This window comes from Sulfitobacter sp. TBRI5 (assembly GCF_051013555.1).
In the GTDB taxonomy this organism is placed as follows: Bacteria; Pseudomonadota; Alphaproteobacteria; order Rhodobacterales; family Rhodobacteraceae; genus JL08.
The window spans coordinates 962,093-1,186,131 of record NZ_CP112884.1 but is presented as its reverse complement, the minus strand read 5'-3'; the positions used below and the strand labels follow the sequence as shown (position 1 = coordinate 1,186,131).

The following is a 224,039-nucleotide window of genomic DNA, read 5'->3' as shown; positions in this document are numbered from 1 at the left end:
GCATTCTGCCGAACATGCAGGGCATTGATCTGGCCCCGCTGGTTGCCCTGATCGCTGTTTATGCGCTGCGCATCATCCTGGCGAACAACATTTCGGCATTTTACTAACCGAACCTTAAAACAAAGCGTCAAATCCTTAAGGTCAGGTGCAGCTTGGCCCTTGTTCCCCGATTCCGTGTGTGGGACAATTGCTGCGCAAGAGCAGAAAAACAAAAAGGGTCGACAATGACAGGCGCTGCCACGCTGTTGCAGGATGTATTCGGCTTTGATGCCTTCCGACCCGGCCAGCAGGACATTGTTCAAGCGGTTACAAACGGCGAAAACGTGCTGGCCATTATGCCAACGGGCGGGGGCAAATCCCTGTGTTTCCAGCTTCCTGCCCTGATGCGAGACGGGGTTACTGTTGTAATCTCGCCTTTGATCGCCCTGATGCGGGATCAGGTCCGTGCCTTGCAAGAGGCGGGCGTTGCCGCTGGGGCTCTGACCTCCGGCAATACCGAAGAAGAAACCGAAGCGGTTTGGGACGCGTTGGAACAGGGCAGTCTGAAACTGTTGTACATGGCGCCCGAGCGGCTGGCGGCGGGCAGTGCGATGGGCATGCTGCGCCGTATCAACGTGACGATGATCGCAGTGGACGAGGCGCATTGCGTCAGCCAGTGGGGTCATGATTTCCGCCCCGATTACCTGCGTATCGGCGAATTGCGGCGCGCGCTGAATGTGCCGCTGGCGGCCTTTACGGCAACCGCAGATGCCGAAACCCGTCAGGAAATCGTTGAAAAGCTTTTTGACGGTGTCGCGCCGCGCGCCTTTTTGCACGGTTTTGACCGCCCGAATATTCATTTGGCATTCGCCCCCAAGAACAGCCCCCGCCGCCAGATCCTGGAGTTTGCCGCCGCCCGCAAGGGACAATCCGGCATCGTCTATTGCGGCACCCGCGCCAAGACCGAAGGTCTGGCCGGTGCCCTGCGCGAGGCGGGGCATGCCGCCTGTCACTATCATGGCGGTATGGAGGCCGAAGACCGCCGTATCGTTGAACGCAGGTTCCAGCAGGAAGACGGGTTGATCGTTGTGGCCACTGTGGCGTTTGGCATGGGCATTGATAAACCCGATATCCGGTGGGTCGCGCATGCTGATCTGCCAAAATCCATTGAAGGCTATTATCAGGAAATCGGTCGCGCGGGGCGTGATGGGGCACCCGCGCAAACGCTGACCCTGTTCGGGTCGGATGATATCCGGCTGCGCCGATCCCAGATTGACGAAGGTCTGGCCCCGCCGGAACGGCGCATGGCCGATCATGCGAGATTAAACGCGCTGCTTGGGCTGGCCGAAGCGTTGAACTGCCGGCGCAAGACATTGCTGGGTTATTTCGGCGAAGACGCCGCCGCTTGCGGGCATTGCGATCTGTGCGATACGCCGGCTGAAGTGTTTGATGGCACAACAGCCGTGCGCAAGGCGCTGTCTGCCATATTGCGCACCGATGAAAGGTTTGGCGCAGGACACCTGATCGACATCCTGACAGGCACCAGAACGGACAAGATCGCAGCGCGCGGGCATGATGATCTGCCGACATTCGGGGTTGGCGGCGAATATGACAAAAACGGCTGGCAGGCGGTGTTCCGGCAGATGATGGGCCACGATCTTGTACGGCCCGATCCCGAACGGCACGGCGCCCTGCGCATGACCGACAAGGCGCTGCCGGTCTTGCGGGATCAAGCCACGATCGAACTGCGCCGCGATACGATCCGTGCTGCCGCGGGGAGCCGCCGCCCGGCAATCAAAACCCTGGTATCCGAAGAAGATGCACCGCTTCTGTCCGCGCTCAAGGCACGCCGCCGCGCCTTTGCCGAAGCGGCAAAACTGCCCGCGTATATCGTGTTCAATGACAGAACCCTGATTGAAATGGCAGAAACCCGCCCCGCCACACTGGACGACATGGCAAGGATCAGCGGCGTTGGCGCCAAAAAGCTGGAACGCTACGGTGCCGCCTTTCTGGAAGTGATCACAGGGGCCCGCGAAGACGTTCACCCGACGCGCCGCAAACTGGCCGGTCGCCCTGCCGGAGAGCTTTATGACCGGTTGCTTGAAGTGCAGGCCAAACTGTCACGCGGGTCTGGCGGCATCGAAAAACCGATCAGTTGTTCCGCATCCCTCTTGGCGAAAATTGCTGCCACACGCCCGCAAAACGCCGGCGCGCTGGAGCGGTTGCTGGGCGAACGCCGCGCCGAACGTTTTGGCGATGCCTTTCTGGACGTCCTGCGCGAGGCGGGCTAGGTCTGCCGTAATGAACAAGAGGATCAGCTATGCTAGTTGTCATTTCGCCCGCAAAACGTCTGGACTGGTCAGATACGGAAGTGTCCGGAACCGATCCCGTCTTTCAGGAAGACGCGATGCGCCTGGTGCGCACCGCGCGCAACCTTGGTCTGGGCGATCTGCGCAAACTGATGGATCTAAGCCCCGATCTTGCCCGGCTGAACCGCGACAGGTTCCGCAGCTTCGAAAATGAACCCGATGCACAGGCAACACGGCCGGCGGCGCTGGCCTTTGCCGGTGATACCTATCAGGGGCTGGAAGCGGTCAGCCTTGACGCGGACGAGATGGATTATGCACAGGATCATTTGCGCATCCTTTCCGGCCTTTACGGGGTTTTGCGCCCGTATGACGCGATCCAGCCCTATCGTCTGGAAATGGGCAGCCGTCTGAAAACGCGCCGTGGGGGCAATCTCTATGAATACTGGCGTGATCAATTGTCCAAGGCGTTGAACGCGCAGGCCGAAACGGTCGGAACCGACGTTCTGGTGAACTGCGCCAGTCAGGAATACTTTGGCGCGGTTGATCTCAAGGCGCTGAAACTGCGTGTCGTCACCCCGGTCTTTATGGAAGACAAAGCGGGCAGCCCGAAGATCGTCAGCTTTTTTGCCAAGAAGGCGCGCGGCGCATGTGCTCGGTTCATCATCCAGCACCGCCTGCAAACGCCGGAAAGCCTGCAGGATTTTGATACCGGGGGGTACACCTACCAGCCGGACCTGAGCACACCGGAAAAACCGGTTTTCGTGCGCCCCTATTCTGCTGCCTGATCGGCTTCGGCCACCAAGGGGCGCGCCTCTGGCGGATGAAATTCCCTGATTTTGTCGTGGATCGCTGCCTTGCGCAGCGGCTTGGTCAGATAGTGATCCAGCCCTGCCGACAAAATGCCCTGTTCGTCTCCATCCATCGCGTGCGCCGTCAAAGCCACAATTGGAACATGTCCACCACCGGTTTTCTCCAGCTTGCGGATTTCCTGCGTCGCTTCCTTGCCATCCATTTTCGGCATCGAAATATCCATGAAAATCATATCCGGTGCAAAGCTTTGAAACAGATCGACAGCCTCAAGCCCGTTTGCCGCGAACTGCAACTCGATCTCCAGATCCTTGATCATTTTACGAAAGACAAGCTGATTGGTTTTGTTGTCCTCGGCCGCAAGAACACGCATCAAACGCGGTATGTCGGGCGGCGCTGTTTCCTGCCTATCTTTTTGCGGCACAGTCTTTTCCGCTGATGCAATATCTTGCGCCAGGGTTGCCAGTTGCGTCAGCAGATCATTGCGGCGCACCGGTTTTTGAACAACAGCATGCACATGCCGACGTGCCGGATCCTGTTCCGCGAAACCGGGATTGGCACTCAGCAGAATAACCGGCACGGACCAGCCTGCCTGCCGAAGCGCCGTTGCCAGTTCCATTCCGTCCATATCGGCCATGTTGTGATCAGACAGGACCAGATCAACGCTATCGTTCATGGATGCCAGCGCGGTCGCACCAGACGCGAAACAGGTGGCGTCAACGCCCAGTTGCCGCATCTGTTTTTCAAGGATCAAGGCGTTGGATTCCACTTCGCTGACCACCAATACATTTCGTAGGCTTTCCGGCAGCCGGGGCGGTTCAGCCGGTGTTGCATCCGTAGCGGCCATCAACAGGCTGAACCCGAAACAGGATCCCATGCCAACTTCGCTTTCCACCCAGACCTGTCCGCCCATCATTTCGACCAGTCGCTGCGATATGGCCAACCCTAATCCTGTGCCTTCGAACTGGCGGTTCCGGTCATCCTCGACCTGATTGAATTCACCGAAAATGTGGCCAACCTTGTCATCCGGAATGCCGATGCCGGTATCTTCGATTGCGATATGAATCCTGGTTTTTTCGCCATCAGATGCCGGTACGCCCGTGGCGCGGATCAGAACGTGGCCCTGTGTGGTGAACTTGACCCCGTTGCCGATCAGATTTGTCAGAACCTGCCGCAGCCGCCCCGCATCGCCGACAAACTCTGTCGGCAGGAAAAGATCGTAATCAACCAGCAGTTCGATCCCCTTTTCGCGCGCCGAGGGTTGCAACAGCACCACGACCTCGTGAATGCACCGTTCCAGATTAAAGGGTGCGGGATGCAGCACCAGCTTTTCCGCCTCGATTTTTGAATAATCCAGAACATCGTTGATGATGACCAGTAACGCTTCGCCCGAGTTTTTGATCGTGGTGACGTATAGCTGCTGTTCTGCGCTAAGCTCTGTGTCTGTCAGCAATTCCGCCATCCCGACAACGCCATTCATCGGCGTTCTGATTTCGTGGCTCATGTTCGCCAGAAACGCGGATTTGGTGCGGTTGGCCGCTTCCGCATTGCGCCGCGCCTCTTTCAATTCCTGCTCGTACCGGACGGATGCCGTGATATTCAGGCCCAGCGAAACGACATCTCCGCCCTGACCGCGCTTGTCGACCAGCCGTATGAAAAGACGGTTCCACAGTTCCACGACGATAGGTTCGGGTGTCGGGGCATGCCACCGGTCCGTCATCATCGCCCGCCAGTCGATAGCCGACAGCCCGCCGGTATTCACAATCCCTTCTTCGGTCAGAAGTTGCAGGATGTGAACGTAGTTCACGCCGGGCCGGACGTCTTCCAACCCGTCAAAAACCGACAGATACGCGGCATTGGCGGCCACCAGATTACTGTCGACATCAAAGACGGCAAACCCGTCCTCGATTGTTTCGATCGAATGCCACAAACGGCGCTCTGCGATTTCGACTTTTTGGTGCGCAACCGTCAAATCGGATTTAACGCGCACGTTTTCGTCACGCACCGTTGCAACTTCGGCGCGGGTTTCCACAATTTCATCCGACAGGGCGCGCGCGTGGTTTCCCAGCTTGCGATTGGCGGCGAAAAGTTCGGCCTGTTTCAGTTCCAACAGCCGTTCCGCCGCCAGCCGGGCCCGGCGTTCTTCAGCCAATTTATTGGCAAGGCTCATGCCCGTGCTCCGCAAAATCTGCGTCAAGTTTCGCGGAACCGTGACGGATTACGGTGAATATAGACTTAAAAAGCTGTTGTGGATTTGTTTCCGACCCGGCCTTGCGTCCCTAGCGTCGGCCTTCACGCAACCACGCACCGATGATCAGGCCAGAGGCCAGAAGCAGCACCAGCCATGGTGGCAAAAGCGCGCTTTGGCGCACGTCGCGGGTTTCATATGCGCCGCGCGGCGTCAGCCCGATCCAGCCGCGTCCGGCGGCGGGGCGTCCTTCACGGACCGTACGCAGGCTGGGTATACCGTCTTCCAGACGCACAACACCGCCACGCAACGGCGCAATCAGCGGCGCCAGTATATCGCCGGTGGCAATGGTTTGTTCAAATTCGCGCGGCGCAGCGGGGCCAAGGCCAATCACCGTTTCGTGCGTATCATCACGCAGACGGTAAAGCCCGATCATCGGCCCGTCATACAAGGCCTCGAACCGGCCGGGGCCGGATTGTGAAAGCGTGATTTCAACATCAGGCCCTTGGGGCGGCGTGACAATGACCGGCGCTGCATCTTCCCCAAGTGTGCGCCGGATAATGCGCATGGTCTGGCCGGTCGCTTCTGCCCAAAGCGCGTCTTCTTCCAGTTCTGGTTCCTTCATCATCCAGTGCGCAAGACGGCGCAGCAGTTCAAGTTGCGGGCCACCGCCTTCGTATCCGCGCCCCCACAACCATGCGTGATCCGATGCCAGCAGCGCAACGCGCCCCTCACCGACCCGATCCAGCACCAATAGCGGGCGGTCATCAATCCCTGTCATGACCACATCGCCGGATTGCGGGGTCACTTCGATCTGGCGCAGCCAGCGCCCCCAATCGCCTTGATCCGGTAAATCCGTTGTCACCGGGTGACGCGTGCCCAGATCGGTGACAACCGGCGCAAAGCCTTCCTCCAGAACACGTGCGCTGGGTTCGGCGGGCAGGATACGGGCCAGCGGCGAGCGGTAGATACTGTCGGCACCGGCAAAATCCGGGCCAGCCGCAATCAGCACGGCACCGCCCTGTTCGACATAGTTGGCCACGTTGTCCAGATATATTGCTGGCAGGATGCCGCGCCGCTTGTACCGATCAAATATGATCAGGTCGAAATCATCGATTTTTTCCAGAAACAGCTCACGCGTCGGGAACGCGATCAAAGAAAGCTCTCCCACCGGGACGCCATCCTGTTTTTCCGGCGGTCTCAGAATCGTAAAGTGTACCAGATCGACAGAACTGTCCGATTTCAGCAGGTTGCGCCACGTCCGCCCCCCCGCGTGCGGTTCACCTGAAACAAGCAATACCCGCAACCGGTCGCGCACGCCGTTCATCTGGATCAGGGCGGTGTTGTTGCGATCTGTCAGTTCGCCTTCTGCCATCGGCACTGTGAATTGCAGCACGTTTCGCCCGCTGTACGGCAGGGTGACGGGCAGATCAATATCCTGGCCGATTGGAATCTGGAACACCTGAGGGGTGTCGCCATCAACGGAAATTTCCAGCGGAGCCAGACGCGCGCCATCGGGTACCGCGCCTGAATCTTCGATCCGCAAAGTGAGTGTCACCGGTTCGCCGATGATTGCAAAAGCAGGTGCGTTGCGCACGATCAGGCGACGGTCCCAGTCGTCTTGCCGCCCCGTCAGCAAAAGATGCAGCGGGGCCGGCAAATCAGGTGCGCGCGCGGCGTCGTGAATTTGCCCATCGCTCAGCGCGACAATTCCCGCGATGCGCGCACGTGGCTGTTCGGCCAGCACCTCGGTCAGGGCAGCCATCAGGGCAGTGCCGCCATTTTCCTCGCTGTCGGGTACCGCAACACGGCGCAGTTCGGTGTTGTCCCGCGCAGCAACCGCGCGGGCCAGCGCGACCGACGCCTCGGCCGTTTGCGCGCGCCGGTCAGACAGAGCCTGACTGGCGCTCTGGTCTTCCAGCAGAACCACGATATCGGTCAGCGGCGCGCGATCCTCTTGCTGAAACGCGGGGCCGGACAAGGCCCCCAGCAGGACTAGCCCGGCAAGACCGCGCAAGGCCCAGCCCGACAGACCTCGCCAAACCGCAATACCGACGGCGACGGCGACAATTCCGGCGACAACGGCCAATACCGGCCAGGGGACCAGCGGATCGAAAATAACGGTTCCGGTCATTGGCCCAACCTGTCTAGCAACGCAGGCACATGCACCTGATCGGATTTGTAGTTTCCGGTCAGCACATGCATCACCAGATTGACACCAAAGCGATAGGCCAGTTCGCGCTGCCGTTCACCGGAAAACCCGCGCCCGATCGGAAAGGCCGCAACGCCACGATCATTCACGGCCCAGGCCGCCGCCCAGTCGTTGCCCCCAATCACCACCGGCGTCACCCCGTCATTCAAGTTGCGAAATGGCATGCCTTCGATCTGTTGCGCATCCGGTGGCGCGGCTTCGACCCAAACCTCGCGGCTGGTGTGACGGCCCGGAAAGTCCTGCAACAGATAAAAGGTGCGCGTCAGCACGTGATCCGACGGAAGCGGTTCAAGGGGCGGAATATCCAGTGGCCGCGCCAGGTCCTGCAACTTGCGTCCGTTCGGGCTTGCCGATCCGAAGCGGGCAATATCGGCATCTCTTGTATCGAACAGGATCATGCCACCGGAACGCAAATAGGCATTCAGCTTCACGTAGGCATCTGCCGAAGGTGTCGGTTGATCGGGGGTTATCGGCCAGTACAGGATCGGGAAAAACGCAAGCTCATCGGTTTCAAGATTGATACTGGTGGGATTGGCCGGTTCGACCGACGTGCGGAAAAACAACGTGTCTGACAGACCGACCAGTCCGGCGCGGGCGGTATCGTCCACTGCCCTGTTTCCGGTCAGGACATGGGCCAGCGCCAGTTCCGATGTTGCGGCAAGCGCAAAGTCATCATCCGATTGTGCATGCGCCTGATGCGCAAAACCGGGCAGAACGGCCAGCGCCAGCACAGCCGCCGTAGCGCGCGCGCCCCACAACCGGCCGCCCAACGCCAGGGACGCCAGAACATCCAGCAACAACAGCGCAATCGCACCACTCAGAAGCGCGCCGCCCAAAGGAACTTCTGCCTCGATCGTGAGGCCTGTCACCGGAATGCGTGCAGGCCAGCTGGCCGGTGTCAGATCTGTATCTGCGGTCACGACATTGCGGGCGATCCTGCGATCATCCGATGCGTAGACGCCGGATTGCACATCAGGGCCAAGCGGCGTTTCGATCAGGTCTGTGCCGTCAACGCCCGGAAGGTTGCCTGCGTCAGACAATGCCCCGAAGCCGTCCAGAACCTGAACCGGAGTCCAGACCGTTCCTTCCAGATCCTCTGCCTCTGGCAACCCGCCGGATGAAGACACGGCAAGCCGTTCAAGCATTTCCACAAACAGGCCGGACAAAGGCAGGGTAGACCATTCCGCATTCGCTGTGACATGAAACAGAACAACCTGACCATCGCCCACCGCCTTGCGCGTCACCAGTGGTGTGCCATCGCTTAAAGACGCGACAACCCGTTCCGCAAGGGTCGGATCGGGCTGTGCCATCACCTGCGCCGAAACCCGGACATCTGCAGGAATGTCGAGCCCGAAAAAAGGCGAGTTTTGTTTGAAAGGCGCAAGTTCCTTGGGTTCTCCCCAACTCATCGCGCCCCCGACAGTGCGGCCACCCGCGCGCAGACGCACCGGCATCAGCGGGTGTTCATCGCTGCGGCTGACATCGCTGGCGGCCAGCCGCGGGCCGGCGAACCGCAACAGCATCCCGCCAGTATCGACCCATGACAAAAGCGCCTCTTCCTCTGCCGATGACAGGGTGGCGATATCGGCCATCGCAATCACATCCGGATTGGCCGGAAGGATATCCATCAATGCCCCGTTCAAAAGATCGGCCGTCGGCGCCAGCGCCTGTTCCAGATAGTGCAAAGGCGAAAGCAGTTCCAATCCTTCACGATCTTCGCGCCCGGCGATCAGCGCCACTTCGCGTCGGCGCAGGCTGTCATCCGAAAGACTGACCGCACCCGCCGACCGTTGCCCCTGAATTTCAAATCGCGTCAGGCGGGCGCGCAATTCAGCCGGAAGGGACAGGGCGGTTTGTGCCTCACTCGCACCGGCGTCAAAGGTGGCAGGAACGCTTGCCAGAACCTGCGCGTTGCCCGCCGGATCAAGGCCATGCGCCAAAAGTGTGATCTCCCTCGTTTCCGAAGCAGCAGATCGCCGGGCGGTCAATTGCACTGCACCGTCTTCGAATGTTGCCGGGGTCATTGCTAGAATTGCGCTCGCGTTCTGAAAAACCTGTACCGGTCCGCGCGCTTCAAGGGCGCTCAGCATCGCGTCGCGTCCTTCGTATTCCAACCCGTCCGACACCCAGTAGGTTTCAAAAGAGGTGTCGCCAAGCGCATCAATGGCCTGTGCCACCAACACCGGGCCGGGTTGCCAGGGTGCCGGCAGAACGCCGGCCAGACGGGTTGACCAGACATCGGCAGATTGAAACACCGGTGGTTCCGGTTCTGTCAGACGCATGATCGCAACCGTACGGCCCGCGCGGCCCGCTTCGGACAATTCAGCTGTCACAAGGTCAATCTTTTCCCGCCACCGCGTGGCGCCCGCCCAGCTGCCATCCAGCACGATCAGCAACGGGCCGGTGCCCGCCCGATCCTGCGACGGGTTCAGAACCGGCCCCGCCAGCCCCAGGATCATCGCAGCAACCGCCAGCATGCGCAGCAAAAGCAGCCACCATGGCGTGCGGTCAGATACCGTTTCGTCGTCTTTCAGACCCAGCAAAAGCGCAACGCCGGGAAACCGCCGCCGGATCGGCGCCGGTGGAACCGCGCGCAGAATCAGCCAAAGAATGGGCAGGGCGATCAGCCCCAACAGCAACCAAGGTGCACTGAATCCAATGCCGCCCAAAACGGTCATATGCGGCCCCCGTCCAAGGCACGGTACAACCACAGCAATGCAGATTGCGCGCTGTCACTTGTATGGTGAACGCTGTATTGCCAGCCGGTCGATGCGCATAGCGATTGCAGTTCGTCTTTGCGCGCGGCCAGACGATCTAGATAGCGTGCCTTCAATTCGTTTGCCTTGAGCGTTTCATGAACCAGAGTGCCACCGATGCTTTCGAAGATCGTTCGGCCCTGAAACGGGAAACTTTCTTCCGCCGGATCAAGCACATGCACCAATGCACCTTTGATGCCGCGATCTGCGGCCTTGGTCAGGGCCATTCTCGCCCCGGTGATGTCGCCCATGAAATCGGAAATGAACACAGCGCGCGCGTGCGGGATCATCGCGCGCGACTCCGGTGCGGCGTAATCCGCATCGGAATCCTGCGAAAACGCTTCGGCCAGACGCAGGATTTGCGGATTGCCCCGGCGCGGCGGAAGTGACGTACCTGTCAGCCCGACACGCTCACCGCCACGCACCAGAAGTATGGCAATCGCCAACCCCAAAAGCCGGGCCCTGTCGGCCTTTTGCGGCAAGTCCTTGGTTGAGGCAAACCGCATCGAAGCGCTTTGATCGACCCACAGCATGACGGATTGCGCAATCTGCCATTCGCGTTCACGCACAAACTGCATATCGCCCCGCGCAGAACGGCGGTGGTCGATCATACGGCGGCTGTCACCGGGCTGGGCGGGGCGGTATTGCCAGAAATCATCGCCCAGACCGGCTTTGCGCCGCCCGTGATCGCCCAACAGAACCGTGCCGGCAAGATGCTCGGCCCGCGCCAGCAAAGGCGGCAGGCGGGCCGATTGTTCCTCGGCCCGCTGGCGAAGGGAAACGGGCTGTGTCACGCAGCGGCCTTTGTCTGCGCGAGTGTTTCTGCAGTCGTTTCAATCAGATCGGTCAGGCTGTCACCGCGTGCGCGGGCTGCGAAATTCAGCGCCATACGATGCGACAGCACCGGGCGGGCCATATCAATCACGTCTTCCGCTGACGGGGCAAGCCGCCCTTGCAGCAGCGCGCGCGCGCGCACCGTCATCATCAGCGCTTGCGCTGCACGCGGGCCCGGACCCCAGGCCACCGTTTCACGCACTCGGTCTGAGACACCTGCTTCTTCAGGGCGGAAGGCACGTACCAGATCAAGGATCATATCAACCACGCTGTCGCCGACCGGCATACGCCGCAACAGGGTTTGTGCTGCCAGCAGTTCCCCTTCGCCGAACACCTGCGTCGATTGATCCTCGCTGGCGCCTGTCGTGGCCAGCAAAATATCGCGTTCTGTTTCCCGTGTGGGGTAATCGACATCGATCTGAACCAGAAACCGGTCCAGCTGCGCCTCGGGCAGGGGATAGGTGCCCTCCTGTTCAATCGGGTTTTGCGTTGCCAGAACATGGAACGGTGTGCCCAAAGGCCGGTCCTGACCGGCAACGGTAACGGTTTTTTCCTGCATGGCCTGCAACAGTGCCGATTGCGTGCGCGGGCTTGCACGGTTGATTTCGTCCGCCATCAGCAACTGGCAAAAGATCGGGCCGGGTACAAACCGGAATGTGCGTCCGCCATCGGCTTCGGTATCCAGAACTTCGGAACCCAGAATATCGGCCGGCATAAGATCAGGGGTAAATTGCACACGTTTGCCGTCCAGCCCCATGACCGTCGATAATGTTTCGACAAGCCGCGTTTTTCCCAGCCCCGGCAATCCGATCAACAGCCCATGACCACCACACAAAAGGGCGGTCAGGGTCAGGTCGACAACGCGCTCCTGACCAATAAACCGCCGCGTGATAGACGCTCTGGCCTTGGCCAGCTTTTCTTCCAGTGCTTCGATTTGTGGCTCCAGATCTGTTTGATCGGTCATGGCTATCTGTCTCCTGACGACTATATCGTTACGTAAGAGTGTATCGCGCGAAACGGAAATGGCAAAAGCAATGAGCGGACAAAAAACCGTGACCCCGACCGCCGAAGGCCTGATTGCATCGGTGAAAGCCACAAAAACACGCGGCTTGCCGCCTGTTCACCTGTGGAATCCGCCGTTTTGCGGGGATCTGGATATTCGCATCGCACGTGACGGCACGTGGTATTATCTGGGCACGCCGTTCACACGGCTGGAACTGGTCAAGCTCTTTTCATCGATTCTCAAGCTTGAGGACGGAAAATACTATCTGGTCACCCCCGTTGAAAAGGTCGGAATCACGGTGGACGATGCGCCGTTTGTTGCCATTGATTTCGAAGTTCAGGGTGAGGGCCGGGAACAGGTTTTGGCATTCGAAACCAAAACCGGCGATTTTGCCGAGGCCGGGCCGGACCACCCCATTCGCGTTACCCGTGATCCCGAAACGGGAGAGCCGTCTCCCTATATCATGATCCGAGCGGGGCTTGAGGCATTGATAGACCGGAAAAGCTTTTATCGCCTCGTTGATATCGGTGAACATCACGACGGCTGGTTCGGCCTTTGGTCGTCAGGCCAGTTTTTTCCAGTGATCCCATCAGCGGATTTGCCTGACTAGCGGCGCTGCGAAACGATCACGCCCAGCCCGACGATTGCGGCCCCGAATGCCTGCTGCCAACTCCACGTTGCGCTCAGAACTGTCATAATCACCATCACATAAAACGGTGCGATGTTGATATGTAGCGAGGTGACAGCAACGCCAAGCCGCGCGATAGCGGCGATAAAACAGACCTGAGACAGGGCCATTGCACCGATGGCATAGACGATCAGCAACGTGATCTGCCGCCCGTCAACAGGTGCGCGTGGCATAACATCGACCCCGGCAAGGGTCGTTCCCAAAAACAGAATAACGACAACAATGGCCGCCCCTGTAAAAGGCAGTGTCGTGCGCCCAAGGGCGGTTAGATTGGGCAGATCGCGCACGGTGCAAAAACTGGCCCACGCGAACAGAAAACACGATGCAACTGCTGCAAGCCCGCCCAACCCGAAATCTGTCGGGCTTTTGCCCCAAGTTGCGATAATCCCCCCTGTCACCGACGCTGCCATGCCGATCAGAAACAACCGGCTGGGGCGGCGTACACGGTAGAACAATTCAATCAGCGTTGCAGCGATAGGCATGGCAGAAGCAATCAGCGCAACGGTTACAGGATCGGTCAGAGATTGCGAAATCAGCAACAGCCATGTGCCAAAGCCAAAGCCGATCCCGCCTACCCAGATGCCGCGCCGCCAGGATGCATTGGCCAGAACATGCACCCCGTCGATCGCCAGCCAAAGTGGCAGCAGCAGAACCAGCACCATCAGCAATCGAGCTGCGATCAGGGCAAGAGGGGGCCACGTATCCAGCAGCAGTTCAGCCGCAGGAAATCCGGCGGCCCAAAACAGCATCGAAACCATACCCAACGCGTTGCCAGACAACAGGTTGGCGCGCAGGGCAGCGGCATCGGCCGGGCCAAGGGGCTCTGGTTGGAACGCCAACGAAGGTTTGCTTTCAAAAAGGTCAGTAATCTGTCCGGTATCTGGGCCGAACTCTGGCAGGCTGCCACCGCCGGATCAGCGTCGTCGCGTCCAAAATCGACATCGTGTCGCTTTCAACCTCTTTCAGGCGGACGTGAACCTGCGTTAAGCAGGATCAACCAACGGAAATCCGATGCCCAAATTCGCAGCCAACCTGTCACTGCTGTTCACTGAACTGCCCTATCTCGACAGGTTTGCCGCTGCGGCGCTGGCGGGGTTTGAAGCCGTTGAAATCCTGTTTCCCTACGATGCCGCGGCCAAGGATACGCGGCGGGCGCTGCTGGCTAACGGGTTGGATCTTGTGCTGATCAATGCTCCGCCGCCCAATTACACCGGCGGCGAACGTGGCTTTGCCGCCATCCCTGCCGGTCAGGCACGGTTCCAGAACGATATCCGGCGTGTCCTGCGCTATGCTGGCGAACTAAAGCCTCAATTTATACACGTTATGGCCGGCGCCGCGCAGGGGGCCGATGCCCAAGCAACATTTGTGGAAAATCTGAAATGGGCCGCCGATGCCGCCCCGCATCAACGTTTTACAATTGAACCCCTGAATCCGGTCGATCAACCCGGATACTTTCTGAACGATTACGATCTGGCGGCAGCGGTTCTAAAGGCCGTGGACCGGCCCAATGTCGGCCTGCAATATGACACATACCATGCCCAGATGATCACAGGCGATGCGCTGGCCATATGGCGCGCCTTCGGCCATCAGGCGGTGCACGTCCAGATTGGCAGTGCTCCGGGGCGTCATGAACCGGGTGCAGGCCCGATGGATTTCGATGTGATTTTCGAAACACTGGACCGAGACGGATATTCCGGCTGGGTCAGTGCCGAATATAATTCGACAGGTCCGACGCAATCCTGCCTTGGCTGGATGCAGTGAACGCGCCCTCAGCCCCTAGTGTGCTTCGGCCCAGTTCGCCCCGCGCCCCGCATCGACTGTCAGGGGAACATCCAGCTTCACCGCCGGATCACTGGCATTTTCCATAACATCGCGGGCCACACCGATCACGTCGTCTACGGCGTCCTCGTCCACTTCGAACAGCAATTCATCATGGACCTGCAACAGCATCGTTGCGGGCAGGTTCCTGATGGCGTCAGGCATCCGTATCATCGCCCGCCGGATCACATCCGCGGCCGTACCTTGAATGGGCGCGTTGATGGCGGCGCGCTGGGCAAACCCTGCCTGCGGACCTTTCGCATTGATCTCGGGTGTGTGAATTTTCCGGCCAAACAGAGTTTGCACATAACCATGTTCTTTCGCGAACGCCTTGGTTTCATCCATATAGGTCCGGATGCCGGGGAACCGTTCGAAATACCGGTCGATAAACCCTTGCGCCTCGGCGCGCGGGATGCGCAGGTTGCGCGCCAGACCAAAGCCTGAAATCCCGTAGATGACGCCAAAGTTGATCGCTTTGGCACGGCGCCGTACTTCGGTCGTCATATCTTCGATCGGAACATCAAACATTTCCGACGCGGTCATCGCGTGGATGTCCAGCCCGTCGGAAAATGCCTGTTTCAAAGCGGGAATATCGGCGATATGGGCCAGAATACGCAGTTCGATCTGGCTGTAATCAAGCGAGATCAGAACCTTGCCCTGATCGGCAACAAACGCCTCGCGGATACGCCGACCTTCTTCGGTACGCACCGGAATGTTTTGCAGGTTCGGATCGGTTGATGCCAGACGCCCGGTATTGGCCCCCGCGATGGAATAGGATGTGTGCACGCGCCCAGTTTCGGGATTGATATGATCCTGCAAGGCATCCGTGTAGGTCGATTTCAGCTTGCTCAATTGCCGCCAGTCCAGCACGCGGGCAGGCAGTTCATGTTCAGTCGCCAGATCCTCAAGAACATCCGCGCCGGTTGCATAGGCCCCTGTCTTGCCCTTTTTACCGCCTTCGATCCCCATTTCGTCAAACAGGATTTCGCCCAGCTGCTTGGGCGATCCCACGTTGAACGTCCTGCCGGCCATCTCGTGTATCTCGGCCTCAAGCCCCGCCATTTTCTGGGCAAAGGCGTTCGACATCCGGCTTAGCGTATCACGGTCAACCTTGATGCCCGACATTTCCATTTGCGCCAGAACCGGCACCAGCGGGCGTTCCAGTGTTTCGTACACTGTCGTCACCTGCTTGCGGTGCAGTTGTGGTTTGAAATGCTGCCAAAGCCTCAATGTGATGTCGGCATCCTCGGCGGCATAGCGCGTGGCCTCGTCAAGCGGCACCTTGTCAAAGGTGATCGCGGATTTGCCGGAACCCAGAAGCGGTTTGATCGGAATGGGCGTATGGCCCAGATACCGCTCTGACAACGTGTCCATACCATGATTGTGTTCGCCCGCGTGCAGTGCATAGGACATCAGCATCGTGTCATCAATCGGGGCCACATCGACGCCGTTGCGGGCAAAGATCTTGGCATCATATTTCATATTCTGCCCGATTTTCAGGATCGCAGGATCCTCCAGCATCGGTTTCAGGGCGTCTAGAACCTGATCCAGCCCCAATTGCCCTTCGGCCAGTTTGTCGGATCCGAACAGATCATCAGATGCGCTTTCCTTGTGGATCAGCGGAATATAGCAGGCCTCACCTGGTGTGACACTCAGCGATATTCCAACCAGATCGGCGCGCATCTCATTCAGGCCGGTGGTTTCGGTATCAACTGCGACCCAGCCGCATTCGTCTATCCGGTCCAGCCACAGCTTCAGGGCGTTCATATCGCGCACGCACTCGTATTTGTCCGCATCAAAGGGAACGGCTTCGCGCTGGGTCTGGGTTGTGTCGTTCACAATCTCCGGTATCTCGGGGGCTTCAACATCCAGTTTGGCCGCAATCCGTTTGGACAGCGTGCGAAACTCCATCTCGGCCAGAAATTCCAGCAGTTTTTTAGGGTCCGGATCCTTCACTTCCAGATCGTCCAGCCCGAAATCCAGCGCCACGTCACAATCCAGTTGTACCAGACTGCGCGACAATCTGATCTGCTCGGCATGATCAATCAGCGTCTGGCGCCGTTTGGGCTGCGGGATTTCTTCTGCTCGTTCCAGCAACGCGTCAAGATCACCGAATTCGTTGATCAACAGGGCGGCTGTCTTGATCCCGATGCCGGGCGCGCCGGGCACATTGTCAACGCTGTCTCCGGCCAGCGCCTGCACATCCACCACGCGGTCCGGTTTGACGCCGAACTTTTCGATCACACCGTCCACATCGATGGTCCGGTTTTTCATCGCATCCAGCATCTCGACGCCGTCACCGACCAGTTGCATCAGATCCTTGTCCGACGAAATGATGGTACAGCGCCCGCCCGCATCGCGGGCCTGACAGGCAAGCGTGGCGATAATGTCGTCGGCCTCGAACCCCTCCAGTTCCTTGCACGCGATGTTGAAAGCAATCGTTGCCTCGCGGGTCAGCGGAATTTGCGGGCGCAGGTCTTCCGGCATCGCCTCGCGGTTGGCCTTGTACTGGTCATAAAGATCATTGCGGAACGTGTGCGATCCCTTGTCAAAGATAACCGCCACATGCGTCGGTGCATCCGCGCCAGAGTTGCCGTCCACATAACGCTGCAACATGTTGCAAAAGCCGGAAACCGCCCCGATCGGCAGCCCGTCCGATTTGCGCGTCAGCGGCGGCAGCGCATGATAGGCCCTGAAAATGAACGCCGATCCATCAATCAGATGCAGATGGCATCCCTTTCCAAACGATCCCGACATCGTGCTCCCCTTCGGCTGCTTACTGTGCCAGTCTGGCACGTCTTGCAAGGCGCGGCCAGTTGTCGTGGCGCACCTGCCCGTGCTTCATCTTTTCCTAAATACTTATCTGGTCTGTCAACGCAGGCCGCCTTGGCTTCTGATGCTCAGACCTTGCCTTCAAAATCCTTGTGCACGTATTTGCAGTCGCAATACGGGCATTCGACCCAGCCGGTGTCTTCGGGAATCTGCAGCCAGACGCGCGGATGCCCAAGCGCCCCCTCGCCGCCGTCGCAGGCGATCCGATGGTTTTCGACAACCTTTGTTTCGGGGGCTTGAAGTGTCATTGGCTGTTGGTCCTTCTGGGTGTCACGGGGCCAGCATGTGGCTGACTGCTTTTATGATCCAAGCGCTGTTCAGGGGCAAGGGCTGCAATGGTCCACAACACCATATCAAGGGCGGCGGTCAAACCATGGTCGGGCCCGTTCCAGATCGGCACAAAGCGACATCAGCACCTCGTCTTCGCCAAAGCGGCCCGCCAGGTGAATGCCGATCGGCAATCCGTCGGATGACCAGCACAGAGGCACCGATGCTGCGGGCTGCCCGGTGGCGTTGAATGCGGCGGTGTAGGGCGAATAGGCAAAAACACCGTCCGGTCCGGTGCGGTAGTTCACATAATCGTCGCGGTCATGGTTAAAGCGTCCGATGACTGCAGGCGGTTCCGCCAGCGTCGGCGTCAGCAGAATATCGTAGTCTTGGAAAAACGCGGCCATTTCCCGCCCGTAACGGTGGATCTTTCCAACGCTCTGCAAATAGCGATCCCCTGAAATTGTGCTGGCAAACGCCATGGCGCTGCGCGATACGCCTTCGATTTCGCCATCGCGCAGCGGTGTGCCACGCTCTTCTATTTCGGCGCGGATGCCCAATGCCGTGCCGCAAGCCACTATAATCGTCCATGCGTGCATCATGCCGTTGGTATCGGCCGCGGGGCGCGCGATTTCGATGTGATGCCCCATGTCCGCCAGCAGCGCAGCGGCGTCCTGAACCGCATCGCGGCACACAGGATCAATGGCTTCGCCGGTCAGCGATGTGTCACATAATGCAATTTTCAGCGGCTTCGGGCTGCGCGTCAGCGCCGCCATGTAGCTCTCTTTCAACGGTGGCGCGCAGTAGGGTGCACCAAGGTCGGGCCCTTCCGTTGCGTCCAGCAACAGGGCGGTATCGCGCACCGATCTTGTCAGGAAACCGTCAATCGCCATTCCGGCCCAGCCTTCTCCGGCATAGGGGCCATCGGGCAGCCGTCCGCGTGTGGCCTTGTAGCCGAACAATCCGCAGCATGAGGCCGGCACCCGTACCGAACCACCGCCATCCGATCCGTGGGCCGCGGGTACAATGCCGGCGGCAACCGCAGCACCCGCACCGCCCGACGAACCGCCCGGTGTGTGGTTCAGATTCCACGGATTACGCGTGGGTCCGCCGTAAACAGCGGCCTCTGTCACGATGCCGATCCCGCCTTCGGGTGAGGTTGTACGCCCGAAATTGGCCAGACCTGTGGCCGCCAGGCGATCATAAAGCGCTGAATTCTGGTCATAAACCGTGTTCTTCAACAGGACAGAGCCGTTATGGGACGGAAAATCTATTGCTTCGGCACCCAGATCCTTGAGCAGGAACGGCACGCCCTTCAGCGGTCCGTCTGGCAGGCCGTTTGCAATATTTCTACGCGCCACATCTTCGGCCAGCATTACAACAGCGTTCAAATCGCCGTTTCTGGATTCAACCCGTGCCAGCGCCGCATCCAGCAATTCATCCGCCGTCACGTCTTTGGCGGCAATCAAACCGGCCAGACCTGTAGCATCATAGTGTTCGTAGTCGTCCATTCTGATTTACCTGACTTGTCCCCTTGGCGCACACTAAGCATGGAACGCCGACAGGTGCAAAGCCGACCATCGCAGGGCCGGTGATTTGGCCAGCAAAGTGCAGATCAAAAGCTATGGACCTTGTTGGCACTTGCTTTGTTACGCGTTTGGCGCAAATGTTGGATATGACATTCCAATCGCCAGTGTCTTCCGCCTCGTTCGCACCGCCACAGGTGGCGTTTCAGCGCAACGAATTATCGCTTATTCTGGCTTTGTACGGTCGGATGGTTGCCGCGGGTGAATGGCGCGATTACGGCATTTCCTGTTTGCGTGATGTGGCGGTATTTTCCGTGTTCAGGCGCACTGCCGAAAATCCGCTTTACCGGATTGAAAAGCGGCCCAAACTGCGCGGCAAACAGGGCCAGTATGCGGTTGTCGGTATGGACGGGCGCATCCTGAAACGGGGTCCGGATCTCAAGTCGGTATTGCGGGTGCTGGATATCAAGCTGATCCGTTCGGTCAAATAGCGGCCACCTGCGTCACAAGTATTTATGAAAAGATGAGGGTCAGGGGCGTTTGTGGGCGATCAGCGGGCCATCGCCCTGCGCATTGATCCGATCCAGAGCCGCCTGAATGTTTTCTGTCACAACCGCCATCGGATGTGCTGTTGCATGGATCATCGTGTCCGGGGACAGTGCCAGTGCAACATGCCCCTTCCAGAACAACAGATCGCCTGTCTGAAACGGACTGCCAATATCGACGGGCGTACCCAGTTCGGCGCTTTGCAGATCACTGTCGCCGGGGCAAGGCCGTCCGCAGGCAAGATAGGCGGCTTGCACAAGCCCCGAACAATCAAGCCCCGTACTGCTGTTCCCGCCCCACAAATAAGGTGCCCCCAGAAACTGGCGGGCGACCTTTAATGGATCCTGCGCCATCTGCCCGACAGGGCTCAGGTGCTGGGCCGGAACATAGCCGGTTCCGATATCCAGAAACCCGTTTTTTTCATCCTTTGCCGTAACCTGCGCACCCAGTGACAGCAGCATCGTATCGCCGGATTTTATACTGGCATCGGAATAGACATGTGTGGCGCGGGCATGAACCCGATGCGTAGGTTCTGTCCACGGACCCAGCGCCGCCGAATCGACATACCCGCAATATCCGTCTTTTTCGGATTGGACATAGCTGTGGCCCTGTTCCGTATCATAGACGGTGACGGCATCGCCCAGCAGCAACTGGCGCAGGCGCGGACCATCCGGTGCGCGCCTGATATCAGCCAGCGCAGTCACCACCTGTGCCGGTGTCCCGTCGCGGAATACTTCGGCGTCAACGCGGTCACGCAAAGTGCTGGCAGCCACACGGCCATTAAACGGGGTGGTTCGGCTGTCCATCACAGATCAAGAACCTTTGGCAGGGCCTCCAGCAGCGCGCGCGCGCCTTGCATCGCGCCGCCCTTGGGTCGTCCTGGTGCCGCGCTGGGATGCCAGCCGTAAATGTCGAAATGCACATAGCGGGATGTGTTTGTAACAAACCGACGCAAGAACAGCGCGGCGGTGATCGATCCGGCGAACCCGCCCTTGGGGGCATTGTCCAGATCGGCAATGCCGGGTTCGATCATTGATTCGTAAGGCGTGTGAAATGGCAGACGCCAAAGCGGATCACTCGCTGTTGCGCCCGCCTGATCCAGAGATGACACCACAGCGGGATCGTCGCAGAAATAGGGCGCCAAGTCCGGCCCCACTGCCACCCGTGCGGCCCCTGTCAGCGTCGCCATTGATACGATCAGATCCGGTGTTTCTTCGTCGGCAAGCGCCAGCGCGTCGGCCAGAACAAGCCGGCCTTCGGCGTCGGTGTTGTTGATTTCAACGCTCAGCCCCTTGCGCGACATCAGGATATCTTGCGGGCGAAAGGCGTTACCCGAAACCGAATTTTCCACCGACGGGATCAGAACGCGCAATTGCAACGGCAAACCCAGCGCCATGATCATGCGGGCCAGTCCAAGCACATTGGCCGCCCCGCCCATATCCTTTTTCATCAACCCCATTGAGGCCCCGGGTTTCAGGTTCAAACCACCTGTATCAAAACACACGCCTTTGCCGACCAGTGTCAGGGTCGGTCCGGACTTGCCCCAGCGCATGTCGATCAGGCGCGGCGCACGATCAGCGGCACGCCCGACTGTGTGGATCATCGGAAAATTATGCGTCAGCAGTTCATCGCCTGTGATCACGGATATTCTGGCCTTGAACGACTTGGCCAGCGCGCGCGCGGCCTGTTCCAGGTCGGGCGGCCCCATGTCGCACGCGGGCGTATTGATCAGGTCGCGCGTCAGGCATTCGCTTTGGGCAAGGATTTCCAGTCTCGATGCGTCCACATCCTTTGGGGCAACCAAGCGCGCTTTCATCGCGCTCTGATCCTTGTAACGGTCAAACCTGTACTGTTCCAGCAACCAGCCCAGGCATTCCGTTTCCAGCGCCGCGCCCGTCAATCCGTCTTCTATACGATACTGGCCTTCGGGCAGATTGGTGGCCGCCGCCGCAAGGGCATAGCGCCCGCGCGCCCGCGATGCTTGCGTGCCGTAGCCCGCCAATGCGCCCGCCGGCTTGCCGGTTTTGTCGGGGATGACCAGTGACTGGCCCAGTTTGCCCTTGAACCCGTTTGCTTCTACCCAGTTCTGCGTCAGATTCGACTGACCCGACTGCCATTTTTCAAACCGGTCCTCTTCGATCACGAACAGGGGCAGGGTGGCTTTGGTTTCGGCGGCAAAGCTGGGCAACATCGGTAGGGCCTTACAAAAAATGGGTGCAGGGCACAGACTACCCCGCTTTGGCGGGCCTGCAAGCCCGATCAGACAGTCATGTCCTGCAAATCCCAGATCTGAGTCAGGGATTTTTCGCCGATACGCAGCAGCCGTGACAATGTAGCCGCTGTGGCCACCACATCCCTTCCGTCGACCGCACGGGTCACATCCGATGCAACCCGTGACAGCAACGTCATGCCGATCTGGTCGGAAATCGCTACCAGAGAACGCGCAAGCTTGCGCAAATCCTTCCATTTTTCCTGCCGGTACATCCGTTCGCATTGCGCCATGCGGATCGCCAGTTCTTCCATGGCGCGGCAGATGATGTCTTCTGCGCCCGCCGTACCAAGCTGCGCGTAAAGCCCGTCCAGACGATCCGGATCAAGCAACACAGCTTCGCTCTGGATCAGTTTCGTTACGTGTTCCAAACCACTCACCCTTATTCCCATGCCCCCACGGCACGGGTCAGATGCGCAGCAACAAGTTCCCAAAAGGTTGCCGGGGCGGGCTGTTTTTGCTCGAATTGAGTTAGAATTCAGACTATCGGAGGGGCAGTAAGCCCTGAAAGACCATACTGCCATGAAATTTGCCAAACCTTTGCCAAGCTACCTTTTGCAACGCTATCACGGATGGAAGGCGACCTCGTACGCTGAAAACAAAGGCTGGTACCGGCGTCTTGCAACCGAGGGTCAGCGCCCGCGGGCAATGGTTATTTCCTGCTGCGACAGCCGCGTGCATGTGACATCCATCTTCGGTGCGGATCAGGGCGAGTTTTTTATTCACCGCAACATCGCAAACCTTGTTCCACCTTATGAACCGGATGGCGATCACCACGGAACAAGTGCGGCGGTCGAATACGCGGTCAGTTTTCTGAACGTGGCGCATATCATCGTACTGGGCCATTCCAATTGTGGTGGCGTTCAGGGCTGTCTGGACATGTGTGAGGGGCACGCCCCCGAGCTTGAGGCGCTGGACAGTTTTGTCGGGCGCTGGATGGACATTCTGCGGCCGAAATATGCAAGTGTCCAAGGCCTTGGCGACAAGGAACAACAGGCCCGCGCGCTGGAAAAGCAATCGGTTCTGGTGTCGCTTGAAAACCTGATGAGCTTTCCTTTTGTGCAGGCGGCTGTGGAAGACGGCAGATTGAGCCTGCATGGTCTCTGGACGGATATCGGCGAAGGCGGGCTGGAGTATTTTGACCCGCCCCAAGGCGTTTTTCTGCCGGTCTGACCGGTGCTGCGGAACATGATGAACACGCCGAAATGTCAGGATCGACATGTCTGAAATTCTAAGCCTTGCAGCCAATAATCTGCTGTCCCCGATCATCCTGTCCTTTGCGTTGGGCGTGGCGGCGTCCCTTGCGCGGTCAGACCTGAGCGTGCCCGAAGCGGCGGCAAAAGCGTTGTCGATCTACCTTTTGTTTGCCATCGGATTCAAAGGCGGGGTCAGCGTCGCGGATCACGGGATCGATCTGACACTGGGCCTGTCTTTGCTTGCGGGCATCGTGTTGTCGTTCATTCTTCCGCTGGTGGCATTTGCCCTGCTCAAGGTGATGAGCGGACTAAGCCGCCTGGATGCGGCGGCGGTTGCGGCGCATTACGGTTCGATATCGATCGTGACCTTTGTGGCGGCATCGTCTGTTCTGGAAAGCAGTGGAATCACCGCCGAAGGATATATGGTGGCGGTTGCTGCCGCGATGGAAGCGCCTGCCATCCTGTCGGCCCTGTGGCTGATATCGCGTGGTGGGCCCGATGGGGAAAATGGTACTCAGCGCATGGACAGCGATCTGTGGCGTGAAATTCTGCTGAACGGGTCAATCGTTCTTCTGGTTGGCGCCTTTGCCATCGGATGGGCAACGGGGCAGGACGGTCTGGCCGAAATCGACAGTTTCATCGTGGCGCCGTTCAAAGGCGTGTTGTGCCTGTTTCTGCTGGACATGGGTATCGTTGCGGGGCGAGGGTTGCGCGGCGGCAGTGGTGTTTTGCGTCCCGGTGTTCTGGCCTTTGGCATGTTGATGCCGTTGATCGGAAGCATGTTCGGGCTGACCGCCGGCCTGTTGCTGGGGCTGTCCACGGGTGGTGTTGCATTGTTCATGGTCCTGTCAGCATCAGCGTCTTACATCGCCGTACCCGCCGCCATGCGCGTGGCCCTGCCCGAAGCGAACCCGTCTGTTTATCTGACCCTTTCGCTGGGGGTGACATTTCCTTTTAACCTGACCGTTGGCATCCCGCTTTACGTGGCCATTGCCAGCGCCATGACCGGAGGTTGACCAATGCAGACCCACAAAGCCAAACGCGTTGAAATCACGATCGAGCTGATCATGCAGCGCCGCCTGACCGATGCGCTGATCAAGGCGGGCGTGACCGGCTATTCGGTCCTGCCTGTACTGGGCGGGTCAGGACGGTCGGGCGAGTGGAGCAGATCCGGTCAGGTCAGCCGCGCCAACGGTATGGTACAGGTTGTCTGTATGATCCGGCCAGACAGATTGGACGGCCTGCTTGAGGCCGCCTTTGCAGTTGTGGAACGCCATATCGGTGTGGTCAGCGTTGTGGATTGCGAAGTGTTAAGGGCTGAACGGTTCTAGCCCTTTTTCAGCACCCGCGTGCCCAGTGTTTCTGCGATCTGGACTGCGTTCAGGGCCGCGCCCTTGCGCAGGTTGTCACTGACGCACCACAGGTTCAGGCCATTGTCGATAGTGCTGTCCTGACGGATACGGCTGATAAAGGTTGCATAGTCGCCGACGCATTCCACCGGCGTGACATATCCGCCGTCTTCCCGTTTATCGATCACCATGATGCCGGGGGCCTCGCGCAGGATATCGCGGGCTTCGTTTTCATCCAGAAACTCTTCGAACTCGATGTTCACGGCTTCGGAGTGGCCAACAAAAACCGGCACCCGCACGCAGGTTGCGGTAACCTTGATCGACGGATCGACGATTTTCTTGGTTTCGGCGACCATCTTCCATTCTTCTTTGGTTTCGCCGCTGTCCATGAACACATCGATGTGCGGGATCACGTTGAACGCGATCTGCTTGGTGAATTTCCTGGCAGGCTTGTCATCCACCGGATTGTAGATCGATTTTGTCTGGTCCCACAATTCGTCGATGCCGTCCTTGCCGGCGCCGGATACCGATTGATAGGTCGATACCACAACACGTTTGATCCTGGCACGGTCATGCAACGGCTTGAGCGCGACAACCATTTGGGCGGTCGAACAGTTGGGATTGGCGATAATGTTCTTTTTCGAATACCCCAAAATGGCATCCGCGTTCACTTCGGGCACGATCAGGGGAACATCGGGATCATACCGATAGAGCGATGAGTTATCGATTACGATACATCCTGCGGCTGCGGATTTGGGTGCATAGGTTTTGGTGGCTTCAGATCCGACGGCGAACAATGCGATATCCCATCCGGAAAAATCGAATGTATCAAGATCCTTCGTCTTGAGCGTCTTGTCGCCAAAGCTGACTTCGGTGCCGATCGACTTGCGGGATGCCAGAACGGCGATCTCGTCAATCGGGAACTGGCGTTCCGCCAGAATGTTCAGCATTTCGCGGCCCACATTGCCTGTGGCGCCAACGACAACGACGCGATAACCCATGATTGTTCTCCAGATAGGTCAGAGGTGCTGGCGTCTCTTATCCCCAACTTTGTCGGGGCGAAAGGGGGCGCGTCAATCTTTGGCGTCGCGGCTGAACAAATAGATCAGAACGCCCAGCAGGACCGACAAGCCGAAAAAGGCGAAAATTGCCGCGTATCCGGTTTCGGGAATGTCGCCCTGAAACTGTGTATGCAACCGCCCCGATGCAAACTGCATGACTGCTGCGCCGCCAATCCCGAAAAGGTTCATCAGCGTCACGCCCCGCCCCATAAGATGGGTCGGGAAAAACGCGCGGGCATGGGCGATCATTACCGGAAAGGACGCCCCCAATAGCCCCAACAGTGCCAGCAGAACAATCGCAAGCGCAACACCCGACCCCGCAAAGAACGCCAGACCCAGACACACAAGGCCGCAGCCCAGATTGCCCAGCAAGATTACCCCTTTTTGCGTGCCGAATATCCGGTCCAGCGGGCCGTATAAAAGCGTACCGGCAATCATCGCACATCCCATAACCAGCGTTGCCTGCCCGACCTGTCCGGTATCCATACCGTAAACGTCGCTAAGATAAGGGCCGATCCAAAGCCCGCGCACCGCGCCGGACGGGGCAAAGTTAAAGAACATCAGCGGGAAAATCGGCCACAGCGCAGGGATACGGAACAGATCGCGCAACGATCCCTTTACGTCCTGTTCAAGCGCGGGTGGGTCCTTGACCAGAAAAAACACCCCCATTGCGATAACGCTGGCGATGCCGGCCAGACCCATCAACGACGCGCGCCAGCCAATGGTTTCGGCGGCCCACGCCATCGGATAGGATGCCACCAGATTGCCAACCGATCCGACGCCGATCATGACGGCACCCAAAGTCGCGAACTGGCGCGCCGGAAACTGGCGCGCGAAAATGTAATAGGATGCCATCAAAAGCGGGGCACACCCGATCCCGATCAGACCCATCGCCACATTGATATGCAGCGGCGTTGTTGCCATCGCGAACAGCAGCGCGCCACCCCCGCCTCCGATCAGCAACAGCGATGAAGCGGTGCGCCGCGGCCCGAATTTGTCCAAGGCCCATCCAATCGGGATTTGCATGGCTGCAAAAGTCAGAAACCAAAGCCCTGATGCCACCGCCAGATCATCCGGCCCTGCGCCGACATCCTGTTGCAGGACAGTGCTGAGAACGGCAAGAAACGCTCTGAAAAACTGGCTTAGCACGTAGGCGCAGCACAGCAGGATCAATCCGGCAACCATTTTGCATTCCCCAAAGGTGTCGCGCTTGCGTGCCATAGGGCGTACCCTTGCGCAAGACACGGATATGCGGGCACTGTAATTTCAGTGCCGCGCGGTTCGCCCGCACGCCCGATCTGTTTACAGGCCATGCCATGAATACTGATGCCGCCTTTTACGACAGCTTGCCCCGGATCGACCGGTTTGCCGATCTGTCGGATGCATCCTGTTATCACAGCCTGCCAAAGGATTGGGCTGTTGGCGTGGCAGATATTCAGGGATCAACGCAGGCGATTGCCGAAGGCCGGTACAAGACCGTCAATATGGTCGGCGCGGCGGTGATCTCGGCCCAGATCAACCAGATGAAGGGCCGCGCCTTTCCCTATGTGTTCGGTGGTGACGGCGCCGCCTTTGCCCTTGCTCCGGCTGATCAGGCGCACGCGGCACTGGCGCTGTCAGCAGTCCGGCGCTGGGCGCTGGATGAATTCGGTATCACGCTGCGCGTCGCCTTGGTGCCGGTGCACGACATTGAGGCGGCGGGGCTGGAGATAAACGTGGCGCGGTTTCGTGCGGCATCCGATGTGGATTACGCGATGTTCAGCGGCGGCGGTGTGTCCTGGGCCGAAGCACAGATGAAATCCGGCAGATACGCGCTGCCCGAAGCACCGCGCGACGCAACACCTGATCTGACAGGCCTGTCGTGTCGTTGGTCGCCAGTGCGCGCCCGCAATGGTTCAATCGTGTCGCTTGTCCTGAACAGTGCCGCAGGGGCGGACCCGCTGGCCTACAAGGCGGTTGTGCAGGATATCATCACCCTGACCGGACGGCTTGACCGTGGTGGCCATCCGATCCCCGATGCGGGCCCCGGCGTCGCGTGGCCGCCTCCCGGTGTCACGCTTGAGGCACATGCCCGTCATGGCACCCGCCCGATAGGATCAACGCGCCGCAAAATTCTGTTTGAAACTCTTGTGGCGTGGTTTGTGCTTAAAATGGGTCTGAAGATCGGCGGGTTTGATGCCCGCCATTATACCCGCACCGTCGGGAAAAACGCTGATTTTCGCAAATTCGACGATGGGCTGAAAATGACTCTGGATTGCGATCCCGATACGCTGGTTGCGCTGCAAGACAGGTTGGGCAAGGCGCGTGACAACGGCCTTATCGAATTCGGGCTGTTCCAGCAGGATGAGGCAATGATGACCTGTATCGTGCCCTCAATCCTGACGGATGATCACCTGCATTTCGTGGATGGCGCATCAGGCGGATACACGCAGGCCGCGGCCCAGATCAAGGCAGGCTGAAGATCCGCTAGGATTTCCATTTAAGCGCAGTGTCCCGCGCGGTTTGCGCCAGCATGACCACATCAATGCCGACAGCGACAAACTGCGCGCCGACTTGCAAGTACTGCTGCGTGAAATCATCGTTCAGCGACAGGATTCCCGGCGCCTTGCCCGCTGCCCTGATCTTTTCCAGCGCACCCAGAATAACCGCCTGCACTTCGGGGTCGGCACTGTTGCCGCCAAACCCCACATCAGCCGCCAGATCGGCAGGCCCGATAAAGACGCCGTCGATGCCATCGACCGCCAGAATATCATCCAGCACGGCAATGCCTGCCTTGCTTTCGACCTGCACCAGCAGACATATCTGCGCGTTGGCTGTTTCAACATAGTCGGGCACGCTGGAAAACCGTGTGGCCCGCGCCAGTGCCGCACCAACCCCGCGCACGCCGTCTGGCGCATAGCGACATGCTTGCACCAGATCGCGTGCCTGTTCTGCACTGTCGACCATCGGTACCAGCACGGTTTGCGCCCCGACGTCCAGCACCTGTTTGATCATCCAGGTCTCACCTATCGGGACCCGGACAACCGGATGCGACGGTGACGGTTCCAGCGCAATCAACTGGTCGCGGATCGACCGGATATCATTCGGCGCATGTTCGCCATCGATTACCAGCCAGTCAAACCCGGCAGTGCCCATGATATCGGCAGCGTACCCGTCGGCAAATCCCATCCAGCACCCGAATTGCGTGTGCCCGTCCTTCAAGGCTGCCTTGAACGTGTTGACCGGTGCGCTCATCTGATGCTCCTAGTGATTGCTTTTGTTTCGTGATCGGGTCGTCAGTCGCCAGACACATCAACCGACAATGTGGCGGCCACGGCACTTTTCCATGCGCTGTAGCGTGCGGCGCGCGTCTGCGCATCCATCTTTGGTGTAAACTGGCGTTCCTTTGCCCAGGTTGCCGCAAATCCGGCCAGACCGGGGTAGACCCCCGCCTGCATACCCGCCAGCCACGCTGCCCCCAATGCGGTTGTTTCAACACCCTGGGGTCGGTCCACCGGCGCATCCAGAATGTCGGAAAGAAACTGCATGGCCCAATCATTCGCCGACAACCCGCCATCGACACGCAACACAGGCGAAGCGCCTTCTTCCGGCCAGTCGGCCTGCATCGCTTCCAGCAGATCGCGGGTTTGATAGCCGACGCTTTGTAATGTGGCGCGGGCCATTTCGGCGGGTCCCGAATTACGTGTCAGCCCATAAACCGCGCCGCGGCATTCGGCATTCCAATAGGGCGCGCCCAATCCGGTGAAGGCCGGTACCAGAATGACGTTCTGCGCCGGATCGGCCTGATCTGCCAATTCTGCCGTGTGCGCACTGTGTGCAATCACACCCAGCCCGTCACGCAGCCACTGAACAGCCGCACCGGCCACGAAAATCGACCCTTCCAGCGCATATGTCGGCACACCGTCAAACTGATAGGCCACCGTGGTCAGCAGACGGTTCTGCGACGTCACCGGTGCGGCACCGGTGTTCAGCAAGGCAAAACATCCGGTTCCGTATGTGGCCTTGATCATGCCCGGCTCGAAACAGGCCTGCCCGATTGTCGCCGCCTGCTGATCACCCGCAACGCCAAGAATGGGAATATCCGCTCCGAAATGAACCGCCTGCGCCATACCGAAATCCGCGGCGCAATCGCGCACGTCGGGCAGCATTTCCATGGGAACATCAAGCAGGCTGCAAATCTCGTCACTCCATCGGCCTTGCCGGATATCATAAAGCAACGTGCGCGAGGCATTGGTTGCATCGGTCGTATGCACCCTTCCGCCTGTCAGATGCCAGATCAGAAAACTGTCAACCGTTCCGAACAGCAATGTCCCGTCCCGCGCCCGTGCGCGCGCATCGGGGTAGGTATCCAGCACCCATTTCAGTTTGGTTCCCGAAAAATACGGGTCCAGCAACAGGCCCGTTTGCTGCGTGATCATCGGTTCGTGTCCGGCGGCGCGCAAGTGGGCGCAAAGCGGTGCGGTCCGCCTGTCCTGCCAGACAATCGCGTTGTGCAGTGCCTCACCTGTATTCGCGTCCCAGACCACCGTTGTCTCGCGTTGGTTCGTGATGCCGATGGCGGCAATTTCACCGGCTTCCAGACCTGCCGAAGTCAGCGCATCCCGGCAGGTCGACAGCACCGTTTTCCACAGATCGTCAGCCGCATGTTCAACCCAGCCAGAGGCTGGAAAATGCTGTTCGAATTCTTTTTGGGCAGACGCGATGGGGTGCATGTCTGCATCAAATATGATCGCGCGGGTTGATGTCGTGCCCTGATCAATCGCAAGAACATGTGTCATGTGCCGACTTTCTTTTCCATCCAGTTGCGCAGCGCTGATATTTCGTCCGCGCTCATCCTGAGCCCCAGTTTGGACCGCCGCCAGATCACGTCTTCGGCGGTTTGCGCATATTCATGTTGCATCAGCCACGTCACCTCGCGCTCTGTCAGATCGGCGCCGAACATGACGCCCAGATCCTGCTTTGTTTCGGCCCCCGCCAACAGGGTTTCTGCATCGGTGCCATAGGCACGGATCAGCCGTTGCGCCCACCGCGCTGTCAGGAACGGATATGTCTGCATCAGATGATCAACCAACGCCTGCACCCCGTCCACCGGGAAATCGCCACCGGGCAAAGGCACGCCCGCTGTCCAGGCTTTGCCGTCCGGATCAAGTTTGGCCAGCGCCTCTTGCGACAGCTTGCGATAGGTGGTGATTTTGCCGCCAAACACGTTCAACAGCGGCGCGCCGCTGGTATCCAGTTGCAACACATAATCGCGTGTGGCCGCCGTGGCCGATGCCGCCCCGTCATCGTAAAGCGGGCGCACCCCCGAATAGGTCCAGACCACATCGTCCATCCTCACCGGCGTCTTGAAATACTCGGATGCAAACCTGCACAGATACTCGGCCTCTTGCGGTGTGCATTCCGGTTTGGTGGACGGATCGGGATGTTCCGCGTCCGTGGTTCCGATCAGGGTAAAATCCGTTTCATAGGGAATGGCGAAAATGATCCGTCCGTCAGTGCCCTGAAAGAAATAACACTTGCCATGATCAAACAGAGACCGCGTTACAATATGGCTGCCGCGCACAAGGCGTACGGAATCCTTGGCGTTCTGGCGCAGGACGCCGTGCAAAATATCGGCCACCCATGGCCCGCCCGCATTCACCAGCTTGCGCGCCTGATGCGTGGCCCCGTCATCGGTTCTGATTGTCCAAAGATCAGCGTCGCGTTCAGCGCTGACAACCTTTGTGCGCGTCAGGATCGTGGCCCCGCGCCGTTCTGCATCCTGTGCGTTCAGAACAACCAGCCGCGCATCTTCGACCCAGCAATCCGAATATTCGTAAGCCTTCGCAAACCGGTCCTGTAGCGGCGCGCCTTCGGGCGTTCCGGCCAAAGACAGCGTGCGCGTCGCAGGTAATATTTCGCGCCCGCCCAGATGATCATACAGGAACAGACCCAGTCGGATCAGCCATGCAGGCCGCCGCCCGCGCATCCACGGCATGACAACAGACAACAACCGCGAGGTTGGCGTATCGCTTTCGAACCGCATATCGCGGTGGTAGGGCAGCACAAACCGCATCGGCCAGGAAATATGCGGCATCGCACGCAATAGGATTTCGCGTTCCTGCAGGGCAGACCGCACCAATCCGAATTCGAAAAATTCCAGATACCGCAACCCGCCGTGAAACAGCTTCGTCGAAGCCGAGGATGTCGCCCCGCCCAGATCACCCATTTCGGCCAGCGTGACAGACAGCCCGCGGCCCGCAGCATCACGGGCGATCCCGCAGCCATTGATGCCGCCGCCGATGATGAACACATCCTTGATCGTGCTGTTCCGGGTCAAATTCGGGCGTTCCCAAAATGGTTTCGTCAGGCCCGACTTTACTGGGACCACGCAGGAATGAAATAGCTACGAATAAATTAGTTTCGCGCCGATCGGGATCAGGCTTGGCCGTGCGTTTAGCGCTTCGATCGAAAAACCGGCAACGGCTTTGTACTTTGCGGCATGGTCCGCCAGATCGGCGTGGGGGATCACATCGTTTATGTCATCAAATTGGCCACCGCACAGATCTTCGACCTTTTGAAGAATGGCATCCGGTCCGGAACCGCGGTTGGCCCGGATCACGCCTGTGGTCAGCGGACGCATCTGGTCTTCATAACTGTTCAGGGCGCGCGGCGTTACACCATGCGCCAGAAACGCGGCCCCCAGAACGCGGGCATCCACAATGGCTTGTGTCGCACCGTTTGATCCCACCGGATAGGTTGGATGCGCGGCATCGCCCATCAGCGTGACGGGCCCGTGGGTCCAGGCCTCCAGCGGGTCGCGGTCAACCATCGGGTATTCGAAAACAGCGTCGGCGCCTTTGATCAAGGCCGGGACATCCAGCCAATCGAACACCCAGTCTTCGAATTCGGGCAGAAAATCCGAAGTATCGGCGGCGCGGTTCCAGTCTTCCTTGTTCCAGCCACCGGCGGGGTCCACCCGCAATTCAGCGATCCAGTTCATCGTGACCAGCCCGCTGACAGGATCGGGTGGGGAAATCGGGTAGGCCACGATGCGTTTGGTATCATGCCCGATCAGTGCCATGGCACCCTGCCCGAAGAACGGTTTGGCCTGCGATGTGGCGCGCCACAAAATGGCACCGCCCCAGATTGGCGGGCCTTCTTCCGGAAAAATACGGCTACGTATGGAAGAGTGAATGCCATCGGCACCGATCAGGATATCGCCCGTCACATCGCTGCGCGCACCGGTTTCGATATCCTCAAGTTGCAGAACCACCTGCGACGCCCGGGTTTCGAACCCCATGGCACGCTGCCCCGTGACAACACAGGCCGGACCGGCCCGTGCAATCAGGGTTTCATAAAGCATCATCTGCAACTTGCCCCGGTGCACGGAATATTGCGGCCAGTCATACCCTGCCAGCAATCCGCGCGGTTCTTCCCAGATTTTTAAGCCGTGTTTCGAATAAAACCCGTATTGCTGCGTTCTGACGGCAATACTGTCCAACGCGGGTTGCAAGCCCAGATCAAAAAGTTCCCGCATGGCATTGGGTTGCAGGTTGATACCCACGCCTAGCGGTCGTATCTGGCGCGTTGCTTCAAAAATCCGGAACGGAACACCGATCTGGTGTAACGTCAGACCCAGCGACAGACCGGCGATACCGCCTCCTGCGATCAGAACGGTCATTGGCAACCTCCTTCCGAGACGCATACTGAAACAGGCAAGCGGTTGGCGCGCAAGTCGTCAGCCCGAGGCACCTTCTGATAGATCGGATCCGAAAATGTCGCCAACGTGTTCAGCCAGATAGATTTTCAGCCATGGCGTGAACAGCTCTGGTGTGCGCGCGATTTCGGCGCGCAGCGCGTCCGGGCCGATCCAGCGCGTCGCCATCACTTCGTCCGGGTTCGCGGTGATGCCAGGGCGTTCCTGCAGGTGGACAACAAACACATCCACCACTTCATGTTCGATCAGACCGCCGCCGACGTCCGCGCGGTATTCCAGCCTATGACGGTAATCCGGACTCAGACCACTCAGCCCCAGTTCTTCTGACAGGCGGCGCTGTGCGCAGACGTGTGGGTCTTCCCCCCAATGGGGATGCGTGCAGCATGTGTTGGCCCACAGACCCGGCGTGTGGTATTTTCCCAAAGCCCGCTGTTGCAGCAGAATTTCGCCCCCGTGTAGGATAAAGACCGATACCGCCTTATGCCGCAATCCGCGCACATGCGTTTCGATCTTTTCCACTGGCGTCAACATGTCGTCGACCCAGGCGGGGATCAGGATATGGGTCTGTGCCGTCACGGATGCGCCTTTATGCGTGATAAGATGCGGATGGTTGCGCTGTGCGTTACCTGCCTGAACGACCAGAGGCAAGATAGCTGCAGTGTCGCGCGCCGCGCCCCCCGTATTTTTGGCAAAAAGAAGCGGAAAAACCGCCCTATCGGGTGTTCTGTTCTGTCCAGCAAGGCAACAGATCACCCTTGGCGGGGGTGGCGTGAAAAACTGCACGCGCAATGGCGCGGCTGACACAAAGAGCGGCCGCATGTCCGATTTCGGACATAAGGGGCGCAGAGGCGGTATTGTTGGATCCGGTGGCCAGAGCAAAGGCCAGATCACCGTCCCCCGGTGTGTGCGCAGGCACTATTGCGCGGGCAAACCCGTCATGGGCCGCGACGGCCACACGCTGGCATTGCGCCTTGTCCAGCGCCGCATCGGTGGCGATGATTGCAAGCGTCGTGTTCGCAGGGGTCGTATCTTTGGCCCCCTTGGCCAACATCTGCTGCATCTTGGCGCTGGTCAGGTCACGCCCCAATCCAGCCGACGGGTCAGGACCGACCCCGCCGAGTTCATCGCCAATTTCGTACGGGGCAGCCCAGAAATGCCGATTACTAGGCGTGGTGACACTTCCGACCGGGTTCACGGCAACCAATGCACCAACTGTCACGCCGGACGCCAGACAAAGCGAGGCTGATCCAAGCCCGCCCTTGAGGTTGGCAGTCAGCGCGCCGGTGCCTGCGCCAACGCTTCCCAGATCAAACTGATCCGTTGCACTGTCAAACGCCGCGCGGCCCAGAGCGCGATAGGGGTTTTCTGCCCAGTCCTTGGCCCCGCCATTCAGCAGATCGAAAAGAATCGCACCGGGAACAAGCGGTACGCGCGCCGGACCCACGGCAAATCCGCGCCCCGCAGCGCGCAACCCGTCGGTAACACCCGAACAGGCATCAAGGCCAAAGGCAGACCCACCCGACAGCACCAGCGCATCCACCGCGCCCACCATCTTATCCGGTGCCAGCAAATCGGTTTCGCGGGTGCCAGGGGCACCGCCCATCACATGCACCGACGCCACAAAGGGCGCATCTGCCGTGACCACAGTAGCGCCGGATTTCAGGCTATCGTCCTGTGCATTGCCCACGCGCAGGCCCGCAACATCGGTGATCAGGTTTCTGGGTCCGGGTTCCATCACACCCTCGGCTTGGCGGCTGCTGTGGCCGGATCACCGGTATTGGGTTCGCCCTTTGGTTCGATCAGCAGCACTTTGCATTCCTGCGCCGCGCGGGGCCGGTGTGTCTGGCCGCGCGGCACAATAAACAATTCACCGGCCCGCACCGTGTGGGATTGATCGCCGATATCCATGGTCATCTCGCCCTCGAGCACAAGAAAGAAATCATCGGTGTCGGGGTGCTGGTGGAACGGAAATTCACCCTGGAATTTCACCACCATCACATCATTCCCGTTGTAGTCCGCCACCACATGCGGGTCCCAGTGGGTGGAAAAAAGCGCCAGCTTCTCGGCCAGATTGATCGGGGTCATCAGATGCACCTTCCGCCGTCGACTTCCATGCAGACCCCGGTGATCATCGCCGCCTCGTCCGAACACAGGAAACAGGCGGCATTGCCCATGTCCTGTGGTGTCGAAAACCGGCCCAGCGGAATGGTGGACAGGAACTTGGCGCGCATTTCCGGCGTGTCTTCGCCCATAAAGGATTTGAGCAACGGGGTTTCGCCGGCCACCGGATTGATTGCATTCACCCGGATGCCGTCAGGGGCCAGTTCTATCGCCATGGTGCGGGTCGCCGTGATCATCCATCCTTTGGACGCATTGTACCAGTTCAACCGCGGGCGCGGCGATACACCGGCTGTGGACGCGACATTCAGAATGGTACCGGTGCCGGTTTTCTTCATGTGGGGCACCAGAGCGCGCGCGGTCAGGTAGACCGATTTCATGTTCACGTTATAGACGCGGTCGAAATCGTCTTCGCTGACATGTTCCAGCGCTGACGGAAGGTGGGTCACACCGGCATTGTTGACCAGAATATCAACTGCGCCAAAGGCCGACAGGGCCGCATCCGCCATGGCTTGCACGGACGGTCCGTTGGCCACATCCACCTGATGCGCTAGGGCGGCATCCCCCATTTTTGACGCAACGGACCTTGCCGCATCGCCATTGATATCGGCGATCATCACCCAGGCGCCTTCGGCAACGAACTTTTCAACGATCCCCGCGCCAAACCCTGATGCCCCGCCCGTAACGATGGCTGTTTTCCCCTGTAATCGCATGTCTCACATTCCGCATTGATATCAGTCGGGCCAAGGATGCCGCCATTTGCGGGCGCGGGGCAAGCGGATAAGCGCACCCGTTCTGTAACAGAGGTCGCCAGCTTGTGTTTTGCATGCGCCGTGCAGATACGTTACGCGTCGCATCCTGCAAGACATGACCGGAGAGCACTCTATGACCCAACCACCCGAATACACCCCACCCAAAGTGTGGAAATGGGACAGCGAAAGCGGCGGCAAATTCGCCAGTATCAACCGCCCCATCGCCGGGCCAACGCATGACAAGGAACTGCCTGTCGGGCGTCATCCCTTGCAGTTGTATTCCTTGGCGACACCGAACGGCGTGAAAGTGACCGTGTTGCTGGAAGAATTGCTGGCGCCGGGCAAAACAGGCGCGGAATACGATGCGCATCTGATCGACATCGGCGAGGGCGACCAGTTCGGCAGTGGGTTTGTTGCGGTTAATCCGAATTCCAAAATTCCGGCACTTTTGGATCACAGTACAACACCGCCCACACGCGTTTTCGAATCAGGGGCAATCCTGCTGCATCTGGCGGAAAAATTTGGTGCCTTCATGCCATCCGATCCGGCAGATCGCGCCGAATGCCTATCGTGGCTGTTCTGGCAAATGGGAAGCGCGCCGTATCTGGGTGGCGGATTCGGCCATTTCTACGCCTATGCGCCTTACAAGATGGAATACCCGATCAACCGGTTCACGATGGAGGTCAAACGTCAGCTTGATGTGCTGGACCGCAGGCTGGCGGACAATGCCTACCTGTGCGGAGAAGAGTACACGATCGCCGATATTGCAATCTGGCCGTGGTATGGATCACTGGTTCTGAACCGCGTGTACGAGGCTGCGGAATTCATTGATGCAAAGAGCTACAAGAACGTTATGCGCTGGGCCAATCTGATCGATGCCCGCCCCGCCGTGCAGCGCGGCCGAATGGTGAACAAGACGTGGGGGCCGCTGGATCAGCAACTGCACGAGCGCCACGAGGCAAGCGATTTCGACACAAAAACCCAAGACAAACTGCGACCCGCGGATTGAACCGGGATCGGTGCGTGGCGTGATCTGCCGCGCACCGTTTTATCCGTGATAGGCCGCCACTGTTTTCAGTTGCGAAAACCCGTAAAGCGCCTCGAACCCCTTTTCACGACCATGCCCTGATTTGCCGACACCGCCGAACGGCAGTTCAACCCCGCCCCCTGCACCATAATTGTTGATGAACACCTGTCCCGAACGGATCGCCTTGGCCAGCCGCATCTGGCGCGCGCCGTTGCCTGTCCAGATGCTGGCGACCAGTCCGTAATCGGTGCTGTTGGCGATACGGATGGCATCTTCTTCCGTGTCAAACGGGATGATCACCTGTACCGGCCCGAATATTTCATCGCGTGCCAGCGGATGATCGGCAGGGACGCCGGCAAAGAGGGTCGGCAAAACATACGCACCCGTATTGACAGCCTCGTCACCCAATACACCCTGTGCCGCGACTTCCAGATCGGCCCCTTTGCCCAAAAATCCTTGTATGATGTCTTTCTGGCGTTGCGAAATGACGGGCCCGACACGCAGGTCGCTTAACGCAGGCCCGACTGTCAGCGCGCCATAAGCCTCTGACATACGGTGCCGTATGTTATCATAAACATCACGCTGAACCAATATGCGCGAAGATGCGGAACAGGTTTGCCCCGCATTCTGGATGCCCGCATTCACCAGAAAGGGTAGGGCCGCATCCAGATCGGCATCGTCGAACACAAGCTGGGGGGATTTCCCGCCAAGCTCCAATGTGACCGGAACAACATTGCGCCCCGCCGCTTGCTGAACCAGCGCGCCGGTTGCGACCGATCCGGTAAAGCTGACGTGCTGCACACCGGGATGCGCTGTCAGGGCGGCACCCGCCTCTGCCCCGATACCGGGCACCACGTTCAACGCCCCGTCCGGCAGCCCCGCATCCTGTGCGATATGGGCAAAGGCCAGCGCGGTCAGGCATGCCTCTTCCGCCGGTTTCAAAACGGCCGCGTTGCCCATCGCCAGCGCGGCGCCGACAGAGCGCCCGATAATCTGCATCGGATAATTCCAGGGCACGATATGGCCCGTCACCCCGTGCGGTTCGCGCAGGGTGTAAACGGTGTAACCCTCCAGATACGGGATGGTCTGGCCATGTACCTTGTCCGCTGCACCGCCGTAGAATTCCAGATAGCGGGCCAGCGCCACTGCATCGGCGCGCGCCTGTGTCAGCGGCTTACCGACATCCTGTGCTTCCAGCAGCGCCAGATCATCAACCCGCTCCAGAACCAGCTGGCCCATCCTTGTCAGAATCCGGCCACGCTCCAGCGCGCTCATCCTGCCCCAATCGCCTTGCAACGCGTTTTGGGCCGCCCCCACAGCAGCATCGATATCTGCCGCCTCGCCACGTGCGATGTTACACAGTACCGATCCATCCGAAGGGTTGATCAGCGCAAGTGTCCGCCCACCGACAGGGGCACACCATGATCCCCCGATCAGGCAGAGTTCGGGATCAAACCAAAGACCTTGGGGCATCAGACAGGTTCCTTTTTCAGGGCATTCAGGTCGGGCAGTCGGGGCGCTGCCGCAATCAGCGACTGGGTATAGGGATGTTGCGGATTTGAAAAGACGGACGCGGTATCCCCCTGTTCGACGATTTCACCCGCTTTCATAACAAGCACCCTGTCAGTAATGTTGCGTACGACACCCAGATCGTGGCTGATGAACATATAGCTCAGCGGATAGACTTCACACAGTGCGGCCAGCAGATCAAGGATCTGCGCCCTGACAGAAACATCCAGCGCCGAAACGGCCTCGTCAAACAGAATAAGATCGGGGCGGATGATCAGCGCGCGGGCGATTGCGATGCGCTGGCGTTGCCCGCCAGAGAATTCGTGGATGTATTTGTCGGAGTCTTCCGGGCGTAACCTGACCGCGGTTAATGCTTCGTCCACAGCATTTTGGCGTTCCTTGCCGCGTGGCGGGTTTTCCAACAGATGAAAAGGTTCGGTGATCAACCTTTCAACGCGGTGGCGCGGGTTGAAGCTGCCGTAAGGATCCTGAAACACGACCTGCATGCGCCGCCGCACATCAGAATTGGGGTTATTGCCGGAAAACACAGGCATTCCATTCAGCAAAATCCGCCCTTCTTGCACATTTTCCAGCCCAAGGATCGCCCGCGTAAGGGTGGATTTACCGCATCCGCTTTCGCCGACCAGCCCAAGGCGTTCGCCTTTGTGCAGAGTGAAACTCACAGAATTCACTGCACGAAACACAGCCGGAGCGGCGAACAACCGCACACGTGGTAACGGATAATCGCGGCTGACCCGCTCTACCGTCAGCAACGGTTCAGGGGTGGGGGCAGTCGGCAGAACTACGTGATGACCGGACGCTTCAAACAGCATTCTGGTATAGGGATGCTGCATATTGGTTAGTAAGTAGTGGGTGTCGCCCTGTTCGACGATGCGGCCCTGACGCATCACGACGATCTTGTCCGCGATGTCGGCCACCACCGCCAGGTCATGGGTGATTAGCAGCAACCCCATGCCGAATTCATCCACCAGTTCGCGCAGCAGTGTCAGAATTTGCGCCTGCGTGGTGACATCCAGCGCGGTGGTGGGTTCATCCGCAATCAGCAGTCTGGGGCGCAATGCAATGGCCATCGCAATCACGACGCGCTGCCGTTGTCCGCCGCTTAACTCGTGCGGATAGCGTGACAGCGGAAACCGATCTTCGGGCAGCCCGACACGATCCAGCATTACGCGTGCCCGCTGTCCGGCCTGTGCGCGGGGCATCGCGCCATGGATCAGAATGGTTTCCATCACCTGATCACCGATGGTTTTCACCGGGTTCAGCGCGGTCATCGGCTCCTGAAACACCATGCCGATGTCATTGCCGCGCAATGCGCATAACTCCGGCTCACTGACTGTTAACAGATCGCGCTGGTTCAGCAGGATTTGGCCGGAGCATTTAGTGCCTTGCGGCAGCAACTGAAGTACTGCCAGCGCAGTCATCGATTTACCCGACCCGCTTTCGCCGGTGATGGCCACGATCTGCCCGGCATCAACACGCAGGTCGATATCATGAAGAATCGGCAGGTTGTGAATGCTGGCCGACAGGTTTGATATGTTCAGCAAAGTCATGACAGCGCCACCCGAATGTGCGGGTCGAGGGTATCGCGCAGCCCGTCGCCCATCAGGTTCAGCCCCAGCACCGTCAGAATGATCGCGCCACCCGGTACGAGCGCCAGATGTGGTGCAAAACTGATCATGGTTTGCGCATCGGCCAGCATCCGCCCCCAACTGGGTGTCGGGGGCTGTGCCCCCAGACCGACATAAGACAGCGCCGCCTCGGCCAGAATCCCCAAGCTGAACTGGATCGTGGATTGCACGATCAAAAGGTTCAGGATGTTGGGCAGGATATGTTCAAATGAAATGCGCGCCGTCGATTTGCCGGCAACCCGCGCCGCCAGAATGAACTCGCGCTCCCACAGCGACAGCGCCGCCCCGCGACTGACACGCGCAAAAACGGGGATATTGAAAATCCCGATAGCGATAATGGCGTTGATGGCGCCCGGCCCGAACACAGCGGTGATCAGAATTGCAATTACCAAGCTGGGAAAGGCAAAGACCAGATCGTTGCCGCGCATGATCACCTCGTCCAGCAACCCGCCTTTGGACGCGGCAGCCAGCAACCCCAGCGGAATGCCTGCTGCCATGCCAATGCCAACGGCCACCAGCGCAACCGCGATCGACGTGCGCGCACCCACCATGATCATCGAAAACACATCACGCCCGAAATGATCGGTGCCGAACCAGTGCGCGGCATCCGGCGCCTTCAGCTTGTTGGCGATTTCAAGCGCGGTGACGTCATAGGGCGTCCAGATAAAGGAGATTAAGGCGGCCAGTGCGAACACAGCCGACAAGGCTGCGCCCACTATCAGGTTTCGGGAACGCATCATGTTCGCGACCTCAGCCGCGGATCGACTGCCGCATAAGCCAGATCAACCAGAAAATTGACCACGATCACCGTGAACACCAGCAACATGACAACGCTTTCCACCACAATCAGGTCGCGCTGGGAAATCGACTGGAACACAAGTCGCCCCAGTCCGGGCAGGAAGAAAACCTGTTCGATGATGATCGCGCCCGCCAGCAGGAACGAAAACTGCAAGCCGATGATCGTCAGCACCGGGATAAGCGCATTGCGCAATGCATGCCGCCACAAAGCCTGTCTTTGGCTTAGGCCCTTGGCACGCGCTGTACGCATGAAATCCTGCGAAATCGTATCCAGCAGGGACGATCGCATGACCCGCGCCAGAATTGCGGCCTGTGGTAATGCCAGTGCGATCGCGGGCAGGGTCAGCGCCTTTAATCCAGTAAACACACCCTGATCCCAGCCCGGAAAACCGCCCGCCGAAAACCAGCGCAACTGGATGGCAAAGATCAGGACCAATATCATGGCAAACCAGAAATTCGGGATGGCAACACCCAGTTGCGTGGCCCCCATCACCGCCATATCACCCGGTCTGCCCCGGCGCGCGGCTGCGTAAATGCCCGCTGGAAACGCGATGAGGGTGGACAGTGTCAGTACATAAATCGCCAGCGGCAGCGACACCCACAACCGGTCGCCGATCATGTCGGCGACGGGGGTGCGATAGGTATAGGATGTCCCGAAATCGCCACGCAACATGCCGCCGGTCCATTCCAGATAGCGCTGGAATTTGGGCGCATCCAGCCCAAGCTCTGTGCGCAGGGCCGCGACTGTGTCGGGCTGTGCATTCAGGCCCAGCATAAACGCCGCCGGATCGCCGGGCGCCACTTCGATGACGGCGAATATGACGATGCTGGCCACTGTCAGGCTCAGACACAGGGACAGCAGGCGTTTGAGGCAATAGCGCAGCATGATCAAACGCTAGCCTTGGTTTCTGTGCGGGTCCAGTGCGCCTAGTCTGCCCAGCTTACCGCTGTCAGGTCGGTGGCTTGTGTCGGAGCGTTGGCCCACAAACCCTGCACTCCGGCCTTGGCCACAGTCAGTTGCGCTAGCTGGAACAGATAGCCGTTCACATGATCCGCCGCGATCCTGCGTTGCGCATCCTGCATCAGGGCCATGCGTTTTTCAGGGTCTGTGGTGCGGTTCAGCTCTGCCATGACCGCCTGAAAATCTGTGCTGTCATATTGAAAGTAATAGTCCGGATTGGCGTATATCCCGATATCCATCGGTTCCGTATGGCTGACAATTGTCAGCCCGAAATCCTTGCCGCGAAACACCGTTTCCAGCCACTGCGCCCATTCGACATTGATGATCTGCGCCCTGATCCCGACCTGCGCCAATTGTGCTGCGATAATTTCACCGCCGCGTCGCGCATAAGACGGGGGCGGCAAATGCAATGTGGTTTCAAAACCGTCGGTAAAACCGGCCTCGGCCAGCAGCGCGCGGGCCTGATCGGGGTCATATGCGCTGTCCGCGGTCAGATCGACATAGGCGGGATGATGCGGCGCGAAATGGGTGCCGATCGGCGTGCCATAGCCAAACATCGCCCCGTCGATAATGGCCTGCCGGTCAATTGCATGCGACAGGGCGGCACGCACTTGCGGATTATCAAATGGCGGCGTCTTGTTGTTCGTGGACAGGATGGTTTCCCCTTCTGTCGATCCGACCAGAACCTGAAACCGCGGATCGGCTTCGAACTGAGGCAGGTTTTCGGGTGCGGGAAACCCGGTGAACACATCCACATCTTCGGCCATCATGGCGGCAAAGGCGGCTGTTGGATCACTGATGAACTTGAAGGTTGCAGTTTCCAGCAGGGCGGGCGTGCCCCAGTAATCGGGATTGCGGGCGATATCGATCTTGTCCCCCTGCACCCAGTTCACGAACTTGAAGGCACCGGTGCCAACTGGGGCGGTCTTGATGGTTTCAATGCTTTCGGGTGCGACGATCACGGCATCGCCCCAAGCAAGGTTGAACAGCATGCTGCCGTTGGGTTCACCCAGTGACAGTTGCACCGTCAAAGGATCCAGAACCGTGACATCCCTGATGCCTGCATAAAGCGCCTTTTGCGCATTTGTACTGTCTTCGGCGCGTGCACGATCCAGCGAGAATTTTACATCTTCCGCGTCCATCACAGTGCCATCATGGAACGTCACGCCATCCCGTAGCTTGAATGTATAAGTCAAACCGTCTTCTGAAATCTCCCAGCTTTCCGCCAGACCGGGCACCACAGACCCGTCTGCCATAAAACGGGTCAACCCCTCGAACACATTCGAATAAAGAACGGAATCAATCGCCCCCGCCGCCGCGCTTGTCGGGTCCAGATGGGGCGGTTCCAGTTGCATTGCCACAGTGATATTTGTCTGGGCCTGCGCACCGAAACCCGCAGCCAGAAAGACAGCGGCAGCCAGACTTGTTCTTGTTATCGACATTTGTGTTCTCCCGTCCGATGGAACGGCGCAACAGGATGTGGCCCGATCCCTGTGCGAACTCTTCCAACAAAAACGCAGGCAATCAAGGCTGTTGCCGTGCCCTTTACGCTAGATTTTCGTGCACTGCGTTGGTATTTCCCGCACAAAGCTGGTCGGGAAAGGGCCTGAAGATGAGCGCGACCGCGAAAAAAAAGGCCCTGATGCCGCAGGATATCCGTGCCCGAAAAGGTGGCGTTCCGATTGTCAGTCTGACGGCATACACCACCCCGATGGCACAAATGATGGATGCGCATTGTGATTTTGTGCTGGTCGGTGACAGCGTCGGCATGGTGTTGCACGGATTGCCGTCAACGCTGGGCGTCACCATGGACATGATGATCCTGCACGGGCAGGCTGTCGCGCGCGGATTGTCTCGTGCAATGATGGTGATCGACATGCCATTCGGCAGTTACGAACAATCCCCACAGCAGGGTTTTGCCAACGCTGCGCGTCTGATGGCAGAAACCGGTGCCGGCGCGGTCAAGCTTGAGGGTGGGCGCCACATGGCCGATACCATCGCCTTTCTGGTGGCGCGCGGTATTCCGGTGATGGCCCATATTGGCCTGACCCCCCAGTCGATCAATACGCTGGGCGGGTATACGGTACAGGGCCGTGATGCCGGCGCGCAGGCGGTTACAGAGGATGCAAAAGCCGTGGCGCAAGCAGGCGCTTTTGCTGTCGTTCTGGAAAAGGTGCCGGAAAAGCTGGCCGATGTCATCACCGCGCAGGTTGATATTCCAACAATCGGAATCGGGGCATCCGCAGGCTGTGACGGGCAAATACTGGTCGTGGACGACATGCTGGGCCTGTTCACGGCGTTCAAGGCGAAATTTGTGAAACGCTACGCCGATCTGGGCGATGCTGCCGAAGCGGCGATAGCGCAATACGCCAAAGAGGTCCGCGCCCGCAGCTTTCCGGCTGCCGAGCATGTGTTTGCCAATACATCACCCGCACAAAAGGACAGGAAATGACCACGCCGATCCTGCGTACCCTGACCGAACTGCGTGCAGCTACGGCCCGGTGGCGCCGCGCCGGTGAAACCATTGGCGTTGTGCCTACAATGGGCGCGCTGCATGACGGCCACCTGAGCCTGGTGGCCGCCGCCAAGAAAACCTGTGACAGGGTCATAGTCACGATTTTTGTAAACCCCAAGCAGTTCAACGCAGCGTCCGATCTGGACAATTATCCCCGTACCGAAGTGGAAGACGCGCGCAAACTGGAACGTTTTCAGGTGGACGCATTGTATGTGCCAAGCGTTGACCAGATTTACCCCGAAGGGTTCGTTACCAATGTATCGGTGGGCGGGATGACAGATGTGCTGTGCGGCGCGCATCGTGCGGGGCATTTCGACGGTGTCGCCACGGTCGTGACCAAGCTGTTTCTGCAAAGCTCGGCGGATCGGGCGTTCTTTGGCGAAAAGGACTATCAGCAACTGCAGGTCGTGCGCCGTCTGGCCCGTGATCTGGACATTCCGGTCGAGGTGGTGGGATGCCCGACAATCCGGGAGGTGGACGGGTTGGCCATGTCGTCGCGCAATCTGCTGCTGTCGGACCGTGCCCGCGTCAAGGCGGCGCGCCTGCACGAGGTGATGATGAATGTCGCCGAACACCTTGCCCGCGGCGACGCGTTCGCGCCGCTTCAAGCAGATGCGATAGAACGATTGAACAAGGCCGACTTTGGCGAGATTGACTATTTCGAACTTCGGCGCTGTGACAATCTCGGCCTGTTGACCCACGCAACCGCGCCTGCGCGCCTGTTTGCGGCCGCGTGGCTGGCGGGTGTGCGTCTGATCGACAATATCGATGTTCCCGTCGCGCGCTGAGCGCTATCGCACCAACAGACTAACCAGACTGTGTGCCATCACCTTGGCGCTGTCGATCATGTCATCGACCCCAATGTATTCGTCGGGTTTGTGCGCCAGTTCCAGAATCCCGGGACCATAGGCAATGCAGTTCTTCAGCTTGCCGATCCGGTCGATATGCTTTTGATCATAGGTGCCGGGGCTGGCCACATACTCTGGCATTTTGCCCATCACATCGTGAATCGCAGCGGCAACGGTTGCCACGACCGGCGCGTCGCGGTCTGTCATTGATGGCAGAACCGAATTCAGCTCGGTCAGCTCAAAATCGAAATCGGCGCGCGTGGCCCGCAATCCCTCCAGCAGGGCAGTAACCTCGGCACGAACCTGATCCAGCGGTTCTTCGACCAGAAACCGCCGATCGATCACGATGCGGCAACTGTCGGGCACGCAATGGGCGGGCAATCCGGTAAAATCCGCGTCCTGTTCCTTTTGCCCGCCGTGAATGGAATTGATGTTCATGGTCGACTGGCGCGCACCATCGGGCACCACAGGCATTTCGGTACGCCGCGACGCCATCGCCGGAAAAAGTTTGTCTTCGAATTCACGCAGAACCGCCCCCATGTGCCGCACCGCGCAATCGCCCAGAAACGGCATGGAGCCATGCGCTATCTCGCCCTTGGTTTCAATTTCAGCCCACCAGCCACCGCGATGCCCCAGACAGATGCGATCCTTGTTCAGTGGTTCGGGGATGATCACGTGCTGCACCCGGTCGGGGTTGAAAAAACCCTGTTCCGCCAGATAGGCGACACCTCCGTACCCGCCTGATTCTTCGTCCGCCGTGCCTGAAATCTCGATCGCGCCGCAAAAATCGGTGTGCAGTTCCAGAAACGCTTCGGCTGCGATTATGGACGCGGCCAGCCCGCCTTTCATGTCACAGGCACCACGCCCGTAAATCCTGCCATCAACCAGATCACCGCCGAACGGGTCCATGCTCCAGCCGTGGCCGACTTCGACCACGTCTGTATGACTGTTGAAATGCACACACTCGCCCTGTTGCGTGCCATCGCGCCGCGCAACGATGTTCCAGCGCGGATAGCGGGTGCTGTCACCGGGTGTGCCGGAGGCGCGGATCAGTTGGATTTCAAAGCCCGATGCAGACAATCGCCTGTCGAGATAATCGCAGATCGCGCGATAGTTTTCACCCGGTGGATTGAGCGTCGGGATGCGGATCAGATCCTGCGTCAGCGCGATCAGGTCATCGCGCCTGGCGTCAATCCGATCGAACAGGGAAGGGCGGGGGTCAGGCATGCGGCCAGTGTTGGTCAGGCGGGCGCATATGGCAAGCGCTTTGGCATATCTGCCAGTGTCGGTATTTGAGTATTTCCGGACAAATGAAGGGTCAGTCAGGACCAGTGCGCCAGAACCACGTTCACGCTGGTCTGTCCGGCATCGCCATGTGTGGGCGGATCGGCGGGGGTGGCCGAAAAACGCGGCGCCGGACCCGGTTGCAGAATGCCATCGGTATCGACAAAGGTGGCGCGCGCGACGTTGTGGGGATGGTTCGGTGCCGCGTTCATCGACAGGACAGGGGCGCAACAGGCATCAACCCGTTCCAGAATGTCACGCCATGCGTCGCGCGGCTTTGTCAGGAAGATGCGGGCCAGTTCAGCCTGCATCGGGCCTTGTGCGTCCGGGGCATACTGATCCGCAAACAAAGGATTTCCGGCGCAACCCAGATGCTCCAGCAGAATCGCGAAAAACTGCGGTTCAATCGGGCCAAGCGCGACATAGCCACCATCCTGCGTTTCGTAACACCGGTAGTAGGCCGCGCCGCCGTTCAACACATTGCCGCCCCGTTTGGTATCATCCCACAATCCCGCCGCCTTGAGACCGTATTGCAGAACCATCATCAGCGCGGCCCCGTCCGACATACAGGCATCAACGACCTGCCCCCGCCCGGTGCTGCGCGCATGGAGAACGGCTGCCAGAACTCCGGACAGCAGCATCAAGCCACCGCCAGCCAGATCGGCGATGATATTCTGTGGCGGGGGTGGCGGCAGCCCTTCGGGCCCGATCGACCAGAGCGCGCCCGAAATGGCCATATAGGTCAGATCGTGCCCCGCGCGATCAGCGAGCGGGCCATCCTGGCCCCATCCGGTCATGCGCCCGTAAACCAGTGCCGGATTGCGTAACTGCATCGCGTCTGGCCCCAGATCCAGCCGTTCCATCACGCCGGGGCGGAACCCTTCTATCAGAACCTCGGCCCGTTCGATCAACGCGCAGGCGCTGGCATGATCGTCCGGCGCGCGCAGATCCAGCGTTACGGTTTGGCGCGAACGATCATACAGATTGTGTTTCTGCGCCATTCCGAACAGCGGCTTTTGCCCCGGTCGCGCGATCCGCACTACCTGCGCGCCCATATCCGCCAGCATCATGCACGCAAACGGGGCAGGCCCAAGCCCTACCATTTCCACCACGCGCAGCCCTTTCAACGGGCCGTTCCGATCCAGCATGTGCGCCCCCTGTTTCAGACAGTAATGATCCGGCCCGCGCGGCAGGGTCAAGTATTGGACCTGTGCGATGAGAAGAAATCTGGTCGGGCTGAGAGGATTCGAACCTCCGACCCCCTGCTCCCGAAGCAGGTGCGCTACCAGGCTGCGCTACAGCCCGACCGTGGCGCCGCACATAAGACAGGGCGCGATGTTTGGCAAGATATCAATCACGCCGGCGGTGCGTATCCGTGCATCTCCAGCGTGATTTCAAAACGCTCACAGGCTGGCGTCAAGTGCCGCCAGAATCGCATCGCCCATTTCTGTTGTGCTGGCCGGTTTCGCATCGGTATCGGCCTGCATCAGATCGGCGGTGCGTACACCTTGTGCCAGAACGCTTTCAATGGCGGATTCCAGGCGGCTGGCCTCGTCCCCCTGATCAAAGGAATACCGCAAAGCCATGGCAAAGCTGAGGATACATGCGATCGGGTTGGCCAGCTCCTTGCCGGTGATGTCGGGTGCGGACCCGTGCACCGGTTCGTAAAGCGCCTTGGGCCGCCCATTGGCCATCGGTGCCCCGAGCGAGGCAGAGGGCAACATGCCAAGGCTGCCGGTCAGCATGGCGGCCGTATCGGACAGGATATCGCCGAACAGATTGTCGGTCAGGATCACGTCGAATTGCTTGGGCCAGCGGCACAGTTGCATCGCGCCGGCGTCAGCGTACATGTGGCTCAGTTCGACATCGCTGTAATCCTTGGCATGGACTTCGGTCACAACGTCGCGCCAGAGAATGCCGCTTTCCATCACGTTTGCCTTTTCCATCGAACAGACCTTGTTCGACCGCCGGCGCGCCAGTTCGAAAGCCGAACGTGCAACGCGGTCGATCTCGGACTCGGTATAGCGCTGGGTGTTGATGCCGACGCGTTCATTGCCTTCCTTGAAGATGCCGCGCGGCTCTCCGAAATAGACGCCTGACGTCAGTTCGCGCACGATCATGATATCCAGCCCGGCGACAACATCGCGTTTCAGCGACGAAAAATCGGCCAGAGCATCAAAGCACTGGGCCGGGCGCAGGTTGGAAAACAGATCCATTTCCTTGCGCAACCGCAACAGTCCGCGCTCGGGCTTTACGCTGAAATCCAGCGCGTCATATTTCGGCCCGCCAACCGCGCCCAACAGAACCGCATCCACCTCTTGCGCACGCGCCATCGTGTCGTCATGCAGCGGGGTGCCGTGCGCATCATATGCTGCGCCACCCACAAGATCTTCGCTGACGTCGAATTTCAGGCCACGCTTGTCGCCGTACCAGTCGATCACGCGGGCAACCTGTGCCATGACTTCGGGGCCGATACCGTCACCGGCGAGGATAAGAAGGGAAGGGTTTGTCATCTGTTTGGCGTCCTTGTCCGAGTTCACCGCCGGACCTATCGCCGTTCCTTGAAAGGGTCAAGAATGGCAGACGCTGGTAGGCGGACGCAGGGGCATCGACTGCCGGGATCAATCCAGTGAAAGATCAACCCAGACGATGCGGTGGCGGCTGGCTGTTGCTACGGATTGCGCCAGTGCGTGCGATGGCAGAGGCCAGAACACGCCGGCATCAAAAACCGTCCAATCGGACGAGGGCAGAACATAATCAACCCGCAGGTTTCCGGGATCGGGATCGTCCCAGTCGGCTGTATCAAGGGCAGGATCACCCGCATGATCCGCATTCGCCAGCATCCGTCCGCCTGCGCCTGCGGGTTGCGGATCCTGAAACCGGGGATCATTCAATAGCCCGCGCATTGCAATGTGGCGCCCGTCGCTGTCCAGCGGATCAAGATTGGCATTGCCCATCAGAACAAACCGCGCCGTTGCGGGCAGGCCAAAAGCACCTTCCAGATAATGCTGCCAGAATTTGATTTCGTCATGGTTGCGGCGGCCGTTCCGGTCTTCTGGCCCGTCAAATACCGGCGGCGCGGCGTGAAAGGCCAGAATGGTCAGGCTCTGCCCGTCGGGCAGCGTGAACGGCACAACCCAATACCCGGAGGACGACAGCCGTTGCAGCGCCTGCGCCTCGGCGCTGGGAAACGCGGTGCCGTCTATTGTGGGTAACATTGCATCTGGCAGGTCACGCCACAGAACATCGGAATAATCCTTTACACCGTTCATCTGTACCGGAAGCCGCGACAGGATCGCCATGCCACCTGCGCCCGAAAAATCGCCAAATCCCTGCGCGTCGCCCGGCCCGCCGGTAAGGCCATCACCATCCATATCCAGACCGGTCTGTATTCCGCGATCGGGTCGCAGCGCAAAACGAACGGGATAGGGCGCACCTGCCCGGGCCACGGTATCGGCAAAGGCGTTCAGCGCCAGCAAGTCCAGATCGTAATCAATGCCCTGCAACAGAATGATATCGGCGTCGATATGCACGATGACCTTTGCAGCGGCGGCGATTTGCGGGTCATCGCCGCGCAGGATGTCGCGAAGCAGCAAGCCCGGACCGTCACGGCCCAGTTCGGTGTTGAATGTGGCCACACGCAGCGGATCCGCATGGATCGGCAAAGAGGCGGCCATCAGACAGGCCGCACCTAAAATCAGGCGGGCTGCATGTCTTCCGCATCGGCGTAAGCACGACGACGTTTTTCCTGGATCATTTCGGCGACCCGTCCCATCGCGATGCCGCGCATGATCATACTTGCAGGAAGAAAGGCCCATGCGGTCATTGTCCAGATCAGGGTTTGCGGGCTTTCCAACGTGATCGGATCAATCAGATCAGACGCCGCCTTGACCACAGCAGGAATAAGGAATGGCAGCAAAAAGCCAAGCGCGATGTTCACGCGACTGTCGCGCTGCAGCCTTTGCAGGACGTCGCCGCCAGCAGTCGGATCGAACAGCGGAAGGTTGATCCAGACGTTGAACGCGCCATTGCGTGCAGGCCAGCCAAGGATACGGACAAGCACCAGAAACAGGGTCATCGCGATCAGAGAAATCAGATAGGCCAGACCGGCGGCGGTGCGCACCGACGCAATGACCGCTTCGGGCGCGTCAGAGGGCAGCATCAATACAACCAGACGCACCGGCGAATAGGGAAAATCGATGGCGTTGCCCAGTATCGTTCCGATGGATGTCAGCGCATTAGTCATCGCCGTCGGGTCAGTTTTGCCTTTGCTGATCACAGTCAGGCAGAATACCGTCACAAACAGGGTCACAAAGCGCAGCCGGTTAAACGGCGGCGCATCGCGGAATTCGACAATGCTGGGAAAGGTTGAGTTGTACTCTACAAAAGTCAGCCCCGCAGCCAGGATCGCGAATAAGGCGATCATCTGCGTTGCATCTGCGGCAACATACGGCAACATCAGCGCTGGCGTTGCAATCACCAAAGCAACAAGAACCGCGCGCATGATTGCGCCTGTTAGTCGTGCTATCAATGTCCGAACCCCTCAAACTGGAAAGGCCGAGTGCTTGTTTGCACCTCGTTTCCACCTTGATTGCGCCAATTGTGGCGACCTGCCTCATTTTTGCCCAATTTTTGCCTTCTTTCGCCACAGTCCTCAAGTCGTGGTTAAAAAGACATAATATTTACGGCGAATTCACGGAGGAACTGGTGCGACTTTGCATCATTAATGGTGCAAAAATAAGGCGATAGACAACATCTTGTGGTTGAGCCGCAACCACATACAAGCATTGTTCAAAAAAGTGAATAAATGTGGGTCCGGGCCGCTTTTTGTTGACGTTCAGCGGCCCGGACGATTCTAGACCCAGGGGCGCTGGGTGCTGGCCTGTGCCTCGAACGTGTCGATGGCGGCGGCCTTGGCCAGTGTCAGGCCGATATCATCCAGACCTTCCATCAGGCAGTGTTTCTTGAAGGCATCCACTTCGAAATGGAACACCTCGCCGTCGGACGTGGTGACAGTCTGCGCTTGCAGATCAATGTCCATCCGCGCGTTTGCACCTTTTTCGGCGTCTTTCATCAGAACATCCACCTGCTCTTGCGGCAGGGCGATGGGCAGAATGCCGTTCTTGAAGCAATTGTTGTAAAAGATATCTGCAAAGCTGGGCGCAATAACACAGCGGATGCCGAAATCCTTGATGGCCCATGGCGCATGTTCGCGCGAAGAACCGCAACCGAAATTATCGCCCGCCACCAGAATCTCCGCCTCGCGATATTGCGGTTTGTTCAGTACAAAATCTGCAATTTCGCCGCCATTGTCGTCATAGCGCATTTCATCAAACAGGTTTACGCCCAGGCCGGACCGTTTGATGGTTTTCAGAAACTGTTTCGGGATGATCATATCGGTGTCGATATTGATCAGCGGCATTGGCGCTGCAATGCCCGTCAGGGTGGTGAATTTGTCCATTTATGTGTCTCCGTCAGGGGGCGGGCGAACCACGCCCCCCTGTTTGGGTTACTTGGTGAACCGCTGTTCCAGCTTGTCCCGCACTGCGCCCTTGGCGGTGCGCAAAAAGAATGCAAGCGCGATCAGGCTGGCACCGTTCATCAGCAATTCGATTCCCAGCAAAATGCCCAGAAGGCTAAGTGCAAGAGCCGAGAAATTGGCGAAGACATATCCAGCCAGCAGAACGGAAATTCCGCCGGATATCAGCATCATCCAGAAGAATGGCGTTTCACGCATCTGAAATGCGGTGATCAGACGCGACACACCGCTTGCCCCGAACAGAATGCCAACCAGCAGGGCCAGCGAAATAACGCCTTCCAGAGGATGGAACAGCAACGAGCCGCCCAGCAGGATCATGAGCACGCCCAGTGCGATGCCCAGAACCTTGGCCATCGTGCCTTCTTCGGACAGGCCGGCCCAGATCTGGAAGCCACCGGACAAGACGAACATGATGCCGGCCAGCGTTGTCACGGCGATAGAAGCAGCCACAGGATTGGCCAGTACAAAGATACCGAAGGCAACCGAAATGATCCCGAGGATCAGCCATTTAACCCAAATTTTCATAGCGTCGTTCCTTTTTGAATGTTTTGATACTGCATCATTACATCAACTCTCGCACATCTGTCAGCCGTCCTGTGATGGCGGCGGCGGCGGCCATGGCGGGTGACATCAGATGCGTCCGTCCTCCGCGCCCCTGACGGCCTTCGAAATTGCGGTTGGATGTCGCCGCACAGCGTTCGCCGGGTGACAATTGATCCGGGTTCATCGCCAGACACATGGAACATCCCGCAAGGCGCCATTCAAAGCCGGCCTCTTTGAAGATATCCGCCAGCCCTTCTTCTTCGGCCTGGGCGCGCACAAGGCCCGATCCGGGAACAACCATGGCCCGCAGACCGTCTTTGATTTTCTTTCCCTTCAGAATCGCGGCAGCGGCGCGCAGATCTTCGATACGGCCATTGGTACACGACCCGATAAACACGGTATCAATCGCGACCTCGGACAGGGGGGTTCCCGCTGTCAGGCCCATATATTCCAACGAACGTTCAACCGCGCCGACCTTACCGCCCTTGAAATCAGACGGCGAGGGAACGGATGCGGTGATGGGCAGCACGTCTTCGGGCGATGTGCCCCACGTGACAAGGGGGGCGATATCTTCGCCCTTGATGGTCAAAACCTTGTCCCAATGGGCGTCATCGTCCGAATACAGGGTTTTCCACCATGCCAGCGCGGCTTCCCACTGGGCACCTTTCGGGGCGTGCGGGCGTCCCATGCAGTAATCAAATGTCTTTTGATCCGGTGCGATCAGTCCGGCACGCGCGCCGCCTTCGATCGCCATGTTGCAGACCGTCATTCGGCCTTCCATGCTCAGGCCGCGGATCGCCTCGCCGCAATATTCGATCACATACCCGGTGCCGCCAGCCGTTCCGGTGGCCCCGATCACAGCCATTGTGATGTCCTTGGCCGTCACACCCGAGCGCAGTTCGCCGGTGATTTCAACCTTCATGTTCTTGGATTTCTTCTGGATCAGGGTTTGCGTGGCCAGAACATGTTCAACCTCGGATGTGCCGATGCCATGGGCCAGCGCACCAAACGCGCCATGCGTCGCGGTGTGGCTGTCGCCGCACACCACTGTCATACCGGGCAACGTCCATCCCTGTTCCGGCCCGACAATGTGCACAATGCCCTGCCGGATATCGGAAACCGGATAATAATGAATTCCGAAATCCTTGGCGTTCTTGTCCAGAGCCTCGACCTGAATTTTGCTTTCAGGGTTTTCGATGCCTTTGGCACGGTCAAGCGTCGTGGGCACATTGTGATCGGGCACGGCAATGGTCTTGTCCGGCGCGCGAACAGTACGTCCTGCCATACGCAGCCCTTCAAAGGCCTGCGGGCTGGTTACTTCGTGAACCAGATGGCGGTCTATATACAGCAGGCAGGTGCCGTCATCAGCTTCGTGGGCCAGATGCGCATCCCAGATTTTATCGTAAAGTGTCTTGGGGGACATGGGTCCTCTCCCGTATCAAATCATGCAAAGGGTGGTGTCGAAACGAAGCGCGCTCAGGCCCGCGCCCAAACCGTGCGGGTCGCCCCGAAAAAGCGTTCGCGCAGGCGCGCGCGGTCATCCAGATCGAATACCAGTGTCATATCGTTCAGATACATCCGTCGCCCCATTCTATCAAGGGCCGCGTGCCCCTTGTTTTCTGTGCAATGGATGCCAAATAGTGCAATTCGAGCAAGAGCAGGAAGCAAGTGATGTTCAAAACAATCCAACTGGGCCTGATTGGCCTCTTGATCGGGCTTGCCGTTGCAGCGCAGGCGCAGGCCCCGTTGTTTTCGGACGAGTCCCCGGACGCGGTGCAAACCGGTGCGGGCGTGATCCACCAGATCGCCGACCTGTTGCACATTTCTGGCTGATCCTTTTCCGGTCAGGTCAGTGAATGGCTTGATCGCAAGGCCATGGCCGTGCCAACCTGCTACAAAAAGGCAAGGGCATGGAGCCGCAAAACAATCCTGTTACACCACAGCTTGATGTTCCGATGGACCTCAGTCAGGTTCTGATGCCTGTCTGGATGGACGTCGTTGCCTTTTTTCAGGGCCTGATTACGCCGGGATGGCGGCAAAACCAGCTTCTGATCATTGTTGGCCTGTTTGCGCTGGCCTATCTGCTGAGGATCGTCACCGAACCCATGGTCGAAAACTGGGCGCGCAGCCGTGAAGGTTGGCCCAAATGGCGTCTGCGTACGCTGGTTCAGATCCGGCGGCGTCTGGTCCTAATCTATTTCGCGATCGGTGCATGGTTCGTTTTTCTGACAATGCAGCAACTGACATGGCCGTCGCGCAGTTACATGATTGGCCTTGTCGCCACTCTGGTCACAGTCTGGCTGTTCATTGCATTTGCCGCACGGGTGGTGCGCAACCGTTCACTGCGGCGTTTGCTGATCTGGGGCCTGTGGATTTATGCCACGCTGCATTATCTGGCCGTGACCGACGAAGTGTTCACCTTTCTGGACAGCATCGCCGTAGAATTCGGCAATTTCCGTTTGTCAGTTCTGACGCTGATCACGGCACTTGTGATCGTGGGCGCGCTGTTCACCGCCGCGCGCATTCTTTCCAACCTGATCGCGGGTTCGATCCGCCGCAACGAAGATATTTCGCCTTCAATGCAGGTTTTGGGCATCAAGGCGGTTCAGGCCGTCCTGTACGCGATCGCGTTTTTTGCCGCAATCGAAGCGGTTGGTTTTGATCTGACCGGGTTGGCCGTGCTGTCGGGTGCCATTGGTGTTGGTATCGGTTTTGGCCTGCAAAAGGTGGTTTCGAACCTTGTATCGGGTGTCATCATCCTGCTGGATAAGTCGATCAAACCAGGCGATGTCATATCACTGGGCGAAACCTTTGGCTGGATCAACTCGCTGGGCGCGCGTTATGTGTCGGTTGTAACCCGCGACGGGCGCGAATACCTGATCCCGAACGAAGACCTGATCACCGGGCAGGTGGTCAACTGGTCCCATTCCAACGAATTTGTCCGCCTGGATATCTATTTCGGCACGTCTTACGGCTGTGACCCGCATGAGGTGCGCAAGATCGCGATCAAGGCGGCAGAAGACGTGCCGCGTGTGTTGATTTCTCCGAACAAGCCTGTGTGCCACATCGTCGGATTTGGCGACAGCAGCGTCGATTATATCCTGCGGTTCTGGATCAGTGACCCGACATCGGGCCTGACGAATGTGCGTGGCAATGTGTATCTGTCGCTCTGGGATGCATTCCAGGCCAATAACATCTCGATCCCGTTCCCCCAACGCGAGGTGCGCATGCTGGGGGATGATGACAAGGCTGTCGCCAAAGCCTTGGATTAATCCTTGCTTCGCGCCCCGACGGCCCTAACTCGTCGGGTCTGAAAGCGGGCGGATCCACAATGCGAAACAACATCGTTCTGATTTTGGGAAGTGGCCCGAACGCCGTTCAGGCCAGCCAGTGGGGCGCCACCCCCCAAGACCGTCACTTTGACCGGATCGTCGCAATCAACAACGCGTGGCAAATCCGCGCCGATTGGGATTTCCTGATCCACCCCGAAGATTTTCCGCCAGAACGCAGGCCCGGCACCCTGCAGCCGACGCAGCAGATCATTACCGCCGATACCTATGTGGCGGCCCAGAATGCATTGGGCGGCTTTGTTTATGCGGGTGGTACAATGGCGTTCACGGCGGCCTATTGGGCGCTGCACACGCTCGCGCCAAAGGTTCTGGCATTTCTGGGCTGTGACATGGTTTATCCGCGCAGTGGCCCAACCCATTTTTACGGCACCGGTACTGCCGATCCATTGCGCGCCGATGTGACGTTGCAACATCTGCCGTCGAAATCCGCGCGGCTGGCGCTGAAAGCCGCGCAAGCCGGATGTCATTGTGTAAACCTGTCCCGTGACCCATCCCAGTTGCTGTTTCCACGCGCCAGCCTGTCCGATCTGGCCGCGCTGCCTGATGCCCCTATCACGTTGGATCAGGCGCTTGTCGACCGGGCTGACAAATGCGAAACCAACCTGGGCTATTTCGTGCCGTCGGGCCGCTACTGGGAGGATTTTGACCGGCTCAGTGCTCCGGCGCTTGCAAAACTTGATGCCCTGTGGCTTCAGGCATATGGCGCGCGCTGACGGCAGGGCTGCAAATTTGCGACAATCGTCACGTCATTGCGGCGGCGATGCACCACTGCTTCATTGAAATGTCATGATCGGCTTGCTACGTTACCTGTATCCCCAGCGCCGGGGGTCTGTCGGCGCGTTTTAAGGAGGACAATGTCCTGTCAATCCACGCAGACGCGGCCGCTGCCGCGAATACACGGGCCTCTTTGATGGCCGCCCAAGCCCAGCCAAGCAGTGAAGAACTGCTGGCACGCATCCTAACCTTACTTGAAGAAGACAAAGCCGAAGACATCGTGCAGATTGACCTGCGCGGTAAAACGGCCATTGGCGACTTCATGGTTATCTGTTCCGGTCGTTCGACCCGTCAGGTGTCATCCATTGCTGAAAAGCTGGTGAATTCCCTCAAGCAGGAATTTGGCCGGCTTAGCAAGATCGAAGGCAAGGACATCGGCGATTGGGTGCTGATCGATACAGGCGATGTGATTGTGCATGTGTTCCGTCCCGAAGTTCGGGAATTCTATCAGCTGGAAAAAATGTGGATGCCGGCAGCCGCCGCTGCGTCCACCAACTAAGCTGATCAGATGCGGGTGCAGATTTGCGCAGTCGGGCGGCTGCGCACGGGCCCCGAACGCGCCCTGATCGATGATTACCTGACCCGGTTCGACCGCACGGGTCGCGCTTTGGCGCTGGGGCCTGCTGCGGTGATCGAAGTGGACGATCGCAAAGGGGGCGGTATGCAGGGAGAAGCCGCCTTGCTGCGCCGCGCAATGCCTGCCGGCGCGTTGATATGCACGCTGGATGAACGCGGCACAGTCATGTCATCCCCCGAATTCGCCGCCAAACTGGGTCAGTGGCGTGATGGCGGGCGTAGCGATCTGTCCTTTGTGATTGGCGGGGCAGACGGGATCGATCCCGAATTGCGCAAGGATGCCGGTTTCAGCCTGTCCTTTGGCAAAATGGTGTGGCCGCACATGCTGGTGCGGGTCATGTTGGCAGAGCAGCTCTATCGCGCCGCATCCATTCTGTCGGGTGGGCCCTATCACCGGGAATAAAGGTCAGGGCAACCTGACGGTCTTGGTGTTGCCCGACCAGCCATCGACCGAGCATCGCGCCTGTATCTGAACCTGTTTGGTGCCTTCGGGAATGGTCACGCCAGACAGTGACCGCGTAAAGGGTTGCTCATCGACATGCGGATGATGCAATTCCCGCATCCCCAGTTCGGCCCCGTTCATATCCAGAACGCGCCATGCGTCTGTATAGTGATCCCAGCCGGTATCCGGATGTTTCACTGTCACGTCGAATCGCCACGCGCCACCTGTCTGGGTGGCGGTGACGGCCTGAATCGTCGTTGGATCCGCCATGGCGGACGTGCTGATCAACATAAAAACTGTAAACAAGGCGCGTTTCATGAGGCGGTTCTAGCAGGTTCTGGCGGTACGTAAACTCACGTCTGTGTGCGGGTTGTATTTGCCAGCAGAATACTGCGCGATCTGGACGCAAATTCGCGCCGCCACAGCACCAGAAAAGTCAACACAGTGGCGACCATCAACGGGATCGTGCCCAACAGCCACGCCGCGCTGGCCAATCCGAAATAGATCGACCGCAACCCCTTGTTAAAGCCGCGCGCGGCGGTGATGCTGATTTCTGCGGCCTGCGATGCGCGCGGAAAGGCATCCGGGTCTTTTGGATCGTTCGGCACCGCCGCGATCAGAACCGAACAATATCCGAACAACCGGTGCGACCACACGAATTTCAGAAAGGAATTCGTCACAAAAAGCAGCATGAGCAGCAGCTTGACCTCCCAGACAAATGTCGGATCGGTTTCCAGGGTCAACTCGTTTGCCAGACCCGCGACGCGTTCGGCATTGCCGATCAACGCCAGACCGCCACCAATCGCAATCATGCAGGTCGAGGCAAAAAACGATGTACCCTGTCGCATGCTTGCGACGATCTGGGCATCAAATATCCGCGGATCGCGCCCAACCATCTGCACCATCCACTCCCGTCTGAAACCGGCCATGAGTGTTGAAACCGACGGGTGACGCGCACGCGGATGCTCGATCATCCAGTCGATACCTGCCCACACCGCGAAAAGCAGCACCAGCGCAACGATATCCAGCGTTGAAAAAAGGGCAAAGCGGTCTGTCCATGTCATGGAGAAACCATAAGGCCCAACGATAAAACTTGCCAGATGCAGAAATTGGTTATATTTTCTTACCAAAGGGAGATCGCTGATGGAAATGCCAATACCCAACCCCGCAATTCTGGCCCGCAAGGTACGGCTGGTGGAACGCCTGTGCGAGGTGTTGCCCCGCGATGCAGTGATTGATGATCCCGCGGAAACCAAAGCCTATGAATGCGACGCTCTGACCGCCTATAAATGCCCGCCGCTTCTGGCCGTTCTGCCCGCCAATACCCAGGAAGTCTCCGACGTCCTGCGCATCTGCCATCAGGAAGGCGTACCGGTGGTGCCGCGCGGATCGGGCACATCGCTGGCCGGGGGCGCGATGCCCACCGCCGACAGTGTCATTCTGGGCGTGGCCCGCATGAACGACGTGATCGAAACGGATTATGCCAACCGGGTGATCCGCGTGCAGACCGGCCGCACCAACCTGAGTGTGACCGGCGCGGTCGAGGAAAATGGCTTTTTCTATGCGCCGGATCCGTCCAGCCAGCTGGCCTGCGCGATTGCGGGCAACATCGCGATGAACAGCGGTGGGGCGCATTGCCTGAAATACGGCGTGACCACGAATAACCTGATGGGCGTTAAAATGGTGCTGATGGACGGCAGCATTGTCGATCTGGGCGGCAGCCATATGGATGCCGGCGGGCTTGACCTGTTGGGCGTGATCTGCGGCTCCGAAGGGCAACTGGGCGTCGTGACCGAGGCGACACTGCGTATTTTGCCCAAACCCGAAGGCGCGCGGCCCGTTCTGATGGGTTTTGACAGTGCCGAAGTTGCGGGTGCCTGCGTTTCGGACATCATCAAGGCAGGCGTGTTGCCGGTTGCGATTGAATACATGGACCGCCTGTGCATCGAAGTGACCGACAAGTTCGCCAAGGCCGGATACCCCGACTGCGAGGCGCTTCTGATCGTCGAAGTAGAAGGTGCACCGCAGGAGATTGACGAGCAACTGGGCGTGATCATGCAGATTGCGCGCAATCACAATCCGGTCGAACTGCGCGAAAGCAAATCGCCCGAAGAAAGCGCGAAAATCTGGCTGGGTCGCAAATCGGCCTTTGGCGCGATTGGCCAGATCAACGATTACATGTGCCTTGACGGAACGATCCCCGTATCCGCGCTGCCCTATGTTCTGCGCCGGATCGGCGAACTGGGTACGCAATACGGTCTGCAAGTGGGCAACGTGTTTCACGCAGGTGACGGCAACATGCATCCACTGATCCTGTTTGATGCCAACAAACCCGGTGATCTGGAACTGTGTGAAGCGATGGGGGCAGATGTCCTGCGCCTTTGCGTCGAAGTGGGTGGGTGCCTGACCGGCGAACACGGTGTCGGGATCGAAAAACGCGATCTGATGCTGGACCAGTACGATGCCGCCGATCTGGAAGTGCAGATGGCGGTCAAGGATGTGTTCGATCCCGCATGGTTGCTGAACCCTGCCAAAGTATTCCCGCTGGCGGTCTCGGCGCCGCGGCGCGAACCTGCGCTGGCCGCCGAATAATCGGGGGCGTTGCCCCCGGACCCCCAAAGTATTTCAGAAAAGATAAAACAATGACCCCCAAGACAGAGGCCGAACTGGCCGACATTATCGCGACTGCACACGCGCCGCTGGCGATCTCAGGCGGCGGCACCCGCGGCTATTCCGCAGAGGGCGCACGGTTGTCGGTGTCCGGCCTGTCGGGGATTGAGCTGTATGAACCGGGTGCGTTGACCATTGTCGCCAAGGCCGGGACACGCATGAGTGAAATCGAAGCGGCACTGGCAAAGGAAAACCAGCGCCTGCCGTTCGAACCGATGGATCATCGCGCCTTGCTTGGCACGGACGGCGCCCCCACAATCGGTGGAGTGATCGCCGCCAATGTCAGCGGCCCGCGCCGGATACAATCAGGCGCGGCGCGCGATTACATGCTGGGGGTCAGGTTTGTCGACGGGGCCGGGACGGTCCTGAAAAACGGCGGTCGCGTGATGAAGAACGTCACCGGCTACGATCTGGTGAAACTGATGACCGGATCCTATGGCACGCTGGGTGTGTTGAGCGAAGTGGCGCTGAAGGTTCTGCCGCGCACCGATGTTGTGGCCAGCATCATGATTGACGGACTGAGCGATGCAGAGGCGGTGCGCGCCATGTCTGACGCGCTGGGATCGCCGTTTGAAGTATCGGGCGCGGCGCATATGCCGCGCGGACCCGAAGAAAAGCCGGTGACGATGATCCGGATCGAAGGCTTTGAGGGATCGGTCAAATACCGGTCGGGCAAGCTGGTGGACCTGCTGGCGGGTTATGGTGCTGCGCGCGTGGAAACCGACCCCGAAAAAACCGATGCGATGTGGACGGGAATCCGCGATGTTGCTCCCTTTCACGGTGTTGAGGGCGATGTCTGGCGGGTTTCGTGCAAACCTTCTGACGGACCGCAGCTAAGTGCGGCCTTGTCTGCAACCGATACTCTGTTCGACTGGGGCGGTGGATTGATCTGGGCGCTGACGCCCGAAGGTACGGATGCACGGGCCAGTCTGGGGGCGTATGATGGCCACGCGACCCTTGTGCGTGCCAGCGCAGAGACAAAGGCACGATTGGGAACATTCCAGCCCCAACCGGCCCCGATCGAAGCCATTACGGCGGGCCTGCGCGCCAAATTCGACCCGAAAAACATTCTGAACACCGGGTTGATGCAACCCCGTCAAGAGGGCTGAGCGGATGCAGACAACCTTTATCCCGGAACAGTTGAGCGATCCGGCGATTGCGCGGTCGAACGAGATCTTGCGTACCTGTGTGCATTGCGGATTCTGCACCGCGACCTGCCCGACCTATCAGGTTCTGGGGGACGAGCTGGACAGCCCGCGGGGCCGCATCTACCTGATCAAGGACATGCTGGAAAACAACCGCGTTCCGGATGCAAAAACCGTGAAGCATATCGACCGCTGCCTGTCTTGTCTGGCCTGTATGACAACCTGTCCGTCCGGCGTGCATTACATGCACCTTGTTGATCATGCCCGTGAATATATTGAAAACACTTATAAACGCCCGCTGAGCGACCGCGCTCTGCGCTGGGTGCTGGCGCGGATTCTGCCCTATCCTATGCGGTTCCGGATTGCGCTGCTGGGGGCCAAGATCGGACGGCCCTTTGCCCGTCTGATGCCGGATGCGCGGTTGCGCGCGATGCTGGAAATGGCGCCCAAGGTGATCCCGCCGGTCAGCCGAAATGATGACCCACAAACCTTTGTGTCCGAGGGCCCGCGCCGCAAACGGGTGGCGCTGATGACAGGCTGTGCGCAAAAGGCGCTGAACACGGATATCAATGATGCCACGATCCGGCTTTTGAAACGGCTGGGATGCGACGTGGTGATCGCCAAGGGGGCAGGGTGCTGTGGTGCGTTGACCCATCACATGGGCAAGACCGATGAAAGCCATGCAACGGCGGCGAAAAACATCACCGCCTGGGCGGCGGAAATGGATGGCGACGGTCTGGACGCGATCGTGATTAACACCAGCGGTTGTGGCACCACCGTCAAGGATTATGGCCATATGTTCCGTCATCATGCGCTGGCCAAGGATGCCGCGCGGGTTGCGGATATCGCCATGGATGTGTCCGAATTGCTGATGCAGCTTGAGATGCCCGACGGCGCCGACAAGGGCCTGATCGTGGCTTATCATGCCGCCTGTTCGCTGCAACATGGCCAGCAGATCAAGACGTTTCCAAAAGATTTGTTACGCAAGGCGGGATTTGGAGTGGTGGAACCTGCCGACAGCCATTTGTGTTGCGGGTCGGCGGGCACCTACAATCTGATGCAACCTGCGATTTCCAAGCAGTTGAAAGAGCGCAAGGTACGCACGTTGGAGGCGCGAAGCCCCGATATTATTGCGGCCGGAAACATCGGTTGCATGATGCAGATCGGCGGAGCAACGGACATTCCGATTGTCCACACCGTCGAATTGCTGGATTGGGCCACAGGCGGACCAAAGCCACCTGCGCTGGAACAAGAGGGAAAACGCGTTCCCCAAGTGCCCATATTGCGCTAGAAGCCGCGTGGACGCCCTAATTTTGCCTTAAGTCGTCTTTAGTTCAAACCCGAACGAAAAGGGAGACGCGCGTGCGTCGTTGGATGTCGATCTCACTTATGGCGCTGGTCACGACCCCCGCAGCTTTTGCGCAGGATGCACGGCTGCGAAGTCTGGATTCGGTGGATGATGGCCGCGCATGGGAAGCCGTCGGGCGGTTGGATATCGATGGCACTGGGTTTTGCACCGGCGCGCTGATCGCGCCCGATCTGGTACTGACGGCGGCGCATTGCCTGTTCAACAAGGCATCCAAGGAACGCATCAACCACGAGACGGTCGAATTCCTTGCAGGCTGGCGCAACGGGCGGGCCTCGGCCTATCGCAAGGTGCGGCGCGCCGTTGTGCATCCCGAATATGTCTATGACGATGCGGCATCATCCATCAGGGTGCGCAACGATATCGCCCTTCTGGAACTGGAACGCCCGATCCGCAATACCACGGTAACCCCATTTGCAACCGCCGCGCGTCCGAAAAAAGGCGACCGCGTCGGCGTGGTATCCTACGCCAAAGACCGGTCCGAAGCCCCGTCGCTGCAAGAGGTGTGCGGTGTGCTGGCACGGCAGGAAGGTGTTCTTGTCATGACCTGCAATGTCGATTTCGGATCGTCCGGCGCACCGATTTTTACCTTTGAGCAGGGCATCCCGCGTATCGTGTCTGTTGTGTCGGCCAAGGCCGAGGTGGAAGGCACCAAGGTTGCGCTGGGCACTGCATTGACCGAACCCCTTGAACAGTTAAAGGCGGCACTGGCCGCTGGCGAAGGCGTATTTCAACCGGCGGGGCCGGTCGTCAAGCGCGTATCTGTTGGTGGCACCAGAAATGATACAGGTGCCAAATTCGTCAAGCCATGACGGGTTTTCGGATCGTTCTGTCTGCGCTGGTGTGCAGCATGATTGCCGGTCTGGCGATGGCCCAGACCAGCGGGCTGGCGCGATTGAGCGATCGCGAGGATCTGCTGGGATGGGAAGCAGTTGGCCGGATTGATATGGCCGGGGCCGGGTTCTGCACCGGCACCCTGATCGCATCCGATCTTGTGTTGACGGCGGCGCATTGTGTGTACCACCCCGAAACCAAAGAACTGGTCCAGGCCGATCAACTGATATTTCGGGCAGGCTTGCGCGATGGCACAGCCATTGCGGAACGGGTTGTGGCACAGATTGCAGCGCATTCGGGCTATGATCCGAAGGGCGCGTTTGACGGCGAAAACGTGCGTCATGATGTGGCGTTGTTGCGCTTGCGCGATGCGATCACCAGCACCGAGGCAAACCCCTTTGTTTTGCACAAGGGCGCAGCGGCCGGATCAACCGTCAGCGTTGTGTCTTATGGTCAGGGCCGCGCCGAAGCATTGTCGCGCCAACGCGAGTGCAGGATGCTTGGAAATTTTGATGATGTGATGGCCTTTGATTGCAACGTCACATTCGGGTCTTCCGGGGCACCGGTTTTTGCGCGTGTGGGCAATCGCGGGCGTATCGTTTCGGTGGTGTCGGGCATGACGATAATGAACGGCAAGAAACTGGCGGTCGGCATGTCGCTGCCCGCGGTGGTTGACCGGTTGAAGCGTGATCTGCGCGCACAGCAACAGGGCCCGACGGCCAGTGTGCGCCGCCTGACAGTGGGCGACAACCGCAGTGGGACCGGGGCGAAATTCGTCAAACCCTGAAACCCTTGAAAGCGAAACAGCGAATTCCCAGATTAATGATGTGAAAGTGCCAAATAAGGGCTTTCGCACAAACCGGCCTGTCCCGAATGGGAAGGTCAAACTGAATTCGTACTCGCTCAGAAAGAGGATGACGACACATGAGAAATTTTGATTTTGCCCCGCTGCACCGTGCCAGCATCGGTTTTGACCAGATCGCCGATCTTATGGATCGCGTGATGACCAACGAAGCGCCACAACCCAGCTATCCGCCTTACAACATCGAAAAAACGGCCGACGATGCGTATCGTATTTCGATCGCGGTTGCCGGTTTTTCAGATGCCGATCTGGGCGTTGAAGTAAAGGAAAACGCGTTGATCGTGACCGCAAACAAGGCGGACAGCGGCGAAGAAAAGACGTATCTGCATCGCGGGATTGCCACACGCGCCTTTGAACGCCGGTTTCATCTGGCCGATCACGTAAGGGTCACAGGTGCGTCCCACGCCGATGGGATGCTGCACATTGATCTGCAGCGCGAAGTGCCCGAAGCCCTGAAACCGCGCCGCATTGAAATTGCTTCGACAAAAGCGGTCGAGGCTGACGTGGTTGACGCGAAAGCCGTCAACTAAGACCTGACCCCAAGGTCTTACCCTCGGACACCCGGTCGTTTCTGCGACCGGGTGTTTTTTGTTTCCTTATTCCCCGCTCAGGCTTTGCGCGAGCCGCATCAGACGGACGGCTTCGCTGCGGTAGCCGAATTCATCCGCGCCCTTGTTGGCATTGGCAAGCGCGATGGCATCGCCATAGCCCCAGTCGTGCAGATAAACACTGCCGCGCAACAATTGCCCGAACCCTGCAACCGCCATCGCAAAACCGGTGTCCGGCATGGCCGGTCCGTCTGCGGTGATCGGGGTTTCGATCAGCTGGCTTTCATCTGCGCCGGGCAATTTGTACCGGATTCGAAGAAATCCCAGTTCGCCAGTGTCAGAACCCGGTGCCGATGTGCCATAGCGCAACGGTTCGCTCAGTTGTGCAGGGGATCCGACCGGCGTCACTTCGTACAGTGCTGTCACGGTATGTCCTGCACCAATATCACCCGCATCCACGGCGTCATTGTTGAAATCCTCGCGCCGCAAGGTGCGTGTTTCATAACCGATCAGCCTGTATTCGGCGATTTCGGCGGGATTGAATTCAACCTGAATTTTCACATCATTCGCAATCGGAAACAACGCTCCGGTCAACTGGTCCACCAGAACCTTCTGCGCCTCAGCCAGCGTATCGATATATGCCGCCTGTCCGTTGCCGTTTTGCGCCAGCGCCTGCAGGGTCGCATCATCCAGATTGCCCCGCCCGAAGCCCAGAACGCTTAGATATGTGCCGCTGTCACGTTGCTGCGCGATATATGTCTTTAACGCTTCAGGATCGGACAGCCCGACGTTGAAATCACCATCGGTGGCCAGCACAACGCGGGTGACTTCGCCATCCTGCGCCATAGTATCGGCAAGTGCATAGGCCTGCTGCAATCCGGCCTGTCCCGCTGTCGATCCGCCTGCATCCAGGCGGTCCAGAGCGGCCAGAATTGTGCTGCTGTCAGAGGCCTCTGTCGGGGCCAGAACCTGCCCTGCACTGCCCGCATAGGTGACAATGGCCACCTGATCCTGCGCGCGCAACTGGCCCAGCATCAGACGGAACGACTGTTTCAGCAGCGGCAGTTTGTTGGGCTGGTTCATCGACCCCGATGTATCGATCAGGAACACAAGGTTCAGCGGCGGGCGGTCCGCCACATCGGGCAGCGCGCCCTGAATACCGATATGCACCAGTTGCGTATCCGGGTTCCATGGTGTTCGGGCAACGGACACGGTGGGCAGGAACGGGGCATCACCTGTCGGGGCCGCGTAATCGTAAGGGAAATAGTTCACCATTTCTTCTACGCGCACCGCATCCGCCTCTGGCAAAACCCCGTTCATCAGCGCACTGCGCACAACCGCATAAGACGCGGTATCGACATCAACAGAAAACGTCGAAACCGGGGTTTCAGCTGTAATCTGCACCGGGTTGGATGCCGCATTGGCAAATGTTTCGCTGTCGGGCTGCATTTCTGGCGCAATAGGCTGTTCCCGCAGTGTTACGCTCTGATCTGAAGAGAACGCACGCAATTCGGCTTGCGGTGCTTGCGTCAAGGCAACAATACCATCGCTGTCCTCCTGCTCGCGGCCAACCGCCTTGGGTGCTGCGGCGGGGGCCACGCTGTCTGCTTCAGCCCGCTGCCTGTTTGCCAGTGTCGTGTTGCCTGATGTGTCGGGCGCTTGGGAAACCGGAACAAGACCCGGTGCAGGAGGCTGCAAAAGATCATCCCCCAAAGGCGTCAGTACCACGAACGCAGCGGCGACAAGTGCGGTTGTCGCGGCCAGTCCACCGCGCGATGTCATTCTGTCCAGCATTGTTTTCATCCCTGTCCAAAGGCCCGAAAGCGGGCGATTGGGTGTAGGACGGCTCACAGCCGGTGATCCTTGGAGACGGGCAAAGTTTTCCTGTGCCAGCGCCAGATGCGCAGCCTTCGTTGCGGCATCAGGTGCCGGAGTCGCGGCCTTCATTGCCGCCTTCAGGTCGTCAAGATCATCACTCATGTCTGATCCTCTTTTTCGCGCAGGGCGCGCAGGTGTTTCTTGGCTTCGGAAATACGCCAGCTGATCGTGCCTTCGGACACACCCAGAACGGCGGCCGCATCGCGATGCGTCATGTCGTCAAGCACCAGTGCCAGTGTGTCGCGCAGATCGTCCGGCAGCAAAGCCATGGATGTCATCAACCAGTCAATCTGGCGCGCGGTATCGGCATCCGCGCCTCGACGGTTCAATTCCCAATCGCCCCAGCCATCCGCCGCGCGTGTATGGCTGGCGCGTTTGCGCCGCCTGTCATGGGCCGCGTTGACGACAACGCGATATAACCATGTGGTCAGCTTGGCATCGCCGCGAAAGGCCCGCAGTTTCGCGGGCAGTGCGGCGCATATATCTTGTGTCAGGTCTTCGGCTTCGTGCTGTGATCCAGTCAGGCGAAAGGCCAGCCGGAACAGCCCGTCATAGCGCCGCGCCAACAGAGCCGCAAAGGCGGCTCCATCGCCACCTGCGGCCGCCATGGCCAGATCGTCGTCGCTTGCATCCATTCGCATCACCTTTGTTGGACGCATGCGCCTGGTCAATCCTTGGGCGCGGGATGAAAATAATTTGCCCCATCTTAGAAACAGCGTTTCAGGGTGCGGGAAACCGCGCCAGCATTTCGTCCAGCGCGGTAATGTCGTCCAGAACCAGACGCACCGGCAACGTGATCACCTGCCTGCGGAACTCGGACGGCAAGCGGACGGCATCCTTTTCTGTTGTGACCAGTTGCGCATTCTGTTGCAGCGCGTCAGCCTCCAGCCGGCGCATCAGGGTCGGCGTCAGTTCCTGATGATCATCCAGCGCTTCGCCGTGCACCAGTTCGACCCCAAGATGGCGCAGGGTTGCAAAAAACTTTTCCGGATGCCCGATCCCGGCAAATGCCAGATAGCGCCCGTCGCTCCATTGCATGCCCGTGTTCAAAGGAACCAGAGCGCCGGTGATATGGGGCAAGGCCAGTTTGGCCCCCCAACGTTGTCTGAACCGCGCCTGTGCCTCGTCCGTGCCGATTGAAACGACGGCATCCGCGCGCGCCAGACCGGTTTCAACCGGTTCGCGCAACGGGCCAGCGGGCAGGCATTTGCCATTGCCAAACCCCTTGTCTGCATCGACCACCACCAGCGCCAGATCATAGCTTAACGCGGGGTTCTGAAATCCGTCATCCAGCACAACGATGCTGGCCCCTGCTTCAATCGCCCGTTTCGCGCCTGCCGCGCGGTCTCTAGATACCCAGACTTCAGCGAACGCGGCCAGCAACAGCGGTTCGTCTCCGACCTGATGCGCCTTGTGGGTGGCGGGATCTACCTGAACCGGCCCGGCTAGCGAACCGCCATAGCCGCGCGACACCACATGCACCACATGGCCCAGATCACGCAGCCGTTCGATCAGGGCAATCACCGTTGGTGTCTTGCCGGTGCCGCCCGCGTTCAGATTGCCGACACAGATTACCGGCACATTCATTTTTTCTGGCGTTCCGTTTGCCAGACGCCGTGCTGTCGCCTTGGCGTAAATCGCCCCCAACGGCGCCAGAAGGGCCGATCGCCAGCTGCCGGACGAATACCAGAAACCGGGCGGTCGCGTCATCGGGATGTCTCCGTGTCCAGCGCGTCCTGCATCAGATCGACCACACGGTCGGTCAGTTCAGCGCCTTCTGAAACAACCTCCCACCCGGCATGTGCCATTGACGCAGCAAGATCCGGTGCAATCAATCGCAAAACGGATGTTCCCAGCCCGTCAGCATCCTTGACGATGCGCGCGGCCCCCGCCGATGCAAGGCGGGAATATGAATCCAGATGATCCCCCACATTCGGCCCATAAAGGATTGCCGACCCAAGCGCCGCAGCAACGAAGGGATCACGCCCGCCGTAACCTGACACCAGTGAACTGCCAACAAACGCCAGCGGCGCAAGCCGGTACCACAGGCCAGGATCTTCCGGGGAATCAACCACCAGAACCTGTGTCAGTTCGTCAGTCGTGCCGCCATTTGCCCAGTGCGCCACGCGCAAGCCTTGCGATGCAACATAATCGGCCAGTTTTTCATTCGGTGATGCCGACACCAGAATCAACAGCAGACGATGGGCCAGACGGGCTGCCGTTCGGTGTGCCTGAAGCACCAGATCAACTTCGTCGCGCTGCACATCGGCGGCAAGCCAGATCGGGCGCCCGGCCAACTGGTTCGCCAGATCATCCAGTTCGTCCATGTTGCAGGGCAGCGCCTGACCTCCGGGACGCAGCAAGGGGGTGAGTTCAACAGATTTCGGGGGCAACCCGAGTTTCAACAGTCTTTGGCGCGCCGTATCCGATTGCGCCATGATCACGGAAAAACACTTGACCAGTTGCCGTGTCACCTCGGGAAACCAACGCTCCTTGCGGCTGTTAAAGCCGTTTTCGCTGGCATCGATCAGAAACAGCGGCACTTTGCGGTCGGCCGCGTTCAACACCATGTTGGGCTGCAAGAATCCTCCGGTCCAAAGGCAGACATCAGGGGCCCAGTGGTCCAGAAACCGTGTTACGGTAGCAGGATGATCGGCGGGCAAGGCTTCGGTAATGATCTCTTTGTGGAAAACGGCCAGCTTGTCGATCAGTTTCTGGCTGACCAGCGCCGGGTCATAGGTGATCAGGATCGTGATCGCGCCCCGTTGCGCGGCCAGCCGACTGGTCAGATCGGCAAGCGCAACAAGACGCGTGGGGTTGGTGGCGTGCGCCCAGACCAGTTCACCCTTTGGGCGTGGCCTGACGGGTGTGTAATCGGGAACGGGCCCACGCTTCATATATGCGCGATAGGCCGCTAGGCTAAGAGATCGCGCCATCCGGCCATTATTCCAGTTCTTCGGTCGAAGACGCTTCGGCCTCTTCATCGCGCAAGCGGTGCAGATGCGCGATGAAATAGCGCATATGTGCGTTGTCGACCGTGCGCTGCGCTTCGGATTTCCACGCATTATAGGCGCTGTCGTAATCGGGGAAGATGCCGACAATATGGATGTCGTCGACGTCTTTGAACGTATTGCGGGTTGGATCGACCAACTCGCCTCCAAAGACAAGATGCAGGCGTTGGGTCATATCGCGTGTCCCTTTGGTTACAGTGTTTCGATTGTGCGCCAACCTACGGAATTGGCCTGTCGCGTCAAGCAGCAGGGCGGGGGGCATGTCCCAGCGCCGTCATGATCTGGCTGTGAACGGCGATGCCGCCCGACACAACGCCGTTCAACATAGGCCGGGCGTTGTTGAACAGCAGTTGCTCGCCGGTCTTGTCGGTACAAATGGCGCCAGCCTCGCTCAGAATCAGATGACCTGCGGCGATATCCCATTCCCAGCTGTCGCGCAGGGTCAGCATGGCATCGAACCGCCCTTCGGCGACCAGTGCCAGCCGATAGGCCAGTGACGGGCGATAGGCCCGTGTGATCTGCGGAACACCGCGTGGCCAGTGAACTTCGGACAGGTTCGGGCGCGCGGCCAGAACCTGCGCGCCGGCCAGATCGGCAGTGTCTGTCGCATGAATGGGCTGATTGTTCAGAAAGGCACCTTGCCCCTGCGCCGCACTGTAAAGCTTGTCGCGCAAGGGCAGGTAGATAACGGCTGCCGTGACAACACCCTTGTGCGCGATGGCAAGGGCGTGCGCCCATGTGCGCGATCCTTCGACAAAGCTGCGGGTGCCATCGATCGGATCGATGATGAATACGGTATCCTTGTCCAGGCGTGCGGCGGAATCTTCGGTTTCTTCCGACAGCCAGCCGTAACCCGGCCGGGCGGTGCGCAATCTGCGTTCCAGCATGTCGTTCACTGCCAGATCGGCTTCGGTAACGGGGCCGGCACCATCCGGTTTGTCCCATCTGACCGCATCGGCACCGGTGAATTCCGTTGCGATGTCTCCTGCGGCCAGCGCCGCGTTGATCAATAGGTTCAGATCACTTTCCGGCAAGGGTCATCCCTTCTACCAGAAGCGAAGGAACCACGCGGCTCAGATGCGTGCGTGCATCATTGGCGGGGATCAGGCGGGCCAGCATATCGCGCAGATTTCCGGCTATGGTGCATTCATTGACCGGATGGCTGATTTTACCGTTTTCAATCCAAAGCCCGGCGGCACCACGCGAATAATCACCCGTGTTCGGGTTGATCGTAGACCCGATCATCGATGTTACCAGCAGCCCGGTGCCCATATCGCGTATCAGGTCTTCCTTGCTGTGGGTGCCCTGGGTCAGTGCCACATTCCAGTTTGACGGTGAAGGCGGGCCGGATGTACCGCGTGCCGCGTTTGCGGTGGACACCATGCCCAGCTTGCGCGCTGTCGCCAGATCAAGTGTCCATCCGGTCAAAACACCGTTTTCGATGATGTTGCGCGGTCTGGTGGCCAGACCTTCGGCGTCAAACGGGCGCGATCCGGATGTCCGAATACGGTGCGGGTCTTCAACCAGCGAAAGATGTGCCGGCAAAACCGTCTGGCCCAGCGCATCGCGCAGCCAGGATGCACCACGCGCAATTGCGATACCGTTGATCGCGGACAGAAGATGCCCGATCAAAGACGACGAAATGCGTTCGTCAAACAGCACCGGATAGGAGCCGGTCGGGGGTTGTACCGCGCCGATCCGGGCCAGTGCGCGGGTGCCGGCGGTTTCGCCGATATCTTCGGGGGCGCGCAAATCGGACTGGAACAGGCGGCTGTCCCCGTCATAGTCGCGTTCCATTCCCGTGCCGGTACCTGCAATGGCAACGCAGGATATCGCGCGATCCGTGCGGCTGTATCCACCGGAAAACCCGTTTGTGGCCGCCAGATGCACCTGACGTGCGCCATAGGCCGCGGATGCGGATTGCACCTGCGTAACCCCCCTGACACCCAGTGCCGCCGCTTCGGCGCGCTCGGCATCCTGTTGCAATTCCGCCGGATCGGGTTCGGCCGCAGGATCGGCCAGTTCCAGTGCAGAAATATCCCAGTCACGCGCCAGTTCCGCAGGATCCGCCAGCCCGATATGCGGATCTTCCAGCGCCTCGCGTGCCATTGCAACGGCGCGCTGTGCCATTTCCGTCAGGGTCTGGGGCCGCGTGTCGGAAGCGGACACATTGGCCTGCCGCTGACCCACCAGAACCCGCAACCCGATATCGATACCTTCGGACCGTTCGGCCTGTTCCAGCCGTCCAGCACGCACATCGATCGAAACGGATGTGCCCTGCACGGCCATTGCATCCGCATTGTCCGCGCCTGCCTTTTGCGCGGCCTGCAAAAGATCGTTCGTCAGTTGCTCCAAAGATCGGGTCATGTTCTGCCTTTACCGTTTCCAATCCCGAGGTAGCGCCGCTGGCCCCCACCCGCAAGGGGACAGGATGGAAAGGAGTGTCATGCAAGCATGGCGCAGTCTTTTCATCTGACAGGGTCTGGCCTGTTTCGAACGCGCTCTGTGATCAAATACACGGCGTCACGGCGGGAAATCGCGCAAGTTTTCTGCAACGCAGAATAATTTGTCATGCAATTCTGTTCTTATCGGAAGGAGCGGCTATCTAATGGGTCAGGAGAGCGGATACATGATCCCAGACACAGCGCATGATCTGCTTATTCGCCGACTTTGGGCCGTTGACCAAGAAGCGATCAGCAATCACCTTCTACGACTTGACGCCGAAACGCGGCGTGTCCGCTTTGGCGGTGCTGTCAACGATGAGAGCGTCAAGGCATATGCACGACGTATTCTGCGTTACGACAGCATCGTTTGTGGCGCCTTCAGCAGCGGTACCCTCAGAGCAATTGCGGAATTGCGCGGTCTCTACCGGTCTTGGCCCGCAATGGCCGAAGCCGCGTTTTCCGTTGAACCGGATTGGCAGAACGGGGGCATCGGCGATGCCTTGTTCGAGCGTGTTATTGCGTTCGCCCGAAATCGGGGCGTCAAAACGCTGTACATGACGTGTCTTCGGGAAAACGAACGGATGCGGCATCTTGCAGCCAAACACCACGCCCAGTTATATTTTTGCCCCGGTGAAGTCGGAGCAACTCTTGATCCGAATTGGCCAACTCCGCTTTCCGTCGCCATCGAAATCGCGGACGAAACCAGAGGACTGACACAGGCGATGTTTCGTTGGCCCGCTATGTGGCAACAAACCCATCTGCGAAATCAGGGCTTCTTGCGGGCTGGGACGGAAAACAAATCTGAAAACGGGATATGAAAAAGGAGCCGCAGGATGGCGGCCCCCTTGTTTTCAGTGGTGATTGAAACCCTTACTGAATGCGCTGCCCATTGGCCAGAACGTGGCCCTGATCGTTGATTTCGATCTTGGAATTCAGTGTATCGGCGCCTTCTCCGGGGACGGCGAACAGGCCCATCATCATGCGCGCACCCATCGCCTGTTCTTCGGGCAGCATGCCCATGCCGACCAGCTTGTTGATCAGCCCGTTGCCACCGACCAGTTTCAGATCGACAGATCCGGTCGGTTTCGGCATCCCGTTGAACTCTTGTGTATTGTCAAAGGTAAAGCTGCCATTGCCACTTAGCGCGGCGCCGGCGACGGAGACCAGCAGATTGCGCAGTTCAAGCGAATTCAACTCTCCGGGAACGGTGCCGGATGCTTCCATCGCGGCGGTGGCATCGGGGTCCATGAAATCAACCAGAACCTTGGCTTTGCCCGCAAGATCAATGTTGATGGTTGCCGGATCGCGCGGCAGCGCACCGGACGGATCGAACATGTTCCACAACGTGTCATCCATTGCGAAATTGCCCAATGTGATCGCCAGACCAAAATCCTGTTCTTCGTCGGATTTTGCAATTGGCACGGACAATTTGAACAGGGTTTCGTCCATAGTGGCCGACAACCCGAACGGAATTTGCGCGCCGGTGACGTTGATCGCCGAATTGCGCGATGTCACATCATATGACAGGGTTTCCCCGTCCATTGATGCCGCCAGCGAACCGCCCTGCGATGAAGTGGTACCGCTGAAATTGCCATCCACGGGATCCTGAACGTTGAATTCCGAACTGCCGCTTTGATAATCAAAGCTGCCGTCAAACGCGAAACCGTCCTTGAACATCGCTGCCACATCAGAGTTGTCCAGCACCAATGGCAATGTTCCGTTGCCGTTTGCGGTGATCCCGTTGATGGTTCCCTTGAACGCGCCGCGGCCATCGTTTTCGCGGTCGGTCACATCCAGTTCATACGAAATCGTGCCAATATTGCTGGCTTGATTATACGTGCGGACATCTGCTGTTTTCATCACATGGGTGCCGGCAATGTCGGCCATATCCACACGAAACCGCACATCTTCTTCGGAAACGTTTTCACCTTCGACATTCAGGCTGGCCAGCGCCATCGCAATGCGATCCGCGCTATAGGTATACGTCACGTCATCGGGCGCGCCGGATGCGACCATGTTGAACCCGGATTGTGAATAATCGATTTGTGCAGTGGCCGGCGATCCGCTTTCGACATCACCGGTGATCTTGATCGGCATCGTCTCGGGAAACTGGATGGATACAGTTCCATCGCCATTTTCAGAAAAGGAAATCGTGTCTAGCTCAATCGCAATCGTGCCTTCGGCATCGGGCAAAACCATCGACATTGTGATGTCCGAAACGGTCAGGTCACCGCCCGACGCGTTTTCAGTCGCGTCAACGCTATATCCCATGCCTTCCAGATACCCGCGCCAGTCAGACCAGATTTCCTGAGCGGTTACATCGGCAATGGCGGATTGGGCGCCCAGAATAAGGGCCAGGGCGCTCGCAGTGCCCACGTGTTTTGAAATAAGCATTGTGAACCCTTTCTCGGTCAAATGATGCTTCTATGTCCAGGCTATGGCAATCAATGGTCAAGAGGGCAAGGGCTGGACCCTTGCAGATGCGCGGTTTACCACTTTGGGGCCGTTCACATAATGGTGCGGTGGCAATGACAGATAGGTGACACATGAACATGACAGGCAAAACGGTAATGATAACTGGCGCGAGCCGTGGCATCGGTGCTGCGGCGGCCCGTATTTTTGCAGATGCCGGGGCCAATGTGGCGCTTGTGGCGCGCAGTCAGGATGCGATTGCCGGACTTGCACAGGAAATCGGGGATGCGGCTTTGGCCATTCCCTGCGATGTCAGCCGCTACTGGGAGGTAGAGGCGGCGGTGAACGCGACGGTCAAAACCTTTGGCGGACTGGATGTTCTGATCAACAACGCCGGTGTGATCGAACCCATCTCGCATTTGTCGGCTGCCGATCCCGAGGCTTGGGGACACGTGATCGATATCAACCTGAAAGGTGTCTTTAACGGCATGCGTGCGGCACTTCCGGTGATGGAATCTGCCGGTGGTGGATCAATCCTCACGATCAGTTCGGGCGCGGCCCATGGGCCTGTTGAGGCATGGAGCCATTATTGTGCGTCAAAGGCTGCCGTTGCGATGCTGACGCGCTGCGTCGATCTGGAATCTGCGGACAAGGGCATTCGCGCGATTGGTCTGTCACCCGGGACGGTCGCCACAGAAATGCAGCGCGAAATAAAGGCCAGTGGCGTCAACCCTGTCAGTCAGCTGGACTGGGATGTACACATCCCCGCCGATTGGCCTGCCCGCGCCCTTTTATGGATGTGCAGTGCCGATGCGAACGACTGGCTTGGCCGTGAAATCTCCTTGCGGGATGAAGACATCCGCAAACAGGTGGGCCTGATATGATCCGGCTGCACAAGGATGGCGGCCTTTGGATTGCCACCATAGACCGGCCCGACAAGGCCAATTCGCTGACGCATGCCATGCTGAGCCAACTGGCCGATATCGCCGAAGCTGCGCAAGATGCGCGGGTTCTGATCCTGACGGGCAAGGGCAATGTATTCAGCGCGGGTGCCGATCTGGAAGAGGCGCGCGCCGGCCTTGCCACATCCGGTATCTGGGAACGCCTGTCCGGTGCGATTGCCGCGTTACCGGGGCTGAGCATTGCGGCCCTGAACGGCACGCTTGCGGGCGGCGCGATGGGGATGGCGCTGGCGTGCGATCTGCGCCTTGCCGTGCCCGAAGCACGGTTTTTTTATCCGGTAATGAAATTGGGGTTTTTGCCGCAACCGTCCGATCCCGCGCGTATGGCGGCCCTGATTGGGCCGGCCCGCGCCAAGCTGATCCTGATGGGCGGGCAAAAAATTTCGGCGGCGGATGCGTTTTCCTTTGGTCTTGTCGATCAACTTGTTCCACATGACGCATTGCTTGATACCGCGCGCAGCATCGCCGCCGACACATTGGCAGCCAAGCCTGAAATCGCATCCGGCATCAAAGGTCTTTGCACGGCCAGCCAGGCCCAAAGTGTTTAAACGGTGCACCTTTTCTAACTAGGATCTTTCGATGGAATTTGATCTTAAAAGCCAGCCCGAGATTGTGCAGCAGGTCGCGGGCTATGCCCTTCAGGGATGGGACCTGCTACAGGGCTGGTTGCTTAGCCCGGCAGCATGGTCACAATTCGGGCTGCTGATTGCTGCCTTTGTACTGGCCGTATTGGCTGTGCGCAGGTTGCGCCCCGCCATAACCCGTTTTCTGACCCCGCCGGACGATCAGACGGGTATCATCGCCGCAACCCGACGGTTCCTTTTGGGGTTCGTGCCGCTTTTACTGCCTGTGCTTGCCTATGTGTTCACCGCAATTGGCGAAAGTGTTGTTGTCGCATTGTTTGACAGCGGTGCCGTGATCGCTTTTGGCAAACGTGTTTTCCTGTTTCTGGCTGCGCGCATACTTGTGCGCGAAGTCATCAGGGATCCGTTTCTTAAAGTCCTTGGAAAATACGTGCTGTTGCCCGTTGCCGCCCTGCATGCTGTCGGGCTGCTGGACGAGGTGATAGGCGGCCTTTCGGCCATGAATGTACAATTGGGCAACATTTCCCTGTCGCTGATGGCGCTGGTCCGCGGGTTGATTGCGGGCAGTCTGCTGTTCTGGCTGGGGCGCTGGTCAAACGATCAATCTGCCGCATTGATCAGCCAGCAAGAGGAACTGCGCCCCGCCACCCGTCAACTGGCGGTGAAAGCCGCCGAGATCGCGATTTTCGGCCTCGCGTTCATTCTGTTGATGAACATCATGGGCATTTCGCTGACCTCGCTTGCCGTTCTGGGCGGCGCGATCGGTGTCGGGCTTGGCTTTGGTCTGCAAAAGATCGCGGCCAATTTCATATCCGGGGTCATTCTGCTGCTGGAAGGGCAGGCGACCGTTGGCGATTTTGTCGCACTGGATGGTGGCGAATCCGGTAAAATCGTGAAAATGACGGCGCGTGCCGCCATTCCGGAAACGTTCGACGGGCGCTGGATCGTTGTCCCGAACGAAGATTTCATTACCACGCGTGTAGTCAACTATTCCGACAGCGGTTCGGCCAACCGGTACGAGGCGGAATTTTCCGTCAGCTACGACACCGATATCAATCTGGTGCCCGATATTGTCGAACGGGCCGTGGCAAGCCATGCCGGCGTGCTGGAAAAACCCTATCCCCCCGATTGCGAATTGCGTGGTTTTGGCGACAGCGGCATCAATTTCGCGGTGGAATTCTGGGTTAATGGTCTGGATGACGGGCCGAACAAGTACACTTCCGACGTCCTGTTCCTGATCTGGAACGCATTGAAAAACAACAACATCGAAATTCCTTTCCCGCAACGGGTTGTCGAACTCAAAGGCGAAGTCAGGACCAAAAGCGTATGACGGATGCACTGGTCATCGGAGCAGGACCCGCAGGATTGATGGCCGCAGAAATGCTGGCTGTGGCCGGTCGGTCTGTCACAATCTGCGATGCCAAGCCCTCGTTCGGGCGCAAGTTTCTGATGGCGGGAAAATCCGGTCTGAACCTGACCAAGGATGTATCACCCGACGATCTGTTGGCCGCCTACGAGGAGGCGGCGCCGCCCCTAGACCTCATTTTACGCGCCTTTGATGCAAACGCCGTTCAGGATTGGGCGCGTGGCCTTGGGCAGGACGTGTTCACCGGATCAACCGGTCGGGTGTTCCCGACCGCGATGAAGGCTTCGCCACTGTTGCGGGCATGGTTGGCGCGTCTGGATGGGTTGGGCGTTGTTCGCCACACGCGCTGGCGCTGGCAGGGGTGGGACAATGGTGTGCCGGTGTTTGAAACACCTGACGGGTGCCAGCAGCTTCAGGCGCACGTCACGGTTCTGGCACTGGGCGGCGCCAGTTGGGCGCGTCTGGGTTCGGATGGCGCATGGGCTGTATTTCTGGCCGAAAAAGGCGTGCCGCTGGCCCCGTTTCAACCCGCCAATGTAGGTTTGAACATACCATGGTCTGAACATATGGCGTCTGTTCTGGGCCAGGCACTAAAAGGAATTTCCTGGAATGTCGGGGATTACGTCTCGCGCGGGGAGGCGATTATTTCTGCGCAGGGGCTGGAAGGCGGCGGTATCTACACCTTGTCAAAACACTTGCGGTCCGGTGCACCGTTGCACGTCGATCTTTTGCCCGATTGGGATGTTGCAAAGATCGTCGCCCGCCTGTCTCGTCCGCATGGCAAGACCAGTGTCACCAACCACCTGCGCAAAGCGCTGCGACTTGGCAAGCCACAGATCGCGCTGCTACAGGAATTCGGCAGGCCACTGCCCGCAGACCCGGCGCAACTGGCGCGCCTGATCAAACGCCTGAACATTCCCTATGCAGGTTTGCGCCCGATGGACGAAGCGATTTCAACAGCAGGTGGCGTGCCCTTTTCCGTGCTGGATGACACATTGATGCTAAGGAATGTGCCGGGTGTGTTTTGCGCGGGCGAAATGCTGGATTGGGAAGCCCCGACAGGGGGCTATCTTTTAACGGCCTGTCTGGCCACAGGGCGCTGGGCCGGACAGGCGGCAGCGCGGTTCAACCCCGCTTAGGCACCTTGGCGCGCGGTCAGATAGGCCGGGCGCGCCCGCATCCGATCCAGATAATCGCGCAAGGCTGCGGGTGCGGGATCAAATTTGGCGGTGGTGGCCCAGCCAAGGCAATGGGTCAGCACAATATCGGGCAGGGTCATCTTATCGCCCATCAGGAACGCGCCTGTCAGCTGGTGCGCGATCCGGTCCAGATTGATCGCCATTTCCCATTTCAGCGAATCCTTGATCCCCGCGACACGGTATTCCATTGGCAACACGAACCCGTGGCGCGCCGCTGTCCACAACAGCGCATCGACCTCGTCCAGTATCTGATGGGTCATCGCATCCTGACGCGCGCGTTCCAGCGTGCCGGCCGGATAGGTCAGTTTGCCGTGCTTGTCCGCCAGATAGGTGATGATGGCCGTACTGTCGGTCAGCACTGCATCACCTTCGCGCAATACCGGAACCTTGCCCGAAGGGTTCACCGCTTTGACAATATCCGAATGGGGGCCGGTATCGACATGCGTGTAGGGCTCGTCCAGTTCTTCCAGCATCCACATAACGCGAAAGGCGCGGCTTTTGACGGTTCCGATCAGTTCGTACATTGCGTTCTCCTATGTGTTTCGCCGGTTGCCCAGCATCGCCAGACGGATCAGGGCCCGTTCGACCAGCGCCAGTGCGGGTGCATTCTGTCCGGCAGAACGCAGTTGCAAATCCGTGTCGGTCAACAGCGTCAGCGCCGTCTCAAGATTTGCCACGCCCCAGCTTTGGGCCTGTCGCACCATCCGGTCGCGCCGTGGCCCGAACACAGGTGGCCGCACCTTGCTGATGCCAGCGCCCGGCCCGCCCGGATCGGATGCAGCGACATGTAACGCCCTGAAGTGACGCATCGCGCCGATACACAGGCTGACGGCGTTCACCCCTTGTGATTGCAGCTTGCGCAGCACCGGGCCGATTTCGCCCTGCTTGGCATCGGCCACGATGTTCAGAACATCGTCCAGCGCTGCCTCGGTCGATGTGGGCGCGCAGGCCAGCAGGTCCGCACCGCTCAGCGGTGTGCTGTCGCCGCGCTTGTACAAACCCAGTTTTTCCATTGTCTGTCGGAAATCACCCGGATCCAGATCGCGCGCCAGGGCCGTGATCTGCGCCATCACATCGCCGGACGGGGCCGCAATGCCCGCATCCCCCAGTGTCTTTTCAATCTCTTCCCGTGTGGGCGGATCATCATAGATACCAACGGCAAACGCGTTCTTGTGGGCCTCGAACGCCTTGCGCAACTTCGATGTCGCCTTGAGCGTACCTGCCGTGACAATAATCTGTGCGTCACCGTTCTGCCATTCTGACAGTGCGCTCAGAACTGTTTCGGCGATGGTGTCATTGGCCTCTTCCACAAAAGCCACGCGTGGACCGGGAAAAAACCCGATCGCCTTGATCGCATCCAGCAAAAGGGCGGGATCCTTGCACAAATCGCCGGCTGGAATGCGGGTCAGGCGCATTTCTTCCTCGCCCGTCGGGCCGACCAGCGCAGCAATGACCTGTTGCCGTTTCAACGCCACGCGCATCGCGTCCGCGCCATAAATCAGCAGACCGGTGCGGGCCGGATCGGGTTTGGCGAAATAGCCCGGTGCCTCTCGGGGGGACAGTTTCATGACGCGGGCTTAAACGTGGCTTGCAAACGGGTCACCACCAGGTCGGCCAGAATGATCATCAGACGTTCCCTTGCATCCCGTTCGGCAGCAAGGCTGGCAACTGACGTGCCGGTTGCGGAATATCCGGTAAAGCTTTCGACATCGCCGGATGACACAACCGCATCCGTCGCCGCATCGCGCAATTCATATGTGGCGCGCCCCAAAACGTCATAGCGTTCGATATTGCCTTCCTGGTTCACGGCAATGCCCTGTTCGACTGTCGAAATGTTATACACCAAAGCATATTTTGCATTTGCCGAGCGGCCCATGCGTTCTTCGAACCGCTGGGTGAACCAGTAATCGTCCCGGTCTTGCGGTTCGTTCACTGTAATCTGGTTCTGCAGCGCGGTTCCGGCACCATTCGGGCCGTAAACGGGCGTGAACCCGCAGGATGCCAGACACAGCACCAGACCCGGAATGAAAAGACGGCGGCTAAACAACAACGTTTATGATCCTGCCAGGGACGACGATGATCTTTTTGGGCGTGGCCCCGTCCAGCGCCCTTTGCACAGCGTCTACTGACAGCGCGGTTTTTTCAACCTCTGCCGTGTCCATATCGCGCGGAACGCTGATTTCGGCGCGCCGCTTGCCGTTGACCTGAATGGGCAGCGTGACCGTATCGTCAATCAGCATCGCCGGATCGGCCACCGGCCACGGCGCGGTGGAAACCAGCCCTTCTCCACCCAGTTGCGCCCAGACATCTTCGGCCAGATGCGGTGTCATCGGTGACATCAATTGCACCAGCGTGCGCGCGGCCTGTTTTTGTACGGCCGCACCGGCCTTGGATTTGGCCAGTGTGTTGGTGAACGCATAAAGCCGCGCGATCGACGCGTTAAAGCCGAAACTTTCGATGCCGGTCGTAACCTCGTGAATGGCCTTGTGCATGTCGCGCAGCAGGGCGTCATCCTCGGGGTTTGCCCCGTTATCGGCCATTGCGGCAATATCCGTCGTGATGCGATAGACACGCGACAGGTGTTTGTATGTCGCTTCGGCACCGGCCGCGGTCCATTCCACATCGCGTTCGGGCGGGCTGTCGGACAGCATGAACCAGCGGGCGGTGTCCGCGCCGTAATTCTTGATGATGCTGACCGGATCCACCACGTTTTTCTTCGATTTCGACATTTTGGCCGACGGAATCACTTCGACCATGGGACCGTCAGCGCCCAAACGTGCACCCGATTCCGTCCACTCGATATCTTCGGGCAGGTGATAGACCGGACGGTCTTTTTCGTCGCGTGTGGCATAGATTTCATGGGTGACCATGCCTTGGGTGAACAGCGCGTCAAACGGTTCTACCGCCGATTTGGGCAGGTGCCCTGTCAGGTGCATGGCGCGGGCAAAGAAACGGGCATAAAGCAGGTGCAGGATCGCGTGTTCGACGCCGCCGATATACTGATCCACATTCATCCAGTAGGCCGCATCGTCCATGTTTGTGGGCGTTTTGGCATCGGGTGCGGTAAAACGTGCGAAATACCATGAACTGTCGACAAATGTGTCCATCGTATCGGTTTCGCGCAGCGCCGGGCCGCCACAGAACGGGCAGGTGCAATTGCGCCATGTCGGATGCCTGTCCAGCGGATTGCCGGGCGTGTTGATATCGACATCAAACGGCAATTCGACCGGCAGGTTTTCCTTTTTCTCGGGGACAACGCCGCAGGTGTCGCAATGCAGCACCGGAATCGGGCAACCCCAATAGCGTTGGCGCGACAGGCCCCAATCGCGCAGGCGGTACTTGGTCACGCCCTGACCAACGCCGTTCTCCTCGCAAAAGGCAATCGCAGTCTCGACGCCCTCGTTTCCGGTTTGCCATGCATCACCTGCAAAGCCGCGGTTGTAGAACACCTGCTCGGTCTTGGGGGGCACAAATGCCTCGGACAGTTCATCCGGGCTGTCTTTGGATGGCAGATAGGTCGAAATGATCGGCAGTTCATATTTCGTGGCAAAATCGAAATCGCGCTGGTCGTGGGCGGGGCAGCCGAAAATTGCGCCGGTGCCGTAATCCATCAAAATGAAGTTGGCGATGTAAACCGGCAGTTCCCAAGCGGTATCAAAGGGATGACGCACCCGGATTCCGGCGTCCATACCAAGCTTTTCAGCCGTTTCAATGGCCTCTTCCGTTGTGCCGCCCTTGCGGCATTCCGCGTTAAACGCCGCAATATCCACGTTTTCGCGTTCCAGATGCTTGGCCAGAGGATGATCGGGCGAAATTCCGATGAACGACGCACCCATCAGGGTATCGGGGCGCGTGGTATACACCTCGATCCGGTCATGCCCGTCCGGCGCATCAATTGTGGAAAACGCAAATTGCAGACCACGCGACTTGCCGATCCAGTTGGCCTGCATCAGCTTGACCTTGGCAGGCCAGTTGTCCAGCCCGTCCAGCGCACCCAGCAGGTCTTCGGCCATGTCGGAAATCTTGAAGAACCATTGCGTCAGTTCGCGCCGTTCCACCAGCGCGCCAGACCGCCAGCCGCGCCCCTGTTCGACCTGTTCGTTCGCCAGAACCGTCATGTCGACCGGATCCCAGTTCACCACGGCGTTCTTGCGATAGACCAACCTGGCCTCAAGCATATCCAGAAACAGCGCCTGCTGCTGGCCGTAATATTCGGGGTCGCAGGTGGCAAATTCACGTGACCAGTCGATGGACAGGCCCAGCGGCTTCATCTGGGCGCGCATGTCGGCGATGTTGTCATAGGTCCATGTTTTGGGGTGACCGCCAATGGCCATCGCCGCGTTTTCGGCAGGCATGCCAAAGGCATCCCATCCCATCGGGTGCAGAACATTGTGCCCCGTCGACATCTTGTAGCGCGCGATCACGTCGCCCATCGTGTAATTGCGCACATGCCCCATGTGAATCCGTCCCGACGGATAGGGAAACATTTCAAGCACATAGTATTTCGGTTTGTCCGCGCTGCGCGTGGCGGTGAAAATACCGGCCTTGTCCCAGGCGGCTTGCCATTTCGCTTCGATCTCGGCGGCAGAATAGCGGGGCATGTCTTTGGTCCTTTACGGGAAAACGCCGGGCGATCAGGCCCGGCGCTTTCTTAATGTCAGTTTCAGATGGATGCCAGTACAATGGCGGCGCTGTTCCTAGAATTTGCCGTCGGCGATCCGCAACTGTCGCGCGCGCGACAGGATCGCGTCTTCTATGGCGCGCACTGTGGCCGGATCGGCCGAACCGCCGCCGCTGGTTTGCAAGGCAACGCTTAGCGCGCGGGCGTCCAGTGCGGGATCATCGATCAGAACCGTCGCGCGATAGGATCGCCCGCCACCCGGCGGCGTGCCATATCCCGTCACGATAACGCCGGTGAACGGATCAACCGACTGAATAGGCAAGAAATTCAGCACTTCCAGCGAGGCATTCCAGATATAGCGGTTGACCGAAACGGAATTTTCGGTCGATGGCTGGTTGAAATAGGCCCAGACAGTATCGGATTCCTGTGCACTGGGCGGGTTTTCATTGTCCAGCGGGCTGGGGGGCGCTTCGCTGTTCAGGGTGCTTTCCGGCCCGACGCGGCCAATGCCACCGCCGCCGCCGCATGCTGACAGCAGAAATAATGACGCACCTGCCGCCATCAGAATGAGCTTTGATTGGTGTTTCATTCCACTTGCCCCATGCATTCCGCGTGTTTTTCTTGCTACTGTCCTACCCAAGCCGCCGAAAGGGGGCAAGGGCTATGTCACGTTGCCTAACGTGCGATGGCGCGTGTTTGCCAGTGCAGATACAATGCAGATACATTATAGATGCAGCATAGATGCAGCGAATTTGCCGCTGCGGCATGCCAAAAACCGACTGTGGCAAAGCTGCACCATCCTGAACCACTTTGCGATCATAATGCGCCCAGTCCTTGCCAAGACAGGCCAATCCAAGCGAAAGACACATTCATACCCTCACCGGATTCCCCGGTTTGGGCGAAACTTTTTAATCCGAGGGAAAAGACTATGAAAAAGGTTCTCTTCGCTACGACTGCTCTGGTCGCCACCGCCGGTGTCGCAGCAGCAGACGTGACGTTCGGCGGCTACGGCCGTTTCGGCGCGATCTACACAGAAACAAACGCTACTTCAGGCACTGCAGCTCAAGGCTCAGCAGCTGAAATTGCATCGCAACAATCAGCTGTATCTTCCGCTCAATCCGCTTTGAGTTCGGCCCAAGCCACCTACGACGCAGCGGCGGCAAACAGCACAGCGACTGCGACGCAGGTTCAGGATGTTCTGGACGCTCAAGCTGATTTGGACAATGAGGTAGCAGTTCTTGGTCTGCTCACCGGTGAAGCGGGTGAAGCTGCTGACGACGGCATCGACATCGAAAGCCGTTACCGTCTGATCATCACAGCAACAACCGAGTCGGATGTTGGTGTGACATTTGGTGCGATGGTTCGTATCCAGCAGAACGAAAGCGAAGCTGAAGCAAACGACAACGGCATCAACGCCGCACGTTTCTTTGCACGTGCCGGCAACCTTGAAGTTGGTGTTGGTAACATCTTCGGTGCTCTGGAATACATGTCCGGTCAGTATGTCATCGACCTGGGTTTGACAGGTCTGGGCTACGAATACGTTGCCTATGACGTCAACGGCGACTACTACTCGTCCGGTTCGGCTGGTTCCGCACCGAACGCGGTTGAAGTCATCTACTCCATGGGCGACTTTGCGTTCCACGCATCTGCTTCTGACGTATTCGATCGCCGCGCGATCGTTGCTCAGTACACAGCAAGCGACTGGACATTTGCTCTGGGTTGGCAGGACTCCGACAACGCAGGCGACACCGAGCTGACCGCATCGGTCGTTGGTTCGCTGGGCATTGCCGACGTAGGCTTTGCATGGGCTGACAACGGCACCAACGGTGACCGTTACGTTCTGTCCGGCCGTGTTGAAGTTGGCGCGTCGACAGACGTCGAAGGCTACATCACATACGTTGACGGTGGTAACACTGTAGAAGACACAGGCTACGGTATTGACTTTAACCACAGCCTGGGCGGTGGTGCATCGATCCGTGGTGGTGTTGCTCAGCGTCTGAACGACACAATCATTGCTGACTTGGGTGTTCGCTTCAACTTCTAAGTTGAACAACCAGACAGTTTGAATTTGGGGCAGGCCTTTGGGCTTGCCCCTTTTCTTTTGTGCCACGATGTTATCTTTGGTCCTGAACAATAAAAGGTAAACGCATGGCACTGTCAGACATCAAAACGCGAATCGCACAGGCCGAACAGGCCGCAGGCCGCGCGGCTGGTGCAGTACAGCTGATTGCGGTGTCCAAGGTGCAGCCCAATGTGCGGGTCCGGAACGTGCTGGAACAGGGGCATCGCATCTTTGGTGAAAACCGCGTGCAAGAGGCCGCATCGAAATGGCCGGATTTTCGTGAACAGTTCGACGGCATTGATCTGCATCTGATTGGTCCGCTGCAAACCAACAAGACACGGCAGGCGATGGACCTGTTTCAATCCATCCATTCCGTTGATCGCCCCAAGCTGGCGAAAACACTGGCGCGCCTGGCACAGGAAACCGGTGGCTGCCCCGATCTCTTCATTCAGGTGAACACCGGCGAAGAACCGCAGAAGGCGGGTGTTCTGCCCGCGGATACCGATGCGTTCGTGGCCGATTGCCGCGCGCTTGATCTGCCGCTCTGCGGGTTGATGTGCATCCCCCCGGTTGATCAGGATGCGACCCCGCATTTCGCGATGCTGGCCGATCTGGCCGCGCGCAACGATCTGACCGGTCTGTCGATGGGGATGAGCAGCGATTTCGAAACGGCCATTGCAATGGGCGCCACCCATGTTCGCGTCGGATCGGCCATATTTGGCGAACGGACACCGGACACAGCCTAATTCCAGAGCGATCCTATCGCACGATCAGACGGCTGCGCAGGGTCAGGCGCGCTGCGATCCTGTGCAAATGATCGCGCCGGAATCCGATGCAGCCTTCGGTTGGGTAACACGGCCTGCGCCATTGATGGATGAAAATCGCCGATCCCCGCCCCTTGACCGCATAGGGCCAGTTCCAGTTGGTCAGGATTACCAGATCATAAAGCGGGTCTGCCCGCCGCAGGCTTTCGTGGCTGAACGGATAGGGCGCTTTGACCATCATGTTATAGTCCTGCGCTGTCACATCATCCGACCACAGATCACCGGGCCGGATTGCAACGGCCCATGGCGCGGGCCGCGCCATCCGGTCCGGGCGGTACAGCATCCCCACAATGCTATGAACGCCACGCGGCGTTGCGCCGTCGCCTTCCTTCTTGCGCGCCGTCAGGCCGGTTTTTCCGATTGTACAAGGATAGGTTTGCCCCTGAAACCGAACGCCCTGCCGGGTCAGAACCAGATCGTCGCGGGTCACAGGATATGGCCGGATTTGGCTGCTTTGGTGGCCAGGTAGTTCCGGTTCTGTGCTGTTTGCCCCACCTTCAGCGGCACACGTTCCACCACCCTGATGCCGGTATTTTCCATAGATGTCACCTTGGCCGGATTGTTTGTCAGCAACCGGACAGAGGGAAAACCCATTGATTTCAGAATATTGGCGCCAATGCGAAAATCGCGTTCGTCATCCTCAAACCCAAGGCGGTGGTTGGCCTCGACCGTGTCGAACCCCTGATCCTGAAGCGAATAGGCGCGCATCTTGTTGGCCAGACCGATCCCGCGCCCTTCCTGATTCAGGTACAAAAGAACCCCGGTGCCTTCGGCCCCCATCTGCGCCAGAGCGCCACGCAATTGTGGTCCGCAATCGCATTTCAGGCTGCCCATCAGATCGCCGGTGAAACAGGCCGAATGCAGACGCGCCAGCACCGGTTTTGTGCGGTCAGGACGGCCGATTTCGATAGCATAATGTTCCTCGCTGCCATCTTCGGGCCGATAGATATGCAGACGCCCCGCTTCGGATACATCCATCGGCAGGCGCGCGCTGACCACGGGATGCAGCGGGCTGGAGCGTGCCAGCAACGGTTTCGCCAAGATCGCAGGCACAACAGTGAGCGAATTTTTCGATGCAAAATCAGCGGCCTGCGACAATTCCAGAAGCAACGCGGCGGGCAGCAAACGGGCCGTTTTCACCAGATCGACGGCCATCCGGTGCAAAGCCGCATTGCCGTCACGCTGCGCGATCAATGGCCCCTTCATTGGTGATTTCAGATCGTCCGCTGGATCGGCCACACCCAGAACCCACGGCAAACCGGCATCCGGTGGCAATACGATCCGCGCAATTTCACCGTCATAAGCGCGCGCCTTTAACGTTTCGGCCCGCCGCGCGGTGATCGCCAGCACTGCGGTGCCACCAAGGGCGCGCAAATCGGCCAGCCGCTGCGCGTCGGCCGTTTCGGCGGCCATGGCCAGAACCGCCTGACCGTCGGTGCCCACCAGCACAACAGGCACCCCCATGCGCAAATCTGAACGGGCGCGGGCCAACAGTTCTGTAATGTCAGGTGCAAAACTCATCAGGGCTCTTATCTTGGCGTGCTTGCATCAGTCTACTGTGTCCTGCAACAAGATGAAACATTTGCCCCGCTCCTAACACGAGGGCGTGAAAAGATGCAGCAAATCTTGCCGAATTCGCAGGGTGACCTCATTTGATAGGCATCAGCAGCAGGAGGCGCCGCAATGGGGCAACTTAAAAAGATACTTTTGGTAGATGACGATGACGATCTGCGCGAGGCGCTGAGCGAACAATTGGTCATGACCGAAGATTTCGACGTGTTCGAGGCTGGCAATGGAAGTCAGGCCATGGAACGCGCCAAAGAGGCACTCTACGATCTGGTGATTCTGGACGTGGGGCTGCCGGATACCGACGGGCGCGAACTGTGCCGTCTGATGCGCAAGCAAGGCGTCAAAAGCCCGATTGTTATGCTGACAGGTCACGATACCGACGCAGATACCATCCTGGGTCTGGATGCCGGCGCCAATGATTACGTGTCCAAACCGTTCAAGTTTCCGGTGCTTCTGGCCCGGATCCGCGCGCAGTTGCGCCAGCATGAGCAATCCGAAGATGCCGTATTCACCTTGGGGCCATACACGTTCAAGCCCGCGATGAAGATGCTGATCACCGAAGATGATCGCAAAGTCCGGCTGACGGAAAAAGAAACTAACATTCTGAAGTTTCTGTACCGGTCCACAGACGGGATTGTCGCACGCGATGTTCTGCTGCACGAGGTGTGGGGATACAACGCTGGTGTCACCACACACACATTGGAAACGCACATCTATCGCCTGCGCCAGAAAATCGAGGCCGATCCGTCCAATGCACGGCTTTTGGTTACGGAATCAGGTGGATACCGGCTGGTCGCGTAAGATGACCATTCGGTCAAATTATTGACCCAGATCAAAGACGCAATCCGGCGTCATGTTTAGATCATAACCATACCGCGCATGTCCGGTGGCTTGACATGCACCTCCCTGTTGGACTTGGCCGGGCCTTGCGCCCGGTCTTTTTTTGTCTGCCAATCCTTCACCGGTAAAAGGGCGAATAAAAGGGCGAAAGTTTTAGACAGGTGCCATGGCGCGGGTTGAGGCCGCAACAAGGTGCGGATAGGGTCGCAGGATCAAAGACCGGAGCCTGCCAAAATGCCATTTACCCTTGCCACGTGGAACATCAATTCGGTCCGGCTGCGCGAACCGATTGTATGCAAACTATTGGCGGAACACGGGCCTGATGTTTTGTGTTTGCAGGAATGCAAATCGCCCGTAGATAAAATCCCGCGCGATGCGTTTTCCGCACTGGGCTACACCCACATGGTGGCGCGTGGTGACAAGGGCTATAACGGCGTTGCGATCTTGTCAAAACTGCCGATGGTCGAGGCGGGCGCACAGGATTTCGCCGCACTTGGCCACGCGCGCCATATTGCTGGACGTCTGGAAAACGGCGTTACGATCCATAATTTCTATGTGCCCGCGGGCGGCGATGTTCCCGATCGCAAGGTGAATGAAAAATTCGGCCAGAAGCTGGATTACCTGACCGACATGCGCGATTGGTTCCATCGTGAACCGCCGCAAAAATCCATTCTGGTGGGTGATCTGAACATTGCACCGCGCGAAGACGATGTCTGGAGCCATAAGCAACTGCTGAAAGTGGTCAGCCACACACCGGTCGAGGTTGAACAGTTCGCCCAGACACAGGATGCGGGAAACTGGGTGGATATCACCCGACAGGATATTCCCGACGGGTTGTTGTACAGTTGGTGGTCTTACCGTGCCAAAGATTGGTCAGCCGCCGACAAGGGGCGGCGTCTGGATCATGTCTGGGCAACGCAGGACATTTCGAATGCGGGTCATTCCAGCCATGTTTTGCGCGATGCACGCGGATGGGAAAAACCCAGCGACCACGCACCGGTTTTTGCAAGTTTTGACCTTTGATTCCGCCTGCCGCACCCTCATATAGGCACAAACACTGCTAAAACGATTGCAAGGATGACATTATGATTGATCTGGGACTTTCCGGCGCACCCGCTGCCGATGCCAATCTGATCAAGGACGGAACCGAAGCCACCTTTATGGCGGATGTGGTGGATGCGTCTGCCGAAACGCCGGTGATCGTGGATTTCTGGGCGCCGTGGTGCGGCCCCTGTAAAACACTTGGCCCGATGCTGGAAAACGCCGTGCGCGCCGCCAAGGGCGCGGTCAAAATGGTCAAGGTCAACGTGGACGAGGCGCAGGCCATCGCAGGTCAGTTGCAGATCCAGTCGATCCCGACGGTCTATGCGTTTTACAAGGGGCAGCCGGTTGACGGGTTTCAGGGTGCTGTACCCGAATCCGAAATCAAGGCGTTTGTCGATCGCGTGATCAAGGCCGGTGGTGGCGAAGCACCGGGTGAAAGCCTGAATGACGCGGTAGACGCCGCCGAGGAAATGCTGGCCGAAGGCGCGGCAACGGATGCGGCGCAGACCTTTGCCGCGGTTCTGGGTGAAGACCCGAACCATGCGGGTGCCTATTCTGGTATGGTGCGCGCCCATATCGCGATGGATGATCTGGATCAGGCCGAAGCGATCCTGAACGGAGCGCCTGCGGCAATTTCCAAATCGCCCGAACTGGAAGCCGCCCATGCCCAGCTTGAACTGGCGAAGCAGGCGGCCAGCGCGGGGCCGGTTGATGATCTTAAGGCGGCGGTCGAGGCCAGCCCGGATGACCATCAGGCGCGATTCGATCTGGCCCTTGCCCTGCATGCTGCCGGTGATGTTCAGGGTGCGGTGGATGCGTTGCTGGAAATATTCCGGCGTGATCGTGAATGGAACGAAAGCGCAGCAAAAACCCAGCTTTTCACCATCTTCGATGCGTTGAAGCCCAATGACCCTGTGGTGTTGAACGGGCGCAGAAAACTCAGCTCAATGATATTTGCCTAAAGCGGTGGCTGGGCTAGGTTTGGTGAATGATAAAAGCAACTGATCTTCCCGATATCATCCCGGTTTTTCCTCTGCCCGGGGCGTTGCTTTTGCCGCGATCACGGTTGCCGCTGCACATCTTTGAACCGCGCTATTTGCAAATGTTCGAAGATGCCCTGAAAACGCCGGGTCGCCTGATCGGAATGGTCCAGCCGAACGAAGTTCCGGGCCGCGACGGAACCGGTTTGCATACCATCGGTTGCGCCGGACGGATCACCCAGTTTTCCGAAACCGAAGATGGCCGGTACATGATCACGCTGTCGGGTATGTCGCGGTTTCGCGTTGTGTCCGAAGTAAAGGGATTTTCGCCTTATCGCCGCTGCGAGGTGAACTGGGACGGGTTTGATCGTGATCTGGGCCGCGAGGAAAAAGACGCCGCTTTCGAGCGCAAAGGGTTTCTGGATCTTCTGGGCCGCTATTTCAGCGCCCGCGATCTGTCGGCCGATTGGGAAACTCTGAAAGAGGCGGAAGACGAATTGCTGGTCAATTCATTGTCGATGCTGCTGGACTTTGATCCGGAAGACAAACAGGCTCTGCTGGAGGCGCCATCGCTGTCGACGCGGCGCGAAACGCTGGTCACGCTGATTGAATACAAACTGCGCGCCGGTGACGGCAAGGACATGATGCAATGAATGACGAACCGCCCAAATTCGACCGCCGGATGCTGGAGGCTTTGATTTGCCCGCGCACCCACGGACGACTGGAATACGATGCCAAGGCACAGGAACTGGTGTCCAAAGCGGGCAATCTTGCCTTTCCGATCCGCAACGGCATTCCGGTCATGCTGGTTGACGAAGCGCGCGTTCTGGACTGACCCTAGATTGCTTTGCCCTGCATCAGGCGGGGCACATCGCCGGTCAGACCGGCGGCCTCGCGGATAAATCCGCGCCGCAGCGACGGGATCGCATTCACGATACCCATGCCAATGTCCCGGCCCGCCCGCAACAGCGCGTTATCGTTCGAAAACAGTCGGTTGAACGCATCGGTGGCCGCAGCCAGCGTTGCGGTATCAAACCTGCGCCATTGTTCATAGCGTTCCAGAACCAGCGGTGATCCGATATCTTCGCCGCGTCGCGCCGCCAGTGTCAGCGTTTCCGCCAGTGCGGCGACATCCCGCAATCCGGCGTTCAACCCTTGCCCTGCAATCGGGTGCACACCATGTGCCGCATCGCCGATCAGGGCCAGGCGAGGGGCGACAAACCGGGTCGCAATGGTCAGGTTCAGCGGATAGGTAAACCGTTTTCCGGCCAATGAAATATCACCCAGAAAATCACCAAAACGCGGGCGCAGAACGTCAAGATATCCGGCATCGTCCAGCGCATTGATCCTTTGCGCTTCGGCGTCTGTCTCGCTCCAGACGATGGAACATCGGTTTCCGGTCAGCGGCAGGATGGCCAGGGGCCCCGGCGGCATGAAAAACTGGTGCGCGATACCGTTGTGGGGCTTTTCGTGGGCGACGGCACAGACCAGCGCGGTTTGCCCGTATCCCCAGCCTGTGCGCTTGATACCGGCCCGTTCTGCCGTACCACTGGCGCGTCCGTCCGATCCGATCAGAACTGATCCAGTGATGATTTTGCCGCTGTCCAGTGTCACACTGACAGAGGCCGGCCCGACAGATTGCGCAACAACGGTTTTGCCTGACAAATGGGTGATATCCGGCGTTGATGCCATTGCATCCAGAAAGGCACGGCGCAAATGCCGGTCTTGCACCATGTACCCCATCGGACCTTCTTCGATCTCGGCATGGTCGAAATGCATGAAAAACGGCGAAGGCCCTTCACCGGCCCGCCCGTCTGTCACCTTGATCTCAAGCATGGGTTCGGCATGTTCGGCAATATCCTGCCAAATACCGATTCCATCCAGCAGGCGCTGCGATGTCAGCGCCAAAGCATAAGACCGGCCGTCAAACGCGGCATTCCTGCGTATTTTTTCGCTCAGCGCGTCTATGACGGTGACCGAGAAGCCTGTCTGCGCAAGGGCCAGTGCCAATGCGGGCCCGTTCAACCCGCCGCCGACTATGATGATATCGCTTTGTTTCTGCATGCGTCTGAATATGACTGCGCGAACGGGATTGTCCATGTGCGGTGCTGTCGCTACCCTTACGTCACATTGTTTGGGGGAACAGGTATGAAGGATTGGTTAAGCACGAGTGCTGCGGATTTGGGGCGGGCGATTGCATCGGGTGAAATTGATCCGGTTGCCCTGACGCAAACCTATCTGGATGCCATTGATGCGCACCCCCTGCGCGACCGGATTTACGCCCGCGTCACCCATGACCGCGCGCTGGCAGAAGCAAAGGCCGCCGCCGCACGCGCGCAATCCGGGCATCGCCTTTCGCCGCTGGACGGTGTGCCGATCAGCTGGAAAGACCTGTTTGACAGTGCAGGGGTCGCAACCGAAGCAGGCAGTGCACTTTTGAAGAACCGCATCCCCGATACCGATGCCGTTGTTCTGGCCAATGCAACGGCCATGGGCCTGGTGTGTCTGGGCAAAACCCACATGAGCGAACTGGCTTTTTCCGGTCTGGGCTACAATCCGGTCACAGCCACACCTCCGTCGGTCAACGACCCTGACAGCGTTGCAGGCGGATCTTCGTCCGGGGCTGCGGCATCGGTGGCATTTGGTCTGGCGGCAGGCGCGATCGGGTCTGATACAGGCGGGTCTGTGCGTATTCCGGCCGCGTGGAACGATCTGGTCGGGCTGAAAACAACATCGGGGCGGGTGACTTTGGAAGGGATCGTGCCGTTATGTCTGCGGTTTGACACGGTCGGGCCGCTGGCCCGCACTGTTGAGGATGCCGCCCTGCTTCTGGCCGCTGTGGAAGGCCGGAAAGCCGCCGATCTGCGCGGCGCATCCCTGAAAGGCAAACGGATCGCGATGCTGCAAACATCCGCGATGGACGATGTGCGCGACGAACCAATGGCCGCCTATGAAGGCGCTATCGAAAAGATCGCACAGGCAGGCGCGGTGATCGAACCGTTGCACGTTCCGGAACTTAAAGATGCCATGGCCTTGACCGGCGTGGTTTACACCACCGAAGCCTATGGTCTGTGGCGCGATGTGATCGAGGCTAACCCGGACCTGATGTTTGCCGAAATCCTTGAACGGTTCCGGCTGGGCAAAGCCGTGTCCGGCCCCGATTACGTGGCCGCTTGGGCCAAGCTGGAAACCTGCCGGATGGCCTATGATCAGGCCACTGCGGGCTTTGATTTCGTTGTATGCCCGACCGCGCCGATTTTGCCGCCCAACCTCGAACGTTTGAACAGCGATCATGACTATTATGTCACAGAAAACCTGCTGTCCCTGCGCAACACCCGCATAGCAAATCTGATGGGGATCGCGTCGCTTACAATACCCACAGGCGTGCCCAGCTGTGGAATTCAGTTGATGACACCGCCCGATACCGAAGAACAGCTGTTGCGGCTGGGGGCTGCGGTGGAAACGGCGTTGTCCTAAAAACCACATATCCCTTTCAATCGCACCACTTTTTCTGGACGCAGCCGCATCGCTTGGGTACCTTGGGCCAAACGGGACGCCAATGATCCCGACCCTGAGGCAGTTTTGATGAAGTTTCCCGAGCGGTTTTCGAACCTTCCGGCCCACGCGTGGCCCCGTTTGCGGGCCCTTTTGGATGTGCATACGCCCGGCGGCGATGTGATCAACATGACAATCGGTGAACCCAAACACAGCTTTCCGGCTTGGGTTACGCAGGTGATTTCCGACAACGCAGCCGGGTTCAACAGCTACCCTCCCAACGAAGGGTCAGACGCGTTGCGCGGTGCCATTGCGGGCTGGATCAAACGCCGCTACGGCGTGGATGTTGATGCGGCCAGCCAGATCATGGCGCTGAACGGCACGCGCGAGGGGCTGTATAACGCTGCCATGGCGCTGTGCCCTGAAACCAAGAACGGCCAGCAACCGGTGGTTCTGACTCCGAACCCGTTTTATCAGGTCTATATGGTCGCCGCGATCTCTGTGCAGGCGGAGCCGGTTTATGTGCCCGCAACGCGTGAAACCGGCCATTTGCCCGATTTTGCGGCGCTTCCGGCCGAGATTCTGGATCGCACCACAATTGCCTATGTCTGTTCCCCCGCCAATCCACAGGGCGCCGTTGCCGATGAAACCTATTGGCGTCGCCTGATCGAACTGGCGGAAAAACACGATTTCCAGATTTTTGCTGACGAGTGTTATTCCGAAATATACCGCGATACCGCCCCGACAGGCGCCATCGAGGTGGCCAGCGCGATGGGGGCCGATCCCGAGCGCGTGCTGATTTTCCATTCGCTTTCCAAACGGTCCAACCTGCCCGGATTGCGATCCGGTTTTGTGGCGGGCGGCCCTGAAAGCATCCGGCGTATCCAGCAATTGCGCAACTACGCGGGCGCGCCTTTGCCCTTGCCGTTGCAGGCTGCTGCCGCCGCTGTCTGGGCCGACGAAGACCATGTGATTGAAAACCGCCGCCTTTACGCCGAAAAATTCGATCTGGCCGACAGGATATTGGGCAACGTGGCAGGGTACCGTTCCCCCGAAGCCGGATTTTTCCTGTGGCTGCCCGTTCCGGATGGCGAGGCTGCGGCACTGAAGCTTTGGCAGGATACGGGCGTTCGGGTGCTGCCCGGATCGTATCTGAGCCAGGATGTACACGGGGAAAACCCGGGTGCTGGATATATTCGGGTCGCTTTGGTGGCCCCAAAAGAGGACACGCAGCGCGGGTTGGAAACCATCCGCGATTGCCTGTTCCAATAAAAGACGAGGTAGAGAGTATGGCATATCAGACACGCGGTCGCGATCCATTGCTGGACAGCACGACACAAGCAGCAATTGAAAAACGCGGCAAGGAACTGTTCGGCATCTGCCTGATGGTTCTGGGCGCGATGGCTTTGGCGATGGTGTGGTCCTACACGCCCGACGATCCCAACTGGATGGTGTCCACAGATGCGCCCGTGCAGAACTGGCTGGGTCGTATCGGCGCGTCGATCGCGGCGCCGCTGTTCATGATCGTGGGCTGGGGCAGCTGGGGTATCGGTGTTGTTCTGATGGCGTGGGGTGTCCGCTTTGCCATGCACGCAGGCGAAGACCGGGCGATTGGCCGCCTGATCTTTGCGCCGATTGCGATTGCTCTGTGTTCTATCTACGCCGCCACACTTGAACCCGGACTGGCGTGGAAACAAACCCACAGCTTTGGTCTGGGCGGGCTGTTCGGCGATACGGTCATGGGCGCCATTCTGACGGTGCTGCCGATCGGATCAACCTTTACCGTAAAACTCATGTCGTTCCTGATGGCCGTTGGAATTCTGGCGCTTGGGGCGTTCGTTCTTGGCTTTACCCGCCCCGAACTAAAGCGGATCGGTCGGTTTTTACTGATCGGGCTGATCATGGTCTATGCCGGTATCATGAATGTTCTGGGCCGTGGCGCAAGCGGCGCAGTCAGTGCCGCACAAGGCTTGCAGGCCCGTCAGGCTGAAAAACGCGAACGTGCCCGTCAGGAAGCGGAAGACCAGCAATCCTATGCGGCGGCCCACGCCACCGTACCGGGCCCCGATGCATCGCTTTATGCCGATGAATACCCTGTTGAGGAAAAACAGGGATTTCTGGCACGGATGCCGTCCCTGATCAAACGCCCCGATCCGCTGCCCGAGCCCGAACTGATTGAAACGGTATCCGTAGCTCAGGATCAACCGATGCCCGGGGATGACCGTATCCGCGCAAAAATCGCCGACGTGATCAAAACCCGCGTTCGGCAACTGCCCGCAATGCAGGTGGAAATGGCAGCACCGTTGACCAAAGGGCGCGGACGCGGCCCCGATCCGTTGCTGCTGGACACCAGTACCCCTGCGGGAATGCGTGCAGAACCACCGCTGACCGCCCGGGCGGCGCAGCCTGCTGAACCAGAAATAAACTCGCAAAATCAACAGGATATGGCGCAGGACTGGGATGACGAAGACGACGCGCTGTCACCGTTGCCGATGCAGGATGCGGGCCGCGTTCTGGCGGCCATTCCGGCGGCCGAACCGCGCAAAGTGGTGCAGAACCCTGTGCGCAAACCGCCCGCCCCGTCCCGCCGTGCCCAGGCCGAAGCGCAACCCAATCTGGCGTTTGAAGACAACCAGATCGCTTACGAACTCCCGCCGCTGAACCTGCTGTCTAGCCCGTCAACGATCAAGCGCCACCACCTGTCCGATGACGCACTGGAAGAAAACGCGCGCATGCTGGAAAGCGTGCTGGATGATTATGGCGTCAAAGGCGAAATCGTTTCTGTGCGTCCCGGTCCGGTTGTGACCATGTATGAACTTGAACCGGCCCCGGGTTTGAAAGCCAGCCGCGTGATCGGATTGGCCGATGATATCGCGCGGTCCATGGCAGCCCTGTCTGCCCGTGTCAGCACAGTGCCGGGCCGGTCGGTGATCGGTATCGAACTGCCCAATGAAAACCGCGAAATGTGCGTGCTGCGCGAAGTGCTGGCCGCCCGTGATTTCGGTGACAGCAACATGCGCCTGCCTTTGGCACTGGGCAAGGATATCGGCGGCGATCCGATTGTCGCCAACCTGGCCAAGATGCCCCACCTGCTGATTGCGGGAACAACCGGTTCGGGTAAATCCGTGGCGATCAACACCATGATCCTGTCCCTGCTGTACAAGCTGACGCCGGAAGAATGCCGCCTGATCATGATCGATCCGAAAATGCTGGAACTCAGCGTCTATGACGGCATTCCGCATCTTCTGTCGCCCGTTGTGACCGACCCGAAAAAAGCGGTTGTCGCGCTGAAGTGGACTGTGGGCGAAATGGAAGAACGCTATCGCAAGATGTCCAAAATGGGCGTGCGCAATATCGAAGGTTATAATGGCCGCGTGCGCGATGCCCTGTCCAAAGGCGAAATGTTCAGCCGGACGGTACAAACCGGATTTGATGACGAAACCGGCGAACCCGTGTTCGAGACAGAAGAGTTTGCCCCGGAACTGCTGCCCTACATCGTTGTCATCGTGGACGAGATGGCCGACCTGATGATGGTGGCAGGCAAAGAGATCGAAGCGTGTATCCAGCGTCTGGCACAGATGGCGCGGGCATCGGGCATCCACCTGATCATGGCCACACAGCGCCCGTCGGTTGACGTGATCACCGGCACGATCAAGGCAAACTTTCCCACGCGGATATCGTTTCAGGTGACTTCGAAAATCGACAGCCGGACAATTCTGGGTGAAATGGGGGCCGAACAACTGCTGGGTATGGGTGACATGCTGTATATGGCGGGCGGTGCCAAGATCACCCGCTGTCACGGTCCGTTCGTGTCCGACGAAGAAGTGGAAGAAGTGGTAAACCACCTCAAGGGCTATGGTCCTCCGTCTTATGTCGATACCGTTCTGGATGGCCCCAGCGATGCCCGCGAAAGCGACATCGACATGGTTCTGGGCCTTGGCGGCAACACCGACAGCGAAGATGCGCTTTACGATACCGCTGTGCAGATCGTGATCAAGGATCGCAAATGTTCGACAAGCTACATCCAGCGCAAATTGGCCATCGGCTATAACAAGGCCGCGCGCCTTGTAGAACAGATGGAAGAAGAGGGTCTTGTCTCTCCCGCGAACCATGTTGGTAAACGCGACATTCTGGTGCCGGAACAGCATTGATGACAGCACGGCAAAGGCGGCAAACCCTGCCTTTGCCCCCATCGGCGGATCGCAGCTATGTGAGCAGACGGGGGGTTTAAACCCCGTAGGTAATGCGTATGTAAGGTGCATGAAAAACACGGTTCTCAGTGGCGTCATTGCCCTTCTGCTTGCCCTGCCTGCGCAGGCTGAAATTCTGCCTTTGTCCGATATTTCCAGATACCTCAATGATATCGGCACGGCGCAGGGGGAATTCACCCAGATCAACGATGACGGCACGATTTCGACGGGTCAGATTTATATCAAGCGACCCGGCAAGGTCCGGTTCGAATATAACCCGCCTGAATCCGCACTTGTCGTGGCAGGCAGCGGGGCCGTGGTGATTGTGGACACGAAATCAAACCAGCCGCCAGAAAGCTATCCGCTGAACCGCACGCCTCTGTCGATTATTCTGGCGCGCAACGTCGATCTGGATCGCGCCGACATGGTCGTTGGCCACAGCTATGACGGCACGGCGACAACCGTCACCGCGCAAGATCCCGAAAATGCGGAATACGGAAACATCCAACTGCTGTTCACCGGAAATCCGGTGCAATTGCGCCAGTGGGTGATCAACGACTCAGGTGGCGGGCAAACCACTGTTGTTCTGGGCGACCTGCAAACAGGCGGCACATTGCAAAACGATCTGTTCGATATCAGGGCGCTGGGCGTCAAGCGCGAACGCTGAACGCCTAGCCTTTTGCGCGTCGGGGGCAGGTGTTCAGTTGGGCCTGATACATGTCTGCACGGGCATCGACTTCGCCCGCCACCCGTAACAGCCAGCTTTTTCTGTTATAGCTGCCGCGCGCATAACCTGTGTGGCCTTCGTGATAGGCCAGATACTGGTTGCGCGTGTCCGTCAGGGCAATTCCGTTCTTTTCGCGGCTTTTTGTCATGTACCAGCCCATGAAATCGGATGCATCGCGGATACGGTCGCGTTTGGCTCCGCGTTTTCCCGTTTCGCGTCTGTATTCGTCCCACGTGCCATCCAGCGCCTGCGAATACCCGTATGCGCTGCTTTGACGTCCCATCGGGATTACACCCAATGTATAGCGGAACGGCGTGCGCGCGTTTCCGATGTATTTGCTTTCCTGATAGATCGTGGCCATCTGCACGTGCACCGGAACGCCCCAACGGCGTTCGGTGGCGCGGAACGCCTTGATGTAATCGGGGCGCTGGCTCAGGATGCTGCAGGCGTTATCAAGGTTGCGCGGCGCAGAATATTCGCCACGTCCGCAAGATACGACCAACACTACCAGTACCAATGCGCGAAGAGCTCTGCTCATCTGCCTCTCGCTTTTGGTTATTATTTTTTCTGCATTGTAACCGATTGTGTTCCACAGGGAAATCACATTTCCTGCGGTTCCCGATTTCAGCCCATGACCTGCTTGCATCCGGTGCATGTTCGCGCAAAAAGGCGGCATAGGGTTATGGCTGTTTTCAGCCACAACCGATCGACACGAAATAACCGGCAAAGGTGGCCCGATCACATGGCCCAAATCCAACTGTTCAAATCACGTTCACAGTCTGTTTCCAAAAAAAACAGCCCCGAATGTTGGACAAACGAATCGATAGAGTCTACCAAACAAGGTGTAGGGGCTATTGTATTGTTATGATTAGAACGCGTGCAAAATACCATTTGGGGCAAGTTGTCCGTCACAAGAAACACCCGTTTCGCGGTGTTGTCTTTGACGTGGATGCCGTTTTTTCCAACACAGAAGACTGGTACGAGGCCATCCCCGAGGAAAGCCGCCCGGTCAAGGATCAGCCGTTTTACCATCTGCTGGCCGAAAACGATCAGAGTTTTTATGTCGCCTATGTGTCGGAACAGAACCTTGTTGCCGACTATTCCGGCCAACCGGTCGAACATCCCGACATACCGGACCTGTTCGGACCATTCGAAGACGGCCAGTATCCGCTGCATTTCCAACTGAACTGAACCTTACCCGTCTGCGTGATGGTATCCGGCGCGGATGGCCCGCACCGGATTGATTTCAGTATCCGATAGCACAGCCATCCTTGCGCGGGTCACTTGCCCCTTCCAGAACACCGTTTTCGTGCATCAGAATGGCTTGCGCGCCGCCGATTGGCTTTATCGGAACCTCGACCTTGTGCCCCAGATCGGCCAGCTCCTGCCGCACCTGATCCGAATAACCGCGTTCGATCTTCATCACGCCCGCATCTGAAAAACAGCGCGGCATATCAATTGCGCTTTGCGGGTCCAGCCCGAAATCAACCATGTTGCTGACAAACCGCGCATGCCCTTTGGGCTGGTATCCGCCACCCATCACGCCAAACGGCATGGTGACACGCCCGTTCTGGCGCAGCATCGCCGGAATGATCGTATGCATCGGGCGCTTGCCCCCCGCCAATTCGTTGGGGTGCCCCTGTTCCAGCGTAAAGCCGGCGCCGCGGTTGTGCAGCAGAATCCCGAATTTTTCCGAAGCGATGCCCGATCCCCACGCCTCGTAGATCGAATAGATCAGCGAAACCGCCATCCGGTCCTTGTCGACCACGGTGATGTATACGGTGTCTTTGTGCACCGTTTCGCTTAGGGCTGCGGGGCTTTCCATGGCCTTTTTTGGGTCGATCAGCGCCGCAAGTTGGCGCGCCGTTTCAGGCGAAAGCATATGTTCAAGGCGCGTCGTATGATCCGGATCGGCGATGAAACGATTGCGCGCATCATAGGCCAGTTTGCCCGCCTCGGCTTCGATATGGGCGCGCATCGTGCCCACAGGATCCATATCCGCGATATCGAAATGCGAGAGGATGTTCAGCATCAACATCGCGGTCGCGCCCTGGCCGTTGGGCGGGTGTTCCACCAGTTCGACATCTTTATAAGCGCCGATAACGGGCGTTGTCTGATCCGTATGTGTTGCGACAAAATCGTCCATAACGTGCACACCACCCATCGCCTGCACGGCGGCCAGCATGTCTTCGGCGATTTCGCCGGTATAGAATGCATCGCGTCCGTGTTGCGCAACGCGGCGCAGCACTTCGGCCTGTCCGGGCGCATGAAACACATCGCCCAGACCCAGAATGGCCCCGTCTCTCAGGTAATGGGTGCGCCCGTGCCCTTGCAGCGTTTTGCTTTCGTGTTTCCAGTCAAACGCCACCCGAGGCGCCACGGCTATGCCTTCGTCTGCATATCGGATGGCTGGCGCGAGGACCGCCTCAAGCCCCAGTTTCCCCCAGTTTTCCGACATGTGGCAAAACGCATCGATGGCGCCGGGAATGGTAATGGCATCGGGCTTGAACGGGGGCACAATCTGCGCCCCCTGTTCACGCAACGCGGCAGCCGATGCCGCCATCGGTGCGCGTCCGGATCCGTTGACGCCAATAATGTCGCTTTGGCCGGGGATCGCGATCAGGGCAAAGCAATCGCCACCGATGCCCGTGCTTTGTGGTTCGCACAGGCCCAAAAGTACCGCGCCCGCAATCGCCGCATCCATGGCATTGCCGCCCTGTTCCAGTACGTCAATGGCGGTTTTTGCAGCCAGCGGGTGCGACGTGGCGCACATTCCGTTGGTGGCATAGACCGCAGATCGGCCCGGGCTGTGAAAATCACGCATTTTGCATCCCCTTGTTCGTGTTCGTCGGAACAATAGAACCGCCACGCCGGAATGCAATCCGGTCACTTTTCTGAATGTCGGGATAGGTTTTAAACCTCGGCATCGCGCACTGGGTGGGGGCTGTGAAACGCGACGCCGAGGGAAGCCATATGCAGCTACAATTCTGACTATGCCGGAACATTCAGGCGCGAATGCGGACTCAATAAGGCGCTTTTGCGGCGCTGCGGCAACTTGGTTTTTCTTATGCCCAATGGTTTGCCTGTGTCAGCGCGCGCGCCGGCGATCACAAAACCCTTTGAAAACAGCGTTACCTGCCCAAAAACCGGATCGTGAATGTCAGGAAATTCCGTTCGTTCCTGCGCCGGTATGTCAGGTCTTGCGTCAGCCGGCTGATGATGAACCAGCCAAATCCGCCTTCGGGCAGGCTTTCTAAATTACCATGACCGCGCGGCAGGACGGAATCAGGAGCGCTTCCCCCCTGCAATGGCGCACCGTTATCTGTCACTGTCATCACAACACGGTTATCTTCGAACCTGCAGGACAGCCGGATCATCGCGTTTTGCGCATCGTGACAGGCATGTTCCACGATGTTGTTCAGCACCTCGGCCAGCACCAGTTCCAGCGTCGCTAGATCGCCCTTTTCCACCCCCAGCCCTGCGGCAAATCCGGTCATGTCCTGCAACGCTTTGCGCACGCCGAATGCCTCGGGGTTTACGATGGCGCGATAAACCGTTCCCCCCGCTTGCAGGCCGGGATTGCGATAACACTTGCTGTCAGTTCGCGCAGGCATCAATCGCCGATTGCAGGGTCTTGAACAGACGAAAAACGCTGTCCATCCGGGTCAACTGGAACACTGTATCGACAGCCGGGTTAAGCCCTGCCAGATCCAGCCTGCGGTCGGGCCCAAGATGCTTCATCGCAGCGACAATTGCGCCCAGACCGCTGGAATCGATAAACTCAACCTGTGACAGATCCAGAATGATGGTGTGCGCTTTGCCGCCCGTCTGTGCGCGAAAGGCCTCCTTGAAACGGATCGCCACGGCAGCATCGATCCGGTTTTCGCACACACTCACCACGCGGCAGTTTTCATGATCAGAACTGATGATTTTCATACTGGCAGACCTGCGGCAATTGACTGTACCCTGTGGTCTAGGACCAAGATATTACCATTCCGTTTGCAGCGGCAAAACCAAAGGTGTGACATGCAAGACGTTTATATCGCCGGCGCGGCGCGTACGCCCATGGGTGGCTTTCAGGGTGTTTTCAACAATGTGCCGGCCGCACAACTCGGCGGGGCTGCCATTTCGGCCTGCCTGCAACAGGCCAAAACCGCCCGGGTCCAAGAGATTCTGATGGGCTGTGTGCTGCCGGCCGGTCAGGGCCAGGCTCCGGCCCGGCAGGCCGGATTCGCCGCCGGTTTGGGTGAAGATGTTCCCGCGACAACTCTGAACAAGATGTGCGGTTCCGGTATGAAAGCCGCCATGATCGGATTTGACCAGATCGCACTGGGCCAGACCGGGGTGCTGGTGGCGGGCGGCATGGAAAGCATGTCGGGTGCCCCGTATCTTTTGCCTGCGATGCGCGCCGGCGCGCGTATCGGGCATGCCAGCGCACAGGATCACATGTTTCTCGACGGGCTGGAAGATGCCTATGACAAGGGCCGCCTGATGGGCACCTTTGCCGAAGACTGCGCCGAAGCGTTCCAGTTCACCCGCGCCGCACAGGACGACTATGCCCTGACATCGCTGTCCAATGCGCTGGCGGCGGAAAAAAGCGGCGCGTTCGATGGTGAAATTACCGCCTTCACCGTCGCGGCGCGCGCCGGTGACCAGACCATTACCCGTGATGAACAACCCGCCAAGGCCCGGCCGGATAAAATTCCGCACCTCAAGCCAGCCTTTCGCAAGGATGGCACTGTGACCGCGGCCAACTCGTCGTCCATTTCCGACGGTGCGGCGGCTTTGCTGCTGGCTTCGGGGGATGCCGTCAAGGGTCAGGATCTGGCCCCGCGCGCCCGCATTCTCGGTCATGCCAGTCACGCGCAGGCACCGGGGCTCTTTACCACCGCGCCGGTGCCTGCGGCCCGGAAACTGCTGGCCTCAATCGGCTGGTCCAAAGACGATGTCGATCTCTGGGAAGTGAACGAGGCCTTCGCGGTTGTGCCGATGGCGTTCATGCATGAAATGGGCCTGCCGCGCGACAAGGTCAACGTGCATGGCGGCGCCTGCGCACTGGGCCACCCGATCGGCGCGTCGGGTGCGCGCATCATGGTGACCCTGCTGAATGCCCTGGAATTCCACGGTCTGAAGCGTGGCGTGGCCGCCATCTGCATCGGGGGCGGCGAAGGTACGGCCATTGCCATTGAGCGCGTGTAACTTCATCTTTTCAGAAATACTTTCGGGGGTCCGGGGGCAGACAGCCCCCGGAACTGTCCAGCCAATAACGGAACCATGTCCATGCAGGTCAATTACGATACACTCGCCGCAACCATCGCGTCGCTGACGCAGGGCGAGACCGATCCCATCGCGCTGATGGCCACCACCGTCTGCGAGGTGCACCACGCCGACGACCGCTTTGACTGGACAGGGTTTTACCGCGTGACAGAGCCTGATCTGTTGAAAATCGGCCCCTATCAGGGTGGCCATGGCTGTCTGGTCATCCCGTTCAGCCGCGGCGTCTGTGGCGCGGCAGCGCGCACCGGTCAGGTCCAGCTTGTGCCCGATGTGACGGCCTTTGACGATCATATCGCCTGCGCCGCCTCAACCCTCTCCGAACTTGTGCTGCCGATACGCAACCATGCGGGAGAATTGATTGCGGTCTTTGACATCGACAGCGATCGACCCGATGCATTCACGCAAACAGATGCCGACCGGTTGGCCGACATTCTGGATCAGGTGTTTGCAAAAGGGGCATAGCGACAAGGTCGCGCGCGCCACCCCTGAATTTCGCCCTTGATTTCCCGCTCGTGAATCACAGGGTTCACCTATGAAACTACGCTTGATACTTGGCGATCAACTCAGCCCGCATATGTCCGGTCTTGCTGATCTTGATCCGGAAAACGATCTGATATTGATGTGCGAGGTGCGCAGCGAAGCCACCTATGTCAAGCATCACAAGAAAAAGATCGCCTTCCTGTTTTCGGCAATGCGCCACTTTGCGTCCGCCCTGACCAGCAAGGGTCTGAATGTACGCTATGTGCGCTATGACGATCCTGACAACACCGGCTCACTGCTGGGCGAGGTGTCGCGCGCGGTTGCACAGGATGACGTGACCGAAATCATCCTGACTGCGCCGGGCGAATACCGTTTGCGCGCTGAAATGCAAGGGTGGTCCGATACGCTTGGCCTGCCGGTCAGCATCAGGGAAGATGACAGGTTTCTGTGTTCCACGGCTGAATTTGCGCAATGGGCCAAAGGGCGCAAGCAGTTGCGGATGGAGTATTTTTACCGCGAAATGCGCCGCAAATATAATGTTCTGATGGATCAGGACGATCCCATTGGCGGCCAATGGAATTTTGACGCCGAAAACCGCAAACCGCCCGCCAGCGGACTGGACATTCCCGATACGTATCGCGCCCAGCCTGATGCCACCACGCAAGAGGTGATTGATCTGGTCGAAACCTGTTTTCCCGACCATTTCGGCGATCTTTCCCCGTTTCATTTCGCAGTGACACGGTCGCAGGCCCTGACGGCTTTGGATCAGTTCATCGCCAAACGCCTGTCCCTGTTCGGCGATTATCAGGATGCGATGATTCAGGGTGAGCCCTGGATGTTTCACAGCCATATTGGCCTTTATCTGAACTGCGGCCTGCTGGACCCGCTTGAATGTATCGAACGGGCGGAATCCGCCTATCACAAGGGAAACGCCCCGCTGAACGCCGTCGAAGGCTTTATTCGTCAGATATTGGGGTGGCGCGAATATGTGCGCGGTATCTACTGGCTCAAAATGCCAGAGTATAAAACCGCGAATTTTCTGGAAGCCAGTCGGCCCCTGCCGGAATTCTACTGGTCCGGCGATACCCAGATGAACTGTCTGCGCCAGTGTGTGAATGAAACCAGGGCTAATGCCTATGCGCACCACATCCAGCGCCTGATGGTATTGGGCAATTTCGCACTGATCGCGGGGCTGGACCCCGAAGAAGTAAACGAATGGTACCTGCTGGTTTACGCCGATGCCTATGAATGGGTCGAACTGCCCAATGTCACGGGAATGATCCTGTTTGCTGATGGCGGGCTTCTGGCGTCAAAACCCTATGCCGCCAGTGGTTCTTATATCAACCGGATGTCGGATTATTGCGGGTCCTGCAAATACAAGCCCACGGTCAAGAACGGCCCGACAGCCTGCCCGTTCAATTATCTTTACTGGGATTTTCTGGATCGCAACAGCGACCGGCTGCGGGGCAATCCGCGCATGGGGTTCATGTACAAAAGCCTTGATCGGATGAGCGATGAAAAACGCCGCGCGATCGGGGATGACAGCCGCCGGTTCTTCAACGCGATTGCGTCAGATGAAAAAGTCTGACCTGCCGCAGAAAACCTGCGCAACCTGTGGCCGCCCGTTCAGCTGGCGCAAAAAGTGGTCAAAAGTCTGGGACGACGTGCGCTATTGCTCGCAACGCTGCCGCGGCGCGCGCGCGGGCAAACCGCAAAGCGTTGATCAAGGCAGAAAGTGATCAACCCGACGCGTTCACCCGACCAGATGCCGTTCGGACCGGACATTGGGGCACAAGATGGTCAAGAGCGGGTTTGAGCGGTCCTTTAACGGTGCAGCAGCAAACGGACTTCTGCACATCACATCGGAAAATCGAAACTGCCCAAAGATTGACGCAGGTCAAGGTGTCAAACCCTCAATTTTGATAGCATCTCAAAACCGTATTTCGACTGTAGGATCAAAAGAATGCAAGCGGTCGCGGACACCACGCTTCTGGTAAAAGATGGGATCATCACCAGCGAACAAGCCAAGACAATTGAGGCCAGGGCGCGAGAAACTATGGTCTACCTCGCCATCAACGCCCTTTTGTGCTTCGGCATAATCGCTGCAACCGGTGGCTTCATTGCGTGGCTTGGGACACCTGCATCCGTTGCAATAACCGGACTGCTCTTCTCAGGAATGGGCGTTCTGATCCTCGCCTATGTCAGCGAAATGTTCCGAATGTTCGGCAATGCTTCGATGCTTATCGGTGCGGGCATGCTGATCGGCGGGGCAAGCGTTGAACTGATGTCCAACTATGAGCAATTCGCAGGAGCAGCCATGTCTGCTGGTGGTTTCATTATCGCCGGGGGCGCTGCTTGGGTTTTTATGTCTGAACGAGTTTCCGCGCGCTTCGTGATTGGTTCGATAACTTTGATGGGTGTTGCGATGCATTTGGTCGGCATCGCATTTTTCTTGGATCAAGCAGACATCTCCGGCGCACCGATTAGCGGTTTCTACTTATACGCGACGGCTGCACTTGTCATGGCGGGTTTGTTGACCGACGTGCGGCTCGTCACCGCGCTAGCCGTTATCCCGTTTGCCCAGACGCTGGATACCAGTACGAATTATTTTCATGCGGCTTACGCCTTCTACTCTCCGGAGACCACGCTCTCTATTCTTCAAATGGCAGTTCTGAGCGCTGCTTGTCTCTGGATGGCAGCGCAGCAGCCCGAAAGGATCGCCAGACACGCTCGTATTTTAGCTGTTATGGCTTTTTTAGTCGCCAATCTGTGTGCACTGGTTGGATCATTGTGGGGGGATTGGATCGGCGAAACCATTTGGGGGCCTACATTCAGGTGGGAGGCCAACACGACGATGGAGCAACAACAAGCAGCTTGGCGGGAATTCGAAGCAGCCCGAGCAGCATTCCGAGAAACAGCATTATATTTGTCCTATAACGTTTATTCGGTCCTCTGGGCGGTAGCATTGACAGCCCTCATTCTCTGGGCTGCGCACAAGTCCCAGCGAGGCCTTTTCAATGCCTCTCTTACTTTCGCTGGAATTCACGCCTATACGCAGTTTTTCGAGAGCTACTACGACCAGCCGCTTGCTTATGTCATTGGCGGGATCGCGGCTATACCTATTGCTTGGGGTATGTTGAGATTGGATCATTGGATCGTAGCTACGCGTGGTCAAAATGCTTCGTGGAAACAACCGCCAAGTTCACCCACATAAATGGCGTCAGGGTGTCGCTTTGGCCAATATCGCGATGCCCCGAAAAGATGACACCTTCCTATTTCATTGACGGATCAGCGTCTCATGTTCGGCCGCGCAGCGAAGGTCTGAAATGTCCCGCAACTCAACCATCGGGGCAAACAGCGACGAATGACCGGTCCGAACTCCAAAGCCGACTTTCTCGTGCATGGGCGAGGGTCTGCTGGTACCCTACCCTGAAGCACTCGAAAATGGGATCAGGGCCATGCATCCGACCGAAAAGATTGTTCGACAGTTTCACGAGTCATGGGATCTGCGCGACCCTGATCGTGGCGCAGAGGTTATCGCAGACGACTGCGACTTTGAGGATATCGCCCGCGGTGAAAAGCTTGTGGGCAAGGAGGCTTACAAGGCCGATTACCACCGCTGGCGCGAGGCTTTCCCGGATGGGCTTTGCAAGGTCGAGAACGTCATCGTAAGCGAGGATGGGCAATGGGCCACTGTCGAGTTCCGCAATACCGGCACGCATACAGGGGTTCTGCGATCAAGCCTTGGGGATTTTCCACCGACCGGAAGAAAAGCCGAGGTTCGCTATTGCTCTGTCATGCGGGTCAAAGACGGGATGGTCGTCGAGGGGCGGGACTACTACGACAGCGCCACAATCGCACGGCAGTTGGGACTTGTGGACTGACGACAGAGATTGCCGGCCGGCTTTGTATTTCGCTTACGGCCAGCGATGCATAGCGGCAGGGTCTCCTTGTTCTGCACAACAGCGCACCCAACCCCGCCATTACGTCTGAAACGCCTCGCTGAACACGAACGCGGCGTATCCCAGCGCCAGGACCTGCGAGGCGGCAATCGTTTTCATCTTCAGCGTCAAGGCGCGTTTGCGGGTCTTGTGGCGAAACCTGCCGCGCGCGGCAAATGCGCCGATTGTGCCGCCAACAGCGCACAGAAACAGAAGGTTGAATTCGGATACCCGCGAATTGCGTGCGCGCGATCGGCGTTTGTCATACCAGAACACCCCCCATGTCACCGCGTTGATCCCGACCAGATAGGTCAGCAGAACAAGGCTGATAAGCGCGGCAGGCGAAAGGGCGGGCATGACGGTCATGTCTGGCTTGTGACAGGCTGCAGCGCATTGGCAAGTATCCATAATGAAAAAACAGTTGTTTTTTTCACCGACTCATCGCATCGTGAAATTATCGCCACTTTTTTCACGAAAGTCTGATGCTGCATCAAGACCCATCCAAAGCTGAAACCCTCGGTGCCGACCTGCGCGCGCTGCGCAAGGCGCGTGGGATCACGCTGGCCGATCTGGCGGGCACGCTCGGGCGCTCTGTCGGCTGGCTAAGTCAGGTCGAAAGGGATTTGTCGGATGTGTCGGTGACGGAACTGCGCCAGATCGCCAAGGCGCTGGATGTGTCCCTGTCGATGCTGTTCAGCCACAGCGCCGCTGTCGCCGACGAGGCCGGGTATGTGGTGCGCAAAGACACGCGCCGCCCCATCGGATCGAATGCCGCGGGCCTTGTCGAAGAATTGCTGTCCCCGGATCTGACGGATGATTTCGAAATGGTCTATTCCACCTTCGAACCGAACAGCCAGCGCGTCGAATGTTTTTCGCGCCCGACACAAGAGGTGGGCTATCTGGTTTCCGGCAAGCTTGATCTGGAAATCGGCCTGCGGCGGTTCACCATTCATCCCGGTGACAGTTTTCGCATTCGCGGCGAACCCTTTCGCTGGATCAATCCCTATGACACACCTGCCGTTGCGATCTGGGTGATCGCACCGCCGGTCTACTAAGCGGGGCGGGGATGAGTTTTGAGGCGTGGATCGTATTTGCCGTGTTCTGGGTTGTGTTTGTCACCACGCCGGGGCCGAACGCGGTGAACTGCATCAACAACGGCATGACACTCGGTTTCAGGCGCGCGCTTGTCGGTGTTTTGGCGATCCTCACTCAGGCAACCCTGTTTCTGATCCTTTCGGCATTGGGTATCACCGCCCTGATCGCGGCATCGCCGACTGCGTTTCTGGCGGCCAAACTGCTTGGGGCGGCGGTTCTGATCTATCTGGGTGTGCGTGGCTGGATGAATGCGGCAAAGCCCGTGACCATTGAACAGCGCCCCGCAAGATCGATCTATCTGCGCGCGCTGGCCATCGCCACCATCAACCCCAAAAGCGTGGCGGGATACCTTGCCGCGTTCTCGCAATTCGTTCAGCCCGATGTGCCGATCTGGGACCAGATGGTCGTGATCGTGCCCACCGCCCTGACGCTGACCGCGCTAAGCTACACGGGGTTCACTGCGTTGGGCGCGGGCATCGGGCGCGCGGCTTTGGGCGTTGTTTTCAATTTTTGGGTGCGCCGCGTCATGGCCGCCTGCTTCATCATCTACGGGGTGCTTCTGGGCAGCACCTCTGTACCGCAAGGAAGAGTCTGATGTTAAAGGGAAGCTGCCTGTGCGGCGCGATCAAGTTCGAGGCCACGGGAACAGCGCGCGACCCTGCCGCCTGTCATTGCGGCCAGTGCCGAAAGCAATCGGGCCATTACTGGGCCGCGGTCAACGTGCCGATGTCCGGCTTTACCTGTTCCGGCGATGTGCGCTGGTACGAGGCAAGCCCGATTGCCAAACGCGGCTTTTGCCCGACCTGCGGATCTTTCCTGTTCTGGAAGGCACACGACGAAGACGAAATAGGCGTCGCGCTTGGCGCGCTGGATGCCCCGACCGGTCTTAGGCTGGAACGTCATATCTATACCGCCGACAAGGGCGATTATTACGACATCACGGATCATGTCCCGCAAGAGGAGCAAGAAAATGGCTGAATTTCCGACAACCGCACGGGTGGTTATCATTGGTGGCGGGGCGGTTGGCGCCTCGGCTTTGTATCATCTGGCGCTGGCCGGCTGGACCGATTGCGTTCTGCTCGAAAAAAACGAACTGACTGCGGGCAGCACATGGCACGCGGCGGGCAACGTGCCGACATTTTCGACCAGCTGGGCGATCATGAACATGCAGCGCTATTCGACCGAGCTGTATCGCGGGTTGGCGGACAAAGTTGACTATCCGATGAATTACCATGTCACCGGATCGATCCGTCTGGCCCATTCCAAGGAACGCGTACAGGAATTCGAACGCGCCAAGGGTATGGGGCGCTATCAGGGAATGGACATCGAAATGATGTCCCCGAAAGAAGCGCAAGAGATCTACCCGTTCATGGAACTGCACGATCTCAAGGGTGTGCTTTATGATCCCAACGATGGCGATATCGATCCCAGCCAGCTGACACAGGCACTGGCCAAGGGCGCACGCGATCTGGGTGCGCGGATCGAACGTTTCTGCCCTGCGACGGGCGTGTCGCACGATGGCGATGAATGGATCATTCACACCGACAAGGGCGATATCCGTTGCGAATTCGTGGTCAATGCCGCGGGTTACTATGCGCAAAAAGTGGGTGAATGGTTCAAACCCTATGGCGGACGCACTGTGCCGATGATGGTGATGAGTCACCAGTACCTGCTGACCGACGAAATCCCCGAAATCGCAAAATTTACCGCGGATCACGGTAAACTGCCGCTGCTGCGCGACGTGGATTCATCCTATTATCTGCGGCAGGAAAAGACCGGCCTGAACCTTGGCCCGTACGAGCGTAACTGCAAGGCACACTGGATCACGCCCGAAGACCCGTTTCCCGAAGATTTCAGCTTTCAGCTTTATCCCGACGATCTGGAACGGCTTGAATGGTACATCGAAGACGCAATGGCTCGGGTGCCGCTGTTGGGCAGCACCGGCATCAACAAGGTGATCAACGGCCCGATCCCCTATGCCCCTGACGGATTGCCCCTGCTGGGCCCGATGCCCGGCGTGAAAAACGCATTTGAGGCATGTGTGTTCACCTTTGGCATCGCCCAGTCCGGCGGTGCGGGCAAGGTGTTGGCCGAGTGGATCACCGAAGGTGCGACCGAATGGGATATGTGGGCGGTCGATCCGCGCCGCTACACCGATTACACCGATGCCGATTATTGCATCCAGAAAGGGATGGAAACCTATGGCCATGAATACGCCATGCATTTCCCCTGGCACGCGTGGCCTGCAGGGCGCGACAAGAAACTGTCGCCTGTTCATGACAAGGTGATCAAGGCAGGCGGTGTGATGGGGGCCTATAACGGATGGGAGCGCGCCAACTGGTTTGCCCAACCGGGTGACGACACATCGCTTGATGCCACCCATACATGGGAACGCGCCGGCCCCTGGGAACAGCGCATTCGTGAAGAATGCGAAGCGGTGCGCGATAATGTCGGTGTGCTCGACCTGCCGGGATTTTCGCGCTTCAACCTTAGCGGTGAAGGCGCGGCAGAGTGGTTGCGCGGCATGATCACCGGCGGTTTGCCCAAAATCGGGCGGATGAACCTTGCCTATTTCGCCGATGATCGCGGCCGTATCCTGACTGAGATGAGCGTGCTGCGTCACGGCGAGGATCAGTTTACCCTGATCACCGCCGCCACGGCCCAATGGCATGATTTCGACGTGCTGAATAACGCGTTGCCCACGGGCCTGAGCCTGACGGATCACACGACGGAATATTCCACCCTGATCGTGACTGGGCCAAAGGCGCGCGCCTTGTTCGAACAGATTGCCGAGGCTGATTTGTCACTGGGGTGGCTGTCACACCAGCCCGCCAGGGTCGCCGGCAAGAGTGCGGCGCTTGCACGGGTCAGTTTTGCCGGTGAACTGGGTTGGGAAATCCATGCCACCAATGCGGATATGCCCGAGATTTACGATGCCGTGATCGCCGCGGGCGCAAAACCGTTCGGCATGTGGGCGCTGAACAGCTTGCGCATCGAAAAAGGCTATCGCGCATGGAAAGGCGATCTGTCGACCGATTACACCCTGTTCGAAGGCGGGCTTGACCGGTTTGTCAAACTGGACAAACCACAGGATTTCCGCGGCAAGGCTGCCTTGCAGAATGAAAAGCAGCAGGGCAGCAAAAAACGGTTTGTCACCCTTCTTGTCGATGCGGGCGCGGCAGATGCGCCTTACATGTCCACGCTTTGGCATGACGGGCAGGTGGTGGGTGAAACCACATCCGGCGCATGGGGATACCGGATAAACAGCTCGGTTGCCTTGGGGATGGTGCGTACCGACCTCGCGGTGCCCGACACCGCGCTCGAGGTTGAAATCTACGGTGAACGCCGCCGCGCAACCGTACAGGCAGACGCGCCCTTGTGGGACGCGGACAACGAAAGGCTGCGTGCATGACGCTTGAAACGTACCTGCTTTACCTTGGTGTGCTGGCGGCTTTTTTCGCGACCCCGCCTGACACCAGCCAATTGCTGATCATGTCAAACGCAATGCGGCATGGCCTAAAGCGCAGCCTTGCGACTGTTGCGGGTGATCTCTCAGCCAACACCTTGCAGATGAGCGCTGCGGCCTTTGGTCTGACAGCCATTATCGCGGCATCGGCTGATGCGCTTTGGATCGTGAAGTGGCTGGGCGTTGCCTATCTGGTCTGGATCGGCCTGACCCTGATGTTGTCAAAGCCCGAAACGGGGCCAGCGAACGCTGCTCCTGCGGCCCGGCTTGGCATCCTTTACCGGCAGGGGTTTCTGACATCGTCAGCCAATCCATATGCTGTGGTTTTTTTCGGCGCCCTGTTCCCGCAATTCATCGATCCGACTTTGGCTGTGCTTCCGCAGCTTGTCATTCTGGGGCTGACTTATCTTGTTGTGGATGGGGCAATGCTGGTTCTTTGGGGCTGGCTGGCTCAACGAACACTCGGTCGCATCCGGTTGCTTCAGGATGTCTGGCTGAACAGGCTGTCCGGCGCATTAATGATCGCAGCAGCGGCGCTTTTGGGCAGCCGTGATTTGGCGGCAGAGGCTGGAAAATGACGGACATTATCCTTTTGGACGGGTCTATCGGGCAGGAACTGGTCAGGCGCAGCGCGGACCGGGCCACGCCGCTGTGGTCCACGCAAGTGATGCTGGACCATCCCGAAATGGTGGGCGAGGTACACCGCGATTACTTTGGTGTCGGTGCCACGATCGCGACGGCCAATACCTATGCCGTACACCGATCCCGTCTGGTACGCGTCGGATTGGACGATCAGATGCCGGTCTTGGTGAACACCGCGCTGGATCAGGCCCGCGCGGCCCGCGATGCCCATGGTGGCGGGCGTGTTGCGGGCGCGCTTGGCCCGCTACTGGCGTCCTACCGCCCTGACCTCAAACCGGATGTTGACGATGCCGCCGAAAAATTCGGTGAACTGGTCCGGATTATGGAGGACAAGGTTGATCTATTCCTGATCGAAACCGTGTCTTCGGTGCAAGAGGCGATTAGCGCATTGCGCGGCACGGCAGCGACAACAAAACCTGTCTGGCTGGCGCTGAGTGTCGAGGACGACGACGGAACGCGCCTGCGATCCGGCGAGGCGCTTGTAGATATTCGTCCGGTGATCGACGGTTTCAAGCCTGACGCTGTCCTGATCAATTGTACGCGGCCAGAAGCGGTAGCTTCCGCGCTTGAAATCATCAAGGCATTCGGGCTGCCATTCGGCGCATATGCCAACGGGTTCACCCGGATTTCGGATGCATTCAAGGCGGATGCCCCCACAGTCGATGCACTTGAACAGCGCACAGATCTGGGGCCAGCGGCCTATTCCAAATTTGCCATGGGCTGGATCGCGCAAGGCGCCACCATTGTCGGCGGCTGCTGCGAAGTGGGGCCTGATCACATTGCACAACTGGCCCGCGATCTCCGCGCGGCAGGTCATTCCATCGTATAGGATTTCGATATGAATACTCTTCCTTCTTCGGCTCGCGTGGTCATCATTGGTGGTGGCGTCATCGGATGTTCTGTTGCCTACCATCTGACGCAACTGGGCTGGCAGGATGTTGTCCTGCTGGAACGCAAGCAACTGACTTCGGGCACCACATGGCACGCCGCCGGTCTGATCGGGCAGTTGCGCGCTTCCTCGAACATGACCAAGCTGGCGAAATACTCTGCCGATCTTTATGCGCGTCTGGAGGAAGAAACCGGCGTTGCAACCGGTTTGCGGCAAGTTGGTTCGGTCTCTGTCGCCCTAACCGACGCGCGCAAGGAGGAACTGTTCCGCAATGCCGCCATGGCGCGTGCCTTTGGGGTGCCGGTCGAAGAAATCTCGCCCGCGGAGATCAAGAAACGGTATGAACATATCAATCTGGACGGGGTCAAGGCAGGTGTCTGGCTGCCAACGGACGGGCAGGGTGATCCCGCCAATATCGCGCTGGCGCTGGCCAAGGGCGCGCGCCAGCAAGGCGCGCTGATACAGGAACGCGTCAAGGTAACAGGCGTGACCCGCGATCATCGCACGGTAACAGGCGTGAACTGGACAGATGAAGACGGAAATACCGGCCACATGACTTGCGATATGGTGGTCAACTGTGCCGGAATGTGGGGCCATGATGTGGGCCGGATGCTGGGGATCAACGTACCGTTACAAGCCTGCGAACATTTTTACATCGTGTCCGAACCGATCGAAGGGCTGACCCAGATGCCGGTGCTGCGGGTGCCGGACGAATGTGCCTATTACAAGGAAGATGCGGGCAAAATGATGCTGGGCGCGTTCGAACCGGTCAGCAAACCGTGGGGAATGGGGGGCATCCCCGACAGTTTCGAATTCGATCAGTTGCCCGAAGACTTTGATCATTTCGAACCCATTCTGGAACAGGCGGTCAACCGTTTGCCGATGCTTGGAACGGCCGGTATCCACACGTTCTTTAACGGACCCGAAAGCTTTACCCCCGATGACGCCTATCATCTGGGCCTTGCCCCCGAGATGGACAATGTCTGGGTCGCTGCGGGGTTCAATTCGATCGGCATCCAGTCCGGTGGCGGCGCGGGTATGGCGCTTAGCCAGTGGATGCATACCGGCGAAAAACCGTTTGATCTGGGCGATGTGAACATCGCGCGGATGCAGCCGTTTCAGGGCAACAAGAAATATCTGGTCGAACGCGCAACCGAAACGCTGGGCCTGCTCTACGCGGATCATTACCCTTACCGGCAAAAGGCCACGGCGCGCGGCGTGCGCCGTACCCCGTTCCACCACCATTTGCTGGAACACGGGGCCGTCATGGGCGAAATCGCGGGCTGGGAGCGGGCCAACTGGTTCGCCAATCCGGGCCAGACACCCGAATACGAATACAGTTGGAAGCGGCAGAATTTCTTTGACAACGTTGCCGCCGAACACGCTGCGATCCGCAGCAATGTCGGCATGTACGATATGTCGTCTTTTGGCAAAATCCGCGTCGAAGGGCCGGATGCAACTGCATTCCTGAACCATGTGGGTGGCGGGCAATATGACGTCCCGGTGGGCAAGATCGTCTATACCCAGTTCCTGAATGTCACTGGCGGGATCGAAGCGGATGTAACCATCACCCGCCTGTCGGAAACTGCCTATCTGGTGGTCACGCCTGCCGCCACGCGACTGGCCGATCAGACTTGGATGATGCGCCACAAGGGTCATTACAACGTTGTTCTGACAGATGTGACCGCGGGCGAAGCCGTATTGGCCGTCATGGGCCCCAATGCGCGCAAGCTGATGCAGGCTGTTTCACCCAACGATTTTTCCAACGCCGTCAATCCGTTCGGCACCGCACAAGAGATCGAACTGGGTCTGGGTCTGGCGCGGGTACATCGCGTCACCTATGTCGGAGAGCTTGGCTGGGAAATCTATGTGTCCTCTGACATGGCGGGCCATACGTTTGAAACGCTTCACGCCGCCGGTCAGGACATGGGCCTGACCCTTTGCGGGATGCACATGATGGATTGCGCTCGGATCGAAAAAGGCTTTCGCCATTTCGGCCATGACATCACCAGCGAAGATCATGTGCTTGAGGCCGGATTGGGTTTTGCCGTGAAAACCGACAAACCGGACTTTATCGGGCGTGATGCGGTGCTGCGCAAGAAAGACGAAGGTCTGGCCAACCGCATGGTCCAGTTCAGGCTGACCGATCCCGAACCGCTGCTCTATCACAACGAACCGGTGATCCGTGACGGAGAGATTGTGGGCTACCTGTCTTCCGGTGCCTACGGCCACCACCTGGGTGCGGCCATCGGCATGGGATACGTGCCCTGCAAGGGCGAAAGCGCGGCGGATGTTCTTGCTTCAAGCTATGAAATCGATGTTGCAGGTACCCGGGTCAAGGCCGAGGTATCGCTGAAGCCAATGTATGACCCAAGCGCGGAGCGCGCCAAGGCTTAGGATGGCAAGGGACATGTTCCTTGATATTGCAGGCAACCGCGTTTTCGCGCTCAGCTTTGGGAAGGGGCCCAAGACGTTTCTTGCGCATAGTGGCTGGATCGGAAACTTCGAAGACTGGATCGCAACCCTCTCCATACTAAGCGAAGAGTGGCGGGTTGTCGTTTATGACCATCGCGGAAGCGGCGAAACACCCGTTCCAAGCGAAGACATTACTGCAGACGCTCTTGTGGACGACGTTTTCGGGGTTATGAACGCGCTGAAGATCGAAACCTGCACACTTGCCGGTTTTTCCGCAGGTGCCGTAACGGCATTGCGTGCTGCGCTGAGACATCCGGACCGGTTTGAAGGTCTCATGCTGCTGAATGGCAGCGGCGGGGTGAAAGTGTCGGACGCAGAAATCAAACCACGCGTTCCGCCATCCCAATGGCCCGGTGATACGCACCTTGAACGGCTGGAGTGGTTTGCGACGATGTGTACGCCGGAACCTGGTGCGCTGCATATTCGCCGATGGGCCGTGAATCTGTTATCACGGGCCACACCCGAGGCAGCAGAAGCATCGTTCATGACCCAGCCATCGCAAACCCTGGATTGGCCTGCAGAGCTGGGGCGCCTGTCATTGCCCACGCTTCTGGTTCACGGAGAGCTTGATCCATTGGTTGACGTCAAGGATATGGAATATCTGCAATCGCTGCTTCCTCAATCCAAGCTGGTCATAATGGAAGGGTCCGGCCACTTGCCCGCAATGACCAGACCGCAAGACGTCGCCCGCGAGATCAACGAATTTTTTGCAGTTTAATCGTCATGGTGGCCTGCCCGCGCCAATGTGGTTGTCGCGGCCCGGTCACCACGGTAATCACCCCCATGACCGTGCAATCTGAATATGATCCGCCCACCGGCCCGCTATCGGTGCTGCACCGCGATCCGTCTTTTGTGATCGTCGACAAACCGGCGGGCTTGCTTTCGGTTCCGGGGCGTGGGCCGCATCTTGCCGATTGTCTGATTGCGCGGGTGGCGCAGGATTTCCCCGATACGCTTCTGGTGCATCGTCTGGATCGCGACACATCCGGCATCATGGTCTTTGCACTGACCCGCGCTGCCCAAAAAGCGCTGGGCCAGCAGTTCGAACGGAAAAGAACCCGCAAGACTTATGTGGCCCGAGTAGCGGGACAGGTGCAGGGCGACAGCGGGCAGGTTGATCTGCCCCTGATCGTGGATTGGCCGAACCGCCCGCGCCACATGGTGTGCCACGACACCGGCAAACCGGCCCAGACCGACTGGCGGGTGATCGCACGGGATGCGGGCGAAACCCGAATGGAACTGACACCCAGAACCGGGCGCACCCATCAGCTGCGCCTGCACATGATGGCGCTGGGCCATCCCATTCTGGGTGATCCGTTTTACGCAACGGGCAGGGACGCAGATTATGACCGCATGATGCTGCATTCGGCGACGCTTGGGTTCGAACATCCGGAAACCGGCGAACCCGTTACGTTCCAATCCGCCGCGCCGTTCTAGGGGTCAGATACGAAACCAGCTTTGCGGCAGAATATCGGGGTTGTTCAGCTTGGGATCGCCAAACCAGTCCGACGGCCCCGCCACGCGTTTTTCGGGGTTCGCGTTCAGCCATGCGGCCCACCATGAAAACGAAGAATTGGCGATGATGTTGTGCTGGCACAGGCTCATCAAGCGCATGTCTTCGTAATCGGCGTCTGGCCCGTTGAAATCAACCACCACCTTTTCGTAGGGCAGGGGCAGGTTGTCCCGTGCCCAATCGGGATCATCCGAAAACACGAATACGGTCGGCGTACCATCCAACGGTGCGGCAACCTGCGCAAGTGCCGCGCCGTAATAGGTCTGATCACAGATCGTATGGGCATCGAATGTCAGGTAATCGCCGCGCCGCACATGCAGCGAAACCGACAGCGTGTCACGGATGCGGGCCGCCATTTGTTTATTTTGGGGTGACGGCGGCGGGCGGAAGGCAAATTGCCGGCGCATGTCCTGTGCGATATGCGCAAAGTACTGCTCTGACTGCCAGTAGCCGTGCAGGTACACATTATCGGGCCAGGTTTCGATCACGGAATTATACCCCAAACCCCGTTCCCGTTTGAACGCAGGCGCGGCACCCGTCATGCGCCAGATGGCATATCGCAACGGCGCGTCGTGGCGGGCTGGCGGCAGGGGTGCAGGATCTGCAACATCCAGATCAAATACACGTGTCAGCACGCCTTCGCCGCGATGCAGGGCGGTACGGGTGTCCAGCACAACCTGCGTTCCGTGCCGCGCCGCCAGACCACGAGCGGCGGCGTATTGAAACATCTGGTTGCCCAAGCGGCCGTGCAGACGTGAATAGATCATAGGATGGGCGACCCTTTAGCCAGTTTCCCGTCTGTGTTTAGGCCGATTAAGGGCGCGCGGCCAGACGCAAAAGGCCGCCCTGCTAGGGGCGGCCCTGAACCGTTCCATTATCTGGAAACAGGCGCGGTTATGCGTCTGACCATCCCGAGACAGCTTTGATCTCAAGGAATTCTTCCATCCCGAACACGCCGCCTTCGCGGCCATTGCCCGATTGTTTGTAACCGCCAAAGGGCGACCCTTGGGCAAATCCCTGTCCGTTGGTTTCCACCATGCCCGACCGCAACCGGCGCGCCACGCGGCGGCGTTTTTCAGCGTCCTGCGACTGGATATAGTTGGTCAGACCGTAAGGCGTGTCATTGGCAATCGCGATCGCTTCTTCTTCGGTGTCAAACGGAATGATCGACAGCACAGGGCCGAATACTTCTTCCTGTGCGATGGTCATGTCATTTGTAACATCCGCAAACACCGTGGGTTTCACGTAATAGCCTCGGTTCAATCCGTCAGGACGGCCCAGACCGCCCGCAACCAGACGGGCCTCGGACATGCCAACCTCGATCAGGCCCTGAATTTTGTTGAACTGGGCTTCGGACACGACAGGGCCGATATGTTTGCCTTCTTCGGATGCCGGGCCAACGCGGGTGGTGTTGGCAACATCTGCCGCCATTTCCACCGCCTCGTCATAGCGCGAGCGTTCAACCAACATCCGTGTCGGTGCGTTGCACGACTGGCCCGAATTGCGGAAGCAGCGGATTGCGCCTGCTTTGGCGGCGTTGGGTTCGGCATCGGCAAAAATGATGTTGGCGCCTTTGCCGCCCAGTTCCAGACTGACGCGTTTCAATGAATCAGCGGCGGCCTTGGAAATTGCGATGCCGGCGCGGGTTGATCCGGTAAAGCTGACCATATCGACACCGGGATGCGACGAAAGCTGGCTGCCAACGCCTACACCGTCGCCATTCACAAGGTTGAACACGCCTTTGGGGAATCCGGCCTGATCGACGAATTCGGCAAACAGCAAACCCGACAAAGGCGCAATTTCCGAAGGTTTCAGGATCATCGTACAACCCGTTGCCATCGCCGGGATCGCCTTCAGAACAATCTGGTTCATCGGCCAGTTCCACGGCGTGATCAGCGCACAGACACCAATCGGTTCGCGCAGGGTTTTTTCGGTTGCGGTGAAATCCGTTTCAAAGCTGAAGTTTTCCAGTGCTTTCAGAAACCCGCCCATGTGCCAGGTGCCGGACCCGACCTGTTGCACCCGGCTTAGATCGATGGGCGCGCCCATCTCAAGGCTGATCGCTTCGGCCATTTCAGACTGGCGATCTTCGTAGACTTCGCCAAGACGGCGCAGCAGCGCAACGCGTTCATCCAGCGTTGTCTGCGACCAGCCTTCAAACGCCGCCCGTGCCGCCGCCACGGCAGCATCCGTATCCGCCTGGTCGCCCAGCGAAATGACGGCGCATTTTTCTTCTGTCGACGGATCAATGACAAAAAAGTCGTTGGCCTTGGCAGGGGCAACCCACGCGCCATTGATATAAAAATCTCGTTTCTCGATCATCTTGCTACTCCGCTTGCAGAAAACTTGATCCGGCCTCTTTGGCCCGGAATTCCGGCGCACTCTGTCATTGCAGACAGAAAGGGGCAAGAGAGGGGATGTAACTGGCCCTCTAAAGGTTTAGATTACGACTCGGAATGGTTCAAAACCGAACATGAAGGAGAAGATCATGGGTTTGCGTATTAACGACACGGTGCCGAATTTCACCGCAGAAACGGATCAGGGCACAATTCAGTTTCACGACTGGATCGGCGACAACTGGGCGATTCTCTTTTCACACCCCAAGGATTTCACTCCGGTTTGCACGACCGAATTCGGTGCCGTGGCGCAATTGGCCGACGAATGGGAAAAACGCGGCACCAAAGTGATCGGCGTTTCCGTGGACGGTGTCGAAGACCACAAGAAATGGAAATCCGACATTGAAAAGGTCGGCGGCGCCAAGGCCGGTTTTCCGATCATCGCGGACGAAGGTCTGGCCGTGTCCAAGGCGTTTGATATGCTTCCCGCCGAAGCGTATTTGCCCGACGGGCGCACCCCAGCCGACAGCGCGACAGTGCGGTCCGTGTTTATCATCGGCCCGGACAAGCAACTGAAACTCAGCATGACCTACCCGATGACGGTTGGCCGGAATTTTGCCGAAGTCGTGCGCGCGCTTGACGGATTGCAGATGTCAGCCAAAGGCGTTGCCACACCCGCCAACTGGGTGCCGGGCGAAGATGTTATCATTCCGCCATCTGTCAGCAATGAGGATGCAAAGGCCAAGTTCGGCGAATTTGAAACCGTGCTGCCTTACCTGCGCAAGACCAAGGCGCCGACCTAAATCTTTTGCGGGCGCAGGGCGACCTGCGCGCGATACCAGGCCCGTTTCAATTCCCGCGCCAGTTTTCCGCTGGCGCGGGTTTTTACTTGGATCGTGGACCCGCCGATTTGGGCAGCGACTTCCTGATTGCCGTTGGGCAGGATGGCATGCACCTTCTGTCCCGTCACCCAGTGCATTTGCAAAAACGTATCAACAGGCCGGTCGATTTCGCGGGTGCACTCCAGCAATCGCTGTGCCACATCGCGCCCGACAATCTGGCAGATGCACTGTAATCCGACCACCCGCGGCAGGATGAACGCCATGTCCCCTTCCTGTGCCAGCGTGGACTGTGCGGTTTCGCGTGCTTTGACAGGAAGGCGGATGTACATATCGGGCGTGGCGTGATCCGCCACCATTTGCAGTGCTATAGCCAGGCGGTCGGGATCGACCTGCAAATCATCTTCGGCGATCACGGCATAATCTGCGCCGCTGTCGACCAGCCGCTGCCAGCAGGCGCGGTGGCTGGCAAATACCCCGATTTCCGCAGGGCGCAGGGCAAAGGGATAGTGCGGCGCATAAAGGTTGCCTGCATGTGTTCGGATATGCGCAATCTGTGCCGGATCACGTCCGTTCACCGCCTCGATCAGGTGCGCATCCGGCAACGTGTCCAGCAGTCGCTGTGCATTCGCGCGCCGCGCGGTGCTGGAAGACATATGGATGATGTAAGACTGCATATGCGGTATGTGTAGCGCGCATTTGCGACCTGTGAAAGCAGTGCTGTGCTGATGCCTCAACGCAAAAGCCCCGGCACAGGGGCCGGGGCTTGATCGCGGATTGATGCGACAGGATCAGGCGGTTTTGGCGCGCCGGCGTGCGGCAAAGCCGGCCACAGCAACAACCGACAGCAGCATCGGAAGACTTGCCGGAACCGGTACGGGAGCCAGATTGGCCGCAATTGCGTTTGCCGCGCGTTCGGCTGCCAACGAATGCGCAACGCCATTGGGGTGCACACCATCGACAAACAACAACAGGTTCGGGTCCAAGTTAAGATCAACGCAGTTGGGCGACGGATTGCTGAAGGTCGGATCAAGCGGCGCGCCGATACTGACGGTGCAGGGGGTCGACGTGTCCGCGATGCCAAACGAAATCGGATTTGCGATGATATCCGACACCAATTCGTTCGAATCCCATTCGATGATGTTCAGCCCTTCGTCTTTCAGATCAATGATGTTCTTCGCCAGACGCGTGTTAAAGGTGTTGGTTGCGGTCGTTGCCGCCTCGGATGCCGCTGCGACATCATCTGCTGATCCACCCGCGGCTGCGATCAGAAAGTTATACGCCGGTGTGGCGCCAAGATCGGGCAGGTTCACGACCAGAAAATCATCAAAGGCATGGCTGGAGATTGCTGCAATCGACCGGATACCGTTTGCCACTGCATCTGCGGCGGCTTCGATATCATCGGGCACGAAACTGGCGAACAAGTCATTCGCCCCGAACGAGACTGACACCAGCGGTTTGTCGCCCGGCGATTGCGCCCCGAAGCCAAGCGCGGTTTGAAAGGCCCCAATCTGCCCGCCAAAGGTAGACAGTGGCGTTGCGGGTGTCGTCTGATCCCCTGCGGTTGCGCCACCGATGGCAAGGTTTGCCGTGTCGCGCCCGGCGGCGATAAACTGATCCTCGATCCGTTCGGCCCAGACCAGATCTTTGCTGAACCGGCCACCAAGGCTGGGTGGATCAAGAGCAAGAAACTTGCCGTCATCACTCAGGCTGTCGCCAAAGGTATAAAAGCTTGTGTATGCGTCGGTGATTGGGCTTGCCCAGACGGACGTGGGTAAAGACAGCGCCAAAATGGCGGTAATTGATTTAATATACATGAAACCTCCCAGTTGTCCGGGGACGGAAAAGCCGAACGCCCCGTAAACAAGCCATTCGGCGATATAACCTTGGGTCACTTTATGAGAAATCGCATTCAGATTGGGCCCAATGGCCGGAAATGCGGTCGCCATTTGGATGCAAACATCAAAAAATCGCCCGGCGGTTGTGCCGGGCGCAAGGATACACTGTCAGGTTTTATTCCCCGTCAAGCAGGCCCGACCGGAACAGAATACCCGCCGCAATCGCGCCCACGATGGGGGCGACGATAAACAGCCAAAGCTGTGATATTGCCGTTCCGCCGACAAACAGTGCCGGCCCGATCGACCGCGCCGGATTGACCGAAACGCCAGTGATGTTGATGCCGACCAGATGGATCACGACAAGGGCCAGACCGATGGCCAGACCGGCCATGGCTGCCGGTGCGCCAACGCCTGTGGCGCCCAGAATGACAACGACAAACAGGAATGTGGCCACCGCTTCGAACAGAAATGCCGATCCCATGGAATATTCGCCGTTGTAACCCGCACCCCAACCATTGTGCCCAAGCCCGGAAACCGCAGTATCATATCCGCCCGCCTGGCCCGATACGATCATCAGCAGGATCATGGCCGCTACAATCGCACCGGCCACCTGCGCGATCATGTAAGGAATGGCTTCGCCGATTGACATGCGCCCGGCAGCAACCACGCCCAGTGTCACCGCCGGATTGATATGACATCCCGACACCGCGCCGATGCCATAGGCCATCCCGATCAATGCCAGACCAAAGGCAAAACTGATGCCGGCAAATCCGATCAGATCACCGGCGATCACGGCCGCTCCGCAGCCGAATAGAACAAGGGTAAATGTACCGATAAATTCCGCGACAGGTTTCTTCATATTTCCCTCCATCATGCCGCTTTGTGCGGCTTGTAGGATTTGTTTTAGTCCCGCAAATTAAAAAGTCTTGGGGAAATCTTTGCGATGAATTGCAAAAATTAAGGCCTGTTGGCAAAAATATCATGCCACCACTTCCTGCGTGTATGACGCGGACACGCAAAGGGTGACGCCTTCGCCACGGCGCTTGGTGACATAAAAAAAAAGCCCCGGCGTTTCCACCGGGGCTTTCTGTTTTAACAGAGAAACGGCAGCTTATTCGGCTGCGTTCTCTTCTTTCTTGATCTCTTCGCCAGTTTCCTGATCGACAACTTTCATCGACAGGCGCACCTTGCCGCGATCATCAAAGCCCAGCAGTTTGACTTTGACTTCCTGACCTTCCTTCAGAACGTCCGAAGGGTGGTTCAGGCGGCGGTTTTCGATCTGCGACACGTGCACCAGACCATCGCGTTTTCCAAAGAAGTTCACGAAGGCACCGAAATCGACGATCTTCACAACCGTACCGGTGTAAATCGCGCCTTCTTCCGGTTCTGCCACGATCGAATAGATCATGTCATAGGCCTTTTTGATGGCTTCGGCATTGGGCGATGCGATCTTGATGATACCGTCGTCGTTGATATCAACCTTGGCGCCCGACATTTCGACGATTTCGCGGATCACTTTACCACCCGATCCGATAACTTCGCGGATCTTGTCTGTGGGCACCTGCATGGTTTCAATGCGCGGTGCGTGGATGCTGAAATCAGCCGCCCCTGTCAGCGCCTTGGACATTTCACCCAGAATGTGGATCCGGCCGTCTTTGGCCTGAGCCAGTGCCTTTTCCATGATCTCGGGAGTGATGCCTGCAACCTTGATGTCCATCTGCAAGGATGTGATCCCTGCTTCGGTTCCGGCCACTTTGAAATCCATGTCGCCCAGATGGTCTTCGTCACCCAGAATATCGGTCAGGATCGCATAGGAACCGTCCTCTTCAAGGATCAGGCCCATCGCAACACCGGCCACCGGCGCCTTGAGCGGTACACCGGCATCCATCATCGAAAGGGAGCCGCCACAAACCGACGCCATCGAAGACGATCCGTTGGATTCGGTGATCTCGGAAACAACCCGAACTGTGTAGGGGAAATCGGTCGGTGCGGGCAGAACAGCCTGCAACGCGCGCCACGCCAGTTTGCCATGGCCAATCTCGCGACGGCCGGGAGGGCCAACGCGACCCACTTCACCCACCGAATAGGGGGGGAAGTTATAGTGCAGCAGGAAGTTCGATTTGAAATTGCCGTGCAGCGCGTCGATGAACTGTTCATCGTCGCCCGTACCCAGCGTGGTTACGACCAAGCCTTGTGTTTCACCGCGGGTGAACAGGGCCGATCCGTGCGTGCGGGGCAGGAATCCGGTTTCGCAGACAATCGGACGCACGGTTGTGGTGTCACGTCCGTCAATCCGCTTGCCGGTTTTCACGACGTCGCCGCGCAGAATGCTGGCTTCCAGCTTTTTCAGTGACGAACCAAGGTTCGCATCGCCCTGCTGCTCTTCGCTCAGCGATGCCAGAATGGCTTCGCGGGCGGCGGCAACGGCGGCGGTACGCTCTTGCTTGTCCTGAATGGCGAATGCGGCGCGCATGTCTTTCTCGCCAGCTTTCTTCACGGCCTCGTAAAGGTCGGAATAATCGACAGGTTGGAAATCGAACGGCTCTTTCGCGGCTGCTTCGGCCAGTTCGACAATCAGGTCGATCACAGGCTGAATCGCGTCATGGGCGAATTTGACAGCGCCCAGCATTTCCGCCTCGGTCAATTCGTAGGCTTCTGATTCAACCATCATCACCGCGTCTTTGGTGCCGGCAACAACCAGATCCAGACGCTGATCGGGGTTCATGCGCAGGTTGTGCATGTCATCCACGGTCGGGTTCAGAACGTATTCGCCTTCGGTGAAACCAACACGGCAGGCCGCAATCGGGCCCATGAACGGCGCACCCGAAATGGTCAGCGCGGCGCTGGCTGCGATCATCGCAACCATATCCGGATCATTGACCAGATCGTGGCTCAGCACGGTGCACATTACCAGAACTTCGTTTTTAAAGCCCGGAACAAACAGCGGGCGAATGGGCCGGTCGATCAGACGGCTTGTCAGCGTCTCTTTTTCCGACGGGCGCGCCTCGCGCTTGAAAAAGCCGCCGGGCACTTTGCCGGCCGCATAGTATTTTTCGTTGTAATGAACGGTCAGCGGAAAGAAATCCTGACCGGGTTTTTGAGCGCGCGCGTACGTCACGTTCGCCATTACACTGGTTTCGCCCAGCGTAGCGATGACCGATCCATCGGCCTGGCGGGCCACTTTGCCCGTTTCCAGTGTCAGCGTTTCTTCGCCCCACTGCATTGATTTTGTTGTTACGTTAAACATCTACGTTTCCTGTTTTGGCCCATTGGCCTTTTCATAGGGGGCGAATTCCCCCTGACTCCGATATCTTCTTTTTCGGGCGCTGGAGTCCGGGCGCCGGATTTCAGATTGTGCGGCTGTACAGGAGTTTTCGACCATTGGGAAGGGTGTGCATCCGCACGTTCGCAACGTTGCGAAAGACCACCTTCCAAAGAAAAACCGCGCCTCGCTGGTGCGACGCGCGGTTTTGAAAAACGTATTGGTGTCGGCCTTAGCGGCGCAGGCCCAGACGCTTGATCAGATCCTGATAGCGCGCTTCGTCTTTTGCCTTGGTGTAATCCAGCAATTTGCGGCGCAGGGCGACCATTTTCAACAGACCACGGCGGCCGTGGTTGTCTTTCTTGTGTGTCTTGAAATGCTCTGTCAGCGTGGCAATACGCGAGCTGAGGATGGCAACCTGAACTTCGGGCGAACCTGTATCGCCTTCTTTGGTTGCATATTCTTTCATGACACGTGCTTTTTCTTCGGCAGTAATCGACATCGGGGTCTCCTTTTGAAAAGGTTGATATGAATGGCGCAGGCCGGGATGTCGTCCAGCTCAGGCCCGTGGAGAATACCCGCCGCAAACAGAATCTGTGGCAGATGCGGCCGTATAAGAGATAAAACCGCTCTTTGCAAAGGGTTATTGCTGATCTGTCTGCTGCGGGTCGTCTTGCCGGTATTGTGTCAGCGCGTTCTTGCATCTGGGTGGACGTTTTTAATCTGATGGGCCATCGTTTCCGCCTAGGGCCAGAGGAGCGCCAGATGGAACCGATTGTCTTTGTTGCCGTTCTGCTGGCCGCGGCGTTGCACGCGCTTTGGAACAGTCTGGTCAAGGGCGGGGCGGACAAACATCTTTCGATGTGTGCCGTTGTACTGGGGCATATGCCCATCGCGATGTGTGCGGTGTTTTTTGTGCCGTTCCCCGATGCGGCCAGCTGGCCCTATCTGGCGGCTGGCATCGCGCTGCATCTGGGATACCAGTTTTTTCTGTTGAGTGCCTACCGGTCCGGCGATCTGACGCAGGTCTACCCGATTGCGCGTGGGGCCGCGCCACTGATTGTGACTGGCGTTTCGATCCTGTTTCTGGGTGTCACATTGCAACCGATGGAGCTGTTGGGCGTTGCGGTGATCGCGGCAGGCATCATCAGTATCAGCCTTGTGCGGCAAAGGGATGGGTTGCGAAATATCCACGCCGCGCAACTGGCTCTGGTCACAGGGTGCTTTATCGCGGCCTATTCCCTTGTTGACGGGATCGGGGCGCGGCTGGCGGGCACGTCACTGGGTTTTTACGGCTGGCTTTCGATCGGCAACGGCATCCTGTTTGCTGCCTTTACTGCCCTGTCGGCACCGCGCATTCTGCCACGCGTGTTTATAACCGCCCTGCGCACTTTCGCGGTGGGGGGCTGTGCGTCTTTCATTGCCTATGCGCTGGTGATCTGGGCGTTCACGCAGGCCCCCATCGCGCTTGTTACGGCGCTGCGTGAAACCAGTATCGTGTTCGCACTTCTGATCGGTGTCGGATTTCTGAAGGAACGTCTTGATCTGGCCAAAGTGCTGTCGACGATGATCACGTTGTTTGGCGCGGTTCTGTTGCGGTTCGCGAAATAGTCGCTAGCCCATCTGGAAAAGCGCCAGCAGCGCGGGGGATGCCGCGCCTTCCAGAACCTGACTCTGTGCGATCAGGATAATGGCATCCGCGTCCAGATCGGGCGCATCACTGACTTGGGCGATTGCCTGACCGCCCAGCAGAATAAGCGCGTCCTGTGGCTGGTCTGCATCCCTTACAATGTCCAGATGCGGCGCGGCGGCAGTGGCATCATCCCAAACCACGATGATCTGATCGTCCTGCGGGTGATAATCGACAATGCTTGCGGGCTGTCCGCCGGTAATCCAGTCGCCCAGTACGATTGTATCGTCCCCGTCGCCCGCCGTTACAACATCGTCGCGCCCGGCCAGTATCGTGTCGTCCCCGCCGCCCCCGTTCAGAAAATCGCGGCCTGCCCCGCCGTTTGATTGTGCCTCATCCTGCACGCCTGACAGAACGTCATTTCCCCAACCGCCGAATATTGTGTCCTGCCCGTCTGCGCCAATCAGGGTGTCGTCGCCCAATCCGCCGTGAAGCGCGTCATTTCCACTACCGCCGTACAGGTGGTCCTGCCCGTCGCCACCCACCAGAACATCGCTGTCCGCACCGCCAAGCAGATTGTCATTGCCGTTTTGGCCGTAGAGCTGGTCCTGATCATCGCCACCGCGCAATGTGTCCTGCCCGTTCTGCCCGTGCAGAACATCGTTTCCGGCGTCTCCGTCAAGCGTGTCGTTCCCGACATCGCCGAACAGATGATCGTCGCTCGGCCCGCCTGAAATATGGTCATCGCTGGCGTAGCCGTTGATCTGGTCGTTCCCGCCCATACCCTGCAAAATGTCGGCACTTGCCGTACCGGAAATAATGGCTCCGTCCTCGGGCAACAGCTGGTCCGGGTCTGTTTCCGGGGTATCCGGATCGTCGCCGGTTGGCACCAGCATCACAGACCCGACGGCAACAAGGCCCAGCAACCCGGCAAGCAAAAACATGATACGCATCCCACAACGCCACCCACCCGCCGGAGTTAACGCACGACGCGTGTGGCGCGGTCAAACGTAATAGTATCAGATGGTTAACGCAGGTTAACCCTGCCTGCCGCCTTATTGCTGCGTCGTATCCATCGACTCGAGGATTTGTGACGCCCAGTCGCCGAGAATTGGTACGAATTCCACCTGGCTTAACCACCACGCAACCACAGACACCAGCAGACTGGCGCCCAGCGCGGTGCCCAGACCAAAGGCAAGGCCGCGGGCAAGTTGAAACCACAACATGCGCCAGAACGAATTGTTGACCTTGAAAAACCGGTGGCTGTTCAGCGTCTCCAATGCCTCTGACATCCGGTTCATCGCCTCGGCGGTTGGCATGTCCTGTTGCGTTTCTTCGCTCATGTGTCGGCTCCGTTCATGATGCCCCAGCGTTCGGGATGCCGAGCATAGGCAATGTACAGCGGATGTTTGGGGTGGCCATCCTTGCTTAACCCCAGATGGAACACCGGTGTGCCGGTGTTGTGCAACAGGGCGGCCATTTGCGCCCCGCGTCCCAGATGCGCGCCATGTGTCCCCCAGGCCGCGACGACCTGATCGGCCCAGCGGCACCCTTCAATTATGGCCGCATCGTTTTCCGGCCCCACCGGATCCTGTGCGGCCCGCATCTGGCGCGGATCGGTGTCGCGCCATGCAAAGATATTGGTGACGCGAAAGCCGCCAAATCCCAGCGCCCGCGCCCGTCGCTCGCAGCGTTCCACGGTTGGATCATTCTGCACTTCGGTGGCGGTGGACGGGTTAAGCATCACGAACATGACCCGCTTGCCGGAATGATCCCAAATGCGGGTCAGGCTATAGCGGTACCGCTCGCAATCCGAATAGACGGCCACAGAGGGCGCGTCGCCCTTGGTATGGGTGCGTGTGATCATGCGCCCTGTTGTGACATTGCTGCGCGCAGGGTTCAACGCCAATGAAGGGGGCCGCCCCCTTAGGCAAGGGGCGGCCGGTGCCGATCCGGCGTCAGGAACTGTGCCGGATCAGATTGTCGTGGCGGCGCGCAGGCGCGACAGGTTCAGAATCGCACCGCGCGTTTCCATGATCCAGGCGGCAACAAGCGCATAGACAATATGGCCCCACAGTGCGACCCATGTGATGCCACCCCAGCCCAGAAATGGCGGGTTTCCGACCACAAGATGCGCCATGACATACAGCGCGAAAACCCAAAGCACGACACCGTAGACAACCGCCGTTACCATCCACGGCAGCGCCGGCAGGATCGCGCGTTGAACCGGGCGGGCGATGGCAAAGTAACCAACCGCGTAAAACACCAGTCCCGTCACCAGATGCAGCAAATGCGCAGCGCCGGGCGGGTTGGCTCCGAAAATGGTTTTCAGCGATGCGCCCGCCAACCCCACAGGGGCCAGTTTGGCGTATCCCAGCAAGGGGCTGATGGCTTGCCCGAAGGCATCAAAGGCCAGTGTGGCAAAGGCACCGGCAGTCAGGACTGTGGCAAGGGTTCGGTTCATGTCGGGTTCTCCGGTTCAGACAGGTTGGTGTGTCATCCCCAAGATGTGCGCGCCCATGTTGGATTGCGCGCATTGTCACGGTCCTATGATCCTTGTGGGGTGTTTTGAAACACGATCTGACACAAAGCCCGCGATTGTCTGACGTCTGCGTGAACCGCGTTACAGATACTGCCGGGTTTGCGGCAGCGATTGAAACAATCCCATCAGGACGCGGGCAGAAACACACGGCTGGGATGCAATTCACCGGCCTTGTAGACACCCACTGCCACGGCGCGCCCGTCCAGCGATGCCCAGCATTCTTCGCCGTAGTCGACATCCGATGCGATCACCATTCCGGGGTTGCCGTTGCGCAGGCGTACCGCGCCCTCGGGTGTGCAGCGCAGTTCCGGCAGATCGGCCAGCCCGATTTCCAGCGGTTGCAAATAGGTGTCAAGGTCCGGGGTGCGCGCCATGGCATCAAGCGTATCCAGCGTCAGCGCGCCGCCTAGGTCGAACGGGCCGGACCAGATACGGCGCAATGAAACGACATGCCCCAGACAGCCCAGCATCTTGCCCAGATCACGGGCAATGGCGCGCACATAGCCGCCCTTGCCACAGGTCATTTCCAACACCGCATGATCCGCATCGGGCCGATCCGTCAGAACCAGCTCTTCGACCCAGAGTGGGCGGGCGGCGATGTCCATGGTTTCGCCGTCGCGCGCCAGTTTATAGGCGCGCTGCCCGTCGATTTTCACAGCGGAAAACTGCGGCGGCACCTGTTCGATTTCACCGATAAAGCCGGACAGCGCCTGTTTGATCTGATCGTCTGTCGGGCGTGTATCGCTTTGCGCAATCACCTCGCCCTCGGCGTCATCTGTATTGGTGGCCTGCCCGAACCTGATCTTGAATGTATAGGCCTTCAGCGCGTCGGTAATGTAGGGCACGGTTTTTGTGGCCTCACCCAGGGCAACGGCCAGAACGCCGGTTGCATCGGGGTCCAGCGTTCCGGCATGGCCTGCCTTCTTGGCGTCGAACGCCCAGCGTACCTTGTTCACGACAGCCGTCGAAGTCGGTCCTGCCGGTTTGTCGATCACAACCCATCCGGAAATGTCGCGGCCTTTGCGATTACGTGCCATGTGCTGTCCCAGATTGCCCAGTTGATGTAAGGTTCGGTGGTCCGGCTGCGCCCTTACACGCCGCGGTAAGGTGCCGTCAATTCGCGCGCGGCCGCTATTGTTCCAGCGGCACGACGGTGCCCACGATCGGGCCCAGCCTGAACCCTGCATCGTTGCGTTCAAGATCGGGTGCATAAAGCCGCGAAATGTTACCGTCGAAATACAGCGCATTGGGCAGCTTCAGCCCGTCGCGGAACAGCTCACCGAATTCGTGAAAGGTGACCGGCACGCTTGAAATTGCAAAGACCGCGCGTGTGCCATCGGCACTGGTGCCCACCCCGTTGCGAATATAGCGAGACGTGCTGTCAGGCAGGAACCGCGGGTGCAGTTCGCCATCAATCACCAGCATCGGGCCGGATTGCGTGGCAAACCTGCAGTCGGGCGTTTCTTCGACAAAGCGCAGCGTTTCGATCACATCGGCGCGGCCCTTCCGGATGCAGAAGACCCCGTTGGGCAAAAGCCCGAAATTGCCCGGTCCGGCATTGGTGATCACCCGCATCTGTTCGCGCCCGTTTTCTACATAATGCCCGACTGGCGCGCGATCTTCGTGGTACATTCCGGCATTCATCGCGAACCCCAGTTGCAGGTTCTGCTCGGCCAGATGCCGGTTGATTGTAGAAAAATGCCCGTAAGGTGCGCCGCCCTCGGCATAAAGGAACAGACGCATGTCGCTTTGCGTCAGGTCAGCTTCGCAAATCGTATAGGGCACATCCAGATAGGTCACATCGTTGCACACATCCGCCAGCGCAGGCGTGGCCCACATCATAAGTGCCAGCAATGTTGGCGCCGCTTTCATTCCGATGTGTCCGGTGTTTCTGTGTCGCGGCGCACATTGTCCTGATTCAGCATCCTGCGGGTGTCATCCATCCGGTCGAATGTTTCATCCAGCTGGAACCGAAGGTCAGGCGCGAATTTCAGGGCCAGCTTCTTGGACACCGCTCGGCGCAGTTCGCCCTTGTTGCGTGCCAGCAGCTTGATCACTTCATCCTGCCCCTTGCCACCGAGGGGCAGCACATAGGCGGTTGCGATGCGCAAATCAGGCGAGGTGCGCACCTCGCCCACGGTGATGGACATGCGGTTCAGATCGGGATCGTGCACGTCACCGCGTGCCAGAACCTCGGACAAGGTTCTGCGGATCAGTTCGCCAACACGCAGTTGCCGTTGCGACGGGCCGGGGCCATCATGAAACTTGTTCTTTGCCATAGGGCCCATCTAAGGGTTTGCGCAGCCTTTGCCAAGCGCTGCGCGCTTCGCTAGACAAGGCGCAACGCAGCGAAAGGAACACCACATGAGCGAGTTGCCGGGTATCGTCGTGACAGGAGCATCGGGCCGTATGGGCCAGATGCTGATCGAAACGATCCTGTCCAGTGACAAAGTGCGTCTGGTCGGGGCGATCGAACGCAAGGGCCACGACTGGATCGGTCAGGACGTTGGTGTTGCCATGGGGCGCAGCCCGCTGGATGTCCCTGTAGAACATGACCCGCTGGACGCGTTTGCCCGCGCACAGGCCGTGATCGATTTTACCGCGCCCGAGGCAACGCTGGAATTTGCCGCGCTTGCCGCACAGGCCCGTGCGGTGCACGTGATCGGCACCACCGGGATGACGCCCGAGCAGGTGGCCCGTCTTGAACCGGCGGCGCGCCATGCCGTGATCATCCGCGCCGGCAACATGAGCCTTGGTGTCAACCTGCTGACACAACTGACCCGCAAGGTCGCCGCCGCGCTGGATGATGATTACGATATCGAAATTATCGAAGCGCACCACAATCAAAAGGTCGATGCGCCATCCGGCACCGCCCTGATGCTGGGGCAGGCGGCGGCAGACGGGCGCGGTGTCGAACTGGGGGATGTCTCCGATCGCGCCCGCGATGGCATGACGGGCGCGCGCAAACGGGGCGATATCGGCTTTGCCGTGGTGCGGGGCGGCGATATTATCGGCGAACATGATGTGATGTTTGCCGCGATGGGCGAACGCATCATCCTGCGCCATATGGCAAGCGACCGCTCGGTCTTTGCCCGCGGTGCGCTAAAAGCTGCCATTTGGGGGCAGGACAAGGGCCCGGGCCAATATGATATGCTTGACGTGCTTGGACTCTAGCAAATATTTTACGGCAAGTGATCCAATGCGGCCCGTAGGCCGTATCCCAGTGTAAATAACTTGGTTGAGGTTTGACATGATCCGTTCACTTGCCATCGCATTCGCCACTGTTTTCGCGGCTGCACCTGCCTTTGCCGATTTTGCCAAGGTCGACCAGCGCGATGATTTCGTAAGGCTGATCAGCGGCAAGCAACTGACCCTGCCACTTGTTAATCTTGAGGTTGATCCAAACGGCAAGATCACCGGTAAAGGCGCACGCTGGGCCGTGAATGGTACCTGGAGCTGGCAGGACGGTTATTTCTGCCGCGACATCAATTGGGGCGGCAGCGATCTGGGTTACAATTGTCAGGCGGTCGAGGTCAAAGAGGGCCGAGTGCGATTTATCTCGGACAAAGGCACAGGCGATTCCGCGACGTTCCGCCTGAAATAAGAGTCGGCGATTGCGTCAGAAGTCTATCGCAATCCCTTTTTTTTCCCAATCTCCATAGCGGACGGGTTCCGGCCCGTCGCGCCCACCAAGTTCCTTGGGAAGCTTTTCATCTTTTGCTGCGGCACGACGCGCTTCGGCCTCGGCAAGAGCGCGCTGTGCGGCGGGGGGCAGTGCATCATTTTCGGGTGTGTCGTCGGCCATCTCGGGGTTCCTTTTGCGCTGTGCCCTTGATATATGCGCCCGTCCGACTTGGGCAAGGCACCAAAAAGGCGCGCAGTGATGGCCAAACCACCAACAGCTTCAGACACCGGCGTCGCCGCGCGACGCAGTGCCATATATCTGCTGGACCAGATACTGGGACAGGGCCGCCTGCTGCCCGAACTGGTCGGGGCCGGCGCGCTGGATCGATTGCCCCCCGATGATCGCGCCCGCGCACAACGGTTGGCGCTGGACTCATTGCGCGGTCTGGAACGCGCGGATCGTCTATTGCACAAGCACCTGCGCAAACCCCCTGCGCTGACGGTGCGCAATGCGCTGCGTCTGGGCACGGTCGAACTGTGTCAGGGCGGCGCGGCGCATGGTGTCGTCAATGCGCTAGTCGAAGTTGTTGGCGCCGACCGTCGCAATGCCAAGCTCAAAGGTCTGGTTAACGCCGTTCTTCGCAAGATTGCCGCCGATGGCCCCGATGCATGGGCCGCACTGCGGTTGCCGCGCCTGCCCAAATGGCTGCGCGTGCCCCTGGTTGAGGCGTGGGGCAGCGCAACCGTCGCCGCCATCGAGGCGGCCCATTTTGCGGGCGCGCCACTGGATTTGACGGCGCGGACCGACCCGCAGGCCGTGGCCACTGCTGTGAACGGTATCGTCCTGCCCACCGGTTCGGTGCGGGTGGCAGATGCGGGGCAAGTGACGACCTTGGCCGGATATGCGCAAGGCGATTGGTGGGTGCAGGACACGGCAGCGGCCTTGGCCGTGCGTATTCTGTCGCCGCAAGCAGGCGAAACCGTACTGGATATGTGCGCCGCACCGGGAGGCAAAACCATGCAGATCGCGGCTAGCGGCGCACAGGTCACGGCGGTCGATGATTCCGCCGCGCGTATGGCCCGCGTGCAGGACAATCTGGACCGCACTGGTTTGAAGGCCGATCTTGTTGTTGCTGACGGGATGACCCACGGCGGCCTTTATGACGCCATTCTTCTGGATGCGCCCTGTTCGGCCACCGGCACCATCCGGCGCCACCCCGATCTGCCCTTTGCCAAGGACGGATCGGAATTTGGCGCGCTGATTGATCTGCAATCACGGATGATCGACCACATGTGGACCCTTCTGAAACCCGGCGGGCGCATGGTGTTTTGCACCTGTTCACTGCTTCCCGACGAAGGCGAAGTGCAGATCGAAGAGGCACTTGCCCGTCACAGCGACATGCAGGTTGATCGCGCTGCGCTGGACATTGACGGTGTCGATCCGGGCTGGATCACATCCGAGGGCGGGCTGCGTCTGCGCCCCGATTACTGGGCCGCACAGGGCGGAATGGATGGGTTTTATATGGCGCGTCTGCGCAAGATGGGCGGATGACCGCCAAGCGGATTTGCACGATTGTTATCTTGATCGGTGACACTGACCCGATAGCACAGTAACATACGCCAAACGCCAGCAGAGCGTATGAGGCAAGCAGATGTCCAGACCAGAACGTTTTTCGGTGCGGCGCACGCAATTCATGAACCGCTTTTACGCGCGTCTTGCAGCGCGTTCAAAAGCGGCCAAAGGCTTTGTGTCGCAACCCGAACCGCGCACCATCGGCAGTTTTGCGCGTGGCAGGCAACTGGTTGCGGGCAACTGCCTGTTTGCCGGATACCTGATCGAAGCACCCAATGGTGACGTGTGGGATCAGCGTTCGCCGGATCGCGCTTATGAAAAGGAATTGCATGGTTTCGGCTGGCTGGACGATCTGGCCGCCGTTGGCGATGGCGCGGCACGGTTAAGGGCACAGAACTGGCTTTGGGGCTGGATCGAACGCTATGGCAACGGAACGGGGCCGGGCTGGTCGCCGGATTTGACAGGGCGCCGCCTGATCCGATGGATCAACCACGCGATTTTTCTGTTGCGGGGGCAGGATTCGGCGCAAAGCGATGCGTTCTTCACGTCACTCGCGCATCAGACCCGGTTTCTGTCCCGACGCTGGCACAGCGCCGCGCCGGGTTTGCCCCGGTTCGAGGCGCTGACCGGTCTGATCTATGCGGGCATGTCGCTTGAAGGAATGGAATCACGGGCAGAACCGGCCATTCGCGCACTGGCGCGGGAATGCGCCAGCCAGATCGATGAACAAGGCGGCCTGCCCACCCGCAACCCCGAAGAATTGCTGGATGTGTTCACCTTGCTGACATGGGCGGCAGCCGCACTTGGCGAAGCGGGGCGGGAATTGCCAGCGGGCCACATCGCCGCGATTGAACGGATCGCCCCAAGTTTGCGCACCCTGCGCCACAGCGATGGCGGACTGGCGCGCTTTCACGGCGGCGGGCGCGGATTGGAAGGCTGGCTTGATCACGCGCTGGCCGCCAGCCATGTCAAAACCCGGCACCCTGACGGCATGTCGATGGGATACGCACGTCTGTCGGGCGGGCGCACCAGCGTGATCATGGATGCCAGCCCGCCACCCAAGGGCAAGGCGTCTTACAACGCGCACGCATCAACTCTGGCTTTCGAACTGACATCGGGGCGCCGCCCTCTTGTGGTGAACTGCGGCTCGGGCGGGTCTTTCGGGGCCGATTGGCGCCGGGCCGGGCGCGCAACGCCTTCCCATTCCACCCTGTGCCTTGATGGCTATTCCAGCGCGCGGCTGGGCAGCCTGACGCGCGGAGAGCAGCAAGAGGCACTGATAGATGCGCCCCGGCATGTGCCGATTGAAATGTCGCTTGCGTCCGATGGTATGCGGCTGGAAAGCGGTCATGACGGCTATGTGCCGACCCACGGTCTGACCCATGCGCGCATTCTGGAAATGACCTTTGATGGCCGCGGTGTGGTGGGCGAGGACATGTTGCTGGCAATTGATGACAGCAGCATGAAAAGCTTTGACATGGCGCTGGAAAAATCTGCGTTGAAGGGCGTCGGTTTTGACATCCGGTTCCATTTGCACCCCGAAGTGGATGCGGCCCTGGATCTGGGTGGGTCGGCTGTGTCGATGGCGCTTAAAAGCGGTGAAATCTGGGTATTCCGGCATGATGGATCTTTTAAACTGTCCTTGGATCCAAGCGTTTATCTTGAATATGGCCGTCTGAAACCACGCGCGACAAAACAGATCGTTCTATCTGGTCGCGCAATCGAGTATGCGACGCGCATACGCTGGTCCCTGTCCAAGGCGCAAGACACCGCAATCGCGGTGCGCGACCTGAAACAGAACGACCCTGATGATATCGACTAAGCCTCTAAGGACACCTGAATGACCGACCTGATCCCTATCCGCCGCGCCCTGCTTTCTGTTTCTGACAAAACCGGGCTGATCGAACTGGGGCAGGCGCTGGCCGCACAGCAGGTCGAATTGTTGAGTACCGGCGGCACTGCAGCGGCCCTGCGCGCGGCGGGTCTGGATGTAACGGACGTGGCCGAGATTACCGGCTTTCCCGAAATGATGGATGGCCGTGTCAAAACCCTGCATCCGGCGGTACATGGCGGATTGCTGGCGCTGCGCGACAATGCCGAACACCAAAGCGCCATGGCCGAACATGGTATCGGCGCGATCGACCTGCTGGTCGTCAATCTTTACCCGTTCGAGGCAACCGTGGCGCAAGGTGCCGACTATGACACCTGCATCGAAAATATCGATATCGGCGGCCCCGCGATGATTCGTGCCGCTGCCAAGAACCACCGCTTTGTGAACGTGGTCGTCGATGTCGCCGATTACGCGGCCTTGCTGGATGAAATGTCGTCCGGTGCAGGCGCAACACCTTATGCCTTCCGCCAGAAACTGGCCCAGACCGCCTATGCCCGAACCGCAGCCTATGATGCCGCTGTGTCGACATGGATGGCCTCGGCTCTGAACGATCCTGCGCCGCGTCGCCGTGTCTTTGCCGGCACGCTGGCGCAAACCCTGCGCTATGGTGAAAACCCGCATCAGTCTGCGGCGTTCTACACCGATGGCAGCACCGCACCCAGCGCGGCAAGCGCCACACAGCATCAGGGCAAGGAACTGTCCTATAACAATATCAACGACACCGATGCCGCCTTTGAACTGGTCAGTGAATTTGCCCCGGAAAACGGCCCGGCCTGCGTGATCGTGAAACACGCCAATCCCTGCGGTGTGGCCACGGGGGAGACGCTGGCGCAGGCCTACGGGCGCGCCTTTGATTGTGACCGCACCAGCGCCTTTGGCGGGATCATCGCGCTGAACCAGCCGCTGGACGGGGCCACGGCAGAAGAAATCAGCGGCATCTTTACCGAAGTTGTGATTGCGCCCGGCGCAGATGCGGACGCCATCCGTATTTTTGGCAAAAAGAAAAACCTGCGTTTGCTGACAACCAACGGTCTGGCCGATCCGCGAACCGCCGCTCAGGTGGTGCGGCAGGTTTCGGGCGGATTGCTGGTGCAGGACCGTGACAACGGCCATATTGACGCCGCCGATCTGAAAGTCGTGACAAAGCGCGCGCCAAGTGCCGCGGAACTGGCCGATCTGCTGTTCGCCTGGCGGGTGGCCAAACACGTGAAATCCAATGCAATCGTCTACGTCAAGGACGGGGCGACCGTGGGTGTCGGTGCCGGCCAGATGAGCCGTGTCGACAGTACGCGGATCGCCGCGCGCAAGGCAATTGACATGGCCGAGGCACTGGGCCTGCCCGCGCCTTTGACCGTAGGGTCTGTTGTGGCGTCTGATGCGTTCTTTCCCTTTGCCGACGGGTTGATCACGGCGTCCGAAGCAGGCGCAACGGCGCTGATCCAGCCGGGCGGTTCGATGCGGGATGACGAGGTGATTGCCGCAGCCGATGCGGCCGGGCTGGCGATGGTGTTCACCGGCATGCGCCATTTCAGGCACTAGGTGAACGGCTTGGGGCATATGCGTACCGTGATATGGGCCGCGCTTGCGGCGGTTCTGATTGATCAGATCACCAAATACTGGGTCATCCACGGCATGGCACTGGCGCGGGTGCGCGCCATAGATGTATGGCCGCCGCTGCTGAATTTTCGCTATGGTGAAAACCGGGGCGTGAATTTCGGCCTGTTCGATCAGGATTCTGACCTCAGCCGTTGGGTGCTGATCGCCGTGGCAGTGATCATTATCGCCGCGATTTCCTATTGGATACGGCGCTCTGAAACCGGTATCTGGGGCTATTTCAGCGCCGGTTTGCTGATCGGTGGCGCATTGGGCAATGTGATCGACCGGCTGTGGTACGGATATGTGCTTGATTTTCTCAATATGTCCTGTTGTGGCATCCGCAATCCCTTTGTGTTCAATGTTGCGGATATTTTCATTTTTGCGGGGGCGATCGGGTTGGTTTTCTTTGTCAAAGACGGCAAAAAGGCCCCGTGACCTTGGAAGACGGATAGGCTAGACCTGTTCCAAACAGTCAGGAGTGCAGCAATGCGCCTTTTGCGCAGTACGGTATTGGCAATTACATCGGCCGCGGTTTTGGCGGGCTGCGCAGACACCGGTTTGCGCGACCTGAAAAGTGATTCCAGCGGACCGGACGAATTTCAGGTGCAAACCGTGAAGCCACTGCAACAGCCCACCGGGCTGACGGCGTTGCCGGTCCCGACGCCGGGCGGTGCAAACCTTGTGGATCAGCGCCCGATTGACGACGCGAACACAGTGCTGGGCGGGCGTGCTGCCGGATCGCCAAATGGCCCGATCCCGGGTTCGGACGGTGCGATCGTGACCTATGCCAGCCGGTTCGGCGTGGCCCCTGACATCCGCCAGTCGCTGGCGGAAGAGGATGCACAGTTCCGCAAGAACCGCGGGCGGTTCACACGGATACGCATCGTACCGGTTGATCTTTACAACAAGGTTTACGATGGCTTTGCGCTTAATCCGTTCGAGGTTGCGGACAGCTTCCGCCGGGCCGGCGTGAAAACACCGTCTTCCCCGCCCTGAAGACGTCACAAATTCGACAGGACAGCTTGAACCCTGCGGATTATGGCGTACCTACTGCCCGAATCCCGTGAATGGAGTGGTTATGCGTCGGATTATTTCTGTTTTTACAGCGCTCTGGTTGGCAGCGTTACCTGCGCTCGCCAGCGACAACACCGAACTTGTGACCCACTTCACGCTGGATAACGGCATGGATGTTGTGGTGGTCGAAGATCACCGCGCGCCGGTGGTTCAACATATGGTATGGTATCGCGCCGGATCGGCGGATGAACCCAAAGGCGCGTCCGGTGTTGCGCATTTCCTGGAACATCTGTTGTTCAAGGCCACCGACAATATGGAAGCGGGCGAACTTTCCGCGACGGTTGCCGCCAATGGCGGGCGCGACAATGCCTTTACCAGCTATGATTACACCGCCTATTTCCAGCGCGTCGCCGCTGACCGGCTTGAACTGATGATGCAGATGGAAGCAGACCGGATGGTCAACATCCGCCTGACAGAAGCCGATATTGCCACCGAACGTGATGTGATCATCGAAGAACGCAACCAGCGCGTCGAAAACAATCCGCAATCCCTGTTCAACGAACAGATGGGCGCGGGGCAATATCTGAATCACAGATATGGCGTGCCGATCATCGGCTGGATGCACGAAATGGAAACGCTTGATCTGAACGATGCGCTTTCGTTCTACGATATTTATTATTCGCCCAATAATGCCATTCTGGTGGTGTCGGGGGATGTTGATCCCGAAAACGTGCGCATGCTGGCCGAAAAATACTATGGCGCGATCCCTGCCAATCCGGCCCTGCCCGAGCGGCTGCGGACAATCGAACCGCCCCAGCGCGCCGAACGCCGTCTGACGATGCGTGATCCGCGTGTGGCGCAGCCCTATGTCAGCCGGTCCTACCTGGCGTCGGAACGCGACAGCGGCGCACAGGAAAAGGCAGCGGCCCTGACCATGCTAAGCGAGGTTCTGGGCGGTGGGCAAACATCGGTGCTGACGGAAAAGCTGCAATTTGAAAGCCAGATCGCGGTGTATTCCGGTGTGTTTTACAATGGTGTATCGCTGGATGACACGACCTTTGACATCGTGGTCGTGCCCAGCGTCGGCGTGACCCTGCAAGAGGCCGAAGACGCGATGGATGCGGCGATTGCCGAGTTCATGCAAACAGGCGTGGACAGCGAACAGCTGGACCGGATCAAGATGCAGTTGCGGGCCTCGCAAATCTATGCGCGTGACAATGTCGACCGGATCGCCAACCGCTATGGTCGTGCCCTTACATCGGGTCTGACCGTAGAGGATGTGCAGGCGTGGCCCGACCTTCTGCAGGCCGTGACAGAAGACGACATCATGCAGGCGGCGCGCGATGTGTTTGATCGTGATGCGTCCGTGACCGGTTGGCTGATGCGACCCGAGGAAGGGGTACTGCAATGAAACATCTGTTGGCAGCGGTTCTGACGGTCTTTCTGGCCATTCCGGCATGGGCCGAGATCAAGATCGAGGAAATCACATCGCCTTCGGGCATTGACGCATGGCTTGTGCAGGAACCGTCGATCCCGTTTGTGGCGCTTGAAATCCGCTTTGCCGGCGGTGCATCGCTGGATGCGTCGGGCAAACGCGGCGCGATCAATCTTATGACGGGGTTGCTTGAGGAAGGCGCCGGTGATCTGGATGCACGCGCCTTTGCCCGCGCGACCGAGGCGCTGGCCGCGTCGTTCAGCTACAGCGTCGATGATGATTCACTGGGTATTTCCGCGCGCTTTCTGACAGAAAACCGCGATGCGGCGGTGGCTCTGTTGCGCTCCACCATCAAGGAACCGCGCTTTGATGCGGATTCGATCGAACGGGTGCGCGCGCAGGTGATCGCCAACATCCAGTCCAGCGCCAAAGACCCAAACGACATCGCAGGCGATGCCTTTGCCGCGATGGCCTACGGGGATCACCCTTATGGCTCAGCGCTGTCGGGGACGGAAAACAGCGTGGCCGCCCTTACGCGTGACGATCTGCTGGCCGCGCACAAGGCGGTGTTTGCCCGCGACCGTTTATATGTCAGCGCCGTGGGCGACATCACGCCCGACGAACTGGGGCAGTTGATCGATACGCTGTTGGGTGATCTGCCCGACACCGGCGCGCCCCTGCCAGAAGACGCGGATGTGACGCTTTCGGGCGGTATCACGGTGGTTGATTTCGACACGCCGCAATCTGTCGCCCTGTTCGGACAAAAAGGTATCGAACGGGATGATGATGATTTCTTTGCCGCCTATGTGATGAACCACATTCTGGGCGGCGGGTCGTTTGAAAGCCGCCTGATGACCGAAGTGCGCGAAAAGCGCGGGCTGACCTATGGTGTTTATTCGTATCTGGTGCCGCGCGATTATGCGGCCACCTACATGGGGTCGGTCGCTTCGGCCAATACCCGTATCGCCCAAAGCATTCAGGTGATCCGCGATGAATGGGCCCGCATGGCAACAGAGGGCGCAAGCGAACAGGAAGTGGCCGATGCCAAAACCTATCTGACAGGCGCCTATCCGCTGCGTTTTGACGGCAACGGGCCGATTGCCAATATTATGGTCGCCATGCAGATGCAGGGTCTGCCGGTTGATTACATCGCCACCCGCAACGATCAAGTCAACGCGGTGACGGTGGACGATGTCAAACGCGTGGCTGGCGAACTGCTGGACCCGGACGGGTTGCACTTTGTCGTTGTCGGCAAACCCGAAGGCCTGCCGGACGTCACGCAATAGGGGCGGGAATGCCGCCCCTTTTCACGCTCGCTATTCGCCGTAAGGCACCCAGATATTCTTGATCTCGGTCGCAGCGGCCAAAAACGGTTTGCCCTGCGCTTCTTGGGAAAACCAGTCCAGATCGCGGGCGTTGTTCACCCAGGTGCGTTTGAGGTTGCTGGCCGAGGCGCGTTCCACCACGCCTGAAACATCCGAAGATGAAAACGACCAGACAGCATCGATGTTCATATGCCCCGCCAGCGCAGGAGCAAGTTCTCCATGCGCACCGGTCAGGATGTTTACCACCCCTGCCGGCACGTCCGACGTTTCCAGAACCTGCGTGAAATCGGTTGCCGACAGCGGGAACGGTTCGGATGCGACCAGCGTGATGCAGTTGCCCATCGCAATTGCGGGTGCCATCACCGAAACCAGCCCCAGCAGCGGCGCGGTATCCGCGCACAACGCCCCGATCACGCCCACCGGTTCCTTCATCGCCAGCGCAACGCCGCGGATCGGCACGCCGTGCACCTGCCCATCATACTTGTCGGCCCAGGCGGCATAGGTGAACAACCGCTCGACAGCGGCGTCCACCTCGGCCTTGCCGGTGCGGGTGCCTTGCATCCTGTTCAGGCGGTCGGCAAATTCACCCGCCCGCGCCGAAAGGTTTTCGCCGATATAGTACAATATCTGTGCGCGCAAATGGCCGCTGGTCTTGCCCCATGCCTTGGCGGCATGTGCGGCCTCGATGGCGTTGCGCACATCCTTGCGGTTGGCCAGCGATGCATGGCCCAGCAGCGCGCCGTTCTTGCCATGAACCGGGCGCGAATATCCCCCGTCAGGCCGCGCCTGTTTACCGCCAATATACAGTTTTGCCGTCCGGTCGATCGGATCGGCGGGCGCGCCATCTCCGCCAAAAGGTGCGACCGGTTTCAGGCGCTTTCCTTTTGATTTGGGCTTGGTGTAGGCGGCCAGGCCTTCCCAGCCCCCTTCGCGGCCAAACCCGCTTTCGCGCACGCCACCAAATCCGGCGGCAGCGTCAAACAGGTTCGTGGCATTCACCCAGACCACGCCTGCGGCCAGTTTCGGCGCGATATCCAGTGCAAGGTTCACGTTTTCCGTCCACACCGTTGCGGCCAGCCCGTAACGTGTGTTGTTGGCCAGTTCGACCGCTTCGGCAGGGGTGCGGAACGTGGTTGATACCAGTACGGGGCCAAAAATCTCTTCCTGCATCAGCGGGTCAGAGACCGTCATCCCGGTGATCAGCGTCGGGGGGTAAAAACAGCCTTCAACCGGCATTTCGACGGCGGCATGATAGGTTTGCCCTGAAGCGTTGGCCGCCACTTTCTGCGTGATCATGTCCAGCTGACTGGGGTCAATGATGGCCCCGACATCAATACATTTGTCCAGCGGGCTGCCGATGCGCAGCTTGTCCATGCGCGCGCGCAATTTGTCATAAAACCGCTCTGCGATACTGTCCTGAACCAACAGGCGCGACCCTGCGCAGCACACTTGCCCCTGATTGAACCAGATCGCATCCACCAGCCCTTCGACGGCTGAATCCAGATCGGCATCGTCGAACACGATATAGGGCGATTTACCGCCCAGCTCCAATGTCAGCGCCTTGCCTGATCCTGCCGTTGCCTCGCGGATCCTGCGCCCGACGGCGGTTGATCCGGTGAACGCGATCTTGTCGATATCCTTGTGCGCGACAATCATTTCGCCCACGTCCCCGTCACCGGTAACGATGTTCACCACGCCCTTGGGCAAACCGGCCTGACGGCAGATATCTGCAAATAGCAGGGCGGTCAGCGATGTGTATTCCGCCGGTTTCAGAACAACTGTATTGCCCATTGCCAGCGCAGGCGCGATTTTCCACGCCAGCATCAGCAGCGGAAAATTCCACGGGATGATCTGCCCGCACACGCCGATGGCCTGCGCATCGGGCAGTTCGGTTTCCATCAGTTGCGCCATGCCGGCGTGATAATAGAAATGCCGCTGTGCCAGCGGAATATCGACATCGCGGCTTTCGCGGATCGGTTTGCCGTTATCCAGCGTTTCCAGCACGGCAAACAGGCGGGCGTGTTTTTGCAGCAGACGGGCAATAGCATAAAGATACTTGGCCCGCTTTGGCCCGTCCATATTCTGCCATTTGCGCTGTGCCGCACGTGCCGCTGCCACTGCGGCATCCACATCGGCGGCACTCGCCTGGCTTAGCGTGGCCAGCACCTCGTTATTGGCGGGGTTGCGGCTTTCAAATCCGGTGCCGGGGGCGATAAAGGCCCCGTTGATGAAATGGCCGAACCGGTCGCCCTGATCCACCAGCCACGCAAACGCCTCGGCCGCGCTTTCGGGGGCGGGGCCGTATTCCATCGATTCATAAATGTCTGCCACGCTCATGCTTTGCCCGTTCCCTTGGTTTCAGGTGTGTCGCACATAAAATCACCCCACCGGATGGCGGTAGCCGGCGGAATACTGGCCCGTCACATAATGTTCCAACTGCCGTTCGATATCCCCCAGCAGCGATGACGCGCCAAAGCGGAACAGATCGGGTTGCAGCCAGCGATCGCCCAGTTCGTCTTTCATCAGGGCCAGATACACCAAAGCGTCTTTTGCCTTGGATATGCCGCCGGCGGGTTTGTATCCAACGCGATATCCGGTGCGTTCGAAATAGTCGCGGATCGCACGCACCATCACCAGTGTCACCGGCAGGGTCGCATTCACGCTTTCCTTGCCGGTCGAGGTTTTGATGAAATCCGCCCCCGCCATCATGCAGATAAGCGAAGCCCGCGCGACATTGCGCAAGGTGCCCAATTCACCGGTCGCCAGAATGGCTTTGACATGGGCAGGGCCGCAGGCGGCGCGGAATTCGGCCATTTCGTCATAAAGCGCCTGCCAGTCACCGTTCAGAACATGGCGGCGTGAAATCACGATGTCGATTTCCTGCGCGCCCGCCTGCACGCTTTCGCTGATCTCCGCGACGCGCAGGTGAAACGGCGACAACCCGGCAGGAAATCCGGTTGAAACGGCGGCGACCGGGATACCGCTGCCCTGCAACGCGTCCACAGCCGTGGCAATCATGTCATGATACACGCACACCGCCCCTGTGGTGATCTGGCCCATGCCCAGCGCAGACAGCAGATCGGCGCGCACCGGCTGGCGTGCCTTGGCGCATAATCGGCGCACCCGTGGCGCCGTGTCATCGCCTGACAACGTGGTCAGATCAATACAACTGATCGCGCGCAACAGCCACGCCGCCTGATATTCCTTTTTCACCGAACGGCGCCCCGGCAATGTGGCGGCACGGCGTTCGATGGCGGAAGTGTTGGCCTGCACAGCCCGCACCCATTGCATGTCAAGCGGCATACCTTGATTGCGGGCCTCGGTGACCAGCGGCAAATGCGCGGTCGTGGTGTCTGTCTGGCTGTGCATGATGGCTCCCTGCCACATCTTTCCCTTACAGCGTGTCACGGCAAACGACCCATGGCAAGATCGCCCTCGCGTCCGCTTTGCCCTGAACCGCAGGCGGATTCCGGCGCATCTGTAGTTGCGAATTATTCGCAATATCATTGACTTTGTTGCGAATGGCTCTCATATTCAATTGCAACAAGGCGAGTCTTCTCGCGGAAAGTGGGCATTCACGATGGTACGGCGTTTTTTTCTGGGGTTTGCGATGGCGGCGGCGGTGCTGGCCGGCCTCGGCTCTGCCGCTGTGGCGCAACCACAGATCAAGGTTGTGGCCACCACCGGCATGATCGCGGATGCCGCACGGGTTGTCGGTGGCGATCTGGTAGAGGTGCGCGCACTGATGGGGCCGGGTGTTGATCCGCACGCTTATCGCCAGACAAGATCCGATATCGTTGCCATGACGCGCGCCGATCTGGTGCTGTGGCACGGTCTGTATCTTGAGGCGCAGATGGAAGATTTCTTTGCCGATCTGGGGCGCAATCGCAACGTTGTGGCCGTGGCCGAAGCGGTGTCAAAGGACAAGCTGCTGGCCCATGACGATTACGCCGACAAATACGATCCGCATATCTGGATGAACCCGTCGATCTGGGCCGATGTCGTGACCGAAGTGGCCCGCACCTTGGGCGAAACCCACCCTGAAGGAGCTGAGGTGTTTGATCGGAACGCGGCCGCCTATATCGACGAACTGACACAATTGGCCACCTATGCCGATGACACACTGGCAGGCGTAGCGCCTGAAACCCGCGTACTGCTGACAGCGCATGATGCGTTTGGCTATTTTGGCGCGGCTTATGGGTTCGAGGTGATCGGAATTCAGGGCATTTCCACCGAAAGCGAAGCCGGTCTGAACCGGATCAGCGCGCTGGTGGATATGATCGTGGATCGTAACATCGGCGCCGTTTTTGTGGAAACCTCTGTTTCTGATCGCAACATGCGCGCACTGGTCGAAGGCGCTGCGGCGCGCGGCCACACCGTACGCGTCGGGGGTGAATTGTTCAGCGATGCGATGGGCCCCGATGGCACCTATGAAGGCACCTATCTGGGGATGATTGATCACAACGTTACCATCATTGCCGCCGCGTTGGGTGCCAACGCAGCGCCGCGTGGACGTCTTGGTAAATTGTCGGCGGGGTTCTAAGCCATGCAACTGGAACTGGCAGCACAAAACGGACATGTGACACCGCAGCACGATGTTTCGGACAGTCCGCTGGCGATCCGCGGGCTGACCGTATCTTACGGTCAGAAACCGGCGGTGTTTTCGGTTGATATGACAGTACCGGCCGGATCGATGACGGCCATTATCGGGCCAAACGGCGCGGGAAAATCGACGTTGCTCAAGGCGGCACTGGGCCTGATCAAACCGCTGTCGGGCCGTGTTACGGTCTTTGGCCAATCTGTCACCAGCCAGCGGCACCGTATTGCCTATGTGCCCCAGCGCGCCAGTGTCGATTGGGATTTTCCGACCCGCGTGATCGATGTGGTCCTGATGGGTCTTTACCGTGATCTGGGCCTGTTGGGCCGTTTGCGTGGAAGCCACAGGAAGATCGCGCAGGACTGTCTGGATCGCGTTGGCATGGCCGATTTCGCCACCCGCCAGATCGGCCAGTTGTCAGGTGGCCAGCAACAGCGCGTCTTTCTGGCCCGCGCCTTGGCACAGGATGCCGATCTGTATCTGCTGGACGAACCGTTTGCCGGTGTCGATGCCGCCACAGAAAAGGCGATTATCGCGGTGCTGCACACGCTGCGCGCCCAGGGCAAGACCGTCGTCGCCGTGCACCACGATCTGACCACCGTGCCGGATTACTTTGACCATGTGTTCCTGATCAACACCACCCGCATTGCCGAAGGACAGGTGGATACCGTGTTCACCTTTGACAACCTGCAAAAAGCCTATGGCGGGCGTCTGGCCGGGGCGCAGATGGATCAGTTGTCCGGCGTTGCGGGGTAATCTGCCATGCTGCGCGACGCGCTGCTGTTGGGGCTTGGCTATAACGCCGCCCTTGTGGCCATCGGGGCGGCCTTGCTGGGTATCGCCGCCGGTGTAACCGGTACCTTTCTGTTTTTACGCAAACGCGCCCTTGTCAGTGACGCGATCAGCCACGCCACCCTGCCCGGTGTCGGGTTGGCCTTTATCGTCATGGTGCTGCTGGGCGGGGACGGGCGCAATCTGGCCGGTCTGATGGCCGGATCGGCCCTGTCAGCCTGGATCGGGCTTTTGTGCGTCAGCTGGCTGACCCGAAAAACGCGGCTGGCCGAAGATGCCGCCATAGGCGCGGTACTGTCCGTGTTCTTCGGCTTTGGTATCGTGCTGCTGACCGTGATCCAGAACATGTCCAGCGGGCGGCAGGCCGGATTGGAGGGGTTCCTGCTTGGCTCGACTGCGGGGATGTTGTGGGCCGATGCGATGATCATTCTTGTCGGTGGCGCGGCCGTGCTGGCGCTGGTGCTGCTGTTGCGCCGCCCGATGACGCTGGTTGCGTTCGATCCCGAATACGCGGCCTCAACCGGCATGAACGTGCGCCGGATGGATCTGGCGATGATGGGGCTGGTCATGGCCGTGACGGTTGTCGGTCTGAAAATTGTCGGCCTGATCCTGATCGTCGCGCTGTTGATCATCCCCCCGGTCACCGCCCGGTTCTGGAGCGACCGCACAGATCATGTCGTATTGCTGTCGGGTGCGCTGGGCGGCATTTCCGGTTATGTCGGCGCGGCTGTTTCCGCCTCGGCCCCGGCTTTGCCCACAGGCCCGATCATCGTTCTGGTGTGTTTCCTGTTATTCGCGCTCTCGCTGTTTCTGGCGCCCAACCGCGGTGTTCTGGCTGCGCTTTTGCGTCATCAGCGGTTCCAGCGGCAGGTGCATTTGCGTCAGGGCCTGCTGGCGCTGGCACAAGGCCAGCCGATCTATGAAAAACTGACATTGCGCCTGTTGCAGCGCGCCGGTCTGGCCCGCCCCGATGGCGTTGCGACAGATCAGGGGCGCGCCCGCGCGGCCAAGGCCCTGCTGGATGAAAAACGCTGGGAAATCGTGCGCGCCGACCCGTTGCAGGAAACCGCCGCGGCGCATTACGACGGGTTGACAGGTATCGAAACGGTGCTGACGCAGGACCAGATCAGGGACGTCGATGCGAAAATGGCTGCGCCGCGCATGGTGCCGGCATGATGGGGACCGAATTTGTTCCGCTGTCGCTACCGCCATTGCTGATCGGCACCTTCGCGGCGATTGCCTGCGCACTGCCGGGCAATTTTCTGGTGCTGCGCAAACAGGCGCTGATCGGGGATGCGATCAGCCATGTGGTGTTGCCGGGCATTGTGGTGGCGTTTCTGATCACGGGGGTCGTATCCACCTGGCCGATGATGCTGGGCGCGGGCGGGGCTGCGCTGATCGCCGTGGCCGCGATTGAGGCAGTGCGCCGACTGGGCGGCATCGAACCGGGGGCAGCGATGGGGGTTGTGTTCACCACCATGTTCGCGGGCGGTGTCCTTCTGCTTGAACAATCCGATACCTCGACCGTGCATCTTGATGTCGAACATGCCCTGTTCGGCAATCTGGAAAGCCTGATCTGGCTGGATGCAACGGGCTGGGCGTCCTTGTTTGATCCGGTTGCGCTGGCGACACTTCCGGTCGAACTGATCCGCATTGCGCTGGCCCTGATCGGTGTCTGTGCCTTTGTCGCGCTGTTCTGGCGCCCGCTGAAACTGTCCACATTCGACGAAGGGTTTGCCCGTTCTGTCGGGATCAACACCAACCTGATCGGCCTTGCGCTGGTGGTTGTGGCCGCAGTTGCCGCCGTTGCGGCCTTTGATGCGGTGGGGTCGATCATCGTGATCGCGATGTTCATCTGCCCGCCGGCCGCTGCACGTCTGATGACCAACCGGCTGGAACACCAGATCGGGTGGAGCGTCGGGTTTGCCACGCTTGCTGCGGTTTTGGGTTACGTTCTGGCAGGGTATGGCCCGCTGTGGCTGGGCGCGGATGACGCGGTCAGCGCTGCGGGGATGATCGCGACGGTTTCGGGCCTTATTCTGGCCCTGGCCGCGGTGTTCGGGCCGCATCGCACCCGCGCAGGCGCGCCCGCCGATCCGACCCAATCCTGACAGGAGCGCCGGAACAGTTCTTAAGGTGTTTACCGCTTTTTTTGAAAGTCACCGGATATTTTATGGTTTAGTACGGGGATCAAAGGAATCCCTGCATGACACGTTACCCCAGAAACATGATCGGCTATGGCGCAACCCCGCCTGATCCCAAGTGGCCGAACGGTGCGCGCATCGCCGTGCAGTTCGTTTTGAACTACGAAGAAGGCGGCGAAAACTGCGTTCTGCATGACGATGCCGGATCCGAGGCGTTCCTGTCCGAAATCGTCGGGGCCGCATCCTGGCCGGGGCAGCGTCACTGGAACATGGAAAGCATTTATGAATACGGGGCGCGCGCCGGGTTCTGGCGCCTGCACCGCCTGTTCACCAGGTCGCGCATACCGGTCACGGTTTACGGTGTTGCCACGGCGCTGGCCCGCAGCCCCGAACAGGTGGCGGCGATGCAGGCCGCCGACTGGGAAATCGCCAGCCACGGGCTGAAATGGATCGATTACAAGGATTACACCGCCAAGGCCGAAGCCGCCGACATGGCCGAGGCTATCCGCCTGCATACCGAAGTCACCGGTACGCCCCCGCGCGGCTGGTACACAGGCCGGTGTTCGGAACACACGGTGGGTCTGGCGGCAGAAACCGGCCAGTTTGATTATGTCTCGGACGCCTATGACGATGATCTTCCGTACTGGTTGCGTGTCGGGGACCATGATCAGCTGATCATCCCCTACACGCTGGATGCCAACGACATGCGCTTTGCCACGCCGCAGGGGTTCAACGCGGGCGATCAGTTTCTGTCCTATCTCAAGGACAGCTTTGATACGCTTTACGCCGAAGGCGTGGACGGATCGGCCAAGATGATGTCGATCGGGTTGCACTGCCGCCTGATCGGGCGGCCGGGTCGTGTGCAGGCGCTGGCGCGTTTCATCGACTATATTCAGGGGTTCGAAGGCGTCTGGTGCCCGCGCCGCATCGACATTGCCCGCCACTGGCACGCGCACCATCCCCCCGCCGTATCCGATCGGCCAAACCCCAGCGCGCTGGACAAACAGACATTTGTCAAAACCTTCGGGGGCGTGTTCGAACATTCCCCGTGGATCGCCGAACGCGCCTTTGATCTTGAACTTGGTCCTGCCCACGATACTGCCGCGGGCCTGCATTCGGCCCTTGCCCGGATGTTTCGCAGCGCAAACAGGGCCGAACGCCTTGGCGTGCTGACGGCACACCCCGATCTGGCTGGCAAACTTGCCGCCGCAAAGCGCCTGACCGATGAAAGCACCGCAGAACAGGCGGGGGCAGGCCTTGATGCCCTGACCGCCGAGGAACACGCGGCGTTTACGACGCTCAATCAGGCCTATGTGGGAAAGCACGGCTTTCCCTTTATCATCGCGGTGCGTGACCATTCCAGGGCGGGTATCCTGAACGCGTTCCGCGCCCGGTTGGATAACGACACAGACACCGAATTTGAAACCGCCTGCGCACAGGTGGAACGCATCGCGTTCCTGCGTCTGAAGGACATGGTATGAGTTACGCATTTCCCCCCGGCGGGTTGCCGGACCAATCCGTTCATCCAGATGGCACGGCCGTGTTCACCGATGCCTATGCCGTGATCCCTGCTGTAACGATGCGCGATATCGTGACCAGCAAACTGCCCGGCTGGCAGGGCGCGCGCGCCTGGATCATTGCCCGCCCACTTAGCGGATTTGCCGAAACATTCGCGCAATACGCGGTTGAACTGGCCCCCGGCGGTGGCAGCGACAGGCCGGAACCGGATCCGGATGCGCAGGGTGTTCTGTTTGTGGCAGATGGCACCATGCGTCTTGTGGTGGACGGGCAGAATCATACGCTGATCGCTGGCAGTTATGCCTACATCCCGCCGGGCAGCGACTGGACGATCCGAAACACCGGAGACGGACCAGCGCGGTTCCATTGGGTGCGCAAACAATACGAACCCGCACACGGGCTGGATGCCCCCGACGCCTTTGTCACATCTGACGCCGCCGTGGCCCCCGTCGAAATGCCCGATTGCGGCGGTGTCTGGGCCACGACCCGTTTCGCGGATCCCGAAGATCTGCGCCATGATATGCATGTGAACATCGTCACCTTCCAGCCGGGCGGGCGCATTCCCTTTGCCGAAACCCACGTGATGGAACACGGGCTTTACGTATTGGAAGGCACGGCACAATACCTTCTGAACAAGGACTGGGTCGATGTGGGACCGGGCGATTTCATGTGGCTGCGCGCGTTTTGTCCGCAGGCCTGCATCGCCACCGGATCAACGCCGTTCCGCTATCTTTTGTACAAAGACGTCAACCGGCATCCCCTGCTTTAAGAACAGGACCTGCGACAAGCTGACTGTCGATTTTATTCAAGAACAGGAATATAATGTCTCCAATGAACAGGAGGTTCGATATGTCTGCCAATGTTGGAAAAATCGACCGGGCTGTGCGCACCCTACTGGGTCTTGCTCTGGTGGTCTGGGCCTTCGTCGGGCAGGCCCCGATGTGGGACAATGCGTTCATAATGTGGGGTACGGTCATTGTCGGGGCGGTTCTGATTGTCACGGCAAGCATGAAATTCTGCCCGATGTACCGGATTTTGGGTGTCAGCACCTGCCCAAGGTAGCGCGCGCCACCCTGTGCCCATAGACCCGCGCCATCGCATCATTCCGGTGGCAGAATCGGCACGGGCTATGCTAGGTATTGCGGTATGGCCCATCCCAACCGCAATATCGGCGAAAACCGCCCCGTCATTCGGCAACTTGACGATGCTGCCATCAACCGGATTGCAGCTGGTGAGGTGGTGGAACGTCCTGCTTCGGCGGTCAAGGAACTGGTTGAAAACGCGCTGGATGCCGGCGCGACGCGTATCGACATTGCGATTGCCGATGGCGGCAAGACGCTGATCCGCGTCACTGATGACGGGTGCGGCATCGCAGCCCATGATCTTCCGCTGGCCCTGTCGCGCCATGCCACATCCAAAATCGACGGCACCGATCTTCTGAATATCAACACATTCGGTTTCCGGGGCGAGGCATTGCCATCGCTGGGTGCGGTCGGGCGGCTGACCATCACATCGCGCGCACCGGGGCAGGATGCGGCCACCATCACTGTGCAAGGCGGGCATCCGGGCACGACAAAACCTGCCGCGCTTGGGGCGGGCACCATCGTCGAACTGCGCGATCTGTTCTTTGCCACGCCGGCACGGCTGAAATTCATGCGCACCGACCGTGCCGAGGCGCAGGCCATCACCGATGTGGTCAAACGTCTGGCGATGGCCGAACCCTTCGTCAGCTTTGCGCTTCAGGATGTGTCGGGCGGCGGGGCAGGGCGCACGGTGTTCCGCGCCGATGCCCAGACCGGTGATCTGTTCGATGCGCTGCACGGGCGGCTTTCCACGGTGATCGGGCGCGAGTTTTCCGACAACGCATTGCAGATAGATGCGCAACGCGACGGGCTGCACCTGACAGGCTATGCTGCGCTGCCGACCTATTCGCGCGGGTCCGCCGTGGCGCAATACCTGTTCGTCAATGGCCGTCCCGTGCGTGACAAACTGTTGATCGGGGCGCTGCGCGCGGCTTATTTCGATTTCCTCAGCCGCGATCGCCATCCGGCGGCGGCCTTGTTTCTTGACTGTGATCCCCACCTTGTCGATGTGAACGTACACCCCGCCAAATCCGAGGTCCGGTTTCGCGATCCAGGTCTGGCGCGGGGGCTGATCGTGTCGGCGCTGCGCCATGCTCTGGCGGATGCCGGGCATCGTGCATCATCAACCGTGTCACAGGCCACTTTGGGCGCAATGACCCCCGAACCCGCCGGTACGCGCGTCTATCAAATGGATCGACCGTCTGTCGGTGTCCTGCAACCCGCCTTTCACGAGGCCGCACCCGTCTACGGACGTGTCGAAGTGACCGAGGAACACATCCGGCCCGAAGCCGAGGAAGCACCGACAGACTATCCGCTGGGCGCGGCCCGTGCCCAGGTGCACGAAAACTACATCATCGCGCAAACCGCTACCGGAATGGTCATCGTTGATCAGCACGCAGCGCACGAACGTCTGGTATATGAACGGCTCAAGCGCCAGATGGCCGACAATGGCGTGGCGGCGCAGGCGCTTCTTATTCCTGAAATCGTTGCCCTTTCTTCGGGCGATTGCGCCCGTCTGCTTGAGGTGGCGGACAGCTTGCAAAAATTTGGTTTAACCATTGAGCCATTTGGCGGTGATGCCATTGCCGTGCGTGAAACACCCGCGATTCTGGGTGAAATCAATGCCCGCGCGATGATCCTTGATATCCTTGACGAACTGTCGGATCAGGGCGACAGCCTGATGGTACAGGCCCGTATCGAAGCTATCCTGAGTCGGATCGCCTGCCACGGATCAATCCGGTCGGGGCGGCGGATGCGGGGCGAAGAAATGAACGCTCTTTTGCGCGAAATGGAGGCGACCCCCCATTCTGGCCAGTGCAACCACGGGCGGCCCACCTATGTGGAACTGAAGCTCTCTGATATCGAACGTCTGTTTGGCCGCACATGATCGAAATCGCCGGCACATCATATGAATTCAGCGATCCCGTTGTCATCGCCGCCCTGTGCGGGGCGGGGGTGCTTGTGTTCATTCTGATCCTTCTGGTCATGGCGGTGCGTGCCGCCAGGGATTCTGCCAGACTGGCGGCACCGCTGTCGCAACAGATGGGCGTACTGGGCCAACACGTGCAGCAACTGGGCATGGGGCAGGAACAGTTGCGCGGCGGGTTGCAAACCGTATCCGACACGCAGGCCAACGCCCAGTCACAGGTGATCCAGACGATGGAATTGCGCCTGTCTGCCGTGCAACAGCAGATGAACGACCGTCTGGCCGACAACGCGGCCAAATCAGCGCGCGCGTTGAACGACATGCAGGAACGGATGCGAGAAACGCTGCACGGCAATTCAAAACAGACGACCACATCGCTGACCCAGTTGCAGGAACGTCTGGCCACCATCGACAAGGCACAGGAAAATATCACCAAACTTAGCGGCGATGTCCTGTCGCTTCAGGACATCCTGAGCAACAAGCAGACACGCGGCGCGTTCGGGGAAATCCAGCTGCACGATATCGTGTCCAAGGCGCTGCCCAAGGACAGCTATGCCTTGCAGGCGACCCTGTCCAACGGCAAACGCGCCGATTGCCTGATCCATCTGCCCAATCCGCCCGGTCCCATTGTGATCGACAGCAAATTCCCGCTGGAAGCGTACGAAGCTTTGCGCAAGGCCAACACAGATTGGGAAGTGAACGAAGCCGCCAAGGCAATGCGTGTCGCCGTCAAGGCGCATATCAAGGCGATTTCCGAAAAATACATTCTAGAAGGTGAAACTGCCGATGGCGCGCTGATGTTCCTGCCATCCGAAGCGGTTTATGCCGAACTGCACGCCAATTTCCCCGAACTGGTGCGCGAAGGGTTCGCGGCGCGGGTCTGGATCGTATCGCCCACCACTTGCATGGCGACGCTGAACACGATGCGCGCCATTCTGAAAGATGCGCGGATGCGTGAACAGGCAGGCGCGATCCGCACCACGCTGAAACATCTGCACCGCGACGTGGAACTGGTGGTGGAACGGGTGGGCAAACTGGATACCCATTTCAATCAGGCCCGCGCCGATCTGGACAGCATCAATACCGCCGCCGAACGCGCCGGCAAACGCGCCGCGCGTCTGGACAATTTCGATTTCGAAGACCTCGCGCCTGATGATGTGGCCAACGTCGTGCCGCTGTCCAAACCGGATAGCTGATCAGCGCGCCACTGCCCGCCGGTTGTGCTGCACCAGATGCACCAGCACGGCCGCAAAGACGATCCCGCCGCCCAGCAGCGTTTCGCGACGGATCACTTCGCCAAAGATCAGCCAGACCCACACCGGGGCCAGCGGCGCATCAAGGGCGGTGATCAGCGCGGTTTCAATAGGCGGAAGCATTCGCGACCCAAGTGCAAACAGCGCCAGACCCAGCGCGGAATTGACCAGACCGAACAGGGCCAGCAGGCCAAGTTGATCCGCCGGCACAGCCAGATCATGCGCCATGGGCAGCGCGATAATCGCGCTGAGCAAAGCGGACAGACACGCGGCCTGTAACGTCAGTAAACCCTGATACCGGCGCGAGATTACCATCATCACGGCCAGCGCCATTGTCATCCCGAAGGCAAGCAGATCGCCCGACAGCGTGCCGTCTGTGCCCAGACCGACCATGATCGTCACACCCAGCAGGGCAAATAGGCTGGCCACCAGCGCACTGCGCCCGGGACGTTCCCGCAGGATCATCCAGCCCAGACCCGCCGCAACCAGCGGCACGGTTGCGTAAATGATCGACACATGCGCAACCGTGGTCAGCCTCAGCGCCGTGATGAAACAGATCATGCCCACACCGGACACCAGCGCATAGGCCCATCCAATGTGGCCCAGACGCGCAAATGCGGTGATCCCGTTGCGCCCCTGAAGGGCGCAGATCACCGCGAAAATGCCCAACGCCCCGAACAGACCGCGCCAGACCAGCATCGTTCCGGTGTCTGTGCTGATCCAGCGGGTGAACAGGCCCGCAACGCTCCAGGCCAACGTGGCGGCGATGATCAGGACAAGGCCCAGCCGGTAGCTGGCGATCATCCGGTTTTCCAGTCGCCGGTTGTATTCCACCAGCGATGCGGATTGTCGCTGTCGTCCAGCCCGTTGCCGCTGCTGCGCAATACGTCCTGTACGATGATGACCGGTTCGTAATAGCTGTGAACCGCATAGATCGCTTCGATCACGCGGGTCAGGGCATCGGTGTCACGCGGCAGAAAAAATCGCATTTCATCCACGTCGGGCCGCTGCCGCACATCGGGTTCCGCGCCGGTCGGGGTGCCGGCGCGCGGGCGGTAATATTCGGTTCCGCCGGATGCGCGATAGCCGTTGCAGTCGGTTTTGCCATGCACCAGCGGTTCGCTCTTGCGGATTTCATCAAAGATTCGGTCAATATCCTCGACAGGGGCCTGATAGGTGATCAGCCACATGGGCTGCATCGTGATCGGGCTGGTTTCAAACCCTGATTGCAGGATATCGGTGGTCATCGGCGCACTCCGTTTTGGGTTGTGCGCCTGTGCTATCGCACGCCTGCTGACATGGGCCTGTCAGCAGTGATCTGCTATATCAGGGTCAGGTGTGAAAAAAGGCAGGTGCCATGCGATCCATCCGGATGTTCGATATCATTCAACTATTGCGCAAGGCGACGCGGCCACTGACAGCGCAACAGATGGCCGACACGCTTGAAGTGACAAAGCGCACGATCTACCGCGATATCGCTGCCCTGCAATCGACGCGCGTGCCGATCGAGGGCGAGGCCGGTATCGGTTATATCCTGCGCCCCGGGTTCGATCTGCCGCCGATCAATTTCGATGTGGAAGAAGCCGAGGCGATCACTGTCGGGCTCAGCATGATCGCACGCACCGGCGACAAGGGGTTGGAGCGCGCCGCCGCCCGCGCCGCGCGCAAGTTGTCTGACGCCACACAACTGAGCGAAACGCTTTTTTCCTCAAGCTGGGGTGCCAAGGCCCCCGGCAATATTGATCTGTCTGCGATCCGCGATGCCATACGGCAAGAAGCCAAGATCGAATTGTTCTATTGTGATGTGAACGGCGGTCTGACCGAACGCACCATCCTGCCCGTCGCCCTGATCTATTATTCCGAGGCTGTGGTGGTTGCTGCATGGTGCGAAATGCTCGGCGATTTCCGCCATTTCAGACCTGACAGAATGGTCGCGTGCACAATCCTGTCAGACAGATTCACCGGAAAAGGGCAGGGGCTGCGCCGCGAATGGGCGGCGCAGCACGCGGCTGATTTGTAAAAGGTGAAAGGCGTCAGATACGCAGGAACGGCTGCGCAATCCGCGGGATCAAACCCTTGAATGTCAGCGGAGCATCGGTCACGGCCAGACAGATACAGGGTTCACCCTGGACCGCAACCGGCGTGTGGTGCAGATGTTCGTCTGCGGTTTCCACATCGCCGCGCGCGAAATAATCATCCTCGTCCTGAAACGCGCCTTGCAGCACCAGCGTCAGTTCCATGCCCTTGTGGCCATGATCAGGCATCGCGCAGCCGGCGGGAATGTACAGCAACCGCGCCGTGGCATCCGATGTGGTCGGCAAGATCGCCTGCTTCACACCCATCCCGACAGGGCGCCACTTGATCGCGTCAAGATCGCCGCCGACATAATCCTGCACAGGTCCGGGCAATACACCCGGTTTGCGCGCATGTTTGATCTGCTCGGGTGCGCCATTGGCGATCAGCGACAGCGTTGCCTCAAGGCTTCCGGTGCTCAGTTCCACACTGTCGTCGGTTTCCAGCAACGCGCCGCCCACGGCGTCATAGCTTTCCGCAACCGCACGGCACGTGTCACACAGCGATACGTGGGCCGCTACAATCAGGTTGAACGCCTCCGGAAGGGTACCCGCGGCATAGGCCATCAGCACATCTTCGTTCAGGTGGTGTTTGATATCTTGTGTCATGGTCATTTCACTTCATTGCGTGGCGCAAGCGATCAAGCGCCAATCTAATTCGCGATTTGATGGTGCCCAGAGGCAAACCGGTTTTTTCTGCAATTTCGCTGTGCGACAGGTCGCCAAAATAGGCCTGCTGGATCAATTCGCGCTGCGCCTGCGGCAATTCCGCAATGGCCTGCGCCAGATGTTCGCTTTCCTGTTGCAGGGTCAGCACGTCTTCCTGATCGGGTTCGTGTTCGGGGCCCCATGTCAGATCTTCGGGTTCGGGGCGGCGTTGTTTGCGAAGCACATCGATCCGACGGTTTCGCGCGATCGTGAAGATCCAGGTCGCAACTGACGCCCGCGTCGGATCGAACAGATGCGCCTTGCGCCACAGCGTTGCCATCACATCCTGCGCGCATTCTTCGGCCAAAGCGTGATCGGCACCGGATTTCATCAGAAATGCCTTCACGCGTGGGGCAAAATGGGCAAACACTTCGGCAAAAGCCGCCTGATCCTGTGAATCGCGGATGCGCGCGACATGATCGGCCCACATCAATCTTGCGTCGGGTTCTTTGCTGATCACTAACGTCTGTCCTGTTACGCGTCTTTTTGGTTTCCCGGTTTCGGGAAACATAGCCGCCAAAGGGGGGACTTTAAAGTCCGGCAATCTGTCCAACTCGGTGATCATATGTGGCATACGTGCCGCAGATCGGGTTGGATCAACAAAATTGTTTTATTTGTTTTACATCCGTTTCCGCCGACAGGGCGTAACAACTATCAGATACGAACCAGAATTGTCGGAGCGGGACACGAATGCCTTTCGAAGCCGGTGCAGTTGCACCCAAAAAAATAGCCGTCATCGGCGCCGGGATATCCGGCATGGGGGCGGCGCACATGCTGGCCGATGAACATAATGTCACCTTGTTTGAATACGAAAACCGTCTGGGCGGTCACGCGCGTACCGTAATGGCTGGCAAGAACGGGGATCAGCCGGTTGATACCGGTTTCATCGTCTTCAACTATGCGTGCTATCCGCATCTGGCCGATCTGTTTGCCCGCCTCGACGTGCCTGTGGTCAAAAGCAACATGAGCTTTGGTGCCTCAATCGACGGCGGGCGGATCGAATACGGTCTGGCCAGCCTGTCCGCATTGTTTGCACAGAAAGCCAACGCGTTGAACCCGCGCTTTCTGGCAATGGTGCGCGATATCGCGCGGTTCAACAAACACGGGCTGGATATGTCGCAGGATCCGGCGCTGACTGTGGGCGGGTTGCTTGAAAAGCTGAAAACCGGTCCGTGGTTCCGCGATTATTATCTGCTGCCGCTGTCCGGCGCGATCTGGTCGACGCCGACGCAAAAGATCATGGATTTTCCGGCCTATGCCATGATGCGTTTCTTTGAAAACCATGCGTTGCTGAACGTTTATGGCCAGCACCAGTGGTATACGGTGCAGGGCGGTTCTGACCAGTACGTGCGCCGTCTGGGCGCCGCGATGGAAAAACAGGGCGTCACCTTGCGTTTGGGCTGCCCCGTGCAATCGGTGCGGCGCGATGCAACCGGCGTCTGGATCAAGGCGCACGGCGCAGACGAAGACCGCTTTGACGAGGTCGTGTTTGCCACGCATTCCGATGACAGCCTTGCGCTGTTGTCCGATGCATCTCTGACCGAGCGCAGCGCGCTGGGCGCGATTGCTTACCAGCCCAACGATATCGTGCTGCACCGCGATGAAACGCTGATGCCCAAACGCCGTGCCACATGGTCAAGCTGGGTTTACACCGAAGATGCGGGCCCGCGCGAGGACAAGATCGATCTGACCTATTGGATGAATTCGCTGCAGCCGATCCCGATGGATGATCCGCATTTCGTGACCCTGAACACAAAACGCACCATCCGCGACGATCTGATTTATGATCAGGTCACGCTGCGCCATCCGGTCTATGATCTGGCCGCGCTCGAGGCGCAAAAGACGGTGCACGGCTTCAACGGCACGAACCGCACATGGTTCTGCGGCGCATGGATGCGCAACGGATTTCACGAGGACGGGTTGGCCAGCGCGGTGGATGTGGTGCAGGCGATGCGCGAACGTACGATGCAGGTGCTGGCCGCGTGATGGACCGTGTCGATCATATCGCAGGCCAAACCTTTCACGGGCGCAAGGGCGATGTGCAAAACGCATTTCGCTATTCGGTGGATTACGTTCTGCTGGATGCCGAACGCGAGGTGCGCACACCCGCGCTGTTTTCGCGCAACGGGCTCAATCTGACAGCGCTGGATGATGTGGATCACGGCGGCGCACCCAAGGCGGGGCGCGGGGCCGTCTGGGTGCGCGAGGTGCTGGCCCAGCACGATATCGACAATGTCGATCGCATCCTTTTGCTGGCGCAGCCGCGCACGTTTGGCCATGTGTTCAATCCGGTCAGTTTCTGGCTGTGCTACAATGGGTCGAAGAATCTGATCTGTGTGATTGCCGAGGTCAGCAACACCTTCGGTGATCGCCATTCCTATCTGTGCCACCACGCCGATCTGTCGCCAATCCTGCCCGATCACCGGCTTTGCGCGAAAAAGATATTCCACGTTTCACCGTTTCAGCCGGTCGAAGGCGGTTATGTGTTCCGCTTCGACATAAACGATGATCGTATCGGCATCTGGATCGACTACAACCGGCCCAAAGGCGGGCTTCTGGCCACCCTGACCGGCCCGCGCAAACCTTTGACCAATCGGGCGATACTGCGCTCGGCCCTGCGCCGGCCGCTGGGGTCACGCCGTGTGCTGGGCCTGATCCACTGGCAGGCGCTGAAATTGTGGACCAAAAAGGTCTCGTACCGTCCGCGTCCCGCGCCCCCGTCCCAAGAAGTGTCCGGCCAGTGACCGCCGCCGCGCTTTCTTCTGCGCCGCAGACCATGTCTGCGATGTCCGCGCGCCTGCCGTCTTTCGCCCTGTTTGCCGCGTTGCTGGCGGCGGCGGGCCTGCCGATCTATATCCACGCGCCGAAATTCTATGTCGATGAATATGGCGTGTCGCTGGCGGCGCTCGGGGCGGTGCTGTTCGGTCTGCGTCTGCTGGATGTGATACAGGATCCGCTGTTGGGCCGTCTTTCGGAAAAGCTGCGCCATTACCGCGCGCAGGCCGTTGCGGTCGCCGCGTTGGTTATTGCGCTGTCAATGGCGGGCCTGTTTGCCGTGACGCCGCCAATGCCGCCGCTGCTGTGGTTCGGGTTGATGCTGACGCTGGTATTTTCTGCTTTCAGCTTCCTGACCATCAATTTTTACGCCCAGGGCGTGACCAAGGCTGAAACGCTGGGCGCGCAGGGGCACCTGCGGTTGGCCCGCTGGCGCGAAACCGGCGCGTTGCTGGGCGTTTGTGTTGCTGCCATTGCGCCGGTCGTGCTGGGCGCGTGGATGGGCGCGCCATTTTCAGGTTTTGCCGTCGGCTTTGCGGTCTTGGCGGGTGCATCGGTGCTGGCCATGCGCGGCGAATGGGGCGTGTCTGCGGCCCTGCCATCTACCGGATTTGGCCCGATCCTGCGCGACCCTGTCGCGCGGCGCTTGTTGCTGATCGCGTTGATAAATGCCGCCCCTGTGGCTGTCAGTTCAACGCTGTTCCTGTTCTTCGTCGAAAGCCGTCTTGCCGCGCCGGGAACGGAGGGGCCGCTGTTGCTGCTGTTTTTCCTGTCTGCCGCGCTGGCCGCCCCGTTCTGGGGCATGCTGGCCGAACGCTGGGGCGCAAAACGTGCGCTGATCCTTGGCATGGTGCTTTCGATCATCGCTTTTGGCTTTGCCATCACGCTGGGGGCGGGCGACTGGCCGCTGTTCGCGCTGATCTGCATCGCTTCCGGTGCCGCTCTGGGTGCGGACATGACATTGCTGCCCGCCATTTTTGCAAATCACATGGCGCGTATTTCCCCCACCGCCGCCGAAGGTTTTGGCCTCTGGTCGTTCGTTTCGAAATTCACGCTGGCCTTTGCCGCTGTCACCCTGCTGCCCCTGCTGGACGCCGCCGGATTTCAGGCAGGGGCCGACAATACGCAAACTGCACTTGGAACTCTGGGGCTGCTTTACGCCGCCGTTCCCTGTGCGCTCAAGGTGCTGGCCATCACGTTGCTGATGGCCACCCGACTAAAGGAGAGTTGAACTATGGAACCGTTTTTCTTTGTGATGCTGGGTGTTGTACTGGTTCTGGGCCTGATCCTGCTTCAGCGCAGGTATATGGGCTTTACTGCCCAACAACCCGCTGATTACGTAACGGGCCAGCCCCAGTTCGATATCCGCCACCACCTGAATGGCCCGATTGTCTGCGAAGGTGTCATTTTTGGCCCGACCGGGCGTGTCACGTCGCGGTTCGTCGGCGACTTTGATGCCAAATGGAATGGCAACACCGGCGTGATGAAAGAACATTTCGCCTATGACAGCGGCACCCATCAGGATCGCGAATGGCATTTGCAGATTGGCAATGACGGGCGCATCAAGGCCACGGCACCGGATGTGGTGGGCGAAGGCACCGGCTGGCAAAGCGGGTCATCCGTGCAGTTGAAATACCGCATCCGCCTGCCGGAAAGCGCCGGCGGCCACGTTCTGGACACGGTCGACTGGATGTATCTGGCCCCCAATGGAACCATCGTGAACCGTAGTCAGTTTCGTAAATACGGGATCAAGGTGGCCGAACTGGTGGCCACCATGCGCCAAAAGGAGGCCGCATGACGGACTGGAACGGAAAACGCTACTGGCTGGTGGGGGCCAGCGATGGTCTGGGCGCAGCCCTTGCCCATGTGCTTAGCAAATCCGGGGTCGAGGTGATTGTATCCGCCCGATCCGAAGACCGGTTAAAGGAACTGGTGGCCGACCTGCCCGGCCCCGCTTCCTATCAGACGGTAGATGTGTCTGACACCGGCAGCGTCACCGCCGCCGCGCAGGCCATCGGGCCGGTTGATGGCGTGGTGTTTCTGGCCGGTGTCTACTGGCCGATGAAGGCAACGGAATGGGATGCCGAACAGGCCACGGCAATGGCCGATGTCAATTTCACCGGTCTGGTGCGGGTGATGGGGGCCGTGGTGCCCGACATGGTGGCGCGCAATGCCGGCCATATCGTGATCACCGGAAGCCTGTCGGGGTTCCGTGGCCTGCCCGGCGCAATCGGATATGCTGCGTCCAAGGCGGGCACCATGGCCCTGGCCGAAAGCATGTATGCCGATCTGCGCAAGACCGGCGTTAGGGTGCAGGTGGCCAACCCCGGTTTCATCAAGACCCGCCTGACCGAAAAAAACGATTTCACCATGCCGTTCATCATGGAACCGGACGCCGCCGCGCAGGAAATGTTCGACCATATGAATGCCGATCATTTCAAGAAAAGCTTTCCGCGCGTGTTTTCCTGGCTGTTCCGGCTAAGCCAGTTCATGCCCGACTGGATGTACTACCGCCTATTTGCGTGAGATCAAAGACGGCCCTGCCCAATCCGGTGTCAACTGATCCGACACGTGCGAACAGGAGGGTCAGGCATGCTGGAAATTTCCACACGACAGGTGGCGCAGGTCATCCTGATGGGGCGAGAACTGGGTCGCGCCGAAGGTGAATTGCGGGGTCTGATCGACAGGCTGAGCGAAGACGCGCAGGCCGAGCTTGTAGCGCTCATGTGGATCGGGCGTGGCAGCTTTTTTGAACCCGAAGACCTGCCCGAAGCCATCAACACCGCCCGCCAGGAGGCGACAACCCCGACCGCTGATTACCTGATCGGCACACCGCACCTGTCCGAACATCTGGAAAACGGGCTGGATGCGCTGGGCATTTCCGCCACCGATGCCGAAGACGATCTGATGTAGAGGTTTCAGACGGCTTTGGTCTGCGCCAGAAAGGTTGCGTTGGCGCGGCCCCAGACGCCTGCGTCCAGATCATTCAGCGTTAACAAGGACGGCAGCAGTTGCGCGGCGTAATCCTGCGAACTTTCCACCGGCAGCATCGACGGCAGATTGTCGATCGCCGTGACATCGAGCGGCGGATCGTCATGCACCCGCAACGCCGGCGCGGCCCATGTGGTGATGCGGTCATAAACCTTGATCGGTGAAAAATCGCTGTCCGGATCACAGGCAATATCGCCGATCACGCGCAAACGTCGCGCCGCAGCACCCGTATCGGCGGGCACGAAAACCGGCGTGCCGGGCCGGGCCAGAATACAGTTGAAAAACAGATCGTGTTGCAACACCTCGGGGAATGGTCCGCCATGTGCGGTTTCGGCCATATCCCATTTTGTCGCCGCCACGCCCACCGCTTCGCACAGATCAAACACGCCCGTGCCAACGCGCCCCAGCGCCCCGATGATCAGCGCATCGGGCCGCGCCTGTCCCGTACTGTCCAGATCGCGCGCCAGATCGGTGCGCAAGGCCTGCGCGCTTTCATAAACCCCGACCGGTCCTGCAATACCGCCGCGCTGCTGTGCGGCCCAGCATTTCAGCGCCACGGCTGCCCCTGCATACCCCGCCCAATAACCAAACGCCGCAACGCGCCGACCGTCGGGATCAACCAGATATTCAAGGTCATACAATGTACCGCCGCCCGCCTTGAACCGTTTCAGCAGTACCTGCCCCGCAGGCTGGCCCTTGTAGGCATGCCCGAACAGGATATGCCGGTGCACCAGCGGCGTGCCATCTTCGGGCAATTCCTTCAGTCCGAAAATGATCGCATCGCGCGGCGCGTCAGGCCAGCTGTTCTGCGGCGCAATGGTGCATCCGGCGGCGCGGTAGCCCTCAATTCCGATCGCGCGGTCGGTGCTGTCTTCGATCGTCACCGTGATGCCTGCGGCCTGCAATTGCGCGGCCCCGTCCGGCGTCAACCCGACCCGTTGTTCGTTGGCGCGCTGTTCGGCCCGTACCCAAAGATGCGTCATGTGTCTGCCCTTGCCATGTTCAGAAAAACCCGTCGCTTTGCGCCTTTTGCACCGATGCACGGGCCTGCATTCGCTGCTGATAGGCATGCAGGTGCGGAAAATCGGCGATATCCACCCCGTCCGAAGGCAACCATGTGGTCACGGTATAGAAATACGCGTCCGCCAGCGTGAACTGATTGCCCAGAACAAACGGGCCCTGCACCACCTCGTCTTCGAAATAGCGGCAGTTGGCGGTGATGTTTTCCGTGACCTTCGATTTCAGATCGTCAAAGCTGCTTTGCTGATACGCCCAGCGTGCGCCGCGCCCGCCCATCGCATGATTGATGTGCCATGTGCTGGCCAGATAGGTCATCACGCTGCGCATCTGCGCGGCCTGAAACGGATCATCGGGCACCAGCCGCGCTTTGGGGTAGAGCGCTGCGACATAGTCCAGCAAGGCGCTGGTTTCCGTCAGTACACCCCGGTCCGTGATCAGGGCGGGCACACGACCCTTGGGATTGACCTTGTGATAACCCGGTTTGGTCTGGTCGCTGCTGGCGAAATCTATCTTGACCGTTTCATAGGGCGCGCCCACCTCGTTCAGGGCAATTGCCACGGCGGCAGATACGGTTCTGGGGGCGTAATAAAGCGTCAGCATAAAGCACCTTTGTCAGATATGGGTCTGGGCCGCGCGCCGGTCGGCACGATCCAGATGCGGCACCGCATTGAACAGCACCGGCGACCAGTGGCCGCCAATCGGGAACAGCCGGTGCATCGAGGTGTGCATGATCGCCAGTGCCATGCGTGACATCGCCGGAATATCCAGCCCCATCGCCTGCCGCATTGCCATCGAGATCAAGCCGCCCGATGTAACAACCAACGCTGGCCCGTCACCTTCGCTGATATCCAGCAGGGCCGCTTGCACACGCTCTTCGAACGCCTGAAAGGTTTCGGGTGCATCGCCGATATGGCCGTCTTTCCAGCGTCCGAACAAATCCGGCAAATGGTTGGTGAATGTACCGGCTTCGGCTGGAAAGGGCACACCGTGCTGGGCTTCCATCAGTTTGGCCAGCGTGAAATATTCCAACTCGTTCAGCCGCGCATCGCGGATCGGTTTCAATCCGGTCTGCATTGCATCCGCCGTTTCGATATGGCGCGTCAGCGTGCCGGTATAGAGCCGCGTATGGTGCTGGTGCGTGTCCTTCAGATGTGCGCCCAGCCACGCCGCCTGTTCGTGGCCCAGCGGGCTTAACCGGTCATAACTTAACTCGTCGCGGGCGGCGGAATTGGCCTGACCATGCCGGATCAGCGTGATGTGGGACATAAGGCGTTTCTCCTGTTGCTCTGTCTTAGGACAGGCACGGGGCAGGGGAAAGACCCAACTGGGCCGGCAGGCGGTGCAAACTCGCAGGATACATTGAAACCCGCGTAGTACCGCGCTAACGAAGTGGGCTAACGTGAAACCGCGATGGAGTCGCTTGCATAATGTTTACGAAGTTGGGCCGCATTCTGGCTGTAATGGCCGTTCTTTGGGGCGTTATGCGAATTGCAATGGCAGTTGCCGTCCTGATGTCCGATGACCCTTCTTGGGCGACCGTAAGATATCTGGGTACCAAAACCACCGGTCAAGTGATCGACCAAGGTTTGTACACAATCATTTTTGGTATTCTGGTAGGTGTTTTGACTGACATCAGCAAATCGCTATTTTCCATCCGCGACGCCAAGTTGAACCTAGTTGGGAACCAAGCCACCGAACTGGAACAGACCCCATGATCAACCCAGACCGTTTTTTGGCAGACCTTCATCACCTGCGCAGTTTTGGTGCGGCCGGGGTTGGAAACGGGGTGATCCGCCCGGCCTTCAGCGCACCTGACATCGCTGCGCGCCACTGGCTGGCGCAGCGGATGCAGGATGCGGGGTTGCAGGCGCATATCGATCCGGCAGGCAATGTGTTCGGGCTGGCCGAAGAAAAATCCCTGCTGATGGGCTCGCATTCCGACAGCCAGCCGACCGGCGGTTGGCTGGATGGCGCGCTGGGAGTGATCGCTGCGCTTGAGATTGCGCGCGCTGCGCAGGAACAGGATGGCCCGCCGGTATCGGCTGTCAGTTTTCAGGATGAAGAAGGGCGCTTTGGCACCTGCACCGGCAGCATGGTGTGGGCGGGCGCGATGCCCCTGCACGAGGCCGACACTGTCACTGATCGTGACGGCATATCCTTTGCACAGGCCCGCGCCGCGATGCAGGGCAAGGCCGATACGTTCATCGCACCCGACCGGTTTTCCGGCTTTGTCGAACTGCATATCGAACAGGGCCCGACGCTGGATGCCGCTGGCGAACAGATTGGCGTTGTCACCGACATTGTCGGCATCCGGCAAAACCATATCACCTTTGAAGGCCAGCAGAACCACGCCGGCACCACGCCAATGGCGGCGCGGCGCGATGCGTTTCAGGCGGTGTCTGCGTTCAACACCCTGCTGAACGACCGTTTGCGCAATATCGTCACCCCTCAAACCGTCTGGACGATCGGCCATGTCAGCCTGACGCCCAATGCCCCGTCCATCGTGCCGGGCAAGGCGGTGTTTTCCATGCAGTGGCGCGATGGCGATCTGGATCGGCTGGACCGGATGGAAGAGGTGATCAACGAAGTTGCAACGCAGATCGCATCAGATTTCGGCATGGCAATGACCAATGTGCCGCGTCCCGCCATGGTGCCTGTCGCGATGGACAAGACCCTGCGTACCGCGCTGGAAAACGGCGCCATCGCGATCGCACCGGGGCGCTGGCGCACCATGCCGTCGGGCGCGCTGCATGACGCGACCAACGTGTCCTCTGTGCTGCCCGCCGCTATGCTGTTTGTTCCGTCTATCAACGGCATCAGCCACGCGTTCGAAGAAGACACGCACGAAGCCGATCTGATCGCCGGTCTGCAAGTTCTGGATCATGCGGTACAGGCACTGGGCGCAAGGTTGTGAATTCGGTGATGCCGGACATCCGCGCCCCGCACCATTGCACATAAGACTTCGGTGGCTTGTGTCATGGGTGCAAAAACACAATAAGGTCAATCCAGACAGCGCAAGACCGAAGAACCCCGCAGTTGCGTTTTCAGAAGGGTTCGGGCGGGGCAGCGCGCGCACAAATGACAGGTATCGGTAGCGGGTGCGCCCGGATCCGGTGAACAGGGACAAGCCGAGTGTTCAGAACGGATATCGAAGGTCTTCGCGGCGTCGCGGTTCTTGCGGTTGTGGTACACCACATGAACGCATCTGCGCTGCCACATGGCTATCTGGGCGTCGATATCTTCTTTGTGATTTCGGGCTACGTGATCACCGCATCCATCGCGTCATGGCCGTGGACAGATTTCGGGGCATCTGCGGCCCGCTTTTTCGGCCGCCGTTTCAAGCGGCTTGCGCCTGCCCTTGTCGTTTGCCTTGGTGTCACCACGGCGCTCAACTCTCTCGTTATTCAGGATATGGGCAGCTACATCGAAACCGGCTATTGGGCCGCGTTCGGTGCATCGAACATTTTCCTTTATCTGCAACAGGCCGACTATTTCGGAGCGTCGGTAGAACTGAACCCGTTTACCCACACATGGTCATTGGGCGTGGAAGAACAGTTTTATCTGTTGTTTCCCGTGCTGGCATGGCTTGCGCTGTCGCCGCGTTTCGGCGCAAGGCTGCACGCGGTTCTGTTGCCGGGCGCAATTCTTCTGACGGTCTGTTCGCTGGCGGCTTTTGTCTGGGGCACGCATTACGCACCTAATGCTGCATTCTATCTGCTTCCCTTTCGGGCGTGGGAACTGGCCATCGGGGCCGGTGTTTTCATTCTGAACGCGCGTTTTGGCCGAACCGCCCCGTCGTGGATGCCGTCAGTTGCGATACTGCTGGCGCTGGTCGCCGGTCTGGCGCTGCCGGCTGAAACGGACCGGTCAGTGCTGACCGCTTTGGCGGTCGGTTTTACCGCCCTGTTGCTGTGGGATACTCGACCCGGTGGTGGCATCACGCTGCTTCTGGCAAACCGTCCGATCCGCTATTTCGGGCGCATCTCGTATTCGCTGTACCTGTGGCACTGGCCTGTGGTTGTTTTCGCGAAATGGTCTGTCGGGATCACCCTTATCACTGCGCCGGTTCTGATCGTCATCATGCTGGCGCTGGCATCGGCGTCTTACCGCTTTGTCGAACAGCCGCTGCGCCATGCGGATTGGGGCGCCCGGCGCCGCACAGCCGCGCTCAAGGGATTGGCGGGATTTGTTGCCGGTCTGGTCATCCTGTCAGCTTTCGAAGGCGTTCTGAAAGAGCGGCTTTACATCGGCGATCCCGCCCCGCTGGAGCATCGCGGCTCGGAAAGTCTGCTGATCCCGCTGGCGGACGGGAACGGAAACACCTGGCAAGGCGCGCCCTGCGTTATTGATACGGAAAGCCGCGTTGGCCAGCCGATCCGGATCGAAGATTGTACGTTCGGTGCGTTCCCGACAGCACAGCGCCGGGTGCTGGTGCTGGGAAATTCGTTCACTGCCGCCTTTTCGGGCACGTTTCAAAGGATCGCGGAGGCCGAGGATATGGCGATCACGCTCACGTCGTCCTGGGGCTCGCCCGCTGTTGCGCCCCTTGATGATGAGTATGACGGGCCATGGATAAACGAAAACCGGTATTACTGGACAGATGTTGTGCCCGATCTTGTCGGCACCCTGCGTGCCGGTGACATCGTGTTTCTGGCCAGTGATCTGGCCTATATTTTTTTCCGTCAATGGCGCGCTGTCGCAGGATGCGCTGAACGATTACATCGCCGGAGTGAGCCACCTGTCCGCCGATCTGAATGCACGCGGAATAGGTCTGGCGATACTCGGCCCGATGCCGCTGGCTCGCGAAGCGAACTGCACCCCCGATACCGCCGTCAGCCAGTGGTTCGCCCCACAGGGCGGCCCCTGCCATTATTATTCAAGACAGGCCACGCTGGACCGTCTTGCCCCGCTGCAACAGGCACAGCGCGAACTGGCGCAGGACAGCGGCATAATCCTTGTGGACTTGTTTGATTTCTTCTGCCCGGGACAGATTTGTACCTATGGCAGTCGCGATACCATCGTTCTTTATCGCGATGAATGATCCCATCCGTCGCTGGAAGCCGCGCGTGCTGTTGCGCCGGATGTGTTCCGGCAACTCACCAGCCCCTAGCATCGTTTCTCACACACGGGCGTTGATCGCATCCACCCCGTCAGCCCGCTGCATAACTCCCGTCCGGCTGATGGACTTCATCGCCTTGCAGGGCCGGGGAAAATACGCAGATCAGGCGTACCGTTTCGTCACCGATCACGCGAACCTCGTGTTTGTCGTGGGCGTTCGGCGCATAAAGCACACCGGGCCTGATGCGATGCGTTACGCCGCTGTCTGTTTCGGTCACTTCCGCTTCGCCCGACAGGCAGTAGCAGGCTTCGATGTGGTTCTTATAATGAAGTTTCAGCACCGCGCCGGGCAGGATTTTGGTATCGGTCATGGAAAACCCCATGCCGTCGGATTTCACCAGCAGCCGCAAACTTTCCCACCCCGGTCCGCGCGCATCGCGCGGGGTGGATAGCAGGGCATTTCTATCAGCGATAATCATGTCGGTTCTCCGGCTAAAATGGTGCGGTCAGGGTGCACGGGACGCATAAAACCGCGCCATGCGCAGTCTAGGCCCAGCGCGAGTAAACCGCCAATTGAAAACCCCACATGTCGGGACATGCGCGCAGGTCACACAAGGAAGTACCGATCAAATCCGACCGGCTGCGAAAGGGTGTTTACCCGTCTTTTCCGTACCGCGCGCGCCGCAACCTGCGCCGCAGCCGAAAGCGCAGCCGCTGCCACGGGGTGTATTCGTCGGGAAACCGGTGAAGGTTTGCGGGCAGAAGCTGCAAACTTTTCGGACCATGTTGCATGCCGTGCCACAGCGCCTTGACGCGGCCGGTTGAAAGAATCTCTCCGTTGTATCCTGCAGAGACATAGCTGACGTGTTTGTCTTCTGAACGAAGCTGTTCAAGTGTCGGTTTGTCGTTGCCAATCACGGCGTCGGACAGGGCGGATTCGACGAAGATCAGGTTCACGTCTGTCGCAGCGACCAGGTCATAACCCTTCTGCCCGGCAAGATCGCAAAGGGCGCGTGCGCTGTTGCCATGACGGATCGAGAAATCGGCGGGCTGTACATAAGAAACGCAGTTCGGAATCGTGGGGTTGAACTCGATACAGACGATCTTGGGCCGATAGGTTTCGATTGAATTCCAGACGTGCCAGTCACAGCTGTCGATGTCGATCGAAAGTACGTCAAAATCCTGCGGGATCGGTGTTTCCGCCAGAATGGTTTCCAGCCGTCCTTCGCCGGACAGCGACACCCAGCGGCAGAACTTGAGCACACGGTCCTCGGGTAAATTGCGCTGCAGTTCCTTGAAACGGTCCGCGTCTCCTTCGACAAGGACTGCGGAATAGCCGTTTTCACGGATCAGTTTGCAGGTGTTGGAAAGATAAACGCCATCCCACGCGCCAAACTCGACGCACCATTTATTAAGCGCGGTTGATCGTGAAATCCGCGACAGGCACTCTTCGAGTATCCCGTCTTCACCATATTGCGAATAGGTGTTGCTGCCGAACTCGGACAAGGCTTTTTCGACGGTCGCATTCATGTTCTGGGCCTCCGGTTTCGAACGGGTTTTTCCTATACGCGAAACCGGACAATATCAAATTCCGTGTCCCGGCTGATGGACGGGTTGCCGATGCGCGACGAAAACGGGCGAGTGATGGGCATTTGCGTATCGCGGCGTGCAGCCTCAATGCGCCTTGATGATCCTTGCGGCGATTTCTTTGGCTTCTTGGGCAGGGGCCGGATCATGGGACATGGCGGCGATCACGATCGCACCTTCCTTGAGGATCAGCAGTTGGCGCGCGATTGCCCGCGGGTTTGGCAGACCAGCGGATTTTGCCAGTGCCGCGAAATGATCGACAAGAAGTTCCTTGTGGGCATATGACTGTTTGTTGATGGCATCGTCCTTGTTCTGGTACTCGGCGCTGGCCTTGATGAACATGCAGCCCTGAAACCCGTCAGCGACAAACCATTCGCCCAGAACGTCAAACATGGCCAGCAACTGGCCCTCGGGCGTATCGGCAAGGTCTTCCATGCGGCGGAAGTACCAGTTTCGAAAGTTTTCATCCCGCAGGCGCAGCACCGCAAGGATCAGTTCTTCCTTGGTGCGAAAGTGTTTGTAGATCGACGTTTTCGACACGCCGGTTTCCTTCGCGACCAGATCCATGCCGGTTGCGTTGAACCCGTTCCGGTAAAACAGGGTCAACGCTCCGCGAATCAGGTCTGCGCGTTTGCTTTGGCTCATTCAGGCACCTTTGGCTTACTGATCTGTACATAACATTTCCCTTCACAGTCTCAAGAAGAATCACGTTTTACCGATGGTTTAGGCCGAGTTTTCGCCGCGTATAAGGAGGCGTGATGTCGGTTATCAAAAGCTTTTCCTTGAAAACATTAACCGACCAGTACATGTTGATGAGACATTAACCGATCTGTAAACCTTAGTGGAGAAACCTATGAACGTCTTGTCCCCACATTTTAAGACACGCTTGTCCTGCCTTGCTCTGGCCGCATCCATGGCCCTCAGTCTGGCCTCTGCCGCACTGGCGCTGGGCGGTGCGCCCGATCCCGGTTTTGACATGACCCTTGGCAACATCGCCCTGCTGGAGGCGCGCTGACCCCGCCCCACCGAACATCCGGGTCTGAAAGACCTGAACCTTTGAAGGAATAAACCATGGCTATTGCATTTGCAGACATCGCGTTCACCCCATCCGTCCTGCGCACTCAGGAACAGAACGGATCTGGTCGCTATGCCGGGTTCCTGTCCGAAACACGCAGTGGCGGCGACCGGTTGGGCGAAGGCGAACGCGCCTTTATCGAGGCGCGCGACGGCTTTTATCAGGCCACTGCTTCCTCGACCGGCTGGCCTTATGTCCAGTTCCGCGGCGGACCGGCGGGGTTTGTCAGGGTTCTTGATGACCAGACGATTGCCTATGCGGACCTGCGCGGGAACCGTCAGTATATTTCGACAGGAAACCTGTCTGACAACGATCGTGTTTCCCTGATCCTGATGGATTACCCGAACGCCCGGCGGCTCAAGATTTGGGGGCGGGCGGAAATCACCAACATGGACGCAGACGCCTTTGATCTCGCACCCGCCGGCACGCCCGCCGAACGGCTGGTCAAGATCAGCGTCAAGGCGTTTGACTGGAACTGCCCCCAACACATCCCCCGCCGCTTCACAAGCGAAGAGGCAGGCGACGAGATCGCGGCATTGCGCCGCGAAAACGAGGCCCTCAGGGCCGAAACCAGTGCTCTGCGCCGCTCTGTTCTGCGGTCAGAGTCCCCGCTGCCCAAAAGCCGCTGAACCGCGGCCCATGACAAGGATTGAACCCATGAAAAACCAGATGATCCACACCACGCTTGCCGCGTTTCTTGCCGGCGCTTCATTTTTGCCGGTCACCCTGCCAAATCTGGCAGCCGCAGCTGAAAGCCCCTTTGCGGTTCGCATGAACACAATGGAAATCGACGGGCTGACCATCGCCTATCGCGAAGCGGGCGATCCATCGAACCCGACTGTCCTGTTGCTGCACGGTTTCCCGACATCGTCGCATATGTTTCGCGAACTGATCCCTGAATTGGCCGGGAAATACCATGTCATCGCGCCGGATTATCCTGGCTTTGGTGCTTCTGATATGCCGGACGTGAAAGACTATGACTACAGTTTCGCAAATGCCGCCGATGTGGTTACCAAGCTGATCGAAGCCAGGGGGGTCACAGATTACGCGGTCTACCTGATGGATTACGGCGCGCCGGTGGGATACCGGATGTTCGCCGCAGATCCTGCGCGGGTCACCGGGTTTATCATCCAGAACGGAAATGCCTACGAAGAAGGTTTGCGCGAATTCTGGGATCCGATCAAAACCTATTGGGCAGAACCCAGCGCCGAAAACGGTGATGCCCTGCGCGCATTCCTGACCCTTGATGCCACGATCTGGCAGTTCACGCACGGTGTCGGGGATGTGTCCAAGGTCAACCCCGACAATTACTGGCACGTGCAGTACCTATTGGACCGTCCGGGAAATCAGGAAGTGCAGCTTGAGATGTTTCTTGATTACGGTACCAATGTTTCCGAATATCCGAAATGGCAGGCGCTGTTTCGGGAACACCAGCCGCCTGCATTGATTGTCTGGGGTCAGAACGATCATATCTTTCCGGCACAAGGCGCCCATCCCTACAAGCAGGACCTGACCGATGTGGAATTTCACCTGCTGGATACCGGTCACTTTGCGCTGGAGGAATACGGCGAAGTGATCGCGGACGAGATGACCGATTTTCTGGACCGTATCCACGACTGATCAGACCGGATTGCCGCGCCGTCCTGCTTCGGGCGTGGCAATCCCCGCCTCATGTAAAAGCCGGATCAGGCCGGCGCGTCGAAAGGACCCGTTATGTTTGAACCAGATATCCACCGCATTGCCGCTTTCTCGGACGGGACAAGGGGCGGAAACCCCGCCGGAGTTGTCGTTGCTGACACCATGCCGGATGCCGAACAGATGCAGCGCATTGCCGCCGAAGTTGGCTATTCCGAAACCGTATTCGCTGCGCCCAACAGGGACGGCTGGCACGTGCGCTACTTTTCCCCCTCGGCCGAAGTTGCCTTTTGCGGGCATGCAACCATCGCCCTTGGAAATGTCCTTGCCGATCAAAAAGGTGCCGGGGTTTTTCCTTTAACGCTCGGCACAGGGCAGATCACGGTTGAGGCGAAGCGCGACAAGGACGGCATGTCTGCCATCCTGACGTCGCCCCCGACAAAAAGTGGCAGGGCCGACCCCCGGCTTGTTACACAGGCGCTTGATCTATTCTCGCTCTCGCCCGGCGATCTTGATCCTTTCATTCCCGCCGGTCTTGCCAATGCGGGAAACGATCACCTGATCCTGCTTTTGAAAGACCGCCAGACCCTGTCGCGGATGCGCTATGATCTGGCAGAAGGGGCGGATTTGATGACGCAGCATGGCCTGACCACGATCAGCCTGCTTTGGGCTGAAACGCCCCGCCTGTTTCACAGCCGCAATGCCTTTGCCATCGGCGGCGTTCTGGAAGATCCGGCGACCGGTGCCGCCGCAGCGGCCCTGTCGGGCTATCTGCGCGATCTGGGGTGGCCTCATGGGGGATCGATTGACATTGTTCAGGGCGAAGATATGGGCGCGCGTTCGCTCTTGCACGCTGAAATCGGCCCGCAGGCGGGTGCGGGTATCCGGGTTTCGGGAACCACCCGCCTGATTGACGCCTAAGGGTATTCCCCTGTCCGGCCACCCCACCGCAAACAGCGCCAAGTCGCATGCGGTTGGGTGATTTGAACCGCGCGCGCTCTGTTGCAAAGGGCGCGCGCAGGACCGCCGGCGGCAGGCGTTTCCGGCTCAGGCTGCGTTTTGGTGCGCCTTTGGTGCGTCGGTTTCGCCAAACCCCTTTGGCACCGGCAGGTCGGGCAATGTGGCGGCGCGTTTTTGCAATGCGCGTCCGATCACAACGCGGCTGATCTCGGTTGTGCCGTCCACGATCCGCAACATCTGCGCAAGGCGCGACAAACGGTCCAGACCATAAGGCTGCAACAGGCCCATTCCGCCCAAGACCTGCGTGCAGGTGTTCGCGGCTTTCACGGCGGCATCCGGCACAAACCGTTTGGCGTGGGCGGCCATCAGCGGCCCCTCGGGCGTGCCCAGTGCCTCTGCCGCCCTGCGATAGAGCAGGCGTGACACTTCCAGATCGGTCGCAACTTCGCCCAGCATCCACTGGATGCCGTCAAGGTCTAGGTTCTTGCCCCCGAACATCTTGCGGTTCTTTGCATACGACAACGCCGTATCAAGCGCCGCCTGCATCAGCCCGCAACAGCCTGACGCGATCGACACCCTTGCGATATCAATCGCCATCAGCGATCCTTGCAGGCCCTGACCGACCGGCAGGATGATATTGTCTTCGCTGGCAACAACCTTGTTCATGTACATTTCGGACATCGGCAGAAAGTTGTAAGACGGCGTGTCATACATCGGGCCAAAGCTCAGCCCCTCGGCATCGGCGGGAATGGCGATCATCGCCATATCCTTGTGTCCGGGCGCATTGCTGGTCTTGACCACGGTAAAATAAACATCGGCCTCGGTGGCAAGGCTGACCCACGCCTTCGATCCGCTGATGGTCCACGTTCCATCGCCGTTGATCGTGGCGCGGGTGTACATCTGCATCGGGTCCGATCCCGACTGCGGTTCGGTCAGCGCGAAATTGGCCAGCTTGCGCCCCGATGTCAGATCACGCGCCCATTTTTCCTTGAACGCGTCGGTACCATAGCCGCAGCCGGCAAAGGTGCAGATATTATGCATCGACAGCGCAAAGGCATAAGCGCCATCGCCCAGACCCAGCTGTTCGTACACCTGAATGCCTTGCGACAGCGGCAGGCCCTGACCGCCGAACTCCTCAGGGGCATAAAGCCCGGTCAGACCGGCGGCCCCGGCCTTGTCCGATGCATCGCGGGGCCATTTTCTCGCGGCGTTCCACTGGTCGATATTGGGTTTGATCACCTGCTCTGCATGTTCGCGTGCGGCCTGTAGAATGCTGTCCAGTCTGGTTGTCATGGGGTGCCCTTTATCCGAAGTGCATTGTCCAATACTGCCGAAACGCATGGCAGCAGGATTACTGTCGCGGCGCGCGGTTTCATTGGAAAGTGCGTTGAATTTCAAATTATGAGAAGATTTTAGTCAGTCTACGCCGAATGCGAAATCTCATAGGCTGACAGATTATTGTCCGAAAGTGACAAAATAAAGCGATCTAGCCTTGTGTCTGCCGGTACGATCTGGGTGTGCCGCCAGTCCACCGGTGGAACGCACGGTGAAAGTTTGCTGCGGATGAAAACCCGACATCCTGCGCGATTTCCTCAATGCTTTTTCGCCCGGCTTGCAGATCGCGGATCGCGATGTCACGGCGCAACCCGTCTTTGATTGCCTGAAAGGATGTGCCATCCGCATCCAGCCGGCGCATCAGTGTGCGTGACGTCAGGTGCATGGCCCTTGCCGCGTCGGCCAGCGTACAATTGGTCCAGTCCGCCTGCGACAGGTAGGTGCGCACCCGCAGGGATTGCGTGTGTTCGCGCGAACTGGTGAAGATCCAGTCTCGGGGCGCGTTCTTCAGAAACTCATCCAGATCCGCCGCACTGCGCGCCTGCACCGGGCCAAATCGTGCGGGATCAAACGAGATTGATGTCGCCGCTGCGCCATACCGGACAGGTGAGGGGAAAATGATGGCATAGTCCGGCGCAAAATCCGGCCGCTCGAACGCAAAGGCGACGGCTTTCACCGGCACCTCGTAGCCCGCAAGCCAGGACAAAAGACCATGGGCCAGCTTCAGGATCAACATGTGCCCGAACCGCTGAACCGGTGCAGGCCCAATCTGTTTCAGCGTCAGTTCCAATCGGTCGTCCATATCGGTCAACTCGAACTGGTAATCGTCCAGTAGCAGGTTCCAGAATGTCGAAAACCGGTACAGCGCCGATGACAGCAACGTCGCCTCGCGCACCGATGTCAGCAGGTGTTGCAGCGCACGCGGGCGGATCGGTCGGCTCCACAATCCCATCATCTCGTCGCCGGTTTCGACAGCAGCCGACTGGTAGAGGCGCACAATCTGATCCAGCGTCACCCGACCGTTGGGCTGGCTCTGATCTGCAACCATGCCGGATTTCTGCAAAAGGGATGCCATCTGCGCATCCGTGTACAAGGACCGTAAAGCCGTCAGCCAGTCGTCGATAAACGTGCTGGAAACCGTTGAAAGGATGCTGGGTGCAACAGGGGTCATGGTGCGCATGTGGTTATCACCGCGCGCGATCTTGTCAAAGCGCGCTGGTCCGTGAAACTGCCATGTTCGCGCAAGCAGTGGGGCAGGTCCGTTTCACAGGACTGCCCCGCCGAATATCAGGCCGTATTCCGGTTCAAAGCGTGGTCCACAGCTGGAACAAAAGGCCGCTGGCAAAAGACCCTGTCAGGGCGATGCCAAGATAGAGGAAAAAGACCTGCCGTTTGACCAGCGCCCAGACCGCTATGGCGGCTGGCAGGGAACTGACCCCGCCGGCAACAAGAAACGCCAGACCTGCACCGGGCGCCATGCCCTGCTCCATCAGGCCGCCGACCAGCGGCAGGGCCGCATACCCGTTCAGATAGGCCGGTACGCCGACAAGAGTTGCGATCCCGATTGGAGCGATCCCGGTGCCGCCCAACGCCTGCGCCACCAGATCGGCAGGCACCCAGGCCAGCATCAGACTTTCCAGAATGAACGCGAGGGTCAGCCATTTGGCCAGAAACAACGTGGTCTTGATGCCTTCCTGCCAGAATTTCCTGACGCGCGCATCGTCGCTCCAGAACGCCCAGACAACCGGCTGCGCCGAGCGGACTTTTGATCCGCCGCACCCGCCATTGCCGACACCGTCCCGCAACGGATCGCCCAGTCCGCCCGCGCGCGAAACTGTGTGAACGACAAACCCGCCAAACACGCCCAGACTGATGGCTGTGATCGTCTTGGCAACGGCAAACTCAAGGCCCAGCACCCCGGTGGTCAGCGCGAACATGGACGGATCCATGACCGGTGATGCCAGCCAGAAGGCCATCACCGCCGACAGGGGCACACCCATAGCCAGAAGCGCGGCGATCAACGGAATGACGCCACAGGAACAGAACGGCGATAGCCCGCCCACCGCCGCGGCCAACAGGATCATCACTGCCGGCGATCCGGTAAAGGCGCGCGCAATCAGCCCGTCTGCACCCGTCGCCCCGGCATAGGCCGCGACCACGACAGACAGAACAAGGAAGGGCGCCACATTCGCAAGGTTCTGCGCGGCAAACTGTGCGGTGGACACACCCAGCGCCGGGGCCAGAACCATCAGCGCCGCAAGAATAGCTGCCGACAAAAGCCAGACCTTTTCCTTGGTCCAGATCCGGTTTGCTGCATCAATCGTCCATGATCTGACGCCAAGAGCAAGTTCGGTCATTTCGAAATCCCTAATTATATAGTTGTTTAAAGCCAAGAAAAACGCCCGCTTCACTCATGCAGCATCTTCCTGTGTCAGTGTTACGCCCGTGCAGCATTCCGCAGTCAGAAAGGACAGGGTCTGATGCATCACATCAAAATCAACCCGGTTCATGATCTGACGTCCCTGACGTTCCTGCGTCACAAGCCCTGCATCGACCAGTGTCTTGAGGTGATACGCAAGGGTCGAGGCCGCCATGCCCAGGTGATCGCCGATTTCGCCTATATTGAGGCCATCGTTTCCGGCCCGTACCAGCAACCGAAAGATTGTCAGACGGGTCTCGTGGCCGAGGGCGGCAAGCGAAAGCGCGGTGGAAGCCATGTTCATCATGACTCCAATAAAACTATAAATGTAGTTTTGTCAAGCAATCTTCGCCCGCGTCAGCCCAGCACGGCGCGCAGGGCCAATTCGGGTGACGCAAACACCGGCATTGACAGATCATCCAGCATGGTGGCTGCGCCCGCCATGGATGCCTGCGCCAGAACCACAGCGCTGATATCTGGGTGGTCTTTTACATATGCCTTCACAGCGGCGGCGATCACGGCGCGAAACGCATCGTGTTCACCCGCCTGAAACAGGGCCCAGAACCGGCCCAGATGCAGGGTTTGAAACGGGGCTATCACGCCAGCGACATCCAGCGCGGATTGCAGCAGATCGCCCGAAGGTGCGGCGCTGCTGTCCAGACAATAGACCAGCAGAACCGGCCCGCCCGTCTGTGCCGCCGTCTGCGCTGCCGCCTGCATCATCGGTGCGTCGATGCGGATCGCGCCCGCATCCCCCGCCACCGCGCCAATTGTCGTGCAGGTGCACAAAACCGGCCCCGCCGCCGCGCGAACCAGTGCGCCGATGTCACCCGCAAGCGCTGTGTCTATGCCGCCCTGTGCGCGATCCAGAAAACCGGGGCGCACCAGATGCACAAGCTTTGCATCCGGCGCGATCCGGTCGCGCAGCGCATCAAACGTGTCCGCATGGGCCTGCGCCGTGTGCAAAAGGGTGATCACCCCGCGATCATTTCCGACTGGCGCACAATCACCTCGGCCTGTTTGATCGACGCGATATCAACCAGACGTCCCTTGTAGACGGTTGCGCCTTCGCCGTTGGCCTTGGCCGTTTCCATCGCCGCCAGAATCTCGCGCGCTTCGGCCACAGCCTCGGGGGACGGTGTGAACACATCGTTGGCCAGCGCGATCTGTTTGGGGTGAATTGCCCATTTGCCGACCATGCCCAGCGTCGCCGACCGGCGGGCCTGCGCGATAAACCCTTCATCATCGGAAAAATCACCGAACGGGCCATCGACCGGCAACAATCCGTGGGTGCGGCAGGCCGCAACAATCGCCGCCTGTGCCCAGTGCCACGGATCGGACCAGTGCTTTTGCCCGTCGCGGATCATGTAATAGTTTTCCTGCGTGCCACCGATGCCGGTGGTCTGCATCCCCATTGATGCGGCAAAATCCGCCGCGCCCAAAGACATGGCCTGCAGCCGCGGACTAGCGGCAGCAATTTCTTCGACATGGGCGATGCCGGCAGCACTTTCGATGATCACTTCGAACGAAATCGGTTTGCTTCGGCCCTTGGCCGCTTCGATCGACGTCACCAGCGCATCAACCGCATAAACATCCGCCGCGCGTCCGACCTTGGGGATCATGATCTGGTCCAGCCGGTCGCCGGCCTGTTCCAGCAGGTCCACGACGTCGCGATACCACCACGGGCTGTCCAGACCGTTGATACGAACGCTTAGATACTTATTGCCCCAGTCCACATCCGAAATGGCGGCAATCACGTTGGCGCGTGCCGCGTCCTTGTCGGTGGGGGCAACGGAATCTTCCAGATCAAGGTTGATCACATCCGCTGCACTGGCGGCCATTTTTTCGAACAGGGCCGGGCGCGATCCGGGGCCGAACAGCTGACAGCGGTTGGGACGGGCGGGGGCGGCGGGTTGTAAACGGAAACTCATATCTGGGCGGCCTTTCGGGTCGGTGAAACGGAAATTCTGCGCGTTGGACGTAGTCAACCGGCGCAGGTCGCGCAAGCGAATAACCCCGCCTGCGACGTCGTGGCGGCCCGCACCGAACCGGTGGGGCGATCGAAGAAATCATCATCTTGCCTGCAACAGGTGCAAAAATATTCAGCATTTTTCCGAAATTCGAGCCAAAATCTGCGTGCGGATTGCCCTGAGCACACAATTCGCAATACCCTTTCTACCGTGTTGGGGCAATCTGCGCGCGATATCTGCACTTTCTGACGGGGGCACTTTACCATGATCGAAACACCATACCTTCTGTTTCTGGGCGACGCGCCCGATCAACTGGCGGCCAAGGTCGCGCAAGGCATCAAGGACTGGCGCCCCGAAAACGCAATCGGCCAGTTGCGCTTGCCCGGTTGCGGGGCCGATGTGGGCCTGACCGATATGGGTTTGAAGCAGGCACAGGAAGCAGGGGCCAAAACCCTTGTGATCGGGGTGGCCAACCGTGGCGGCGTGATCAGTGCAGCGTGGAAAAAGGTGCTGATCGAAGCGCTGGAGATGGGCTATGATCTGGCCAGCGGGCTGCACAACCTGCTGCGCGACGAAGGCGATCTGGTGGCGGCCGCGCAAACCCATGGCGGCACCCTGCACGATGTGCGCGTTCCCACCGTGGGCTATCCGATTGCCAATGGCGAAAAACGCAGCGGCAAACGAGTTCTGGCGGTGGGCACCGATTGTTCGGTCGGCAAGATGTATACCGCGCTGGCGCTGGACGCATCGATGCGCGCAAAAGGCATGAAAAGCACGTTCCGCGCCACCGGCCAGACGGGTATCCTGATCACCGGTCACGGCGTGCCGCTGGATGCGGTGATCGCCGATTTCATGGCCGGTTCCATCGAGTATCTGACGCCCGACAATGACGCCGATCACTGGGATATCATCGAAGGTCAGGGCAGCCTGTTCCACGTTTCCTATTCCGGCGTGACACTGGCCCTGATCCACGGCGGCCAGCCCGACGCCCTGATCCTGAGCCATGAGCCAACCCGCAGCCATATGCGCGGTCTGCCCGGTTACACGCCACCCAGCCTCGAGGCGCTGCGCGACATGGCCCTGCCGCTGGCCCGCGTCGCCAACCCCGACTGCCAGGTCGTGGGCATCACGGTCAACACGCAACACATGTCAGAAGACGAAGCACAGGCCTATCTGGCCGAGGTCGAGGCCCGCATGGGCCTGCCCACGGTCGATCCGTTCCGCCACAGTGCCGATCGTCTGGCCGACGCGCTGGCGGCCCTTTAGACATTGCACGCGCCGCTGGTGCGGTGCAGTTTCCGTATTTGAGGCAAAAAGAAGGGACGGTCCGATGGACATCGAAATCACGCGCGACGTGTTCAGGCTGGCGCAGGTGTTCACCATCAGCCGTGGATCGCGCAGTGAAGCGCATGTTCTGACCGTCACCGTGACTGATGGCGGTCACAAGGGGTGGGGCGAATGTGTGCCCTATGCCCGCTACGGTGAAACGCTGGACTCGGTCAGTGACCAGATTGCGGGCCTGCCTGCGATGTTTGACCGTGCGGGCCTGTATGATCTGCTGCCCGCAGGGGCCGCGCGCAATGCGGTGGATTGCGCAATGTGGGATCTGGCGGCGAAACAGGCGGGCAAACGGGTATGGGATCTGGCCGGGCTGGAACCACCCAGGCCACAGATCACAGCCTATACCCTGTCGCTGGAAACGCCTGAGGTGATGCAGGCGCAGGCTGCCAAAAACGCGCATCGCCCGTTGCTCAAGATCAAGCTGGGCACGCCGGATGACATGCCCCGTCTTGAGGCGGTGCGCAAAGGCGCGCCCGCGGCCCGTATCATCGTGGATGCAAACGAGGGCTGGTCGGCCGATGTTTATACCGATCTGGCGCCTCATCTGGTGCGGCTGGGGGTTGATCTGGTGGAACAACCGCTGCCCGCCGGAGAGGATGATGCCCTGATCGGCATGGCGCGTCCGGTGCCGGTCTGCGCTGACGAAAGTTGCCATGACCGCGCCAGTCTGGCCGCGCTGAAGGGCAAATACGATGTGGTCAACATCAAACTGGACAAGACCGGCGGGCTGACCGAGGCACTGGCGCTGAAAGACGCCGCGCTGGCGCAGGGCTATGGCGTGATGGTTGGCTGCATGGTGGGCAGTTCGCTTGCGATGGCCCCTGCCGTTCTGGTGGCTCAGGGCGCTGCGGTGGTCGATCTTGACGGGCCTTTGCTTCTGGCCGAAGACCGCGAACACGCTTTGACATTCGACGAAAACGGCGTGCATCCCCCCGATGCCGCCCTGTGGGGATAAAAGGATCACAGAAATGCGTACGGTTTACGTAAACGGAAACTACCTGCCCGAAACCGAAGCCACAGTTTCAATCTTTGATCGCGGCTTTCTGATGGCGGACGGGGTTTACGAGGTCACGTCGGTGCTGGGCGGCAAGCTGATCGATTTCGAGGGCCACGCGGTAAGGCTGGCGCGATCCCTGAAAGAACTGGACATGCGCGCGCCGGTGGACAAGGATGATCTGCTGGCCATTCACCGCGAACTGGTCCGCCTGAACGACATCGACGAAGGATTGATCTATCTGCAGATCACCCGTGGATCGGATGGCGACCGTGATTTCGTTTTTCCGCCGGAAGATACGGAACCCACCATCGTGATGTTCACCCAGAACAAGCCCGGGCTGGCTGACAATCCGGCCGCGAAAAAAGGCGCGAAAATCATCAGCATCGAAGATATCCGCTGGGGGCGGCGCGACATCAAGACCGTGCAGCTGCTGTACCCGTCGATGGGCAAGATGATGGCGAAAAAGGCTGGCGCTGATGATGCCTGGATGATCGAGGACGGGTTCGTGACCGAAGGCACATCGAACAACGCCTATATCGTCAAGGGTAACAGGATCATCACCCGCGCGCTGAGCAATGACATTCTGCATGGCATCACCCGCGCCGCCGTGCTGCGCCTTGCCCGCGAGGCGCAGATGGAAGTGGAAGAGCGCAATTTCACCATCGAAGAGGCCCGCGCCGCGGACGAAGCGTTTACCACATCGGCCAGCGCCTTTGTGATGCCGGTTGTCGAAATCGACGGCATCGCGCTGGGCGACGGCACACCAGGTCACGTGGCGCGGCGCCTGCGCGAGATCTATCTGGAAGAAAGCCTGAAAAAGGCGGTCTGACACTTTCTGCGCTGCCCGTCTGAGGATTTTTGAGCGCCGCGACCGGGCTGATGTGCTAGCCTGCCCTGAAAATGCAACAGGACATACAGAAAGGCGCGCATTATGACATATGATCGGGAACTGATTTCCAACGGCAACCCGATGGAGGCGATTGTCGGGTTCAGCCGTGCAGTGCGCGTCGGGCCGTATATCTCCGTGGGTGGCACAGCCCCTGTCGGACCGGATGGAAAAACCGTGGGCGTCGGTGACGTGGCCGCCCAGACCCGCCAGTGTATCGAGGTGATCAAGGCCGCGCTGGAACAGGCCGGTTCGGGCTTGCATGATGTGGTGCGCACGCGGGTGATCCTGACGGATATAGATGACTGGAAAGCCGCCATTGATGTGCGCAAGACCTATTTTCGCGACATCCGCCCCGTGGATACGATCATGGCCGTCACGCGGTTTGTGAACCCCGAATGGCTGGTCGAGCTTGAGGTGGATGCGGTGATTGGCAACTGGCAGGGGCCGGCCGGCTGATCCGGCCCCCCAGCGCGCCTGCTCCGTCACCCGATTGGCACCTGATTGGTTCATGCGGCGCATCTTTTGCCCTTGAGCGGCCCCATTGTTGCCAGATTGGGCCGCTATCGAATGCGCACGCAAGACAAAGGCGCCGCGCATGGATACGTTACTCGGTTACTTCCAGTATTCGTTACAAACCTTTTTCAATATGAACGAGCGCGTCGCGCTCTTATATCTAGGCTGTACCCTGTTTCTGGCGCTGGCCGTGTGGTGGTACCGCGGCAGACGGGGGTCTTTCATAAGCTTTCTGTTGCCGGCGCGGGTGTATCTGCACCGGTCAAACCTGCTGGACATAAAGCTGTTTTTCACCTTTCGCGCGATCGGCTTCTTCGGATTGATGAGCAAGGTATTCTTTCCGGCAACGGTTGCGTTTTACGTTCTGTCATGGCTTTCCGGCCCGTCCGCCGATGGCTTTTTGGCCCCGCCCACAGGTTGGACGCGCAGCCTGCTGGCGACACTGATCATCGTTGTCGCCTCGGATTTCTGCAAATACTGGGCGCACCGGCTGCACCATGAATGGAAGGTGCTTTGGCCGTTCCATGCGGTGCATCATTCGGCCGATGTGCTGACCCCGCTGACGGTTCACCGAACCCATCCGATTGAACCGGTCATCCGCAACCTGCTGATCACAGTCATCGTCGGGATCGTGCAGGGCGTGATGCTGTTTGCGCTGATCGGACAGATCGACATCGTAACGCTGGGTGGCGCCAATGCGATGTATGTGCTGTTTAATATGCTGGGGGCCAACCTGCGCCACAGCCATATCTGGCTGAGCTACGGGCGGGTGATGGACATATCTTTATTTCGCCGGCGCAACATCAGGTGCACCATTCGGTCGCGGTGGAACACATCGACAAGAACTACGGGTCTATGTTCGCGATCTGGGACTGGATGTTCGGCACGCTTTATGTGCCCGAAAAGGTCGAGGAGATCACCTATGGCGTGTCCGACGGTAAGGGCAACCCGATCGCACAGCCCTATACCACCCTGCGCGAGGCGCTGTTGAAACCGTTTCGCGAAAGCTGGGAGGCGATTGACAAACAGCGCGCGGCGCGCGCGCGGGCGCGTGCGAAATTGCCGCCGGCGGTCATGTCACAGGGGTTTTCCATCTGGTTGGATGCCCTGCGCGCCGGGGCTGCGCTGACCGTGCTTTTCGGCCACATGGCCCATATCCGATTCACCCGCGGGGATTATTTTGTGCTGCGCGAACTGAACGTCGCCAGCGATGCGGTGATCGTTTTCTTCGTGCTGTCCGGTGTGGTGATCGCTTATGCAGCCACGCGCGACGCCACGCTGGAACGGTTTGCGTTCAATCGTATGACGCGGCTGTGGTCGGTCGTGGTCCCGGCGCTTGCACTGACGCTGATCTTTGATGCCATTGGCACGCGGATAAACCCCGAAGCCTATCCGGAGACGTTCTATAACCCTGTTTCCCTGTCCGAAATGGTGCTGCGCGGGCTGACATTTACCAGCGAATGGCAGGGGATCTGGGATCGGGTACGGCTGGGCACAAACGGCCCGCTCTGGTCGCTGAGTTACGAAGTCGGGTTTTACATGCTTTTCGGCGTTGCGTTGTTCCTTAGGGGGGCGCTGCGCTGGGTGTTGCTGGCGCTGCTGGTGCTGCTGGTCGGTGTGCCGATACTGGCGCTGCTGCCGGCATGGCTGATGGGGGTTCTGGTCTGGCACACGGTGCGCCTGTCACCGGATGCGCCCATACATTCCGGCAAAGACTGGGCGCGCGCGATCCTGGGTATTGCCATGCTGGTGGTGCTGAAATTGGCAGGCCTGCCTGCGGCGCTGAGCGAAATAACGGCGCAGGCGTTTGCGCCTTACAGCCATCATGCCGTTCTGGCATATTCCGACGAAGTGTTGTGGAACACGGTCATCGCAGTGGGTGTTGCCTTGCATCTGGCAGGTGTCAAAAACATCGCCGACCGTCGCGCTCCCCGCCCGGAAGGCCGCGCAACAGGCGCCATCCGCTGGGTCGCCGGAGCAAGCTTTTCCATCTACGTGATGCACTATCCAACGCTGCATCTGCTGGACGCCACTTTGCCGGAAAATCTGCCCGCCTATGATCTGTGGCTGCTGACGCTGACACTGCTGGTTTGTTTCGGATTTGCCAGCCTGTTCGAACGCCCGCTGAAACGGTTTCGCGCACTGGTGGAACCGATGTGGAAAATGGCGGGGGCCCCGTTTGTGGCCCCGCGCTCGTCTACGCTGTGATCAGCCTTTGCCAACGTTTTCCGCAAACGCCTTTTTAAAGGCTGTCTGCTGGTCGTCGGTGGCCTCGGTCTGATGCCTGGATTTCCATTCATCCATGCTCATCCCGTAGTAATGTTCGCGTGCTTCGTCTTTTGACATTTCAATGCCGCGTTCGGCGGCGGCCTCCTGATACCAGCGCGACAGGCAGTTGCGGCAGAACCCTGTCAGGTTCATCATGTCGATGTTCTGCACATCGGTGCGATCCTGCATCAGGTGTTTCTGCAACCGGCGGAAGGCGGCGGCCTGTAGTTCGATTTCGGTCTGGTCGTCCATCATATTCCCCTTTTCCTGTTATCTATAAATTGGTGCTGGCCAGCACGTCTTCAAGAACGGGGGCCAGTCGGGTGGCCCATTTCGCCTGATCCTGCGCCGTGCGGATCAGATCGTTGCGCAATTCGATCAGCACGTTGGGTCGGCCATGTTGCAGTGCGTGGCGTTCAACCGCATCGCCGGGCAGGTGGCCACCGTAAGGTTCGTTGTCGCCGACTGGCGGGCCGCCCTGTTCGGCCAATGCGGCAATCAGCGGTTTGGAAAGCCGCTGGTCATCTGCATGCAGCACGCCGATTTCCCAGGGCCGCACCGGGCGCCCCTCAAGCTGGCGGGTAAAGCTGTGGATCGACAGAAGAACGGTATCAGGGCGCGCCGCCAGTTCGGCCAGCGCCCGGTGATAGGGGCGGTAACACAGATCAAGCCGTGCCTCGATCTCGGATGCGTCGACATGGCGGTTGCCGGAAATGATCGTCCCGTCATACAGCTTCATCACCAGTGTCGGGTCGTCCTCTCCGCGGTTGGGATCAATCACCAGCCGCGAAAAATTTGACAGGATCGCGGTACTGTTCAGTGCTTTGGCCAGTTCAAGTGTCAGCCCCGCCGCCCCCACATCATAGGCGATGTGGCGGTTCATATCCGCATCCGACAACCCCAATGTGCCACCGTTGACGGCTGCTGGGATCGTGTTGGCCGCATGATCGCACGTGATCAGCCAGCGGCCGGGCCGGTTTTCGCCATGGATGGAAAATGGGGTATACGTCATATTGCTGTCACCTGTTTTCCCGCAGGTTTAGGCCAGTTGCCCGCGGAATGGAATTGGGTGATAACAGGTTGCGCGGTTAGCGTTAACAAAGACGACAAGGAATACCTGATGAGACGACTGCGGAACGTAAAGATTGTTGCCACACTTGGCCCGGCCTCGGACAATTATGAAATGATCCGGGCCCTGCACGAGGCAGGCGCAGATGTGTTTCGCCTGAACATGTCCCACGGCAGCCATGAAGAGATCGCCAAGAAACACGCGATTATCCGTCAGGTCGAACAGGATCTGGACAGCACAATCGCGATTCTGGCCGATCTTCAGGGGCCCAAACTGCGCGTCGGTACCTTTGCCAATGGCGAAGAGGAACTGGAACAGGGCGCTGCGTTCCGGCTGGATCTGAACGAGGCAGACGGAGATGCAACCCGGGTGTGCCTGCCGCATCCGGAAATTTTTGCTGTTCTGCAATCCGGTGCCAGTCTTTTGGTGAATGACGGCAAGATCCGCTTGCAGGTCAAATCCTGCGGGACCGATTTTGCCGATTGCACGGTGATTGCGGGCGGCACCATCTCGGACCGCAAGGGCGTGAACGTGCCGGATGTCGTGTTGCCGCTGGCGGCGCTGTCGGCCAAGGACCGCGCCGATCTGGAATTCGTCTGCGAACTGGGCATTGACTGGCTTGCCCTGTCGTTCGTCCAGCGCCCCGAAGATGTTGTTGATGCACGTGCGCTGGCCAAAGGCCGTGCCGCGATCCTGTCCAAAATCGAAAAACCGTCAGCAGTTGAGCGGTTCGATGATATTCTGGCTGTCAGCGACGGCATTATGGTCGCGCGTGGCGATCTGGGTGTGGAACTGCCGGTGCAGAACGTGCCGCCCATCCAGAAACGGCTTGTCCGCCGCTGCCGCAGTGCCGCCAAGCCGGTGATCGTGGCCACCCAGATGCTGGAAAGCATGATCGAAAGTCCGATGCCGACCCGCGCCGAAGTGTCCGATGTGGCGACAGCGATCTACGAAGGGGCGGATGCCGTCATGCTGTCCGCGGAATCCGCCGCCGGGCAATACCCGGTGGAGGCGGTGACAACAATGAACAACGTCGCCGTCGAGGTCGAAGACGATCCGACCTATACCCAGATCATCGAAGCATCGCGCACCGCCAACCGCGCCAGCGTTGCTGACGGGATCGTGGCGGCTGCCCGCGAAATTGCCGAGACGACCAATATCAAGGCGATCTGCTGCTTTACCCAAAGCGGTACAACGGCATTGCTGACCGCGCGCGAACGTCCGCGCGTACCGATCATCGCGATGACATCGGTGCGCCAGACCGCGCGTCGTCTGGCGCTAAGCTGGGGCACGAACTGCGTGATGACCGGCGAGCTTGAGCGGTTCAAGATGGCTGTTGTTAATGCAGCACGCGCCGCCCGTGCCGGTGGGTTTGCCGAACCGACAGATCAGATCGTCGTTACAGCTGGCGTACCGTTCAACGTGCCAGGAAGCACCAATATCCTTCGGGTTGCGCCCTGCGACGAACGTTTGATTTTTAATACCGATCCAGAGTAAACTTTGCCGACAGAAAAAAGGGGCAGGGCGATGGAACCGGATCTGGCGCTTGTGATCGGGCTTGTGATTGCGGGGTTTTCAATCCCGTCGATGATGTCGGCCGTCACGGACGGGCGCGCGCCGCGCGCGTCTGCCCTGACGATCCTGATATCTTTTGCCCTGATTTTTTACGCCGTCTATCAAAAGCCCAGCGGCTACAGCATGTCCGAAATCCCCGATGCCTTTGTCAACGTAGCGTCGCAATTCTTTCGCTGACCGGTTGTGCGCCGGGAAATTGCCCTTTCCCTCTTGCCCTATGATGCATTGCCGCCTATACGGCGCGTCTGTTCGTGCGTCCGGCCAATATGGCATGCCGAGTCGTGCGTGAACCGACCCAAATACGATAGGAGACGGAAATGCCTAAGATGAAGACGAAATCGAGCTGCAAGAAGCGGTTCAAGGTGACGGCCACGGGCCGCGTTCTGACGGGCCAGGCCGGCAAGCGCCACGGCATGATCAAACGCAGCAACAAATTCCTGCGCAACGCGCGCGGCACAACGACACTGTCGGCCCCTGATGAGAAAATCATCAAGTCGATGATGCCGTACGCACGCTAAGGAGGGAATGATATGTCTCGCGTAAAATCCGGCGTTGTCACACACGCCCGCCACAAAAAAGTAATCAAAGCAGCCAAAGGCTATTACGGTCGTCGCAAGAACACCTTCAAGGTGGCCGCGCAAGCCGTGGACAAGGCCAACCAGTACGCCACCCGCGACCGCAAGAACCGCAAGCGCAATTTCCGCGCCCTGTGGATCCAGCGGATCAACGCCGCGGTGCGCAGCCACGACGAAGCGCTGACATACAGCCGCTTTATCAACGGCCTGTCGCTGGCCGGTATCGAAGTGGACCGCAAGGTTCTGGCCGATCTGGCCGTACACGAGCCTGCCGCATTCGGTGCGATCGTAGAACAAGCCAAAGGCGCGCTGAGCGCGTAAGCGTCAAACGCCCCCTTTGGTAAAAGAAAAGCCGCCCCCTGCTCGGGCGGCTTTTTGCTGTGCGGGGGATGGAAAAAACCGAAACCATTTGACTAGGATCTGGGCGATGGCCCACCCTGACGTTGTTCAAAGGGGGAAACACCATGAAAACGGTGCTTTGTGACCAGTTTGATATCGAAATTCCCATTCTGTCCGCACCGATGGGTGGGGCGGCCGGGCCGGATTTGGTTGCGGCGGTCTGCAATGCAGGGGGGCTCGGGGTGATCCCGCTATGGGGTATGCCCGTGGAACAGGTTCGCAGCGGCATCGCGCAAGTGCGCAAACTGACCGATCGGAACTTTGCGGTGAATCTGAATCTGTCCTTCCCGTTCAAAGACCAGTTGCAGGCCTGTATTTCTGAAAATGTGGCCGCAGTGTCGCTGTTCTGGGGAATGGACCCGGCCGCAATCGACATGGCTCGTCGCGGTGGCCTGAGTGTCATGGCAAGCGTTGGCAACGCACACGAAGCACGGATCGCGGCCGATGCCGGGGCCGACATCATCGTCGCCCAGGGCTGGGAGGCAGGCGGTCACGTCTGGGGCAGTGTCGCGACGATGGCGCTGGTCCCCGCCGTGGTGGATGCAGTGACTGTGCCAGTGATCGCTGCTGGTGGAATCGCGGATGGCCGCGGTATGGCGGCCGCGCTGATGCTGGGGGCGTCGGGTGTCTGGATCGGCACCCGCTTTTTGGCCAGCACCGAAGCCACCATCCACGATACCTACCGGAAACAGATTCTGGACGCCTCGGAGGGCCAGACCGAATGGTATCAAGACCTGTATGATGGTGACTGGCCCGACGCGCCGCATCGGGCCCTTGCAAACGCGACCTCGGCAAAATGGCATGACGCCGGTAACCCCCAACCGGGCAAACGCCCCGGCGAAGGTGATATCATCGGCCACCGCGCTGACGGCAGGCCGGTCACGCGATACCAAAGCTATACCCCACATCCCGGCACGACCGGCGACGTGGCCGATATGTCATTGTGGTCCGGTCAGGGCGTGTCTCTGGTGCGCGAGGTCATGCCCGCCAAAGAAATCGTCGCGGAAATCTATCGCGACGCCAAACAAGCGCTTCAGTCCGGCCTGTCCGTCCTGCCCGACAGATAGGTGCCGCCTACCTGTCGGGCAGGTTTTCAAAGCTGGGCACATCTGCCGCAATCACATGGAACGGTTGCTGGTCTTTGGTATAGATCGCCGCCTGCGGTGTGCCAAACCGGGCCGGATCATCCAGCGCCCCGGCCTTCAGAACAACCTGATCATAGCCTGCGATGCGCGTCAGAACCGGCGTGCCGCAGGTGCCGCAAAATTCGCGCGTCACGGGGTTTTCCAGATCGCTGCGCGCAAAGCTTTGCGGTGTGCCGCGCACGTAACGCACCCCGTCAGCGGGCATCATCATGAAAAAATTCGGCCCGCCGCCCGAAATATACTGGCAAGGGCGGCAATGGCACTGCCCCCGAAATCCTGGCTGCCCCTCGGCTTCGAACCGCAGAGCGCCGCAGTAACACCCACCTGTCAGTTTCATGTCACTCTCCTTTTTCGCACATCAGTGTGTGGAGCTTGCCGCGCCGGCGCGTCAAAGACCAGCGCGCACTTGCTTTCACGCGCCCTTGTGATAGCAGAGCGGGGATGAATTTCCGGGGGGTCCGTTATGGACGATCTTAAGCGCAAATACCTTGATCAGATCGCAAATGCCGCAGATGAATCCGCGCTTGAGGATATCCGCGTCGGTGCCGTGGGCAAAAAGGGCGAGGTCGCGCTGAAGATGCGCGAACTGGGCAAGATGACGCCCGAGGAACGGCAGGTGGCCGGCCCCGCGCTGAACGCCCTGAAAGACGAGATCAACGCAGCGCTTGCCGCGAAAAAGGCCGCGTTGGGCGATGCCGCGCTGAACGAACGGTTGCGCACCGAATGGCTGGACGTGACATTGCCGGGGCGGTCGCGCCCACAAGGCACCATCCATCCGGTGTCGCAGGTCACAGAAGAACTGACAGCGATCTTTGCGGAACTGGGGTTTTCCGTGGCCGAAGGGCCGCGCATCGACACCGACTGGTATAATTTCGACGCGCTGAATATCCCGTCACATCACCCCGCACGCGCCGAAATGGATACGTTTTACATGCACCGCGCAGAAGGTGACAACCGCCCACCGCATGTGCTGCGCACCCACACCAGCCCGGTGCAGATCCGCACGATGGAAGCCGAAGGCGCGCCGCTGCGCATCATTTGCCCCGGCGGTGTCTACCGCGCCGATTACGACCAGACCCACACGCCGATGTTCCATCAGGTTGAAGGGCTGGCGATTGATAAAAACATCAGCATGGCCAACCTGAAATGGACGCTTGAGGAATTCTTCAGCTCTTTTTTCGAAATCGAAGGCATCAAGACCCGGTTCCGCGCCTCGCATTTTCCGTTTACCGAACCCTCGGCCGAGGTGGATATCCAGTGTTCCTGGGTCGACGGGCAATTGCGCATCGGCGAAGGCGATGGCTGGATGGAAGTGCTGGGCAGCGGCATGGTGCACCCCAAGGTGCTGGCCGCCGGTGGCATCGACCCGGAAGAATGGCAGGGCTTTGCCTTTGGCATGGGCATAGACCGGATTGCGATGCTGAAATACGGCATCCCCGACCTGCGCGCATTCTTTGATTCAGACCTGCGTTGGCTGCGCCATTACGGGTTTGCAAGCCTGGATCAGCCGAACCTGCATGGCGGGTTGAGTAGGTGAGTGAAATTCTGGAAGCGATCAAACAATTTGTAGTTTTTGTTCAGGAAGATCTTATTAGGGGCTGTTGACGTTCACCTGATGTGAATGATTGTAGCGGCGATCGAGATGAATGCTTTGAAGCTGGGGTCTGTTTTGCACGAGCGCATAGCTATCCCTCTGTTTTCCTTCAGTTTGCCAAAGTAGTTTTCGATCAGGTGCCGCCATTTGTAGGTGTCTTTGTCGAACTCCGCCGGGAACTTCCGGTTGGACTTCGGCGGAATGACCGGAGTGATGTCGCGATCCAGCAGGTCATTGCGCAGCCAATCCGCATCAAAGGCCCTGTCCGCCAGCAGGTGCCCGGCAGACAGATTTCGGATCAGTGTATCGGTCTCGCGCAGATCATGGGCTTGTCCGGGCATCAGGCAAAAATCGACGAGGTTGCCGAGCGCGTCCGTCAGCGCCAGTATCTTCGTGGTTATCCCCCCGCGAGAGCGCCCGATGGCCTGGCAAAGAGTCCCCCTTTTGCGCCTTGGCCAGAGCGGTGAACCTTGACGATGGTGCCATCGATCATGGCGTATTCGAGGTCGGCGTCTGAGGCTAATACTTTGAACATATGATAGAAAATATCTGCCTTAACCCACCTGCGGAACCGCTTGAACACAGAGTTCCACTTGCCGAATTCGTCCGGCAACTCGCGCCATTGTGCCCCAGTGCGAACGATCCAAAGGACGGCTTCCACAAACAGGCGAGGATCGCGCCCAGTTTGTCCCGGGTCTGTGGGTTTTCCAAGACAATACGGGTCGATGATTGTCCAATGCGCATCGGTCAGGACTCTTCGGGTCAAGGCTGCTCTCCTCTGTTTGCAACCTTGAATCAGAAGTTAAGTGATTTGGGAATCCCGAACGTCAACAGCCCCTAGTCTTGCCATCACTTTGGTTGGCGCTCTGTTGTTTTATTTGTTTCGGGCAAAGGTCAAATTGATTTATGGCCGCGCGAACAATTCACTTAACAACATTACTGTTCCAAATGAGGAAGATCCCGAGAAGCACAGCAGCACGGAAATTTATATCGAGAAGTACTTTCTGCAAAACACAGGTAAGAAACCAGCCACAAATGTTGAGTTTGTTTTAAGTAGTTTCCCTACCGATATTTCCGTCTTTCAGCCGCGCAACGAAAAATACTTGAGAGTGGCCAAGGGCAATTGCTTAATCAGTATTCCTCAAATGGCACCAAAGGAATTGGTCGTCATTGACTGCGCTTACATCAACCAAAAGGCGGCATGGGTTACTTCCGTAAAATGCGCTGAATGTCTTGGTACTGAAGTCCCTTTCTGGACAGTCAGAAAACTCCCCAATTGGGTGTTTTGGGGTCTGTGGTGCCTACTGATCTTTGGAATAGCCTTCGTTGTAAAGTTCTGCTTATCCCTAATTCTAAGCTGAAGATGCTGAACAAACTCCCAGTTCGTACCTCACACCAAACCTCCACCTCCGGCATTTCACTAGGGCGGTCCCTGCCTATGTCTTTCACTTCTGCAAACTCTGATCGCGTCTGCCAGTAAAAGGCGGCGCCGCCGGGGTGGACGAGGTAAACGGGGGTGGTTTCCCCGTGCCCGGATATATCCAAAGCGGCCCCGCGTCACCGGTGCCTTGTTGTCCTGTGGCTACGACAACAGGCGCTGGTCTGCCTGTCGAAGGATCGATCGCGGCAAGGTTTAGGGCCACGCGGTTAACCCTGCCCTACACCAAACACCACCGCCCATTTTCTTGACAGATGCGGCATGCAGGTTCAGCCTTGCCCCGATCCATCTGGGAAAGGGCCAAAGATGAAAGATGCAGGAACCGAATTTTCGCTGCGCACCCGCAAACCGGGGGGTGGAACTGCAACGCTGAACAGCTGGGGGGCCAATTCTGATTATGGCACCTTGCGTTCTGTCATGCTGGGCCCGATCGAAAACTACAGATGGTTGCAGACCAGTTCTGTATCGAAAAAGACCCTGCGCCGGGGGGTGCCGTTTGATATGGATGTAGCCCGCGCCCAGCACCGAGAAATGGTTTCGGCCTACAAGTCGGCGGGCGTCGATGTGCACATCCTGACGCCTGATCCCGAATTGCCCTATCAGGTCTATGCGCGCGACAGTTCGGTGATGACGCCCTATGGCGCGATCATCACCAACATGGCGCAGTGGTGGCGGCGCGGCGAAAATTACCGCGCCATCGAAACCTATCAGAAACTGGGTATCCCGATCTACGATTACGTCACCGCCGGTACGTTCGAGGGCGGTGATTTCAACGTGATCGAACCGGGCTGCGTTCTGATCGGATGGGAAGGCGACGAGGGCCGCAGCCAGGAACAGGCGGCGGTGCAGATCAAGGGCTGGATGGAGGCCGAAGGCTGGGAGGTCATGCTGGCCGACATCGACCCGTTTTATGTGCATATCGATCTGATGGTGGTGATGCTGGCCCCGAAACTGGCAGCTGTCTGCCTTGATTGCACCGATCCGGCGATTGTGGACTGGCTGCGCGCCAAAAAGATCGAGATTATTCCCGTGCCGTTTCAGGAAACAGTTGCGCTGGGCTGTAACGTGGTGGCGCTGGGCGAGGATCGCGTGTTGCTGCCTGCGGCCTCGAAAACGCTGAAACAGGCGTTGAAGGCGCGCGGATTCACGATTTTCGACCCCGATCTGTCGATGATCACCCAGGGCGGCGGTGGCGTGCATTGCATGTGTCAAAGCCTGATCCGCGATCCGGTGTAGGCGCCCCCTTTCACGCGCAGGGGATATCCGGTACATGCGGCGGGAACACTTTGAATTGCCGCAGGACCCTGACGCATGAAATTCACCCTTTCCTGGTTGAAAACCCATCTGGACACCACCGCCAGCCTTGACGACATCCTTTATGCCCTGACCGATCTGGGGCTGGAGGTGGAAGAGGTGATCAACCCCGCCGACAAGCTGCGTGATTTTACCATCGGCAAGGTGCTGCACGCGGAAAAACACCCCGAAGCGGACCGGTTGCAGGTGTGCCGGGTCGACACTGACGCGGGCGAATTGCAGATCATCTGCGGTGCTCCGAACGCGCGCGAGGGGATCACCGTTGTGGTCGCCAAACCGGGTGTTTACGTGCCGGGCATCGATACCACCATCGGGGTTGGCAAAATCCGCGGTATCGAAAGCCACGGCATGATGGCGTCGGAGCGCGAGCTGGAACTGTCCGAAGAACATGACGGCATCATCGAACTGCCAAGCGGCGAAGTGGGTCAGAGCTTTACCGATTGGCTGGCCGATCATTTCCCGTCCAAGGTTGATCCGGTGATCGACATCGCGATAACCCCCAACCGCCCCGATGCGCTGGGCGTGCGCGGCATTGCCCGCGATCTGGCGGCGCGTGGCCTTGGCACGCTGAAACCGCAGGCGATCGAGCCTGTGGATGGCGCGTTTTCGTGCCCTGTGTCTGTCCGGATTGACGACGACACCTTGAACGGCTGCCCGCTGTTCACCGGGCGGGTGATCCGCGGCGTCAGGAACGGGCCGTCGCCCGATTGGCTGCAGGATCTGCTGCGCGCCATTGGCCTGCGCCCGATTTCGGCACTTGTCGATATCACCAACTTTTTCACCTATGACCAGAACCGTCCTCTGCACGTGTTCGACGTGGGCAAAATGACCGGCGGATTGCGCATTCACCGCGCGGCCGGGGGCGAAACCCTGATGGCGCTGGATGACAAGGAATACACGTTCCAGCCCGGCATGATGGTCATTTCCGATGATACCGGCCCCGAAAGCATTGCCGGCGTCATGGGCGGTGCGGCGACTGGTGTCAGCGCCGAAACCTCCGATGTGTTTCTGGAAAGCGCCTATTGGAACAATGTGCAGATTGCGCTGACCGGTCGGGCGCTCAAGATCAATTCGGACGCCCGTTACCGGTTTGAACGCGGGATTGATCCCGCCTTTACCGAACCGGGGCTGGAAATGGCAACGCAGATGGTGCTGGACCTGTGCGGCGGCGAAGCATCGGATGTCGTGGTGGCGGGCGCCGTGCCCGACACATCGCGCGCCTATCGTCTGGATACCGCGCGCGTGCAATCGCTGGTTGGCATGGATATTCCCGAAAGCACACAGCGCCAGACGCTGACGGCGCTGGGCTTCCGGCTGGAAGGCAACTGGGCGCATGTGCCCAGCTGGCGCCCCGATGTGGACGGCGAGGCCGATCTGGTGGAAGAGGTGGCGCGTGTCGCGTCCCTGACCAAGCTGGAAGGGCGGCCCCTGCCACGGCTGAGCAGCGGCATCCCGAAACCGGTCCTGTCGCCGATGCAGCGTCGCGAACAGGCAGCGCGGCGCACCTGCGCGGCACTGGGGTACAATGAATGCGTCAGCTATTCGTTCATTGATCAGTCATCGGCCGCGCTGTTTGGCGGCGGCACGGATGCGACGATGCTGGAAAACCCGATATCAAGCGAGATGAGCCACATGCGCCCCGCGCTGCTGCCCGGATTGTTGCAGGCCGCAGCCCGCAATCAGGCGCGCGGTTTCGCCGATCTGGCCCTGTTCGAGGTCGGTCCCGCCTTTCACGGGGCCGAACCCGGCGAACAACATCTGCTGGTGTCGGGCCTGCTGGTCGGGCGCACCGGGCCAAAGGACGTGCATGGCACGTCGCGGCCGGTGGATGTGTTTGACGTAAAGGCTGATGCCGAAGCGGTGCTGGCGGCGATGGGCGCTCCGGCCAAGGTGCAGATTCTGCGCGGTGCCGCCGACTGGTGGCATCCGGGGCGGCACGGCATGATCTGTCTTGGCCCCAAAAAGGTGCTGGGTGTTTTCGGCGAACTGCACCCCAAAGTGGTATCCGCGATGGGCATCAAAGGGGCTGCGATGGCGTTTACCCTGTGGCCGCACGAAGTGCCGGTGCCCAAGAAAACCAAATCCACGCGCCCCGCGCTGGACATGCACGATCTGCAGGCGGTTGAACGCGATTTCGCCTTTGTGGTGGCCGCCGATGTCGAAGCGGCGGTGCTGGTGAACGCTGCCGCCGGCGCCGACAAGGCACTGATCGAGGATGTGCGCGTGTTTGACGAATTCATTGGCGGGTCGCTGGGCGACGGCCAGAAATCGCTGGCCATTACCGTGCGTCTGCAACCGACCGAGACTACATTGAAAGAGGCCGATATCGAAGCGGTCAGCGCCAGGATCGTGGACAAGGTCGCCAAGGCAACGGGCGGTGTTCTGCGCGGCTAGCCGCGCGCAGATCCGTATTTAAGGCAAAAAGAAAGGAAACTGTCATGACATTGAACGTCTACCTGTCCGGAGAAATCCACACCGACTGGCGCGAACAGATCATTGACGGGGCGGCGGGTCTGGATCTGGCCTTTGACAGCCCGGTGACCGATCACGCCGTCAGCGACGATTGCGGGGTTGCGATACTGGGGGCAGAGGCGGACAAATACTGGCATGACCACAAGGGCGCGATGGTCAACGCGATCCGCACCCGCAAGGGAATTGCCGATGCCGATGTTGTGGTGGTGCGTTTCGGTGATCAGTACAAGCAGTGGAACGCGGCCTTTGATGCGGGATATGCCGCCGCGTTGGGCAAATCGCTGATCATCCTGCACGGGCCGGATCACGCGCATGCGCTGAAAGAGGTCGACGCGGCGGCGCTGGCCGTGGCGCAGGAACCGCGGCAGGTGGTCGAGATTTTGCGCTATGTACTGACGGGCGCATTGCCCGGCTGATCCGGGCGCAACCTGAACGCCCGGACCTGACCGCGATCAGTCGCGCGGCGGCGTGACCAGCCCGGTCTGAACTGCGGGGCGGGCCAGAAATCGATCCAGATAGGCCACGAGGTTGGGGTGGTTTTCCCAGCCCAGAACATCGCGCGCGCCATAAAAATCAAGCGAGCGCAGCCACGGCGCGATGGCGATATCGGCGATGGAATAATCCCCCGCGATCCAGTCCTTGCCATCCATTTCCTGTTCCAGAACCGACAGCAGCCGTTTGGCTTCGCCGATATATCGGTCACGCGGGCGAGGGTCTTTGATTTCGCTGCCGGCGAATTTGTAGAAAAACCCAAGCTGTCCGAACATCGGGCCAAGACCACCCATCTGGAACATCAGCCACTGGATGATTTTCGCCTTGTCGGTCGCCGTCTTGCCGATCAGCTTGCCAGATTTTTCCGCCAGATAAATCAGGATCGCGCCGCTTTCGAACAACCCGATCGCCACACCGTCAGATCCGTTCGGATCGACGATGGCGGGGATCTTGTTGTTGGGGTTCAGCGACAGGAATTCAGGGCTTTTGACGTCGGCATCCGACAGGGTCACCTTGTGCGCCTCGTAGGGGATGCCCATTTCCTCGAGCGCGATCGACACTTTGACACCGTTCGGGGTGGGAAAGGAATAAAGCTGCAGAATGTCGGGGTTCTGGGCGGGCCATTTCTGCGAGATGGGAAAACCGGCAAGGCGGGACATGGTATGATCCTTTGTGATTGAGGTGCCAACCTAAGTACTTTTCCCCGTAAAAACAGCTTAGGGAGTGTGCGCGCATATGCTATCGGCTGTGTCATTATGAACAGAGCGCGAAACCGGACCTTGGGAAAGCCCTTCAGGTTCCGACAACAGGGATAGACAATGATTCAGGAATTCAAGGACTTTGTTGCCAAGGGCAATGTCATGGACATGGCCGTGGGTATCATCATCGGGGCGGCCTTTACCGCGATCGTGGCATCGCTGGTGGGCGACCTTATCAACCCGATTATCGGGCTGGTGTCGGGTGGTGTGGACTTTACCAACAATTACGCCGTGTTGGGCGGAGAAGTGCCGGAAGGGGCCTCGCTTGAAGCGGCGCGCGAGGCGGGCGCATCGGTGTTTGCCTATGGTGCCTTCATCATGGCAGTGATCAATTTCCTGATCATTGCATGGGTTGTCTTCATGCTGGTGAAAATGGTTAACCGCGTGAAGGATGCCGCCGCTAAAGAGGAAGAAGCCGCAGATGCAGCGCCTGCAGGTCCAAGCGAACTGGACGTTCTGTTGGAAATTCGGGATGCGATGAAAAAGGCCTGAGATGGCGTATCAGGACCAAAGGAAAAGCCCGCCTTGTGCGGGCTTTTTTGTGCCTTGCAGTTGAAGGTGCAGGAAAGGCCATTGCCGGTTGCATTGACATTGTGGGGTGTGCGGAAATATCAGATGGCCGGCGGGGGCACGTGCCGCCGGCTGTTTGTCATATTTTACGCAGGAGATCGGATACGTGTCTGAAATTATGGAATACCTTGGTCAATATGCCCCGCTTGCCCTGAATGCGCTTAAGGCGCTGGTGGTTCTGATTATCGGCTGGATGATCGCCGGTCGTATCAGCGCGGTACTGAATCGCCGTCTGAACGCCTTGCCGCAAATGGATCCGACACTGGCCAACTTTCTGTCCAGCATGGCCAAATGGCTGGTTCTGCTGATTGTCGGTATCGCGGTTCTGAACATTTTCGGGGTCGAGGCGACAAGCCTTGTTGCCATTCTGGGTGCCGGTACGCTTGCGGTCGGTCTGGCTTTGCAGGGCACGCTCAGCCATCTGGCGGCGGGGTTCATGCTGGTGCTTTTTCGCCCTTACAAACTGGGCCAATATGTTGAAATCGCCGGCACGTCGGGCACGGTCAAAGACCTGAACCTTTTTGTAACCGAACTGGTCACGCCGGATAACGTACAGATCATCATCCCCAACGGCGAGGCGTGGGGCAGCGTGATCACCAACTATTCAGCGCATGATACACGGCGCGTCGATTTGGTGTTCGGCATCGATTATGGTGACAGCGCGGATGCGGCGATCAAGATCATTCTGGACATGGCCAAGGGTGATGAACGTGTGCTGGACGATCCCGCGCCATGGGCGCATGTCACCAATCTGGGCGACAGTTCGGTCGACATCACCACACGCATCTGGTGCAAGGCCGATGATTACTGGGCACTGAAATTCGACATGACAAAAGCCGTGAAAGAGGCGTTTGACGACAAGGGGATTTCCATCCCCTATCCGCATTCCGTCGAGATTCAGAAAGCGGGTTGAACGGTCCTTTGGCAAGAAGGGGGGGCGGCACTGCAAGGGTGCCGCCCCTTTTTCATTTTGGCAGATGGTGCCCCGAAGACCGCAGAATTGCCGGTACCGGCGCTTTTCGGTTTTCGGGGCGCGACGCTCTGGGCGCGCCTTGTGACGCGGCCGGTATCACCGGGCAGGGCATCGCATTCCGGTGTTACTGAAAGCGCAGCACGCGAAAGGCCCATCGTGACGGTTGCGTGCTTTTTTGGCCTGGTGCCAAGCCCCTGATCATCTCTTGCGCCTGTTCCGCGCGTTTCTGACGGCCGATCTGCATGTAATACGCGGTGTCGATCTAACCGTCGGGGCGGCATTTAGCATCGGTATCTGTGTCCGGGTGTTTCATCTGGCATATCCTTCTGTGGGGTAGGGCCAGTTAGACAGATTCAGCGCCGCGGCGGTTGAAGACGGTCTTTAGATTGTCTTGTGATTTCACCTGCTGCGCCGCCATCTTTCGAAAAACGCTTGTGTGACGGGGCCGGAGGGTCATTCAATGGCGCATGATTTATCGTTTCGCGACCTGCCGGCTGGATACGGACACGCACAGGCTTGTGCGCTACGGCAAACCCGTTCACGTAGAGCCGCAGGTGTTTGATCTGCTGCATCTGCTGGCCGACAGCAACGGACAACGCCGCACGACTGCGCCGGATCGTTGATCGTTTCGACATACGCGCCGAATTGCCATCGGTCACGACCCCGACACTGGTGGTGCATGCGTTGGACGATGCGATCCAGCCGATGGAACAGGGGCGGATACTGGCCAGCGAAATTCCCGATGCGCGTTTCCTGACACTGGACAGCCGCAACCACATACCGTTGCCACAGGATGCCGGCTGGTCGCGCATGGTGCAGGCGGCAGCACAGTTTCTTAAGGATGTGAGCGGGACCTGATCGCGGACCCGCCAGCGTTAAGGCCACGAAAAAGGCGGCGCAGAACAGGTCTGCGCCGCCCGATTTTCAACGTGTTGTGACCGTTCAGACCAGCGATTGCGGGTCTACGAAATCCAGACCCAGCGCAACGCCGACGGCCTCATAGGTCAGCTGACCGGCATGGACGTTCAGACCGTTCAGCAGATGGCGGTCATCGGCGCAGGCCTTTTTCCAGCCCTTGTCGGCCAGTGCCAGCATGAACGGCATGGTGGCATTGCCCAGTGCGATGGTGGATGTGCGTGCAACGGCGCCGGGCATGTTGGCCACGCAGTAATGCATGATGCCGTCCACATCATAGATCGGATCCTGATGCGTGGTTGCCTTGGATGTTTCGAAACATCCGCCCTGATCGATGGCAACGTCCACAAGGGCGGCACCGGGTTTCAGTTCGGACAATTGTGCGCGGCTGATCAGTTTCGGCGCAGCGGCACCGGGGATCAGAACCGCGCCGATGATCATGTCGGCCTGACGCGCCAGTTCGATCGTGTTGCCCGCGCTGGCATAGCTGGTTTTGAACTGGCCGCCAAAAACGTCATCCAGATAACGCATCCGCGGCAGGGACCGGTCAAGAACGGTCACATCCGCGCCCATGCCGGCCGCAATGCGGGCCGCGTGGGTGCCGACAACACCGCCACCGATAACCATCACACGCGCAGGGCCAACGCCGGGTACGCCGCCCATCAGAACACCGCGGCCGCCATTGGCTTTTTGCAGGGTCCACGCCCCGACCTGCGGCGCCAGACGGCCTGCAACTTCGGACATCGGCGCCAGCAGTGGCAGGCCACCAGCGGCATCGGTCACGGTTTCATAAGCAATCGCGGTACAGCCCGAGGCCAGCAGATCGTGCGTCTGGTCGGGATCGGGCGCAAGGTGCAGATAGGTGAACAGCAACTGGCCGTCGCGCAGCATCTTGCGCTCGCCCGCCTGAGGTTCCTTGACCTTGACGATCATGTCGGCGGCGGCGAACACCTCGGCTGCGGTTCCGATGATTTCGGCACCGGCAGCGCGATATGCATCGTCATCGAAACCGGCACCGATGCCGGCATTGGTTTCGACAATCACGCTGTGGCCACGGTTCACGGCCTCTTGCGCGGCGTTGGGGGTCATTCCGACGCGGAATTCCTGTGGTTTGATCTCTTTGGGGCAGCCGATTTTCATAGCGCGAGTCTCCTGTTGTTTTCAATTTGCCCGAAAATGAGGCATCGATAACGCAATTGCTGTGATATCTGCCCTCGTCAAGCAGGGTATTTTTCGAATAAGATACGAAGAAATGACACTTTGACGCGAAAGTTTTGCACGGATGAGCCTTGACGCAACTGATCGTCGTATTCTGGCGGCCCTTCAGAAACGGGGCCGGATGTCCAATTCCGATCTGTCGGAAACGGTGAACCTGTCCCCGTCCGCCTGCCATCGCCGCGTGCAGCGGCTGGAAACCGATGGCTATATCAAGGATTACGTGGCGCTGCTGGACGCGCGCAAGATGAACGTACCGACCACCGTATTTGTGGAAATCACCCTGATGGGCCAGGCCGATGAGGTGCTGGATGCGTTCGAAAAGGCGGTGGCGCGGATACCGGATGTTCTGGAATGTCACCTGATGGCGGGCAGTGCGGATTACCTGCTGAAAGTGGTCGCCGAAAACACCGAAGATTTTGCCCGCATCCACCGCCAGTATCTGGCCCGCCTGCCCGGCGTGGCGCAAATGCAAAGCTCGTTCGCGCTGCGCACCGTGTTCAAGACAACGGCCCTGCCGGTGTGACGGCTTGGTGTTGGGGCAGGCGGGGGAGTTTTGGCACAGGTGAAGAACGGACCCCGGCCAATACCGGCTATGCCAAGGGTGTGCCGATCGCGGGCAACCTGCCCACAGCACCTGATGGTGCGACTGCGCCCGCGTACTTGAGATTCTCACACCCAGATGGACAGTTTACGACGCGGTGCGCTTTGGCGTCGAGCCGCTGGACGGGGCGCGCATGACGATAGTCAAACGCGCTTACACTGCGCCGATCTGGTATACACCGGGCTGAATTGCTGCGCCCAAGAACAAAAGGCGCGCCGGTTTGGCTGTACCCGGACAACGCTTCCGGGTATTCTTGAGCGGTAATCCGAGCGAGGATAATTCAATGTTTTCGAGCACCGATTCCGAGAAAGCTCTGAGTTTTGCCAGAGGCACAGTGACAGATGTAGTCAGTCCCCTTGCGCGGCTGGCGGCCGTCTTGACTGTCGCGGTGACCATATCCACCGCTCCTGTGGAGGCATGCGGTTTTGATCTGGTCAAGCCAGAGCGATCCGCCATCGACTGGATTGTCGAGGCTGACGAACTGGTTATCGCGCGACCGATGGCCGACAACCCGTTCGCGTACGACGTACGGCGCGTGCTGGTTGGTTCCGGCGCTGAAATTGCGCTTCCGGGCTTGGTGAGCAGTACTGTCAGACGCCGACTTGCACTCAATCCGGAAGACGGCGTTCTATTCGCCCGTGTTTCGGGAAGCGAAGATGGCATTGCAGGCAGCGGTTGGCGGATCGTCGGTCAGGTTGATGATACTTTCCGGCCGATCATGGACGTCGCTTTTGCGAATAGAAAACAGTGGCAGGTCGGATACGACGAAACCCGTCAGGAATTCTTGGACGGCCTTCAGGACAATAACGATCCCGCTGTACGGGCTCTGGTGATTTCCGAGTTCGACAAGATGCCGTACGAAATGCTGCGAACAATGGATATTCGCATACCGTCGCAGGATTTGATCAACGAGCTGTGGAGCATGCAAGGCTACCCGTATCAGTCAATTCGCGTGCTGCTGCTCGGGTTAAGTGGTGACGAAGCGGCGCGTAACGAGATCAACGCGTTCATCGATCGCGTCGAAGATTGGGACTGGGCGAACAACCTCGGAGCATTCTCGGCTGCGCTGATAGAACTGGACGGGGCGCGCGGAGTAGAGAAGCTTTCGGAGCGTCTGCTCTCGGATCCCGGGCAACCTCTCGACAAGCTGGAAGAAGTGATCATGGCCTTTGCCGCAATAAACAGATTGGCAGAGCCCGAAGTGCAAATGGCTATAGATATTGCGATCAGTGATTTCATCGCGCTGCGTCCCGACGCCGGCGCGATCGTCGCGCGGCAATTCGCAGCCGTTTCCGACTGGTCTCAGGCGCAATCGCTTCAACCGCTGGTGAGCCAACGGTCGTTGTCGGATTTGACGGGTCTGCTGGCAGTGTCCGTGTATCTGGCTCAGGCCCGCGAAGCGAGTTTGCCAGTCAAGACATACTCTCGGTCAGACGGATAAGTGCATGTCACGTGACGAACCAGGGCAGGCTGCACAGATGAGTTCATTGCTCCGGCGCAAATTATTGTTGGGTCTGTCAGCGGTGATCTTCCTGCCGAGGGCGTCTTTTGCGGCAGAGGTTATTGATCTTGAATGGGAAGACCTTCTTCCCAAAGGAGAAAGCCCGCTGCCACCAGAACTGCGCGGTATCGTTCAACACGAAGCCGCACCCTTGATAAGCCAGCAACCTGCATCTTCGGCCCTACGGACCGATTGGAATGGCAAGATCATCCGACTTCCCGGATACATCGTTCCTCTCGATTTCCAAGGCACCGCCGTCACAACCTTTATTCTGGTTCCATTCGTCGGCGCCTGTATCCACGTACCGCCACCGCCCGCAAACCAGCTTGTACTGGTGACGACATCCAGGCCTTACGAGTCCTCGGGCCTCTTCGAAGCGGTCAATGTGACCGGAATGTTCGGCACGTCCGAAACGTCGACCCAATTGGCCGAGATTGGGTACGCCCTTTCTGCCGAGAAAATCGAACCCTACGGGTAGTACTGGGCAGTGCCATTGGCGCACTGGTTATTGACCAAGCGTTTTCGCTTGCATCCAGCCGACCCTGAACATCCCAAACGGGCAACCGAAACGGTTCAAGATCACGCCGACCTTATAGCGGGCGAGCCCGCCGAGGGCGCCCATACCCCACAAACTAAACGCCACTCCGAAACAACTCCAGGTTCGCGGGGTTCAGGAAAATTGACAGCGCCAGAACGGAAAAACCGGCCTCGTACACTTCCCACTGGCGGGGCAGGTCGATCCACAGAACGATCGCTGTCATCGCCAGCGTGATCACGGCGTGAACCGGTTTGGGCACCGGCACCATCAGGGCGCGCACAAAGGCCTGAACCCAGGCAAAGCGCGGATACATCAGTGGCAGCACCACCAGATACATCAGCAATGTTACCGTCAGCACATTGCCGAACAGGAAAGACGCAAGGCTGACATCGGCCACCACCAGATTGTGCAGGGTGATTTCGGCCTGTTTGTTGTTTTCCATGAAAAATTCATTGGGTTGCAGATCGAAAATGCGCTGACCCCAGGATATTTCCTCGCCCGCGGCGAAAAAGAACAGCAGGCCGTAAAACCCCAGCAACAGGGCCGGACGCCACAGCGCGGCGCGGCGCGTATGGCCCCAGAGGACAAACGCACTGACCAGCAGGAAAACCGCCGTCATATATTCGACAAGCCCGTCTTCGGCGGCGTAGCGCAGGGAAAACGCCTGCGGGTCGGTGACGGCGACAAAGCCGGCCCCCAAAAAGGTGACTGCGATGATGCCGAACAGCAGATAATCGATTCTGGATAATCCCGACACGGTGTTCCCCTTTGGGCAATTTTGATACTGCGCGCATATAGGGTGCGCGCGCCCCCATAAAAAGACATAACCCCGCGTGCCGTCGGGCAAGCAGGGTTAAATCTAGTCTTACAGTTCCAAGGGGATGATTTACATCATACCTTCGCGCTGCGCTTTTTTCCGTGCCAATTTCCGGGCGCGGCGGATCGCTTCTGCCTTCTCGCGCGCTTTTTTCTCGGACGGTTTTTCGAAATGCTGCTTCAGCTTCATTTCGCGAAACACACCTTCGCGCTGGAGTTTTTTCTTCAGAGCCCGAAGGGCCTGATCGACATTGTTGTCACGAACACTAACCTGCATGTGGTTTTCACCACCTTTCTAGTAAGAGTTGCAAGGATTTGCAGGAAGTGGCCGTATAGCAAAGCGACCCTATGTTGTCTAGTATTGTCAAACACCACGCAGGAGCACGAAATGACCGGACTTCCACAGGATGATGCAAAGGCGAAATTGCTGGCGGCAGCCCTGACACATGTGCCGTTTGACGGCTGGTCCGAAGCGACGCTGAAGGCGGCGATCGCCGACACAGGGATGGATGCGATCCAAGCGCGGGCGCTGTTTCCGCGCGGCGCGGTGGATCTGGCGCTGGCCTTTCACGATGCCGGAGACGCGGAAATGCTGGCCCGTCTGGCCAAGGCAGACATGAGCGAGTTGAAATTCCGTGACAAAATCGCGCTGGCCGTGCGGCTGCGGTTGGAAGCGATTGAAGACAAGGAAGCGGTGCGCCGTGGCGCCACCCTGTTTGCGCTGCCCCATTACGCGGCAGACGGGGCCAGGGCCGTCTGGGGCACCTGTGACAAGATATGGACGGCACTGGGCGACACATCCGACGATGTGAACTGGTACACGAAACGCGCCACGCTCAGCGGTGTTTACAGTTCCACCGTGCTGTACTGGCTGGGCGATGATTCGGTCGGACATCAGGCGACCTGGGCGTTTCTGGACCGGCGGATCGAAAACGTCATGCAGTTTGAAAAGTTCAAGGCACAGGTGAATAGCAATCCGGCGCTCAAGCGGTTGTTGGCCGGGCCGCTTTGGGCGCTGGGCAAGGTGCGCGCGCCCACCAGAATGCCCGACGTGAACCTGCCGGGAAGCTGGACCACGCCCAGATAGCGCATTCCCCCGTTTCGCCGAAGTGCGCGCGATGGTAAGACATCGGAAAACGACAGGAGCGTGCCACCGATGAAACAGACCATGCGTGCGATTGAAATCACCGAACCAGGTGGCCCGAACGTGTTGCGGATGACCAGCCGGCCTGTCCCCGAACCGGGTTATGGCGATGTTCTGATCCGCGTGGCCTATGCGGGCGTGAATCGCCCCGATGCGTTGCAACGCGCCGGGGCCTATGCGCCACCGCCAACCGCCAGCGATCTGCCCGGTCTGGAAGCGTCGGGTGAAATTATCGCGATGGGCGCGGGCGTATCGGGCTGGCAGGTCGGCGACGAGGTCTGTGCCCTGTTGCCGGGCGGCGGATATGCGGAATATGCCATCACACCGGCGGCGCATTGCCTGCCCGTGCCACACGGGATGGACCTGAAACAGGCCGCCTGCCTGCCCGAAACCTTTTTCACGGTCTTTTCCAACGTGTTCACCCGCGGCAGGTTGACGGCCGGGGAACGGTTTTTGGTGCATGGGGGATCATCAGGCATCGGAACAACCGCGATCCAGCTGGCCCATGCGTTCGGCGCGCGGGTGTTTACCACCGCCGGATCGGACGAAAAATGCGAAGCGTGTCTGGCGCTGGGTGCGGAACACGCGATCAATTACCGCAAGGACGATTTTGTCCCCGTTCTGAAGGATGAAGGCGGCGCGCATCTGATCCTTGATATGGTTGGGGGCGATTACATACCGCGCAATATATCGGCGCTGGCGGATGACGGACGGCTGGTGCAGATCGCGTTTTTGCAGGGGCCCAAGGTTGAATTGAACTTTGCCCAGATGATGATGCGCCGCCTGACGATCACCGGCAGCACGCTGCGCCCGCAAAGCGATCTGGCCAAGGCGCGCATCGCGTCCGATCTGCGCGAGGCCGTCTGGCCGATGCTGGGCACCGGCCAGATTGGCCCGGTGATGGACAGCGAATTTGATCTGGCGGATGTGATTGCCGCACACGAGCGGATGGAAAGCAGCACCCATATCGGAAAAATCGTACTGAACGTGGCCTGAACAGCGCTACCAAAAGGAGGACACCATGGCAAAAACAGTGATGATCGACGCATTCGGCGGACCGGAAAACCTGAGCCTGGCCGAACGGCCTGTGGGTGATCCCGAAGCCGGCGAGGTACGGATTGTCCACAAGGCCTGCGGGCTGAATTTCATCGACATCTACCAGCGCACCGGACTCTACCCGCTGGATTTGCCCCATGCGCTGGGCATGGAGGCCGCCGGCGTGATCGAGGCCGTGGGCGAAGGTGTGACCCATCTGAAGGTCGGGGACCGCGCAGCCTATGCCGCCGCCCCGCCCGGTGCCTATTGCGAAGCGCGCGTGATGTCGGCCGCACAGGTGTGCCCGCTGCCGGACGATCTGTCGTTCGAACAGGGTGCGGCGATGATGCTGAAAGGGATGACTGTTGAATACCTGTTCCACCGCACCACCCCCCTGAAAAAAGGCGATACGGTTCTGTTTCATGCCGCTGCCGGCGGCGTGGGTCTGATTGCCTGCCAGTGGGCGCGATCCGAAGGGATCACCCTGATCGGCACCGCCGGATCGGACGAAAAATGCGCGCTGGCGCTGGAACATGGCGCGCAACACTGCATCAACTACCGGACCGAGGATTTTGCCGCACGCGTGCGCGAGATCACCGGTGGAACCGGCGTTGATGTGGTGATGGATGCAGTGGGCGCGGACACATTCGAGGGGTCGCTGAACTGTCTGAAGCCGCTGGGCATGATGATTTCGTTCGGCAATGCCTCCGGCCCGGTGCCACCGTTCAACATCGGCATTCTGGGGCAGAAGGGATCGCTCAAGATCACGCGCCCGACGCTGTTCACCCATATCGGGGATCATGACACCTGTCAGGCGATGGCGCAGCACCTGTTTTCCAAAGTGCAATCGGGCGAAGTGAGCATCCGCATCGACCAGCGGTTTGCGCTGGAAGATGTGCGCCAGGCACACACCGCGCTTGAGGCGCGCAAAACCACCGGCAGCACGGTGTTGACGGTGTAGGTTTACGAGTATTTGCGGACAAATGAAGACGGGTGCCGTGCCCCGGTCTTACCGGAGTTGATCAGCGCACCGGCGTAAACAGCGCGTTTTGCGACGTGCAGTCGCGCACCACATCCTGACCGCAGGGAACCGGCTTCAGGGACTTCGAGAGGCACAGGCGCGCCTCCTGGATGTGGTTGTTCTTGCAGGTGATGGTGATCATGTCGCGGTCGAGTTCCGGATTGGCATCCAGAAACGCTTCCTCGACCACCGAGGCGGGCAGGCGAACCGCGCGGTCAAGCTGGCGGAATACGGGCGGGCGCGTGATGCTTTCATAGGCCTGACGCGACAAGGCGTAATAGGCGCTGGCAGAAAGGCCTGAACAGGTGCCGTGTTTCTTCCACTGGTACCAGGCCAGACCACTGGTGCCCATGATGTCGGCCATATCATCTGTCATGCCCCGTGTCGGGGGCCGCTGGGTGGTGCGGCAGAGGCTGGGAAAGCCGCGATGGTATTGCGGCCAGAGGCCGTGCAGAATCCAGCCGTGATCGTGGCGCGCATCGCATTGATCGGAATTGCGCGCATCGCCTTTCTGTGCGCACCAGTTCGGCGACCAGCTGAGCGACATGACATAATAGTCGAATTCGCCCGCTTTTTCGCCGTCGGCAACTGCGACCGAGGCGAGGGTGATCCAGACAAACAGCCAGCGCATTCTGCTCTTTCCTTATCGTGCAAGCCCGACTATACAGCCTGCAAGTTCCCCCACAATGGTAACCCGTCCCGATCCCGGGGCCGCCTGTTTCAGGCATCGGGGAAGATATGCGTAAGGAGACGTGACATGGCAAAACCGCTTATGGCCAAGGCGACCGCCGTCTGGCTGGTTGACAACACTACCATCAGTTTCAAACAGATCGCCGATTTCGTCGGCATGCACGAGCTGGAAGTGCAGGGCATTGCCGATGGTGATGTGGCGACCGGCGTCAAAGGGTTTGACCCGATTGCAAACAACCAGCTGACGCAAGAGGAAATCACCGCCGCCGAAACCAACCCGATGCACGCGCTGAAGCTGAAATTCAACGCGGCGGCAGAGGGCGAGGAAAAACGCCGCGGGCCGCGCTATACGCCGCTGTCCAAACGGCAGGACCGGCCGGCATCGATTCTGTGGCTGGTGAAATTCCACCCTGAACTGACCGATGCGCAGGTGTCAAAACTTGTCGGCACGACCAAGCCGACGATTCAGGCCATCCGCGAGCGTACGCACTGGAACATTTCCAACATCCAGCCGATCGATCCGGTGGCGCTGGGCCTGTGCAAACAATCCGAACTGGACGCCGCCGTACAGAAGGCTGCCGCCAAGAAAGCCGCAAGTGGCGAACTGATGAGCGATGACGAACGCCGCAAACTGGTCAGCACCGAACAGTCCCTGGGTGGCGAGCCCGAGCCGAAAATGCCGACCGCGATTGAAGGGCTTGAAACCTTTACGCTGGGCGGCGGCAGCGCCGACCAGGACGCAAAAGACGAGGACGACGAGGACAAGGACACAGCCCTGGTCGATGCAGACAGCCTGTTCAACCTGCCCGCGGGCGGGGATGACGAAGACGACGAGCACAACCGCTAAGCCGGTTTCGACTATTGCAACAATGAACCCCGGTGTGAAAACACCGGGGTTTTTTCATATCAGATCGCCTTGCGCGCCCTGAGTGCCGCCGAGATCGTGCCGTCATCGAGATAATCCAGCTCGCCCCCGATGGGGACGCCCTGCGCCAGCGAGGTCAGACGCACGGTGCCGTCAAGCTGGTCGGCGATATAATGCGCCGTGGTCTGGCCGTCGACAGTGGCATTGAGGGCAAGGATGACTTCGCTGATGTTTTCGCTTTGGACACGATCCATCAGGCGGGGAATGCGCAAGGCATCCGGGCCTATACCGTCCAGCGCCGAAAGCGTTCCGCCCAGCACGTGATAGCGCCCCTTGAACACGGCGGCGCGTTCCAGCGCCCACAGATCGGCGACATCCTCGACCACGCAAATTTCGCCATTGGCGCGCTTTTCGCTGGTGCAGATATCGCAGATGTCCTGCGTCCCGACATTGCCGCAGTTCAGGCATTCCCGTGCCGTTGCCGCCACGATCTGCATCACATCGGCCAGCGGCGTCAGCAGCAGGGCGCGTTTGCGGATCAGGTGCAGCACGGCGCGCCGGGCCGAGCGCGGGCCAAGGCCCGGCAGCTTGGCCATCATGTCGATCAGGGCGTCAATGTCTTTTGTGCTGCTCAAGTCGGGGTTTTCCTGGGGCGCCGTTGTGTCAGAACGGCAGCTTCATGTCCTTGGGCAGGCCCATGCCTTCGGTCAGCTTGCCCATTTCTTCCTGGGCCTTGTCCGAGGCTTTGGATTGCGCATCCTTGATCGCGGCCAGGATCAGGTCTTCGACCACTTCCTTGTCATCGCCGTTAAAAATCGACGGATCGATATCCAGCGTCTTGAGCTCGCCCTTGGCCGTGCAGGTGGCCTTGACCAGCCCAGCACCGCTTTCACCGGTGACGATCAGGTTGTGCATGTCTTCCTGAAGCTGCGCCATCTTGGTCTGCATTTCCTGCGCGGCCTTCATCATCTTGGCCATGTCGCCCATGCCGCCTAGTCCTTTGAGCATCCTGTTACTCTCCTGTTTGAAAGGGTTCCGGGTAGAGATACGCGCGGGGGAGGCCTGCCACAAGGGGGCGGGCACGTTGCCGCGCGCATCAGCCGTCTTCGAACGGGTCCCATTCGTCATCGACTTCGGGCAGGGCCTCGACCTCGACATTGGCGGCGATCTGGTCGGGGGTGCGGATATCGGTGATCCGCGCGTTTGGAAATTGCGCCAGAACCGCCTGCACCAGCGGGTGCGCTTCGGCCTGCGCCTTCAGCGCGTTTTCGGCCGCATCGCGCAGATGTGCGATGGTGGGCGCGCCCCCTGTGTTCACGACAGAGACGGCCCAGCGGTTGCCTGTCCACAATTGCAGGCGCTGGCCCAGACGCTGCGCCAGATCGGGCGGGGCAGCATCGGTGGGCACAAATTCGATCCGTCCCGGCGTGTAACGGGCCAGTTGCAGGGTTGTTTCGACTTCGACCAGAAGTTTCACATCGCGGTTGACGCGGATCAGTTCGATCACGTGTTCAAAGCTGGGAAAACGGGCCAGCGCCGTATCGCCCTGCGGCGCAAGGGCCGTTGCAGGGCCGTTGCCGCCCCCGGGTGGGGCATCGGTTGTGACGGCAATACGGGTCTGGCTTGAACCGGCCACCGGTGCGTTGCCGGCGGCAGGCGCGCCGCCGCCAGAGGGAGTCGGCGCGGTTGGAACAGGCATGTTTTGCAATTTGCGCACAAGGTCTTCGGGGCTGGGCAGTTCGGCCACATGGGTCAGGCGGATCACGGCCATTTCTGCGGCCATCATCGCGATGGGCGCGGCGGCTACCTCGTCCAGCGCCTTGAGCAGCATCTGCCACATCCGTGTCATCGCGCGCATGGGCAGGTCTTTGGCCATCTGCGTGCCGCGAAGCCGCTCATCCGGGTTGATCGTGGGATCTTCGGCGGCATCCGGGGTAATCTTGACCACCGATATCCAGTGGGTGATTTCAGCCAGATCGCGCAGCACCGCCATCGGGTCGGCGCCGTCAGCGTACTGGCTGCCCAGTTCTTCCAGTGCGGCGGCGGCATCGCCACGCATGATCATATCAAACAGGTCAAGTACCCGCCCGCGATCGGCCAGCCCCAGCATAGCACGGACCTGATCGGCGGTGGTTTCGCCCGCACCGTGCGATATCGCCTGATCCAGCAGCGACGTGGCATCGCGCGCCGATCCTTCGGCGGCGCGGGTGATCAGCGCAAGGGCGTCATCCGTGATATCGGCGCCTTCGCTTGCTGCAATCCTGCGCATCAGGGCGATCATGTCTTCGGGTTCGATCCGGCGCAGATCAAAGCGCTGGCAGCGTGACAGTACCGTAACCGGCACTTTACGGATTTCGGTAGTGGCAAAGATGAATTTGACGTGGGCGGGCGGTTCCTCCAGCGTTTTCAACAGTGCGTTGAATGCCGAGGTGGACAGCATGTGCACTTCGTCGATGATATAGATCTTATAACGGGCCGAGGCGGCGCGATAATGCACGCTGTCGATGATTTCGCGGATATCGCCGACACCGGTGCGGCTGGCGGCATCCATTTCCATCACGTCCACATGGCGGCCTTCCATGATGGCGACGCAATGTTCGCAAACGCCGCAAGGTTCGGTGGTGGGGCCGCCGGTGCCATCCGGCCCGATGCAGTTGATGCCTTTGGCGATGATCCGCGCAGTGGTGGTTTTACCGGTGCCGCGGATACCCGTCATGATAAAGGCTTGCGCGATCCTGTCCGCCTCGAACGCGTTTTTCAGCGTGCGGACCATGGCATCCTGCCCTACCAGATCAACAAAGGTTTCCGGCCGGTATTTGCGCGCCAGAACGCGATAGGCTGTCGGGGTGTCTTCGGTCATGGGCCTGCCATTGGGATTCGCATCAATGCGCTAGGGTAAAGCGGGGCGCGGGCCGCGTCCACCGGCGCTGAGCCGAATTATCCGTTCACTGGCGCGGCGGGTCGCGTTATGCTGGGGCAGTATGCGGCAGCGAGGGCAAGGCGATGCGATTGAGGGGTGTTAAATCCAGCCGGAATGTGGATGACCGGCGCAGGGCAGGCGGGGGCCGCCGTGCGGGCGGTGTGGGCCTGTTTGGTGTGCTGATCATTCTGGCGATCGGGTACTTTGCAGGCATTGATGTAACACCGTTGTTGAACCAGACGGCAGCGCCCGCGCAATCGCAGGCCACGACGGCCGAGCAGGATCAGGCGGCGGATTTCTCAACGCGGGTTCTGGCGACCACAGAAGAGGTGTGGGACGATATCTTCGCAAACCAGCTTGGCCGCGACTACACGCCGCCCGTGCTGGTGCTGTTTTCCGGCTTGACGCAAAGCCCCTGTGGCGGCGCATCAGGGGCGACCGGCCCGTTCTACTGCCCAGTGGATCAAAAGGCCTATCTTGATACCGATTTTTTCGTGACGCTGAACCGCCAGATGGGGGCGGGCGGCGATTTTGCGGCTGCCTATGTGATTGCCCACGAGGTGGCCCACCATGTTCAGAATCAGCTTGGTATTCTGGCCCCGGTCGATCAGCGGCGCAGGCAGGTGTCCAAGGTCGAGGCCAATGCGCTGACTGTCCGGCTTGAATTGCAGGCCGATTGTTTGGCAGGTGTGTGGGCGAACAATGTCGGCGAATTGCTGGAGCCGGGCGACATTGAAGAAGCACTGAACGCAGCAGTGCGGATCGGCGATGACCATCTGCAACGTCAGGCCGGACGGGTGCCCGCCCCGCACACGTTTACGCATGGTACATCGAAACAGCGCGCCGGCTGGTTTGCCCGAGGCTATCAAAGCGGCAACCTGTCGCAATGCGATACGTTCAGCGCTGCCAATCTGTAGGTTGGATTTTCCTGCTTCGTCGCCACAACGCGCGCACAACGGCGTGAGGCATGCAAGGTGAGAGGCTGACAACGACCCAAGCGGGGCTCGTTATGGCTGCTTCCTTCCGGATCTGACCAGGTTGGCGAGGCGCCTGCCCGCGCCAACCTCTCGACCGTGGATATAGGCATGCGGGCGCAGATTCGCAAGCGGCGGTAAAACGCACGCCTAAAGCGTCAGGTGCAATTTCAGGAACCCGCGATCGTTCACACCCATCGGCACGGGGTTGTAACCGGCAATGTCATCCAGATGCGCCATGGCACCGGGGCCGGTTTCAAACGAAACCTGTGCGCCGCCAAGGGGGCAAAGCTGCCACGGATCCGGCCACGGCGGGGCATACGGTGCGGGGGTGTTCAGGTCTTGCAGGATGCAATCGACCACGGTTGTGTCCGAGTCATAAACAACCGGTGCAGCCGCAAGCCCGGGGAAGTGTCCGCCACCACCTGCGCGATAGGTGTTTACGGCCACGACAAACGGTTGGTCTGCCGCGACCGCAGCGCCGTTCCAGCGCAGGTTGCGGATGCGCTGCGCAACAGGGTCGCGCAACCGGCCGTCAGGCGAAAACCGCGCAGGGCCGCGCAGATCGATTTCATAGCTTAGCCCATAGATCACATCGAAATTATACATCGGATAATCGCGGATCAGCAGCGGTTGAGGCGTGCGCAAGTCAGGGTCATGAGTGCAAAAATACAGCGCCGACATCTCGAGCCAGTCTGCCAGAATGGCGCCGCTGATCCTGATCGCGGACAGGCGGTTGGGAAACACGTAAAGATCGGCAACATGGCGTTGCAGCAACGGACCTTTGGGAATGTCGGTATAATTCAAAGGGCCAGCGCGCCCGCCCGTTTTGAACGGCGCCACCGCCGACAGCAGGGGCAGTCTGCCCGAATCCGTGCCATCAAGCGCCAAGCGCACGGTTCGCGCCTGCGCCCGCGCCACAAGGGCCAGTGCATCCGACGGGAACAGGGCTGCAAAATAGCTGTGCAGTTTTGCGTCGGTCTGTCTCACATGCGCGCGCATCTGAGTCAGCGCTCTGGCGTGATACGGGGCGAACAGGCGCGACAGGCGCACATCGTCCGCCACAACCGCGCGTGTCTGGCCCGATGCGGTTTGAAGCGCGATGGGACGCAATGCGCTGCTGTGCTGCGCCACGAACCAGCCGGTTTCTGTCTGTTGCAATGTCAGGTCCATCACCCCCAGCACCGCACCGCGCGCCCCCGGCATCAGCGCCGGGACGGTACCCAGCCTTGCGTTTTCCGGATCAACTTCGGGCCAGCCGGCATGATCGGGGCCCGGCAGATGCAGGTGCGTATGCCCTGCGATCAGCGCATCGATTTCGCCGGTTCGGGCAAGATCCAGCGCGGCGTTTTCCGGATTTGGCCCGTCGCGCGGATCAGCGATGCCGGTATGGGCCAGGGCAATCACCAGATCGGCCCCGCCGCGCCGGAGTGCCCGCGCCTTTTCAATGCCCGTGGCCACGATATCGCGAACCGTCACCTGACCCGCCAGAATTTGGCGGTTCCACTGCATGACCTGTGGCGGCAACAGCCCGATCAGGCCGATGCGGATGAAATGGGCCTGACCGTTCTGGTCGTTGATATTACGCAGCAGCAGGGCGTGATCGGGCCACGCCCGCCCGTGCAGGCGTTTGGCATTGCTGGACAGGACCGGAAACCGTGCCTGCGCCAGAACCCGATCCAGATAGTCCAGCCCGAAATCGAAATCATGGTTGCCCAGTGTCGCGGCGTCGTATCCCAGATCGTGCATTGCGGTGATCAGGGGGTGCGGCACCTGCGATTGTGCCAGCACATCGGCCATAGGCGTGCCTTCCAGAAGGTCGCCATTGTCCAGCAGAACAACGGTCACGCCCTGAGCCTCTGCCTCGGACCGGGCCTGCCGGATCAGCGTGGCCGTGCGCACCAACCCGACCGCATCATCGGCCCTGTCGTTATGGTAGTCATAGGCCATCAGATGCAGATGCAGATCAGTTGTTGCCAACACGCGCAGCCGGAGAACGGGGGAAGGGTTTAGCATGATGTGTCCGGGGCATCGACAAACGTTGAAATACAACTTTAGGTTTAGTTCTTTGGTGCCGTTGGGGAAAGCACATCGGTGCACAAAGCCGCGCAACTGTGTGAAAACAGATACAATCGCGCCGCCATTGCACACCGGTGCCGCGCATGCGATGCCCTAGGCAGATTGATCTGCGAGCAGGCACGGCATGAAACAGGCAGAAACAGTAACATTCGGTGGTTCGGGGCTTGATCGCGCGGGCGAATTGCGCACCAACGTGACCGAACTTGCGCTCGCCGCCGCCGATTCACTGGCGCGGGCGGTTCTCTACTGGCGCGGCAAACCGCTGCTGTGCGGAAAAGAGCGCAACGGACTGGCGCGCCTGGCACTGGATCATCCGGTTCTGGATCAGGCATCGGATGAACGGATATTTCTGGGCCGTGAAGACGGGCATGCGGTGTTTGCCTGCGTCCTGGATGGCTGGCAGCCCAAGGATGTCGACGAAGCCAAGATGGGCGCGTTTTTCGACCCGACAGAGCAGCACCATCCGCTGTTGCCGCCCGACCATGTGTTCGCCGAACTGCGCGGAGTGATGACCCGCCTTTCGCCGCGCGATGCCGAAATGGCCGCCACCGGCAAAGCGGTGTTTGCGTGGCATGAAATTCACCCGTTTTGCGCCAAGTGCGGGGCCGCGACCGACATGGCCAATGCCGGATGGCAGCGCGATTGCCCGGCCTGTGGTGCGCACCATTTTCCGCGCACGGATCCGGTTGTGATCATGCTGATCACCTGTGGCAACGCGGTGCTGATGGGGCGATCGCCGGGGTGGCCTGATGGCATGTATTCCCTGCTGGCCGGATTTGTCGAACCGGGTGAAACGCTTGAGGCCGCAGTGCGCCGCGAAGTCAAGGAAGAGGCAGGCATTGATGTGGGTGAAGTGACCTATCTGGCCAGTCAGCCGTGGCCGTTTCCCGCATCGCTTATGTTCGGGTGCGCCGGCGTTGCCACCAGCCGTGATATCTGCATTGATCCGCTTGAAATCGAGGATGCGCTGTGGGTGTCGCGCGAAGAGATGATGGACGCCTTTGCCGGCACACATCCCAAGCTGCATCCGGCGCGCAAGGGTTCGATCGCGCATTTTCTTTTGCGAAACTGGCTTGCGGATTCGCTGGATTGACGCGACAGTCGGGGTTAAGGGACAAAAGGGTGTGGGCGGTGCTGACTGACCGCAGTTTGATACACCACCGGGCGGGCTATGAAATTTTCGACCAGAGAAGATATCGACGCACCGATTGATCAGGTGTTCGAAATGCTATCGGATTTCGACGTTTATGAACGCAATGCGTTGCGTCGCGGGGCGGATGTGCGCCGTGTTGATGCGCTGACCGGCCCTGCGGTTGGCATGCAGTGGAAAGCGGCGTTTACGATGCGGGGTAAACCGCGCGATCTGGAAATCACGCTGGTCGAGTATAACCGGCCCGATTGCCTGTTGTTCCAGTCAAAATCGGCAGGCATCGAAGGCGCGTTGTCGATGGATCTGATGGCGCTGTCACGCGGGCGCACACGGCTGTCCGTGGCGCTGGAACTAAAGCCCAAGAACCTGTCGGCGCGGTTGCTGGTGCAATCGCTGAAATTGGCCAAGTCAAACCTGACACTGCGGTTCAAGCAGCGGGTGGCCGAATATGCCAAGGTCATCGAAGACCGTAACGCCGCGCCGGTTCGCCCGTTCTAGTCAGTGCCGTCCCGGGTCTGCCGGATAGACGCCCAGAATCTCAAGCATGTCGGTAAAGTAATCCAGTTCGTCCAGCGCCAGTTTGACGTTGGGATCATCGGGATGGCCTTCGATATCGGCGTAAAACTGGGTCGCGGTAAACGACCCGCCTACCATATAGCTTTCCAGTTTGGTCATGTTGACGCCGTTCGTCGCAAAGCCGCCCATCGCCTTGTAAAGGGCGGCGGGAATGTTGCGCACCTGAAAAACGAAACTGGTGATCATACCGTGTTTGCCGCGCCGCGATGTATCTGCCGTGCGCGACATGATCAGGAACCGGGTGGTGTTGTTGCCCTGATCCTCGATATGACGGGCCAGAACGTCCAGCCCGTAGATATCGCCTGCCAGTTCTGACGCCAGCGCACCCATTGTCGGATCGCTCGCCAAAGCCACCTGTTTCGCCGACCCGGCCGTATCCGCGCCGGTGACACGGTGGATACCGTGTTCTTCCAGAAATTTGCGGCACTGGCCCAGCAATACGGTATGGCTCATCGCGCTTTTGACGTCGGCCAGTTTAGTACCCGGCAAGGCCAGAAGGTTGATGTGCACCCGCACGAATGCCTCTTCGATGATGTGCAGCCCGGATTGCGGCAAAAGGGAATGAATGTCGGCCACCCGCCCGTAGGTCGAATTTTCGACCGGCAGCATCGCCAGTTCCGCCGCACCTGTGGATACGGCAGAAATCGCATCTTCGAATGTACGGCAGGGCAACGCTTCCATATCGGGGCGTGCGTTGCGGCATGCCTCGTGTGAATAGGCGCCGGGTTCTCCCTGAAATGCGATTTTATGGGTCATCCTGCCCTCTTTCCTGTGCAATCGCGCACCGGAAACTGACCGGTGGGCGTTTGGTCGCGGTAACTACACCTTGCCACAGCCAAGGGGAAGCAATAGATACGCGCAAAAGCAGTTTATGGAATGCGGATCAATGCTCGACACGATGACGTTCACTAAAATCGCCGGCGGCCTTTGTGCGGCTCTTCTGATCTTTCTTCTGGGCAAATGGGCGGCTGATATCCTTTACGGGGATCATGGCCACCATGAACAATCCTATGTGATTGAAACCGGCGATGATGAAGGCGGCGAAGCCGAAGAAGCCGGACCCAGCTTTGATGAGCTGATGGCGTCTGCCGATATCGAAAAAGGCGCTGGCGTATTCAGAAAGTGCAGCGCATGCCACAAGCTGGAGCAGGGCGCAAACGGTACTGGCCCCTACCTTTACGGTGTGGTTGGCCGTGAAAAAGCAGCTGCCGAAGGATTTGGCTATTCCGACGTGCTGGCCAGCATGGACGGTGCCTGGACCCCGGAAAATCTGGACGGGTTTCTTGAAAAGCCCAAAGATTACGCGCCCGGAACGACTATGGCATTTGCCGGTTTGAAAAAGCCTCAGGACCGGGCCGATCTGATCGCCTATCTTGACAGTCTGGACAACTGATCACCGGATCAGACAGAATTTGGGCCGCTTTTGCAGATGCAAGGGCGGCCTTTTTCATTGGCATGTGCCGCATCCGGTCAAATCCGCTTGTATCGCGCGCCTTGGGTCTTGAATATTGGCAATCGCGCCCTTTAGCTTAGATAGATGATAACGCAGGCAAGCTGCGACCACCCGACAGGACAAAGGATATCCCCATGACCCGATCCCGCGCTCGCGCCAAAGCCCTGCCCGATATTCGTGCAAGGGCGTTTCTGACGGCGGGGATTATGCTGGCGGTGTTGGTGATCTGGGGCAAACAGGTGGCCGCGCAAAGTGACGATATCATCATATCCCACGGCTATTCGTTTTACGGTGATCTAACCTATCCGGCGGATTACACGCATTTTGACTACGTGAACCCCGATGCGCCTAAAGGCGGCGAGATTTCCTTTGCCGCGCTGGGCACGTTTGATTCGATGAACCCCTATTCGCGCAAGGGCCGGCGTGGGCAGCTAAGCTGGATGATGTACGAAAGCCTTTTGGGCGACGGACCGTCAGGCGCGGCCGTACCTGCCGATACTTACGGTGAAGGATACGGGCTGCTGGCCGAACGGCTGGAATATCCGGCCAGCAAGGACTGGGTGATATTCTACATGCGCAAAGAGGCGCGGTTTTCCGATGGCACGCCTGTCACGGCGCATGACGTGTTGTTCAGCCACAACCTGCTGCTGGAACAGGGCCTGCCCTCATATGCGGCAGCGGTGAAAAAGCGTATTCCCAAGGCCGAAGTGCTGGATGACCACACGATCAAGTTCTATTTCACAGAAGACATTTCGCGCCGTAGCCTGATTGATCAGGTGGGCGGTGTGCCGGTCTGGTCGAAAAAATGGTTCGAAGACACCGGCGCGCGGCTGGATGAAAGCCGCATGGAAACATCGCCGGGGTCAGGCCCCTACATGATCGAAAGCGTCGATATCAACCGTC

Annotated in this window: 226 protein-coding genes, 1 tRNA gene, 1 other RNA gene and 3 pseudogenes (2 of these 231 running past the window's edge); 123 read left to right on the top strand and 108 right to left on the bottom strand. The window is 59.2% G+C overall.

Annotated elements, in window-relative coordinates; genetic code table 11:
- The 3 genes from OLX72_RS06125 to yaaA all read left to right on the top strand — a co-directional run.
- Positions 1-107, top strand: partial view of a YggT family protein gene (locus OLX72_RS06125; RefSeq protein WP_114868477.1) — the end only. The gene continues 181 nt to the left of window position 1, outside the view; the window shows 107 of its 288 coding nt (coding positions 182-288); its start codon lies beyond the left edge, outside the window; the stop codon is at positions 105-107.
- 117 nt (positions 108-224) lie between these two features.
- A complete protein-coding gene (gene recQ / locus OLX72_RS06120; RefSeq protein WP_433990052.1) occupies positions 225-2,270 on the top strand; it encodes a DNA helicase RecQ in 2,046 nt (681 codons plus the stop codon).
- Positions 2,271-2,299: 29 nt separating this feature from the next.
- Positions 2,300-3,073, top strand: a complete 774-nt coding sequence (gene yaaA, locus OLX72_RS06115; RefSeq protein ID WP_433990051.1) for a peroxide stress protein YaaA — start codon at positions 2,300-2,302, stop codon at positions 3,071-3,073.
- On the opposite strand, the gene OLX72_RS06110 is transcribed toward yaaA, so the two are convergent.
- The 5 genes from OLX72_RS06110 to OLX72_RS06090 all read right to left on the bottom strand — a co-directional run bounded on the left by OLX72_RS06110 (position 3,058) and on the right by OLX72_RS06090 (position 12,049).
- Complete coding sequence (locus tag OLX72_RS06110) at positions 3,058-5,265, bottom strand: response regulator (protein ID WP_433990050.1); 2,208 nt, start codon at positions 5,263-5,265, stop codon at positions 3,058-3,060. The genes yaaA and OLX72_RS06110 overlap by 16 nt on opposite strands.
- A gap of 109 nt (positions 5,266-5,374) precedes the next feature.
- Positions 5,375-7,417, bottom strand: coding sequence for a glutamine amidotransferase (locus tag OLX72_RS06105; RefSeq protein WP_433990049.1), 2,043 nt, complete (start codon positions 7,415-7,417; stop codon positions 5,375-5,377).
- Positions 7,414-10,173 (bottom strand): DUF4159 domain-containing protein, encoded by a 2,760-nt coding sequence (locus tag OLX72_RS06100; RefSeq protein WP_433990048.1) that lies wholly within the window; start codon positions 10,171-10,173, stop codon positions 7,414-7,416. Before OLX72_RS06100 ends, OLX72_RS06105 begins: the two co-directional genes overlap by 4 nt.
- Positions 10,170-11,045, bottom strand: coding sequence for a DUF58 domain-containing protein (locus tag OLX72_RS06095; RefSeq protein WP_114868483.1), 876 nt, complete (start codon positions 11,043-11,045; stop codon positions 10,170-10,172). Before OLX72_RS06095 ends, OLX72_RS06100 begins: the two co-directional genes overlap by 4 nt.
- Positions 11,042-12,049 (bottom strand): AAA family ATPase, encoded by a 1,008-nt coding sequence (locus OLX72_RS06090; RefSeq protein WP_114868484.1) that lies wholly within the window; start codon positions 12,047-12,049, stop codon positions 11,042-11,044. Before OLX72_RS06090 ends, OLX72_RS06095 begins: the two co-directional genes overlap by 4 nt.
- A gap of 70 nt (positions 12,050-12,119) precedes the next feature.
- Here OLX72_RS06090 and OLX72_RS06085 point away from each other — a divergent pair, with 70 nt between their 5' ends.
- The gene (locus OLX72_RS06085; RefSeq protein WP_114872006.1) at positions 12,120-12,698 is read left to right on the top strand and encodes a DUF1285 domain-containing protein; all 579 of its coding nucleotides are present in this window, start codon (positions 12,120-12,122) and stop codon (positions 12,696-12,698) included.
- Here OLX72_RS06085 and OLX72_RS06080 read toward each other — a convergent pair.
- A complete protein-coding gene (locus tag OLX72_RS06080) occupies positions 12,695-13,615 on the bottom strand; it encodes a DMT family transporter (protein WP_433990047.1) in 921 nt (306 codons plus the stop codon). The two genes, OLX72_RS06085 and OLX72_RS06080, sit on opposite strands and share 4 nt — an antisense overlap.
- A gap of 172 nt (positions 13,616-13,787) precedes the next feature.
- Between OLX72_RS06080 and OLX72_RS06075 the strand changes: the two genes are divergently transcribed.
- Complete coding sequence (locus OLX72_RS06075) at positions 13,788-14,537, top strand: hydroxypyruvate isomerase family protein (RefSeq protein WP_433990046.1); 750 nt, start codon at positions 13,788-13,790, stop codon at positions 14,535-14,537.
- 15 nt (positions 14,538-14,552) lie between these two features.
- Here the strand turns inward: OLX72_RS06075 and polA are convergent, their stop codons facing one another.
- From polA to OLX72_RS06060, 3 genes are all read right to left on the bottom strand, one after another.
- A complete protein-coding gene (gene polA, locus OLX72_RS06070) occupies positions 14,553-17,351 on the bottom strand; it encodes a DNA polymerase I (protein WP_433990045.1) in 2,799 nt (932 codons plus the stop codon).
- Between the two features lie 143 nt (positions 17,352-17,494).
- Positions 17,495-17,674, bottom strand: a complete 180-nt coding sequence (locus OLX72_RS06065; RefSeq protein WP_114868488.1) for a zinc-finger domain-containing protein — start codon at positions 17,672-17,674, stop codon at positions 17,495-17,497.
- 105 nt (positions 17,675-17,779) lie between these two features.
- The gene (locus tag OLX72_RS06060) at positions 17,780-19,204 is read right to left on the bottom strand and encodes an amidase (RefSeq protein ID WP_114868489.1); all 1,425 of its coding nucleotides are present in this window, start codon (positions 19,202-19,204) and stop codon (positions 17,780-17,782) included.
- A gap of 164 nt (positions 19,205-19,368) precedes the next feature.
- Between OLX72_RS06060 and OLX72_RS06055 the strand changes: the two genes are divergently transcribed.
- Positions 19,369-19,710 (top strand): DUF2794 domain-containing protein, encoded by a 342-nt coding sequence (locus OLX72_RS06055; RefSeq protein ID WP_114872007.1) that lies wholly within the window; start codon positions 19,369-19,371, stop codon positions 19,708-19,710.
- A gap of 39 nt (positions 19,711-19,749) precedes the next feature.
- Here OLX72_RS06055 and OLX72_RS06050 read toward each other — a convergent pair whose 3' ends face one another.
- From OLX72_RS06050 to OLX72_RS06040, 3 genes are all read right to left on the bottom strand, one after another.
- Positions 19,750-20,571 (bottom strand): C40 family peptidase, encoded by an 822-nt coding sequence (locus OLX72_RS06050; RefSeq protein WP_114868490.1) that lies wholly within the window; start codon positions 20,569-20,571, stop codon positions 19,750-19,752.
- Positions 20,571-21,956 (bottom strand): leucyl aminopeptidase family protein, encoded by a 1,386-nt coding sequence (locus tag OLX72_RS06045; protein WP_433990044.1) that lies wholly within the window; start codon positions 21,954-21,956, stop codon positions 20,571-20,573. Before OLX72_RS06045 ends, OLX72_RS06050 begins: the two co-directional genes overlap by 1 nt.
- A gap of 68 nt (positions 21,957-22,024) precedes the next feature.
- Positions 22,025-22,426, bottom strand: coding sequence for a hypothetical protein (locus tag OLX72_RS06040; RefSeq protein ID WP_205389013.1), 402 nt, complete (start codon positions 22,424-22,426; stop codon positions 22,025-22,027).
- Positions 22,427-22,556: 130 nt separating this feature from the next.
- Here OLX72_RS06040 and OLX72_RS06035 point away from each other — a divergent pair, with 130 nt between their 5' ends.
- Genes OLX72_RS06035 through OLX72_RS06025 form a run of 3 tightly spaced genes read left to right on the top strand, consistent with a single transcriptional unit; the run spans position 22,557 to position 24,561 of the window.
- Entirely contained in the window at positions 22,557-23,207 is a 651-nt protein-coding gene (locus OLX72_RS06035; RefSeq protein ID WP_114868493.1) for a carbonic anhydrase, read from the top strand.
- Between the two features lie 46 nt (positions 23,208-23,253).
- Positions 23,254-24,246, top strand: coding sequence for a sodium-dependent bicarbonate transport family permease (locus tag OLX72_RS06030; protein ID WP_114868494.1), 993 nt, complete (start codon positions 23,254-23,256; stop codon positions 24,244-24,246).
- 3 nt (positions 24,247-24,249) lie between these two features.
- Positions 24,250-24,561, top strand: a complete 312-nt coding sequence (locus tag OLX72_RS06025; RefSeq protein ID WP_114868495.1) for a P-II family nitrogen regulator — start codon at positions 24,250-24,252, stop codon at positions 24,559-24,561.
- Here OLX72_RS06025 and OLX72_RS06020 read toward each other — a convergent pair.
- Together OLX72_RS06020 and OLX72_RS06015 are read right to left on the bottom strand one after the other, a co-directional pair.
- Complete coding sequence (locus tag OLX72_RS06020; RefSeq protein WP_114868496.1) at positions 24,558-25,580, bottom strand: aspartate-semialdehyde dehydrogenase; 1,023 nt, start codon at positions 25,578-25,580, stop codon at positions 24,558-24,560. The genes OLX72_RS06025 and OLX72_RS06020 overlap by 4 nt on opposite strands.
- A gap of 72 nt (positions 25,581-25,652) precedes the next feature.
- Positions 25,653-26,825: an MFS transporter gene (locus tag OLX72_RS06015; RefSeq protein ID WP_114872008.1), complete on the bottom strand. Its 1,173-nt coding sequence runs from the start codon at positions 26,823-26,825 to the stop codon at positions 25,653-25,655.
- Positions 26,826-26,956: 131 nt separating this feature from the next.
- On the opposite strand from OLX72_RS06015, the gene OLX72_RS06010 reads away from it, so the two are divergent.
- Complete coding sequence (locus OLX72_RS06010) at positions 26,957-28,099, top strand: DUF3095 domain-containing protein (protein WP_433990043.1); 1,143 nt, start codon at positions 26,957-26,959, stop codon at positions 28,097-28,099.
- Positions 28,100-28,106: 7 nt separating this feature from the next.
- Here the strand turns inward: OLX72_RS06010 and OLX72_RS06005 are convergent, their stop codons facing one another.
- From OLX72_RS06005 to OLX72_RS05970, 8 genes are all read right to left on the bottom strand, one after another.
- Positions 28,107-28,874 carry an aldolase/citrate lyase family protein gene (locus OLX72_RS06005; protein ID WP_433990042.1) on the bottom strand — a complete coding sequence of 256 codons (768 nt, stop codon included), beginning with the start codon at positions 28,872-28,874 and terminating at the stop codon, positions 28,107-28,109.
- A 41-nt stretch (positions 28,875-28,915) separates the two neighbouring features.
- A complete protein-coding gene (gene glpK / locus OLX72_RS06000) occupies positions 28,916-30,418 on the bottom strand; it encodes a glycerol kinase GlpK (protein ID WP_433990041.1) in 1,503 nt (500 codons plus the stop codon).
- Positions 30,415-31,959, bottom strand: a complete 1,545-nt coding sequence (gene glpD, locus OLX72_RS05995; protein ID WP_114868499.1) for a glycerol-3-phosphate dehydrogenase — start codon at positions 31,957-31,959, stop codon at positions 30,415-30,417. Before glpD ends, glpK begins: the two co-directional genes overlap by 4 nt.
- Positions 31,960-32,025: 66 nt before the next feature.
- Entirely contained in the window at positions 32,026-33,303 is a 1,278-nt protein-coding gene (locus tag OLX72_RS05990) for a flavin-dependent oxidoreductase (RefSeq protein ID WP_433990040.1), read from the bottom strand.
- Between the two features lie 57 nt (positions 33,304-33,360).
- Positions 33,361-33,870: an isopentenyl-diphosphate Delta-isomerase gene (locus tag OLX72_RS05985; RefSeq protein WP_114872010.1), complete on the bottom strand. Its 510-nt coding sequence runs from the start codon at positions 33,868-33,870 to the stop codon at positions 33,361-33,363.
- Positions 33,871-34,051: 181 nt separating this feature from the next.
- Positions 34,052-35,074 (bottom strand): P1 family peptidase, encoded by a 1,023-nt coding sequence (locus OLX72_RS05980; RefSeq protein ID WP_114868501.1) that lies wholly within the window; start codon positions 35,072-35,074, stop codon positions 34,052-34,054.
- Positions 35,074-35,424 carry a cupin domain-containing protein gene (locus tag OLX72_RS05975; protein WP_114868502.1) on the bottom strand — a complete coding sequence of 117 codons (351 nt, stop codon included), beginning with the start codon at positions 35,422-35,424 and terminating at the stop codon, positions 35,074-35,076. Before OLX72_RS05975 ends, OLX72_RS05980 begins: the two co-directional genes overlap by 1 nt.
- Positions 35,424-36,170, bottom strand: a complete 747-nt coding sequence (locus OLX72_RS05970; RefSeq protein WP_433990039.1) for an SDR family oxidoreductase — start codon at positions 36,168-36,170, stop codon at positions 35,424-35,426. Before OLX72_RS05970 ends, OLX72_RS05975 begins: the two co-directional genes overlap by 1 nt.
- A gap of 172 nt (positions 36,171-36,342) precedes the next feature.
- On the opposite strand from OLX72_RS05970, the gene yghU reads away from it, so the two are divergent.
- Positions 36,343-37,218, top strand: a complete 876-nt coding sequence (gene yghU, locus OLX72_RS05965; RefSeq protein ID WP_433990038.1) for a glutathione-dependent disulfide-bond oxidoreductase — start codon at positions 36,343-36,345, stop codon at positions 37,216-37,218.
- A 39-nt stretch (positions 37,219-37,257) separates the two neighbouring features.
- Here yghU and OLX72_RS05960 read toward each other — a convergent pair whose 3' ends face one another.
- Genes OLX72_RS05960 through OLX72_RS05940 form a run of 5 tightly spaced genes read right to left on the bottom strand, consistent with a single transcriptional unit; the run spans position 37,258 to position 43,595 of the window.
- Complete coding sequence (locus tag OLX72_RS05960; RefSeq protein WP_433990037.1) at positions 37,258-38,709, bottom strand: aldehyde dehydrogenase family protein; 1,452 nt, start codon at positions 38,707-38,709, stop codon at positions 37,258-37,260.
- A complete protein-coding gene (locus OLX72_RS05955; RefSeq protein WP_433990036.1) occupies positions 38,709-40,316 on the bottom strand; it encodes an ABC transporter ATP-binding protein in 1,608 nt (535 codons plus the stop codon). The genes OLX72_RS05960 and OLX72_RS05955 overlap by 1 nt, the downstream gene beginning before the upstream one ends.
- On the bottom strand, positions 40,313-41,134 hold the full coding sequence (locus OLX72_RS05950; RefSeq protein WP_433990035.1) for an ABC transporter permease: 822 nt from the start codon (positions 41,132-41,134) through the stop codon (positions 40,313-40,315). The genes OLX72_RS05955 and OLX72_RS05950 overlap by 4 nt, the downstream gene beginning before the upstream one ends.
- Entirely contained in the window at positions 41,131-42,078 is a 948-nt protein-coding gene (locus OLX72_RS05945) for an ABC transporter permease (protein ID WP_433990034.1), read from the bottom strand. Before OLX72_RS05945 ends, OLX72_RS05950 begins: the two co-directional genes overlap by 4 nt.
- A gap of 41 nt (positions 42,079-42,119) precedes the next feature.
- Positions 42,120-43,595, bottom strand: a complete 1,476-nt coding sequence (locus tag OLX72_RS05940; protein WP_114868508.1) for an ABC transporter substrate-binding protein — start codon at positions 43,593-43,595, stop codon at positions 42,120-42,122.
- A gap of 170 nt (positions 43,596-43,765) precedes the next feature.
- Between OLX72_RS05940 and panB the strand changes: the two genes are divergently transcribed.
- Both panB and panC read left to right on the top strand, forming a co-directional pair.
- A complete protein-coding gene (panB, locus tag OLX72_RS05935) occupies positions 43,766-44,605 on the top strand; it encodes a 3-methyl-2-oxobutanoate hydroxymethyltransferase (RefSeq protein ID WP_433990033.1) in 840 nt (279 codons plus the stop codon).
- A complete protein-coding gene (gene panC / locus OLX72_RS05930) occupies positions 44,602-45,456 on the top strand; it encodes a pantoate--beta-alanine ligase (RefSeq protein WP_114868510.1) in 855 nt (284 codons plus the stop codon). Before panB ends, panC begins: the two co-directional genes overlap by 4 nt.
- Before the next feature lie 3 nt (positions 45,457-45,459).
- Here the strand turns inward: panC and OLX72_RS05925 are convergent, their stop codons facing one another.
- The 10 genes from OLX72_RS05925 to OLX72_RS05880 form a co-directional block, all read right to left on the bottom strand.
- Complete coding sequence (locus OLX72_RS05925) at positions 45,460-46,743, bottom strand: acetylornithine deacetylase/succinyl-diaminopimelate desuccinylase family protein (RefSeq protein ID WP_433990032.1); 1,284 nt, start codon at positions 46,741-46,743, stop codon at positions 45,460-45,462.
- Positions 46,744-46,838: 95 nt separating this feature from the next.
- Positions 46,839-47,999 carry a CaiB/BaiF CoA transferase family protein gene (locus OLX72_RS05920; RefSeq protein ID WP_433990031.1) on the bottom strand — a complete coding sequence of 387 codons (1,161 nt, stop codon included), beginning with the start codon at positions 47,997-47,999 and terminating at the stop codon, positions 46,839-46,841.
- A 29-nt stretch (positions 48,000-48,028) separates the two neighbouring features.
- Positions 48,029-48,105, bottom strand: a tRNA-Pro gene (locus OLX72_RS05915).
- Positions 48,106-48,203: 98 nt separating this feature from the next.
- Positions 48,204-49,313, bottom strand: a complete 1,110-nt coding sequence (gene leuB / locus OLX72_RS05910) for a 3-isopropylmalate dehydrogenase (protein ID WP_433990030.1) — start codon at positions 49,311-49,313, stop codon at positions 48,204-48,206.
- Positions 49,314-49,421: 108 nt separating this feature from the next.
- A complete protein-coding gene (locus OLX72_RS05905) occupies positions 49,422-50,477 on the bottom strand; it encodes an endonuclease/exonuclease/phosphatase family protein (protein WP_433990029.1) in 1,056 nt (351 codons plus the stop codon).
- Between the two features lie 20 nt (positions 50,478-50,497).
- The gene (locus OLX72_RS05900) at positions 50,498-51,331 is read right to left on the bottom strand and encodes a hypothetical protein (protein ID WP_162797865.1); all 834 of its coding nucleotides are present in this window, start codon (positions 51,329-51,331) and stop codon (positions 50,498-50,500) included.
- Between the two features lie 324 nt (positions 51,332-51,655).
- A complete protein-coding gene (gene leuD / locus OLX72_RS05895; protein ID WP_114868515.1) occupies positions 51,656-52,261 on the bottom strand; it encodes a 3-isopropylmalate dehydratase small subunit in 606 nt (201 codons plus the stop codon).
- A 48-nt stretch (positions 52,262-52,309) separates the two neighbouring features.
- Positions 52,310-52,864: an HdeD family acid-resistance protein gene (locus OLX72_RS05890; RefSeq protein WP_114868516.1), complete on the bottom strand. Its 555-nt coding sequence runs from the start codon at positions 52,862-52,864 to the stop codon at positions 52,310-52,312.
- A gap of 37 nt (positions 52,865-52,901) precedes the next feature.
- A complete protein-coding gene (gene leuC, locus OLX72_RS05885) occupies positions 52,902-54,305 on the bottom strand; it encodes a 3-isopropylmalate dehydratase large subunit (protein ID WP_433990028.1) in 1,404 nt (467 codons plus the stop codon).
- 53 nt (positions 54,306-54,358) lie between these two features.
- Positions 54,359-54,460, bottom strand: coding sequence for an isopropylmalate isomerase (locus OLX72_RS05880; protein ID WP_205389014.1), 102 nt, complete (start codon positions 54,458-54,460; stop codon positions 54,359-54,361).
- Between the two features lie 93 nt (positions 54,461-54,553).
- On the opposite strand from OLX72_RS05880, the gene OLX72_RS05875 reads away from it, so the two are divergent.
- The 5 genes from OLX72_RS05875 to rlmH all read left to right on the top strand — a co-directional run bounded on the left by OLX72_RS05875 (position 54,554) and on the right by rlmH (position 57,985).
- On the top strand, positions 54,554-54,715 hold the full coding sequence (locus OLX72_RS05875) for a hypothetical protein (RefSeq protein ID WP_433990027.1): 162 nt from the start codon (positions 54,554-54,556) through the stop codon (positions 54,713-54,715).
- A 77-nt stretch (positions 54,716-54,792) separates the two neighbouring features.
- Positions 54,793-56,154, top strand: a complete 1,362-nt coding sequence (locus OLX72_RS05870) for a mechanosensitive ion channel family protein (protein WP_433990026.1) — start codon at positions 54,793-54,795, stop codon at positions 56,152-56,154.
- A gap of 59 nt (positions 56,155-56,213) precedes the next feature.
- A complete protein-coding gene (locus tag OLX72_RS05865; RefSeq protein WP_433990025.1) occupies positions 56,214-56,945 on the top strand; it encodes a hypothetical protein in 732 nt (243 codons plus the stop codon).
- 197 nt (positions 56,946-57,142) lie between these two features.
- Positions 57,143-57,505 carry a ribosome silencing factor gene (rsfS, locus tag OLX72_RS05860; RefSeq protein WP_114868519.1) on the top strand — a complete coding sequence of 121 codons (363 nt, stop codon included), beginning with the start codon at positions 57,143-57,145 and terminating at the stop codon, positions 57,503-57,505.
- A gap of 9 nt (positions 57,506-57,514) precedes the next feature.
- The gene (rlmH, locus tag OLX72_RS05855) at positions 57,515-57,985 is read left to right on the top strand and encodes a 23S rRNA (pseudouridine(1915)-N(3))-methyltransferase RlmH (RefSeq protein WP_114868520.1); all 471 of its coding nucleotides are present in this window, start codon (positions 57,515-57,517) and stop codon (positions 57,983-57,985) included.
- 3 nt (positions 57,986-57,988) lie between these two features.
- Here the strand turns inward: rlmH and OLX72_RS05850 are convergent, their stop codons facing one another.
- A complete protein-coding gene (locus OLX72_RS05850; protein WP_433990024.1) occupies positions 57,989-58,294 on the bottom strand; it encodes a hypothetical protein in 306 nt (101 codons plus the stop codon).
- A gap of 83 nt (positions 58,295-58,377) precedes the next feature.
- The gene (locus OLX72_RS05845) at positions 58,378-59,088 is read right to left on the bottom strand and encodes a DUF599 domain-containing protein (RefSeq protein WP_114868522.1); all 711 of its coding nucleotides are present in this window, start codon (positions 59,086-59,088) and stop codon (positions 58,378-58,380) included.
- A 79-nt stretch (positions 59,089-59,167) separates the two neighbouring features.
- On the opposite strand from OLX72_RS05845, the gene OLX72_RS05840 reads away from it, so the two are divergent.
- The 6 genes from OLX72_RS05840 (at position 59,168) to OLX72_RS05815 (ending at position 65,431) form a co-directional block, all read left to right on the top strand.
- Positions 59,168-60,616: an FAD-linked oxidase C-terminal domain-containing protein gene (locus OLX72_RS05840; RefSeq protein ID WP_433990023.1), complete on the top strand. Its 1,449-nt coding sequence runs from the start codon at positions 59,168-59,170 to the stop codon at positions 60,614-60,616.
- A 50-nt stretch (positions 60,617-60,666) separates the two neighbouring features.
- Complete coding sequence (locus tag OLX72_RS05835) at positions 60,667-61,803, top strand: FAD-binding protein (protein ID WP_433990022.1); 1,137 nt, start codon at positions 60,667-60,669, stop codon at positions 61,801-61,803.
- Positions 61,804-61,807: 4 nt separating this feature from the next.
- Positions 61,808-63,130: a glycolate oxidase subunit GlcF gene (gene glcF, locus OLX72_RS05830; protein WP_433990021.1), complete on the top strand. Its 1,323-nt coding sequence runs from the start codon at positions 61,808-61,810 to the stop codon at positions 63,128-63,130.
- A 98-nt stretch (positions 63,131-63,228) separates the two neighbouring features.
- On the top strand, positions 63,229-64,017 hold the full coding sequence (locus OLX72_RS05825) for a trypsin-like serine peptidase (protein WP_433990438.1): 789 nt from the start codon (positions 63,229-63,231) through the stop codon (positions 64,015-64,017).
- Positions 64,014-64,826, top strand: coding sequence for a trypsin-like serine peptidase (locus tag OLX72_RS05820; protein WP_433990020.1), 813 nt, complete (start codon positions 64,014-64,016; stop codon positions 64,824-64,826). The genes OLX72_RS05825 and OLX72_RS05820 overlap by 4 nt, the downstream gene beginning before the upstream one ends.
- 137 nt (positions 64,827-64,963) lie before the next feature.
- Complete coding sequence (locus OLX72_RS05815) at positions 64,964-65,431, top strand: Hsp20 family protein (protein WP_433990019.1); 468 nt, start codon at positions 64,964-64,966, stop codon at positions 65,429-65,431.
- A gap of 66 nt (positions 65,432-65,497) precedes the next feature.
- Here the strand turns inward: OLX72_RS05815 and OLX72_RS05810 are convergent, their stop codons facing one another.
- From OLX72_RS05810 to OLX72_RS05780, 7 genes are all read right to left on the bottom strand, one after another.
- Positions 65,498-67,429 carry a vWA domain-containing protein gene (locus tag OLX72_RS05810; RefSeq protein ID WP_433990018.1) on the bottom strand — a complete coding sequence of 644 codons (1,932 nt, stop codon included), beginning with the start codon at positions 67,427-67,429 and terminating at the stop codon, positions 65,498-65,500.
- The gene (locus tag OLX72_RS05805) at positions 67,426-67,962 is read right to left on the bottom strand and encodes an RNA polymerase sigma factor (protein WP_433990017.1); all 537 of its coding nucleotides are present in this window, start codon (positions 67,960-67,962) and stop codon (positions 67,426-67,428) included. The genes OLX72_RS05810 and OLX72_RS05805 overlap by 4 nt, the downstream gene beginning before the upstream one ends.
- Positions 67,963-68,047: 85 nt before the next feature.
- A complete protein-coding gene (lpxK, locus tag OLX72_RS05800) occupies positions 68,048-69,037 on the bottom strand; it encodes a tetraacyldisaccharide 4'-kinase (protein WP_433990016.1) in 990 nt (329 codons plus the stop codon).
- Positions 69,034-70,263: a 3-deoxy-D-manno-octulosonic acid transferase gene (locus tag OLX72_RS05795; RefSeq protein ID WP_433990015.1), complete on the bottom strand. Its 1,230-nt coding sequence runs from the start codon at positions 70,261-70,263 to the stop codon at positions 69,034-69,036. Before OLX72_RS05795 ends, lpxK begins: the two co-directional genes overlap by 4 nt.
- A gap of 7 nt (positions 70,264-70,270) precedes the next feature.
- Positions 70,271-70,513, bottom strand: coding sequence for a DUF4170 domain-containing protein (locus OLX72_RS05790; RefSeq protein ID WP_114872014.1), 243 nt, complete (start codon positions 70,511-70,513; stop codon positions 70,271-70,273).
- Between the two features lie 64 nt (positions 70,514-70,577).
- The gene (locus OLX72_RS05785; RefSeq protein ID WP_114868532.1) at positions 70,578-71,372 is read right to left on the bottom strand and encodes a 3'(2'),5'-bisphosphate nucleotidase CysQ; all 795 of its coding nucleotides are present in this window, start codon (positions 71,370-71,372) and stop codon (positions 70,578-70,580) included.
- Positions 71,359-72,705 carry a TldD/PmbA family protein gene (locus OLX72_RS05780; RefSeq protein ID WP_114868533.1) on the bottom strand — a complete coding sequence of 449 codons (1,347 nt, stop codon included), beginning with the start codon at positions 72,703-72,705 and terminating at the stop codon, positions 71,359-71,361. Before OLX72_RS05780 ends, OLX72_RS05785 begins: the two co-directional genes overlap by 14 nt.
- 262 nt (positions 72,706-72,967) lie before the next feature.
- On the opposite strand from OLX72_RS05780, the gene OLX72_RS05775 reads away from it, so the two are divergent.
- Positions 72,968-73,600 carry an N-acetyltransferase family protein gene (locus tag OLX72_RS05775; protein ID WP_433990014.1) on the top strand — a complete coding sequence of 211 codons (633 nt, stop codon included), beginning with the start codon at positions 72,968-72,970 and terminating at the stop codon, positions 73,598-73,600.
- Positions 73,601-73,652: 52 nt separating this feature from the next.
- Here the strand turns inward: OLX72_RS05775 and OLX72_RS05770 are convergent, their stop codons facing one another.
- Complete coding sequence (locus OLX72_RS05770) at positions 73,653-75,176, bottom strand: DUF2125 domain-containing protein (protein ID WP_433990013.1); 1,524 nt, start codon at positions 75,174-75,176, stop codon at positions 73,653-73,655.
- 152 nt (positions 75,177-75,328) lie between these two features.
- On the opposite strand from OLX72_RS05770, the gene OLX72_RS05765 reads away from it, so the two are divergent.
- Genes OLX72_RS05765 through OLX72_RS05750 form a run of 4 tightly spaced genes read left to right on the top strand, consistent with a single transcriptional unit; the run spans position 75,329 to position 79,245 of the window.
- Positions 75,329-76,078, top strand: a complete 750-nt coding sequence (locus OLX72_RS05765; protein WP_433990012.1) for an SDR family oxidoreductase — start codon at positions 75,329-75,331, stop codon at positions 76,076-76,078.
- Positions 76,075-76,704 carry an enoyl-CoA hydratase/isomerase family protein gene (locus OLX72_RS05760; protein WP_433990011.1) on the top strand — a complete coding sequence of 210 codons (630 nt, stop codon included), beginning with the start codon at positions 76,075-76,077 and terminating at the stop codon, positions 76,702-76,704. The genes OLX72_RS05765 and OLX72_RS05760 overlap by 4 nt, the downstream gene beginning before the upstream one ends.
- Positions 76,705-76,735: 31 nt before the next feature.
- The gene (locus OLX72_RS05755; RefSeq protein WP_433990010.1) at positions 76,736-78,070 is read left to right on the top strand and encodes a mechanosensitive ion channel family protein; all 1,335 of its coding nucleotides are present in this window, start codon (positions 76,736-76,738) and stop codon (positions 78,068-78,070) included.
- Positions 78,067-79,245: a TIGR03862 family flavoprotein gene (locus tag OLX72_RS05750; protein WP_433990009.1), complete on the top strand. Its 1,179-nt coding sequence runs from the start codon at positions 78,067-78,069 to the stop codon at positions 79,243-79,245. Before OLX72_RS05755 ends, OLX72_RS05750 begins: the two co-directional genes overlap by 4 nt.
- Here the strand turns inward: OLX72_RS05750 and OLX72_RS05745 are convergent.
- From OLX72_RS05745 to OLX72_RS05725, 5 genes are all read right to left on the bottom strand, one after another.
- Positions 79,242-79,829, bottom strand: coding sequence for a glutathione S-transferase family protein (locus OLX72_RS05745; RefSeq protein ID WP_114868540.1), 588 nt, complete (start codon positions 79,827-79,829; stop codon positions 79,242-79,244). The genes OLX72_RS05750 and OLX72_RS05745 overlap by 4 nt on opposite strands.
- 9 nt (positions 79,830-79,838) lie before the next feature.
- The gene (holA, locus tag OLX72_RS05740) at positions 79,839-80,873 is read right to left on the bottom strand and encodes a DNA polymerase III subunit delta (protein ID WP_433990008.1); all 1,035 of its coding nucleotides are present in this window, start codon (positions 80,871-80,873) and stop codon (positions 79,839-79,841) included.
- Positions 80,870-81,355, bottom strand: coding sequence for an LPS assembly lipoprotein LptE (lptE, locus tag OLX72_RS05735; protein ID WP_433990007.1), 486 nt, complete (start codon positions 81,353-81,355; stop codon positions 80,870-80,872). The genes holA and lptE overlap by 4 nt, the downstream gene beginning before the upstream one ends.
- Entirely contained in the window at positions 81,345-83,906 is a 2,562-nt protein-coding gene (leuS, locus tag OLX72_RS05730; RefSeq protein ID WP_433990006.1) for a leucine--tRNA ligase, read from the bottom strand. Before leuS ends, lptE begins: the two co-directional genes overlap by 11 nt.
- A gap of 96 nt (positions 83,907-84,002) precedes the next feature.
- A complete protein-coding gene (locus tag OLX72_RS05725; RefSeq protein WP_254684675.1) occupies positions 84,003-84,515 on the bottom strand; it encodes a DUF3576 domain-containing protein in 513 nt (170 codons plus the stop codon).
- Between the two features lie 339 nt (positions 84,516-84,854).
- On the opposite strand from OLX72_RS05725, the gene OLX72_RS05720 reads away from it, so the two are divergent.
- Both OLX72_RS05720 and OLX72_RS05715 read left to right on the top strand, forming a co-directional pair.
- The gene (locus OLX72_RS05720) at positions 84,855-85,970 is read left to right on the top strand and encodes a porin (protein ID WP_433990005.1); all 1,116 of its coding nucleotides are present in this window, start codon (positions 84,855-84,857) and stop codon (positions 85,968-85,970) included.
- 104 nt (positions 85,971-86,074) lie between these two features.
- Positions 86,075-86,734 (top strand): YggS family pyridoxal phosphate-dependent enzyme, encoded by a 660-nt coding sequence (locus OLX72_RS05715; protein ID WP_433990004.1) that lies wholly within the window; start codon positions 86,075-86,077, stop codon positions 86,732-86,734.
- 13 nt (positions 86,735-86,747) lie between these two features.
- On the opposite strand, the gene OLX72_RS05710 is transcribed toward OLX72_RS05715, so the two are convergent.
- Positions 86,748-87,242 (bottom strand): L,D-transpeptidase family protein, encoded by a 495-nt coding sequence (locus OLX72_RS05710; protein WP_433990003.1) that lies wholly within the window; start codon positions 87,240-87,242, stop codon positions 86,748-86,750.
- A complete protein-coding gene (ribA, locus tag OLX72_RS05705) occupies positions 87,239-88,333 on the bottom strand; it encodes a GTP cyclohydrolase II (protein WP_433990002.1) in 1,095 nt (364 codons plus the stop codon). Before ribA ends, OLX72_RS05710 begins: the two co-directional genes overlap by 4 nt.
- 162 nt (positions 88,334-88,495) lie before the next feature.
- Between ribA and OLX72_RS05700 the strand changes: the two genes are divergently transcribed.
- The 5 genes from OLX72_RS05700 (at position 88,496) to OLX72_RS05680 (ending at position 92,080) form a co-directional block, all read left to right on the top strand.
- Positions 88,496-89,182, top strand: a complete 687-nt coding sequence (locus OLX72_RS05700; protein WP_433990001.1) for a response regulator transcription factor — start codon at positions 88,496-88,498, stop codon at positions 89,180-89,182.
- 273 nt (positions 89,183-89,455) lie between these two features.
- Complete coding sequence (locus OLX72_RS05695; protein ID WP_433990000.1) at positions 89,456-90,244, top strand: exodeoxyribonuclease III; 789 nt, start codon at positions 89,456-89,458, stop codon at positions 90,242-90,244.
- 62 nt (positions 90,245-90,306) lie between these two features.
- A complete protein-coding gene (trxA, locus tag OLX72_RS05690; protein ID WP_433989999.1) occupies positions 90,307-91,227 on the top strand; it encodes a thioredoxin in 921 nt (306 codons plus the stop codon).
- Between the two features lie 26 nt (positions 91,228-91,253).
- Positions 91,254-91,898 (top strand): LON peptidase substrate-binding domain-containing protein, encoded by a 645-nt coding sequence (locus tag OLX72_RS05685; protein ID WP_433989998.1) that lies wholly within the window; start codon positions 91,254-91,256, stop codon positions 91,896-91,898.
- Positions 91,895-92,080 (top strand): Trm112 family protein, encoded by a 186-nt coding sequence (locus OLX72_RS05680; protein WP_433989997.1) that lies wholly within the window; start codon positions 91,895-91,897, stop codon positions 92,078-92,080. The genes OLX72_RS05685 and OLX72_RS05680 overlap by 4 nt, the downstream gene beginning before the upstream one ends.
- 2 nt (positions 92,081-92,082) lie before the next feature.
- Here the strand turns inward: OLX72_RS05680 and OLX72_RS05675 are convergent, their stop codons facing one another.
- Entirely contained in the window at positions 92,083-93,345 is a 1,263-nt protein-coding gene (locus tag OLX72_RS05675; protein ID WP_433989996.1) for an FAD-dependent monooxygenase, read from the bottom strand.
- Between the two features lie 48 nt (positions 93,346-93,393).
- Here OLX72_RS05675 and OLX72_RS05670 point away from each other — a divergent pair, with 48 nt between their 5' ends.
- The 4 genes from OLX72_RS05670 to OLX72_RS05655 all read left to right on the top strand — a co-directional run bounded on the left by OLX72_RS05670 (position 93,394) and on the right by OLX72_RS05655 (position 99,597).
- Positions 93,394-94,722, top strand: coding sequence for an amidase (locus OLX72_RS05670; RefSeq protein WP_433989995.1), 1,329 nt, complete (start codon positions 93,394-93,396; stop codon positions 94,720-94,722).
- Between the two features lie 108 nt (positions 94,723-94,830).
- Positions 94,831-96,012 carry an aminotransferase class I/II-fold pyridoxal phosphate-dependent enzyme gene (locus OLX72_RS05665; RefSeq protein ID WP_433989994.1) on the top strand — a complete coding sequence of 394 codons (1,182 nt, stop codon included), beginning with the start codon at positions 94,831-94,833 and terminating at the stop codon, positions 96,010-96,012.
- Between the two features lie 17 nt (positions 96,013-96,029).
- The gene (locus OLX72_RS05660; RefSeq protein WP_114868555.1) at positions 96,030-98,891 is read left to right on the top strand and encodes a DNA translocase FtsK; all 2,862 of its coding nucleotides are present in this window, start codon (positions 96,030-96,032) and stop codon (positions 98,889-98,891) included.
- 109 nt (positions 98,892-99,000) lie between these two features.
- Positions 99,001-99,597 (top strand): LolA family protein, encoded by a 597-nt coding sequence (locus OLX72_RS05655; protein ID WP_114868556.1) that lies wholly within the window; start codon positions 99,001-99,003, stop codon positions 99,595-99,597.
- Between the two features lie 4 nt (positions 99,598-99,601).
- Here the strand turns inward: OLX72_RS05655 and OLX72_RS05650 are convergent, their stop codons facing one another.
- Positions 99,602-100,195 (bottom strand): lytic transglycosylase, encoded by a 594-nt coding sequence (locus OLX72_RS05650; RefSeq protein WP_114872017.1) that lies wholly within the window; start codon positions 100,193-100,195, stop codon positions 99,602-99,604.
- Between the two features lie 326 nt (positions 100,196-100,521).
- On the opposite strand from OLX72_RS05650, the gene hspQ reads away from it, so the two are divergent.
- Positions 100,522-100,848, top strand: a complete 327-nt coding sequence (gene hspQ, locus OLX72_RS05645; protein ID WP_114868557.1) for a heat shock protein HspQ — start codon at positions 100,522-100,524, stop codon at positions 100,846-100,848.
- A 55-nt stretch (positions 100,849-100,903) separates the two neighbouring features.
- On the opposite strand, the gene OLX72_RS05640 is transcribed toward hspQ, so the two are convergent.
- The 3 genes from OLX72_RS05640 to OLX72_RS05630 form a co-directional block, all read right to left on the bottom strand.
- The gene (locus OLX72_RS05640; RefSeq protein WP_114868558.1) at positions 100,904-102,481 is read right to left on the bottom strand and encodes a gamma-glutamyltransferase family protein; all 1,578 of its coding nucleotides are present in this window, start codon (positions 102,479-102,481) and stop codon (positions 100,904-100,906) included.
- Between the two features lie 307 nt (positions 102,482-102,788).
- Entirely contained in the window at positions 102,789-103,271 is a 483-nt protein-coding gene (locus OLX72_RS05635) for an ATP-binding protein (RefSeq protein ID WP_114868559.1), read from the bottom strand.
- The gene (locus tag OLX72_RS05630; RefSeq protein WP_114868560.1) at positions 103,255-103,593 is read right to left on the bottom strand and encodes an STAS domain-containing protein; all 339 of its coding nucleotides are present in this window, start codon (positions 103,591-103,593) and stop codon (positions 103,255-103,257) included. The genes OLX72_RS05635 and OLX72_RS05630 overlap by 17 nt, the downstream gene beginning before the upstream one ends.
- A gap of 90 nt (positions 103,594-103,683) precedes the next feature.
- On the opposite strand from OLX72_RS05630, the gene OLX72_RS05625 reads away from it, so the two are divergent.
- The 6 genes from OLX72_RS05625 to OLX72_RS05600 all read left to right on the top strand — a co-directional run bounded on the left by OLX72_RS05625 (position 103,684) and on the right by OLX72_RS05600 (position 109,298).
- Entirely contained in the window at positions 103,684-104,856 is a 1,173-nt protein-coding gene (locus OLX72_RS05625) for an acetyl-CoA C-acyltransferase (RefSeq protein ID WP_114868561.1), read from the top strand.
- Between the two features lie 81 nt (positions 104,857-104,937).
- The gene (locus OLX72_RS05620; protein WP_433989993.1) at positions 104,938-105,396 is read left to right on the top strand and encodes a GAF domain-containing protein; all 459 of its coding nucleotides are present in this window, start codon (positions 104,938-104,940) and stop codon (positions 105,394-105,396) included.
- Positions 105,397-105,466: 70 nt separating this feature from the next.
- Positions 105,467-107,002, top strand: coding sequence for a cryptochrome/photolyase family protein (locus OLX72_RS05615; RefSeq protein WP_114868563.1), 1,536 nt, complete (start codon positions 105,467-105,469; stop codon positions 107,000-107,002).
- Positions 106,989-107,153 (top strand): DUF2256 domain-containing protein, encoded by a 165-nt coding sequence (locus OLX72_RS05610; RefSeq protein ID WP_205389017.1) that lies wholly within the window; start codon positions 106,989-106,991, stop codon positions 107,151-107,153. Before OLX72_RS05615 ends, OLX72_RS05610 begins: the two co-directional genes overlap by 14 nt.
- 224 nt (positions 107,154-107,377) lie before the next feature.
- A complete protein-coding gene (locus tag OLX72_RS05605; RefSeq protein WP_114868565.1) occupies positions 107,378-108,628 on the top strand; it encodes a hypothetical protein in 1,251 nt (416 codons plus the stop codon).
- Positions 108,629-108,872: 244 nt separating this feature from the next.
- Entirely contained in the window at positions 108,873-109,298 is a 426-nt protein-coding gene (locus OLX72_RS05600) for an ester cyclase (protein ID WP_433989992.1), read from the top strand.
- 99 nt (positions 109,299-109,397) lie between these two features.
- On the opposite strand, the gene OLX72_RS05595 is transcribed toward OLX72_RS05600, so the two are convergent.
- Complete coding sequence (locus tag OLX72_RS05595; protein ID WP_205389019.1) at positions 109,398-109,721, bottom strand: DUF1294 domain-containing protein; 324 nt, start codon at positions 109,719-109,721, stop codon at positions 109,398-109,400.
- 116 nt (positions 109,722-109,837) lie between these two features.
- On the opposite strand from OLX72_RS05595, the gene OLX72_RS05590 reads away from it, so the two are divergent.
- Genes OLX72_RS05590 through OLX72_RS05550 form a run of 9 tightly spaced genes read left to right on the top strand, consistent with a single transcriptional unit; the run spans position 109,838 to position 119,359 of the window.
- Positions 109,838-110,410 (top strand): helix-turn-helix domain-containing protein, encoded by a 573-nt coding sequence (locus OLX72_RS05590; protein WP_114868567.1) that lies wholly within the window; start codon positions 109,838-109,840, stop codon positions 110,408-110,410.
- 11 nt (positions 110,411-110,421) lie between these two features.
- Positions 110,422-111,045 carry a LysE family translocator gene (locus tag OLX72_RS05585; protein WP_433989991.1) on the top strand — a complete coding sequence of 208 codons (624 nt, stop codon included), beginning with the start codon at positions 110,422-110,424 and terminating at the stop codon, positions 111,043-111,045.
- Complete coding sequence (locus OLX72_RS05580; protein ID WP_205389021.1) at positions 111,045-111,428, top strand: GFA family protein; 384 nt, start codon at positions 111,045-111,047, stop codon at positions 111,426-111,428. Before OLX72_RS05585 ends, OLX72_RS05580 begins: the two co-directional genes overlap by 1 nt.
- Positions 111,421-113,862 (top strand): GcvT family protein, encoded by a 2,442-nt coding sequence (locus OLX72_RS05575; protein WP_433989990.1) that lies wholly within the window; start codon positions 111,421-111,423, stop codon positions 113,860-113,862. The genes OLX72_RS05580 and OLX72_RS05575 overlap by 8 nt, the downstream gene beginning before the upstream one ends.
- Entirely contained in the window at positions 113,859-114,494 is a 636-nt protein-coding gene (locus OLX72_RS05570) for a LysE family translocator (RefSeq protein ID WP_433989989.1), read from the top strand. Before OLX72_RS05575 ends, OLX72_RS05570 begins: the two co-directional genes overlap by 4 nt.
- On the top strand, positions 114,491-115,387 hold the full coding sequence (locus OLX72_RS05565) for a homocysteine S-methyltransferase family protein (protein ID WP_433989988.1): 897 nt from the start codon (positions 114,491-114,493) through the stop codon (positions 115,385-115,387). Before OLX72_RS05570 ends, OLX72_RS05565 begins: the two co-directional genes overlap by 4 nt.
- A 9-nt stretch (positions 115,388-115,396) precedes the next feature.
- A complete protein-coding gene (locus OLX72_RS05560; protein ID WP_433989987.1) occupies positions 115,397-117,844 on the top strand; it encodes a GcvT family protein in 2,448 nt (815 codons plus the stop codon).
- Between the two features lie 13 nt (positions 117,845-117,857).
- Positions 117,858-118,640, top strand: a complete 783-nt coding sequence (locus tag OLX72_RS05555) for an alpha/beta fold hydrolase (protein WP_433989986.1) — start codon at positions 117,858-117,860, stop codon at positions 118,638-118,640.
- Between the two features lie 5 nt (positions 118,641-118,645).
- On the top strand, positions 118,646-119,359 hold the full coding sequence (locus OLX72_RS05550; protein WP_433989985.1) for an RluA family pseudouridine synthase: 714 nt from the start codon (positions 118,646-118,648) through the stop codon (positions 119,357-119,359).
- A 3-nt stretch (positions 119,360-119,362) separates the two neighbouring features.
- On the opposite strand, the gene OLX72_RS05545 is transcribed toward OLX72_RS05550, so the two are convergent.
- Together OLX72_RS05545 and OLX72_RS05540 are read right to left on the bottom strand one after the other, a co-directional pair.
- Positions 119,363-120,202, bottom strand: a complete 840-nt coding sequence (locus OLX72_RS05545; RefSeq protein ID WP_114868574.1) for an alpha-1,2-fucosyltransferase — start codon at positions 120,200-120,202, stop codon at positions 119,363-119,365.
- A 127-nt stretch (positions 120,203-120,329) separates the two neighbouring features.
- Entirely contained in the window at positions 120,330-121,757 is a 1,428-nt protein-coding gene (locus tag OLX72_RS05540; RefSeq protein WP_114868575.1) for an aldehyde dehydrogenase family protein, read from the bottom strand.
- A 166-nt stretch (positions 121,758-121,923) separates the two neighbouring features.
- Here OLX72_RS05540 and OLX72_RS05535 point away from each other — a divergent pair, with 166 nt between their 5' ends.
- Positions 121,924-122,574, top strand: a complete 651-nt coding sequence (locus OLX72_RS05535; protein ID WP_114872021.1) for a peroxiredoxin — start codon at positions 121,924-121,926, stop codon at positions 122,572-122,574.
- Here OLX72_RS05535 and OLX72_RS05530 read toward each other — a convergent pair.
- The 5 genes from OLX72_RS05530 to rpsO form a co-directional block, all read right to left on the bottom strand.
- Entirely contained in the window at positions 122,571-123,287 is a 717-nt protein-coding gene (locus OLX72_RS05530; RefSeq protein WP_114868576.1) for a glycosyltransferase family 25 protein, read from the bottom strand. The two genes, OLX72_RS05535 and OLX72_RS05530, sit on opposite strands and share 4 nt — an antisense overlap.
- Before the next feature lie 114 nt (positions 123,288-123,401).
- Complete coding sequence (locus OLX72_RS05525; protein WP_433989984.1) at positions 123,402-124,427, bottom strand: SGNH/GDSL hydrolase family protein; 1,026 nt, start codon at positions 124,425-124,427, stop codon at positions 123,402-123,404.
- A gap of 196 nt (positions 124,428-124,623) precedes the next feature.
- Entirely contained in the window at positions 124,624-125,307 is a 684-nt protein-coding gene (locus OLX72_RS05520; RefSeq protein WP_114872022.1) for an aquaporin, read from the bottom strand.
- Between the two features lie 252 nt (positions 125,308-125,559).
- The gene (gene pnp, locus OLX72_RS05515; protein WP_114868578.1) at positions 125,560-127,695 is read right to left on the bottom strand and encodes a polyribonucleotide nucleotidyltransferase; all 2,136 of its coding nucleotides are present in this window, start codon (positions 127,693-127,695) and stop codon (positions 125,560-125,562) included.
- A 247-nt stretch (positions 127,696-127,942) separates the two neighbouring features.
- Entirely contained in the window at positions 127,943-128,212 is a 270-nt protein-coding gene (rpsO, locus tag OLX72_RS05510; protein WP_114868579.1) for a 30S ribosomal protein S15, read from the bottom strand.
- A gap of 263 nt (positions 128,213-128,475) precedes the next feature.
- On the opposite strand from rpsO, the gene OLX72_RS05505 reads away from it, so the two are divergent.
- Positions 128,476-129,321: a DMT family transporter gene (locus tag OLX72_RS05505; RefSeq protein ID WP_114868580.1), complete on the top strand. Its 846-nt coding sequence runs from the start codon at positions 128,476-128,478 to the stop codon at positions 129,319-129,321.
- A gap of 3 nt (positions 129,322-129,324) precedes the next feature.
- Here OLX72_RS05505 and OLX72_RS05500 read toward each other — a convergent pair whose 3' ends face one another.
- From OLX72_RS05500 to rbfA, 7 genes are all read right to left on the bottom strand, one after another.
- Positions 129,325-130,284: a calcium-binding protein gene (locus tag OLX72_RS05500; protein ID WP_433989983.1), complete on the bottom strand. Its 960-nt coding sequence runs from the start codon at positions 130,282-130,284 to the stop codon at positions 129,325-129,327.
- A 111-nt stretch (positions 130,285-130,395) separates the two neighbouring features.
- Entirely contained in the window at positions 130,396-130,683 is a 288-nt protein-coding gene (locus OLX72_RS05495; RefSeq protein ID WP_254684676.1) for a DUF5665 domain-containing protein, read from the bottom strand.
- On the bottom strand, positions 130,680-131,207 hold the full coding sequence (locus OLX72_RS05490) for a DUF1643 domain-containing protein (RefSeq protein WP_114872025.1): 528 nt from the start codon (positions 131,205-131,207) through the stop codon (positions 130,680-130,682). Before OLX72_RS05490 ends, OLX72_RS05495 begins: the two co-directional genes overlap by 4 nt.
- 108 nt (positions 131,208-131,315) lie before the next feature.
- A complete protein-coding gene (locus tag OLX72_RS05485; RefSeq protein WP_114868581.1) occupies positions 131,316-131,804 on the bottom strand; it encodes a hypothetical protein in 489 nt (162 codons plus the stop codon).
- 203 nt (positions 131,805-132,007) lie between these two features.
- Positions 132,008-132,919 (bottom strand): tRNA pseudouridine(55) synthase TruB, encoded by a 912-nt coding sequence (gene truB / locus OLX72_RS05480; protein ID WP_433989982.1) that lies wholly within the window; start codon positions 132,917-132,919, stop codon positions 132,008-132,010.
- Between the two features lie 94 nt (positions 132,920-133,013).
- A complete protein-coding gene (locus tag OLX72_RS05475; protein WP_114868583.1) occupies positions 133,014-133,754 on the bottom strand; it encodes a phosphodiester glycosidase family protein in 741 nt (246 codons plus the stop codon).
- Entirely contained in the window at positions 133,751-134,161 is a 411-nt protein-coding gene (gene rbfA / locus OLX72_RS05470) for a 30S ribosome-binding factor RbfA (RefSeq protein WP_114868584.1), read from the bottom strand. Before rbfA ends, OLX72_RS05475 begins: the two co-directional genes overlap by 4 nt.
- 85 nt (positions 134,162-134,246) lie before the next feature.
- Here rbfA and dapB point away from each other — a divergent pair, with 85 nt between their 5' ends.
- Positions 134,247-135,056: a 4-hydroxy-tetrahydrodipicolinate reductase gene (gene dapB, locus OLX72_RS05465; protein ID WP_114868585.1), complete on the top strand. Its 810-nt coding sequence runs from the start codon at positions 134,247-134,249 to the stop codon at positions 135,054-135,056.
- 76 nt (positions 135,057-135,132) lie between these two features.
- A complete protein-coding gene (locus tag OLX72_RS05460; RefSeq protein ID WP_114868586.1) occupies positions 135,133-135,486 on the top strand; it encodes a dihydrodipicolinate reductase in 354 nt (117 codons plus the stop codon).
- 15 nt (positions 135,487-135,501) lie between these two features.
- Here OLX72_RS05460 and OLX72_RS05455 read toward each other — a convergent pair whose 3' ends face one another.
- A complete protein-coding gene (locus OLX72_RS05455; RefSeq protein WP_114868587.1) occupies positions 135,502-135,687 on the bottom strand; it encodes a DUF1674 domain-containing protein in 186 nt (61 codons plus the stop codon).
- 78 nt (positions 135,688-135,765) lie between these two features.
- On the opposite strand from OLX72_RS05455, the gene OLX72_RS05450 reads away from it, so the two are divergent.
- The 7 genes from OLX72_RS05450 to OLX72_RS05420 all read left to right on the top strand — a co-directional run bounded on the left by OLX72_RS05450 (position 135,766) and on the right by OLX72_RS05420 (position 144,301).
- Positions 135,766-137,058 carry an RsmB/NOP family class I SAM-dependent RNA methyltransferase gene (locus tag OLX72_RS05450; protein ID WP_433989981.1) on the top strand — a complete coding sequence of 431 codons (1,293 nt, stop codon included), beginning with the start codon at positions 135,766-135,768 and terminating at the stop codon, positions 137,056-137,058.
- A 100-nt stretch (positions 137,059-137,158) separates the two neighbouring features.
- Positions 137,159-138,901 carry a heparinase II/III family protein gene (locus tag OLX72_RS05445; protein WP_433989980.1) on the top strand — a complete coding sequence of 581 codons (1,743 nt, stop codon included), beginning with the start codon at positions 137,159-137,161 and terminating at the stop codon, positions 138,899-138,901.
- An 18-nt stretch (positions 138,902-138,919) separates the two neighbouring features.
- The gene (gene purH, locus OLX72_RS05440) at positions 138,920-140,509 is read left to right on the top strand and encodes a bifunctional phosphoribosylaminoimidazolecarboxamide formyltransferase/IMP cyclohydrolase (protein ID WP_114868589.1); all 1,590 of its coding nucleotides are present in this window, start codon (positions 138,920-138,922) and stop codon (positions 140,507-140,509) included.
- 18 nt (positions 140,510-140,527) lie between these two features.
- Complete coding sequence (gene lspA, locus OLX72_RS05435) at positions 140,528-141,001, top strand: signal peptidase II (protein ID WP_433989979.1); 474 nt, start codon at positions 140,528-140,530, stop codon at positions 140,999-141,001.
- Between the two features lie 51 nt (positions 141,002-141,052).
- A complete protein-coding gene (locus OLX72_RS05430) occupies positions 141,053-141,562 on the top strand; it encodes a DUF3035 domain-containing protein (protein ID WP_433989978.1) in 510 nt (169 codons plus the stop codon).
- 82 nt (positions 141,563-141,644) lie between these two features.
- The gene (locus tag OLX72_RS05425; RefSeq protein WP_433989977.1) at positions 141,645-142,991 is read left to right on the top strand and encodes a M16 family metallopeptidase; all 1,347 of its coding nucleotides are present in this window, start codon (positions 141,645-141,647) and stop codon (positions 142,989-142,991) included.
- The gene (locus OLX72_RS05420; protein WP_433989976.1) at positions 142,988-144,301 is read left to right on the top strand and encodes a M16 family metallopeptidase; all 1,314 of its coding nucleotides are present in this window, start codon (positions 142,988-142,990) and stop codon (positions 144,299-144,301) included. The genes OLX72_RS05425 and OLX72_RS05420 overlap by 4 nt, the downstream gene beginning before the upstream one ends.
- Before the next feature lie 30 nt (positions 144,302-144,331).
- Here OLX72_RS05420 and OLX72_RS05415 read toward each other — a convergent pair whose 3' ends face one another.
- Both OLX72_RS05415 and deoC read right to left on the bottom strand, forming a co-directional pair.
- Positions 144,332-146,677: an aldehyde dehydrogenase family protein gene (locus OLX72_RS05415; protein WP_433989975.1), complete on the bottom strand. Its 2,346-nt coding sequence runs from the start codon at positions 146,675-146,677 to the stop codon at positions 144,332-144,334.
- A 42-nt stretch (positions 146,678-146,719) separates the two neighbouring features.
- Positions 146,720-147,709 (bottom strand): deoxyribose-phosphate aldolase, encoded by a 990-nt coding sequence (gene deoC / locus OLX72_RS05410; protein ID WP_114872027.1) that lies wholly within the window; start codon positions 147,707-147,709, stop codon positions 146,720-146,722.
- 211 nt (positions 147,710-147,920) lie between these two features.
- On the opposite strand from deoC, the gene OLX72_RS05405 reads away from it, so the two are divergent.
- From OLX72_RS05405 to OLX72_RS05365, 9 genes are all read left to right on the top strand, one after another.
- Complete coding sequence (locus tag OLX72_RS05405; RefSeq protein ID WP_114868595.1) at positions 147,921-148,883, top strand: metal ABC transporter solute-binding protein, Zn/Mn family; 963 nt, start codon at positions 147,921-147,923, stop codon at positions 148,881-148,883.
- A 3-nt stretch (positions 148,884-148,886) separates the two neighbouring features.
- On the top strand, positions 148,887-149,693 hold the full coding sequence (locus tag OLX72_RS05400) for a metal ABC transporter ATP-binding protein (RefSeq protein ID WP_114868596.1): 807 nt from the start codon (positions 148,887-148,889) through the stop codon (positions 149,691-149,693).
- A gap of 6 nt (positions 149,694-149,699) precedes the next feature.
- Positions 149,700-150,905, top strand: coding sequence for a metal ABC transporter permease (locus OLX72_RS05395; RefSeq protein ID WP_114868597.1), 1,206 nt, complete (start codon positions 149,700-149,702; stop codon positions 150,903-150,905).
- Complete coding sequence (locus tag OLX72_RS05390; RefSeq protein WP_433989974.1) at positions 150,902-151,840, top strand: metal ABC transporter permease; 939 nt, start codon at positions 150,902-150,904, stop codon at positions 151,838-151,840. Before OLX72_RS05395 ends, OLX72_RS05390 begins: the two co-directional genes overlap by 4 nt.
- Before the next feature lie 95 nt (positions 151,841-151,935).
- Entirely contained in the window at positions 151,936-153,354 is a 1,419-nt protein-coding gene (gene puuE, locus OLX72_RS05385) for an allantoinase PuuE (RefSeq protein ID WP_433989973.1), read from the top strand.
- Positions 153,351-154,160, top strand: a complete 810-nt coding sequence (locus tag OLX72_RS05380; RefSeq protein WP_433989972.1) for a bifunctional allantoicase/(S)-ureidoglycine aminohydrolase — start codon at positions 153,351-153,353, stop codon at positions 154,158-154,160. The genes puuE and OLX72_RS05380 overlap by 4 nt, the downstream gene beginning before the upstream one ends.
- A gap of 80 nt (positions 154,161-154,240) precedes the next feature.
- Positions 154,241-154,453, top strand: a complete 213-nt coding sequence (locus OLX72_RS05375; protein WP_114872028.1) for a YgaP family membrane protein — start codon at positions 154,241-154,243, stop codon at positions 154,451-154,453.
- A gap of 84 nt (positions 154,454-154,537) precedes the next feature.
- Positions 154,538-156,361: a DNA mismatch repair endonuclease MutL gene (gene mutL / locus OLX72_RS05370; protein ID WP_433989971.1), complete on the top strand. Its 1,824-nt coding sequence runs from the start codon at positions 154,538-154,540 to the stop codon at positions 156,359-156,361.
- A complete protein-coding gene (locus tag OLX72_RS05365; protein ID WP_114868602.1) occupies positions 156,358-157,596 on the top strand; it encodes a DNA recombination protein RmuC in 1,239 nt (412 codons plus the stop codon). Before mutL ends, OLX72_RS05365 begins: the two co-directional genes overlap by 4 nt.
- Here the strand turns inward: OLX72_RS05365 and OLX72_RS05360 are convergent, their stop codons facing one another.
- On the bottom strand, positions 157,597-158,457 hold the full coding sequence (locus OLX72_RS05360; protein ID WP_114868603.1) for a DMT family transporter: 861 nt from the start codon (positions 158,455-158,457) through the stop codon (positions 157,597-157,599).
- The gene (locus OLX72_RS05355) at positions 158,454-158,900 is read right to left on the bottom strand and encodes a hypothetical protein (RefSeq protein WP_205389023.1); all 447 of its coding nucleotides are present in this window, start codon (positions 158,898-158,900) and stop codon (positions 158,454-158,456) included. The genes OLX72_RS05360 and OLX72_RS05355 overlap by 4 nt, the downstream gene beginning before the upstream one ends.
- 110 nt (positions 158,901-159,010) lie before the next feature.
- Between OLX72_RS05355 and OLX72_RS05350 the strand changes: the two genes are divergently transcribed.
- The gene (locus OLX72_RS05350; protein ID WP_433989970.1) at positions 159,011-159,673 is read left to right on the top strand and encodes a helix-turn-helix transcriptional regulator; all 663 of its coding nucleotides are present in this window, start codon (positions 159,011-159,013) and stop codon (positions 159,671-159,673) included.
- Between the two features lie 13 nt (positions 159,674-159,686).
- Here the strand turns inward: OLX72_RS05350 and OLX72_RS05345 are convergent, their stop codons facing one another.
- Both OLX72_RS05345 and OLX72_RS05340 read right to left on the bottom strand, forming a co-directional pair.
- On the bottom strand, positions 159,687-160,334 hold the full coding sequence (locus tag OLX72_RS05345) for a ChrR family anti-sigma-E factor (protein ID WP_433989969.1): 648 nt from the start codon (positions 160,332-160,334) through the stop codon (positions 159,687-159,689).
- A gap of 7 nt (positions 160,335-160,341) precedes the next feature.
- Positions 160,342-160,863 carry a sigma-70 family RNA polymerase sigma factor gene (locus OLX72_RS05340; protein ID WP_433990437.1) on the bottom strand — a complete coding sequence of 174 codons (522 nt, stop codon included), beginning with the start codon at positions 160,861-160,863 and terminating at the stop codon, positions 160,342-160,344.
- 260 nt (positions 160,864-161,123) lie between these two features.
- On the opposite strand from OLX72_RS05340, the gene OLX72_RS05335 reads away from it, so the two are divergent.
- The 6 genes from OLX72_RS05335 (at position 161,124) to OLX72_RS05310 (ending at position 166,121) form a co-directional block, all read left to right on the top strand.
- On the top strand, positions 161,124-162,419 hold the full coding sequence (locus OLX72_RS05335; RefSeq protein WP_433989968.1) for an NAD(P)/FAD-dependent oxidoreductase: 1,296 nt from the start codon (positions 161,124-161,126) through the stop codon (positions 162,417-162,419).
- Positions 162,419-163,177: a DUF1365 domain-containing protein gene (locus tag OLX72_RS05330; RefSeq protein ID WP_433990436.1), complete on the top strand. Its 759-nt coding sequence runs from the start codon at positions 162,419-162,421 to the stop codon at positions 163,175-163,177. Before OLX72_RS05335 ends, OLX72_RS05330 begins: the two co-directional genes overlap by 1 nt.
- Before the next feature lie 32 nt (positions 163,178-163,209).
- On the top strand, positions 163,210-164,439 hold the full coding sequence (locus tag OLX72_RS05325; RefSeq protein ID WP_433989967.1) for an MFS transporter: 1,230 nt from the start codon (positions 163,210-163,212) through the stop codon (positions 164,437-164,439).
- A 3-nt stretch (positions 164,440-164,442) separates the two neighbouring features.
- Entirely contained in the window at positions 164,443-165,006 is a 564-nt protein-coding gene (locus OLX72_RS05320) for a DUF3833 family protein (protein ID WP_433989966.1), read from the top strand.
- A complete protein-coding gene (locus tag OLX72_RS05315) occupies positions 165,003-165,734 on the top strand; it encodes an SDR family NAD(P)-dependent oxidoreductase (RefSeq protein ID WP_114868609.1) in 732 nt (243 codons plus the stop codon). Before OLX72_RS05320 ends, OLX72_RS05315 begins: the two co-directional genes overlap by 4 nt.
- A 66-nt stretch (positions 165,735-165,800) precedes the next feature.
- Positions 165,801-166,121 (top strand): DUF3775 domain-containing protein, encoded by a 321-nt coding sequence (locus tag OLX72_RS05310; RefSeq protein WP_433989965.1) that lies wholly within the window; start codon positions 165,801-165,803, stop codon positions 166,119-166,121.
- Positions 166,122-166,126: 5 nt separating this feature from the next.
- On the opposite strand, the gene OLX72_RS05305 is transcribed toward OLX72_RS05310, so the two are convergent.
- Genes OLX72_RS05305 through OLX72_RS05295 form a run of 3 tightly spaced genes read right to left on the bottom strand, consistent with a single transcriptional unit; the run spans position 166,127 to position 168,485 of the window.
- The gene (locus OLX72_RS05305; RefSeq protein WP_433989964.1) at positions 166,127-167,182 is read right to left on the bottom strand and encodes a saccharopine dehydrogenase; all 1,056 of its coding nucleotides are present in this window, start codon (positions 167,180-167,182) and stop codon (positions 166,127-166,129) included.
- Positions 167,183-167,201: 19 nt separating this feature from the next.
- Positions 167,202-167,816, bottom strand: a complete 615-nt coding sequence (locus tag OLX72_RS05300) for a glutathione S-transferase family protein (RefSeq protein ID WP_433990435.1) — start codon at positions 167,814-167,816, stop codon at positions 167,202-167,204.
- Between the two features lie 15 nt (positions 167,817-167,831).
- Entirely contained in the window at positions 167,832-168,485 is a 654-nt protein-coding gene (locus OLX72_RS05295) for a histidine phosphatase family protein (protein WP_114868612.1), read from the bottom strand.
- A 161-nt stretch (positions 168,486-168,646) separates the two neighbouring features.
- Here OLX72_RS05295 and OLX72_RS05290 point away from each other — a divergent pair, with 161 nt between their 5' ends.
- The 4 genes and pseudogenes from OLX72_RS05290 (at position 168,647) to OLX72_RS05275 (ending at position 172,260) form a co-directional block, all read left to right on the top strand.
- Positions 168,647-168,934 carry a hypothetical protein gene (locus tag OLX72_RS05290; protein ID WP_114868613.1) on the top strand — a complete coding sequence of 96 codons (288 nt, stop codon included), beginning with the start codon at positions 168,647-168,649 and terminating at the stop codon, positions 168,932-168,934.
- Complete coding sequence (locus OLX72_RS05285; RefSeq protein ID WP_433989963.1) at positions 168,931-170,133, top strand: hydantoinase/carbamoylase family amidase; 1,203 nt, start codon at positions 168,931-168,933, stop codon at positions 170,131-170,133. Before OLX72_RS05290 ends, OLX72_RS05285 begins: the two co-directional genes overlap by 4 nt.
- A 218-nt stretch (positions 170,134-170,351) precedes the next feature.
- Positions 170,352-171,308: pseudogene (locus OLX72_RS05280) on the top strand (acyltransferase family protein); the annotation flags it as partial.
- Between the two features lie 511 nt (positions 171,309-171,819).
- Entirely contained in the window at positions 171,820-172,260 is a 441-nt protein-coding gene (locus tag OLX72_RS05275) for an SGNH hydrolase domain-containing protein (RefSeq protein WP_433990434.1), read from the top strand.
- Positions 172,261-172,369: 109 nt separating this feature from the next.
- Here the strand turns inward: OLX72_RS05275 and OLX72_RS05270 are convergent, their stop codons facing one another.
- The 3 genes from OLX72_RS05270 to OLX72_RS05260 form a co-directional block, all read right to left on the bottom strand.
- Complete coding sequence (locus OLX72_RS05270; protein WP_114868616.1) at positions 172,370-172,756, bottom strand: ectoine synthase; 387 nt, start codon at positions 172,754-172,756, stop codon at positions 172,370-172,372.
- Between the two features lie 175 nt (positions 172,757-172,931).
- Positions 172,932-173,807 carry a hypothetical protein gene (locus OLX72_RS05265; protein ID WP_433989962.1) on the bottom strand — a complete coding sequence of 292 codons (876 nt, stop codon included), beginning with the start codon at positions 173,805-173,807 and terminating at the stop codon, positions 172,932-172,934.
- Positions 173,808-173,951: 144 nt separating this feature from the next.
- A complete protein-coding gene (locus OLX72_RS05260; RefSeq protein WP_114868618.1) occupies positions 173,952-174,509 on the bottom strand; it encodes a TetR/AcrR family transcriptional regulator in 558 nt (185 codons plus the stop codon).
- A gap of 426 nt (positions 174,510-174,935) precedes the next feature.
- On the opposite strand from OLX72_RS05260, the gene OLX72_RS05255 reads away from it, so the two are divergent.
- From OLX72_RS05255 to OLX72_RS05245, 3 genes are all read left to right on the top strand, one after another.
- Positions 174,936-175,568 (top strand): pyridoxamine 5'-phosphate oxidase family protein, encoded by a 633-nt coding sequence (locus tag OLX72_RS05255; protein WP_114868619.1) that lies wholly within the window; start codon positions 174,936-174,938, stop codon positions 175,566-175,568.
- Positions 175,569-175,596: 28 nt separating this feature from the next.
- A complete protein-coding gene (locus OLX72_RS05250) occupies positions 175,597-176,559 on the top strand; it encodes an alpha/beta fold hydrolase (RefSeq protein ID WP_254684677.1) in 963 nt (320 codons plus the stop codon).
- Positions 176,560-176,652: 93 nt separating this feature from the next.
- Positions 176,653-177,495 carry a PhzF family phenazine biosynthesis protein gene (locus OLX72_RS05245; RefSeq protein WP_433989961.1) on the top strand — a complete coding sequence of 281 codons (843 nt, stop codon included), beginning with the start codon at positions 176,653-176,655 and terminating at the stop codon, positions 177,493-177,495.
- 126 nt (positions 177,496-177,621) lie between these two features.
- Here OLX72_RS05245 and OLX72_RS05240 read toward each other — a convergent pair whose 3' ends face one another.
- The 6 genes from OLX72_RS05240 to OLX72_RS05215 all read right to left on the bottom strand — a co-directional run bounded on the left by OLX72_RS05240 (position 177,622) and on the right by OLX72_RS05215 (position 183,219).
- On the bottom strand, positions 177,622-178,827 hold the full coding sequence (locus tag OLX72_RS05240; RefSeq protein WP_433989960.1) for an acyl-CoA dehydrogenase family protein: 1,206 nt from the start codon (positions 178,825-178,827) through the stop codon (positions 177,622-177,624).
- 193 nt (positions 178,828-179,020) lie between these two features.
- Entirely contained in the window at positions 179,021-180,040 is a 1,020-nt protein-coding gene (locus tag OLX72_RS05235) for an AraC family transcriptional regulator (RefSeq protein WP_114872035.1), read from the bottom strand.
- A gap of 133 nt (positions 180,041-180,173) precedes the next feature.
- Entirely contained in the window at positions 180,174-181,226 is a 1,053-nt protein-coding gene (locus OLX72_RS05230; protein WP_114868621.1) for a permease, read from the bottom strand.
- Positions 181,227-181,280: 54 nt separating this feature from the next.
- Positions 181,281-181,595 (bottom strand): ArsR/SmtB family transcription factor, encoded by a 315-nt coding sequence (locus OLX72_RS05225; protein ID WP_114868622.1) that lies wholly within the window; start codon positions 181,593-181,595, stop codon positions 181,281-181,283.
- A gap of 50 nt (positions 181,596-181,645) precedes the next feature.
- Positions 181,646-182,266, bottom strand: coding sequence for a hypothetical protein (locus tag OLX72_RS05220; RefSeq protein WP_114868623.1), 621 nt, complete (start codon positions 182,264-182,266; stop codon positions 181,646-181,648).
- Positions 182,263-183,219: an L-malyl-CoA/beta-methylmalyl-CoA lyase gene (locus OLX72_RS05215; protein ID WP_433989959.1), complete on the bottom strand. Its 957-nt coding sequence runs from the start codon at positions 183,217-183,219 to the stop codon at positions 182,263-182,265. Before OLX72_RS05215 ends, OLX72_RS05220 begins: the two co-directional genes overlap by 4 nt.
- A 303-nt stretch (positions 183,220-183,522) precedes the next feature.
- On the opposite strand from OLX72_RS05215, the gene dgcN reads away from it, so the two are divergent.
- The 6 genes and pseudogenes from dgcN to OLX72_RS05185 all read left to right on the top strand — a co-directional run bounded on the left by dgcN (position 183,523) and on the right by OLX72_RS05185 (position 189,206).
- Entirely contained in the window at positions 183,523-184,524 is a 1,002-nt protein-coding gene (dgcN, locus tag OLX72_RS05210; protein ID WP_114868625.1) for an N-acetyltransferase DgcN, read from the top strand.
- 64 nt (positions 184,525-184,588) lie between these two features.
- Complete coding sequence (gene dgcA, locus OLX72_RS05205) at positions 184,589-185,554, top strand: N-acetyl-D-Glu racemase DgcA (RefSeq protein WP_114868626.1); 966 nt, start codon at positions 184,589-184,591, stop codon at positions 185,552-185,554.
- Positions 185,555-185,567: 13 nt separating this feature from the next.
- Complete coding sequence (locus tag OLX72_RS05200) at positions 185,568-186,425, top strand: D-amino-acid transaminase (protein ID WP_433989958.1); 858 nt, start codon at positions 185,568-185,570, stop codon at positions 186,423-186,425.
- 102 nt (positions 186,426-186,527) lie between these two features.
- Positions 186,528-186,941 carry a RidA family protein gene (locus OLX72_RS05195; protein WP_114868627.1) on the top strand — a complete coding sequence of 138 codons (414 nt, stop codon included), beginning with the start codon at positions 186,528-186,530 and terminating at the stop codon, positions 186,939-186,941.
- A gap of 139 nt (positions 186,942-187,080) precedes the next feature.
- Positions 187,081-187,734: pseudogene (locus OLX72_RS05190) on the top strand (sterol desaturase family protein); the annotation flags it as partial.
- 119 nt (positions 187,735-187,853) lie between these two features.
- Positions 187,854-189,206 carry an acyltransferase family protein gene (locus OLX72_RS05185; protein WP_433990433.1) on the top strand — a complete coding sequence of 451 codons (1,353 nt, stop codon included), beginning with the start codon at positions 187,854-187,856 and terminating at the stop codon, positions 189,204-189,206.
- Here the strand turns inward: OLX72_RS05185 and OLX72_RS05180 are convergent, their stop codons facing one another.
- Positions 189,207-189,518, bottom strand: a complete 312-nt coding sequence (locus OLX72_RS05180; RefSeq protein WP_433990432.1) for a DUF1244 domain-containing protein — start codon at positions 189,516-189,518, stop codon at positions 189,207-189,209.
- Between the two features lie 22 nt (positions 189,519-189,540).
- Positions 189,541-190,278: an N-formylglutamate amidohydrolase gene (locus tag OLX72_RS05175; RefSeq protein WP_114868629.1), complete on the bottom strand. Its 738-nt coding sequence runs from the start codon at positions 190,276-190,278 to the stop codon at positions 189,541-189,543.
- A 108-nt stretch (positions 190,279-190,386) separates the two neighbouring features.
- On the opposite strand from OLX72_RS05175, the gene pyk reads away from it, so the two are divergent.
- From pyk to OLX72_RS05150, 5 genes are all read left to right on the top strand, one after another.
- A complete protein-coding gene (pyk, locus tag OLX72_RS05170) occupies positions 190,387-191,832 on the top strand; it encodes a pyruvate kinase (RefSeq protein WP_114872038.1) in 1,446 nt (481 codons plus the stop codon).
- Positions 191,833-191,862: 30 nt separating this feature from the next.
- Entirely contained in the window at positions 191,863-192,087 is a 225-nt protein-coding gene (locus OLX72_RS05165) for a hypothetical protein (protein WP_114868630.1), read from the top strand.
- Between the two features lie 140 nt (positions 192,088-192,227).
- Positions 192,228-192,428, top strand: a complete 201-nt coding sequence (rpmI, locus tag OLX72_RS05160; RefSeq protein ID WP_114868631.1) for a 50S ribosomal protein L35 — start codon at positions 192,228-192,230, stop codon at positions 192,426-192,428.
- Between the two features lie 12 nt (positions 192,429-192,440).
- Positions 192,441-192,806, top strand: coding sequence for a 50S ribosomal protein L20 (gene rplT, locus OLX72_RS05155; protein ID WP_114868632.1), 366 nt, complete (start codon positions 192,441-192,443; stop codon positions 192,804-192,806).
- Between the two features lie 143 nt (positions 192,807-192,949).
- Positions 192,950-193,951: an NAD(P)H-dependent flavin oxidoreductase gene (locus OLX72_RS05150; protein ID WP_114872039.1), complete on the top strand. Its 1,002-nt coding sequence runs from the start codon at positions 192,950-192,952 to the stop codon at positions 193,949-193,951.
- Between the two features lie 7 nt (positions 193,952-193,958).
- On the opposite strand, the gene OLX72_RS05145 is transcribed toward OLX72_RS05150, so the two are convergent.
- Positions 193,959-194,366, bottom strand: a complete 408-nt coding sequence (locus OLX72_RS05145; protein WP_433989957.1) for a GFA family protein — start codon at positions 194,364-194,366, stop codon at positions 193,959-193,961.
- Positions 194,367-194,492: 126 nt separating this feature from the next.
- Between OLX72_RS05145 and pheS the strand changes: the two genes are divergently transcribed.
- Positions 194,493-195,566, top strand: coding sequence for a phenylalanine--tRNA ligase subunit alpha (gene pheS / locus OLX72_RS05140; protein WP_114868634.1), 1,074 nt, complete (start codon positions 194,493-194,495; stop codon positions 195,564-195,566).
- Positions 195,567-195,637: 71 nt separating this feature from the next.
- Here pheS and OLX72_RS05135 read toward each other — a convergent pair.
- Positions 195,638-196,389, bottom strand: a protein-coding gene (locus OLX72_RS05135) for an IS5 family transposase (RefSeq protein ID WP_433988765.1) whose coding sequence is annotated in 2 segments (ribosomal slippage) — positions 195,638-196,056 and positions 196,056-196,389 — 753 coding nt in all. Because the reading frame shifts where the segments join, the coding sequence is not laid out codon by codon here.
- A 40-nt stretch (positions 196,390-196,429) separates the two neighbouring features.
- Here OLX72_RS05135 and OLX72_RS05130 point away from each other — a divergent pair.
- The 4 genes from OLX72_RS05130 (at position 196,430) to OLX72_RS05115 (ending at position 201,263) form a co-directional block, all read left to right on the top strand.
- Entirely contained in the window at positions 196,430-196,984 is a 555-nt protein-coding gene (locus OLX72_RS05130) for a hypothetical protein (RefSeq protein ID WP_433989956.1), read from the top strand.
- 383 nt (positions 196,985-197,367) lie between these two features.
- Positions 197,368-198,297, top strand: a complete 930-nt coding sequence (locus OLX72_RS05125) for a dimethylarginine dimethylaminohydrolase family protein (protein WP_114868637.1) — start codon at positions 197,368-197,370, stop codon at positions 198,295-198,297.
- A 75-nt stretch (positions 198,298-198,372) separates the two neighbouring features.
- Positions 198,373-200,769, top strand: coding sequence for a phenylalanine--tRNA ligase subunit beta (gene pheT, locus OLX72_RS05120; RefSeq protein ID WP_114868638.1), 2,397 nt, complete (start codon positions 198,373-198,375; stop codon positions 200,767-200,769).
- A gap of 44 nt (positions 200,770-200,813) precedes the next feature.
- Complete coding sequence (locus tag OLX72_RS05115; protein ID WP_433989955.1) at positions 200,814-201,263, top strand: YtoQ family protein; 450 nt, start codon at positions 200,814-200,816, stop codon at positions 201,261-201,263.
- 36 nt (positions 201,264-201,299) lie between these two features.
- Here the strand turns inward: OLX72_RS05115 and OLX72_RS05110 are convergent, their stop codons facing one another.
- Positions 201,300-201,998 (bottom strand): glutathione S-transferase family protein, encoded by a 699-nt coding sequence (locus OLX72_RS05110; RefSeq protein ID WP_433989954.1) that lies wholly within the window; start codon positions 201,996-201,998, stop codon positions 201,300-201,302.
- A gap of 159 nt (positions 201,999-202,157) precedes the next feature.
- On the opposite strand from OLX72_RS05110, the gene mscL reads away from it, so the two are divergent.
- From mscL to OLX72_RS05090, 4 genes are all read left to right on the top strand, one after another.
- Entirely contained in the window at positions 202,158-202,589 is a 432-nt protein-coding gene (gene mscL, locus OLX72_RS05105) for a large conductance mechanosensitive channel protein MscL (protein WP_114868641.1), read from the top strand.
- A 196-nt stretch (positions 202,590-202,785) separates the two neighbouring features.
- Positions 202,786-203,580 carry a mechanosensitive ion channel family protein gene (locus tag OLX72_RS05100; RefSeq protein ID WP_433990431.1) on the top strand — a complete coding sequence of 265 codons (795 nt, stop codon included), beginning with the start codon at positions 202,786-202,788 and terminating at the stop codon, positions 203,578-203,580.
- A gap of 527 nt (positions 203,581-204,107) precedes the next feature.
- The gene (locus tag OLX72_RS05095) at positions 204,108-204,263 is read left to right on the top strand and encodes a winged helix-turn-helix domain-containing protein (protein ID WP_162797872.1); all 156 of its coding nucleotides are present in this window, start codon (positions 204,108-204,110) and stop codon (positions 204,261-204,263) included.
- A 22-nt stretch (positions 204,264-204,285) separates the two neighbouring features.
- Positions 204,286-204,498: an alpha/beta fold hydrolase gene (locus tag OLX72_RS05090; RefSeq protein WP_254684678.1), complete on the top strand. Its 213-nt coding sequence runs from the start codon at positions 204,286-204,288 to the stop codon at positions 204,496-204,498.
- Between the two features lie 84 nt (positions 204,499-204,582).
- On the opposite strand, the gene ald is transcribed toward OLX72_RS05090, so the two are convergent.
- Complete coding sequence (ald, locus tag OLX72_RS05085; RefSeq protein ID WP_114868644.1) at positions 204,583-205,695, bottom strand: alanine dehydrogenase; 1,113 nt, start codon at positions 205,693-205,695, stop codon at positions 204,583-204,585.
- A 142-nt stretch (positions 205,696-205,837) separates the two neighbouring features.
- Here ald and OLX72_RS05080 point away from each other — a divergent pair, with 142 nt between their 5' ends.
- The 4 genes and pseudogenes from OLX72_RS05080 (at position 205,838) to OLX72_RS05065 (ending at position 208,353) form a co-directional block, all read left to right on the top strand.
- Positions 205,838-206,296, top strand: coding sequence for an Lrp/AsnC family transcriptional regulator (locus OLX72_RS05080; protein WP_114868645.1), 459 nt, complete (start codon positions 205,838-205,840; stop codon positions 206,294-206,296).
- Positions 206,297-206,435: 139 nt separating this feature from the next.
- Positions 206,436-206,561 (top strand): annotated as a pseudogene (locus tag OLX72_RS05075) (DUF3604 domain-containing protein); the annotation flags it as partial.
- A 96-nt stretch (positions 206,562-206,657) separates the two neighbouring features.
- Positions 206,658-207,815, top strand: coding sequence for a hypothetical protein (locus tag OLX72_RS05070; protein ID WP_433989953.1), 1,158 nt, complete (start codon positions 206,658-206,660; stop codon positions 207,813-207,815).
- 37 nt (positions 207,816-207,852) lie between these two features.
- Entirely contained in the window at positions 207,853-208,353 is a 501-nt protein-coding gene (locus OLX72_RS05065) for a DUF3299 domain-containing protein (protein ID WP_114868648.1), read from the top strand.
- 154 nt (positions 208,354-208,507) lie between these two features.
- Here OLX72_RS05065 and OLX72_RS05060 read toward each other — a convergent pair whose 3' ends face one another.
- Together OLX72_RS05060 and rpsU are read right to left on the bottom strand one after the other, a co-directional pair.
- Positions 208,508-209,170 (bottom strand): hypothetical protein, encoded by a 663-nt coding sequence (locus tag OLX72_RS05060; RefSeq protein WP_114868649.1) that lies wholly within the window; start codon positions 209,168-209,170, stop codon positions 208,508-208,510.
- A gap of 129 nt (positions 209,171-209,299) precedes the next feature.
- A complete protein-coding gene (gene rpsU / locus OLX72_RS05055) occupies positions 209,300-209,506 on the bottom strand; it encodes a 30S ribosomal protein S21 (protein WP_007118112.1) in 207 nt (68 codons plus the stop codon).
- A 111-nt stretch (positions 209,507-209,617) separates the two neighbouring features.
- Here rpsU and OLX72_RS05050 point away from each other — a divergent pair, with 111 nt between their 5' ends.
- The 3 genes from OLX72_RS05050 to OLX72_RS05040 all read left to right on the top strand — a co-directional run bounded on the left by OLX72_RS05050 (position 209,618) and on the right by OLX72_RS05040 (position 212,369).
- The gene (locus tag OLX72_RS05050) at positions 209,618-210,316 is read left to right on the top strand and encodes a COQ9 family protein (protein WP_114868650.1); all 699 of its coding nucleotides are present in this window, start codon (positions 209,618-209,620) and stop codon (positions 210,314-210,316) included.
- 69 nt (positions 210,317-210,385) lie between these two features.
- On the top strand, positions 210,386-211,369 hold the full coding sequence (locus OLX72_RS05045) for an NAD(P)H-quinone oxidoreductase (RefSeq protein ID WP_433989952.1): 984 nt from the start codon (positions 210,386-210,388) through the stop codon (positions 211,367-211,369).
- Between the two features lie 25 nt (positions 211,370-211,394).
- Positions 211,395-212,369, top strand: a complete 975-nt coding sequence (locus tag OLX72_RS05040; protein WP_114868652.1) for a quinone oxidoreductase family protein — start codon at positions 211,395-211,397, stop codon at positions 212,367-212,369.
- A gap of 61 nt (positions 212,370-212,430) precedes the next feature.
- Here OLX72_RS05040 and OLX72_RS05035 read toward each other — a convergent pair whose 3' ends face one another.
- The gene (locus OLX72_RS05035; protein ID WP_114868653.1) at positions 212,431-213,060 is read right to left on the bottom strand and encodes a ribonuclease T2 family protein; all 630 of its coding nucleotides are present in this window, start codon (positions 213,058-213,060) and stop codon (positions 212,431-212,433) included.
- Positions 213,061-213,186: 126 nt separating this feature from the next.
- Here OLX72_RS05035 and OLX72_RS05030 point away from each other — a divergent pair, with 126 nt between their 5' ends.
- Positions 213,187-213,966: a DUF1013 domain-containing protein gene (locus tag OLX72_RS05030; RefSeq protein WP_114868654.1), complete on the top strand. Its 780-nt coding sequence runs from the start codon at positions 213,187-213,189 to the stop codon at positions 213,964-213,966.
- Positions 213,967-214,025: 59 nt separating this feature from the next.
- Here OLX72_RS05030 and recR read toward each other — a convergent pair whose 3' ends face one another.
- From recR to OLX72_RS05015, 3 genes are all read right to left on the bottom strand, one after another.
- The gene (recR, locus tag OLX72_RS05025; RefSeq protein WP_114868655.1) at positions 214,026-214,619 is read right to left on the bottom strand and encodes a recombination mediator RecR; all 594 of its coding nucleotides are present in this window, start codon (positions 214,617-214,619) and stop codon (positions 214,026-214,028) included.
- A 28-nt stretch (positions 214,620-214,647) separates the two neighbouring features.
- Entirely contained in the window at positions 214,648-214,992 is a 345-nt protein-coding gene (locus OLX72_RS05020; RefSeq protein WP_114868656.1) for a YbaB/EbfC family nucleoid-associated protein, read from the bottom strand.
- Between the two features lie 88 nt (positions 214,993-215,080).
- A complete protein-coding gene (locus tag OLX72_RS05015; protein ID WP_433989951.1) occupies positions 215,081-216,844 on the bottom strand; it encodes a DNA polymerase III subunit gamma/tau in 1,764 nt (587 codons plus the stop codon).
- Positions 216,845-216,987: 143 nt separating this feature from the next.
- On the opposite strand from OLX72_RS05015, the gene ypfJ reads away from it, so the two are divergent.
- A complete protein-coding gene (ypfJ, locus tag OLX72_RS05010) occupies positions 216,988-217,821 on the top strand; it encodes a KPN_02809 family neutral zinc metallopeptidase (protein WP_433989950.1) in 834 nt (277 codons plus the stop codon).
- A 55-nt stretch (positions 217,822-217,876) separates the two neighbouring features.
- Here ypfJ and ffs read toward each other — a convergent pair.
- An RNA gene (ffs, locus tag OLX72_RS05005) (signal recognition particle sRNA small type) lies at positions 217,877-217,974 on the bottom strand.
- Positions 217,975-218,028: 54 nt separating this feature from the next.
- A complete protein-coding gene (locus OLX72_RS05000) occupies positions 218,029-219,894 on the bottom strand; it encodes a bifunctional 2',3'-cyclic-nucleotide 2'-phosphodiesterase/3'-nucleotidase (RefSeq protein WP_433989949.1) in 1,866 nt (621 codons plus the stop codon).
- A gap of 187 nt (positions 219,895-220,081) precedes the next feature.
- Here OLX72_RS05000 and nudC point away from each other — a divergent pair, with 187 nt between their 5' ends.
- Complete coding sequence (gene nudC / locus OLX72_RS04995; RefSeq protein WP_114868660.1) at positions 220,082-221,050, top strand: NAD(+) diphosphatase; 969 nt, start codon at positions 220,082-220,084, stop codon at positions 221,048-221,050.
- A gap of 78 nt (positions 221,051-221,128) precedes the next feature.
- Positions 221,129-221,605: an SRPBCC family protein gene (locus tag OLX72_RS04990; protein ID WP_114868661.1), complete on the top strand. Its 477-nt coding sequence runs from the start codon at positions 221,129-221,131 to the stop codon at positions 221,603-221,605.
- On the opposite strand, the gene OLX72_RS04985 is transcribed toward OLX72_RS04990, so the two are convergent.
- On the bottom strand, positions 221,606-222,439 hold the full coding sequence (locus tag OLX72_RS04985; RefSeq protein WP_114868662.1) for a prephenate dehydratase: 834 nt from the start codon (positions 222,437-222,439) through the stop codon (positions 221,606-221,608). It abuts the gene before it with no gap.
- A 130-nt stretch (positions 222,440-222,569) separates the two neighbouring features.
- On the opposite strand from OLX72_RS04985, the gene OLX72_RS04980 reads away from it, so the two are divergent.
- Positions 222,570-223,076 carry a c-type cytochrome gene (locus OLX72_RS04980; RefSeq protein WP_114872041.1) on the top strand — a complete coding sequence of 169 codons (507 nt, stop codon included), beginning with the start codon at positions 222,570-222,572 and terminating at the stop codon, positions 223,074-223,076.
- Positions 223,077-223,270: 194 nt separating this feature from the next.
- Positions 223,271-224,039: the 5' end (the start) of an extracellular solute-binding protein gene (locus OLX72_RS04975; RefSeq protein WP_433989948.1), read on the top strand. It continues 1,163 nt past the right edge of the window; the window shows 769 of its 1,932 coding nt (coding positions 1-769); its start codon is at positions 223,271-223,273; the stop codon falls past the right edge of the window.

What these genes read in the sequence shown, in the direction of transcription:
- recQ (WP_433990052.1), top strand. Translation starts at nt 225, where the DNA reads ATGACAGGCGCTGCCACGCTGTTGCAGGATGTATTCGGCTTTGATGCC.
- yaaA (WP_433990051.1), top strand. Translation starts at nt 2,300, where the DNA reads ATGCTAGTTGTCATTTCGCCCGCAAAACGTCTGGACTGGTCAGATACG.
- OLX72_RS06110 (WP_433990050.1), bottom strand. Translation starts at nt 5,265, where the DNA reads ATGAGCCTTGCCAATAAATTGGCTGAAGAACGCCGGGCCCGGCTGGCG.
- OLX72_RS06105 (WP_433990049.1), bottom strand. Translation starts at nt 7,417, where the DNA reads ATGACCGGAACCGTTATTTTCGATCCGCTGGTCCCCTGGCCGGTATTG.
- OLX72_RS06100 (WP_433990048.1), bottom strand. Translation starts at nt 10,173, where the DNA reads ATGACCGTTTTGGGCGGCATTGGATTCAGTGCACCTTGGTTGCTGTTG.
- OLX72_RS06090 (WP_114868484.1), bottom strand. Translation starts at nt 12,049, where the DNA reads ATGACCGATCAAACAGATCTGGAGCCACAAATCGAAGCACTGGAAGAA.
- OLX72_RS06085 (WP_114872006.1), top strand. Translation starts at nt 12,120, where the DNA reads ATGAGCGGACAAAAAACCGTGACCCCGACCGCCGAAGGCCTGATTGCA.
- OLX72_RS06075 (WP_433990046.1), top strand. Translation starts at nt 13,788, where the DNA reads ATGCCCAAATTCGCAGCCAACCTGTCACTGCTGTTCACTGAACTGCCC.
- polA (WP_433990045.1), bottom strand. Translation starts at nt 17,351, where the DNA reads ATGTCGGGATCGTTTGGAAAGGGATGCCATCTGCATCTGATTGATGGA.
- OLX72_RS06065 (WP_114868488.1), bottom strand. Translation starts at nt 17,674, where the DNA reads ATGACACTTCAAGCCCCCGAAACAAAGGTTGTCGAAAACCATCGGATC.
- OLX72_RS06060 (WP_114868489.1), bottom strand. Translation starts at nt 19,204, where the DNA reads ATGGACGACTACGAACACTATGATGCTACAGGTCTGGCCGGTTTGATT.
- OLX72_RS06055 (WP_114872007.1), top strand. Translation starts at nt 19,369, where the DNA reads ATGACATTCCAATCGCCAGTGTCTTCCGCCTCGTTCGCACCGCCACAG.
- OLX72_RS06050 (WP_114868490.1), bottom strand. Translation starts at nt 20,571, where the DNA reads ATGGACAGCCGAACCACCCCGTTTAATGGCCGTGTGGCTGCCAGCACT.
- OLX72_RS06045 (WP_433990044.1), bottom strand. Translation starts at nt 21,956, where the DNA reads ATGTTGCCCAGCTTTGCCGCCGAAACCAAAGCCACCCTGCCCCTGTTC.
- OLX72_RS06040 (WP_205389013.1), bottom strand. Translation starts at nt 22,426, where the DNA reads ATGGGAATAAGGGTGAGTGGTTTGGAACACGTAACGAAACTGATCCAG.
- OLX72_RS06035 (WP_114868493.1), top strand. Translation starts at nt 22,557, where the DNA reads ATGAAATTTGCCAAACCTTTGCCAAGCTACCTTTTGCAACGCTATCAC.
- OLX72_RS06030 (WP_114868494.1), top strand. Translation starts at nt 23,254, where the DNA reads ATGTCTGAAATTCTAAGCCTTGCAGCCAATAATCTGCTGTCCCCGATC.
- OLX72_RS06025 (WP_114868495.1), top strand. Translation starts at nt 24,250, where the DNA reads ATGCAGACCCACAAAGCCAAACGCGTTGAAATCACGATCGAGCTGATC.
- OLX72_RS06020 (WP_114868496.1), bottom strand. Translation starts at nt 25,580, where the DNA reads ATGGGTTATCGCGTCGTTGTCGTTGGCGCCACAGGCAATGTGGGCCGC.
- OLX72_RS06015 (WP_114872008.1), bottom strand. Translation starts at nt 26,825, where the DNA reads ATGGTTGCCGGATTGATCCTGCTGTGCTGCGCCTACGTGCTAAGCCAG.
- OLX72_RS06010 (WP_433990043.1), top strand. Translation starts at nt 26,957, where the DNA reads ATGAATACTGATGCCGCCTTTTACGACAGCTTGCCCCGGATCGACCGG.
- OLX72_RS06005 (WP_433990042.1), bottom strand. Translation starts at nt 28,874, where the DNA reads ATGAGCGCACCGGTCAACACGTTCAAGGCAGCCTTGAAGGACGGGCAC.
- glpK (WP_433990041.1), bottom strand. Translation starts at nt 30,418, where the DNA reads ATGACACATGTTCTTGCGATTGATCAGGGCACGACATCAACCCGCGCG.
- OLX72_RS05990 (WP_433990040.1), bottom strand. Translation starts at nt 33,303, where the DNA reads ATGACCGTTCTGATCGCAGGAGGCGGTATCGCCGGTCTGTCGCTGGGT.
- OLX72_RS05985 (WP_114872010.1), bottom strand. Translation starts at nt 33,870, where the DNA reads ATGTTGACGCCAGTGGAAAAGATCGAAACGCATGTGCGCGGATTGCGG.
- OLX72_RS05980 (WP_114868501.1), bottom strand. Translation starts at nt 35,074, where the DNA reads ATGGAACCCGGACCCAGAAACCTGATCACCGATGTTGCGGGCCTGCGC.
- OLX72_RS05975 (WP_114868502.1), bottom strand. Translation starts at nt 35,424, where the DNA reads ATGACCCCGATCAATCTGGCCGAGAAGCTGGCGCTTTTTTCCACCCAC.
- OLX72_RS05970 (WP_433990039.1), bottom strand. Translation starts at nt 36,170, where the DNA reads ATGCGATTACAGGGGAAAACAGCCATCGTTACGGGCGGGGCATCAGGG.
- yghU (WP_433990038.1), top strand. Translation starts at nt 36,343, where the DNA reads ATGACCCAACCACCCGAATACACCCCACCCAAAGTGTGGAAATGGGAC.
- OLX72_RS05960 (WP_433990037.1), bottom strand. Translation starts at nt 38,709, where the DNA reads ATGCCCCAAGGTCTTTGGTTTGATCCCGAACTCTGCCTGATCGGGGGA.
- OLX72_RS05955 (WP_433990036.1), bottom strand. Translation starts at nt 40,316, where the DNA reads ATGACTTTGCTGAACATATCAAACCTGTCGGCCAGCATTCACAACCTG.
- OLX72_RS05950 (WP_433990035.1), bottom strand. Translation starts at nt 41,134, where the DNA reads ATGATGCGTTCCCGAAACCTGATAGTGGGCGCAGCCTTGTCGGCTGTG.
- OLX72_RS05945 (WP_433990034.1), bottom strand. Translation starts at nt 42,078, where the DNA reads ATGCTGCGCTATTGCCTCAAACGCCTGCTGTCCCTGTGTCTGAGCCTG.
- OLX72_RS05940 (WP_114868508.1), bottom strand. Translation starts at nt 43,595, where the DNA reads ATGTCGATAACAAGAACAAGTCTGGCTGCCGCTGTCTTTCTGGCTGCG.
- panB (WP_433990033.1), top strand. Translation starts at nt 43,766, where the DNA reads ATGAGCGCGACCGCGAAAAAAAAGGCCCTGATGCCGCAGGATATCCGT.
- panC (WP_114868510.1), top strand. Translation starts at nt 44,602, where the DNA reads ATGACCACGCCGATCCTGCGTACCCTGACCGAACTGCGTGCAGCTACG.
- OLX72_RS05925 (WP_433990032.1), bottom strand. Translation starts at nt 46,743, where the DNA reads ATGCCTGACCCCCGCCCTTCCCTGTTCGATCGGATTGACGCCAGGCGC.
- leuB (WP_433990030.1), bottom strand. Translation starts at nt 49,313, where the DNA reads ATGACAAACCCTTCCCTTCTTATCCTCGCCGGTGACGGTATCGGCCCC.
- OLX72_RS05905 (WP_433990029.1), bottom strand. Translation starts at nt 50,477, where the DNA reads ATGGCCGCCTCTTTGCCGATCCATGCGGATCCGCTGCGTGTGGCCACA.
- leuD (WP_114868515.1), bottom strand. Translation starts at nt 52,261, where the DNA reads ATGGACAAATTCACCACCCTGACGGGCATTGCAGCGCCAATGCCGCTG.
- OLX72_RS05890 (WP_114868516.1), bottom strand. Translation starts at nt 52,864, where the DNA reads ATGAAAATTTGGGTTAAATGGCTGATCCTCGGGATCATTTCGGTTGCC.
- leuC (WP_433990028.1), bottom strand. Translation starts at nt 54,305, where the DNA reads ATGTCCCCCAAGACACTTTACGATAAAATCTGGGATGCGCATCTGGCC.
- OLX72_RS05880 (WP_205389014.1), bottom strand. Translation starts at nt 54,460, where the DNA reads ATGTATCTGAACGATATGACACTGGTATTCGATCTGGATGACCGCGCG.
- OLX72_RS05875 (WP_433990027.1), top strand. Translation starts at nt 54,554, where the DNA reads ATGTTCAAAACAATCCAACTGGGCCTGATTGGCCTCTTGATCGGGCTT.
- OLX72_RS05870 (WP_433990026.1), top strand. Translation starts at nt 54,793, where the DNA reads ATGGAGCCGCAAAACAATCCTGTTACACCACAGCTTGATGTTCCGATG.
- OLX72_RS05865 (WP_433990025.1), top strand. Translation starts at nt 56,214, where the DNA reads ATGCGAAACAACATCGTTCTGATTTTGGGAAGTGGCCCGAACGCCGTT.
- rsfS (WP_114868519.1), top strand. Translation starts at nt 57,143, where the DNA reads ATGGCCGCCCAAGCCCAGCCAAGCAGTGAAGAACTGCTGGCACGCATC.
- rlmH (WP_114868520.1), top strand. Translation starts at nt 57,515, where the DNA reads ATGCGGGTGCAGATTTGCGCAGTCGGGCGGCTGCGCACGGGCCCCGAA.
- OLX72_RS05850 (WP_433990024.1), bottom strand. Translation starts at nt 58,294, where the DNA reads ATGGCGGATCCAACGACGATTCAGGCCGTCACCGCCACCCAGACAGGT.
- OLX72_RS05845 (WP_114868522.1), bottom strand. Translation starts at nt 59,088, where the DNA reads ATGACATGGACAGACCGCTTTGCCCTTTTTTCAACGCTGGATATCGTT.
- OLX72_RS05840 (WP_433990023.1), top strand. Translation starts at nt 59,168, where the DNA reads ATGGAAATGCCAATACCCAACCCCGCAATTCTGGCCCGCAAGGTACGG.
- OLX72_RS05835 (WP_433990022.1), top strand. Translation starts at nt 60,667, where the DNA reads ATGACCCCCAAGACAGAGGCCGAACTGGCCGACATTATCGCGACTGCA.
- glcF (WP_433990021.1), top strand. Translation starts at nt 61,808, where the DNA reads ATGCAGACAACCTTTATCCCGGAACAGTTGAGCGATCCGGCGATTGCG.
- OLX72_RS05825 (WP_433990438.1), top strand. Translation starts at nt 63,229, where the DNA reads ATGGCGCTGGTCACGACCCCCGCAGCTTTTGCGCAGGATGCACGGCTG.
- OLX72_RS05820 (WP_433990020.1), top strand. Translation starts at nt 64,014, where the DNA reads ATGACGGGTTTTCGGATCGTTCTGTCTGCGCTGGTGTGCAGCATGATT.
- OLX72_RS05815 (WP_433990019.1), top strand. Translation starts at nt 64,964, where the DNA reads ATGAGAAATTTTGATTTTGCCCCGCTGCACCGTGCCAGCATCGGTTTT.
- OLX72_RS05810 (WP_433990018.1), bottom strand. Translation starts at nt 67,429, where the DNA reads ATGAGTGATGATCTTGACGACCTGAAGGCGGCAATGAAGGCCGCGACT.
- OLX72_RS05805 (WP_433990017.1), bottom strand. Translation starts at nt 67,962, where the DNA reads ATGGATGCAAGCGACGACGATCTGGCCATGGCGGCCGCAGGTGGCGAT.
- lpxK (WP_433990016.1), bottom strand. Translation starts at nt 69,037, where the DNA reads ATGACGCGACCGCCCGGTTTCTGGTATTCGTCCGGCAGCTGGCGATCG.
- OLX72_RS05795 (WP_433990015.1), bottom strand. Translation starts at nt 70,263, where the DNA reads ATGGCGCGATCTCTTAGCCTAGCGGCCTATCGCGCATATATGAAGCGT.
- OLX72_RS05790 (WP_114872014.1), bottom strand. Translation starts at nt 70,513, where the DNA reads ATGACCCAACGCCTGCATCTTGTCTTTGGAGGCGAGTTGGTCGATCCA.
- OLX72_RS05780 (WP_114868533.1), bottom strand. Translation starts at nt 72,705, where the DNA reads ATGACCCGATCTTTGGAGCAACTGACGAACGATCTTTTGCAGGCCGCG.
- OLX72_RS05775 (WP_433990014.1), top strand. Translation starts at nt 72,968, where the DNA reads ATGATCCCAGACACAGCGCATGATCTGCTTATTCGCCGACTTTGGGCC.
- OLX72_RS05770 (WP_433990013.1), bottom strand. Translation starts at nt 75,176, where the DNA reads ATGCTTATTTCAAAACACGTGGGCACTGCGAGCGCCCTGGCCCTTATT.
- OLX72_RS05765 (WP_433990012.1), top strand. Translation starts at nt 75,329, where the DNA reads ATGAACATGACAGGCAAAACGGTAATGATAACTGGCGCGAGCCGTGGC.
- OLX72_RS05760 (WP_433990011.1), top strand. Translation starts at nt 76,075, where the DNA reads ATGATCCGGCTGCACAAGGATGGCGGCCTTTGGATTGCCACCATAGAC.
- OLX72_RS05755 (WP_433990010.1), top strand. Translation starts at nt 76,736, where the DNA reads ATGGAATTTGATCTTAAAAGCCAGCCCGAGATTGTGCAGCAGGTCGCG.
- OLX72_RS05750 (WP_433990009.1), top strand. Translation starts at nt 78,067, where the DNA reads ATGACGGATGCACTGGTCATCGGAGCAGGACCCGCAGGATTGATGGCC.
- OLX72_RS05745 (WP_114868540.1), bottom strand. Translation starts at nt 79,829, where the DNA reads ATGTACGAACTGATCGGAACCGTCAAAAGCCGCGCCTTTCGCGTTATG.
- holA (WP_433990008.1), bottom strand. Translation starts at nt 80,873, where the DNA reads ATGAAACTGTCCCCCCGAGAGGCACCGGGCTATTTCGCCAAACCCGAT.
- leuS (WP_433990006.1), bottom strand. Translation starts at nt 83,906, where the DNA reads ATGCCCCGCTATTCTGCCGCCGAGATCGAAGCGAAATGGCAAGCCGCC.
- OLX72_RS05725 (WP_254684675.1), bottom strand. Translation starts at nt 84,515, where the DNA reads ATGAAACACCAATCAAAGCTCATTCTGATGGCGGCAGGTGCGTCATTA.
- OLX72_RS05720 (WP_433990005.1), top strand. Translation starts at nt 84,855, where the DNA reads ATGAAAAAGGTTCTCTTCGCTACGACTGCTCTGGTCGCCACCGCCGGT.
- OLX72_RS05715 (WP_433990004.1), top strand. Translation starts at nt 86,075, where the DNA reads ATGGCACTGTCAGACATCAAAACGCGAATCGCACAGGCCGAACAGGCC.
- ribA (WP_433990002.1), bottom strand. Translation starts at nt 88,333, where the DNA reads ATGAGTTTTGCACCTGACATTACAGAACTGTTGGCCCGCGCCCGTTCA.
- OLX72_RS05700 (WP_433990001.1), top strand. Translation starts at nt 88,496, where the DNA reads ATGGGGCAACTTAAAAAGATACTTTTGGTAGATGACGATGACGATCTG.
- OLX72_RS05695 (WP_433990000.1), top strand. Translation starts at nt 89,456, where the DNA reads ATGCCATTTACCCTTGCCACGTGGAACATCAATTCGGTCCGGCTGCGC.
- trxA (WP_433989999.1), top strand. Translation starts at nt 90,307, where the DNA reads ATGATTGATCTGGGACTTTCCGGCGCACCCGCTGCCGATGCCAATCTG.
- OLX72_RS05685 (WP_433989998.1), top strand. Translation starts at nt 91,254, where the DNA reads ATGATAAAAGCAACTGATCTTCCCGATATCATCCCGGTTTTTCCTCTG.
- OLX72_RS05680 (WP_433989997.1), top strand. Translation starts at nt 91,895, where the DNA reads ATGAATGACGAACCGCCCAAATTCGACCGCCGGATGCTGGAGGCTTTG.
- OLX72_RS05675 (WP_433989996.1), bottom strand. Translation starts at nt 93,345, where the DNA reads ATGGACAATCCCGTTCGCGCAGTCATATTCAGACGCATGCAGAAACAA.
- OLX72_RS05670 (WP_433989995.1), top strand. Translation starts at nt 93,394, where the DNA reads ATGAAGGATTGGTTAAGCACGAGTGCTGCGGATTTGGGGCGGGCGATT.
- OLX72_RS05665 (WP_433989994.1), top strand. Translation starts at nt 94,831, where the DNA reads ATGAAGTTTCCCGAGCGGTTTTCGAACCTTCCGGCCCACGCGTGGCCC.
- OLX72_RS05660 (WP_114868555.1), top strand. Translation starts at nt 96,030, where the DNA reads ATGGCATATCAGACACGCGGTCGCGATCCATTGCTGGACAGCACGACA.
- OLX72_RS05655 (WP_114868556.1), top strand. Translation starts at nt 99,001, where the DNA reads ATGAAAAACACGGTTCTCAGTGGCGTCATTGCCCTTCTGCTTGCCCTG.
- OLX72_RS05650 (WP_114872017.1), bottom strand. Translation starts at nt 100,195, where the DNA reads ATGAGCAGAGCTCTTCGCGCATTGGTACTGGTAGTGTTGGTCGTATCT.
- hspQ (WP_114868557.1), top strand. Translation starts at nt 100,522, where the DNA reads ATGATTAGAACGCGTGCAAAATACCATTTGGGGCAAGTTGTCCGTCAC.
- OLX72_RS05640 (WP_114868558.1), bottom strand. Translation starts at nt 102,481, where the DNA reads ATGCGTGATTTTCACAGCCCGGGCCGATCTGCGGTCTATGCCACCAAC.
- OLX72_RS05635 (WP_114868559.1), bottom strand. Translation starts at nt 103,271, where the DNA reads ATGCCTGCGCGAACTGACAGCAAGTGTTATCGCAATCCCGGCCTGCAA.
- OLX72_RS05630 (WP_114868560.1), bottom strand. Translation starts at nt 103,593, where the DNA reads ATGAAAATCATCAGTTCTGATCATGAAAACTGCCGCGTGGTGAGTGTG.
- OLX72_RS05625 (WP_114868561.1), top strand. Translation starts at nt 103,684, where the DNA reads ATGCAAGACGTTTATATCGCCGGCGCGGCGCGTACGCCCATGGGTGGC.
- OLX72_RS05620 (WP_433989993.1), top strand. Translation starts at nt 104,938, where the DNA reads ATGCAGGTCAATTACGATACACTCGCCGCAACCATCGCGTCGCTGACG.
- OLX72_RS05615 (WP_114868563.1), top strand. Translation starts at nt 105,467, where the DNA reads ATGAAACTACGCTTGATACTTGGCGATCAACTCAGCCCGCATATGTCC.
- OLX72_RS05610 (WP_205389017.1), top strand. Translation starts at nt 106,989, where the DNA reads ATGAAAAAGTCTGACCTGCCGCAGAAAACCTGCGCAACCTGTGGCCGC.
- OLX72_RS05605 (WP_114868565.1), top strand. Translation starts at nt 107,378, where the DNA reads ATGCAAGCGGTCGCGGACACCACGCTTCTGGTAAAAGATGGGATCATC.
- OLX72_RS05600 (WP_433989992.1), top strand. Translation starts at nt 108,873, where the DNA reads ATGCATCCGACCGAAAAGATTGTTCGACAGTTTCACGAGTCATGGGAT.
- OLX72_RS05595 (WP_205389019.1), bottom strand. Translation starts at nt 109,721, where the DNA reads ATGACCGTCATGCCCGCCCTTTCGCCTGCCGCGCTTATCAGCCTTGTT.
- OLX72_RS05590 (WP_114868567.1), top strand. Translation starts at nt 109,838, where the DNA reads ATGCTGCATCAAGACCCATCCAAAGCTGAAACCCTCGGTGCCGACCTG.
- OLX72_RS05585 (WP_433989991.1), top strand. Translation starts at nt 110,422, where the DNA reads ATGAGTTTTGAGGCGTGGATCGTATTTGCCGTGTTCTGGGTTGTGTTT.
- OLX72_RS05580 (WP_205389021.1), top strand. Translation starts at nt 111,045, where the DNA reads ATGTTAAAGGGAAGCTGCCTGTGCGGCGCGATCAAGTTCGAGGCCACG.
- OLX72_RS05575 (WP_433989990.1), top strand. Translation starts at nt 111,421, where the DNA reads ATGGCTGAATTTCCGACAACCGCACGGGTGGTTATCATTGGTGGCGGG.
- OLX72_RS05570 (WP_433989989.1), top strand. Translation starts at nt 113,859, where the DNA reads ATGACGCTTGAAACGTACCTGCTTTACCTTGGTGTGCTGGCGGCTTTT.
- OLX72_RS05565 (WP_433989988.1), top strand. Translation starts at nt 114,491, where the DNA reads ATGACGGACATTATCCTTTTGGACGGGTCTATCGGGCAGGAACTGGTC.
- OLX72_RS05560 (WP_433989987.1), top strand. Translation starts at nt 115,397, where the DNA reads ATGAATACTCTTCCTTCTTCGGCTCGCGTGGTCATCATTGGTGGTGGC.
- OLX72_RS05555 (WP_433989986.1), top strand. Translation starts at nt 117,858, where the DNA reads ATGTTCCTTGATATTGCAGGCAACCGCGTTTTCGCGCTCAGCTTTGGG.
- OLX72_RS05550 (WP_433989985.1), top strand. Translation starts at nt 118,646, where the DNA reads ATGGTGGCCTGCCCGCGCCAATGTGGTTGTCGCGGCCCGGTCACCACG.
- OLX72_RS05545 (WP_114868574.1), bottom strand. Translation starts at nt 120,202, where the DNA reads ATGATCTATTCACGTCTGCACGGCCGCTTGGGCAACCAGATGTTTCAA.
- OLX72_RS05540 (WP_114868575.1), bottom strand. Translation starts at nt 121,757, where the DNA reads ATGATCGAGAAACGAGATTTTTATATCAATGGCGCGTGGGTTGCCCCT.
- OLX72_RS05535 (WP_114872021.1), top strand. Translation starts at nt 121,924, where the DNA reads ATGGGTTTGCGTATTAACGACACGGTGCCGAATTTCACCGCAGAAACG.
- OLX72_RS05530 (WP_114868576.1), bottom strand. Translation starts at nt 123,287, where the DNA reads ATGCAGTCTTACATCATCCATATGTCTTCCAGCACCGCGCGGCGCGCG.
- OLX72_RS05525 (WP_433989984.1), bottom strand. Translation starts at nt 124,427, where the DNA reads ATGTATATTAAATCAATTACCGCCATTTTGGCGCTGTCTTTACCCACG.
- OLX72_RS05520 (WP_114872022.1), bottom strand. Translation starts at nt 125,307, where the DNA reads ATGAAGAAACCTGTCGCGGAATTTATCGGTACATTTACCCTTGTTCTA.
- pnp (WP_114868578.1), bottom strand. Translation starts at nt 127,695, where the DNA reads ATGTTTAACGTAACAACAAAATCAATGCAGTGGGGCGAAGAAACGCTG.
- rpsO (WP_114868579.1), bottom strand. Translation starts at nt 128,212, where the DNA reads ATGTCGATTACTGCCGAAGAAAAAGCACGTGTCATGAAAGAATATGCA.
- OLX72_RS05505 (WP_114868580.1), top strand. Translation starts at nt 128,476, where the DNA reads ATGGAACCGATTGTCTTTGTTGCCGTTCTGCTGGCCGCGGCGTTGCAC.
- OLX72_RS05500 (WP_433989983.1), bottom strand. Translation starts at nt 130,284, where the DNA reads ATGTTTTTGCTTGCCGGGTTGCTGGGCCTTGTTGCCGTCGGGTCTGTG.
- OLX72_RS05495 (WP_254684676.1), bottom strand. Translation starts at nt 130,683, where the DNA reads ATGAGCGAAGAAACGCAACAGGACATGCCAACCGCCGAGGCGATGAAC.
- OLX72_RS05490 (WP_114872025.1), bottom strand. Translation starts at nt 131,207, where the DNA reads ATGATCACACGCACCCATACCAAGGGCGACGCGCCCTCTGTGGCCGTC.
- OLX72_RS05485 (WP_114868581.1), bottom strand. Translation starts at nt 131,804, where the DNA reads ATGAACCGAACCCTTGCCACAGTCCTGACTGCCGGTGCCTTTGCCACA.
- truB (WP_433989982.1), bottom strand. Translation starts at nt 132,919, where the DNA reads ATGGCACGTAATCGCAAAGGCCGCGACATTTCCGGATGGGTTGTGATC.
- OLX72_RS05475 (WP_114868583.1), bottom strand. Translation starts at nt 133,754, where the DNA reads ATGAAAGCGGCGCCAACATTGCTGGCACTTATGATGTGGGCCACGCCT.
- rbfA (WP_114868584.1), bottom strand. Translation starts at nt 134,161, where the DNA reads ATGGCAAAGAACAAGTTTCATGATGGCCCCGGCCCGTCGCAACGGCAA.
- dapB (WP_114868585.1), top strand. Translation starts at nt 134,247, where the DNA reads ATGAGCGAGTTGCCGGGTATCGTCGTGACAGGAGCATCGGGCCGTATG.
- OLX72_RS05460 (WP_114868586.1), top strand. Translation starts at nt 135,133, where the DNA reads ATGATCCGTTCACTTGCCATCGCATTCGCCACTGTTTTCGCGGCTGCA.
- OLX72_RS05455 (WP_114868587.1), bottom strand. Translation starts at nt 135,687, where the DNA reads ATGGCCGACGACACACCCGAAAATGATGCACTGCCCCCCGCCGCACAG.
- OLX72_RS05450 (WP_433989981.1), top strand. Translation starts at nt 135,766, where the DNA reads ATGGCCAAACCACCAACAGCTTCAGACACCGGCGTCGCCGCGCGACGC.
- OLX72_RS05445 (WP_433989980.1), top strand. Translation starts at nt 137,159, where the DNA reads ATGTCCAGACCAGAACGTTTTTCGGTGCGGCGCACGCAATTCATGAAC.
- purH (WP_114868589.1), top strand. Translation starts at nt 138,920, where the DNA reads ATGACCGACCTGATCCCTATCCGCCGCGCCCTGCTTTCTGTTTCTGAC.
- lspA (WP_433989979.1), top strand. Translation starts at nt 140,528, where the DNA reads ATGCGTACCGTGATATGGGCCGCGCTTGCGGCGGTTCTGATTGATCAG.
- OLX72_RS05430 (WP_433989978.1), top strand. Translation starts at nt 141,053, where the DNA reads ATGCGCCTTTTGCGCAGTACGGTATTGGCAATTACATCGGCCGCGGTT.
- OLX72_RS05425 (WP_433989977.1), top strand. Translation starts at nt 141,645, where the DNA reads ATGCGTCGGATTATTTCTGTTTTTACAGCGCTCTGGTTGGCAGCGTTA.
- OLX72_RS05420 (WP_433989976.1), top strand. Translation starts at nt 142,988, where the DNA reads ATGAAACATCTGTTGGCAGCGGTTCTGACGGTCTTTCTGGCCATTCCG.
- OLX72_RS05415 (WP_433989975.1), bottom strand. Translation starts at nt 146,677, where the DNA reads ATGAGCGTGGCAGACATTTATGAATCGATGGAATACGGCCCCGCCCCC.
- deoC (WP_114872027.1), bottom strand. Translation starts at nt 147,709, where the DNA reads ATGCACAGCCAGACAGACACCACGACCGCGCATTTGCCGCTGGTCACC.
- OLX72_RS05405 (WP_114868595.1), top strand. Translation starts at nt 147,921, where the DNA reads ATGGTACGGCGTTTTTTTCTGGGGTTTGCGATGGCGGCGGCGGTGCTG.
- OLX72_RS05400 (WP_114868596.1), top strand. Translation starts at nt 148,887, where the DNA reads ATGCAACTGGAACTGGCAGCACAAAACGGACATGTGACACCGCAGCAC.
- OLX72_RS05395 (WP_114868597.1), top strand. Translation starts at nt 149,700, where the DNA reads ATGCTGCGCGACGCGCTGCTGTTGGGGCTTGGCTATAACGCCGCCCTT.
- OLX72_RS05390 (WP_433989974.1), top strand. Translation starts at nt 150,902, where the DNA reads ATGATGGGGACCGAATTTGTTCCGCTGTCGCTACCGCCATTGCTGATC.
- puuE (WP_433989973.1), top strand. Translation starts at nt 151,936, where the DNA reads ATGACACGTTACCCCAGAAACATGATCGGCTATGGCGCAACCCCGCCT.
- OLX72_RS05380 (WP_433989972.1), top strand. Translation starts at nt 153,351, where the DNA reads ATGAGTTACGCATTTCCCCCCGGCGGGTTGCCGGACCAATCCGTTCAT.
- OLX72_RS05375 (WP_114872028.1), top strand. Translation starts at nt 154,241, where the DNA reads ATGTCTGCCAATGTTGGAAAAATCGACCGGGCTGTGCGCACCCTACTG.
- mutL (WP_433989971.1), top strand. Translation starts at nt 154,538, where the DNA reads ATGGCCCATCCCAACCGCAATATCGGCGAAAACCGCCCCGTCATTCGG.
- OLX72_RS05365 (WP_114868602.1), top strand. Translation starts at nt 156,358, where the DNA reads ATGATCGAAATCGCCGGCACATCATATGAATTCAGCGATCCCGTTGTC.
- OLX72_RS05360 (WP_114868603.1), bottom strand. Translation starts at nt 158,457, where the DNA reads ATGATCGCCAGCTACCGGCTGGGCCTTGTCCTGATCATCGCCGCCACG.
- OLX72_RS05355 (WP_205389023.1), bottom strand. Translation starts at nt 158,900, where the DNA reads ATGACCACCGATATCCTGCAATCAGGGTTTGAAACCAGCCCGATCACG.
- OLX72_RS05350 (WP_433989970.1), top strand. Translation starts at nt 159,011, where the DNA reads ATGCGATCCATCCGGATGTTCGATATCATTCAACTATTGCGCAAGGCG.
- OLX72_RS05345 (WP_433989969.1), bottom strand. Translation starts at nt 160,334, where the DNA reads ATGACACAAGATATCAAACACCACCTGAACGAAGATGTGCTGATGGCC.
- OLX72_RS05340 (WP_433990437.1), bottom strand. Translation starts at nt 160,863, where the DNA reads ATGTGGGCCGATCATGTCGCGCGCATCCGCGATTCACAGGATCAGGCG.
- OLX72_RS05335 (WP_433989968.1), top strand. Translation starts at nt 161,124, where the DNA reads ATGCCTTTCGAAGCCGGTGCAGTTGCACCCAAAAAAATAGCCGTCATC.
- OLX72_RS05330 (WP_433990436.1), top strand. Translation starts at nt 162,419, where the DNA reads ATGGACCGTGTCGATCATATCGCAGGCCAAACCTTTCACGGGCGCAAG.
- OLX72_RS05325 (WP_433989967.1), top strand. Translation starts at nt 163,210, where the DNA reads ATGTCTGCGATGTCCGCGCGCCTGCCGTCTTTCGCCCTGTTTGCCGCG.
- OLX72_RS05320 (WP_433989966.1), top strand. Translation starts at nt 164,443, where the DNA reads ATGGAACCGTTTTTCTTTGTGATGCTGGGTGTTGTACTGGTTCTGGGC.
- OLX72_RS05315 (WP_114868609.1), top strand. Translation starts at nt 165,003, where the DNA reads ATGACGGACTGGAACGGAAAACGCTACTGGCTGGTGGGGGCCAGCGAT.
- OLX72_RS05310 (WP_433989965.1), top strand. Translation starts at nt 165,801, where the DNA reads ATGCTGGAAATTTCCACACGACAGGTGGCGCAGGTCATCCTGATGGGG.
- OLX72_RS05305 (WP_433989964.1), bottom strand. Translation starts at nt 167,182, where the DNA reads ATGACGCATCTTTGGGTACGGGCCGAACAGCGCGCCAACGAACAACGG.
- OLX72_RS05295 (WP_114868612.1), bottom strand. Translation starts at nt 168,485, where the DNA reads ATGTCCCACATCACGCTGATCCGGCATGGTCAGGCCAATTCCGCCGCC.
- OLX72_RS05290 (WP_114868613.1), top strand. Translation starts at nt 168,647, where the DNA reads ATGTTTACGAAGTTGGGCCGCATTCTGGCTGTAATGGCCGTTCTTTGG.
- OLX72_RS05285 (WP_433989963.1), top strand. Translation starts at nt 168,931, where the DNA reads ATGATCAACCCAGACCGTTTTTTGGCAGACCTTCATCACCTGCGCAGT.
- OLX72_RS05275 (WP_433990434.1), top strand. Translation starts at nt 171,820, where the DNA reads ATGTTGTGCCCGATCTTGTCGGCACCCTGCGTGCCGGTGACATCGTGT.
- OLX72_RS05270 (WP_114868616.1), bottom strand. Translation starts at nt 172,756, where the DNA reads ATGATTATCGCTGATAGAAATGCCCTGCTATCCACCCCGCGCGATGCG.
- OLX72_RS05265 (WP_433989962.1), bottom strand. Translation starts at nt 173,807, where the DNA reads ATGAATGCGACCGTCGAAAAAGCCTTGTCCGAGTTCGGCAGCAACACC.
- OLX72_RS05260 (WP_114868618.1), bottom strand. Translation starts at nt 174,509, where the DNA reads ATGAGCCAAAGCAAACGCGCAGACCTGATTCGCGGAGCGTTGACCCTG.
- OLX72_RS05255 (WP_114868619.1), top strand. Translation starts at nt 174,936, where the DNA reads ATGGCTATTGCATTTGCAGACATCGCGTTCACCCCATCCGTCCTGCGC.
- OLX72_RS05250 (WP_254684677.1), top strand. Translation starts at nt 175,597, where the DNA reads ATGAAAAACCAGATGATCCACACCACGCTTGCCGCGTTTCTTGCCGGC.
- OLX72_RS05245 (WP_433989961.1), top strand. Translation starts at nt 176,653, where the DNA reads ATGTTTGAACCAGATATCCACCGCATTGCCGCTTTCTCGGACGGGACA.
- OLX72_RS05240 (WP_433989960.1), bottom strand. Translation starts at nt 178,827, where the DNA reads ATGACAACCAGACTGGACAGCATTCTACAGGCCGCACGCGAACATGCA.
- OLX72_RS05235 (WP_114872035.1), bottom strand. Translation starts at nt 180,040, where the DNA reads ATGACCCCTGTTGCACCCAGCATCCTTTCAACGGTTTCCAGCACGTTT.
- OLX72_RS05230 (WP_114868621.1), bottom strand. Translation starts at nt 181,226, where the DNA reads ATGACCGAACTTGCTCTTGGCGTCAGATCATGGACGATTGATGCAGCA.
- OLX72_RS05225 (WP_114868622.1), bottom strand. Translation starts at nt 181,595, where the DNA reads ATGATGAACATGGCTTCCACCGCGCTTTCGCTTGCCGCCCTCGGCCAC.
- OLX72_RS05215 (WP_433989959.1), bottom strand. Translation starts at nt 183,219, where the DNA reads ATGAGTTTCCGTTTACAACCCGCCGCCCCCGCCCGTCCCAACCGCTGT.
- dgcN (WP_114868625.1), top strand. Translation starts at nt 183,523, where the DNA reads ATGATCGAAACACCATACCTTCTGTTTCTGGGCGACGCGCCCGATCAA.
- dgcA (WP_114868626.1), top strand. Translation starts at nt 184,589, where the DNA reads ATGGACATCGAAATCACGCGCGACGTGTTCAGGCTGGCGCAGGTGTTC.
- OLX72_RS05200 (WP_433989958.1), top strand. Translation starts at nt 185,568, where the DNA reads ATGCGTACGGTTTACGTAAACGGAAACTACCTGCCCGAAACCGAAGCC.
- OLX72_RS05195 (WP_114868627.1), top strand. Translation starts at nt 186,528, where the DNA reads ATGACATATGATCGGGAACTGATTTCCAACGGCAACCCGATGGAGGCG.
- OLX72_RS05185 (WP_433990433.1), top strand. Translation starts at nt 187,854, where the DNA reads ATGTTCGCGATCTGGGACTGGATGTTCGGCACGCTTTATGTGCCCGAA.
- OLX72_RS05180 (WP_433990432.1), bottom strand. Translation starts at nt 189,518, where the DNA reads ATGGACGACCAGACCGAAATCGAACTACAGGCCGCCGCCTTCCGCCGG.
- OLX72_RS05175 (WP_114868629.1), bottom strand. Translation starts at nt 190,278, where the DNA reads ATGACGTATACCCCATTTTCCATCCATGGCGAAAACCGGCCCGGCCGC.
- pyk (WP_114872038.1), top strand. Translation starts at nt 190,387, where the DNA reads ATGAGACGACTGCGGAACGTAAAGATTGTTGCCACACTTGGCCCGGCC.
- OLX72_RS05165 (WP_114868630.1), top strand. Translation starts at nt 191,863, where the DNA reads ATGGAACCGGATCTGGCGCTTGTGATCGGGCTTGTGATTGCGGGGTTT.
- rpmI (WP_114868631.1), top strand. Translation starts at nt 192,228, where the DNA reads ATGCCTAAGATGAAGACGAAATCGAGCTGCAAGAAGCGGTTCAAGGTG.
- rplT (WP_114868632.1), top strand. Translation starts at nt 192,441, where the DNA reads ATGTCTCGCGTAAAATCCGGCGTTGTCACACACGCCCGCCACAAAAAA.
- OLX72_RS05150 (WP_114872039.1), top strand. Translation starts at nt 192,950, where the DNA reads ATGAAAACGGTGCTTTGTGACCAGTTTGATATCGAAATTCCCATTCTG.
- OLX72_RS05145 (WP_433989957.1), bottom strand. Translation starts at nt 194,366, where the DNA reads ATGAAACTGACAGGTGGGTGTTACTGCGGCGCTCTGCGGTTCGAAGCC.
- pheS (WP_114868634.1), top strand. Translation starts at nt 194,493, where the DNA reads ATGGACGATCTTAAGCGCAAATACCTTGATCAGATCGCAAATGCCGCA.
- OLX72_RS05125 (WP_114868637.1), top strand. Translation starts at nt 197,368, where the DNA reads ATGAAAGATGCAGGAACCGAATTTTCGCTGCGCACCCGCAAACCGGGG.
- pheT (WP_114868638.1), top strand. Translation starts at nt 198,373, where the DNA reads ATGAAATTCACCCTTTCCTGGTTGAAAACCCATCTGGACACCACCGCC.
- OLX72_RS05115 (WP_433989955.1), top strand. Translation starts at nt 200,814, where the DNA reads ATGACATTGAACGTCTACCTGTCCGGAGAAATCCACACCGACTGGCGC.
- OLX72_RS05110 (WP_433989954.1), bottom strand. Translation starts at nt 201,998, where the DNA reads ATGTCCCGCCTTGCCGGTTTTCCCATCTCGCAGAAATGGCCCGCCCAG.
- mscL (WP_114868641.1), top strand. Translation starts at nt 202,158, where the DNA reads ATGATTCAGGAATTCAAGGACTTTGTTGCCAAGGGCAATGTCATGGAC.
- OLX72_RS05100 (WP_433990431.1), top strand. Translation starts at nt 202,786, where the DNA reads ATGGAATACCTTGGTCAATATGCCCCGCTTGCCCTGAATGCGCTTAAG.
- OLX72_RS05095 (WP_162797872.1), top strand. Translation starts at nt 204,108, where the DNA reads ATGATTTATCGTTTCGCGACCTGCCGGCTGGATACGGACACGCACAGG.
- ald (WP_114868644.1), bottom strand. Translation starts at nt 205,695, where the DNA reads ATGAAAATCGGCTGCCCCAAAGAGATCAAACCACAGGAATTCCGCGTC.
- OLX72_RS05080 (WP_114868645.1), top strand. Translation starts at nt 205,838, where the DNA reads ATGAGCCTTGACGCAACTGATCGTCGTATTCTGGCGGCCCTTCAGAAA.
- OLX72_RS05070 (WP_433989953.1), top strand. Translation starts at nt 206,658, where the DNA reads ATGTTTTCGAGCACCGATTCCGAGAAAGCTCTGAGTTTTGCCAGAGGC.
- OLX72_RS05065 (WP_114868648.1), top strand. Translation starts at nt 207,853, where the DNA reads ATGAGTTCATTGCTCCGGCGCAAATTATTGTTGGGTCTGTCAGCGGTG.
- rpsU (WP_007118112.1), bottom strand. Translation starts at nt 209,506, where the DNA reads ATGCAGGTTAGTGTTCGTGACAACAATGTCGATCAGGCCCTTCGGGCT.
- OLX72_RS05050 (WP_114868650.1), top strand. Translation starts at nt 209,618, where the DNA reads ATGACCGGACTTCCACAGGATGATGCAAAGGCGAAATTGCTGGCGGCA.
- OLX72_RS05045 (WP_433989952.1), top strand. Translation starts at nt 210,386, where the DNA reads ATGAAACAGACCATGCGTGCGATTGAAATCACCGAACCAGGTGGCCCG.
- OLX72_RS05040 (WP_114868652.1), top strand. Translation starts at nt 211,395, where the DNA reads ATGGCAAAAACAGTGATGATCGACGCATTCGGCGGACCGGAAAACCTG.
- OLX72_RS05035 (WP_114868653.1), bottom strand. Translation starts at nt 213,060, where the DNA reads ATGCGCTGGCTGTTTGTCTGGATCACCCTCGCCTCGGTCGCAGTTGCC.
- OLX72_RS05030 (WP_114868654.1), top strand. Translation starts at nt 213,187, where the DNA reads ATGGCAAAACCGCTTATGGCCAAGGCGACCGCCGTCTGGCTGGTTGAC.
- OLX72_RS05020 (WP_114868656.1), bottom strand. Translation starts at nt 214,992, where the DNA reads ATGCTCAAAGGACTAGGCGGCATGGGCGACATGGCCAAGATGATGAAG.
- OLX72_RS05015 (WP_433989951.1), bottom strand. Translation starts at nt 216,844, where the DNA reads ATGACCGAAGACACCCCGACAGCCTATCGCGTTCTGGCGCGCAAATAC.
- ypfJ (WP_433989950.1), top strand. Translation starts at nt 216,988, where the DNA reads ATGCGATTGAGGGGTGTTAAATCCAGCCGGAATGTGGATGACCGGCGC.
- OLX72_RS05000 (WP_433989949.1), bottom strand. Translation starts at nt 219,894, where the DNA reads ATGCTAAACCCTTCCCCCGTTCTCCGGCTGCGCGTGTTGGCAACAACT.
- nudC (WP_114868660.1), top strand. Translation starts at nt 220,082, where the DNA reads ATGAAACAGGCAGAAACAGTAACATTCGGTGGTTCGGGGCTTGATCGC.
- OLX72_RS04990 (WP_114868661.1), top strand. Translation starts at nt 221,129, where the DNA reads ATGAAATTTTCGACCAGAGAAGATATCGACGCACCGATTGATCAGGTG.
- OLX72_RS04985 (WP_114868662.1), bottom strand. Translation starts at nt 222,439, where the DNA reads ATGACCCATAAAATCGCATTTCAGGGAGAACCCGGCGCCTATTCACAC.
- OLX72_RS04980 (WP_114872041.1), top strand. Translation starts at nt 222,570, where the DNA reads ATGCTCGACACGATGACGTTCACTAAAATCGCCGGCGGCCTTTGTGCG.